The following is a 230,686-nucleotide window of genomic DNA, read 5'->3' as shown; positions in this document are numbered from 1 at the left end:
CAAGCCATTGGAGCACCGGTTATCTTTTATGATTTCTGGAGCGGCTATATCGTGATCAAGGTCATCGACAAAGAGCTGACCCCGGAAGAAGCCAAAGTGGTCAAAGACAAGATCAACAGTCTGGAATGGCTGCACGAGACTTATGGAGTTCCGATGGATCAGGAGATTATCACGGATATCTATTGGTTTGACCGCTGGGCTTGATCGTTTAAAACCTCATCTCACCACATAAACACCCCAAAAGCAGGAGTCTCGGCTACAGCCAACTCTTGCCTTTGGGGTGTTTCGTTCTGTGCAGTCTATCCGCTGCTGCTGTGCGCTATTTGGATGAAGATGAAGCAAAATGCCGGGAATGCTGCAGATCCATAAATCCTGACTGCACTGCATAAGCGATCATTTTCCTGAAATAAGCCATATCCGGTACAGGATAGGCAAATCCGATCGTATTCAACATATCCACTGTATGCTTCACATCAATCCGGATATTCACCGGCTCGGTGGAATCAAACAACGTCGTCACAATCCCGGCCAGCACTTGATCCCTAGAGTGCAGCTCCTGTCGTCTGGTCTCCCACTCTTCACGACTCATCGTCGTAAGCTGGAATCCCTGTTCGATCAATGCTGCGTAGATATCGGCATAACTGGCATAATGCGGATTATGCAGATGGAATACTCTCTCCTGCAGCTCTGGAGTGTGCATCAATCTCACAATCGCGGCTGCGCATATGTCTACTGGTGTAAGATCGACCTTTTCCTGCATGATCGCAGGCTCGGCGCCCTCCATCATCGCCAGTGCTTTCAGTGAGAGATAAAACATATTCTCCTGTATATTCTCCTGGAACTGTCCATCCGTATACCGTCCGGTCAGATTGCCGACCCGGTAAATGGATACATCAAGCCCTTCCCGCAGCGCCTCTACCAGCAGCGCTTCGGCTTCGAACTTGCTGCGCAGATACACATTGGAATAATAATTCTGGCCGATATACAGATCCTTTTCCGTAAACGGCAGATCCATCTGACTCTCCGGCGCATACGAACCGGACACACTGAGCGTGGACACATAATGCAGAGGAAGACTGAACCTTGCGCAGAAATCGGCCGCATGACGCGTTCCCTGCACATTTACCCGCTCAAACTCTTCATAGAATCCGTAATGCTTCACCAGAGCTGCGGTATGAATCACCGCTTCAACAGACTCGCCCAGTGTCTGCATCGCGGTATCACTCCATCCCCATCCTGGCTCGGCGATATCTCCATGCCGTACATCGATCCGGTTCATCCACTCGGCAAGTCTATCTGGACTGTAGAGGCTGGCAAAATAGAACTGCAGCTTCTCTTCAAGCCTCTCATGCGCCTGCTCTGTATTGCGAGCGCGGATCAGACAGGTAATCCGGGCAGTCGTGGAGGTCAACAGCTCATGCAGCACATGAATGCCAAGGAATCCGGTCGCACCCAGCAGCAGAATTGATTGGGGAGAACTGCTTCTGCCCTGAACCGGTACAGATGGAATAGGTACCGGAATACCGGGAGTAAATGCCCTGGGCACCACTACTTCAGCATGCAGATTCCCGGTATCTATTTTCCGGGCAAGCTCTGCAAAGGAACGGTAGATGTAGAAGTCCTTCATCTCCAGCTTCCAACCGATCGTATGGGCTTTGCCGATCATTTTCAGAATACTGAGCGAGTGACCGCCGATATCGAACAGATTGTCGGTTACGCTGATCTGTTCGGGTGCCATTTCGAGTACTTCGGCAGCGATCCGGATCAACCGGGTCTCGGTTTCTGTACGTGGAGCAACTCTGTCATGCTCCTCATCGATATGCGGTACAGGCAGTGCCCGTTTATCCACTTTGCCGTTGGACGTGAGCGGCAGCTGCTCTATAGCCATAAACCGGGAAGGAATCATATAGTCAGGCATCCGCACATTCAGATGAGTTTTCAGTTCACTGTCTGTCCATTCTCCTGTAGTAACGATATAGGCACACAGGCTGGAATAGGAAAGGCCCTTTTTTAGAGCGAGTACAACCGCTTCCTGGACAGCCGGATGTTCCAGCAGTCCGGCTTCAATTTCTCCCAGCTCGATCCGGTTGCCGCGAATCTTCACCTGTTCATCGATCCGTCCCTGGTAATCCACATTGCCGTCGGGTAGCCAGCGGGCCAGATCACCGGATCGGTACATACATGTACCCGGCATCCACGGATTCTCGATAAATCGCTCTGCAGTAAGCTCTGGCCGCCGCAGGTAGCCTGCAGATACGCCTTCGCCACCGATCCAGAGCTCACCGGTCACCCCGATCGGCTGCGGCTGCATGGACGAATTCAGAATATACAGTGTTGTATTGTGTATCGGACGGCCGATCGGCAGCTGACCGTTATCCAATACAGCTTGATTGACCAGCCATGCTGCTGCGCATACGGTCGCTTCGGTAGGTCCATAGACATTGATGAGCGTGCCTTCTCCCAGTGTACGAAGCGCCTTTTCCACATGGGTTCGTGATGCCTGCTCGCCGCCAAACAGCAGCTTGCGCAGTCCTCTTAGTCCGTCCAGATCGACTTCCACCAGTGTGTTGAACAGTGCTACCGTCATCAGGGCCACCGAGATATGCTGCTCACGAATGGAAGTGATAAGCGCTACCGGATTAAGCAGCTGATCACGTGTAACCAGTACGAGAGCAGCACCGTGCAGCAGGGCTCCGTAGATATCGAAGGTCGAACCGTCAAACGCGTAATTGGACAGCTGCAGAATTCGGTCTTCCGGTGTAATCTCCAGAAAACCGTTATTAACGACCGTTTTCACTACATTCCGGTGTGTCACCATTACGCCTTTGGGCTGGCCGGTTGAACCGGAAGTATACATGACATAAGCCAGCTGCTCTGCCGTGACTGCCGTGGATGGAGAATGAACCGGCTGAGATTGTCCGGGCTGATCCGAGAGGTACAGAATATCGCCTTCGTAGCTGTCAACGCCTGTCCATAATTCCCTGTGCTGAACGATAACCAGCGGCGCCTCACTGTCTGTCAGCATATGACGGATGCGCTCTACAGGATGCGCCGGATCTACCGGCAGATAGGCAGCGCCTGCCTTGAGAATCGCCAGTATGGACACAATCATCTCCGGCGAACGTTCGGTAATTAGTCCTACGATCTGATTCTCTCTTACCCCGCATTGGATGAGGGTATGAGCCAGTTGATTCGCCTGTGTATTCAGCTCGGCGTAGGTCAGCTGATGATCCTCCATAATAACGGCCGGACGCTGCGGATTAAGGCGGCACTGCCGCTCGAATAGCTCATGAATGGTCTGTTCTCTCGGGTAAGGAGCGGCCGTTTGATTAAAGGTGACAATCAGCTGTTCACGTTCCTCGGCAGTGATCATCATAAGTTCTGTATGATTGCGTTCCGGCTGATCTACAATCTGTCTCAGCAGTTCCGTATAATGTTCCGTCATCTGCCGGATCGTCGAGGATCGGAACAGACGGGTACTGTACTCCACTGAGACATCCAGCGAATCTCCCTCGACTACGGTCCAGTTCATGGCGAACTTGGAAGGATTCCAGTCCAGATCGATTGGATTCATCTCCAGATCCGGTACATGCACCGCCGACTTTTCAAAATTCTGCACTGTAAACAGCACATCAAACAGCGGATGCCGGCTCACATCCCGCTGCAGCTCCAGCTGTTCCACCAGTTCTTCAAATGGATAATCGGCATGGGTGTACGCCTGCAGCATCGTTTCTTTACATTGAAGCAGGTAATCGGTAAATGATTGGCCGAGCACAGGCTGTGTGCGCAGCGCCAGCAGATTGACGAACATGCCCACAATCGGCTGCACATCGGCATGAGGACGCCCGGCAATCGGAGAACCGGTGATCATATCCTGCTGTCCGGTATATCTGGACAACAGCAGATGGAAAACGGCCAGCATGAGCATATGCAGCGTAACTCCATGCTTCAGGCACAGCTGCTCCATATCCCGGGTCAATCCGGCATCGATGCGGAATCTCCATATATCCCCGCTGTATTCCTGCACGGCAGGGCGCGGGTAATCGGTAGGCAGCTCCAGTACCGGCAGTTCCCCTTCGAGCTGCTGCAGCCAGTGCTGCTGATGTTCACGCCATTGTGGCATATTCATTTGGGACTGCTGCCAGACGGCATAATCCCGATATTGAAGCGACAGTGCAGGCAGTTCCCTGCCCTGATACAGCTGCATCAGATCTTCGAGCAGTATCTTGCTGGATACTCCATCTGCAATAATATGATGCATATCCAGCATCAGCACATGATGATCCTGCCCGATCCGGCACAGATCGGCGCGAAGCAGCGGCGCATGAGCCAGATCGAATGGCCGGACCAGTCCCTGGAATCCTGTCTGCAGCTCATCTGATGTCGTCTCATAAATCTCCATATTCCAGGATATATAGGTATGGATACGCTGCATCAGCTCTCCTTCCACCATATGAAAGGAAGTCCGCAGGCTCTCATGTCGCTGAATAAGCATCTGCAGCGCCGATTGAAGCTGTCCTGCATCGAGCTTGCCTTTCATTTCAAAAACCAGCGGGATATTGTAGCCGGTCGTCGCAGTCTGCTGAATATTCTGTACCATATACATGCGGCGCTGTGCGGATGAGACCGGATAGTAGTCCTGTTCGGGCGCTTTGGAGATACCCTCGAATAGGGTCAATTCGGTCTGATCGATATAAGCAGCCAGCTCCTTGATCGTTGGCCGCAGGAAGACTTCGTTCAGTGGAATATCGATATTCATCTCCCGATAAATTCGAGAGACCATGGTCATCGCTTTCAAAGAATGTCCGCCCATTTCAAAAAAGTGATCGTCCCTGCCAGCCTGCGGCACGCCGAGTACGTCCTTGAAAATAGCAGCAAGCTTGATCTCGGTCGCTGTGTCCGGATCGGCAGATACGGAAGGCGAATAACCTTGGGGTTCCGGCAGTGCGGACTTGTTTACTTTACCATTCGCCGTGACCGGCAGCTGATCCATCGGTACAAAATGTGCCGGAATCATATACTCCGGTAAAGTCTGCAAAATATGTGCGCGCAGCTCCGCCGTCGTCCAAGTTCCGGCAGCGACAATATAGGTACAGAGATACGCATGTCCCTCCTGATCCTGCCTTGCGATAGTCAGGCATTCGCGAATGGCAGAATGCTTCATCAGCTGCACATCGATTTCACCGGGTTCGATCCGATAACCGCGAATCTTCACCTGCTCATCCAGTCGTCCCAGATACTCAATCTGTCCATCCGGCAGCCAGCGGGCCAGGTCTCCGGTGCGGTAGATCCTCCCTCCCGGTATGGCCGGATGCTCTGTAAACCGCTCTGCCGTTAGCTCCGGACGATGGAGATAACCCCGGGCCAGTCCGCTGCCGGATACACATAGTTCTCCGGGCACACCGACCGGCTGCAGCTGGCCTGTACGGTCGAGAATGTGTACCTGATGATTGATGACCGGCTTGCCGATCGTCAGCACCGGTGATTCCGCGTCCAGTACCCCGCTTGTAGTGACCACTGTATTTTCCGTAGGACCATAATTGTTCACGACTGTATAGGATTGCGGCTTGAACTGCTGAATCCTCTCTCCACCGATGAGCAGCAGACGCAGAGACGAATGATCCAGCTCCATAAACTGCACAGCCAGCTGGGTCGGCAGGAAGGCTACCGTAATGCTATGGGCTGTGAAATACCTTTGCAGTGCATAAATATCTCCCCGAATACTTTCATTAATGACATGCAGCGTCATACCGCAGAGCAGCGGCGGAAATGTCTCCCATACCGAAGCATCAAATCCAAAGCCGGCCAGCTTGGTACTGCGATCGGCAGGACCCGTCTGAAAAGCATGATTATGCCAGACACACAGATTGACCAGCGTATGGTGCTCGATCATGACCCCTTTGGGCTGACCGGTGGAACCGGAAGTGTAAATGACATAGGCCAGATGATGCCCCTGATGCAGTGGTTCCACATTATGGTCTTCCTCATCTCTCCAGACGGATTCTTCAAGCGGGATTACAGTACCTTGATAAGCCGGAGGAATATTCACTCCTGGCTGGATCAGCAGATGGGTCGTACGGCTATCTTCCAGCATATAGGCAGTCCGCTGCACCGGATAGGATGAATCGATGGGCAGGTAGGCAGCTCCTGATTTGACAATGCCCAGTACACCAATAATCATCTTCAGAGAATGCGCAGCCATAATCGCGATCACCTGATCCGGACCGGCTCCTCTCCTGCGGAGAACACGCGCCAGCTGATTCGCCCGGCTGTTCAGCTGCCGGTAAGTGAGCGACTGTTCGCCGAAGACAACGGCAATATCATCAGGCTGCCGCTGAACTGTTTTTTCAAAAAGTTCATGTATCGTTTGGCCGACTGGCAGTTCCAGCGTCTGGGCGTTGAATGTGTGAATAAGCTGCTGGCGCTCTGCAGGAGTGAGGATTGAAATGGTAGAGACAGGAAGGTTGGGATGATGCAGCACCGTATCTGCGACCTGCTCGAGATGGCGGCATACCGCCTCCATAGGGTCACGGTGATACACTGCAGGATGATAGGAAAGCGTAATGGTTAGCGACTGTTCCAGCCGAATTCGAATGCTGAAAGGAGAATGGGTATTTGCCACATTTGTCATACTGCTGTTCGGGCCGATCCGCTCAGCATTTACTGATTGTACTGATGATGGCGTAGACAGGAGGTTGGCCGCAGCTGTGTCTGCCTGATCGCCTGCCCATTTACTTGACGTGTTCGCTCCATATTCCAACGTCAGAATATGATCAATGAGCGGATGGGATACACCTGCAATCTCTTGAAGCTCGGATAGACTGTAGACATTATGGACCTGCGCCAATTGCCATGACCGCTGAGCTTCCTGCAGAAGTTCCTGAAAAGTCGTCGCTGCCGAAGTGATCAGACGTACAGGCGTAATGGTCCCGGCAAGAGTGGCTGCAGTGTCGGCAGAGGAAGGTTGTAGGTGGGCATCCGCAATGGATACACCAAAAATCGACTGTTCGCTGTTATTGTATTTTTGCAGCACAATTCCCCAGATCGTCTGCAGCAGGATGGCCGGCTCTACCCCATTCTGGCTGGCTTGCTCCAACAGGAGCGAAGTCGTCTCCGGACGAAACGAAAAAGAAACTTCTTCTCGCAGATCCGGCATGGATTCATATGTATTGTGGGCTGGATTAAGGTTCATCAAGCGCTGCGGCAGTATGGATGCTTCTGCCATATTGTTCAGATACTCCTGCCAGAACAGCCTGGCTGATGTGCCATTCTCCTGTTGGTGCATGTCTGTGTTCATTATTGTATAGCGCTCCCTTCGAACGTACCGATTTGGATGAGGATTGGTGATTTGCCGCCGCTGATTGTCCTGTCATGCTGTTTTTCCAAAGTGATTTCCTTACTTTTCTTAAAATGTACCAGATTACCAGCCAGCATCTCTATCAGTATACAATGGAAAAGAATACCATGTTAAGCATCATTTCAAGTTGGCAGTCGACAAAAAAAGCAGCTGCCATCGCAGCTGCTTTTTCAATCTTCATATCACTCTTCACATCATAAGAAAGCAAATTCTACACCTGGATATTCTCCATCGCCTCGCTGATATCATAGTCCCCCATATTAATATCCGGCTCCATACCGAGAGCCAGTTTGGCCAGCTGGCTGCCCAGATAAGGACCTGCCGTCAGACCGGATGCCCCGAGTCCGTTAGCCGCCAGCAGTCCGCTCCAGCCAGGCACTCTGCCAATGACTGGCAGGAATCCGGGTGTAAATGGGCGGAATCCCACCCGAACTTCCTGCAGCGAACTGTCAGCCAGACCGGGAGCCATTTCCAGTCCTTTGTTCAGTACTTCCTGCATGCCTCCGGCCGTGACTCTTGTGTCATATCCTTCAATATCATTCTCATGGGTAGCCCCAATTACGATTCTCTGGTCCTCAAAAGCGAGCAGATATTGATCGGTAGGCGGAATCACGACTGGCCAGCTGTCGGTATTCGGCTGATCTGCTGTCTGCAGATGCATAATCTGCGCTTTTTGATAGCTTACCCGGAAATGAATTCCGAGCGGCTGCAGCAGTGAAGGTGCCCATGCTCCCGCACAGATAGCCACTTCGTCTGCAGGATAAGTCGCTTCCCCCACCTGCACGCCGGTGACGCTGCCAGCATCAAATTGCAGTACGGCGTCCCCATGAATCATGGTCGCTCCATTTCGCACCGCCGATCGGAGCAGCGCATCCCGCAGGGCGCGTCCATCCACACGTGCTGCCCCGCTGATATACACGGCCTGATAGCCCTCCTGCAGCAGCGGGAAGCGTCGACGGGTCTCTTGCGCATCCAGTACGGTGATCTCGCCGATCTCCGGTGCATCGTCTCTGCGCAGACGCGCCCGCTCTTCCATTTTGGCGATTTTCCCGGCATCGATATGGATACTGAGTGCACCTACCTGTGCATAGCCCGTATCGCTCTCACCCTCCCGTTCCAGTTCGCCGATCAGCTGCGGATAGAACCTTGCTCCACCCTTGGCCAGACGATACCAGGCCTGATTGCGCCGCTGGGATAGCCATGGGCAGATGATGCCGGCGGCCGCATCGGTCGCCTGTCCCTGATCCTGCCGATCTACAATCAGCACGTCCGCTCCGGACCGAGCCAGCTGATAGGCAGTCGATGCACCCAGAATCCCTGCTCCTATTACGATAACTTTCTTCATTACTCCTGTTCCTCTCTCTGTCCAGATCTCTGTGATTATACGCTATACTATCTTAGCATGAGTGGGAATGAAGTTCATGATGAATTGAGGTCCGACATTTACAAAATGGCAGCAAGTTCGATACGATATGGATACAATGTCGTGTCAGGATGGATACATGTATACGGTATACTGTTTATAGTTGATCAGGAGCAACCCTGGCATACCCGCTTAGAAAAGGAGAACTACACATGATGAACCAACAAGCAATGCGAATCGCAGCTCTCAGTGCAATCTGTCTGCTGGCCGGCTGCAGCAGCAATACCATGGCCGCACAGAACTCAGTTGCCTCTGCGCCTGCTCAGGTACATACCCTTTCGGTAAATGATCATAAGACCGTTCCGGGCAATACAGAGGCAGCCGCTTCCCGGTTATCTGCGAGCAAGACCGGTACAACTACAATGAAAACGGTCACTCATCCGGAAGCAATCGATGTACTCGTGAACAAACAGAACAAACTGCCGGAAAATTATACACCCCGTGATCTGGTGTATGCGGATGTACGCTTCACATTCAAGGAAAAGATCGAAAAGCGCAAAATGCGCAAAGAAGCCGCAGCTGCCCTGAAGCAGATGTTCGCCGCAGCCGATCAGGATCGTGTGCCGCTGGCAGGCGTCTCCGCCTATCGCTCCCATGCCCGTCAGAAAGCCATCTTCGAAGGCTATGTACGCCGGGATGGAGAAGCCAAAGCCCGTACGTACAGCGCTTATCCAGGCACGAGTGAACACGAGACCGGACTGGCTATCGATGTGAGCGGCTCCAATGGTCGCTGTGCAGCCACCGGCTGCTTTGCCGGAACCAAGGAAGCCAAATGGCTCGCCAAAAATGCCCCTGCTTACGGATTCATTATCCGCTATCCCAAAGGCAAAGAAAGCATTACCGGCTATACGTATGAACCATGGCATCTGCGCTATGTAGGCAAGAGCATAGCAGGCGAGATCAGTCGCAAGCAGCTGACGCTGGAAGAATATACCGCCCAGCAGTCCACTGCATCATCTCCTTCCTCCTGAATAAGGAGACGGTGGCTGGAATCTTCACAGCATACTGCCGATGTCTTTGTAATAACGGCAAAAAGCTTCTTCCTTTTCGTAGGAAAGAAGCTTTTTGCCGTTATTTGGTTATACCCAAATACAGTATTCTAATTGATTCCCAGCTTGGATGGCCAGTTGCCGTACCAGGCATAACCGGTCCGTCTTTCCTGGTCGATATCCTTGAGCTGGTATTTCACTACACCGTCACGGCCGACGAAGATTGGCTTGTTGGTGTTCAGCTCGTAGAAGCGTGCCCAGATCGGTGTGGTTACACTCGGATCGCTGACGACAGTAACATCAGAGCTTGTCTTCACTACGCGGACACCGGTAATTTACACAGCTTTGAACCAGTCTGCAGCCGCTTTGATGGAGGCTGTAATCTGGGAGGTTGCCGGCCGTGTCTTCAGAAAAGTAACAATACCGGTGCTCTCGCTGGCACTCAGAGAAGGTACTTCATAAATGCGCGCGCCTGCAGGCTTCAGTGTACTCGCATCATGCTGCTGCCCCCAGACGGTCAGTTTGCCGCCGGATACAACCTGCGATTTCAGAATGCAGTCGATGCCTTTGTCGACCGCCTGTTTGCTTTTGCCTGCCAGTGTACTGTCGATGAAAGCAAAGTCGCCCTTTTTCCCGGCAACTTCATCCAGCAGGGTCATGACACTGATCATGGCGTTGTCATTGTAAGTAATATGCTGATGATAACCGCTGCCCTGATAGACCTGCGGCCAACCGCCATTTGCATACTGCATCTTCAGCAGGAAGTTAATGCCTTTGACAGCAGCTGCAGAATACTGGGTATTACCGGTTTTGGTGTACTCGCTTGCCAGTCGGCGGATCTCCGTATAGGTGGCTTTGTTATCAATGGTGGATTTGGCCCAGTCGCCGCTGGTCTCGGAGTAATTTTTTTTCCAGCCACCATCAGCCTGCTGATTTTTCAGAATATCGGCAATGCTGGCAGTTGTTCCGCTTCCGTCTGCGGCCATTACCGGTGCTGAAGTAGGGAATACCATTGCCAGAATTGCTGCAATACTTACCATTTGAAGCATAAGCCATAATCTGTTTTTTCTCATAACAAGTCTCCTTTATCGATTGTATTAGACTGCACGGCTGCTTGATCGCTACCCTTTGTACAGCTATCCTTATATAAGAATATGCTGATGTTGTTATGTAAACGTTATCAAACATGTGGTTATTTTACATATTTTATATTTGGGTGTCAATGAATGGATTTCTGTTTTTAGTGTAAAAAAGATATAACATTCTGGAATCTCCACATAAAAAAACCTCCAGCTGCATACAGATCAGCCAGAGGTTTGCCGAGAATGAACAGGATAAATGAATTATCCAGCCTGATGAATGTTTGTCCTTACTGTGCGTACTTCAGTTTCTGGCTCACCCGTTCCGAGGAGAACAGCATAATTACAATATAGGCGAGTACGACGGCAGGAAACAACCCGATCTGAATATAAGCAGCGACCAATCCGAACAGCGGCGGCAAAATCGTAATGCCTATATAGGCTGCAGCCAGCTGATAGCCCATCAGCCGCGCTGAATTCTTTTCACCAAATCGGGCAGGTGTCTCATGCAGCAGTCCCGGGAAGATCGGAGCAAATCCGAGACCGATTAGGATCAGTCCGCTCATGAGCAGAATAGGCGGCAGCGGCAGAACCAGCAATATGCCCCCCAATACAGCCACAAGTTGGCCAATCAGAATCAATTTTCGGTTGGCTATCTGCAGTGTCAGGAAGCCGGTAATCAGTCTGCCCAGCGTAATCCCTCCAAAGTACAGTGACACCCATCCGGCTGCAGTCTCCGGTGTAATCCCCCGGTCCCCAACGAGGAAGCTCGCTCCCCACAGCCCTACAGTCGCTTCCGCTCCACAGTAAAAAAGAAAGGTCAGCAGCGTAAAGCTCACACCGCGGATACGCAGCGGATGTGTAACCGATTTCGATGATGAGTTGGTGGTATCTTGCGATTCATCTGCCGCTGACGATACTTCATTCGCATGCGGATCAGCAGAAAATTTCTCCCTTGCCCGTGCTTCCTGCTGCAGCCGGGCGACCTTGTTCCAGAGCGGAAGAGTCATCAGCAGAATAATGACCAGCCCGAACTGGATCATCGCCACCGCCTGATATCCGCCTCTCCAGGAACTGTCTGTTCCCATATAGTAGGACATAATGATAGGCCCGGACGTTGCCCCTACGCCCCAGAAGCAGTGCAGCCAGCTCATATGGTGGGCCTGATAATGGGCAGCAACATAATGATTCAGTCCCGAGTCCACTGCTCCCGCTCCAATCCCGAGTGGAATTGCCAGCACCGCCAGCCATGTCAATGACGGGACAAAGGAAAAGCCTAGCAGCGCTCCGGCAGTCAGACAGCAGCTGATTAGTGTGACCAGACCGGTACCCAGCTTCTCCAGCAGCTTGCCGCTCGCCAGGCTGGAAATAATCGTGCCGACTGATGCGATAACCGACAGCGTACCGGCTGCTCCCATCGGAGCATGAATATACTGATGCATAACCGGCCAGGCCGCTCCCAGCATGGAATCCGGAATACCCAGACTGATAAAGGATAAATAGATTACAATCAGAAACAGTGTTGCCATATGTACGATAACCCCCATCTATGGAATATCTGCTGATTCAGCATCTATCATATCACCAGCTCCAGACTTTTTAAAACCTTTATTAAAAGTAATATTTATTTTGAATCCATATACCGACTATTGATGGCCCCTATCAAAAAAATGCAAATTCCCATATAGGCAGACACCGGCACATCTGTGAAGGCTTACAGCGTACCGGTTCACCTGTATAATAATCCGGAATCATCCATACCACTCTGCCTGTAATACCATATGGTAAAAAATTGCCGATTAACGTCGTTCCCGGTTTACCTCTGCTGCCCGATACGCCGGATTACTCCTTCCACAGTCATCTGCTCCCGGATACCTGAGCTCCGCTCTACGTACTCCACTTCTCCTGCAGCTGCTCCTTTGCCTATAACGATGCGCAGGGGAATTCCGATCAGGTCGGAATCCTTGAACTTCACGCCTGTCCGTTCGTCACGATCATCCAGAAGCACCTCACAGCGAGCTTGATACAATCGGTCATAAAGCTCCATGGCTATTCTCATCTGCTGATCATCCCGGACAGAGATCGGGATAAGATGCACCAGATAAGGCGCAATGGATGCAGGCCAGCAGATCCCCTGCTCATCATGATGCTGCTCCACAATCGCAGCCACCAGTCGGGATACCCCGATACCGTAACAGCCCATACGGATCGGCTGCTCTCGTCCGGATGAATCGATATAGTTTGCATTCATCGCTGCGCTGTATTTGTCTCCCAGCTGAAAGACATGCCCGACTTCGATCCCGCGCTGAAAATGAATACTTCCTTCTCGGCAACGAGGACATCGGTCCCCTTCGCGGACATTACGGAAATCTCCGATATGCTGAAGCTGGTGCAGCAGATCGCGCTGTACATCCACATAACGATAATGGTAATCTTCCTGGTTGCCTCCGGAGATCGCGTTCTGCAACGAAAGTATCGAATCGTCTGCCAGCCAGGTCAGACGGGCATGCCGTAGTCCATAAGGACCGACGAATCCGGCAGGAGCCCCGGTTACCTGCTGTACGGTCTCCATATCTGCGATAATCAGCTCGTCAGCCTGCAGATAATTTTTGACCTTGATCTCATTAATCTCCTCATCGCCGCGAATAAGCACCGCAACCGGCTCCTGATCGGCCAGAAAGATCACTGTTTTGATAATTCGGTCCGGTGTGATCGATAGTGACTCGGTCAGCTGGGCAATACTGCGCAGACCTGGCGTATGAAAATGCTCAGGCGACCGACTTGCTATAGAATCGGCATCAAGCGTAGAGGTATCGATATCGGTTGTATGTGGAATCATAATCTCTTCCCCGGTAAAGGCTATGGTGCCATTACTGCCGGATGACTGTACAAAAGCTTCCGATGCGGACTCAGCCTTTTCCAGATTGGCGGCATATTCGCAGTGTGTACAGACGACGATGGTATCCTCTCCCGCCTCCGTAATTGCCGTAAACTCATGGGTGCTGCCCTCTCCTCCAATCGTACCGGCATCCGCTTCTACCGCTCGGAAATCCAGCCCGCAGCGTTCAAAAATATGGTGATAGGCTTCATACATACGCATATACGCCTGCTGCATCGTCTCTTCATCCGCTGCAAAGGAATAGGCATCCTTCATCAGAAATTCCCTTCCACGCAGCAGACCGGATCGTGGACGCCTTTCATCCCGGTACTTGGTCTGAATCTGATACAGAGTAACCGGCAGCTGACGGTAGGAACCCACTTCGCTGCGGATCAGATCCGTGATCACTTCCTCATGGGTTGGTCCGAGTACGAAGTCCCGCTGGTGCCGATCCTGCAAACGGATCAGTTCTTCGCCATACACCTCGTAGCGACCGGATTCCTGCCACAGCTCTGCAGGCTGCATCGCCGGCAGCAGCACTTCCTGTGCACCGGTTCTATCCATCTCTTCACAGATAATCTGTTCTATTCTACGCAGTACGATGCGTCCGAGCGGCAGATACGTATAGATTCCTGCGGCGAGCTGGCGAATATAGCCTGCCCGCAGCAGCAGACGGTGGCTGGCTGCCTCGACATCCCCAGGAGATTCGCGCAGCGTGACGGCTAGCAGTTGACTCTGTTTCATGATAAGTTCCTCCCGTGAAATAAGTGTATAACAACAAAAAGACGCATCCGTCAGGGACGAATGCGTCGTGGTACCACCCTAATTTCGATTATGAATCCGCATGGAATGCAGGATAACATAATCCTTCAGCCGTTAACGGAGGCATCCGGCAATGACAGGCACAGAAGTTCAAGTACATCTTTTGCCTGTATTGCAGCTCACAGGATAGGGCCGGGTTCAGTCGCGGCGGGGAACCTTGCAGCCGGTGGGTTTCCTCTCTGGACAGCGATGGAAGAACCAGGGATCCTGATCATGGCAATTTGGTATCAACACGATGACACATGATCAATTCCATATTTTCTAAAATAAGTTAGTATAGAGATTACTTGATCCGCTGCTAAGCTGTCAAGAGGGATCAGTCCCTTTTGGACCTTTTTGCATAGGATTCCATTAATTCAAGCGTTTGTTCCTGCAAATCGATCTGTTGAGTCATTTCATCCTGATGGTCTGTTGAACTTGCTATGTGATCTTTCATTATGCCCAGCTTGCTTTGCAGCCGCTTCGCTTCCAGCCTTAAAAGCTGAATCTGCTCTTGGTGGTCTATATCCTGATTTATAGGGAGCAATATCAACTCGTACACAGGCATGCCAGCCCGTTCACGAAGCCTTGCATTAATAAGAAATGGGATTTCTGTATCATTTCCCGACTTTATCGCAAGCTGAATGGCTTCAATATGGGCATTCAAACGAATATGTGGAATAAAATACATTTGATAAAAAAGACGGCTTGCACGGGTAAGAATGGATTCAAAGTGACAACCATAGAGGCCATTCTGATTATAACCAAGCAGCAGAAGCAGCTTTTCGTTTGCAGCTGTAATATGATGATCAGAAGATAGTGACATATAGCCGCAAAATATCTGCTCTGGTTGTTCCGCCATCAGCTGGACATCTCCGTTTCCGCGACGAACTGAGCGAGATATTCTTTAATCAAGAAAATAGTCTCGTCGGGATGGCTCATATGAGGACAATGTCCGGTTGCATCCATTAGTTGAAATATACTCTGTGGAATCTGCTGATGCATATAAGCACCCACTTCAAGGGGAGCAATATAATCCTGATCACATTGCAAAATAAGTGCCGGTGTTGTCACATACTGCAGCGAGGAACGATAATCCGACATGAAAGTAATCTCGGCAAACTGCTGTATAATAACCGGATCAGACATGCAAAAGCTCTCATGTAATTCCGCAGTCAACTCCGGTTGATCCGGGTTGCCCATGGCGATTGGTGCCAGAAAGCTGGCCCAGCTTGTATGATTTTGCTTCATTAACGAAAGAAGTTCTTCGATATCCTTTTGTTCAAAACCGCCTATGTAATCGGGTAAATCATTGATGTATCGAGGCGAAGGAGCAATCAGGATCAGATTTTTAAAATAACCGGGTCTGCATAATGAAGCAAGCAAACCAATCATACCACTTACCGAGTGGCCAATAAATATCGGATTTTCCAGCTGGAGAACATCACAAATCTGCAGCATATCTTCTGCATAACCGGTAAGCTGATTATGGCGATCATATTCATAAGCCTGCAGATCGGATTTTCCAGAGCCAATATGATCAAATAAAACCACCTTGTAATTTTCTTCAAAGGCAGGGACGACGAATCGCCACATACTTTGGTCACATCCAAAACCATGAGCAAAAACAATGGGCTGACTTCCCTGCCCTGTCACTCTTACATTATTTCGACTCAGGATATTAGACATAATAGCTCCTTTCTTGAAGAGGACAATGTGTATTCTAAACTTCAGTATATCTTAAACCCGAAAAATATTGCATCAAATTTTAATGAATACATCTAAGTTGACTGTATTTATAAATAATTATTAACATATTTATATCAAGTAAATTCAAATTATGTAAAAAATAGAGACAGCTGCTGAATGGAACAGCTGTCTCTATTGACAGATATTAACGAAGTAAATTCGTTTTCGCCAGATCAATCAGCTCATCACCGCGTCCATTCATAATTGCTTTGGCCATCCAGAGAGAGAATCCTTTGGCCTGCTGCAGTGTAATGGTTGGCGGCATGGACAGCTCCTGACGATTGACCACTGCATCGATCAGGGCTGGACCATCATGTTCCAGTGTACGCTGCACCGCATCTTCCAGCTGTTCCGGATCTTCGACACGGATACCATGGATTCCGAGCGCGTTGGCTACCGCCGCAAAATCGGTCTGATGCAGATCCGTACCGGACTCCAGGTACCCGCCCGCCTTCATCTCCAGCTCCACAAAGCTCAGCGCACTGTTATTGAAGACCACAACCTTAACTGGCAGATTATGCTGCTTGAGCGTAATTAGATCACCCATCAGCATACTGAGACCGCCATCACCGGAAAAGGAAATTACCTGGCGTCCGCGCTCGGCAGCCTGCAGCCCGATCGCCTGAGGCAGTGCATTGGCCATCGTACCGTGGTTAAAGGAACCGATCAGACGGCGTTGCTCGCTAATTTCCAGATAACGAGCTGCCCATACGGTTGGCGTTCCAACGTCGCAAGTGAATATGGCATCCGGTGCAGCCGCATCGCTGACGACCTTGGTCAGGTACTGTGGATGCATTCCCTTGTGTCCGGGACGGCCTTTGACAGCCATCTCGTTAAGCTCTTCACGTACTTTGGTATAACGGTCAGCAGACTTGCGCAGATGACTGGGATCATGCGCTGTAGTCAGTCGCGGCAGGATCTGCTGTACGGTTGCCTTGACATCTCCGCACAGTCCCAGTGTAATATTGGTCCGTCTGCCGAGACGGGACGAGTCGATATCCAGCTGGATAATCGTCGCGTCTTCCGGATAGAACTGGCGATAAGGGAAATCCGTACCCAGCATCAGCAGCAGATCGCAGTCCATCATGGCATGGTACCCCGAGGAATAACCGATCAGACCGGTCAGACCGGCAAAATACGGATTATTGTACTCCAGATGTTCCTTGCCGCGCAGAGCGACGACCATCGGTGACTGCAGCCTGTTGCATAGCTCCATCAGTTCTGCATGAGCGCCTTTGCAGCCTGCACCACATAACAGAGTAATCTTTTTGCCGTCATTCAGATACCGGGCGAGTGTCTGCAATTCCTCTTCAGACGGAAGCACAACCGGCTTGGCCGCATGATAGACCTGGGCAGGCACCGCATGGGTCGATTCGTCGAGACTGGCAATATCTCCCGGCAGCACCACCACAGATACGGTTGAACCGGCGATTGCTGTCTGAATCGCCATCGTCAATGTACGCGGCATCTGTTTCTCTGTCATAATCACTTCACAGAAATCACTGCACTCCTGGAAAATCAGCTCCGGATGCGTCGCCTGGAAGTAGCCGCTCCCAATCTCATCGCTCGGGATATGGGCAGCAATCGCCAGCACCGGCACCCGGTTGCGATAGCAGTCATAGAGTCCGTTGATCAGATGCAGATTCCCCGGTCCGCTGCTGCCTGCACAGACGGCTATCGTTCCATTCAGCTCCGCCTCGGCGCCAGCGGCAAATGCAGCCACTTCCTCATGACGAACATGAATCCATTCGATCTTGCCGGAACGCCGTACCGCATCAATAATCGCATTCAGCGAATCGCCGGTAATGCCAAAAATGCGCTTGACCCCGGCATTTATGAGGGTCTCTACTACCGAATCTGCAATCGTCTTTTTCACTGTTCTCTACCTCCTGTATCCATCTGCTTGTATTTTCAACAATTGTCTACAAATTATGCGTACTTCTCTTTGTCTCTTTACCCGTATGTATCCTACATTTAACAACCAATATAAGAAACCGGAAATAAATATCTATGTAATTATTAATATATTGTTTCCCTGCATAGTAATAGCAAAATAATATGGAAAAATAGCAAAAAGGCGTCCGAAAATAACTCGAACGCCTAAAATAACCTTTTTAGTCTCATGAGAAGGATTAATACCGCATCCACACATCTTCATACTGCGAATTGCGCTTAAACTGGGCCAGTGCATACGAGCAGGTAGGGAGAATTTTTTTGTTCTCCGCCCGAGCCGCCTGTACAACCTGATCCAGCAATCCGCGAGCGATAGCACCGCCGCGGTATTCCGGGTTTACATACGTATGATTCAGCGTCCACGTATCACTTTCCGGTCCGGGAATGTAGGTGATTTCGCCGATAATTTCTTCATCCTTTTTCAGGAAAAAGGCAGTGCCTTCCTTGATCAGCTGTCCGCCCTCGATCAGTTCTGCACCGGGGTTATCGTAGACCGGCGTTATGGCTGTAGCATGCGGCGGCTGCAGCTCGGGCACCTGATTCGTCGGGGAACTGTTCGCGCCGGTGTGTGTTATGGTATTACCGCCCGACTCATTAGACGAATCCTGATCAGATGCGAATCCACCACCGGGAGTGTTGAATTCTTCTTTGACAATAGAGACGCTCTGCTTCACATCCTGAGTAGCGGATGTTAGATTACTGCGGGTATCCTGCACCGCCGTCTTGCTGCTTTGAAGTCCTGCTTTGAGCTGCTCGGTTGAAGTCTTTGCCTCCTGAGAGGTTTCTTTGGCATGTTCCATCGTATGTTGGAGATTCTGTTTGGCCTCATCAACGTCACTCTTTACGTCATTGAGTGTAGCTTTGATACCATCCATCGCCTGCTTTGCCTCATTGATGCTATCTTTAATGCCTTTTAATTCCTTGATTGGATTTTTCATTGGTTACTCCTCCATTCTTCGCTGTCCCCCTGCCATGTTGCAGCAGAGAGCAGTCATCTTAATCACCGGATGAATAGGAATCGTCTGCCTTTCATCCGCTTTGTTATATAGTTATTACCCAATCTGCGGTACTTATCCCTCTCTTGCCGATTTTTACCTGGTCTTTACATTACATGCGCTTTTGATCAGATAGATGTAAATGGTGAGAATATTATTTTTAAGATGTTTTACTGCTTTTATACCGAAAATGTGAAGAAAAAGAAGGAAAAAGCTGGAATTTAGAGCATGCGAGATGTATTTGATCTTCTCGGGATTTTACACTCTCTTAATGCATTTTATAACGTTTTCATTTTCCGGACATCAGGAGTATGATGTAGACATCACCAACAAGCAACGCTTCACCACCAAGCATCATCGGCGTTGTCAGGTGATTCACTCCAATCTTTCTTTACTTGAGAAAGGAGAGATCGTCCAATGGAATAGGTTAGCGAAGCATACTGGTTCAACTGCAGAACAATCTGGCATCCGTGAAAATGCCCATGATCGCAGATTGCAGGTATGCGGGACATCAATCTAGCTCATTAGACGGAAATGGTAAGGTTGTAAGAAGGAAGAAGCTTTTTCAAGCAAGCATGAACTACTTGCGGGAAAGGAGCAGGATTCCGTTGGAAAAAGGTAGCGAAGCATACTAGCACAATTTCACGCAAGAGAAACGTAGTGACAGCGTTTTTCGTGGATATTGGAGTATGCGGGGAACAAATCGGCGGTACAGAGTCAAATTACGACAGAAAGTAGGCTGGGAATGGACTGTTTTCAAGCAAGCATCATTAATACTTGCTAAGAAGGGAGCAGGATTCCAATGCAATAACGTAAGCGAAGCATATTATAATCGACTGCACAACGGAGGATGTCCGTGAAAACATCTTTCGCAGTTCGTGGATATGTGGGGACTCAACTGGATTTATGATTTGTGTACAACCATAAGTGGCAACAAGAAATAAAAGGAATCAAGTACGACATTCTTCAAACAGGTTGTATTGAATTTTTAAGACGTTTTAAGTTTTTAAATGTTCTGGTATGCAGGATTTAAATTTTTAAAATGCTTTAAAGCTTTAATTTTCGAACCGCTTTTGAAATGAATGTTTGTAGAACGAAGATTTGATATTCATTTTGAGTATGATGAAAGGCTGTGAACAGAGGAAAATGCTATTTTCGAACAATGTTGCAATAACTTGTTAGGAAGGGAGCAGGATTCCAATGAAACAGGTTAGCGAGGCATGCTAGATCGGTCTCACGCGAGAAAAGCGTCAGTGAAAACGTTTTTCGTGATATCGTGGTATGCTGGAACTCATCCCATATGCAAGGACATGGATGATTCATTGTAAATGTGCGGACGGAATTTCTTCACCGTAAATCAGGTGAACCCCACGAACCGTTTATTCAGCCCGTCGAAAAGGGGAATAACGGACATGCGAAGCTTTTCGAATAAAGCTTCCCCAAAAATGAAATCGATGAACAATCGCTAAACGGTTGTCTGCGACTGCAGAGCTAAGACAATCGGCAGCATGGAACGGTGCAAGTCTATACCATGTCAAGCATGTGGATTGTTGTATAGGAGGATAGGTTACAATTGAATATTGCTACTAACGATTAAACCCCCACAGCCTTGTTAATTCAAGTATGTGGGGGATTTATATTTTTTATGTCTTATTTTATACTGCTCAACTAGGCTCAAAAGCAAAACTCATCAGGTTTTGATAAATCTGCGGTAAAGGGGCCTGTCGGTCAGACAATCCGGCTTCGTATACAGACCGGGGCATCCCGTACACCACGCATGATTCTTCAGATTCAGTAATCACTTTCCCCTTTCTTTGTTTTACTTCCACGCACCCCTTGGTACCATCTACACCCATTCCGGTAAGAATAGCCGTCAGCAGCCGGCCTGCATACAAGGGCGCTGCCGAATGGAGCGTAATATCGATAGACGGTTTATACAGTGCATCCTTCGCAATATCCGTACGAATACTCAGCTGAACCTTGCCATCTGTCTGACGTTGCAGAAGCGTCTGAAAGCCTGCAGGAGCGATGTAAATGCTGCCAGATCGCAGTATTTCCTCATTTTCAGCTTCTTTTACATGCAGAGCACACAGATTATTGAATCGTTCAGCGAGCGGCCTTGTGAATCCCGGTGGCATATGCTGTACTACCAGTACAGGAATCGGCAGATTTCCCGGAAAGCGCGGAAGAATGGACTGAAGCGCAGACGGCCCTCCGGTAGAACATCCGATAATGATCAGATCTGCTGCCGGTTTTGGAAATGCTGCCTCCTTCTTCTCCGGTTCAACAGGAGGTTTGGCTGTAGCCGACTGGACAATTTTGACACGGGCAGCTGCTTTTACACGTTCCAGAAAATCTTTGACGATTGCTTTATTACTGGCATCATTAATCAGATGGTCTTTAAGGAAAAAGTCCACCGCTCCCAGTTCCAGAGCTTTCAGTGTGGCTTCTGTTCCCTTGTCTGTCTGAACGCTGAGCATGACTACCGGCACTGGATGATCTTTCATGATTTTTTGAAGTGCCGTAATACCGTCCATTTCGGGCATCTCTACATCCATCGTTACAATATCCGGTTTGAAGCGTTCCACTTTCTCGATGGCTTCCTGACCATTCCGTGCAATTCCGACTACAAAAAAGTCGGAGTCTTCTTCAAACAGAAGACCAATCGCCCGCCGCATAAAAGCGGAGTCATCCACAATGAGTACCCCGTACTTGCCCATGATTGCCTACCCCTTTTCTGTAATAAAAAGCCTGATTGGATTTTATCGTCTCGAACCCCTTGCCCATTCCACGAATGGATTCTGCATGTCCTAAAAATAAATACCCTCCTGGCTGCAGCATGTCATAAAAATTCTGAATAATCCGGTCTATCGTCTGATCATCAAAATAAATCAGTACATTGCGGCAGAAAATAATATCTACCGGTCCGATCGGCTCCAGCTGAGAAGGGTCCAGCAGGTTGGCACGGCGAAACTGTGTCATATCACGAACAGCCGGTTTTACGCGGTATCCATTATGTTCTGCATCAAAAAAACGTTCGATCTGCTCGGGTGAAGTGCGACGAAAGCATAAGGAAGACTTGGGATAATACCCTTCTGCAGCGACTTTCAGCACCCGCTGGTTGATGTCTGAACCAATAATGCGGACGGATTGTTTGAGTCTTGGCATAATGCTCTGTGCGGTCATTCCAATGCTGTATGGTTCCTCTCCTGTCGAGCAGGCGGCACTCCAGATTTTGATCTCCCCTTTCACCGGGTAGGTCTCCAGAATGCGAGCCAATTCATCGAACTGTGCTTCTTCCCGAAAGAAATAAGTTTCATTAATGGTGATATGCTGGGTTAGCAGTTCCCATTCACCGGGATTCTTTTTCAGGTAAGGAATATAGTCGGTGCAGGAAAGTTGAAGTTCGGATAGACGGCGCATTACTTTGGGTTCCAGTGTAAACAGGTTATTTGTATAGTTCAATCCGCAATGCTTATAAATAAGTCCTGCGAGCTCAAGCAGCTGCTGCTCGTTAATATTGGGCTTGTTTGTCATGTTCTGCGATTCCTTTCTATCTACGTTTGTTGTGCTTGTACATAGAGGAAGAAGCCTTTGACTTCTAAAGGCTTCTTCCGGTAAATGGATCATTCAAAGAGCTATTCCAATCTGTACAAAGATCAGTTATATCTTACGTTGGTAAGCACCTGGCGGACAGATTGACTGCGATCTGTCGCATCTGCCACTACACTGTTCATCCGACGAAGCTCGTCACTGAAACGGCCTATGAACTGTCCGGATTCGTTCATATCTTTTGCAATCTTTTTACCTTGATCAAAATGTTCTTTCAGTGCTGCAGAAGTCTGTTCAGCGTATTTCACCATGTCGTTCAGCTTCTCATTGAACTGGCGATCCAACTGCACATGTTCAAGAGCTGCTCCGCTCATGCTTTCAATGGATTTTTGCGTCTGCTGTGCTGTTGTATGAGCTGTCTCGGCATGGGTTTTCTGCTCCTGGACAAGTGATTTGAGCTGCTTTGTCTGACGGGATACCTGTTCGCCTACTGTAGACAGCCTGCGCCCCTGACGAACCTGCTCCTCCGTAGCATTCTTGATCTCGGCAAGCTGCTTTTTGGCATGGCCAATCTCTTCTACCACCGAATCGATACCAACCGTCTGATCGGCAACCGCACGGGACACTTGCTCGGATTGGGCAGTGATGTTATTCATTGCGCCGAGAATGGACTGATTACGAGCTGCTTGCTCCGCTACTGCCTGACTAACCTGGCGAACCTGTTCACGAGCATTGATGATTCCCTGCTGGACATCGTCTGCACTGGAAGTTTGCTCCTGCATAGCGACCGCTACCTGCTCGGTCTGTCTGGTTACATTTTCCATAGCTCGTACAATCTCTCTGCTCTGTTTGGCCTGTTCAACAGTAGCTGTAGTGATCTGTGCAACCTGTTCACGGGCATTTCCGATACCTTTGGCAATTTCTTCGGCTCCCAATGCCTGTTCTTTAACTGCATGAGTAACCTGTTTGGCCTGGTTGGTCACGTTCTCGACTGCATTGGCAACATCTTTGCCCTGCTTAGCTTGTTCCACCATAGCGATAGTAATCTGGCGGATTTGCTCACGAGCATTGGCAGTGCCCTGAATAACTTCTTCTACCGAAGATGCCTGCTCTGTTGTAGCTGTAGTGACTTGTTCTGCCTGACTGGTTACATTTTCAACAGCCAACACAATTTCTTTGCTCTGTTTGGCAAGTTCAATTGTTGCATAAGTGATTTGGCTAACCTGTTCGCGTGAATTTACTACGCCTTTAACCACTTCTTCAATCGCAGTAGCCTGTTCACGAACTGCAGTAGTCACCATATTTGCCTGATTGTTTACATTTCCTACAGCTCGTGAAATTTCTCTACCCTGCTTGGCCTGCTCTGTCATGGCGGAAGCTACTTGGCGCACCTGCTCACGCGCATTGGCAATACCGCGGATAATTTCTTCCACGCCTTTTACCTGCTCGCTTGTTGCTGCAGTAACCATCTCGGCCTGCTTGGTTACATTGTCAACCGCTTTGACAATCTCCACGCTTTGCTTGGCCTGTTCTGTGGTAGCTGTGCTGATCTGTGCAACCTGGTCGCGGGCATTGCCTACACCAAGCATAATCTCGCTGACACCAATGGATTGCTCTTTTGTAGACGCGCTGACCATCTCTGCCTGACGCGTTACATCATCTATAGCTTTGGCGATATTTTTACCCTGCTTGGCCTGTTCTACAGTCGCAGAAGTTACCTGGCGCACCTGCTCACGTGCATTGGCGACACCTTTGATAATTTCTTCCACACCCAGCGCCTGCTCACGGACAGCGACAGTGACCATTTCTGTCTGGTCTACCAGTTGAGATATGGCAGCTACCACATTCTCTGCCCCTTTGGCTTGCTCAATTGTAGCTGTAGTAATCTGGCTCACTTCCGTACTGATACGGTCCATACCACCAACGATTTTGTGAATCGCGCTTCCTGCTTCATCAGCCAGCACAGTGCCCTGCTGGACTTTCTCTGTTCCCAGATCAATCGCTTCGATAGCATCGGAAGTTTCGGACTGGATACCTTTGATCAATTGGGCAATTTCCTTGGTTGCTTTGGCACTGCGTTCCGCCAGTTTGCGTACTTCCTCGGCAACAACCGCGAATCCTTTGCCATGCTCACCTGCACGGGCTGCCTCAATCGCTGCATTCAAAGCCAGCAGATTGGTTTGCTCGGCGATATCATCAATAACTTCAATGATGCTGCCAATTTCCTCGGAGCTTTTACCGAGATTGACCATAACCTTGGAAGCCTGCAGAACCACATCGGCAATTTCTTTCATGCCCTGTACCGATTGTACGATGGACATCTGGCCTTCCTGCGCATCTGCCATAACGGTTGTCGTTAGAGTGTTTACCGTCTGGGCATTTTTGGCGACCTGTTCAATGGAAGCGGCCATTTGCTGCGTTGCTGCAGATGTATCACCGGCAAACCGCTGAAGCTGCTCCGCATTGCCTGCCACACCCTTGATTGAACGCCCCATTTGTTCAATGGATGCGGAAATTTGCTCTACCGAGCTTGCCGTACTTTCCGCATTGGCGGCCACCTGTTCAATGGAAACAACCATCTCCTGTACAGCTTCTGTTGTCTCGCGGGCAGAATCGGTCAGGTTCTCGGCATTACCGGCGACACCCTGGATCGAGCTGCTCATCTCTTCAATGGCAGCCGAGATTTGCTCCACGGAGCTTGCTGTACTGATGCTGTTGCCCGCTACCTGCTGAACGGAAGCAGCCATTTCCTGAATGGCAGCAGCCGTCTCCTCGGCAGAAGCGGTCAGGCTCTCCGCATTGCCTGCCACACCCTGGATGGAACTGCCCATTTCTTCAATGGCAGCCGAGATTTCTTCCACTGATTCGGCGGTGCTCTGAGCATTGCCGGCTACCTGCTCAATCGAAACGACTATTTCCTGTACGGATTCAGTCATTTCTCCGGCAGATGCAGACAGGCTCTCCGCATTGTCCGATACTCCTTTGATGGAAGTGCTCATTTCCTCAATGGAAGCCGAAATTTGTTCAACCGAACTTGCGGTGCTCTCGGCATTACCCGATACCTGTTGTACAGCCGCCGCCATCTCCTGAATCGCAGCAGCTGTCTCCTGTGCGGAAGCGGTCAGGCTCTCGGCATTGCCCGCCACCTGGGTAATGGAAGCGCCCATCTGTTCCATGGCAGCCGAGACTTGCTCGACAGATCCTACCGTGCTTTCGGCATTGCCGGCTACCTGGGCGATGGAAGCTGTCATTTCCTGCACGGCCTCGGACGTTTCACGAGCAGAATCGGTCAGGCTCTCGGCATTATCGGATACGCCCTGGATGGAGCGGCTCATTTGTTCGATGGAAGCTGAAATCTGTTCGACAGAACTTGCCGTACTCTCACTATTGCCGGCTACCTGCTGAATGGAAGCAGCCATTTCCTGTACAGCTGCTGTTGTTTCTTCAGCAGAAGCGGTCAGGCTTTGCGTATTGGCGGCTACACCTTCGATCGAAGTGCGCATTTGCCCGATAAGAGTAGAGATCTCCTCTACAGAGCCGGATGCACTTGTAGCATTCCCCTGCAGCTGTGTGACAGACTGATTCATTTCCTGCAGAGCAGCGAACGTTTCCTGCAAGGAATCCGTCAGACTGGTTACATTACTGTTTACACCTTTGATGGAAACTCCCATTTGTTCCATGGAAACCGCGATTTCTTCTACTGATCCGGTAGTCTGTCGTGCATAATCAGCAATATGCTCGATCGATTCAACGACAGATTTGATGCCGAGATCGGTATCTGTAGTGTCTTTTATAATATCTTCAACCGCCAGATCGGCTTTTGCAGCTGTGTCCGTCAATTGGATTGTTGTCTGAAGCAATTGATCTGCCGAACGATTATTATTGTCGGAGATGTGCAGGGAATTGACGAGTCGGTCGGATAATTGGGATGCATCCTGCACCGATTTTCTCATTTGTTCGGCATGCTTCACGGTATCTTCAAGGGAGCCGGCCAGTTCCCGGGCTGCCTGTACGGAAGACTCGGTATCATATACTTTTCTGCGAGTATTCTCGGCAATTTCGGAAGACAACACAGCAAGATCTTTCAGCTTTTGCTCCAGCGTCTGGGTATCCAGTACCGCCTGGTTTACGCTGCGTTCAATGCCCAGCTCATTAATTCTTTTTGCTGCAATTTTGGATGTAAAACTCATGGATAGTTCCTCCTGTAATGTGGCTATAACGATTAGCCTGTATATTATTAATCCGTAGAATAGTTATGCTTCCGGATGAAATTCATATTTTGGTCATTAAGCATCTTATTTACATTCAACAGCATGATAATCCGCTCATCTGTTTTATAGACTTTCTCCAAATACTGATTCTGCTGACTTGATGTGGCGGATGGCACATGATCGAATTTGGCGGGAGCTGTCTGCAGTACCTGTATGACACGATCTACAATAAGTCCTGCAGTGATAAATTCAGACTGTATAATAATGATCCGATGCTGCCTGGCATGCGGGATCGAAGAGAAACCAAAAGCAGCACGTGCATCAAGGACCGGAATAATTTCATTGCGAAGATTGATGACACCTTTGATCATTTCCGGGGAATTCGGCACGGTCATTAACTTGGGGACAAAGATAATCTGGTATACATCTTCAATAGGGATCGCAAATTCCTCATGTTCCACTTCAAAAGTAACAAGTTGTTCTATCGTGCTCACCTTCAGTTTATCTGTAGTCATACGATCATCTCTTCCGTATGGGCAGAGCGTTCTTTGCCTACCAGATTGAATATGCCTGTCACATCGAGGATCAGGGCAACGCCGCCATCTCCAAGGATGGTAGCACCGGATATACCGTCAACTTTGCCTACATAGGAACCCATCGACTTTACGACAATTTCCTGATTGCCTACCAGTTCATCAACGACCAGTGCGAGTCTTTTTTCCGCAACTCCGACAATCACCACAAACACATTATCATCATGCCGTGCTGCCGGACGCGGTACATGAAAGTAATCATGAATCCAGACCAGAGGCAGCACCTGCTCCCTGATTTTGACCGCCATTTGTCCTTTGATCGAGTGAATATCCTGACGCGGCAGACGGATGATCTCGCTTACGCTGCTGATTGGCAGGGCGTAGATCGACTGGTGGATTTTGATCAGCAGCCCTCTCAGGATAGCCAGCGTCAGCGGCAATTTGATCGTAAATGTTGTTCCTTCATTCAATCGTGTATCCACATCGATAATACCGTTCAGTTTCTCAATATGGCTGCGTACAATATCCATACCGACACCGCGGCCGGAAATATCACTGATTTGCTTGGCTGTAGAAAATCCTGGAGCAAAAATCAGATGAATGATCTCCTGTTCGCTCATTTGCTCTGCCTGAGACTCGGTAATGAGTTGTTTGGCGATCGCAGATTGCTTGATACGCTGTGGGTTTATTCCCGCTCCATCATCTTCTATAGTGAGAATGACTTGATTCTCCTGATGGACTGCGTTGATTCGGATGGTTCCGGCCTCGGGTTTGCCATTGGCTTTGCGAATCTCGACATCCTCGATTCCGTGATCGACACTGTTGCGAATCAGGTGAATCAGCGGATCTCCAATTTCTTCAATGACCGTGCGATCCAGCTCTGTTTCTTTGCCTTCAATAACCAGATGAATCTGTTTGCCGATCGATTGGGACAGATCCCGCACCATTCGTGGAAACCGGTTAAACAGCTGTTCAATAGGCAGCATGCGTGTCTTCATTACACTTTCCTGCAATTCGCTGACGACTCTGGAAATATGATTGGTGATGCTGTCGAATTCGTCCATCGTATCGTCAGCATTGATAAGGTCGCGTATTACGGTGCCAACCTGTACAATCCGTGTCTGGTCAATTACCAGTTCCCCTACCAGATTCATCAGATTCTCCAACCGCTCTACATCAACACGTACACTCTGACTTGAAGCCGCTCTGCGGTGATCTTCTTTCTCTGGCTTAACCGGTACTGCTTTGGGGGAGGTTGGATCAGGAGAAGCTGAAAGGGGAGGTTCTATGAACGTATCAGCCGATTCGGCAGGGGAGATAGCAGGAGGAACTGCAGGAGCACCAAACTCATCAAGTACGTTAATCGTATCTATTGATTCACCCTGAGTGATTTCTCTCCAGGTCGCTTCGATTTCTTTTATGGGCTTTTGGCAGGCGATAAGATATTGAATAATGACAGGTCCTTCATACTCATCCTCAATCTCGTGAAAAGCCGGCTTCATCCCTATTACATGAGTACAGCCTTCCAATCTGCTTCGGATAATGAGCGAGCGTGCTGCTTTCATTTCACAAGTGCTGGAGAAGCACAGTTCGAGAATAAATCCTTTGTATCCATTGGATTTGGCTTCTTCCAGTGCTGCATGCTCTTCCGGCAGGAAAGCAAGGTTTGCCGGTTCGGCTGGAGTCTGCTGTGCAGACATTTCTGCTTCTATCAACTGCTGCAATTTGTGCACGATATCGGAGATATCCCCGCTGCAGGTTCCTTCCAATTCGATCTGGGCCTTGAACTGAATTAGACGATCGAGGCATACAAACAATATATTAATAATCGGGTTTGTTACTTGCATCTGTCCGCTGCGAATATGATCAAGCACATTTTCCATCTGATGGGTAAGAGTCTTCATTGGCTCAAAGCCCATAGCTGCGGAGGAACCTTTCAAAGTATGAGCCGCGCGGAAAATTCGCTGGATGACTTCATCGGATTCGCCATGCTGTTCCATCTGGAGAATTTCCTGCTCCAGGGTCTGCAGCTGTTCCTCCGCTTCCTCCAGGAAAAATTTCATCAGGTCATTACGATTCAATCCGGTACCTCCTTAATGTAAAATATTTTCTATATCCAGAATGGTTATAAAGTCGCTGCCAGAGTGTCCCATTCCCGAAAAGTATCGGCTATCTGCTCCCGATACGCTGTCTACGGAATCTTCAATCTCCTCAAAACGGATCACCTGATGCACCCGATCCACAATCATGCCAATAATTTCTTCGCGGCTGTTCACGACAACAATACGGGTGGAACGGTCGTTGACCTTTTCTTCCATATCAAACCGCTTGCGCAGGCTAATGATCGGTACAATTTTGCCGCGCAGGTTCGTAACGCCTTCCATAAAGGAAATGCTGTTGGGTACTTCTGTCGTCCGCTGCATTTTGATAATTTCGTATATTTCAGATACAGCCAATGCGTATCGTTCTTTTCCCAGTTCAATGACTATATATTGCTGTTGGAAGTCATCCATATTCATCCTGCCCTTCATGATGCTTGTGCATAATTTGGAAACTGCTTCTGTTCTTTATATATGTATCATACAACCGCAAAAGGCTTTGGTAACCGTAAAAAACGTTACGTGGGCACGCAATTTTTCTTGCGTGTTCCCACAAATTCGAAATAAAAAAACTGCGGATAGATGGCTCTCCGCAGTTTTGTATATCAATGGGATATCGTTCCCTGTATAGTGGTTGCATTAGATACTAATCGGGTCCAGAACGCCGATGTCCTTGGCTTTGCTTACTGCCTCGATTCGGGACTTTACGCCGAGCTTCTGAAACAGATGGGTGAGATGATATTCAAGAGAACGCTGACTCATACACATTTGTTCGGAAATCTGACGATTTCCTTTCCCCTGGGCGATCTGCTGCAAAATTTCAAGATCCCGCTCCTGCAGAGCTGGCTTGTGTGAGGAATTCGCTTGCTCAACCTGTGCATTGCCCTCACGGCGAAGCGTTCGGAATACATCAAGAGGCAGCACAACCTCCCGCCGAAGGGCGCATCGGATAGCATTGATCAGCTGGTCACGCGTAACGGTTTTTGGCATATACCCGGCTATTCCCATATCAATCAGCCGGTTCAAATGCGGACTGATATCAAATCCGGTATAGATCAGAATACAGGCTTCCGGTTGTACTTTCATCACTTCTACTGCAAGATCAATCCCGTTATATGGCGGCATAAACAGATCAAAAATCATGATATCAAACGCCTGGCTCTTAATCAGATCAAGCACACCGGATACATCACTCTGGATGATCACTTCAAATTCGTCATCTTGCTCCAGGATAAATTTGGTGCCTTCAATAACAGCGGGATGGTCATCCACTAATAATATTTTGGTCATATCCTGTTCCCCCTATCCGTATAAATGCTTGAACGTTCCAGATGCAGTTGACTGTATATACGGCAAGTGTATATGGATGGTCAGTCCCTGTCCGCAGTCTGAAAATACTTCAATATCGCCTTCCAGGCTGCGAACCCGTTCTTTAATTCCGTATAATCCCATGGACTTGTACGAGTGCTGAAGCTCTTCCCATGATAACCCGATGCCATTGTCTTCATAGGTCATCAATATGCCATCATCATGATCAGCTATCGTAATGTGAACTTCGCTGGCCTGTGAATGCTTGCAGGCATTGTTGAGGAGTTCCTGGTTGATGCGGTAAATAGCAATCAGCTGATCATCAACGAGCGGATTTTGAAACCGGCTGTGATCGAATATAATCCGGTAATCCGACCGCAGTTGTACTTGTTCGTACAAGGATTCCAAAGCCTGATTAATTCCCCATTCTTTGAGAAAAGGAGGTCTTAGTTCATTACAGGTCATGCGAATCTGATGAATAACATCCAGCAAACCATCGGAGATTTGCCGCAATCCTTCTTTTATGTTCTCCGGTATCTCCGAAGAGTACTGCAAGTTTTCCAATCGTCGGTACCAGATGATCTGCTCCTGAAGAGCTGCATCATGCAGATCCTGGGCGAGATTTTTGCGTTCGTTTTCGGAGACCGAATACAACAGGCGCAGCAGCCAGGCTGGTGTGTTTTGCTCTTCGGTCAGACGGGCAAGCTCTGAGGTAAGATCTTTGATTTTGAGCAAGCTTTCATAAAAAACACTCATGTATCTTACCATGGTCTTTAGCCAGATACGTACCGGTTCCTGATTCAGACGGTCCGTAACTTCGCCAATCCATACAAGATTGGTCAACCCGCGCCGCTCTCCGATAGAGAAGAAAATACCATCTGCCCTGTAAAAAGGATAGCCTTCCGGCAGGCGGATGCCCTGATATTCCCGTAGTGCCGACAAAATATCGTCTTTGGGACACTGGCCTGATTTGCAGGAGAAGTACATAAAATTTCCTGTCTCAAGCAGAGCAACCTGCTCTACACCGAGAATAAGCCTGATCTCCTGCAGAAGGCAGTGCTCCAGTTCACTCGTCTTCATCAAGCCTGCAGCACGTTCAGAGAAGCGATCCAGACTGGACTGCAGCTGTATATATACTTCCTTGTTTTGCCGGACTGCCTCTTCTGCCTTTTTGCGTGCCGTGATATTGCGCATAACAAAAATGATTTTTTGCACAGTACCATCGTTTTCCAGCACAGGTGTTGCATTGGATTCCAGATATATGGTACTCCCATCGGCATGAGGGAAGGTAAACTGATATCCGGATATGGATTGTCCGCGCTGCAGCTTCTCGAACTCTATATTCATTTTAACTTTTTCTTCTTCAGTAAAATATAGGAAAACGGAGTGATTATAGAGATAGGAACCCATAGGATATCCGAGTATTTTCTCAAAGGAAGGAGATACGTAACTAGGAATTCCCTCCCAATCCACCACAAATACCGTATCGATCACCGTCTTTTCGATCAGGGAAAAGATGGAATCCCGGCTGGTAAGCTCCTGGGTCAGCCGATAATTATCCGTATGGTCTGCAGCCATTAGAAGTGCACCTCTTACTTCCTCATGTTCGTACAGAGGTAAAAAGGTCACTTTCCAATGCAAAAGCTCACCATTGTCCTGTTCGGTAGATAACTGCAAGACTGAGGTCTTACCCTGCAATACCTGATGCAGGGCGTCCCAGGCCTCTTGCTCCCGATTATGAAACATAATATCGGTAAACTTGCACGCAACATAACGAAATCCCGCTGGCAGGCCGAGCCGGTCTGCTGCGGGATTTACATTAACCACATAACCTGACCGATCCAGCTGGATAATGGGATCATCATGATATTGGAAGAGTGATGTATAGTAATTGTCTTGTGAGGATGACAGCGAATTCTGAGGTTGCAGAGACAGGTTTCTGTAGCTTTTATACAACACGATAAAAGCTATCACAAGAATAATAAATCCTGTAATGTTAATAGCTTCTAATAATAAATTTGTATGCAATTTCGGATTCTCCTCGAAGTCGAAGTTGAATTAATGTTCAAATCCGCTTTAGTAAGCATATCCATTTTTGGAACCATTTTTAACAGACAGCATGCGGGTATTCGCGCGGTGAATAAGTTCATGAATATCGGTTGTCCATTCTTCCGACACTGCTATCCCGATACTGGCGGACAGATTGCTTTCTCCAGGCAGTACAACTTTGGAAATGTTCAACTGGAACTCCTGGGTTTTTTTGATGAGCTGGTTTAGTACCGGATGCTGTAAAATGACAACGAAATGGTCTCCCTGCATCCGCACATTTACACTTTCTTCCCCATAGATACGTGTAATCACATTAGCACAATAGATCAGTAGACGATCACCATAACTATCACCATAGTCCCGGTTGATGGATTTGAAATTATCAAGATCCATGTAAATAACACCCAGAGGACTGGTCTTGAAATTATGGGAGCCGTAAAAGGTATCCAGCAGCCCACGGTTAAAGGCGCCTGTTAGTGCATCCTTGTATTTCTCGTATTCCAGCATGACTACATTAGAAAGAAGCCGGGCCATCGATTGTAAAAGTTCAAGATCTTTCTCGGAAAACGTCCCGGGCTTATCGTCAATGGCACAAATGGTACCAAACACAGTGCCGTCTCCCAGAGTGAGCGGAGCTCCCATAAAGGAACCACGTCCCACCCTCTGTGTGAGCTGAAGCGAAGCCGTAAGCGGGTCTCTTTCCGTATCCCTGATTACGGTAGCCATTCGTCCATTCGCACAGACCAGCTGACAATAGCTCTCATCAAAAGGCAGCACAGCAAACTGATCTGCCAGGGAGCTATCTTTGCAAAAAGCTTTGAGGACTACGTTGTTTATACGATCATTAACAGCTACAAACAATGCCAGAGCGTCAATTGACTGGCGCAGAACATCAACAACATACTGTGAAGTTGTCATAAATGGCTGATTTTGTACAATTTCCTGAATGATCATTTTCTTTTCTCCCTACTTACTGAACAGATCGTCAAAATAAAGGATACGCCGATATTTATTTATATCGGCGCATACGTTTTTGATGTTATATTTTTCTATAAATACAATAATTAACTATATTCTTTATTTAAACCTGTAGAGACCATTTCTATCATATAAATTTTAGACGCCCAGTACTTTGTTGATAGCGAGCTCTACCCGATCTTTTTGAAATGGCTTGACGATAAAGTCCTTGGCACCGGCTTGAATCGCATCTACGATCATGGCCTGCTGACCCATTGCGGAACACATGATAATTTTGGCACTCGGGTCTGTACTGCGGATAGAACGTACCGCTTCGATTCCATCCATCTCCGGCATGGTGATATCCATTGTTACCAGATCAGGCTTGTTAGCTTCATAAGCCTTGATCGCTTCCAGTCCATTCCCTGCTTCTGCAACAATATCATGCCCCAGTGTAGCCAGCATATCCTTCAGCATCATTCTCATAAATGCAGCGTCGTCCACTACCATAATTTTAGCCATTCGTTTATTCCTCCAATAGTTATCATTCGTTTAGATATACATGCTTGAGACGCTCGGCGGACAGGGTAATTGCTTCCTGCGCCCGATCGAGCTGACCCATCGTGACAAAGCCATGAATCATACCATCATAACAGATGTATTCGGCTTCTACGCCTTCTTCTGTGAGCCTGCGGGCATATTCGGCACCGCTATCCCGCAGTGGATCATATTCTGCAGTCATAATCAATGCTGGCGGCAGACCGCTGAGATCACCGCTCAACACAGGTGAAGCATAGGGATGATTCTCATCCTCAGGCTGCTTAAAATAACATTTGCGGAACCAGTTCATCATATCAGCCGTCAAAAGATAGCCCTGACTGTTCTCCCGGTAGGAAGGCGTATCTGTCGCATTTCCCATAGAAGGATAAAACAGCAGCTGATAACAGATCTCCGGCCCGCTTTTATCGCGGGCAATGATGCAGGCGACGGCCGCAAGGTTGCCTCCGGCACTGTCACCGGATACGGCAATCCGCTTGGCATCAATACCATATTCTTCGGCATGTTCTGCAATATAGTGTAGGGAATCGTACGCGTCCCACACGGCTGCCGGGAAAGGATGTTCCGGCGCCAGCCGATAATCGACAGAGATAACGACACATTCTGCTGCACGAGCGAGCTTTCTGCATAATTCATCATGGGAATCCAGACTTCCCAGCACCCAGCCTCCCCCATGATAAAAAATAAGTGCAGGATGAACTTCGGCATCTGTCGGTGTATACAGGCGAACCGTAATCTGCCGGTCCGCTAGAGGAATATTCCGATCCTCTACCCGGTATATATCGGTTTGGGGGTTGCTTTGTTGTAGAGCTGAACTGCGTTCCATGCTGCGAATCATTTTAGGGTCAATCGAATCCATAACGGGCATCTGATATTGATTATACATATTCAGGAAATCCTGTACCTGTGGATCAAGTGGCATACGGTTCTCTCCATTCTGTTAGATGATCATTTAGACGGGTTCAGTACCGTCTCTTCCCCATTTTTGCCGGATCGCCTGGGCAATCTCGACAAGGCAGTCTTCCGCCTGCGGGTAGTACCCTATTTTCTCGACAAAGGAGTGATCCACTCCCAGATAGCGAATCGAAGTCGTCTTGACCCCGGCGCGAGCCAATTTGGTCGCCATTGCTTCGGCTTCATGATTCAGATAATCAAATTCAGCCGTAACGACCAGCGTCTCCGGCAGCTGGCTTACATCTTCCAGCAGCAGCGGAGATACCAGCGGATCAGTCTTTTTGGCTCCCTGCTGGAGATAGAGGTCATATATTTTTCCACCCAAAAAGGCATAGCTCTGAATCGTGCCGACGGTCAGCTCCCGATGATCATGCTGCCTCTTATCTTCAGTACCATGATCGTCCAATTTCCACTGGAAATCCTCTGCAGTCACACCTGCCGGATTGAGCGGTGGATAGAGGAGCGCCTGAAATCCGATAAATGCCGTTCCCTGCTGTCGGTCCAGCACCGAGCATCCAATCGCCAGGTTTCCCCCGGCACTGCAGCCGACGATAGCAATCTGATCCGGATCAATGCCGATGATATCAGCCTGGCTGTACGTCCACTGTACCGCGTCCAGACTGTCCATTAGTCCTGCAGGAAAAGGATGTTCGGGTGCCAATCGGTAATCGACTGCAATAACGACTGCTTGCGCCCGCTCTGCCAGGGCTTTGCAGATATGCTGGGATTCATCCAGACTGCCGGCGATAAAGGCACCACTGTGCAGATACAGTACAGCCGGAAGCGACTGCTCCAAACCGGGTCTGTATATTCGCAGCGTAATTGTTCCGTTGCGTCCCTCGATGTTCTCCTCACTGATGCGAATCTCTTCGCGGCTAATGTCCAGACTGGACCGGGCCATGGCCATGCGTACTTCTTCGATAGGAAAAGCAGACATTTCTTCCGGCGACATCTGTGGTTCGCCAAATTCGCCGGATTCTTTGGCTTCTTTGGAAGCTTCGGCAGGCAGCAGTACAGTGAGATCCTGGGCATGACGCTCGACGGTAGACCGCACTCGTGGATCCAATGCTCCGGGGGTATCCGCGTCCGGAACAGATTTGATTATTTTGGTCAGGTTGCCTTCATGCTCTACTTGCTGGCTCATACGTAGTGTTGCTAACAGCTGCTGATAACGCTGGCCAATTTCCATAACACATCTCTCCCTGGAATAAAATGACCTTCTTATAAAAAAAGCAGACATTCTCTACTTTCCATAGAGTTATGCCTGCCTTTTATCCTCCATCGGTACCCACATACGCGATTACTTCATTTTCTCGACGTAATCACTGACACGCTCGACAACCTCATCAATCGACATTCCTTCGATACTGACCACCGGAAAATCATAAAGGTCGTTATCTCCGTCGTTCTGTACACGGATTACACCGAGATCATAGCCTGTCAGCTCCTGATCACTCTCCACCAGATCGACCTGGTGACCTTTCTCTTCCATTGCTTCCTTTACATCATCAAACGGTTTTTCGACTGCAATCTTAGCCATAATGGTAGCCTCCTGACATGCGGTAATGTGAGTTCACTCTTTCTTTGCTTCCCCAACTTTACCGATGGTGAAACGATTATACGCTACTTTGGAGGTCTGAATAGGAACAGGCTAGCCATCCTGCAGCATACGATTGGATGGCTTTAATTGGAAAACCGGCACCAGTCTGCCTGCTTCTTCTTCCCGGTGATTTTTCTGTACCGGCTTGTGAAATTCGTGGAGTACGGCACGGTCTTCTGCTTCCAAAATGCCCAGCTGTTCCAGAATTTCCACTGCGGCGGGATAGGCACCACGGCGGTTACCGTCATCGATTTTAATGGCAATGCCAAGACCTCGCTCGGGTAAAGCCATGCAGAATACGCCTTCTGCCCCTACTTTGCCGATCACCCGTCCTTTCATTTGCTGCATCAGCACCGTATCAAACTCGTCGGTGCCTCCTATCATCTCCGGATGTTCGAACATCGCATGAACGATACGCTTAATCGCTTGGGCGGTATCCGCAGGCATCGAGTCGGGCGCAGCCAGTCTCGCAAAGACCAGTGCCAGATGCTCAAGCGGCAGCAGATGAGTAGGCAATCCACAGCCGTCCAGCCCGGTCGGAATCTCGCTCTCCTGCAGTCCTGACAGCATGGAGAGCTGCTTCATGATGCTCTGTTGTACCTCATGATCCGGGTGGGTATAACTGCTGAGATCTGCGTCGGTATTCCGGGCTGTCAGCAGCATACCGGCATGCTTGCCGGAGCAGTTATTATGCACCGGCTCCGGGGTATGACCGCTGAGCAGCAGCTGCTCATAGGCTTCCACACTATAGGGAGCATGCACGCCGCAGTGCAGCCTATCAAGATCCAGTCCGGCTTTGGTCATCATACCCGTGACTGTCTCGATATGCATCGGTTCTCCATTATGGGAAGCACAGCAGACAGCGATCTCGCGGTCTGTAAGCTCATAACGGTCTGCCGTCCCTGTGAGGATCATCGGGATGGCCTGGACCGGCTTCATGCAGGAGCGGGAGTAGACCGGTTGATGCGGTTCACCAATTTCATACAGCACCCTGCCTCCGGCATCAACGACAACCGCTGAACCGGAATGCGAGGACTCCATGGCATCACCGCGTATGACATGTACCAGTACTTCACCCATGCTTGTGTCCTCTTATCGGTTGGACCGATTGTGTTAATGCCTGCAGGGAAGCTGGTGTCATCTTGATCGTCTCGATTTCCTCCTGCAGTTGGGCAGCGGCTGGAGTGGATTCCGTATTCTCCGCAACAATATTCACGATAGCTGCGGATGAAACGGATGATTCCAGGTTGTTGATCAGCTGCTCCACATTCTCATACTTGTCGTAGAACATCAGAATCAGGTCCCTCGGCTTCGAGATCTCCCATGCTTGGAGATAGGCTGTACGTTCATCTGGAATAATGATCATGCGATCCTGCAGCATTCCCGATAAACGGCAGCCCCTTTCCAGCAAATGCGCTGCTTCCAGAGGGGCGCGCTCACGAAGATCCTGATCTTCCTTCAGAAGGACCAGATCGGAGTGCTGTCCGATGATTTTCCCCATTTCCACGATAGAATGATCGGTTCGATCCCCGGGTGCGGAAACCACAGTAATCAGACGATGCTTGGGCATCGCGGCAATTGCGTCATAGATGGCTGTCATACCGGCCGGATTATGACCGTAATCCGCGATCAGTGTCCGATCCTCTATACGGCTAATATTGAAACGGCCGCGGCTCTGCTCCGGCGAAGGGTAAAAGGTCATAATGCCTTCACGCAACTGATCCAGCGTCAGCCCTGCAGCATGGGCTGCGGCGAGTGCAGCCAGACTGTTCGCAATATTATGCTTGGCCAGTCCACCTACAGTGACGGGTATTTCTCTGGCATCGGCAAAACGTTCCACCTGTCCGTCGACCGCATGCATCATGCTGCCGTCTTCGGCCAGATACCAGACTTCACCGCCTGCATAGATTGTTCCCTGTACGACAGGATTATGTTCATTGAGGGAGAAATAGACGACCCGTCCATCCGTATGATCACCCATGGCGAGACAGCCTTCATCATCCGCATTGAGGATGCAGGCACCGCCCGGCAGTACCACTTCGGGAATGAGCCGCTTGAGCTTGCGCAGGTCCTCAATTGTATCCAGCCCGTCCTGACCGAGATGATCCTCCGATACATTCGTCACAACGCCTATATCGCACCACCGGAACGCCAGCCCTTCACGCATCATGCCGCCGCGGGCGGTCTCCAGTACTGCTGCTTCGATGTCCTTGCGGGTGAGAATTTTGCGGGCGCTTCCCGGACCGCTGCAATCACCCTCATCGATGCATTCGTCTCCGGCCCATACGCCGTCCGAGCAGGTCATGCCTACTTTTTGGCCGGTTGTCTTGAGCAGATGGGCGACCATGCGGACGGTGGTTGTTTTACCATTTGTGCCGGTTACCGCTATTAGAGGAATAGCCGCCTCCTCTCTGGACTGGAACAGATAATCGACGATGGCAGCACCTACATCCCGCGGTGTGCCTTTGGCAGGATAATGATGCATGCGTATGCCGGGAGCTGCATTGACTTCCAGAATACAGGCTTCATTGTTATCCAGAGGCACACTGACATCCGGAGTGATAATATCCACTCCTGCTACATCCAATCCGATCGCGTCGGCAGCTTCTACAGCCAGACGTTCATACGAAGGATGTACCTGATCGGTTATGTCTTCTGCCGAGCCGCCTGTAGACAGATTGGCACTGCTCATCACGCAGAGTGTCTCACCAGCGGGGAGTACATCATCCAGCGAAATGGAAGCCTGGCTCAGGAAGCACTCCGCCTGTTCGATCGGTATCTCGCTCATCGGCTTCTCATGTCCTGAACCGCGCAGCGGATTGGTATTCTCGATCGCAATCAGCTGACGAATAGTGGATACTCCATCACCGGTTACCGCAGGCGGCTGACGCAGACTGGCAGCGACCAGCTTGCCGCCAACTACGGTAAATCGGTAGTCATTGCCGGTAAAATAGCGCTCCACAATATACTCCGTATATTCCGGAAATTCCCGGGACACGAAGTTGTACGCCTGCTCCAGCTGAAGTATGGAGTGCAAATTGGTCATCACGCCTTGTCCCTGACGCCCGTTTGCGGGCTTCAGTACCAGCGGGAATCCCAGATTCATAACAGCTTTGACCAGTTCCGAGCGGGTACTGATCACTGTTCCCTGTGGAACCGGCAGACCGGCAGCTTCCAGCAGATGCTTGGTCATTTCCTTATCACAGCTGTTCTCTACAGCCAGATAGGAGGTCTGGCTGGTTACGGTAGCCTGTACGCTTTTCTGGCGGATTCCTGTCCCGAGACGAAGAGTACTGTCTGTCCCGATCCGTTCAACAGGAATACGGCGCGCTACAGCCGCATTATAGATCGCTTCCGTACTTGGGCCCAGCTTGTTGTTAAAATACAGCTCGGATACCCGGCTGATGTGCGGCTCGGCATGAATGTCTGTCTTCCCTGCCAGAATTGCTTCCACAATCTCAACGGCTGCCTCGAATGCCGTCCGACCCGATTCCTTTTCCCGGTAATCAAAGGTGACATAGTAGATGCCGGGAGTGGAGCCGGTGATGGTCTTGCCACGCCGAACCGGGATTCCGGCCAGATGCTGAATCTCCAAAGTGATATGTTCAATAATATGTCCCATCCAGGTGCCTTCATACAGCCGCTCCACAAAGCCGCCTTCATACCCTCGTGAGCAGGTATGAGTATGCAGGGATGGCAAGACGGAGAGCAACGCTTCATTGAAGCCGGGCAGCTGATGAGATGGCTGATGCTCCAGATCTCCAATATTCAGTTCCACCCACATCGTCGGTTTGAGGTTGTACTGGTTGGGACCCGACCAATAGCGGATTTTGTTAATCTCAATGAAGTTACTCATGATGCTATTCCTCCTCCAGGAAGGTAGTAATCAATTTGCGGTTTTTGAGATCAAAGGTATAGCCGGCTGCCAGCGAGTGCAGACGAACCCCGGAGAGCGTGATATTCTGGTTGTCTCCATGATTCGTCGTATCTACGAAATCCAGCTTTCTGCCGTCGAATACCGTGACGGAGTGCTCTCCGAGTACGGTAAAACATCCACCATCATCTGTAACTTCAATAGCGGTATTCTCATCAATACCAATCCCCATGACCTGCGGGTTATGGGCAATCGCTGTCATCAGGCGTCCAAACCTCGCACGCTGGGAAAAGTGCTGATCGATGATCACATCTTCCACAAAGCAGAAGCCTGCCCCCATCTCCACGATATACTCATCATCCGTCTCGGTAGCCGCCATAATCATATGACAGCTCATGACTGCAGCGCCTGCACTGGTACCTCCAATCGGCATTCCTTCATGACCCCAACGATGACGCAGCTGCTCATAGAAAAGCGTCCCTCCGAGAATACTGGTGAGCCGCACCTGGTCGCCGCCTGTGATGAACAAGCCGGTACACTTCTGGAGCTGCCCGGTCAGACTATCACGCTCCGCACTTTCGCGGCTATTCAGATGAAATACTATCGTTTTATCACAGCCCAGCGACTGGAACAGCTCGCTATATTCCTCGCCAAGCTCTTGGGGATATTGAGTCGCCGTTGTCAGAATACCGATCACTGCCTGCTGACCGCCGGCCATTTCCACAAACCGTTGAAGAATTTCCTTGGCACCTGTCTTATCCTCTTTACCGCCTACAATCAACAAATCACCTTTCACTGGGAACCCTGCCTTTACAAGTTGGTATGTGACATGCTTTGTACGGTTACGCTCCGATTATTACCCATGAAAACGCTCTTATAACCATATAATTACAGTTGTTTTGTGCAAAAGGAGACCAAAGCTATTTAGCAGTACCCAGACAGTCAGGAATGCTTTTCAATCATGCTGTTAAAAGAATTTCCGCCAAATTATACATAAAAAAAGCTTCACACTTTTCGCCAGTTACTGGTGAAATAGTGTAAAGCTTTTTGGTTCTTTTAATTAACCTGCTTTATAAGAATAGCTGGAGAAATGATGCCAATATTTGGAGGCTAGTTGTGAACAATAAATTATATTCTCTTACTTTAGTTTACATAATTAAATATATGTTAACTAATGGACAGAATATATATGATTTCCTTTAATTGCTTTACTCCCTTTTCAAGTTGAAAAGTTCGCTTTGCAACCATCCACAGACATTTATTTGCTGCCGGCTTTGCGGGAAGCGTAGAATTCTGCGGCTTTTTGCAGCATCTGCTGGAGCGAACTGAACTGGGTGTTCTGGCTCAGCTGATTGTCCATTTTATCCTTTGGTACGAGCATCACCTGATTGGCGGAATCGTTATTGGAGCCAAGCCCCATTTTTTGCAGCATTTCGCCCACGGATTTAAACGATGTATATTTTTGCATAAATTCCGGAGTCAGCAGCTTTTCCAGTGGCAGTTTCTGGATGATCTTATCCAGCGGCAACTTGTTCAGCATGTCCATAATTCCATTTCCGCCTGTAGTCATTGTACTTTTACCCTTCGTATCAAACAGACCTTTTAGATTATGCAGATTGAATCCCATTATAATTCCTCCTCTGAATTGGTTTTGTATTTTATAAATAAATAGAATAGGGTAATGAGTAATTCGCATCTGTATACGTAACTAAAATTATGTAAACATGACATAGAGTCATTGAGCAGTATCGTTGGAGTGTCATGTTTACAACCCTTCCAGCCTGCCTTCACTGTTTTTGCCAATTATGGTCATTTTTCCGGAATCATAGCGGCTCCTTTGTATTGAAGCCTTTCAAGCATGTTAATCTTCAGGAAAACGTCGTTTATATGAATTCCAGCATACGCTCCCATGAATTCAGATATTCGAGTTCCTCTTCCACCTGCTGCTGTTCCTCTGCGGATTCGGCAGTGGTAGTGAACGGTTCTATCGGATCTACCCCTGGGTCAATCTCGGTAGCCCATACGAGAGACAATGATTCGATATAAAAGCAGCACTGGGCGGTGGGCCTGAGTTGGTCGTTATCACTTGCGTAATCGGTATCATCCATACATTTCAACCTGATCCTCTCCTCGTGATTCAGGATTGTCTGTCTGCTATCATGTTATTACAATTCCCAGCTCTACAAATCGGCTTGCAGGATGAATTGTTTTCGGCATTTCCTCCGCCTAGAGGTGGACTTTTAGAGCTGAAATGTACAAATTATGCCATATAGCAAAGGGTTAAGATGATACCTGTCATCATTTATGCGTGATATAACGTCATACAGCCGTTTTGGTGGCCATAGAAAAAGCGCACTTCCCGAGGCCTTGGCAAGGTCGGGAGGTGCGCTTTTGGATGAGGTTGGTTTGGTTTGGATGCTGCCTCTACTTGTGCAAAGTCTCGGATCAGACAGGCGGCTGTTACTCTTGCCGACATGTTCTTATCCAGCTTTTCCATAACGATGCGGATAGTTAGATGGCATGTCCGCTTAGGATATTTATGATGATGTGTTGGATCAGTTGGCAGAACCGGTCAACTGATCCAGCAATCGGCTGAGAATGGCTGCACTCTCTGCGCGAGTCAGTTTCTTTTTCGGCTGGAACTGTCCGGCAGCATTGCCGCTAATCAGTCCCGAAGCGCTCAGACGGTCGATCGCCGGTCTTGCCCATTGTGCTGCCTGATTACGGTCGGTTGGACGGTTGTTGATGTTCTCGGCGACTGTCATACCGGAGTAGGATAATGCTCTCTCCAGCAGGACAGCCATCTCTTCACGGGTTATTGTGGCGTTCGGGCGAAATTGTCCCTTGGCATCTCCCTGGATCAGTCCTGCTGCTGCAGCGGTACCTACGCTATCCGCATACCAGGCCGAGCTATTCACATCGTTAAAGGTAGTGCTGCTGTTATCAATAGGCGTTAATCCGAGCGTCCTTACCAGTAGAGCCGACATCTCGGCGCGGGTAATAGAGGCATTCGGACGGAAAGCGCCCTGCGCTGTACCGGTGACTATACGCTGATCGGCCAGCTGCTGAATATCTGTCTGCGCCCAGTGGCCAGCGAGATCTTTCAACTGAATAGCCGAATCAATGACTGCATATGTGCTGTTGCTTCGACTGAATAGCGTTACCGCTCCATTCTGTACGGTGAAAGGAACAGGAATGTACGTCACAGCACCGTCTGATCCCGTTTCGATCCGTACGACTGCGATTCGGTCTGTGGAGACAAGTCCATCCACCTGCATGGAACGCTGAATATAACGGTCCATCTGCTGTACCGGTTGTTTGGCATTATTGCCGTCCAGCGTATACAGGCTGTACTCGACGGCAGCGCGTGCCGAATATCCGTTATTCCGTGCCTGCTGCATGGCTGCACTCGCTGCTGATATTTCCAATACGAGCCGTTCTTGACCGGTACCGGACGATTGCAGCCAGGATACCGGTATTTCATAGGTGCCGACCGGAGTAGCGATGGCAATTTGCTTAATATTATTCTGAGCGGTTAGTGCCTGCCTTGCTTCCGGCTGCCATTCCAGGCGATACCGATCAGCAGTCTGTGCTGGCTGGATACGGATACGAAGCGTACTTGCCTCACCTGCCTGCGCGAGCATCGCTGCTGTTGATGAAGCATTCAGCACTGATCCTGCAACCGTTCCGCTGCCGGTCTCCTGACTCATCGCAGGTGTCATCGACCAGCTGGATACCGTGCCATCAGTGGATGATGCTTCTGCTGTCGGCAGAGTATTCATCGAAACTGGAGCTGGCGAGATCGGAGCAGCTGGTGCGGTACTGCCGCCCCCTGTTCCTGAGCTGCCGTTACTGCCTGAGCCATTACCCGGAATACGGCCCGAATGGTTTTTATCGTCTTTCTTATCGGAGTGGCGGGAGAAATCAATCCGTGTCAGCAGCGGGTCATGGTCGCTGACCCGTCCATCCGCTTCCATAAAGTCGGCATTGAGATGGACAATATCCAGCTGGGCACGAGATGCCAGCCCGGTAGTCATCAGAATATGATCCAGTGTCTGTGAATTGCCTTCATACACATAGGAATAGCGCTCATTCTCAGGCAGGGTATCCACCATATTCGTCAATTCACTGCCTTTGAGAATCTGCAGCGTATTGGAGAATTGATAATCGTTAAAGTCACCGACCAGTACGATATTGGCATTGCTGTTCTGGGCCAGCGTATTTTTGACAAACGAGTTCAGCAAGGTTGCCTGCTTGGCACGCTGCACTTCGCTGATCCGCTGGGGCGGCTGGGCAGCGCCATACAGCGCCTGGTCTCCGCCTTTGGAATTGAAATGATTCGCTACTACAATCACCTGCTGACCGTTGAACACGAACTGGGCAGCCAGCGATTTGCGGGAATGGGCAAATGCTTCATTGCCCGGCTCGATGCGTCCCGGGTTATGAGTCAATCCCTGCGGTCCGTAAGTGACAGCAGTAACCGAGTCTCCCGCTCCGCCCGGAGCATCGGCCAGTGTGACACGCGCAGGATTATACAGGAATCCGACCCGGATATTACCACCCGGAGCTCCGCCGTCTTCATTGTTTTGCGGAGCGATGCTGGTATACCGGTATTCCGGACCACCCGCTTCCTGAATCTCGCGGATCAGCGCGGCAAAGCTTGCGCTGGCATCGGCAGTTCCGTCATCCTTTTCCCCATTGTTATCCTGCACTTCCATCAGTCCGATAATGTCCGGGGTATGCAGGTTCTCGGTGACATTGCGGGCAATCCGCTCCGTCTTCTTCTGGTTGGCAGGATCATCCCAGAAGTTCTCTACATTAAAGGAAGCGATCGTCAGCTGTTCGGTACCGTTGTACAGCGTGGATACTTCCCGCTTCAATCCACCGCTGATAATCGGTGGCAGGCCGTTTTCCGGCAAAACTTTGAAATTGCTGTAGCTGTAGCTCATAATCCCGTAGAGTGGACCATCGAACCGGTCACCTGTTTTTACCGGCTGCTTGGGCTTCTCACCGATCAGCAGACGATTCGGGTTAAACTGATTATTCGCAATCACCAGGCCGCCTGCCGGTGTAACACTGCGGCTCTCTTCCCGATCCACAGTCACCGGAATCTCATACGTATACGGTCCAATAATACTCGCATTATTGAGCTGAACACGCATGCCTTCCAGACTCTCGTACAGATCAATGCTGTAGGATGACGGGTCAAAGGATACCAGCCCCTGAGGAGAAGCAATCTGTCCCGGAATCGTCCGGCCCCCCTTGCCAATAACAACAGGTTGCGGCAGCGACTGATTCTCGGCCAGACGTGTGATCGCAGAGGCGGCAATCTCGGTAGTGGTCAGATCACTAGCGTCGCTGTAGCCTGTCTCCTTGTATTCCTTGACCGTTCCGTCCACACTGACCCGGTCGCCTACTTTCATGCCATGAGCGGATTTGTAGACCATGATCGCTTCCGAGGTACGCTCATCCTGATCGGCCAGTGCATCTTCGGTCTGCATATAGAAGATCGTTTTTCCTTTGACCATGGTGACGATGCCCTCGACTTCGCGCACTTCCTGCCCTTCATAAGGAGAACGCTGGGAGGCGCCCTGAATATCGTGAATCGCCAGCTTCACCGGTGCTTCCACAACCGGAGGCGTACCTTTGGCGATATCTTCTATAGATCGTGGAATCAGCTGAATGCTGTCATTATACTGTGACACGACACCAGTAATGGAGTCATAGGATTGTCCTACGGTCAGCCATGGATTCTTGCTGTAGACGGTGAAGCTTCCGCTGCTGTCCTGAAGGGTATAATTATTGCTGCTTTTCCCGGTTACAGTTACCTGCTGAATCCGGACGAGTTGTCCTTCATAAGGGTTATCTGCCGTCAAATCAGCTGCTGTAATCGGATGTGCGGATACGCTCTGAGGGGCCTGCACCCGAATATATGTATCAGCTGCGGCGGCTTCGATCTGCAGCAGCTTGCGGTATTCACTGAGCTTGCCGGTCGTCTCGATCTCCTGACCCGGTTCACCCGGCAGGTTCTGACCGCGGATAACGATGCCAGCGCTTCCATCCTGGATATACAGATTGCTGTAATTGCTCCCTGTATCTTCCCTGTATGTAATCCATCCCCGTGCCGTTACCCTGCTGCCAGTACTCTGCTGTCTGACCGCGGATAGCGTATAAGTATCGGCGCTAACAGATGCCGAAGGCACTGTCTGTACAGTGGATGTTCGGGTTTCCTCCTGAGCAGCCGACATTTCTGTCTGCAGCTGCTGTGCATAGGCACTCCCGGATAGATCTGCTCCTGTGGGAGCGATTGCCGAGGCAACCATAACTGCTGCTGCACTCAGACTGACTTTCTTTTTCCATTGCTTCATTCGTGTAATCCTCCAGTTTCTGTATCAAAATCCTCATCGTTCCTAACATATCATATGAATGTAAAAATAAAAGCTTTCCTTTGTAAAATAATGAATGGCCTTCTATCCACTCTGCTTTTTAATATGCAGATACAAAAGTTCCTTATTTTGTTAGATCTTCATTTATTGTGTTATGGGTAAATATGTAGTACATTGTTAACGGCAGTCGTCTACCTATATGCATTGGCAATACTTTTGTGAATCGTTAACCATGCTATTCAAAAGTATTGTCCGGCAGGCGGTCTTCCGTATACTAAAATCTGGAGGGATTCTATTGATGAAATGGTCTGCACCCCGCAAATGGAGTATGTTCGGCATGATGGTCACTCTGAGTCTGGTCCTATTCGCACTTCCCGCCTCGGCAGCCTGGAATGATACATACAAGGGCTATGCCACCTATACCGGTTCCGGTTATTCCGGCGGCGCTGTACTGCTCGATCCAATCCCGGCAAATATGGAGATTACCGCGCTCAACCCGACCCAGATGAACTATGGCGGCGTCAAAGCGGCACTGGCAGGCGCCTATCTGGAAGTACAGGGTCCCAAAGGCAAAACGGTCGTCTATGTAACTGATCTGTATCCGGAAGGTGCCAGCGGTGCACTGGATCTCTCACCTAATGCATTTGCCAAGATTGGTGACATGTCCAAAGGCAAAATTGATATCCAGTGGAAAGTGGTCAAAGCGCCGATCAGCGGTAATTTCAGCTACCGGATCAAGGAAGGCAGTTCCCGCTGGTGGGCGGCCATTCAGGTCAGAAACCACAAATATCCGGTCATGAAGCTGGAAGTACAAAAGAACGGCAGCTGGGTAAGCCTGCCGAAGATGGATTATAACCACTTTGTCGGTGAGCAGCTCGGTGCCAATCCTCTGCAGGTTCGGATCACCGATATTCGCGGCAAAGTCGTTACGGATACCATTCCCGCCCTGCCGGAAAGCGGCACATCCAGTGCGTATATTGTACCAGGCCGTGCTCAATTCCCGGATTGATAATGGCAGATAACAAAATGCTGTGTGCAGTATGGTGATTAATGTCTCTGTATTATGCCCTTATATCCATAATGTGCATACAGCAAAGCGGCTGTCCTTTATAAGAGACAGCCGCTTTTTTTGTGATTCGCCCATATTCTTGTTTGCCATCATGCCATTGTCTGCACAGCCAATCTATCTATACGATATGCTGAATAGCAGCAGTCGCCATTTATACAGAGTTACTGTCCGCCTTTGCGTGCAGCATAGAACTCAGCCGCTTTTTGCAGCATCTGCTGCAGGGAACCGAACTGCGTATTCTGGCTGACCTGGTTGTCCATCTGGTCGGTTGGCACCTCTTTGACCTTTTCCGGAGAGTCCGTAGTCGATCCAAGACCTGTTTTCTGGAGCAGCTCGCCGATCGATTGGAATGGAGTATGCTTTTGCATAAATTCCGGGGTTAGCAGTTTGTCGAGCGGCAGCTTTTGGATAATCTGATCGAGCGGCAGTTTGCCCAGCATTCCCATGATTCCGCCGGACGAATTGCCACCTTCACCTTTATTGTTAAGCAGACCTTTGAGATCGTTAAGATTGAAGCCCATCATTAAAACCTCCTTGTGCTATTCTTGTGTTTGCAGTAGTATGATCCTCTTGCGAGGAAGGTAAGGATTAGGAAATGTAAAGCCTCTCTTTATGTTCCTTACCCGCAATGCAGCCACTTGATAGCTTGGAGGCAGATTCGTGGAGGCTAACCGCCTTGTTTTACAGGCAGCGATACATCAGCGATACATCTATTCAAACATAACAAACCCCATCGCTTCCGAAGCTTTGCGCAATGTGTTATTGGCTGCAGCTGCAGCCTTTTCGGCCCCCTGACGCAGAATGATATCCAGTTCGGAACTGCCAACAATCTCGCGGAAGCGCTGCTGCATAGGCTCCAGCTTGGCTATAACCACATCGGCCAGTTCCTGCTTGAACATCCCGTAGCCCTGTCCTGCATATCGCTGTTCAATCACATCTGTAGACTCATCTGTAAATACGGCATAGATTTCGATCAGATTGCTGACAGCCGGTTTGTGCTCCCAGTCATACCGCACCATTCCTTCCGAGTCCGTCACCGCCCGTGACAATTTTTTGCGAATGATTTCCGGTGAATCCTGCAGCAGAATATAACTGTTCAAATTGGGGTTACTTTTACTCATTTTCCGGGAAGGATCGTCCAGGCTCATGATCCGGCTGCCGATCTCCGGAGTAATCGGCTCGGGCAGGGTAAAGGTCTGTCCATACCGGCTGTTAAAACGCTCCGCCAGATCGCGGGTCATCTCCAGATGCTGCTTCTGATCATCGCCGACAGGCACATGGGTCGCCTGATACAGCAGTATATCCGCTGCCATCAATGCCGGATAGGTAAATAGCGCCGAGCTGACACCTTCCTTGCCCTCTGCCTTTTCTTTGAACTGTGTCATTCTATTCAGCTCTCCAAAATGCACCTGAGTCTCCATCAACCATCCCATCTGAGCGTGGGCACTGACCTGGGATTGCAGGAAAATAGCAGATTTCTGCGGATCGATGCCGGCAGCGATGTAATAAGCGGCGATCTCCCGTGAGCGCTGATGCAATTCTGCCGGGTCCTGATAGACCGTTACGGCATGCAGATCCGGAACAAAAAAGAAACTCTCATATTCATGCTGATACTTCACAAACTGGCTCAATGCTCCTCCATAACCGCCAATATTGAGATCCCCGCTTGGTTTGATGCCTGATAAAATACGTTGCATGTGTATTCCTCCCTGGATAGTGTATATCCGTCTCCTCTAACAAGCGCCCGGAACGCAAAAAAGCACTTCATCCCCTATAAAAAGGGACGAAGTGCTTGCTCTCCGCGGTACCACCCGAATACGGCCATAAGGCCGCTCTCTACCCTGTCACAACGACTAACAGGTCTCCCCGAGGTAACGGAGGGATGCCGTCAACGCCTACTAACCATCCATTATGGTGTTCGGATTGAAGCGAATAGACCCATTCACTAAGCTTCCATGTACCGGACCTCTCACCAACCGCCGGCTCGCTTGGACAATTCCGCTCAGCTACTCCTTCTATTCATAGCTTTGATATGGGGTGACGTATAATGGGTCTTATTTTAGCGAATAACGCAGGAATGAGCAAGAATTATTTTACAATAGGATGGGATAAATCAGGAACAGGATGAATCTATTGGCACAAAAAGATTCGTTGGCGGATTTTTAGTTAGATTAATTAGTTCACATAATTAATATTATGTTATCTAATTAAACTTGATTTTATTATATAAGATACTTAATAGTAATTTTCAAAATAACAACCAGTAAATCTACTATCGATTCACTGGCTGGGTGCTATCATGGTTATGGGATATAAAACACTAAGTACTGCGCAAACTGATATATTATCGTTCATTATCCTTTCTACGGGTTTTTCGGCTGGCGCTCTGGTTCTGGTTGCTCTTTCCGCTCCCAATGAAGCGGTATCTTGATCGTAGTGCTTTTCGGCTTGGGATGTGCAAAATTAGAACTTTCTGCAGAAGAAACCTTTGGTGGGTCACTGAAAATTAATTTTATATATTTGGGATGAGGATTATGTTCCGTAAATGGTGCGAACCCTCGAATCACCTCTCCAGGTGTCCCGCCAGCGCCTGCATCAGCAAATAAGTTGCCCTGATCATCCATAACTTTAATCATGGAACCCCAATATGAAGATACTGATTCACCTGTAAATGTAATCTGGTTGGATACAGGACCCAGTATTAACTTTTTCACTTTTATTGTATGTCCATTTACGGTTAGAGAAGCATTGGGATACATCGTATAGGTATACGGCTTGCTTCTTTGCAGCGAAACCGGGATGGTTAAAGCCCACTTCCCCCGTACATTCGTAATTCGTTCACTGAAAAGGGTCACACTCATCTTATCCGGAAGATTGTCGTCGATAAAATGGATAATGGCAACACCTTCAAGATGATTGGGATCGATCAGTGTATTGTTCGGTTCAATCATCGCTCCATTACGGTTGGCTCCGTGAAAGTCGTAGTCCAACCAAGGGCCCGGATTGCTTCCCTGTATCCGATTCTCGCCTGCCGTATCAACAACTTCATAACTGATCAGAATATTAATCCCATCATAAAACACTTCATTGACAGTCAGAGCAATCCCCTGGTCTGTCATCGAATACTGGAGGGACTCAGCGAGTTTTTTCTGTTCAATACGCTGATATTCAGGCTGGATCAGCCCACCCTGATACAGCCGCTGCACAAATGACATGCCGCGCAGCGCCTCACCGATCGATGGAAATAATGCTGCTGTCAGTAGAATCCCTATACTTAGCATAAGTGCCCCCAGGATCGCCAGAGGCCATTTGGAACTGCTCCAACGAAGGGAATGCCGAGCTTTCTTTTCCTTTCTAAATATATGGTATTCAGCCCAGACCTGATCAAACGACTTGGATGATTTCCATTCCCTTTTGAAGCTGGAGAGTTCACTATGGATATGGCCTTCCAATTCATCTAACTCCTGACTGGAAATTTTATTATGTCCTGTAAATTTCATGATCTCCCCTCCTTGATAACACGTTCGATAGAGCCGCTTTGATTCTTGTCGGGTTCCTCTTCATCCATTATGAATTCCCTTAGTTTATGGCACTTTCTTAGTTTACATAGACCTGCATGAAGTCTGGATTTGCAAGTACCAGGAGCGATATGGAGCACCTCGGCAGCTTCGACAAGCGATAATCCCGCATAATAATGAAGCACAATTACCTCGCGCTGCTTGAGAGATAGTTGGGAGACTGCCGTCCATAACATACGGCTGCTTTCTTTTTGCAGCACGGCATGATCCGCTGGGTGTTCTGCGTCCTGTTCAGGCAATCTGCCCAATAATACCTGCCATTTCCTTTTGCGATAATAGCCACGGATCAGATTGACCGCGATCCGGGCAAGCCATGGCCGTATGGGCTTATCGGTCTGGTATAGATGATATTTGCGAAATAGCCGGATAAAAACTTCCTGTGTCATATCGTCAGCCAATACCCGGGAGCGGGTCATGACCAGAGCGATACGAAATATGTAGTCGAAATGCTCTTCGAACAGCTGTTGTGCCTGCTCTCTGGATATAGATTCATTCAATGGACGCTCCTCCTTTTTATATGTATATGCTTTCAGGAGCAAAACGGTTCGGTAGGTATCGTGAATTTGTATATTGGGGATGGGCAGTCATTGTATATGCTAATCTGTTCTCTGGAAATTTTTGTATAACATCAAATGTGAATTATATATTAACTTAACTTCCAAATATTAAATAAACATAATTATTATTATGTAAACTTAAGTGAAGTATGCTCAAGCAACAAAAGTGAAATCCGAATCGTCTATACAGTTATACCCAATTTATCCTTAAGGAGTATTCATATGAACAGAAATTATTCGCCTCTTCGGAAAATATCACTCCCCCTCCTGCTTACGGCTGCACTCGGCGCGGCAACACTCGTCTGGACTCAAGGAACTCCAACATATGCTGCAGAACAAGTCGTTAATCAACCGCAGCAGGCCGCCACTTTCCAAACACTAACTCCCGACTGGGAGAAAACGATTCGCAAGCCCAAGTATGGCGTTGACGAGGAAGTGAGCACCTATGCCAATGGGCGTGTTTATTACAAGCTGAAAGAGAAAATTGTCGCCACTGAAGTGACAAGTGGAAAAACAAAATGGACCGTTCCGGTAACGATGGCCGCTCCTCCAACAGCAGATACCACTGCCCTGTATGTGATTAACAAACAAAATGTACTATACAGACTCGACCAAAAAACCGGAAAAACACTCTGGAAATCCAGCATTCCTCATCCGGGAGTCAAGAAGAAACCTGTCCCTCAAAATATTCGTGTACAGGGCAATCTCGTAATCACCGGAGATTCGGCAGTGTTAACTGCATTTGATCGCACCAGCGGAAAGTTAAAATGGCAAAATCGCACTACCTCCAAAGCGGGTTATTACGTGGAACAGAGCAGCTCATCGATTATCATCGCTACTCCAAGTCGCTCAATTTATGAGCACAGCATCCCTCTATATGCTTTGGACAGCAGAAATGGCCGACTGCTCTGGAAAACAACGGCCAAATACGAAAAAATGCTGACCGTCCAGAATGGTTATATTTACAGCCAAAAGTACACATCCAGTAAAAGCAAGAGCGATACAGTCCATATAGACAAACTCGATCTTCAGACCGGCCAACTCGTCCAGACTTTCGATTATTCAATCAAAAATGACGTAGGGTTTGGATGGAGTCTCAACGTCGATTATTATGATGGAGACTTTTATGTTAGAACGACTATCAATTATGATAATCGACAATGGGGATTATTCCGCATTCCGCTCGATGCACCATCCGGTTCCAAACCGGCAGCGTCGTACAGTTTCTACACACCAATTTACCGGGTCGATTTCAGCAAAGATGTATTGGCAGTTGCTCTGATGGATGAAAATGTATATTTCCTGAATCGGCAAAATGGTCAGCGGCTGGGAGTCTCTCTTTTCGAATCCAATTTCTTCAACACGACTCTGAATGCCGAAACCCATTTCCTGATCCAGACCGCCGGCAAAATCTCCGCAGTCAAAATCCCGAAAACTTCTAAGGTAGAAGCTGCTGTAACCGGGGATAAAGTTGGGGAAATAAACCAATAGATAAATAAAGGTTAATTGGATATTTATGTATAAAAACTGCTAATTACAAGGCGGATAAGTGGTCTAATATCATTATATAAATGCTTTAAAACAAAAACAGCGTATAATTTATATTATACGCTGTTTTTTAATAAGTATTTAATAACTATTCTTCGCAGTCTAACTAAAGACTATAACCTTCTCCCTTTAGTGTTTCTCAGCATAAAAAATGAAAAGACCTCATGTTGAAACGAGGTCTCCACCGGTATGCCGAGCACATACTATTCATTAAGTGCCTTTTTGAGAGCGGTTAGATTCTGTTTCATTACACTGATATAATCCGCACCATTGGCCATCTCATCCTTGGTCAGTCCTTCGATCGGATTGAGCACATCGGATTTGGCACCAATTTCATTGGCGATCGCTTCTGCAACACTCGTAGATGCGAGAGTCTCGAAGAAGATGGTTTTGATGTTATGTTCTTTGGCGAAATTCACAATCTCGGCCATTTGCTCTGCTGATGGTTCCTGATCCGGAGATAATCCTGCGATAGGTACCTGGGTTAACCCGTACTCCTTCGCCAGATATCCGAAAGCGGCATGCTGTGTGATGAAATCTTTTCTTTGGGTATTCTGTAATTCCGTTTTGAATTCCTGATCCAGCGCTTCCAATTTGGCGATATAGGCATCTGCATTTCTTTTAAAATCATCTTTGTGTTCGGGAGCTGCTTGGGAGAGAGCTGCTTCGATATTGCGAACTTCCTGCACAGCCAGAGCTGGCGATAACCATACATGAGGGTCCAGTCCACCGTGATCGTGGTCGTGCTGGTCGGTTTCTTCGTCCGAATGGTGTTCATGATCTGCTGGAGAATGTTCTTCGTGCTCTGCAGAATGGTTATGCTCATGTTCCGCTTCGGTTTCTTCTGAAATATTAATGCCCTGACTTGCTTCAACTGTCATTAAATGACCTCCGGTAGCACTTTCCTTCACCTGATCTATCCAATCTTCCATACCGGCTCCATTGTAGACCAGAACATTTGCATCGGTTATTTCCGCCAGATCTTTTGCTGTTGGCTCCCAGTCATGAGGTTCGACGCCTGTTGGAACTAGGTTCTCGACATCGCCATATTTGCCAACTACATTGCGCGTGAAATCATACATGGGATAAAAGGTAGTTTTGATGTCGAGCTTTGCTGTATTGGCGGGAGTAGAAGTGCTGTTTGCGGGCCGAGCCGCTTCCTTGTTAGCTCCGCAACCGGCTATCACCAAAATGAATGATAGGGAAAGGGTGATGAATAATGCTTTGCTGCTTTTCATGAGTAATCTCCTTTTGATAATGATAATTTGCAATAAATAGTAATTGTTACGATTTGAGTTTATGATGAATAAGCTATTATCTTCCAAGTGTGGATTATTCACCTTTTTTGTGTGAGCAAACCACCCTTTTATTAATCGTAATAATTACTATTAAACTCATGAAAATATATCGCTTTATCCGTCGTTTGTCAAGAACAATCAGAAACTAAAGGTAATAAAGCCGAATAATCACCAATCAATCCTATCTAAAAAAACAAAACCCGTTCTCTCCGAAGAAAGAACAGGTTTTGCTTTGCGGACCTCTTCAATGATGTATATTCAATCGCTGTTATGATGGGCGGATCATACTGAGGATCTCAGATTTTTGCAGCCAGTCTTGCAGAGGCGTCAGTTCAATATCCACAATCGCAGAGCGCTGTTGCTTGCCCAACTCTTCACTATTCGCCTCGATCCAGCGATAGAATCCACTTACGCCTGCTGCCTGCTGCGCTCCCATAGCCGGTGTAAGCCCGGCTTCAAAATCATCATAGCTCAGGGAATGAAAATTAACCCTTTCTCCCAGCACTTCACTGAAGCGTTCAGCTATCTGGTCGCCGGTGAGTGACTCAGCTCCCGCCGCGATCAGTGTCTGGCCCGCCAGCTCCGGATGGGTAAGTGCATGTACATGATACTGCGCCGCATCCTCGGAGCTGACCCAGGCGATTGGCATATCAGCAGGAACCGGATAGGCAAATGTACCATTGGCCACCAGACCCGGAATGAGCAGATTCTCCATATACAGTGTCGGCTTGACGATAATGCAGGAAATCCCGCTCTGCTGGGCATTTTCGATCATTCTCCGCTTGACGTCGAGACTCTCTGCCGCTGTCGGTTCGGTAGGCAGGAATCCATTGGTATTGATAACGATCAGTTTGGCCCCTGCCTGCTGTGCAGCTGCAATCGTATTGGCGAAATAAGCGGTGAGCTTGTCTGTATCGAATTCGATCGGCATGTTCAGGAAGACTTTATCTACGCCTTGATTTACGGTTTTCAGGAAATCGGCGTCACCCAGATCGCCTACCATCGCCTCTATCTTCTGCTCGCGCAGTGCTGCCGCATTTCGTTCCTGTCTTGTAATTGTGCGTACTGCCCATCCTCGACTGACGAGCAGGCGAGCCACCGCTCCGCCCTGCACACCTGAAGCTCCATATACCAAAATGGTTTCCATAAGATTTACTACTCCTTTTGACTCTTTTATTTGACTGCTTGCGAACCAGTCATTGTACTTATCATAAGAAACAAGTAAACTTTATGTAAGTACGCACTTTGTTGATATTACGTATCCTGTAGGATACCAAGGAGTGAATTTATGGAGCTTCGTCCTCTCGATTCTTGCAGCACCTGCCCGGTTGAATTCGCTATGAATATGATTAGCGGCAAATGGAAGCTGCTGATTCTGTATAACCTGATGACCGATGGTACAGTTCGTTTCAATGAATTACAGCGGCGGCTGGATACTGTCACTCATCGCACACTTACCCGCCAGCTGCGCGAACTGGAAAGCGACGAATTGATCAACCGCACAATCTATGCTGAGGTCCCTCCGAGAGTGGAATACTCATTGACAGATAAAGGGAAAAGCCTGACGTCGATTCTGCTTTCTCTGCAGAACTGGGGACTGGAGCATATGGTGGAATAGAATGAACGTAACAACAAGCTGACTATCCACATAAAAAAGAGAACTCTTCATTATACAGAGTTCTCTTTTTTATTTATTCTTATTCATACATTTACTTTGCAAATAGTACCGTATTTACTTTACAGGTGTCGTTACTGGCTTCGCAGAGCTGAATAATCCGTCAAAGCGTCGCATCAGATTTTCCAGTGGTCCAGCAGGCATCCGGGAGAATAACCATCCCAGCAGCAGACCGAGCAGTATAATGACCAGATCATGCAGCGGCAGACCAGGCATACTGTAGTCAATTTTGAACAAGCTTAAGATCCATACGATAACGAACTGCAGTGCATACATCGTCAATGCTACACGGCCGACGGCGGCAAATGGAATCAATACTGCCGCAAATCTCTGTTCCACCAAAATAGCCAGCCCCAACACGATAAATGCCATTCCCAGTCCGATCAGCGTCTGGAAGGTAGTCGCTGTATGCGGAGCAGTCGCAAATAACATATGCCAAAGCGGGATTTCGGTATTAAGCGGCCAGATCGCAGACTGATCGGGCGGAGCAGCGGAAAAATTGATCACACTCATCAGCCACTGCTCCCAGCGCACACTCCAATCCGGCAGCACGAAGGCACCCAGCAGCTTGCCGATTACCAACATTACGATACCGCTGGCAGTCAGCCATGCTCCTGTTTGTATACGAGTCAGATCGATACGTCCAATGGCCATACCTGCTACAAAAGCAGGAGCCAAAGCGAGTGCAGACATTGGACCGCCGGCAATATCGCTTAATAGACAAGCCCCTTTTAACATACTCATTCCAAATAACATCAATGGCGGTGCAAAGAGGAGCAAAACCACGGCCGTAGTTACAACGGTACGTGTAGAACGTCTCACCAATAATAACGCCAGTACAAACAAGGCGGCATATGCAGGTAGTATGATTCCATAAGGGGTGTTGAGCATAATCAGCAGATAGCCAATAATATCCACGAATACCGCGCGGGCGATCATTCGTGCGCGGAATGCTATCGGCTCCGACCCTCTCTCCATCATACGCTGAGCCATAATGGAATAGGATATTCCTCCGCACAACACAAACAGCAATGTCGTGTTACCCGCCACGATCGAGGAAATAGTCATATTTGATCCAAAATGCTGCAAGTACATCCCAAGCACAGCCAGACCACGGGCTGCATCCAGAGCAATCAGGCGTCCATCCCCCTTTCTCTTGGATACTGCTGCTGATTCTGCAACAGATGAGTCAATTTTCTCTTCATATTCTCTGACAGACCTTTCGGTCCGCTGAATACTGCTTAACAATTCTAACTCCTCCTTATTCTATTTCAACTTCATTAATCGCATCCTGATCCTGTATCTATATGTACAGGTGTGATGTGCTTTCTTCATTCAATATACTCTTCAGATGTCGCCAAAGTTTGATCAACTTGTAAACAAGATGTCACAAGTGTCAGATACGGCAGGATGCCGTAAGCAGCAAATTACTGCAACTGTTAATAATGCAGAACCGTGGGTTGTCTACTCCTTCGCGGTTTTTCCTCAGCAAATATTATCAGAAAAACAACCTTACCCTGACCAGATCGCCGGAGTAAGGTTGCTGCTGTTCTATATTTATAAAGCTCTCTTTATTGTGACTTAGCAGGTGCGGCACTCCATACAGAGTTGGCCAGCAAACGAAACTGATGTTGCGAATGTGCATCGCTCGTCAGATCATTGGCGAATACCGTCACATTCCTGCTTTTATCCTTATAGGTAAAGGCGAGAATTTTGCCTTTGGCCTGATCATGTTTGGGCCACCAGCCCCCTTTATAAAAATCAGGTTGTTTGCTGATCACTGCAAGCACTTTGGCTGCTTTAGGAACGTTGGTTACATAGGAGCCGGATAATGTATACAAATATTCCTGGGCATCATAAGGTGCAGTAATCATATGATCCTGCTTGATATCGGTCCGGAACACCCCTTCATATCGCTCCCATGATGGCCCTGCAAAGGAAAACCCGGGAATCCAGTCCTTTACATTCACCATCCCCATATTGCCATAAGCGATATACGGCTTGCCGCCGTCTATCAGCTTATCCGAGTCAAAGGTATTAACCAGTACATCGGCACGCTGCTGATTCTCGGTCACTTTGAACCCGAGGCTTTTGAGTACATAGGCAGCTTCCCCAAGAGCGGCTACAACAGAAGACTTGAGAACCTTGCCGTGCGGCTTGCTCCCCTGAAATGCAGCGGTATCCAAATAATATTGGGAGGCGAGCGGCTTCAGATCATCGGTTGCTGCTACAAAATTACCGGCTTCCACTCCCGATTGGCTGCTGGTTAGCATGGTTACTTTTTTGCCGGAGTCCAGCAGGCGATTCACTGCCTTGATCGCATCATTATTGTTATTGCGGATAACGATATAGCCAGAATGAGCAGGCATCTGTACAGCGGGCACAGATACCGAGGTTACAACAGATGTTTTGCCGGCAAAGGCTCCGGTATTCCGGACAGCGTAGCTGCTGAATCCGCGCAGATCCGGAAAGTCCTGTACCATCTCACCGGCTACAGAAGGATAATCGGATACATCGACTCCATCATATAGAACCATATTCGCGATGCCATGTTCCGCCTGATGCATATTTACGACGAATGATCCTGCCGGATAAGTGTGACCTCCTGTAGTCACCTGCTCGGTGGAACGCTCTACCTTTACCCCGTTACGAAGGAAGAACTTGATCATCCGGTATGTTTCCAGTGGGTTCTTTTGCAATGCTTTATCGATCGGCAGCACATAATATTCCGGGAAAAAGTTATCATTACCATGACGCGGACGACCAATGATCTTGTTTTTGGCATTTACGAGATACGGATCTACCGTGCGACTGTCTATATTGTTGATACCCCGTTCATAGATTTTGAGCTGATTGAGGAAAAGATTCTGTTTGTTTTCCATAACATAATAAGTTGCTGCTGCCGCGCTGTAATAGAGTGCGTTGGTAGAATCTTCATTCGTCTCGGGAATCTCTAGAGTATGTCCCATTGCACCATGATGCATGGCAAATACAGCAGTATAGGCAGCAGAAGCATCATCCCAGCCAGACGATGTTCCTTTGGATACATAACCAGGGTTTTCTACCGTTTTCCGGTGTTCTTCATATGGAATATGGTAATAATCATATTTGGTATTGGCGATACCGGCTTCACCCATGGCTTTGGCCTGCTGCACCATATGGTCGATCAGCAAATCGTATTCGATATTCGGATCATGCGGCGGCGTAGCCGGCTCGATCAGAAAGTTCTTGTCGAATCCATGCATATCCAGAAAGGATATCGGTGACCATTTGGCAATCTGCTCGGTAACGCTTCGTGTCTCGGGCTGGGTCTGATAGGAATTATCCCGATTCAGATCAAAATAGGCAGCATTGCTGCGTTCAACATGTACTCTGCCATCCGGATTATCCGTATAGACAAGAAGGAAAAACACATGATTGAGCGCATCATCCATATTCATATGCACTGTGTTCGGCTGACCATCCGATGTTTTGGTCTTGTAAGTAATCTGTTTTGACAACGCAGCAGTTTTAAAATAATTCATGATCGAATCGACTCCAGGCGCTTCATTGGGATGAATATTATTAAGCCAGACAGGCACCTGATAATCTCCAAACGCTCCGGACTGGATATCTTTTTGCAGCTGCGCCGGATCATTCATCATCGCTGGATGAGTGATCGTTTGATACTTGTCCACTACCGCCTTATCCCTGGCTACGATCGTCATATAAATATCACGACCTTCTACAGATTTGCCGATGGACAAAGTGTGAATATACCTGTTGTTCTGACGTGCAGCCTGTGCAGTGATAGCGTCAATCTCCGGTTTAAGCTCCTCATACGTATGATAACTTTCGTAAGGAGTCAGTTTGACGGGTGTGCGGGCAATAACTTTGCCATTTACTGCGGCAGAGAGGCTGAATGTACCCATAAGTGACTTGTAGAGAGGTCTTTGCAGAAAAGGTTCTGACAGATTCTCTGTACCGTAAGGAAGATCAAAGGTAATCGCAGCTGTTGCTTGTTCATTTACCACTTGAACCGGTGATGCTGTAATAAAAGGGGCTCCTGCATATTTTCCATTTTTGTATTTTTTCCATTCAGACAGCGGTTTGCCGCCATAAGTCCAGGTGATCTTTTTGGGATCAACGCCCCGGGGGAGCTGGAACGCTGCTTTAAAGGTCCGCTTCCGGGTCATGGATGCGGTATGCTTGTCCAGTTTGAGTGTCTGAATATGGCGATCAGCCATAGTATGAGTGCCGGGTGCTAATTGATGCGGCTGCACTGATGTGATTGTCTCTACACTCCGCACAGGCTGAGCCATGGCAGTAAAAGGTACTGTGGTACCGATAAGTACGCTAATGGATAAAGTTAACGCAGAATAAAAAGGGATTATGGATTTTCGAGTCATCGCCTTGTCTCCTTTGGAATTGAAATCGCAATAATGAGATACTGTGGTTTGCGGATCGACAAGATCCATCTTGATGATTGCAGCTGCTGATTAAAGCGGGTTCTCCGATTTTGCTGATGTATTTGTATCTTTGTCAGTATCCGGGTTATCCGATGTGAGGGTATCCTGTACAAATTGCTTGAGTGCCTGGCGATTCGATATGTCGAGTACAGCTGCCCGGCCAACATAAGTTTCTTTTAGCAGCTTCATCGGCGGAATCTGTTCGCTGCCCTTCATGGTGCTCTGATATCCGACAGAAGCCAGATTCCACATATCCGATACGGTTAGGTTGGTATCGATAAAGGGACTTATCTCATCCAGGATCGAAGGCAGCTTCATAATCGAGGTCGTTGTTTTCAATTTGTCTGCCAGCGCCTTGGTGAATTGACGTTGACGCTCTGTCCGGGAATAATCGGATAGTGCATCATGACGGAATCGGACATACTGAAGCGCCGTTTTGCCGTCAAAATGCTGATTGCCTCGCTTGAGATTAATATCAAATTCATGATGATCGGCTGCACTTTCATAGTGCATATCTTTTTCCACATAAAAATCTACTCCGCCTACGGCATCCACCAGCTTGATGAATCCCTGAAAATCCGTATAGACATAAAACTGTACAGGGATGCCGAGCAGTTCACTGGCTGCCTTCATGGCTGTATCAGGACCATGGGTGATTGCGGTATTGATCCGGTTTTTGTCATATCCCGGAATGTCGGTATACGTATCCCGCAGGATAGAGAATACATGAATGTGCTTCCTGACCGGATCCATCGAAATGACCATCATGCTATCGGAACGCGGGACTTCGCCTTTCTGAATTCCTCGTGCATCCACGCCCATCAGCAGTATATTGACCGGTTCGGTGCCGAGCCACTCGGGTGCTTTGACAGGTGTTTCGTGAGCGGTACTGACTGTGGTGAGAGGAGATTGACTCGGACCTTTGTTTAGCCCATCCAGTCCCCTATAAATCGAAAAGAGATAATAAAAGATACTGGCTGCTACGATAATCAGAATCAGAGTGATCCATATTCGTCGTCTACTTTTCTTCTTTGTCTGTTCCATAGGTACTTCCTTTCTTCAGAACAATTGGCGCGGCTATCCGAATTTATTGTTGGAGGGCTTGAACAAGCAGCGAGGTATAATATCTGCTGCCGTCCGGTTTCAGATGTATTCCATCCTTGTAAAAGAATTGATCCTTGCCCTGACTTGCTGCATACCAGTCGACAACACGGACATTTTTGAACTCGCTGGCTGTCTGCTCCATGGTGTCATTTACCGTATCCTGCCATCCTCTGGGAACCCGGGTCGTAACCAGCAGTACCCGCTTGGCATTGGAGAGCGTCTGCAATACGCTGCGCAGCTGGTCTTTACTAAAAGGACCATTGGTTCCCAGCTCAATAATGACCTGATCGCCCAGATTGCCCTGGGCTGCCAGGTCACGAAGCACTTTGCCTGCCTGCGACATTTGTCGTCCCACTTTGCCATCTACAGTAATATCAGGCAGCTGCTCCTTGAGATACGGAGCTACACCTACAGTAACCGAATCGCCGATCATCGTGACTCCTTTACCTGTTAGCTGACTGGAGGTCGATGAAGTTCCTCCATGAGCCTGGCCGCGCTTCTGGGCAATCGGTTGAACCGAATCTACATGGTATACGGATAGGTCCTGCTGAGCTTCTTCATCCTTGGTCGACTGTTTTTGGGCGTACCAGTGCACTCCGAACACTCCTACAGCGACCATAATAATCAGTATTCCCAATAATCGATTTCGTTGCTTTTTATTCATAGCTTTATCATCCTTTTCATTCATGTATTAGTAGGTGTCATTCTGTTGCAGCGTATTAACCAACAGCGAGGCGTAATAGTCTGCGCCCTCCGGTTTGAGATGAACGCCATCCCGGTAAAAAAATTGATCCTGATTCGCACTGGCCGTGTACCAGTCGATTACCTGTACGTTATGAAAATCGTCAGCGACTTTCTGTATACTGGCATTGACGCGATCCTGCCAGTCGCGCGGGACTCTGGTGTTGACCAGATAGATTCGACGGGTATCCTCCAGTGAAGTTAGCAGTGATCTCAGCTGGGCCTCGTTGAAGACTCCATTTGTACCCAGCTCGATAATCAGTGTCTGTCCGAGTTTGCCTTGGGAGCGAAGACTATCGATCACTTCATCCGCCTGTGTCATCTGCCGGCCTACTTTGCCGTCAATAACGATGCCAGGCAGCTTTTTCTCCAGGAAAGGAGCTGCATCGAGAATCACCGAATCTCCGATAGCTGTAACGCTATCGCCGCTGTCAGACGGCTGTCTTACACCCGGGTCCGCAGGAGTTTCCTTGCGAATCTCTTTTGCAGGATCATATTGCAGCGGCTGTGGTTGAACAAGGTCCCCGCTGCTTACTGCTGTATTTGTGGCAGAACTCGCCGAAGGGGCTGAATTCCATCCCTGCCATCCCGTAATCCATGAGGCCAGAATAACAGCGGTGATAGTAATGGCGGCTAACAGACTCCATTGACTCCCCAGGCCCGATCGGCGTATAGCATGCAGATAGCCCCGCAGCGTTTTACGGCGAATCGGTTCTTCAATATATTTATAGGAAATGGCTGCCATCAAGAGACTAACAGCCACCTGGAGAATGATGCGTGTATAGCTGACATCTTCTGTATTGACTTCGGGACTGGATAGGATAATCACCGGATAATGCCAGATGTACAGGCTATACGAACGTTTGCCGATCCAGCTGAGCGGACGGCAGCCCATGATTCTCTCCAGCCTATTGGCCGGATGAACGAGCACGGCGATCACAATGGCAGTCAGGATCGAGAGATAAATGAATCCGGTAGGATACAGTGCATCATCATACTCATTGGTCTGGTGAATTTGTATGAGCAGCAGAACAATCCCCATCACACCAAGGGTGTCCAGAACATTCCTGGCTGGCGAAGAAATATGCGAATTCAGCTTGCTGCTGGGCCATAGTACAGCAAGCGCTGCACCGATCAGAATGGCAAATGCCCGTGTATCGGTCCCGTAGTAGACTCTGCTGGGATCACTGCCGGGTTCATACAGGATAGCCATGGCTGCAGCCGATACAGCGGCACCTATCAGAATGAGCAGTGTCAGCTTGCCGCGTCGTGGTGCCAGAAATATACCGATCAGCAGTAGTAGCGGCCATATGATATAGAATTGCTCTTCAATCGCGAGTGACCAGAGATGACCGATCGGCGATGGAGGTCCAAAACTCTCAAAATATGAAACATCGTGAAAAATCAGATACCAGTTATTGATATAGAAAATAGAAGTAAAAAAATCTCCCTTCAAAGATATCAGCCGGGATGGATCGGTAAGCAGCAACCACGTTGCTACTACCGTCAGCATACCAAGCATGGCTGGAAGCAATCTTCTCATTCGCTTCACCCAGAACTGAAGCAGCGATATTCGGCCAAACGTTTTCCATTCGTACAGAAGCTGGTCTGTAATCAGATACCCGGAGATGACGAAGAAAATCTCTACACCGAGCAATCCGCCCTGTGCCCATTTCAAATGAAGGTGATAAGCGATCACGGCAAGGACAGAAATAGCTCGCAGACCATCCAATCCAGTCATATAACGCTTCATTGCATGATTCGGATAAAGCTTCCCATTCATTGTAGTTCCTTCCTTGTCTGTGTTGGGCTAATGTTCTTACTCCATTCACTATAGGAAATAGATGTCGCAGAAGTTTGACGGACATGTAAACAAGTTGTCACAAGCGCGATATCTCCATGACTGTTAGCAGACCAAGCCATATGGTTACGAAGCCAACAGAACATGAACAAAGCAGCGCAAAGCAAAAAGCCCTATTCCGGCGAAACGCCGATATAGGGCTAATACTTGTTTTATCTTCTAGGAACCTCTACCATCCTGTTCCCTATTTCAGTTCAATTACAAAAGCTTCTTTAGCTACCGATTCTGTCGATGTACCCTGTGAAGGATCAAGCAGCTTTTGTCCCTGAATCAGCAGACTTTGATTATCCGGACTCCAGTACATGTCATTTAACAGAATTCCACGATATACGGCCTCGTTGTACAGTATATTTCTTCCCTGTAGTTTACCTACGTAAGTAATCGTCTGCTCATCATACGTGGTGTAGGCGATATTTTTTCGATCTGGCGAGAATTTGAAGGTGAGTATTTTTTCAAGGAGAACCGAGAGTTCACCATTACGCTGATCATACTCGTACAGGGTGCCATCGACTCCAAGAAATACAAACTGATCATTACTCAGCCAGGTTGTCTGTTCTCCACCACCTACAACGCGTTCGTACTGAATATCTATGCTGCTGCCGGAGACTTTACCCATGATCAAGGAGATGCGCTGGTATTGATTGTCCCGAATCGTCTGCAGCAGGACGCTGCGGCCGTCATCTGAAATCATTACATTTAACAAGGTGTCTCCCTGTCGGAATTTTTGAAGTTCATACTTTTTGGATGTTTGAGTCTTCATATCATAAATATATAGATAATCCGGCTGGAGACCATTCATTCTTTCGACAAGATAGCTGAGATACGTACTATTATTGGACCAGGAAATGTATTGTATATAGCTGCCCGATGAATTAAAGCTGGCAATTTCTTTTTCTGTGCCATCTTGAAGATTAATCAGTTTCAATCTGTTTTTGGTAGTTGTCGAAGAAGTACTGGAAATATATTTCCCATTCGGAGAAAGCGTACTATGGGAATTCACATAAGGCAGCCCTGAGATCGGCTTACTTTGCTCATAGGGACGCACCAGGCGTTTTACATTTCCCTGATCCAGTACACTTATATCCCTGTCAGCCACAACAACTGAATCGGAAGACGACCAACCAAGCAATCGCACTGTATTTGTCAATGCTTCAGGAAGACGATAGATTTTGTGAATCTGAAAAGGTCGGGAACTCTGTTCGACGCTGGTTACCTCGTTACCGCTTGACATGACAAACGTCTCGGTATGAGGTTCCGAACTGCATGCCGATACACACATTATAAGAATAATCAGTCCGGCAAAAGCTCTAATAGAATTGTATTTCATCATTTTTTCTCACTTCCCACTATATTCAGGGCAGCTAATTCCACAGTAACTACCGTATGGTTATGCTCACTGGTAATAAAAATGGAGCCCTGACATTCTTCCACGATTGCTTTGACGATGCTTAGTCCCAGTCCTACACTTCCTTCTTCGGGACTGTTGGGATGTGCCGGATAAAATGGCTGGAACAGCCTCGACAGATGCTCTGTCTCGATTGGATCACTTGGATTGCTGAATACAAAGCGAATATTCTCCTCTTCCCGCTGTGCCTGAACAGATACGGTGGATAATGGAAGGCTATATTTGATCGCATTATCGATCAGATTGATGAACAGCTGCCTGATCCTGTCACTATGAGCCAGACAGATCAGTCCTTCACCAATCTCGTATTGAATGGTCTTCTTGTATCTTCTAGCCCGAATAGTCATGGTTTCACATACATCCTGCAGGATGATCCCTGCATCTACAGGCTCCAATTCGTGCTGCATATTACTATTGCGCGAGACTTCGAGGAGCTTGAGTACCATCGTATGCAGACGTCTGCTTTCCTCTATGATATGATTCATGCCCTTGTCAAAAAAGGCGCGGTCCTTCTCCCCGTTCAGCCGGATCAACTCTGCATAGCCGAGAATGGAAGTTAACGGCGTCTTCAGTTCATGGGTAATATTATCGAAAAATCGCTTTTCCTGCTGATGCAGCTCCTTGAGGTGATCCCGATCCTTTTCGATAATATGGATCTGGTTGCTGATTTGATCGATCATGTCGTTGAAGTTCTCAGCCAAATGACCGATCTCGTCCTTGCGCCGGAAATGAAGACGTATGTCCAGATTGCCGTTTTTGACCTCGGTCGAAGCGCGTGTCAGTTTGGTCAGTGGAATCGTAATATGTCTGGACAGAATATAGGAGAATAGAAAAGCAGCTGCAAAAATCGCCAGCGCAATATAGAGGGTAACTTGTAAAACCTGATTCGTCTGCTCATACAGTGAACTGAAATCCCGGTAAAAACGGAGAATGCCCACCTTGGAGCCGTCGATCACGACCGGGTAGGAGAATAGGACGGTTGTTTTGCCTTGATCGGTTGTAATACTGTAAGCGGTATTGCCACTTACCGCCTGCTGCAGGTCGCTCTGCATCTGCGCAGGAAAACGGGATTTGTCCGACGCGTAGAGCAATTTTCCCTCTACCGTGTATACTCCTACGCTGCTGTCGGTGGTGTGGTTAAGATCGCCCGCAATCTCCTGGGCAATCTCTCCAAAGTATAACTCATTGCTGGTGAAATGGTTGATCAGAAAAGCCTGGCGGATATAGACATTGCTGTTGCTTTTGAGTCCATCCAGTTCGGAGCTGACCAGATTCTGGTTGCTGGTCTGGATAAACTCCTTGACTGTCTGATGAAGTACCACAAACGAAAGCGAGAAAATCAGGAAAAAACCGATCAGAAACTTGTGGCTAATTTTACGTATCATGCTCAGCCACCCAATTTCTCGAATTTGTACCCTATTCCGAAGACCGTTGTGATCAGCGAGTTGGCATCGAGCTTTTTTCGCAGCCGCTGGATATGCGTATCCACCGTACGTGTGTCACCCACAAAATGGTAACCCCATACCAGATCGAGCAGCTCTGCACGTGTAAAGGTTTTGCCCTGGTGCTTGATCAGCATAAGCAGTAGATCATATTCCTTGGGCGTCAGTTCCACCGTCTGGCCTTCTTTTTGAACGAGCCGTTCGGATTCGGTAATCTCGATATGTCTGATCCGGATCACTTCCTGTTCAGGCTCCTTTCTCTCCTGATTGTTCGCCTGTTCCACTCTCCGCAGAATGGTGCGTATACGTGCAATGACTTCCCGCAGATCAAACGGCTTGGTAATGTAGTCATCGGCACCAAATTCCAATCCCAGCACTTTATCCGTAATATCCGATTTGGCAGTAATCATAAAAATTGGGATGTTATAATTGGCAGTTACTTTTTTGCAAATATCCAGTCCGCTCTGATCCGGCAGCATCCAATCCAGCAGCAGCAGATCCGGCTGGAACGACTCCAATTCACGCATTCCTGCTGCTCCATCGCCCGCTATCTGTGTCTGAAATCCCTCCATGGACAGCCCATAGGACAGCAAATCAGCAATAGGAGCGTCGTCTTCAATAATCAGAATTTTAGCTTTGTTCATCATAATCCTCGTCTCTGTTTTTAATACGGCATGCATAAGGCATCGTTCATTATATTAACGACTACGTTCCAAACAATCAATTATAAGTACTTGATCTATGTATTATGAAGTGTACATATTTAAATAAACAAGAAAAAGTTCCAAGCTGTTATTAATCAACTTGGAACTTTGCTTATACTTAACTGTTACATCTCATCTATCCTTTCAGTACCAGCCCTATTATCGCCCAACGTTAACGATCTTCCTGATCCAGGTTGGCTCATTCGTCGCCGCCCTTATGAGGCAGTCGGCGCAGTCAGCAAAGGACAGTGGCCTAAGCGGAGAAATGCGGCTCAAGGGGCCTGCCGTATATTTCAAAGCGGCGGCTGCGTCGTTAAGAGCTGGCGGTCGTACAATGATCCAATCCAATTGGCTCTGTTGTACTGTCCGCTCGGCAATAGCTTTGTCCTCAACAGCCTTTGTGAAAATGCGACCCGAAATGTTTATGGCCAGGCGATTCAGTGTTGAAAGTTCTTTTCCATCGCTCAGACCAATGCCGCTCTGCATAACGAAGCGCTTCACTCCGGCACTCTGACAGGCTGCCAGGATGTTTGTAATGCCCACCGACATGATCGTACCTGGCGAAAAGTTTTTGCGGATGTTCGAGATTACCTCCGATAGGACCGTACTCTGCGAAAAGTTTCCAGAAGGACCTATGCAGCTAATTACCACATCGGTATCGACCAAGGCTCTGGTAATACTCGGCATATCGAGTACATCTCCCTGTCGGATGCTGAGACGCGCTCTGGGGACGATAACTTCCGGCCGACGAGCTACAGCTGTAACCTCGTGCCCCAAATCAAGTGCTCGCTCTATCACTTTCCTGCCCGTCGCACCGGTCGATCCTATTACCGTAATCTTCATGAAGTAGTTCCCCCTTTGAATATGATAATTATGACTTCTATTCATCGCTGATTTACTGGACATCGCAGATGGCTGCCATAGCTTTCACACAGCTTGCCAACCATGAAGAAAATCTGCTTTTACTAGTTCAATTAATAGGTATATACAAATGCACACTGGTGTATTAATTAACAACTGTGTATAATCATAACCAAAAAAATAATACAGCAGCAATTACCAAATAGTCGTAATTCGTGCATTTTTTCACACATCATTTGAAGTTGTGTAATTTATTTTGGAAAGTATGGTGACCCACAGTGTCCAAGATGGATAGAAGAATAATCAAATCTCAAGAAGCGATAAAAAAAGCACTACTTGAACTGATGATCCAAAAAAAAATTGATCAAATTACGATACAAGAAATTTCCGATAGGGCAAATGTTAGCCGAAGAACGGTCTATCTTCACTATATAGATAAATTTGATCTTCTGGATCAGCTGATCGAAGAGCATATTTACGAATTGCGCAAACTCTGTGAATCCGCTGCGGATAATACCGTTTATTCGGATACGGTATTGTTATGGTTCGAGTATTTTGAGAGTCATTATTTATTTTTTTCAACGATGTTGGCGAATCAAGGAGGACCTTTTTTTCGCAGCCGGTTCCTTGAGTTTGTCCTTCAGGAGCTAAAAAAGGTAGAATCCATAACCGAAGGAAGTTCTCAAGTATCAAGTGATGTTAACGATGAAGATGTGACTATTCAATTTTTTGGAGCTGCTATCGTCGGGGTAGTGGAATGGTGGTTCAACAATGAAAACCCTTCTCCCCCTCACGCTATGGCACAACGAGTCGGAGCATTGTTGGAAAGGAATTTATAATGGATATTGAATTACCATCTAAAAGTGATTGTCCTACTGAAAAGTTAGACCTTGTGTCTCAATATGCGGTGAAAATTCAACAAAAAAGAGAGGCGAGTTGCCCCTCTTTATTATTTATGCCGATATATCTCAGCTGTTGGTCTTTCCTGACCAACAGTGAGCAGCACTCCACATAGGTCGACGTCTGCAGCCCAAACACCAATCTACAAATTCAGCATCTTCGCTTCTAATGGCAGCACTACTTTTTGTTTTTCTGGTCCACCCACTGACGGAGCTTTGGAAAAACGGACAGCGCATTGTTGTAAAACACATCTTCCCAGTGCTGCTCGGGAATCAGATTTTTCACAAACATAATATACGCATCCAGCGGTACCAGCGGCCAGTCGGTGCCGAATACGAGCCTGTCGTACTTTTCCGCAAATACGATCGCACGGCGAAAATGATCGACATACGTCTGCTCGCCCATCAGGCGCTGCACTTTGGCCTTGTCACCCACGATCCAGCCGGACAGGTCGGCGTACAGGTTCGGGTTCTTCTCCAGCAGTGCCGCTGTATCCATCACCCATGGATCACCGAGATGACAGAGCATAAAGGTCAGCTCCCGGTGCTTTAAGAACGTCTCTTCCATCGACAGCGGATGCGAATACTTGAGCAATCCTCCATCGGCATAGGTCAGTCCGCCATGAATTACGATCGGCAGTTCATACTGATGAGCCAGACGGTAGACCGGATCATAGATGGCATCGCCGACATTGTAGTGGTAGTACCCGGCATACAGCTTGATGCCTACAGTCTGAGGAGATTGCAGTGACTGCTCGAGTGCCTCCAGCTGCCCTGGCAGATGCAGGGTCTCCGGGTTAATACCAACACATGTGAACAGATTATCCGGCATTCGGTCATTCAGATCGAGCAGCATCGGGTTGGCGGCAGCCGGGTCCGGAAAAGCTCCGGCGATCGTCTCCGTCACGCCCATGCCTACACCGGCAATGACATTGGAACCGGTGAATTCAGCCAGCAGTCCCTCTGTCGTATATTCGATAGACGCCAGATTACGTGCTGTATCATAGAAAGATTCAATTTCGGAAAAATGAACATGTGCATCTATAATCTTCATCGATTGCTCCCTTCTGCAGCTGTACGGCTCTTTGTCTCAGAAGAAGTGGAGCCTGCTGCTTCGCCAAATCGGATATTGTACAGATCATTCCAAGCGTCATCGGGAATCGGTACATCCGTGATGATATGGAACTGCGGTCTGCCGTACGTCTGCTGCTGATCGTACAGGTACATCTGGTCGGTCGTAAAACCAGCTGTAAAGTGAGTATTCAGGAACAAGCCGCAATAATCGGCATCCGGATGCGTCATCCAGTTGAGCTGCTGTGTCCGTTCGGAAGAGCTGTAACGGACGATGCCATGGTCCAGCTGCTCATCGTACTGTACTTTGCCGACTTTGTAGGTGATCTGTTCGCCAGCCTGATTGCGGATATGGGCACGGCCATTGCTCAGCTCCTGACCGGTTTTGTAAAAGTTAAAGCAGTTCATCGACAGCGGGAACAGCGACGTTCCGGTCTGCGGATTGACTTTGACAAAGGTGGCCAGTACGGGGACACCGGGAAGAGTGACGTAGTACTGCTCCACCAACAATCCTTTGAACCGGATATTGTGCTGGATATTGACGGTGATACGGATACCGGACCATAGATTTCCCTGATTATCCCGGATCTCCGCAAAGTCCACCTGCCGCTCCTCTGCCTGCAGGCTCGCATCGGATAATCCTTGGATCTGCATATGAATACCGCCGATCCATGGGTTCAGCCATGAGCGAGGGCCCAGCTGTGGGTAAGAGGAATCCAGCCATTCCACACCGTGATGCTGCAGCGAGAACAGAGTAGGCGCGAAGGAGCCATTGACCTGCAATTGCAGCACACCGTTATGGACCGTATGGACATCGCCATGTTCAGTCGGCACTACCAGTAGATCCATCTCCCGTGGCTGTACCGGGAAGAGCACCCGTGCCGTTTTCATCTCATAAGTGTCCATATCCAGATGGACGTTGATCACGTCTGTTTCCGGCCCGGGCTGCAGGGATAGCTGTGCCTCATACTGCTGCAGTTCCTGTTCTCCTGTTATAGTCAGCTGCTGCTGATCTATACTGTCCAGGTGCGACGAGACCTGAATGATGCCATCCAGTACAGTATTCCGCTGCTCCAGAATCTTCACTTCCAGTGCCTGCGATGCAAATGGGTTCCCATTATTGACGAGTACTTCCAGCGGCTTCTGTACAGATAACTTCTCGGATGAACCCTGCTGCAGAGCGAATGTGCGGAAGTCCTGCCAGTCCTCCCATGTACCGACAGCGAGCTGCAGAGGCGGTGTCTCTATCCTGTCTGCTGCTGACCAATCGCGGAGCGGATGCTCTACCGCATACTGCCAGATATCCAGCATCAGCGTTCGGCTAGCGGGCCACGTAATTCCGCAGGTGGAATGCTTGTCATGCGCGAACATCCAGTTTTCCGTCAATTCGCTGATCTCCCAGTAGTCTACTGCTGCCGCATCCGGCCCATGAGCGGTATGGACATAGCGATTGCGATACGGAAGGATAGTGTTCTCCAGAGAGAAGTTGAATTGTTCTTTCATAAATAAATTTTCTGCTCGCTGTAAAGCTTCTGTTCGCTCTCCGGCACTGCTAAGAGACTGTACGACATGATGACGGCTGAAGAGGCCGTTACGATGTACTTTGACGATAGTTGTCAGCCGCAGTTGATACGATTCCAGCTCGTACTGCGCTTCCATAATCATCTCATCTTCTTTGCGGAAGGTTACGCGGGATGCCGTATCTCTGTGGAATTCATTGCTGTAAGGCAGGCCAAATTTCGGGAAATATAATATCGTTTTCATTTCGCTGCCTTGATAGATTTTCAGCAGATTATTCTGTTTGTTCAGGCGGGCGCTGTATTGTCCGTTGAATACCACCCATTCCTCAGAAGTCTCACTGCCAAAAGCAGCCATCGCTCCAGGGAAAAAGAGGCTTATGTATTGCTCCAACACCAGGGTATCGGTAGTGCGGTTGATATCATTATAGATGTGAATCTTATGATGCCAGACGCCATAGTTCAGCAGTCTGGCTGCAACTCTAATCGAGCGCCGGGAATGGGCAGGAACCGTAATATTGATTTCTTGCTCATGGAAGGCGAGAATATCGCTTGCCGGCCACTGCATGGAGTAGGTATATTCGGTATCATGTTCATTTTCTACAGTTAATTCCAGTTCCAGTTGTTCGCCTCTATACATATTACGGTGAGGAGCATGGAGCTTGAGCCTTACCGGAAAACGCGGCTCGATCCCAATCTTGAATACCGCAGACAGTCCGTTGATGAGCAGCTGGGCTTCCACGACTGGATGAGTCTGGTACGGGTCTTGCTCTTCTTCGATCGGCTGTACATGGAACTTCCCTTCGATGGTCTCATATGACTGGATCTCTCTGGATTCATGCAGCTCAAAGTCAATCGCCGGGTTGCCTTTGCCTGTTACTTCAATCGTTAACGGCTTGCCGCTCTTGTTGGTGACTTCGTAGATGATCGGATAACTGCTGCCAAATGGCAGGCGGTGGGCGACCGGAATACTCGCCTGAATCAGATAATCATCCGTCTCGATCAGACGCAGTCCACGGCCGGTACGCTCATACTCTATACGAAGATGGGTATCATCCTTACTCCACTCATAAGCAAAGTAATCAAAACCGTTCTCCCGCCGTCCATCCGGCGCGGTCACAATCTCGCGAACGCTATCCGCATACCAGTCGAGTTGACCGAAATAATGCTGTACTGCCGGTGTCTGCATAACCGAAGGAATCAGATTGATCAGATGCGTGGTATCATCGCGTTTTTCCCAGAAGAAGCCTGCTTTTTTGTAGGCGGGTACCGCTTTGACATTGCCCGGCCAGGTGTACAGGTCGAGTCTCGGCCAGCCCATCCGGATCGTCTGTTCGACGGCATGCAGCACGAGCCTTTTGCCGACTTTGCGGCCGTGGTAATCCGGACGCACATTCAGCAGTGGAATGTATAACGCACCAGCATCTTCCTTGTAGTGGGAGAAGCTGCAGTAGCCCACTACTTCATTCCCGGCGACCGCCAGAAACACATGCAGATGGGTGCTGTTATGATGTTCATTGAGAATCATCTGCTCGGTCTGAATCGCGCTGTCTCCTCCCCAGCTCTCATGGCTGGCATTCCACATTTCGGCGATGGAAGCGGCATAGCCGGGTTCATACTCTACAATCCGGATATCGTCAGTTCTTGTCATTATGTAATTCCCTCCAATGCTATAAATTACAGTTCTATCGATCTTACAGACTGTCCTGCTGACAGGATAGACTTGTGAAACCGCAACCAAAACGAAGCAGACAAATAATCTCGCAGCTTTGATTTCCTGTATTATATAGAAGAATGGAAATAAATGCACCTTCCACAAAATAAGGTCTGTCTGGAGATGACGCCTGCGGCTTATTTGCCGGAATCATACGTTTTGCATGCCAAAAAGCTGCTGCTGTCGACCGACCGTACGATTTGGGAGATTGCACGGGATTACGGGTTCTCGCAGAGCAGCTGCTTTATTCACTATTTCAAAAAGGTTCTTCAGGTGATGCCAGAGCTGTTCCGGATCAGCTGGGATTCCTGATGCCGGATGATGGCAGCTGCTGCGCATACCTCGTCATGCTCTGTTTTTGCAGCAGGACGAACAGAATCAATACAATTCCCAGTACCGCACATATGCCGTACATCCCAGAGTACGACCAGTAATCTGCGAGGGGTCCCATAATGATACTGCCGAGCGACATGCCGAGATCGGCCATCGCGATGAACAGCCCCATCAGCACATTACGGCTGTGCTCCGGCAGGACAAAGCTCAGATAGGTGGTCAGCGTCGGATAGATCACCGCCTGGGCGATGCCCATCAGTACCGCTCCGGTATATAGGAAAATAAACCCTCCGTTCACGGATATACTGACCAGCTGTGACGCCGCTGTCAGCAGAATCAATGCCCCGATCATAAATGGCGTATGCCAGCGTCCGTCGGAAGGGATTTTTTTGCGAAGCAGGAACCGGGCCAGAACTACACTGGCTGCCTGCAGCATCAGATAGATACCGGCACTACCGCTCGGCAGCTGATCCGCATACAGCGGCAGAAAGGTCGTAATCGCTCCGAATACGACAGAAGCGATCAGCATTACTACACTGCAATTGCGCAGCAGCGGATTTCGTACCAGCTGTCCAAGGGAAGACCATGTTCCCGAACGCTGCAAAGTCGATGCTTTTGGCGGCAGTTCCCGGCTGCTGTCCATCCGGGCAGTATAGCCGAATACACCCGTGAAAATGGCTATCGTCACCATGGTCACTGTAAAGTAACTGCTGCTGCCGCTCTGCCAGATGCCCAGCGCCAGCACCGGGGCAATAATGCCCGGCATGTAGGAGCACAGCGAATAGAGGGATATTCCCTGGGAGCGATCCTTTTCCGGCAGTGCATCGATAATGCCGATCTGCAGCGCCATTGAGAAAAAGGCAGTCGACACCCCCTGCAGCATCCGGGCGACCAGATAACCCGCCGGTCCTGTAAATGTATACAGTACAAGCGCAAAAGCATTAATGACCAGAATTGTACGCAGCACCCGAATCGGGCCATGCTGCTGAATCATCTGCCCGGCCCACGGCCGAAAAAACATCGTTGTAAACAAATAGGCCCCCATAATGAGCCCAATCGTCGTATTGCTCGCTCCCCAGGCATGTCCCTGCAGCGGAATAATGACATTGAGGATCGCGTTGGCACTGAAATAACCCAGCACCAGAATATACAGCCGCAGAAATGGCCAGGATAGTGCTCCGTTCACGGCTTTCCCCTCCTTTATGGTCTTATATGATGATTGTGGCACCCAGCAGCGTACGGGCATAATCCGACTGCACTTCCCTTAGCCGATCCGTATCGATCGTCTCCACAATCTGTCCCTTTCTGAAAATGATCATCCGGTCGCACATATAGGCAGCGGCCTGGATGTCATGTGTGATAAAGATATAGCCCATCCCATAGACGGACTGCAGTTCCTGCAGCAGATGCAGTACCTGCACCTGAACCCGTACATCCAGTGAACTGATCGCCTCATCCAGTACGATATAACGGGGACGGTTCGCCACCGCTCTGGCAATGCATACCCGCTGCGCCTCTCCACCGGACAGTTCATGCGGATACCGGGTCCGGTAAGCCGGACTCAGTCCGACCTGCTCCAGCAGTTCATCCACTCGCCTGCCATGATCCGCCCGCGAACGTCCATCCCCATCCAGCGGTTCCCGGATCGCCTGCTCTACCGTAAAGAAAGGATTGATCGACGACGTATAATCCTGGAATACCGCACTGATCTGCCCGCGGCGTACCTGACGCTGTGCGATCGGCTGTCCATTTAGCAGGATCGCGCCATGATCCGGTTTCTCGATACCGAGAATGAGACGTCCCAGCGTCGACTTGCCGCTGCCGCTTTCGCCGATAATACCGAGACATTCGCCGTCATGGCAGCTGAAGCTGACGCCGTGCAGTACCTTTTCTGATCTTTTCGCGAGCAGTCCGCTTTTTCGGTACGATTTCTCCACATTCTGTATGTGCAGCATATTGCTTGTCTCCTTTGTTCCGTTACTCTTGGATTCACTCCTCATTTATCAGCTGCCTGAAATGATCACTCAGGGTGAGCCGGGCAGAGAGCAGCTGGCGGGTATAATCATGCCGGGGCGCTGTGAACAGCTGCCCAGTCTCTCCGCGCTCAATGATTTGTCCGCTTTTCATAATCAGTACGTCATCCGCAATATGACGGACCGCGCCCAGATCATGAGAAATAAAGATCATCGAACTTCCCAGCGTACGGCGCAGATGGATAAACTGCGCCATTACTTCCTGCTGGGACAGCGTATCGAGTGCTGTCGTCGGCTCATCGGCGATAATGATATCCGGCTTCAATACCAGGGTCAGTGCAATCATCATTCGCTGCAGCATCCCGCCGGACAATTCATGCGGATACCGGTTCATCAGCTGGGCAGGCTGGTTCAGCATGACGCTCTGCATTGCCTCCTGCATCATGGCATCGATAACGCTGCGGCTCCAGCCATAATGCTCCCCCAGTGTCTCCCGGAAATGCACCCCAACGACGCAGGAAGGATCAAAAGCACTCATCCCATTTTGCATAATCATACCAATCGGTCTGCCGCGCATGTTCCGCATCTCGCGGGCGGACAGTGCATTCAGATCGGTTTCCCGGAATAGAATACGGCCCGTTTGGTGCAGAGACGACGGGTTCAGCCGCATGATCGCCCGGCAGGTGAGCGATTTGCCGCTGCCGCTCTCACCTACGATAGCAAGGCACCTCCCCTGCCGCAGTTCAAACGAAACATTGTCGACGATCACCTTGCCGGTATGGGTATCCTTGATATTCAGCTGATCCACTTCCAGTATATTCATAACCGAACCGGCACCTCCTTGTGCTCGGGCTGTCTGTCATGCTGCACTCCGGATTGACGCAGCCGGGGATCGAGAGCCACCTGCAGAGAATCCGCCAGAAAATGAAATGCAGAGACGACGATCACAATCGCCATTCCCGGCGGCAGCATCATCTCCGGCCGGGTGAACATCACTTCCCGCGCTTCATTCAGCATCATGCCCCATTCCGCCTGCGGCGCCTGAATACCGAGTCCGAGAAAGGAAAACCCGGATATTTGCAAAATCATCGCCCCAATAGAGCTGCTCGCCACCACCGCAATATCGGCAAATGTTACCGGAATCACATGACGACGGATAATTTGTCCATGTCTCATACCGGTCGCCCGGGCAAACCGGATATAATCCTGCTCTGTATACTGCAGCACCGATGTCCGGATGACCCTCGCGAACCATGCCCATTTGGTCAATACAAAGGCAATCAGTATATTTTCCAGTCCCACCCCGAGTATGCCGACTATTGCGAGGGTCATGACATAACCGGGGAAAGACAGCACCACATCACATATCCGCATGATCCATGTATCGATCCGACCCCGAAAGTAACCGGCCGCAAATCCGAGCACCGCTCCGATCAGCACAGAGAACAGCAGCACGACCAATACCGCCAGTACGCTCGGACGAATGCCGTAGATCAGCCGGGACAGGATACACCGGCCCAGCTGATCATTGCCAAGCAGATATTCCCACGATGGACCTGCATATCGCAGACTCATCTGTACAGCCAGCGGATCATGCGGCGCTAGTAACGGTGCGAACAATCCAGCCATAATCACGCCGATCACCACGAGGAGGGATAGACTGCCTGTTTTGTCCATGCTCCCCTTTTTCCATATCTTCATTTACAGACCATTCCTTAGCTTGGGATTGATCGCAGCGTTGATCATATCCGAGATGGCATTGAATATTACAAATGAAACAGCCAGGATCAGCACATACGCCTGAATCACCGGAAAGTCACGGCTCAGTATGGCGCGTACGCTGAGGCTACCCAGCCCCGGCCAGGCAAAAACATTCTCGACCACAACCGTGCTGCCCAGTATGATCGGAATCGCCATGCAAAATATCGATACCGCCACCTGCAGGGAATTGCGCAAAATATGCAGCGTGATGGTTCTCTCTGGCAGTCCGGATGCCCGTCCGTACAGCACATAGTCCTTATTCAGATTGCTGAGCATCGAGCTGCGCACATTACGAAAATACAGCCCGGCATAGCTGATGGTAATGATCAGCACCGGCAAAATGTAACTACGGTACGATTCCATCCCACTCGTCGGTAGCCAGTCCAGCCGAACCGAGAAATACCAGATGAGTAGCGCAGCCAATCCGTACGAAGGCACCGCCGTAAGGATAAAAGCGAGCATGCGCATCGAACGATCCAGCAGCCGTCCGGCCTGCAAGGCACAGATCACTCCCAGCACCACCGAGACGATGATAATGCTCACTGCCGACACCAGCGTCAGTCGCAGTGTATTTACCAAAGCCGGACCGAGCAGCAACCAGACCGATTGACCGGTTATATACGAATTGCCAAAATTCAGCTGCAGACAATCCGCCATCCAGTGTATATACCGGACAAGAAACGGCTGATCCAGACCAAGCTGCTGCTGTGTCCGGGCAATCAGCTCGTCGGTAATGACCGGTACACCCTGTGCCTGCAGCACAACAACTGCCGGGTCCATCGGGGACAGATTGATCAACACAAATGTTAGCAGGGAAATCGCCCACAGCAGCGGAATGGCGAATACGATTCGCCTGATCATATACATTCCCACCGGAGAACCTCCTCTTGCTTATTATTCTCTTGCCTATTATTGAAAGCTCATCGACTCAAACGGCAGCTCATACTGAGTCTGCTTGAATGAAATATTCTGCAGATTGCTCGGCGCGACGACCGTAATGTTACCGTTCGTTACCGGGATAAACACCGCTTCATCATGAACGATATTCAGAATATCCGCATAGAGCGATTTGCGCTTCGCTTCATCCAAGGATGTCATCACCTGATCAATTTTGCTGTACAGCTCTTTGGCCTGCGGAATTCCCTGGGTCGTATGCAAATAGGCACTGCCGGAAGTGAAGCCGGCTATGGTGCTCTGCGGGTCATAGGCCAGCCCCCAGGTCTGGTTGAATAATAGATCATATTCGCCGGTCGCTCTGCGGTTCGCGATAGAGGCGGACTCTTCTCCGGTCAGCTTCAGCTGCATCCCTACCGTGGCTGCCGCACTCTGGATCAGCTCGGCCTGAATTTTCTGGGAAGAGGAATTGCTGTCATAATAGAGTGTCATGGTCAGCGGAGTTCCGTTCTTGCTGCGTATACCGCTGGCCGGGTCCATTTTCCAGCCTGCGCTTTCCAGCAGTGTTCCGGCTTTAGTCAGATCATAGCTTCGCTGGGTCAGCGGAATATCGGCATAATTGACATTGCTGGAAAAAAGGGTGTTCGCAGCCGTCTCGGTACCGCCCATAATATCACGGCTGATCGTCTTCCGGTCCACCGCATGCCAGAGCGCTTCACGCACAGCCTTTCCGCTGACCGGACTGCCGGAGCGGCTGCTGTTGACGACGATCATCTTGGTATTCATCGATTCGCTGCGTACGATCCGGTAATCGCCGGAAGCTTCCAGCTGCTTCATCGCTTCGACATCCATGCTGTCGGCTCCCCGGTCATCGGTAAAGGCAAAGTTCACTTCGCCTTTTTGCAGAGCCAGGAATGTCGTCTCACCTGCAGGCAGCACTTTAGCGGTGATTTTACGAATCGCAGGGGTACCGTTCCAGTAGCTGGTATTAGCTTCGAATGTCGCGGATTGCTCCGGTTCATGGGCAGTCAGCACATAGGGACCTGTGCCATGATAGCCGCTCACTCCGTTCATGGTCTCCCCATTTTTGAAATCCTTTGGTGAAAGGAAGACGTACGGACGAGTCATGGACAATTCGGATAGTGTCGGATAATACGGTTCGGATAGTGTCAGCTGAACGGTGTATTCATCGATCACCTTACAGTCCGTGATTTTAGTAGATAATTTGATCCAGGCATGCTTTTCCTTGTTATGCTGGACAGCGTCGATATTTTGCTTGACCGCTTCCGCGTTAAAAGGCTCGCCATCATGGAACTTTACATCCTCACGCAGATGGAAGGTATACACTTTGCCGTCTTTGGAAATATCCCAGGAGGAAGCGAGCAGCGGCTTGATTCCTTCGCTCGTATTTTCCACGAGCGATTCGTATACTATCCCCTGCGCTGGCATCGATCCGGCATACAGATGCGGATTCATATCGTTGATGTCTTTGGCTGTGGCATAGATCAGTTCATTGTTATGTGCAGATGCAGTAGTATTCGCTGCGGATTGTCCTGCCGGGGAGCAGGCAGATAGTACGGTTGCTGCCATCAGCATGAGCAGCAGCAGTAATGGTATTTGTTTTGGCATTTGTATTCTCTCCTTAGTGGACCGGCTGAATAGCGCCGCAGATCCTGGTTAGATCTTCATGAAAATCCTGTACGGTAAATGCTCTCGATAAAGGGCCTCCCGGATGATTGCGTGCATATTCCCGGATAGTGGATTCGTATCGGTGGACAAACTCATCGATCACCGGACAGGGCGTTCCGGTATGATGGGAGATACCCTGAATGATCTTGATACGGTAATAGTCTTCCTGCGGCATGCGCGGAATATCCCGCTGACCCTCCTGATTGGTAAATACTTTGCGAAAAGGCACCGCGGAAAAATCGAAATATCTGCCACTGCTGTCCGACTCGGAAAAAGGATCGATCAGCAGCGAAGCATAGCGGACATACAGCAGGTATTCCTGATGAATGGGAGGGAGATGATTGAAGTTCTCGATATCCTCTCGTCCCAGACTGGCCGGCAATACCGGATAGTTATCATCGGTCATGAATTTCAATAGATTGATGCCTGTAATATTCAGCTGCTTCAGAATCGCCGTAATCTCTTGCCACTGGGCGAGCATACTTCGGATCAGCTGCTGGGTGATTGGGCCTTCGGGATACAGCTTGTAGACATATCTCGGAATGGGGTCTTCACCGAATACCGCTTCCAGAGCCACCTCGTTCATGAACAGCGGTGGATGCACGTACAGAGAGATGTTTCGTGTCTCCGCTTCCAGTGGGGAATCCATCAGCTGCAGCTGTACGCCCAATCGGGTATACATGTCCTGCAGACTGTCGAGACGAGCCGACGGCTTCTGCACCGATCCTGCACAAAGTTTCTTTTTGACTGCAGTAGTTAATACAGTATGGGAAGGTTCCTGATGTGCCCAACGTGTATCCCCGTGATAGGTGGAGAAGCTGATCACCTCGGCCCGGGGGTTGAACTCTTTTATGTAGTGGTGAACCAGATTCCCCGAGCCGAATGTTGGCGAGATGAGCACAATGCACTGGACATTATGCAGCACTTCCTTGGCGATCTGCTTCAGTACAGTTGTATAGGCATCAGTAGTTACCGCGAGTAGGAGTGTATCCCACTGTCCGGTAATGTGTTCATAGCCGCTGAATACCTCATCGACCCGGCACTCGCCTGCCATGCTGTGATGCTGCTCGTTCTGAATTCCAACACGGATCTGTCGGTCGCTCTGCTCCAGGGAAGCAAAGAATTTTTGCGAACGCGATGATCTTCTGCCCGCTATCCCGATCCTGCTGTTCCACTGCTGTTTCAGCATGACAGCCAGCTGAACCGATACCGGACCAGTGCCCAGAATCAGCACATTGCCCCACTCTTTCATCGGATGTTCTCCTTTCGGTACAGTGCAATATCGAATACCTGATCCGGCCGCAGGATCTTGCCCGCCTGCTGCCATTTTCGGGAGTCGGTCTCCTGAGATGGAAAGTTGAACAGTGACTTCAGTCCATCCCCGTACCTCATTGCGACAATGACCTCTTTACCTGTTAAAGGATATAATCGATCCATAATATCGTATTTCTGCTCAACGGTAGAACTGAAAATGATATGAGTCGCCGTCCCTGTAAATTCCAGCTCTTCTACCGGATTAGACAGCAGCCGGATATTCAGTCCCTGACCCAGCTGGTCCACAATCGCTCTACCCAGCTGTACCGATTCTTCATCAATATCGATGCCGACTACTTCGGCTCCGGTTCGTCTGGCAATCAGCAGCGGAGTCATTGGAAATGAACCCGATCCGACCATCAGCACTCTGGATGCGGAAGTGACCTGGAATCCGCTAAACTCCTGCTCGATACAGGACTCGATATTCCGAAAATAATCGGTAATCCCGCTGCTGCCATCCAGCAGCTTCAGCGCACGATACTTTTCCATAATCGCCACACACCGGGCAGATATTTGCCGCAGATCGTCGGCGATCAGAGACAATTCATCACTTCTCTCCTCTTGTAATTGTTCCCATATCACATGGTTAGACGGATTGATAACAAAGCGGGAATACTCATCAATCAACTGCTGCAATTCCAGATGATGTGCCATCGTCTGGTCATACTGCGCGGCCGCTCTGTGAAAATACTCTCGGTAATCATTTAATTCATCCTGAAAAGTTAACAATTTCTCCATTCGGATCACTCCAATCACACTGTTATGTGGTGTTAATCTGTCTAATCATTTATTTTCTGCTTGTCACTTTTCCCTGCGTTAGGCATGGATAAAAGCTCTGCCTTCAGCAACAATGCCAACAGCCCCTTCGATCTCTACTTTACCGAGACCACGCTGTCCATACTCGGCGGCAACATGGATGACCCCACCCGGCTGACGTATATCCGCAGTGATGCTCCTCCGGTTCGTCCACGCCAGATACGCTCCCATCGAAGCCGTTCCCGAGCCGCAGCCTCTCTCCCAGACGAGACTGTCCATCAACGGTACATAAATGAGCGGCGCCATCTCGCCGGATTCCGCATCATAGAGCAGAATGCCGATCATGCTCACCGGTTCGTCGGCACCGATCTTGATGGCGATCCTCTCGGCTTCTTCTCGAATCGTACGGCTGAACTGCTTCACTTCCATCACCAGATGAATAGCATCCTGGTAGCGCAGCTCTATGGCATCCCAGTCCTGCTTATTATCACGCAGCGTACGGCGGCGAATCTGTTCGGGTACGGGCATAGCAATTCTGCAATAATAGCCACCCTCTACCAGCCGTACCTGGCAGTCGATCAGCTCATCCGTCCCGGACGTCTCCAGTCTGATCCTGACCGCATCATCGCCCCGGCTCATCCCACTCTCTGCTGCCAGCAGCGCTGCAAGTGCCATACAGGCATTACCGCAAAATTCACCTCCGGCCATCCGCAGGTGAGCCGCAGCCTCCGGATACATTACCGGTTCACCGACAAAGCCTACCTGCTCGGCATGCACACTGTCATACGACATCAGCCGGGCAGCGATAGGCAGATGCTCTTCCACCGGATGCTTTGTACGCACGAGAACCGTCATATTCTGCGTAGGACTGCATTTCACAAAATCCACTTCCTGCTTCATGTCTCATCTCCTCCGACCCGATGATTGAAGAAACACAATGACCATTACGCTTTAATAATAGTAATGATTACGATTATCATCGATAAGCATATAATACGACTGTAAATACTGTCAACATTTGTTTTTTATCCAAATAAAAAAGACTGCCTCATTCAGCAATCTTTTACATAAACCTATTCGATTAAAAGCCCCTAATTCTTTACCTGTCCCTATAATCAAAGCTTTCCGGAGCGCATGTCCTCAGTAGCACCGTAACTTTGACAGTGACTACCCCAGGTGCAAAAGATACTCATACGCAGTCGTCCCATATACACTCTTGAAATGCTTGTTCAAATGCGTCAAATCCACAAATCCGCACTCTGCGACAGCCGAGTAGATATCACGGTTCTTCTCGATCAGCCGCTTGGCCCGCTCAATTTTGCAGTTCAGAAAATACTGGTACGGCGAGATCCCCGTATGCATTTTGAAAAAACGGATAAACTGGAATTTGGACAATCCCAGCTCTCCGCAGATCTCCTCCAGCCGCAGTACCGTCTCCAGGTTATCGTGGATCATATGCTTGGCTGCCCGAAGCATACCGTTGTCCGCCTTATAGCGGGGAGCAGCAAGATTCGTCTCCGCCAATCCATCTGTCAGCGATACGAGCAGTTCACTGCACAGGGCTTCATCTTTTTCATTTAATATGGCATGCCCGAGCGCCACGATCCGCTGCTTGAGTCGGTGATCGTATACAATCGGTGTGTCGAACTGGAGGATTTCCTTTTTCTCCATTACTTCGAGCAGCAGAGGCGGATCGATATACAGCATCACATAATCCAGTCCGTTCCGATCATGCGCCATGCCATCATGAGCCTGCTCGGGATTGAACAGCATGACCCCGTTTTGGTGAGACAGTTGGAGACTTCCGTCCATCGTAAAATGCTGGATTCCCCGCAGAGTGACACCCATCGCATATTCCTGATGGGAGTGCCTTTTGTAAGTGAAATCGGTAATGCTCGCCGATAACGCCGTGATGCCAGCCGATTGTCTGTAAATAAATTTCTCCACGCTACTCACCTCTCCCGCAGTGAATTATACCCATAACATAATGGCAGCATAGACCAGGAAAAGGGTCATAACCAGATTGGCTGCCCGCTGATACCGCTGCAAAAACTGTTTAAAAATTGTACCAAACATCACCCATGTTGCATAGGCAAGAAAACCGATACAGGTGATGCCCAGTACACCGGCTATTAGTCCTGTAATAGCCGGATGGTAAGGCATAATAAACGTCGGAATGACGGTCATCGTAAACAGGACTACTTTGGGATTGACGAACTGGGTTACAAAACCGGAGCGAAATGTTCCCATACCGCCTGGTGTACCCGGTTCAGATGATTTGGACTTGCGCGAGATCTGGTAAGCCAGATACAGCATATACAGACTGCCGACAATCTGCATCCCGACCAGGATTTTCGGTAAAATGACAGCCAGCGTACTGCTCAGCAGCGCCGATGCGGTCAGCAGCAATCCGAATGCCAGTGTGGCACCGTACGTGTAACGAAGCGCCCGTGCGGTTCCTTCCTTTTGCGCAATGGAGAGAATGATAATGTTGCTCGGTCCGGGCGTGAAAGTGACGATAAAGCAGTAGAATAAAAAGGACAGGATACTGATGGGAAAAACCCCTTTCTTCATGTTAGCGGTGTTTTTACATCAATATACCTGTCCTGGCGGAAAGGCTATAGTATATTATTGCAGATGTGTGGATGGAATTGGGGAGCAAAAGTATGGTGAATGCATTATTTTTGGGCAACCTTCTTGGATAGGGATAATATTGAGGTGATTTATAAAAGTTTCTGTTGTTTATTTGTGGGGGATGGTTTAGTTTTCTTTTTTATTATTGGTGCTGTTCACTTTGGATTTTGCTGGTAGTGACTAGGTACATTTTGTTTTATTATTGTGAATTTTTCATATATTGAAATAATATTATTAGTAAGAAAATAAGCGCTATTTATCATTATCAATTTATTTATTCAAAAATCTTCTCTTCCTTCGTTGCTTTTATTCATAAAATCCACTATTTTATCGGTATTTGACGTAAAAAAGGAGCAAATAGTGTATTTGCTCCCGAAAATGACATTTTATCTTATAAAATCTATCGAATACGCTTATATTTGTTCATTTGTATAATATTTAATCGTGTATTTTGACATTTGCCAGTTTTTTTACCATTTCTGGATCATGGTGCGAAAAGAAGCTGGTCCCCGCATTTTTTATTCGGATTTCTAGTTGGCGCCTACGACTGGATGCGGTACATAAGGCTCCTCAAGGAAAGCCACATCCTCCGTTGTCAGTTTCACATCCAGTGCCCGGACAGCATCTTCCAGATGAGCGTTTTTGGTCGCTCCGATGATCGGTGCGCTTACCGGGCTTTTTTGCAGAATCCATGCCGTGGCAATCTGGGCACGGGAGACGCCGTAACGACTGGCCAGCTGAGCAACACGCTCGATAATTACACGGTCTGTGTCCATGGTGGAATCGTACTTGGATTTCTGAATCTGATCGGTCTCCGAGCGCAGGGTAGACTGATCCAGATCGCATGTCAGTTGGCCGGAAGCCAGCGGGCTGTATGGAATCACACCGATTCCTTCCGCGTGGCACAGCGGCAGCATCTCCCGTTCTTCTACCAGGAAGAAGGCAACGACGCCCAATTGATCAAAACCGGCGATGTGATCAATATCCCACCAAACGTAAAACACTGGCACGGCGCCACCGCTGACAGCTGGTTCGTCCACCTGGCGATTACCCCCGGCCAGACCGAATGGCTCGAACCGGTTAATGATGAATGGTACAACCAATTATCCGTATGATAAAAGGTAGACTTGGCCATATATAGACTGAAAAAGTGCCGCTTGATGCACGTAAAAACAGGCTGATGTGTTTACGCGCATCAGGCTGTTTGTGTTAACGCTAATTTTCGATAGGATCAACACAGTCATTCATCCATTACTTTTTTAATTATTGAATTTTAGTCTGGCAGTGAATGAAGGTGAATGAAGCATGAGCGTTTAGTCCACCTTGGCTCCATATGACCGCATAAACAGTACAGCCTGCTCCCGATCCATCCGCGCCCCCTGTACATTAATCGACTTCAGATCAATGCCTTCCAGAACCGCACCACGCAGATCCGCTCCCTGCAGCTTGGTCCCGGCCAGACTCGCACCGGTCATATCACAATCACGCATATCCGCCTTGGCCAGATCTGTATTGGAAAAGTCGGTCTCATAAAAACGGATACCTCTCAGGTCCTGCCGCCCCAGCTTGATATGACTCAGATTCGTGTATGCCCAGTCTCCGCCGTTCAGGGTAATGCCGTCCATCTGTGCGCCGGCAAAGTCCGAGCCCGTCATTTTGCACATGCTGAATTTGGCAGCGAACAGATTGGCTCCATCGAACCGGCAGTTCTCAAAAGCCGATTCCGTATGTATCGACCCGTTCAACGTCACGCCGCGGAAATCGCATTCGATAAACCGGCAGTGGCTTGTATCAATCTCATCCATTGCCGTGTTCATAAAGGTACAGTTCTGGAACACACAGCGTACAATCTCCCCATACCGCAGATCCTGCCCGTCGAATCGTATTGATTCATATTTCTGGTCACTATATTGATACATATTGCCCCTCCTGTGTCTTCTCCTGCTGCCTATACTGCATGATCATTTCCCGTTCACCGTTCACGGGTGTATTGGATGGTATCCTGAACTCAGTACATTCGCGTTTCTATAATACCATACAGGTGTCAATCCCCTGCATAAGACCTGGGCAAAGTCAATCTTATTTTCCTGCAGTGTCTGCTGTATAACGCCTGTTTGCTGTACACAATTGGACTAAGCAAGAGCAAATACAAAACAGAACATACAAATGACACAAGTAAAACAGAATTGAAGACAAAAAACGAGCCACACAGACTGGGATGCACTGTTTGGCTCATTTACGATTGCAAAATCACTCTAATTCATTTATTTCTTCTTATTTCGTCTCCTCCTGGTAAGCAGAAGCCGTATCCAGGTTGAGCGTACCGCTGGCAGCATTCCAGGTTACGTTGAAATTCATGGCTTTGGCCAGATCACGGACTTTGAAATAGGAATTGCCATTGATACTATATCCGCTGATCGATACCGGCTTGCCATCCAGATACACTTTAGTCGTTACTGGAACTGCAGCAGCCGAACTGGCGAGTGTGGATCTACTGTATCTGCCGGCATACGGCTGATTGGAAGTCAGCTTAATCTCACTGGCATCGGCACTGATTGTTACATTTATTGCTTTGGCAGTGCCGGACAGGATACTTGCCATATTTTCCAGCGAAAAATAGTTGCTGCCCTTGATGTTATAGCCATTGGTAACCGCCTTTTGACCATTAACTGTGACCGAAATATCGGCAGCCCCCGCGGATACAGACGCAGTATCGGCACCTGCTGGAGCTTTGGCATCTGTGTCAGAATAGGTATCCTCACCTGGAGGTGTACCCGGCATACCGGTATTGCCACCGGCTGTGCTGGTGCTTGCATCGGAAGCCGCACCGGAATTCACCGCTGAACCGCCGGTAAGATCGGCCATCCAGGTGAACAGTTCCTGTAGATCGTAGTCACCGCTATGAGGTACGTCCCATGGCAGAGAAAAGTCTACCGTATAACCTTTATTTTGCAGCGCTGTCGCCAGAATCGCCGGGATGGCATTGGCTGTATCGCTATCTTTGGTACCAAAACGGATTCTCCAGTTTTGCGTAGTGTCAGTGCCTTCCGTACCGATATAGTTCATCGGATTCATCATTTTGATGATGCTGGCATCTGCCATCGTGCTGCCTGCTGACGTACTGTGCTGCTGGGCATACTCGGTAAAGTGCTGGGTATCCGTTGTCGCTGTACCGAACAGCTGATTCTCACCGGTACTCAGATCCAACGCATCAAAGGCGCCCGGTGTCTTCATCCGGCCCAGATACTGTACGTACCCGTTATAATTTATATCGGTCACTTTGCCGTCGGCTATTGTAATCCAGTCTTTACCGGACAGATCGGTTCCGCTGTCGAGTGCTTTCTGGGCAGAGGCGATCACCAGCGATTTGAGATAATCGCGGAATGTGCCTTCCCCCTTTTCATCCAGTGTCAGTGCATTGCCATCCTCATCTTTGAGATTCAGGCTGTTCACATAATCCGGGAACATGGCGCTCAGTTCGTCAGAGACCTGTTCCTGATCAGCACTCAGCGTGCCTTTTACCGTTTTGCGCTGGATATGGTAATCCGTATCGGTGGATATTTCCAGCTTGCTGTAGTCATTAATGCCGCTGAATTCCCATTCGTATGCTGCATTGGCATTATCCAGATTGGTGATCGGTGTATAGGCAGATACCGCGAAGATATCATCACGCTCATCCGCTGCACCGATCGCTTCCAGATATGGCTCATAGTCTGCATTATTCCCGGTTGCACCGAGCAGTGCGGACAGGGCACCTCCTGCACTGGTACCATTGGAGATGATTTTCTCGGCATCCCCCGGCATGATCTTGTCATTATGACGCAGATAGCGTACGGCAGCCTTGAGATCGACGATGGCTGCAGGCGCTTTGCCTGTATAGGTGCCATTCTCGTCCTGGGTCGTACGGCCGCGCGCTCCCGGAGACGCAACCACATATCCTTTGGACAGAGCCAGCAGTGCCGCATTATTGCCGCCGCCCATACCCTGTCCCGGGCTGCCCGGTTCTGCTGGCATATAGCCGCCGATCGAGTTCGGGAAGAAGATTGGCGCGGTATCTGTGGAATAGCTGCCGATCTTCTCGTCCTTGTAATACTGTTCAGGAATGTAGATGTTCATCACTTCATATTTGGTATCTATGGGATTGGCGACATAGACCACATTCTCATAGGCACGGAAAGTAATCGATTGTCCGTTGACTGTCATTGTTTTCTCGGTATATTTGGCTGTACTGAAGTCCAGACTGTATTGACCGGTAGTTGTATCCGCTGCTGCAGACACGGAAGTGAAAGGCATAATCAGCATAGAAGACACCAGAAGAGAGGCAAACCATTTTTGAGCTTTCATGTATTATCTCCTTTTTCTGTGAATGTATTGTATGGATTGAATATACCAGAAGATTGTGGCACAAAAATGGCATTATGATACATCGGATTGCATGGATTTGCGGAACTGGCTCTCATACAGATCATGATAGACGCCCTGCAGGGACAACAGCTGTTCATGACTTCCCTGCTCTGCAATCTGTCCCTTCTGAATGACCAAAATACGGTCCGCATCCCGAATCGTACTGAGCCGGTGGGCAATGACAAAGCTGGTCCGCCCCTGCATCAGCCTCTTCATGCCCTGCTGAATATGCATCTCGGTGCGGGTATCCACACTGCTGGTCGCTTCATCCAGAATCAGAATGGCCGGATTGGCGAGAATAGCGCGGGCAATCGTCAGCAGCTGCCGCTGACCATGGCTCAGATTGCTGCCCTCTGCACTCAGCACCGTGTCCAGGCCATGCGGCAGTCTGGCGATAAATCCATCTGCGCTGGCTAGCCGGGCAGCCTCTTCCACTTCCTTATCGGTCGCATCCAGACGTCCAAAGCGGATATTTTCCCGGATCGTGCCCGAGAATACATGAGCATCCTGCAGCACCATACCGATCTGGCTGCGGAGTGCATTTTTGTCGAGTTTACGAATATTGTGATCATCAATGGAAATGGTACCTGACTGAATCTCATAGAACCGGGTCAGCAGATTGATGATCGTCGTCTTGCCTGCGCCGGTGGGACCAACCAGGGCGATCTTCTCTCCCGGCTGCGCTGTAAATGTTACTCCGCTCAGATTGAGCGAGTCCGGTTGATAACCAAAAGAGACATTATCAAAGACTACTTTCCCCTGTACATGATCCAGCCGTTCACCAGTGCTCTCCGGATATTCCGATGCTTCATCCATAATCTCGAATACACGCTCGGCTCCGGCGATGGCAGATTGGATCATATTGTACTGATCCGCGAGTTCGGCAATCGGCCGGCCGAACTGTTTGGAATAATTGAGGAAGCTGACAATGATGCCGACAGTCGCCATACCGTGAAAGGCCATCCAGCCGCCGATACCGGCGATCAGTGCATAATCCAGATTGCTGATCATATTCATCGTCGGTCCCACCAGCCCGGATGTTATTTGTGCCTTGATCCCGACCCGGTTCAGATTGTTACTGATTCCTCGGAAGCGTTCGGTCTCGGTCTTTTCCCTGCCATACTGCTTGATGACCTTCTGACCGCCGATGGATTCCTCGATAAATCCGTTTAATTCACCGAGATGCTGCTGCTGGTTTTTGAAATAAGTGCGGCTGAGTCCGGCGATCCGGCGCGTGGCGAGCAGCACCAGTGGAACGGTCAGCATGGCGACCAGCGTCAGCGGAATATTAAGCATGATCATAATGATCAGTGAACCGCTCAGCGTGATCAAACTGTTGAGCAGCTGGGTAACGCTCTGATTGAGCGTATTGGATACATTATCGATATCATTGGTCGCCCGGCTCATCAGCTCCCCGGTCGCATGGGTATCGAAGAACCCTACGGGCAGCTCCTGATAACGGCTGAACAAATCCCGCCGCAGTTCGGATACAGTCTGCTGCGATACACCTGTCATCACATAGGCCTGTACCCAGGATACGATGCTGCCCAGCAAATACAGACCGAGCAGGAGCAGACTCAGCCGCACCAGCATGTCCCAGTCACCCGGGATGATCGCCATATCAATGACTTTGCCGAGCAAATACGGTCCGATCAGGGAGACGATGGCACTTAGCACGGTGAACAGATAGACCGTAATCAGTCCTTTGCGCTGACGGTTCAGATAGGTCCACAACCGTCTCAGGGTAGCTGTACGATTCTTGGCCCGAATTTTGGGCATCGTCCCCCGTCCTGATCCCGGACCCATACCGGGACCCCGCATTCCTGTGTTCATACTGCCGGGCTGACCGGGCAAGCCTATCGGAGGCCGAGAATTAGGACTGGACATAGGATACCTCCTCTTCGCCCAGCTGGGACTGCCGAATATCCCGGTAAATGCCGCTGCTGTGCATCAGCTCCGCATGGGTACCCTGAGCGGCGATCCGGCCATTATCCAGAATTACAATATGATCCGCATCGATAATCGAAGACACCCGCTGGGCGATTAATATATTCGTACTGCCGCGCAGCTGCTGCTTGAGCAGCTGGCGGATTCGTGATTCGGTCACTGCGTCGAGTGCGCTCGTGCTGTCATCCATGATCAGGATTTTCGGCTGGATTAACAGCGCTCTGGCGATGGACAGCCGCTGCTTCTGGCCGCCGGACAGATTAATCCCGCGCTGTCCGAGCAGCGTATCGTATCCATCAGGCAGACTGGCGATAAAGTCATGCGCTTCCGCCATTCGAGCTGCCCGCTCTACTTCTTCCTCTGTCGCATCCGGCCGGCCATAGCGGATATTATCGCGGATCGTACCGCTGAACAGAATACTCTGCTGCATCACGAGACCGATCCGGCTGCGCAGCTGATCCATCGGAATGCTGCGAATATCCGTACCATCAATCGTAATCCTGCCGGAAGTCACTTCATATAATCTGGGAATCAGATTGACCAGCGTCGACTTGCCGGCACCGGTTGCACCGAGAATGGCTACCGTCTCGCCCGGTCTGGCGGTAAAGTGAATATCCTCCAGCACCGGATTCACCTCTCCCTGATCATAGGCAAAGGAAACATCATGGAATTCGATCTGTCCATTACGAATCGTGCCGCGAGTATCAGCCGCTTCATCTGTAATCTCGCTGCGGGTATCCAGCACTTGATTGATCCGGTCAGCGGACACCTTGGCCCGGGATACCATCGTCAGTCTGCTGCTCAGCATGAGCATCGACATGAGCAGCTGGGTCACATAATTGATAAAGGCGATCAGTTCGCCGACCGGAAGCGCCCCTTTCCAGCTCTGCATGCCGCCAAACCAAAGCACCGCGACAATACTGACGTTGAGGATCAGCATCATCAGCGGCATATTCAGTGCCAGCAGACGTACCGCCCGGATAGCTGTATCCGTATATTCCCGGTTCGCCCGGTCAAAACGCTGCTGTTCATACCCGGCCCGTACAAAGGCTTTGATTACCCGAATACCTGACAGATTCTCCTGCAGCACGGTATTGACGCTATCCAGCCTGTTCTGCATTTTCGTAAATAAAGGAAAAGAAAGTCGAATGAGTACATACAGGATCACGAACAATACAGGTACGGATACCAGCAGGATCAGCGTCAGCGCCGGACTGATCCGGATCGCCATAATGAGACTGCCGATCAGCAGCAGCGGTGAACGAATCGTCCGCAGCACCAGCTGCACGAAGTTCTGCAGCTGCACCACATCATTGGTCAGCCGTGTGATCAGCGAGCCGGTCTGGAGCTGATCCAGATTACGGTTGGAAAAGGTCTGGATATGCTCAAACAGCGTAATCCGCAGATCATTACCAAAATTCTGTGAAGCCATACTCGAAAATATCGTGCATCCCACTCCACCCAGCAGTCCGATGAGAGCCACACCGAGCATCATCAGCCCGGTCGATATAATATGTGTGAGATCGTTCTTCATCAACCCTTCATCCACGATGCTCGCCATCAGGGTCGGCTGGAGCAGATCCATACTCACCTCCAGTACCATGAGCAAGGGAGCAAGAATACACCAGCGCCAATAAGGCTTCAGCAGTCTTCTAAGCTGCCACATAGGCGTTCACCTCCCTTGCCTCCCCTATGATCCATTTCAATTATCCACTTTTGTACTTTGGTCATTAGACGTTGACGTCTTTTTGCCGAATCGGGTCGTTCCATCTTCTGTCTACGCTTCCTTTCCTCCGGGACCTGTCTGTTCGTCTGCTCCCCTGCTGTCTTCCTTATCCGATCTCCTGGTGTTTTCGCCCGGCAGCTGATCACTTTTGGTATGACCGTTCTCTTCCTCGATCTCCTGCAGTTCGAACATATGAATAAATTCCTGGATAATGGTGTCCGTCGCTTTCAGTTCACCGCTGATCACCTGTCGGATCGATTCGTATTCCGGCTGACCCAGCTGGGTGAGCAGCGTAGTACGCCTAATATTCAGTCTTTCCAGAAAAGCGAGTGCCCGGCCGCGCCGAAACGTCTGTGCACTGCGGAAATGTTTTTTGTCTTCAGGCCTGCGTCCTTTGCCTTCCCGGTGTTCATCATGATGATGACCTCTATGTTCACGTCTTCCTTCACGCATCTTTACATTCCTCCTGTTTTTGTATACATTTGTATACGTTAAGATTATGTATACAAATGTATACACTATATAATAGCTTGTCAATATAGACATTTCACTTTTGCACTAAAATATACGAAATAATAAATAGAGATTATTTTATCGGAATTAGGAGGCTGGGCCATGGTACGAACCCACTTGTTGAATATTCTGATCTGTGATGATCATATTGCGGTTCATGAGAGCATATCCGCTTATTTGCAGGCGGAACAGATGGATTTTGCATCTGCCTTTAACGGGAAAGAAGCATTGAAGATGCTGGAGAAGGGCAGCTTTGATCTGGTTATTCTTGATATTATGCTGCCGGGTCTGTTCGGAACAGAAGTATGCCGCCAAATCCGGATGTCCAGCGATATCCCCATTATTATGCTGAGTGCCCGCGGAGAAGAAATGGACCGGATTACCGGACTGGAGCTGGGTGCAGATGATTATATAACCAAGCCGTTCTCACCGAGAGAAGTGGTCACCCGCATCAAAACCATTCTCAAACGTACGCATTATGCACCTGTTCCCCGAGCGGAACTGCTTCGAGCCGGGGAAATGACCATTAACCCGGATACGCTGGAAATTCATATTCAGGGCAAACGGATTGAATTTACAGCCAGAGAAATCGAACTGCTCACCCTGTTCGCAAGCAGCAAAGACACCATTCTGTCGCGGGAGCAAATTCTCAATAAAGTCTGGGGATATGACTATCCCGGCGATACCCGGGCTGTCGATCATCTGATCAAGCGCATGCGCAAAAAGCTGCCCGAAGAGCCAATCGGATTTGAAATCAAATCGATCTATGGCATGGGATACAAAATGGAGACGATACAATGAAACTATGGACCGTCAACCGTAGAAGCATTTATATAGCGATTCTGATCTGTTTTATTGTCGGTCAGCTGGCGGGAACGCTGGTGATCAAGCATCTTTTTATCAATTACAAACTCAAGGACATGTATCCACAGGCGACTATGGCCGCTGCCAATATTGCCGAGGGCAGGACGGACATTATTCATTCCGGACAGTTTATCCTCAAGGCATATACCCTCAGCGGTCAGGAAATCACGCTCGGCAGCGAGACGCCGCAGGATATGTTCCATGTCGCTTCGCAGCAATTCCGGGAGGCGCTGACCGGCTATATCCCGCAGGTCCTCGGTGAAGGACGGCTGGCGACGACCCGTGATATTAGTGGACTGCCCAATCACTCCATTATTGTTGGGGTTCCGATTATGCATCAGGGCCAACCGATCGGTGCCGTTTTCCTGATGGAGCCGTCCAGTGAGTATCAGGCGGTACTGAACGGATTTTATGTTGTATTTACCGTTATGCTCGTTGTATGTACGCTCTGTATTGGTTACTTCCTCTCCTCCTATCTCAAGGAAATGAGACGGCTGGACAAAGCGCGACGGGATTATGTAGCCAATATCAGCCATGAACTCAAATCTCCGATTGCCTCGATCCGGGCGCTGACCGAGACGCTGGCTGACGGTCTGATCCATGAAGAGGAGAAGAAAAATAACTATTACAGCATTATCCTGTCTGAATGTGCCCGGCTGCAGCGGCTGATTCAGGATGTACTGGAGCTGTCCCGCATGCAGAACAAGCAGGATACCTGGGTAAAAGAGCCGCTGGATAGCGGGGAGTGGATGGAGTTTATCGAATCCCGGTACTCCTTTCTCGCAGAGGAGCTGGGAATTGCATTTCGGATCAGCGATCAGGCACGATCCCTCCCTCCGCTGCTCTCCAACCGGGACAAACTCATTCAGCTGGTCAATATTCTGATCGATAATGCGATGAAATTTGTAGGTGAAGACGGATTGATTACGCTCGATGCTGTCGTCCGTTCCAGATCGGTCACCATTCGCATTGCAGATAACGGCCCGGGTATCATCAAAGAAGATCTGCCCTATATATTCGAACGATTCTACAAAAGCGACTATTCTCATCAGGGCAACGGCAGTGGACTCGGGCTGTCCATTGCCCATGAAATTGTACAGGAACTGGGTGAAGATATAACTGTGCAGAGCGAGCCGGGACAGGGAACGATCTTCCAATTTACAATCAAACGAGCACAGCTGCCGTAACAGGCGGCATACCGTGAAAAGCCGATGCAAGGGCAGGATTGCTGCTTGTATCGGCTTTTTGGCATTTCAAAATCGGCCGGATCAGTCAGACGGGTGTATGCGCGAATCGATGAGAGACGCTGCATTCCTGGCGTGCGCTGGCCACTACCGGTACTGCACACCATTTTCTTTTGCAAAAGGACACATAAAGGACAAATCGTCCATTTACAATAAGGTCAATGAATGAATAGCCACGGATCATGGCTTGCAGGAGAGATGATGAATGAAAATGAAATTTATTATGATGCAGACTCGTAAATTACCGGAACTGCTGCAAATTGTACTGAATATCAGCCTGTTCCTGATGGCGATTGTACTGAGTGTGCTGCTGATGAAAGAAACATGGAGTATTTTCTCGTCGGTTGTTCTGTCTTCGGAAGAGATTGACAGTTATTTTGCTTTTACCGATGAGCTGCTTGTTTTCTTTTTATACTTTGAATTTATCGCGTTGATCGTCAAATATTTCAAATCCAACTTCCATTTCCCGCTGCGTTATTTTATCTATATCGGGATTACCGCAATCGTCCGGCTGATCATTATCGATCATGATGAGGCACTAAGCACATTCTGGTGGTCGATGGCTATCCTGGTGCTGATTGCTTCTTTATTCCTGGCCAATACCCGCGTAGTGCGAAAAGATCACTGATTCAGCCGATACAGTGGTATGGTTAGGAGAATATCGCTTTAGGCGGAATACCAATGAAAGCAAGGAGACGTTATGAAAAATCGCAGTATTACCTTTAAGCTGTTTTTGATGACCGTTCTGTTTTTTGTCTGCTTTTACGGGATGGTCATTCTCAGCCAGCTGCTGTTTTTTAACAACTTCTATCAGGAGCATAAAGTGAACAAGGCGGAGCATGATCTTGATCAGCTCGCCGCTGTCTATATCCAATCCGGGGATAATCCGCGCCAGATTGCAAATGAGATGCTGCGGTTCATGAACCGCAACAAAAGCCAGCTGACCATCGTGGATATGGACGGCCAAATGGTGCTGGAAGATCCGTATCATATGGTCATTCGCAAGGATAACGGCCAGCAGGTCTCTGTCTCCCTCTCGCTCTATATGAATTTGTATGAAGATTCATTCCGGGCGCTTAATATCCGGACAGGCGACAAACTGGATTTGTGGGGAAATGCAGATATCCGGAATACCAAACCACACATCGTATTTACACCGGAGCAGATCGAGAAACATAAACCCCTTACCGAATACTATACGCCGGACATTTCAGGCACAGTGACCGAGATTGTACTGCCCACACCCAAGAACTGGAATCAGCGGCAGGGATTGCTCATGGAGGCACTGTATCGTTCCTTTCCATTAACCGACAATCAGCGGGAACAGCTGCTGAATATGAAGCGGCTGCAATATGAATGGACCGAATCCTGGAGCGGGACGCATAATGTCATTATGATCCAGCCAGTGAAACGGCCTAATCAGAATATGGAACTGCTCTTCTCGATGACTTCACTGCAGGAGATTAGCGACACCAATGAAGCGCTGCGCTGGTTTTATATGTATCTCGGTATCGGCGGATTTATATTGATTGTGATTTTATCGCTCTTCTTTTCCAAAATTATTACCCGTCCGCTGATCGCGCTCAATGATATGGCCAAGCGGATGGTCAAGCTGGACTTTACCGCAGATTCTCCTCCTGTCCGGCAAAATGATGAGCTGGGCAGCCTCTCCACCAGCATGTATACGATGTCCATCAGTCTGGACCGGGCGCTGCGCGAGCTGCAGGAGGCCAATAAGCAACTTCAGCAGGATATGGAGCAAAAGCAAAAAATCGAGATGATGCAGCAGAGTTTCTTCACCAATGCATCGCATGAACTCAAAACCCCGCTCAGTATTGTGAAAAGTTTTGCGGAAGGACTGCAGGATGGGGTTAATATCAATAAACAGGATCATTATGTGTCTGTCATTATTGAAGAAGCCGACAAAATGGAAATGCTGATCAAGGATATGCTCGATCTGGCACGGCTGGAATCGGGGACAATCCGACTGCATACCACTTCCTTTATGCTCAGCGAACTCACCGAGAAAGTCGCTGACCGGCTGATCCATCTGCTGCAGGCACGTCAGCTGGAGATTATGATTATCCCGGTCAATGAACTGCCTGTCATCGCTGATCCGGACTGGATCGAGCAGGTGATCCGCAATTTCATCGTCAATGCGATTCGGCATGCCGATGAAGGCAGCATCATTACGATTGAAATACTCAGCGATCCGCAGTCCACCCATTTTTCTGTGGAAAACAAGGGCGATCCGATACCGGAAGACCAGCTTTCCCAGATCTGGGAACGATTCTATCGCGGTGAAGCTTCGCGCAGCCGGCAGACCGGCGGAACCGGTCTTGGATTATCCATTTCCCGGCAGATTCTGGATCTGCACGGGTTCCATTATGAAGTACGTAATCTGGAGGATGGCGTCTGCTTTTCCATTACGTTTGAGCGATAATGCTTATTTTGATTTTGCTGGAGAAAGAGGGATGAACAATGGCAAGGAAAGTGCTTCTGGTCGAAGATGAAGCGCGAATTCGCGAAGTGATTTCGGATTATTTTGAACAGGATGGCTGGGAAGTGCATCAAGCGGATAATGGGCCCGATGCCCTGCAGTGGTTTGATCATCTTCAGCCGGATCTGGTCATTCTCGATATTATGATGCCCCGAATGGATGGATTTGAAGTATGCCGGCAGATGCGTACCCGCTCCGGGGTACCCATTATTCTGCTGACCGCCAAGTCCGCTGATCAGGACAAGGTGCTCGGATTTGAACTCGGCGCCGATGATTACGTAACCAAACCGTTCAGTCCCAAAGTGCTGATCGCCCGTGCCAATTCGCTGATGAAGCGGGCGACCGAGAATTACCAGCCGCAGGGACATATGGTTACATTCGGTTCTGCTGTGCTTAATACACTCGCCCACCGATTGGAAGTGAATGGCATCCACGTGGACCTTACGCCCAAGGAATATGAGCTGCTGCTGCTGCTCATCCAGAATCGAAATATCGTCATTTCCCGTGATGCCATTCTCAACCGGGTCTGGGGACTGGAGTTCGAGGGAGATACCCGGGTGGTCGATTCCCATATCAAAAAACTCCGCGCCAAACTGGGCTATGAATCACGCCATATCCGTACTGTAATCGGTACAGGTTACCAGTTTGAACTACCTTCCTGACCTAATAATAATATGTTAGACGCTGCCATTTTGCAGAAAGAAAGGAACTCTATCCCTATGAATACGACATGGCTACCTACACTATGTACTGTACTGAATCTCGGTGCAGGCACTGCTTCCTTATTACTTACAATAAACGGACATTACAGGCTGGCACTGATCTGGATCGCCATGGCTGCTGTATTCGATGTGCTCGACGGCCTGCTGGCCCGGCTGCTTCGCTGCACCAGCGAGTTTGGCAAGCAGCTCGATTCGCTGGCCGATCTGATTTCTTTTGGCGCGGCGCCGGCTGTGCTCGTTCTCCTCTACCAGCTGGAGGACAACGGCTGGCTGGGCCCGGCTGCAGTTATTCTGTTCGTCATCTGCGGCGCGCTGCGGCTCGCACGCTTTAATATATCCGGTACGATAAATGGATTTACCGGGCTGCCGATCACGGCTGCAGGTTCGCTGCTCGCCCTCTCTTCCCTATCCGGCCCGGATTCGCCTGGTTACTGGACGATTGCACTCATGGCTGTAATGTCTCTACTTATGATCAGTCGTATTCCATTTCCAGCCTTCAAAAATAAAATGGTCAGGAAGTGAGTACACATGGAATTAGCAGCAGATTACATCGCCCAGTATGGATATGTGGCCATCACTGTACTGCTGGCCCTTGGCATTATCGGTCTGCCGATCCCGGATGAGACCCTCATGTTGTTTGTCGGATACCTGGCTTCGACCGGTGTGCTGAACTATCTTCTCTGCATCCTGTTCAGCTTCGTAGGCTCTGTGATCGGGATGATAATCAGCTACGGCATAGGCAACAAGCTGGGCTTTACAGTCGTCGACAAGTATGGCAAATGGATTGGGCTGACGCCCAAACGGTTTGACCGGGTGCAGCAGTGGTTCACCCGTTACGGCATATGGACGGTTCTGTTCTCTTACTTTATTCCGGGCGTTCGGCACGCCGCAGGCTATATCGCCGGGATCAGTGCAATGCCTTTTCGCAAATATATGCTGATTTGTACAATCGGTGCCGTGGTATGGACCGTACTCTTTATTTCAATAGGCTATGTTGTGGGATTGAAAGTCGCTTAAGATCCGACGGTCCCACAGCTGGCAACCCATTCAAAAGGGGAATACGAATGGAAAGAAGGATTAGGTAACATGAGTTTGATGATCAAAGAAGTGACAGGAATGAATTGGCGCGCTGTGGCTGCTCTGCAGGTAACGGAAGCCCAGCAATCCTATATTGAGAGTAACGCCTTTTCGCTCGCGGAGTCCAAGTATGAGTACAATGGATCTTCAGTCTGTCTGTACGACGGTATAATGCTGGTCGGTTATGCGATGTATGGTTGGCACTGTGAAGAAAGCGACAGTATCTGGGTCGAGCGGTTTATGATTGATGCCGGCTTCCAGGGGCGAGGGTATGCCCGCCAGTTTTTCCCGCTACTGCTGGATTATATGCATCAGCGGTTCCATTACGAAAAAGTACTGATCAGCATTCATCCGGATAATATGCAAGGACAGCGGTTAGCACAGTCGCTGGGCTTCCGGGTAACCGGGGAGACGGATGATGTGAGTACATTTACAGGTCAGGTGATGGAGCTGCTGGTGGAGCATCCGGACAGAGAGCCAAACTGGCAGCCGCTGCGGCTGCTGCTCGGCTCCCTGCGCAGTCGGTAAGTCTTCGCAAATTGCTGTCACTCTGTCTCATATATATTCAAATAGCCCGATTATTGATGTTACAAATCATCAGTAATCGGGCTATTATCATGTTGTGCTCCCTATTCCAAGCGCTATTGGGCCTGCAATATGTTCATGTATTCCATTCATTATCGGTAAACCGCTCACTCGATCTGCTGTTCTCCCGTTCGGCTTGTTTGCCCAAACGGTGATGCAGTTCCTGCAGAATCATGCTGGTCACCTCACGACGATCCCCCAGATTGCTGAGTGCCCGGCGTAGACTGTCCTTGACCATGCCGGCTTTTTCTCCCTGCTGGTAATTGGCCAGCGCTGCAGCTCCTTTTTCAATCTCAAATTGCAGGTCACGGATATAACTGGTAACAATATCCAGTGATTCCTGATATACTTCACTGGCATGACCATGAAGCGGCGAACGGATAAAACGATCAATATGGGATTCCTGGATATGAATCAATGTGAATGCAGGATTACCAAGCAGCAGCTCCATACTCTGCATCTGCATTTCAGCCGGTATTCTGTCGATCAGGATCGCTTCGTTATCCTGGACCATCTGCTGCAGATAATTATCCAATTCCCGGCTATCTACAGGAAGCTGATCCACTTTATTTTTTTTGACAAAATAAATCATGTTGTACCCCCACTTCGTTGAGATATCAGCCTGGCTCCAAGTAGATCGCATCAGGAGCTTTTTCTTTTGAACTATTTACCCCATATCCTTTATTTTATATTGTTTATCGGCAATGAATAGAGAAAAAAGCTGTGATTTCTACATAAATTGTCATTATTTTTTCCTGAAAACAGGCTATTCCAGTTCTCTTTTCCGAATTATGGTTTTTTTGGGTGGTTGAACGAGTTATTTATAGCCCAGTGCATGAAATAATAAATCATAATACTCCTGCGTATTGGCGGTAAAGTCGCTCAGGCGAACAACCCGCTGCTGCAGTACAGGCTTCTGCTGTTCATTATAAACCACACCCTGTGCCGATATTGTATTCTGATCTCCACCGATCATGGACTGAAACTCATCCGCTGCAATCCAGAATAGTCCGGTGACCTCGCTGTGCTGGACTTCATATTCCTCCAGCAAACGGTTGCATGGGTACAGATACACGTGTGTGAATTCCCGATCCATATAATGATCCGAGATCCGGTACTCTTCCCGATGCATACCGCAGTAGGTCAATTCCGCAAAGGTCACACTAAGACCAAGTTCCTCCTCCAGTTCTCTTACCCCATCTTCCGGCGATTCACCCGTCATCAGATGCCCGGCGCTCGACGTATCCAGCTTATCGGGAAAGGTCTCCTTGTCCGGATGACGAAGCTGAAACAGCAGCTTCCATCCCTCTGCAGCCGAACCTGTGACGATCCAGCAGTGAAACGTCTGATGCCACAATCCCTGTGTATGTACTTCCTCCCGTGTGGCTGTACCGGTTTTTTCCATTTGCTCATTAAACACATCCAGTATCTCTACAGCTGTCATTGCTGACACCCCTTTCTTGTTTTATTTCTTCCTGATCCAGAGCGCCGACAGATTCGGAAAGCCGAACGACTCGATATGAAGTCCATACAAATTGCGATTAAAATACGCCCGCTGGTTCAGATGATTCCCGTATATAATCCAGTTCTCATCCTGCATCATCTGTTCGACCCGGTCGAGTACGCTTTCACGCTGCTCCTGCTCCAGCTGCATAATCCCTTCCAGCATACCTCTCAGCAGCTTCTGCTGCCCGCTGTTCAGAGCATGGTACAGATAATTGCCCTCATTGGCAAAAAAGTTGATCATATCCCATTCCCAGTCATCCTCCAATATTTCCATACCGAGCATGATTTCTCCTCTATCCTTGCCATACAGCATCGTATTATACGCCTTCGTGCAGGGAAGCAGCCGGAGATGGAGACCGATTCGGGCCGCCTGCTGCTGCAGCCATAGCGCTTCGATCCGTTCTTCTTTTTTGTCCATAAAGGAAAGAGTCAGCTCCCTGCCATCATACCCACTCTCCTGAAGCAGCCGCTCTGCTTCGGTCAGCGAACTCCCCTGTACGGGTTGATAATCGGCGCTTTTCCAGGGCAACAGACTATGGGCGACTGCAATCCGGTCACCTTCCAGTTCACGCATCATCGTCTCTCCATCATACAGATGACGGATACATTCGCGAAACTGTGGATGATGCTGAATACCCGGCGTACGAAAATCAAACCGCAAATACCGGCAGCCGAGCACCGGATGATTGATCTGGCGGCTGGCCATCTGATCGTCACGTTCACTCAGCTGGTACAGCCGGCCCTTATGCCCCTGCTCCGGCATGAACCAGACATCCACCCGGTCAAGCACCGGACGCAGGCCATAATAATCGTCAAAAGCCAGCAGGGACAGCTTACTTGCCGTCAGCTCCGAGATGCGAAAAGGTCCGCTGCCGATCAGCGATTGTTCCTGCTCGATATGCGCAGGCAGAATCGCCATATACACATTGGTCATCAGATGCAGGAAAAACAGATTGCTGCGGTGCAGATGAAAGGTGACGATATGATCTCCATTCTGCTCCACTTCGCGGATATCCCGGTAGAGCCACAGCATGCTGCTCTCCTTCTCGCACATCCGCTGCCAGGTGTACCGGACATCCCGGGCGGTCAGCAGGGCACCATCATGGAACCGGATGCCTTTGCGCAGATAAAAGGTCCAACTTGTATGATCCTCATTATTCTCCCACTGGTAGGCCAGCCTTGGCAAAAAGCTGCGTGAAGCCGCATCATAAGCCAGCAGCGTATCCTGGATCTGACGCAGCACAAAGGTCTCAAAAGCGGTGAACACACTGGCGGTATCCAGCTTTTCCAAAGGACGGTAGCGGATCATACGCAGCACATCCTGGACACTGCTCTCCTCCTGCTCGCTGTGCATACCGAGGTATACATGCAGCACATTCCAGAGCCTTTCCCGGATGGGCTCCTCGGTCTCCAGTGTACCGATCAGCTCCAGCGCTTCCTTGACCCGGTCCTTGTCCAGCAGCTGACGCAGGCGTACTTCTACAATATCGGCAACGGGATACAGAAATTCCAGCTGTGAGATATGACCTCTGCCCCGTCCGGGCTGCCAGACGATCCAGTGCCGGCTCTCCAGCCGCCGCAGCACGAACTTGGCATTACGCGGCGTACAGCAGAGCATCTCTGACAGCATGGCTACCGTAACAGGCAGCGGTATGTGCTGCAGCCGCTGCGGATTGAGCTTATCATACAGCTGTAAGTATTGAATTGCATCATTATCCACTGCATGCTCCCTTCCTGTACCTATTTTTGGCTTTTCCATAGTTTTTTTCGTAAAAGGTGAAATGTAAATATAAAAGCTTACTCTTTTTCTTCGCCTTTTTTCTTTTTACAATGATACCAGTGATATCGGCTCAATAAAAGCTTTGTACAATATGGGAGTGTAGTCTATGATCGCAAAAAATCTCAAATTCATTCATCCTCTGGCCTGGACGATTATCATCGGCACGATGTTCGGACGACTCGTTACGTCGATGAGCATTCCGTTCCTCGCCATCTATCTCACCTCCGCACTCGGCGTATCCGCTACACTGACAGGTATTATCGTCGCTGCCAGTTCGCTGGCCGGGGTATCGATCAGCTTTTACGGCGGGTACATCTCGGACCGGATCGGTCGCAAAAAGGTAATGCTTGTCTCGGTATTTTGCTGGGCAGCCGTATTTTTTGGCTTTGCCGGCTCTCATGTGATCTGGATGTTCTTTGTCATGAATGTATTAAACGGGCTGTGCCGCTCCGTATTCGAGCCGGCTTCCCGCGCACTGCTGTCGGACACGACACCTCCGGAGCACAAGCTGCTTGTCTTCAATCTGCGCTATGCGGCAATCAATATCGGTGTCGTATTCGGTCCGATCCTCGGTCTTCAGCTTGGATCGGCAAAATCTACCTTTCCATTCGTAATTGCAGGGATCGTATATATCGTCTATGGACTGGTGCTGGTAATGCAGTTTGCGATTCATCGCTCTGCCATGCCTGTTATCTCCTCGGCCGAACCGCCCAAGATCGGCGAAGCTTTTCGGATGACCAGCCGTGACCGTGTATTCCTGCCGGTACTGATCGGTACAACATTCTGTGTACTTGGTTATGGTCATTTCAGTTCGACACTGGCACAGTATCTGTCACTGACTCCCGATCTGGAGGATGGCAGCCGGATCTTCTCCTATATGCTGGCGATGAATGCCGCTGTTGTACTGATTGTCCAGTATCCGGTCGTACGCACGGTCAGTCGCTTTCGTCCGGTAGTACCACTCATTCTTGGTAATATTCTCGTCTCGATCTCCTTACTGATGTTCGGCATGGCGCACAGTCTGATCGCCTTTATGGTCGGTGTGTTTATTTTCACGGTAGGCGAAGTGCTGCTGTTCACCATGATGGATATTCTGATCGACCGTATTGCCCGTCCGGAGTGGAAAGGCACTTATTTCGGCACGATTGGCTTCAACAATATTGGAAATGTGGTCGCTCCGGTAATCGGCGGGCTGCTGATTGATCGCTTCGCTCTGCAGAGCGGCATTGCTATCTTTGCCCCACTGGCGCTGCTGACAGCGGTCGGTATTCCGTTCCTGCTCGCAGCACACAAGCGCCTGACCATTCGGGAACAGATGACAACATCCGCTGTGCGGCAGTCCGTGGATTCCGCCTGATCTGTCCCTTATTTACATACAACATGCAGTTCTGTTTATTGATAGGATTGATATGTCGGTTAGCCTCTACGCATGCTCTATTGTTTTCTGATCCGCCTGGCGTTTAAGTGTGCCATTTTGTATTGTGTGCTGATCACAGTCACTTCTGAACACGGTAACTTCCCCTATGGATAGTACAGCAAAGTCGCTTCCCGAATACCATCTATTCTGTCCGGCAGCCCGCTTGCAGTGGTGCCGGGCTTTTTGCACGGTTTGGCTGGAAATAACTGCTGCTTCTGCACGTCTTGTTGCGGTGATATTATTTATAGGAGCTCATTTGCATTCCTGCTGAGAAAAGTTGGAAGAATTGTTGATTTTATAGTATAAATCGGAGACAATTTATCTTGATGTCCGACTAATGTTTGAGCATACTTTTCCTTAAATTCCTATCCTCTTCAGCAAAAATTAATAAATTATTCACAATTTAATGACGTAATTTTAAAAAAAGTCATTTCATTTCCATTCTTCAAAATTAAAATGTTATGATAAAGTCACAACAATCGAAACGGGTGACAAATACAGAGATGAATAATCAAACAAGCCAAGGTGCAAGTGCACAAGTCAATTCCATGCCCGCGATCTTTTTTGCAACGATCAAAACGGGCATTATCAAGTCCAATCTTATCGCGATGTTCGCCGGGTTAAGTATGGCGCTTTACATCTTCGACGTATCCTTTATAGATCATATCTGGGCGATTATACTCGCTTTTGTCGGATCTTCTCTCGTTATCGGTTCCGCCGGAGCCTTTAACAATCTGTACGACCGCGATATCGATGCCATTATGGAACGGACCAAGACGCGTCCGACCGTTACCGGCAAAATGGATACGCGTACCGGTCTCATCATCGGAATTACGATGAGTATCTCCGGTGTGATCCTGCTGTACCTGAGTTCGCCGCTGGCCGCATTTTTCGGATTCCTCGGATTGTTCCTGTATGTGGTTCCCTACACCATGTGGACCAAGCGCAGAACGATCTACAACACCGAAGTCGGCAGTATCTCCGGCGCTGTTCCGCCGCTGATCGGCTGGGCCGCCATTTCCAGTGATCTCGGTCACTTTGAGATCTGGGCACTGGTTGCTACCATGCTCATCTGGCAGATGCCTCACTTCTATGCAATTGCAATTCGCCGGTTCGACGAATACAAGGCTGCCGAAGTACCGATGCTGCCGGTTGTCAAAGGCATCAAACGCACGTATGTACAATCCAACTTTTATCTGGTACTGCTGATCGTATCCAGCGTCATGTTCTGGCCGCTGAGCCCGTACATTGCCGGCGTCGCTTTTCTGCTGAGCCTGACATGGCTGATCTTCAGCGTAACCAGCTACCGCAAGGACGACATCAAGGACTGGGCGAAAAAAATGTTCATCTTCTCGCTCAATCATATTACACTGCTGTTCCTGATCATTATCGCTTTCTCGCTGATCGCACAGCTGCTGAAGTAAGCAATCCAAGACGGTCGACCCTTTATCCGGAGTCAGATCATAAAATAAACAAACCAAAAAAGGAAGTACGGATCTTATCGATCTGTACTTCCTTTTTGTTTACACATGATGAATATATCGGCTTTACTTCTTTTATTGAATATGGCGTTGGTGACAGTCCAGCAGCTGCATGCACTCTCCGATCAGTGCCGGCTCCTGTTCTATAAAATCAAGCCAAGCTCGTACCAGATACAGACGATGCTGCTCTCCAAGAGCTTCCTTTTCCATCTGCCGAAAAGACTGCCAACATTTCCTGCGGAATGAATCCGATACATTCATCTGATGCAGCATCAGCTTGGAGCGGTACAGATTCTCCTGGGATTGGACAGCTTCCAACAGTACATTATGATGGGAGATCCGAATTTTGGTTTGAAGCCTGTCCCAGTTCCACAGCGGTTCACCATAATCATCTTTCATTTCATAAATAATGACGTTCATCATCTCAATCAGCAGCGTGCTGAGCTGGTATTCCAACTCCTGCTGAATCGGCGCATGATCTTCGACCTGTCCGGTCTGCTGCATGAAGCCCTCATTTGCCGTGATATAGCTGTTTCTTCTGGACATGGCGCTGACGTACATTTCGATCAGCCAGGCCAGTTTGAGCCTGGCATCCAGCCTGTGGTCGCTATATAGACGGAATAGACCCTGCTGAATATCTTCGCCAATTTTACGAACCACCGCGCTCCATACCTCCTCCTTGCTGCCAAACAGTGTATACAGACGGGACGGACTCATGCCGCAGCCTCTGGCCAGTTCTTCGATAGATACAGAGTCATAGCTTCGGCCAGCAAATAACTGTTCAGCCGTCTCAATCACGTTTTGCTTATCCATGGTGTTGCTCCTCTCCAACAGATATAGACAGAAACAGACGGGGGGACGTCTGTTTCTGCCACAGCACGACTCCGCACATCTGTATACCAGTCAGCGAAGAAGCGCCTGTATTCAATTCAGGTGTCATTTGCAATTCGTTTCGTGCATACCTGTATTTACAACCGGTTATCCGATGGTAAAGTGGCTTGTTTTTCCATTCTTTTTTGTTTGCGTTCCATTTTGCGTGCCTGGCGTTTGTCCTTGGCATGGGTCACGACCATATAGAGCGATGGCACGACAAACAATGTCAGTATGGTGGAGAAGATCAGTCCGAAAATAATGACTACACCCAGCGGACGGAACAGCAGCTCACCGATTGTTGCAATCGGAATCATACCCACGATTGCGGTTAACGAGGTCAGAATGATCGGACGGAAACGGGCAGATGCGGCCTGAATAACCGCTTCTTTCAGCTCCATGCCTTCATGTCTTGCATCCTCGATAAATTCGATAAAGACAATACCATTCCGGACGACAATCCCGGCCAGTGCGATAATACCCATGATCGCCATAAAGCCGATTGGAGTACGGGTAATAAACAGTCCCAGAACCGCACCTGCTGCGGCAAGATAGACGGTGGTCATGATGATTAACGGAATGGCCAGGGAGTAGAACTGAATCACAATAAGAACAAAGATAATAAAGATCGCCACTACAAACAATTGTCCCATATCTCCGAAAGTCTCTGTCTGATCGGAAGTCTCACCACCGATCTCCAGTGTATATCCTTCTGGAAGCTTAACCTGATCCAGCTTGGGCTTAATCTCTGCCATGACTTCGGTAGCCGTACGCCCATTGACTTCTGCCTCGATTGTGTTCACACGCTGCAGATCATACCGGTCAATCTGCTGAATCGAGAACGAAGGCTTCATGCTGACAATCTGGGACAGTGGAATCTGTTCCTGCGATGAGTTGGTAATATTCGTCTGCTGGATCAGGGATTCCGGACTTGCCTTGTCTGCTCCATCCAGATACATTTTCATATCAATCAGATTCTTGCCATTATCAAAGTCACCCAGACTTACACCACTGCCCATCATCAGGAGCGTCTGTGTCAGCGTGCCATAAGTGACCTTGTAACGGTCCATGGCCTGCTTGTTAACCGAGAAATTCAGCGCATAGTTATCATTGCCCATCGTATCGGTAATACCGTAAGTACCCGGCGTATCCCCGATTACCTGCTTGATCTGGTTGGTCAGCTGCCGGATCTCATCGAGATCGTCTCCAGCGATACGGATCGATACCGGCTTGCCGACAGGAATACCAACCGCGCTGCCCTCAACGGCAGTCTCGATGCCCGGATAACTTTTCTTGAGTGCAGCAGACCATTGACTGGTCACCGCTTCGATGTCCATATTCTCATTGCCGACGACCAGAATCTGGCCGCTGCTGCTTCCGCCGCCTCCGCCTCCGCCGAGCCCGCTGAATAGCAACGGAGCGCTTCCTCCTGCCGCATAAGCAATATTTTCGACACCAGGCTGTTTTTTGACCCAGCTAGCCATGCTCTGTACGACACGGTCCGTCTCTTCCAGCGCGGTACCGGAAGACATGCTGACATTGATAGTGATTTGCTTTTCCTCCGAAGTCGGGAATAGCTCGACAGGTGTAAAGGCAGCGAGTCCATACACTGCTGTACTGATAATTAGTCCTGTAAGAGCGACCAGCAGCGGTTTTTGCAGTACTCTTGGCATCAGGCTGTGCGCGTAACTGTCGGTTACTACCTGAATCTGCTTGCCGAGCAGTCCGGCAGGACGATTCACACGCCGCTTGCCTCTCTCCATCTGTCTCTCTTCATACCACTGACGGAAAATAGGAATAATCGTCAGGGACATAATCATGGAGGCCAGCATACAGAGCGAGATTACAGCCGGAATCGGCAGAATAAATGCACCCATATCGCCCGGCAGGAACATCAGCGGCAGGAATGCCGAGATAGTAGCCAGTGTCGCCGTAATAATGGAAATGGCGACTTCCTTGGTTCCTTTGATGGAAGCGTCTGTCGGATTCTCGCCCAGCCTGGACAGACGACGTTCGATATTATCATTCACCACGACCGCATCATCGACCAGAATTCCCAATACAATGATCAGACCGACAATGGTAATCTGATTGAGCGTAATGTCCAGACCCGGCAGGAAAATGAGTCCGAGCGCAATCGATACCGGAATCGCCAGTGCGACAAATCCGGCTGTCAACAGATTCATGCCGAGCATACAAATGATAATAACGGCAATAATCGCAATGATCATTTCCTTGATCAGGGAATCAAAATTCTTCGTTACCTCATCATTCTGGGCAAACAATGGAGCCAGTTTGACATTGGCAGGAAGTGTTTTTTCCAGGGAATTGATCTTCTGACTCAGACCTGCATCCATATTCGGTACATCCGAGCCGGTCTGGCTGCTGATATCAAGCGAGATGGCCGGAGTGCCGTTGTAATAGCTGAGCTGGGACTCTTTGGCCTGGGTCAGTTCCACTTTGGCAACGTCCTTGAGATAGACCGGAATTCCCGCTTCGGTCTGCTGCACGACGATATCATTCAGCGTGCTGTAATCGACAGACTTATCTACGGTAAGCTGATAATTACGACCTTCATACGTCAAATCACCTGTTGGTACACGGTTATTCTCGGACTGGATCGCCTGCCGTACGGTCTCCCAGGAGATGTTGTACTGCTGTAATTTGGATGGATCAACATTGATGCGAACTTCCTGATCCGGTATTCCTTTGATATTGACTTCGGTAATACCCGGCACCGAGCGAAGCTGATCCTGCCACGTATTCATCAGTTCGCTCAATTGATAGATATCCTGCTTGGTTTTGCCGTAGATAATGTAGGACTTGATAAATGACTGGGTCAGGTTGTCATTCACTACCGGCGTATCTGCATCATCCGGCAGCTGGGACTGTGCATCCTCTACCTTGCGGCGCAGCTCGTTCCATGTATCGGTAGTATCCGCGTCTTCATTCGCCTGTACCGTAATAGTCGAGACACCGTTACTGGAAGTAGAAGTTATTTTCTTGAGATTGGATACTTCCTTGATCTTCTGTTCCAGTACTTCGGTAACCGTCTGCTCCATTAGTTCGGGCGTTGCCCCGGCATAGGTTGTCGTGACCATGGCCGTTTTGACCACTACGTCCGGCTGCAGCTGCCGCGGCAGCTGGGTCAGCTGGGCGATCCCCACAACGATCAGCATCACAAAGAACAATAAGGTGATTTTACGTTTCTTGACAAAATACTTAATCATTGGCGCTTGCCTCACCCTTCGTACCGGATGCTGAAGCAGCGCCGCCCGCTGGCTGGGCAGCTGTGCCCTGTGCCTGGCTGACAGTCAGTTCGTCTCCATTGAACAGACGATCCGCTCCGCGTGTTACCACTTTGTCGCCAACCTTGATGCCGCCGATAATCTGGTAACTGTTGTTGTACATTTTGCCCAGTTCAACCGGTGTTTTGACGGCTTTGCCGTTGACCGCTTTGAATACATAAGGTTCACTGCCGGAGCTGATGACCGCTTCGGTAGGCAGCAGGATGCCGGTCTCGGCAGAGACCTGACGGGAAGCATTGACGACCTGTCCCGGTTTCCAGTCCCGCTGTGGATTGTTAATCACCACTTCCACATTGATGGAACCTGTGCTTTCGTTGGTCTGCGGGTTCAGTTTGGTCACTTTGCCGGTGCGTATTTCGTCATAGAGGCTGATACTGACCTGCTGGCCGACTTTCCATTGACCGATATCGCTGTCGGCAATCGGCAGCTGCACTTTGAGACGATCAATCTCGCCGATGGTGAACAGCGGACTGCTGCCGCCCTGTGCCGATGTTCCTCCACCTGCACTGACCGTCTGTCCTACCGTAATGCTTTTGGTCAAAATAACGCCGGATGCCGGCGCTTTGAGACTGGCGCGGGAGAGATTGAGCTGTGCCGTTTTCTTGGCAACCAGCTTCTGCTCATAACCGGCCTGGGATTGCTGCACACTGGCCTGCGCCTGTTCCACAGCAGCATTAGCCTGAGCAACGCTTGCCTGAGCATTCTCTATGCCAACCTGTGCTTCTTTGACAGCAGCGGCAGCCTGCGCACGTTCCGACTGGCTCGCACCTTCCTGCTGCAGGGACAGCTTGGACTGTGCATCCTTGAGCGCCGTCTCGGCATCTGCCAGGGCGGTCTGTGCCTTTTCATATTCCTGCTGGGTCAGCAGACCGTTATCCAGCAGTGTCTGTGAACGGGTCGCTTCGGTTTTGGCCTGGTTGTAGGCGGTTTGTGCTGTGTTTACCGCATTCTGCGCCTGGGCTTTCTCCTGGGAACGTGCACCTGCCAGTACATCCTGCTCGCTGATCCGCGCGCTTTCCACTTTGGCCTGAGCGGATGACACGCCCGCTGCAGCTGCTTTCTGGCCTGCTCTTGCATCGCTCAGAGAAGCCCTCGAACTCGCCAATGCCGCCTGGGCAGCAGCTACATCTTCACTCGCTGTATCCAGCGTCAGCTGCAGATCTGCCGTATCCAGTCTTGCCATAATGGAGCCTTTGGTTACGGAATCGCCGATATCCCCATTTACGGAGATCACCGTTCCCCCGGTCTGAAATGCTACCGGTGTCTCATCATAAGCGGTGAGTGTACCGGATAGATCGTATACCGCATTCAGCGGCTGCTGCTTGGCGGCTGTGACTTCGACCGAGTTGCTGGCTGATTGGACGGCAGGTTCACCTGCAGAACAGGCAGTCAGACTCACCGCCAATAAAAGCGTTGTAACAGCCATAGGCCAATTTTTCCTCATAATTACAATATCCTCCCCTAAACCTGTGATTATATGTTTTCTCTATGCTTCTGAAGCCAGCATAGCAGAATCGACAAATTCCGGAATCGTCCATAGGTACATTTGCCCTTTTGCCCTTTTGGGCAGAACCGGGCATGTACCTTTTTATCTGTAGGTTAGTAAGCTGCTTTATGAAGTTCGTTTTGAATATGACAAAAAAGCGCCAATCTCCCAAGAGACGAGCGCTTTAGAATAAGCTTGCTTATATTCACCTATAATCTGTTGTTCTCTCCAGTTGAAGTCTCTGTAGATGGCATCTGTGTAGCAAACGTTTACAAGTATCGCTAGATATGCACAAGGCCCTGCTCCATCGCAATCGCCACTGCCTGCGCCCGTGAATCCACACCCAGTTTATTATAAATATTAGTCAAGTGGGCTTTGACCGTACGTTCGGATATTCCCATATCAAAGGCAATATCCTTGCTCCGGTGACCATAGGCAATTGCCTGCAGTACAATCTTCTCCTTGTCGGACAATACAGGAATATAACCGGGCATGGTCGAAGAGGGAGACGGTGCTGCCGGAGCAGCCAATTTTCGTTTGGTCTGGAATACGATCTCCATAATCTCCGGCTGCAGCAGCGTCTCGCCGCGAATGGCCGAGTCCAGGGTGCGGAACAGATTTTCCCGCTTGGCATCCTTGAGCAAATAACCTTTGGCGCCCATCGCCAGCCCTTTGACCATCAGATCATCTTCATTGTACGTAGTCAGAATAACCACCGGAATCGCCAAGTGCCGTGCCTGCAGCTGCTCAATCGCCTCAAGACCGCTCATGACCGGCATGTTCAGATCCATCAGGATCACGTCCGGCTGCAGTTCTTCGGCCAGTTTGACAGCGAGCTGTCCATTCTCCGCTTCACCTGCGACATAATAATGCTCACTCGTCTCCAGGATAAGCTTCAGCCCTTCCCGGACGACGAAGTGATCATCCACAATCAATACTTTATATTTCATTATAGCCTCCTGTATGGAAGGGAATTTCGATTTGAATATGAGTACCCTGCGGTACATGGTTGCTGATCGACAGTCTGCCGCCCATAATGCGTACACGTTCCTGCATACCGAGCAGTCCATAGTGACCGGGCTGTCTGCCGATCTGCTCGGGATCGAATCCTTTGCCATCGTCGGTAATCTCAATGACGAGACTGCCATTTACCACCAGTACATTCACTTCTACATGCTGCGCCTGGGCGTGGCGGGTAATATTCGTCAGACTCTCCCGGATCATATACAGGCTGTGCTCGGTGAGCAGCTGCGGCAGATTGCGAAATTCCTCGATCTGACCGGTAACAGGAATGCCTGTCGCTCCTATGAACCGATCCAGCTCTTCCCGAACCGCGTCGGTAAAGGTGATGTTATCCGCCGACTGCAGCCTCAGATTATCGATAACTTCCCTCGCTTCGGCCAGCGTATGGCGCGCCCCTTCCATGGAAGAGAGCACAATCTGCTGGGCACGTTCGTGATTACGATTGGATAAATGTACATTGATCGCTTCCAGCTGCATGATAATGCCCACCAGTCCCTGGGCCAGCGTATCATGCAGATCACGGGCCATCCGCTGCCGCTCATTGGCAACAGTCAGCTCCTCCACCTGGCGGTGGGCAATCTCCAGCTCATCCAGAAAGTTCTGCGTACGCATACGTGCATAGTATTGCTGCAGCATTAGATTAACGATGCCGATGACGATAATATTCATGAGCGTGAACAGAGCCAGCAAAATAATGACTCCCGGCATAGCGTCTTCAGAGATAGCGAACAGAGTAATAATCGCATACAGAACAGCCATAAACATACCAATCTTGATCTTATCATAATATACATAGACGAACTGCCCAACCAGCAGTGGAAACAGCCCTATCGTAATAAGACCGTATACATAAGCTGCCATAAAGGAAGCCAGGCACAAAATAAACAGCTGGATAGAAAAATAGATCCAGGCCGTATGACGATTCCGGGTCAGTCGTATAAAATACCAATTCAGAACCATAAATGCGAGTAACAGCAAAGCTATTGCCGTTATATGAGTAGCTTTTTCACCAGAAAATGTCTGTATTAATATCATCGCTGCATGCACGATTATGGTCCATAAAATCATCAATTTGCGGGAATGCTGGGCGATGCCAGATCGATGGTGACTGTTTTGCATGGTCTCACCCTTTCCAATAGTCCCTCCATTATATCAAGAATTGCGGCGGACATACTGTACTTTTGGGCATGCCCTTTTTGAAATGGATTCAGACCACCTTATTCATGGTGTGCACAAAAAAGACCCTACCATAATGAGGGTCTTTGCCTGGCTATTGAAGATTACTGCAGTCTGTTCAACGTGCAGGTAAAGCTTGGCACTTAACGTTCATTTTTCACCAGTACAGACAGATCACCCACAAATACTTTTTCTTCCCTATCGTTAAAAGTAGACATCGTAACCGTCACGATCCCTGTCTCGTTGCGCTTCTCCTGTAGATCTATCACTTCCACAACCGTATGCAGCTCATTGCCCGGATAGACGGGTTTGATAAACCGGATATTGTTCATCGCTGTACCGGCAATCACATCCTCGCCATAACTGCCTGTCTCTACCCAGAGCTTGAACGAAATCGCTAGCGTCTGAATGCCGGAAGCGATAATTCCGTCAAATCTCCCTTGCCCTGCTTTTTCCTCGTCGAGATGCATATACTGGGGATCAAATTCCGAAGCGAATTGTTTGATATTGTCCGAGGTCACCTGAAGCGGCTTGGTTGTGAAGGTTTGTCCGATATGAAATTCCTGAAATTGCATTGCTACACCTCTTGATCAACTTAATAATGGATACCGGATAAACCCCGGCAAGCCAAAATTATATTATAACACGTACAGTCTGTTCATGCCGTCGGGCAGCTGTAATCGAGGTAGTAGAATCGTGTATCCACCTTCATTACCGGGAAGCGCTCCGGTAGCAGATCTATCGCAGTCTCCACAAATTTATTTTTCTCATAAAAGCGGTGTGCAGCCTTGAACTGCTCTGTCGTACCGAGATAGATCTGCCGGATCTCATATTCCTGCGCCCACTGCGATGCCTGTTCAAGTAGCAGCTGGGCTGTCCGGTAAGTCCTGCCGCGATAATCCGGAGCGACGAACATTTTGCGTAAAGCAGTCTGTCCATTCCCGATATCCAATAGCGCAATTGTACCGACCACCGTATCGCCGTGCAGCGCTATCCAAAAGTTCCCGTTTCCCTGCTGGTAAAATTCCGCAATATTCGCAAGATCTGGCTGATCGGCCCGGGTGATGGGGATGTGGTACTCATTTCGCTGAATGTCTACGATCAGCTCTACAATCTGTTCCCCGTATGTATCCTGATAAGGTGCAATCACAATGTCTGTATGCATGAACTCTTCCCCTTCACCTGTAATGATGACAGCAAACTGCTAGCCGGCTGGCACATACTATAGCGGTGCGGACCTGCTGATCTTCCCTCTATAGTAAAATAAACCGGCTGCTGCCATCAAATCCAAACCTCAGGTCTGCTGAAAAATGCTGGATGCGAGCTGCCGCAGCCGGGACATGGCTTCCTGATAAGGACGCGGTCCATAACTGATCCGGGATACTCCAAGCGCTGCCAGTTCCTGCACAGAAGATTCATGATCCGTCACCATAATATTAACAGGCAGTTCCGAGCGAGCGCACACCGTCTCGATCAAAGAAAGATCGCTTAGACCGGGAACGAACAGACCGCTCGCACCAGCTTTGGCGTACGCCTCTGCTCTCTGTAACACTTCCTCGATCGCTTCTCTTCTGCTTGATTTCGGCAGGGAAGAATCCATCTGCAGGAAAATATCGGTGCGGGCGTTTATAAATAAGGATACATCGGCTTCATCTGCAGCCTGGCGGGCAGCTGCGATACGTTCGCACTGCTGCTGGATCGAATACAGTCGATTCTCCCCCATCTTCTGATCTTCCATATTGATCCCGACCGCTCCGGCAGCAATCACTCTGCGAATAGTCGCTGCCACTTCCTGAGGACTTGCTCCATAACCGCATTCCACATCGATCGTCAGCGGAAGGTCGGTCTGACGCTTGATTCGCTCGATATTGGCAATGACAAGGTCAAGCGGAAGTTCCTCATTGTCTCCATAACCATGAGCGGCTGCAACCGACCAGCTTCCGGTTGCGATGGCTCTGGCACCTGCGCTCTCTACTATAGCGGTATTCCCTGCATCCCATATATTAACCAGTAACAGCGGTGTCCCTTTGATATGCAATTCATGAAAAAGCCTGGCCTGTCGCTGTTGTGAAGTCTTGGGCTGTTCCTGTTGGGTAGTCAGGAGTTGTTCCTGTTGGGTAGTCATATGATCATCCTCTTTTCTTCGATTGGAATGGTCCGGCAGGCATGTCAGCCTGATTCTCCGGACATTTCCCATTATAGAGAACATTATTTGCAGCCATCGCCGATATTCAGGCATTGATTCCTGTATTCCTATTAAACAATAAAAAAGGTCATCCGCCGTAACCAGGTTATGCAGCGGATGACCTTATCAAATTTTAGTTAAAATTGAGTCTATATTACAAAAGAATAGAAATCAGTATAGGCAGCGAGATCAGCGACAATATTGCACTGATCACAAAGGATGAAGCCGTCTCGACTTCCAGTGTCTCAAACCGCGTTGCGATCATCGCAGCTACAGCCGATCCAGGGAAGGATACGAGCAGTACCGCCATCGTAATATCATTGGACGGCAGACCGAACATCAGCGCAATCAGATAAGTCAGTATTGGCAGACCGATCACTTTCAGCAGTGAAATGCTGATGGCATTGGAGCTGAACTTGATCTGGTTAAGACCGATCGTTACACCAATGGCGAACAGCGCCGCACCGGACGTAATATCACCGATCTGATCGAGTGAATCCTGCAGCAGCTGCGGAGAATGAAAGCCAAACAGCGTCAGCACGACACCGATCAGTGGTACACAGGCCAGCGGTTCACGCAGACCGTGCAGGATGGAATGAATCGTCAATTTGAACAGATTCTCCTGATGTCCGCTGTCATGACCCGCTTGAGTCTTCTTGCCGACCGAGCTGACGATAGTCGCGATCGGATCAAGCAGCGCATTGACGACAATACCGGTAATCGCGATTGGAATAGCCACTTCCGCCGCTCCGAACAGACTTCCCAGTACCGGAATCCCCATAAAGGCAAATGACGGCTGCGTCGAATTAAGCGAGAAGATGGATGAAGTATTCAGATCTTTTTTGAAAAGAAGACGCATAACGAGCAGCAAAATCACATAGAATCCGATAATGCCGAGGAACATGGTCAAAAAGAACGGCCATTTATCGATCAGCGTCTGCTTGCTGGTAGTCGTAATACCGATGAAGAGATGCGCCGGCAGCGCAAACTTGGTCACCAGTGTGTTCAGGCCTTTGGATGAAGCGGGATTGAATACTTTGAAATGCCCACCCAGATAACCCAGTATGATAACAAAAAAAATAGGAATTAATATCACAAAAATATGACCGACTGACATGATACAGGACCTCCATCTTATTGTTAAAGCCTACCCCCATAAGGGCAGACTGCCTATCCACAGCGGATAGGCAACCTGATTTGTACATGGGCTCTGCCGAATCCTGTTCGCATACCCGAAGGTACTGCTGCAAGGCTATTCAGAGAACCCGACCTATTGAGACGATTGGGGATTAGACGGCCTGGGTAATCGCAACAGATTTGAGGGTTCTGTATACAGGGTGCCACATTGCGTCTTTGACAGCTTGTTCCACGTCTTCCGGTGTATTGCGGGCTACGCCATCCTGAATCGCTGCTTTGGCAACAGCCACAGCTACCGCAAAGGATACGTCTTGCAGTTCATTTACGCGAGGCAGCAGCGGTGCACCCGGCTCGGAAGAATCGACAGCGTTGGCTACCGCATCTGCCGCCGCTGTAAACATGCCTTTGGTAAATACGGTTGCTTTGGCAACAATAGCACCAAGTCCCAGTCCAGGGAATACGAATGCGTTGTTGGATTGTCCGATTTCATAAGTTACACCTTTGTAAGCGACCGGTGCAAACGGGCTGCCGGTTGCGATCAGCGCTTTGCCATCGGTCCATTCCAGCAGATCAGACGGAACAGCCTCTGCCAGTGAAGTCGGATTGGACATTGGCATAATGATTGGACGCTCCACATGCTTGGCCATTTCCTTGATAATCTCTTCGCTAAAGGCTCCGGTTACACCGGAAGTACCCAGCAGAATGGTTGGTTTTACCTGCTTTACCACTTCCAGCAGACTGATCTTGCCGTCTGCTTCTACCGCCCATCCTTCGACTTCGGATGTCTGACGCACATAAGGTTTCTGGAATTCCAGTACGCCTTCGGTAGCTTCAGTCAGCAATCCACGGTAGTCATACGCCCAGAAGCGTCCTTCCGCTTCTTCCCGGGACAATCCTTCTTTCATCATCGCATCACGGATCTGATCGGCATTACCGATACCGGCAGCACCCGGACCGAATACGAGTACACGATGTTCGCGCAGCGGCGTGCCGCTCACCTGTACACCGGACATGATTGCAGCCAGTGTTACCGCTCCGGTACCCTGGATATCATCGTTAAAGGTAAGAAGTTGGTCGCCGTATTTGTTAATGATATTGCGTGCATTGACATTGCCGAGGTCTTCCCAGTGCAGCAGTACATCAGGGAACAGCTTCAGTGCAGTTTGTACATAACGATCCACGAATTCATCATAACGGTCACCGCGAACCCGTTCATGGCGGTTACCGATATACAGTGGGTCATTCAGCAGCTTCTCGTTGTTGGTGCCGGCATCCAGTACGACCGGCAGTACGCGGCTCGGATCAATACCTACCGCTGCCGTGTACACAGCCAGCTTACCGATCGCGATATTGATACCACCTACACCCCAGTCACCAATACCGAGGATACTCTCGGAGTCGGTAGCGACGATCAGGTCAATATCGCCCGGCTGTACACCGCTGTTACGGAAAGCTTCTTCAATACCGTCCATATTGTCGATGGACAGGTAGACACCGCCCGGTCTGTGATACTGCTGGCTGTATTCCTGAATGGATTGACCAACTGTTGGCGTATAGACGATCGGCAGCATCTCGCTCAGATGCTCGCTCAGCAGACGGTAGTACAACACCACATTACGGTTGTACAGGTCATTCAGCATAATATTTTTGCGAAGATTGTTGGGCTCGCTGTTCAACTGCTCATATACGCGGCTCACCTGCTCTTCGATGGTCAGAATCATTGGAGGCAGAATTCCATTCAAATCCAGTTCTTTTCTCTCTTCGGCGGTAAACGCGACGCCTTTGTTAAGAATTGGATTAGAGAGGATATCTTTTCCTTTCAAAAGAGTTCGGATCGATCCATCACGGTCAAGGTAAAAAGCGTTCATGGTTAAATGCCTTCTTTCTTACTTTTCTTTTTATTATTACTTTTCGTAAGCTTCGTTGATCACATATTTAATAATAGTATCATTTTGACATATTGTAAAGGTTTTTTGCGAATATTATCTATCATAAATAATATTATCATAGTTAAAGACTATCGATAATATGTATGTACGCAAATTTAACCTTATTTTCTGAAATATAATTATAGTCTTCATAACGCTTACATTAGCTATACAGCAGGCAAAAATGATATATTGGTTGTATTGATGTAATTAATGCTTTATTTTACTATCATAGTCACAGGCAATGATAATTAAATCCGGATGTTTACCATTTATAAATTGTAAGGAGCGTTAGCTATGGAGATTAGACAACTGGAATACTTTGTAGCCGTCTGCGAAGAGCTGCATTTTACCAAGGCTGCCGAGCGACTGGGCATTACCCAGCCTACGCTCAGTATTCAGATTCGTACCATGGAAGAAGAGCTCGGTACACTGCTGTTTGACCGTATCGGCAAAAAAATTACGATTACCGAAGCCGGGTTTATCCTGCTGCGGCAGGCACGCAGCATTCTGCTGAAGCTGCAAGATGCCTATGACGAGATTAATGGGCTGCGCGAGTATAACGGCGGCAATCTGGTTGTCGGCGTCATGGCTGCCGAACTCGATTACCGGATCACCCCGATTCTGATTGATTTCCATCATCAGTTCCCCAATATTCATCTCAAGATCTCTTCGGCGATTGAAGTAGCCGATATGGTTATCAATAATGTGGTAGATATCGGGATTACACTGATTGAATTTACTGATCCCAGACTGATTATTACCCCGCTGTACAAGGAAGAATTTGTACTGGTTGTCTCGGAGGAGCATGAACTGGCCGGTCAGGAGTCCGTGTCATTGGAGACTCTATCCGGACTGCCGCTGGTCGCCTATCCCAAAGGCTTCAAAGCCAGAGAGCTGATCGAGACCCACTGCCGGGAGAAAGGCATGAATCTGAATATTATCGTAGAGACATCCACTGCATCTTCCCTATATGGATTCGTCAAATCGAATGTCGGCGCGTGTCTGCAGCCATATTCATTGTCCAATTCACTCAATGATCCGACGCTGCGGCTGATCAAAATCAGCGATTATCCACCAACCCGGCAGATCGGGATCATTTACCGGACTGATAAGTTTCTCGGGGTAGCAGCCAAGGAATTCATCCGGATGGTGCAGGATAATCTGAAAGTGGATTGAAATTAATGAAAGTGGATTGAAATTAATGAAAGTGGCTCGGGTGTAACATCGTCAGTGCCAAGAGAAATAAGAAACAAATGTTAAAAACCGCCTTGGCATTAAAGGCGGTTTCTTGGCTATTGTAATATTCTGCCTGCAAATACGATATGCGTTGGAAACGCTGTTTGATCCTCTCCTGTTCCATTCGTTTGGTAAGCAGCAAGCTGGATTGTGTTTTAGCATTTGATATTCACCTGAAGCTGCCTATCCTCATCATTATTACTCCTTACCAGCTGAATAGCCAATTCCATTAAATAACAGACGTAAATACACATATCCGCCATATATTCCAAATTACACCTATTTAATTTTTAATAAGTGATTGTAATCACAAGGCAGCCTCCGATGAGCGATTATGCTGGATATATAAGCTTGAATTGCAGCGAGAAAATTCATCTCAGGAGGTAATACCCAATGACAATCAACCCTACAGCTACTATCGAATCCCAGCCATCCATGTTCTGCTTTCAATGTCAGGAAGCTTCCAAAGGTACTGGATGTACCATTAAAGGCGTCTGTGGCAAGCCGCATGATGTGGCGAACTTGCAGGATCTGCTCATTTATACGATCAAAGGCATCTCTTATCTCAGCCGGGACATTCAGCTGACCGATGAACTGAACCGCCGCATTTCCCTGATGATCACAGACGGTCTGTTCACAACCATTACCAACGCCAATTTTGACCGCGACTTTTTTATTGCCAAAATTCATGAAGCACTGGCGCTGCGCAATGAAGTGTATTTATTCTGGCAGACCTGTATTGGTGCATCCATGAGCGAACCTGTTCAGCTGCCGGATGCGGCGGTATGGAGCGGTTACACTGAAGAAGAACTCGATGAGAAAGCCCGCCATATCGGTGTGCTGCGTACAACAGATGAGGATGTACGTTCTCTGCGTGAGCTGCTGACCTACGGACTGAAAGGCATGGCGGCCTATACGTATCACGCGGACCATCTCGGTTATGTCGATAACGGAATCGATCAATTTATGCGTCAGGCGCTGGCCGCCACACTGGACGACAGCCTGGGTATTTCCGAGCTGCTGGCGCTTGCAATGGAAGCCGGCAAATATGGCGTCGACGCGATGGCCCTGCTCGATCAGGCCAATACAAGCACATATGGTCACCCACAGGTCACCAAAGTAAATATCGGTGTCGGCCAGCGTCCGGGCATTCTGATCAGCGGCCATGATCTGCATGATATGGAACAGCTGCTTCAGCAGACAGCCGGAACAGGTATTGACGTGTACACTCACAGTGAGATGCTGCCTGCACATTATTATCCCGCTTTTCAAAAGTATGATCATTTCGTCGGTAACTACGGCAACGCCTGGTGGAAGCAGACGAGCGAATTTGAATCCTTTAACGGACCGATCCTGATGACAACCAACTGCATTGTACCGCCAAAAGCCAGCTATATGGATCGGATCTACACAACAGGCAATACCGGCTATCCGGGTGTGCAGCATATTCCGGATGGTACGGACGGACAACCGAAGGACTTTTCTACATTGATCGAACAGGCACGTTACTGTCAGCCGCCGGTAGAGCTGGAGACCGGTGAGATTGTCGGCGGATTCGCCCATGAAGCGGTCATGAATGTAGCCGATCAGATTGTGGATGCGGTACAGACCGGTGCAATCAAGCGTTTCTTCGTTATGGCAGGCTGTGACGGACGGATGAAGTCCCGCAGCTATTACACCCGGTTCGCTGAGGTGCTGCCACGGGATGCAGTCATTCTGACCGCCGGCTGTGCCAAATACAAATACAACAAGCTCAATCTGGGCGAGATTGGCGGCATCCCGCGTGTACTGGATGCAGGGCAGTGCAACGACTCCTACTCGCTCGTCGTGATCGCGCTCAAGCTCAAGGAAGCATTCGGTCTGGAAGATATCAATGATCTGCCGATCTCCTACAATATCGCCTGGTATGAGCAAAAAGCCGTCATCGTCCTGCTGTCTCTGCTCTATCTCGGTGTCAAAAATATTCATCTCGGCCCTACCCTGCCGGCCTTCCTCTCGCCCAATGTGGTAAACGTGCTGGTCGAGAAGTTCGGTATCGGCGGTATTACGACTGTGGAAGATGACATGCGGATGTTTATGGAGGTTTGATTTTTACTGCAGATCAGCGGGTAATGGTAAATAGACCTGTTTACATTACGGAGGAGGTATACCCATGGCCAATGATCCGGAAAAAGTGGAAGTGACCAGCCGGAAAGAACGTGAAGCGATCGGACGCAATGCCAATGCAGGATTCGCCCGGGTAGAACGTGCAGAGCTTGCCGATGGAGTCACCGAGATCCCCACCCAGCCTGTCGCCAAACAATTGACGGAAGATGAAATCCGCGAGCGTGTAGGTTCCAGCAATTACGAAGCTGCCAAAAACGATGGTCAGATCGGCTCGATCAACAGCTGATCCATTATCAAGAGACCTTTATATTACGAAGGCAGGCAGTCGGGCAGCCAATTAAGCAATGAACCGATGTCTGCCCCATTTGAATGGTTATGAAAAAGCACTCTATCGATGGTACTGCCGGATATCACCGGTGTATCAGCGAATAGAGTGCTTTTTAAATGGGGTTTTACCGCGTTTGTCTAAGGTTGCCATTTGCATGTATAACAAAACAGCAGAATTCCATTTCATTCTTCGTACAGCCAATAATCAGATCTATCCAAAGTTATGTCTTGAAGCTATGGTTGTTCAATAAGCTCACCTTTGCGCATATCCAGTTTGTAGTGTTTCTTTTGGGATTGCTGTTCGGAGGAGCCACCGGATATACCTGGTTGTACTATCAATTGTTCATTTTCGATGACAGGCATCGTTCGGCTGCTGTAAGTCATGACTTCCGGCTCTCCATTTTGATTTATAAACTGCAGTGGAATCGCTTTATTAGACTGTAGATCGATCGCGATTGCATAGCATACAAGCCCATGGTCACCATCATATTGCGGAGTTAGCAAATACATATCCGCATTTGCAAAAGAAACTCTATGAAAAGGTATGATAGCAGCCGATGGCTGGATAAAGGTTAATGACGGCAGTTTTTGGACAGTGTACTCCTCGTTATGTACTTTGTATATGATGGAATAATCGCTGGTAAAAGTAAGATCTCCTGCCTGTCCAAAACTGCTCGGAGCATCGAGATGACCGATTTCTTCCCGTTGACTGGAGCGGACCAGCAGTATGCCGTTGTCAGTTTTGGTTTGAGCACGAACGGTTGCTTGTTCATTGACTTTGTCCACTATTCTGGCTGGCGCCTCTTGCTTAAACTGGCTTTTGATGGCAGGAGTATGATCTGGTGCCGATGACTGTTGAACGGCAGCGGGAACTGAATTGGGCTTGGTATCGTTACAGCCTGTAAGAACAATAAGAGCTGCTGCCGGTATGCCAAAGCAAACCATACCTAGTTTTCTAATGACCATCTTCTCCTTTCTTTCAATTCTATATAGCTTCTTTCTTCTCTCTCTAAATCTATATGTTCAATCTGTATATTTCCGCTTCACCGAGAAGATCTTCCCTTGTCAGACTCTGTTCACCGAAAAAAGCGCGATAGCTCTGGATAGTTCCATCATGTGTAATGATGATAACTCGCTCTGCGGTCTGCCGGGTGATCCAATTTAGCTGTTCCGCAGCTAAGCTGGAAAACGCCTCCTCCGGCATCGTGTTTATTCCTTTATTCCAGAGATGTTCATGATCTGCATGTAAAATATGCCATGCGGGATAGTCGGACTGAATCGCAGCTCTGGTTAATTGACGATCACAGGGCAGCGGAGTCCATTCGGGATTCTGAGGGTACATTCGCGGGCCTACTGCAGGACACACATATGTCTGCCGAACAGTTCCATTTTCCATGATTACCTCTGCCGATTCCATCGTCCGTACCATCGGACTGACCAGAAACAGATCCTCCGGTCCGATCAGCAGCTCCGTCTGTAACTGTCTAATCTGCTGTCTGCCAAGTTCGGTCAAATGCGGGTGGGTGATATTCAACCGGTCAGGTAAGGGTAAATTATGCTCTGCCTGACCGTGACGGATAAAAACAAGTTCCAGATGGCTCACCTCCTTGGCTCGTTATATGTGGATGCTGTCATTAATACATCTCAGTTAGATGGTAAAGCTTTTTATGTATCCGATTGAGGCCATTTGAACTCGGCGAACTGGGCTGTCAGCTTTTCTTTATCATCAGCATAGAATTCCGAACTGATTCTTAACGGAAGCTGCAGTAACTCCTCAAGCTGATCCAGCGCCCCTTCTTGTTCAGACAATTCCGCTATATGCTGCAGACCTGCTCCATATTCATATCCAAAAATTTGTGTGAGTATGCTGATATCAAGATCTTTTTCTTCAATTTCGTATTCATCTTTGCTCTGATTGCACCAGGTATACCCGGTTAGTTCTTCTCCATTGGTAAACAGGCTGATCGCCAGTACCTCATCATTGTAATAGGACAATGTGAAGACAGGATGATTCAGATACGCGGATAGTTCCTCTCCAAACTGCTCTGTCTTTCCCCACTGAAACCAGTCATTCAAAATGCTAAACCAGCCAGGCTTTTTTTCTGCAATATAATAAGTATGTCTGGTATGTTCTGCTTCTTCAATGATTTCTCTATATGGGTTGGACGGAGAAAGAGCAATCGAATGAACAGGTTGATCTGCAATCATGTCCTCCAAAGCGGTAAGCAGCTGCTGCAAATCATGAATCTGGACATGCACATTTCCGAAGTTGTTGCTCATAGGTTCAGTCTCCTCTTTATAGGTATATGAGTTCGAGCATTTTGCTTCATTTCCTTATATCATCTGGTCTTACTATATTATAAACAGATACTATGACCTGCTTCTTCATCATACCAAATGTTATCCCTTATCTACAGTACAACAATAATAAGAGCCGTATCAGTTTCTGTATCCCATTTCACATCCATCCTATACTTGTAACTCACTGATGATACAATCCATAAATCCATACACAAAAAGACCGCAGCTCTGATAAACTGCAGTCCTGTCATATCCATTATCCATATTTTAGCCTTGCCATCCCCGATCAGTTCGCTGCCAATCGGCTAACAATCTGCTCGGCTGCTTCCCGTCCATGCTGTACGCAGTCCGGGATACCGATGCCTCCATAGCCGGCGCCGCATAATAGGACACCCGGCAAATGTGCGGCGAGGGATGCTCTGACTCTGCCCATCAGCTCCCCATGCCCTACCGGATACTGGGGCATCGAGCGGTAGCAGCGGCTGATCTCCACCAGATCCGGCTCGGCATCGAACCCGATCAAGTCGCGCAGATCATGGCGCACTGCCTGCACCAATTGTTCATCGGACATATCGGTCCACTCTTCGGCTCCGGCACGTCCGATATAGGTACGCAGCAGAGTCTGGTCTGACGGTGCGGTATGACTCCATTTGGTAGACGACCATGTGCAGGCGGTGATCATCCGGTTCTCCTTGCGCGGAACGAGAAATCCGGTTCCCTCGAATTCATGCTGCAGCTGATGGTGCTTGTAGCCGAGTGCGATATTCGCTACCGATACATAATGAATCCGGTTCAGTTCGGAGATTCCCGGCACGTCCTGGAACAGCCCGGCTGCTGCATAGGCAGGTATCGTACAGATGATGCTGTCCGCAGACAGCTGTTCGCCATTGCTCAGGATAAGATTATAGCGATGGTTGCCTTCCACCTGATCCCTGGTCGCTTGCGGCTCTGCTGCCCAATGGGCATGCTCATTCGCAGTAATTCGGATCACTTTTTGTTCCATCCGCAGATTCACCTGATCACGAATCAGCTGTTCCTGCAGCCTGTCGATAATAGCGGATAATCCATGACGGTAGGACAGGAACATGCTTTTGGCTTTTGGCTTGGCATGGGGCTGGCCGGATGATGATGTACCTGAAAAGGCTTGACGATGCCTGGAAGCGGAGGCCTTGTTTGGTTTGGCAGATGCATGTCTAGCAGGCCGGCGCAGCATATTTCGCGCCATGCCGATGATCAGGCTGTGGTGCTTCTTTTCCATCTGTCTGAACTGGGGAAACGTGGACAGCAGACTGAGCGACCGTGTATCTCCGGCGTAGATGCCGGCCAGCAGCGGTTCTGTCATCTGTTCGAGTACTTCACGACCCAGTCTGCGTTCGATAAAGTCACCGAGCGCTTCGTCTTCATCCGTCTTCCGTGCGGGCAGCACCATATCGAGCACCGCTCTGGCTTTGCCCAGCGGAGAGATCAGACCGGTGCGGATAAAGGGGCTGATTCGCGTCGGAATGCCCAGGACGAGTCCCATCGGCATCTGGTGCAGCTTTTTCTTGTGCAAAATATAGGCGGAGCCTGCTTTGGGATTGGTCGGTACAAGCTGCTCCTCCATACCCAGCTCGCTCGTCAGATCCAGGATCGGCTGCTTGCGGGCGAGGAAGGAATCCGGTCCTTTTTCGATCAGGAATCCTTCGGACCGCACCGAATGAATCTTGCCACCGAGCCGACCGCTGTTCTCGATCAGAGTAATCTCTACCGGGATATGCTGCTGTAGCGCGGCTTGGTGGGCATAATAGGCAGCGCTCAGGCCCGTGATCCCCCCGCCCAGCACGACAATTTTCTTTGTGGATGACTGCTTCATTGTACTTCTCCTCCTATCCAGGCTGCCGGCTGGTAATTGCAGTATGGGTCGCTTTCCAGATAATCGCCGGTAAGTGCATAGGCTCTTGCCCGCGATCCGCCGCATAATTGTCTGAATTCACAGACGCCGCATTTGCCTTTGAGCAGGGACTTGTCTCTTAGCTGCTGCATCACCGGAGCATAGCGGTAAATATCGGACAGATGCTGCTCCCGCACATTGCCGCAGCTCAGCGGCAGGAATCCGCTCGGATACACTTCTCCCGTATGACTGATAAATACAAACCCGTCTCCATCATTGACTCCCTGCGGCGCTCGGCCAAGCATATCATAGTGCTTGCTGCGGCTGTCGGGCTGTCCGGACCGTTCACTCGGCGATGATAACGGCATGTTCCACTTCGGATTCTGCCGAAAAGCCTCATCTGTTGATGATGACGATAGGCGCTGCTGCTGACTCTGCTGCAGAATCCCATCTGTCGACGACTGTGGTATACCACGCTGCCGATTCTGCTGCTGGAGAACCACACGCCGATAATGCGGCGCTTCCGTCGCTTTCACGCCAAACGGCATCCGCTGCTGCAGCTCATACATCCACTGCATCACTTCTTCATGCTGCTGTGGGGTAATCATATCCTGTTCCATACCACGGCCGGTCGGAATCAGGAAAAAGACACTCCACAGTACGGCTTCCATCTGTTCCACCAGCTCAGCAATCCGCGGCAGATCATCCAGATTATAGTGCGATACCGTCGTATTGATCTGAATCGGAATATGCAGTTCCTGCAAATAGCGGATACCCTGCATCGTACGTTCATAAGAACCGGGCGTACCGCGGAAATGATCGTGAATTTTGGCACATGAACCGTCAAGGCTAAATGCCCAGCGGGACAGTCCTGCCTCACCGGCTTGCTCCACTGCACTGCGTGTCACTCGTGGAGTGGCACTTGGCGTCATCGACAGCGATAGACCCTTTTCCCGAATCGCGTAGCGGGCCAGTTCATACAGGTCCGGACGCATCAGCGGATCTCCGCCGGTAAATACAAACAGCGGCTGATCCAATTCGCTGATCTGATCAATCAGCTGCTTGCCCTCCTCCAGACTGAGCTGGTCGGGATGCGGGTGATACTGGGCTTCGGCACGGCAGTGCAGACATTTCAGCGCACAGGCCCGGGTCACTTCCCAGATAACGATAAATGGATTCTCATGATAATTGCGTGCTTGAACGGGCATCATGCTGTTCCTGTCCTTTCTGTGTATACGTATTAGTTCACATCATTTCACAGACTCTCGTTATCCGGAGGCTCCGGGGGTCGACGATCAGTAATTCCTGTCATGTCTGTAAAGTCGGCAAGCTGCAGTTCATCATTCCTGATTATCCGGTTATCCATATGACCGACAGATAGACCATCACCGCCAGTCCAATCTCGATGATGCCGACCTGCTTGGCGCGCAGCTGCAGCCGCGGCAGATAGCCGGCACGGATGAACAAGACGATAAATGGAATAGAAAGCCACAGATTCCAGTACCCGGCCAGAACGATCGGCAGCAGATGGTACAAGCAGGATGCATAATAATAGCGCGGATTCTTTTTCTCCCGAATCATTGTCTTCACATACAATGCCGTACCTGTAAAATACAGCACCGACAGCAGAAACAGTCTGCCTGCCGCTGCCAGGTCCGGTGTTCCGCCAATATAGACGACCGGGTAGATAAAGGAACTGAACAGCACGATCGCCACAATATCATTGAATAACGCACGTTCATTACGATTCCGCGCATAGTGGACAGGCACGGCAAAGAAAATAAGCAGCAGCGCACCATACATCAGCATCTTTGGATGATGCCATATCACTACCGCTACCAGTGGAATGAGTAATGCTCCATACAGCGCTGCCGGACGAAGATATTTTTCCTTGCGTCCCGTCTTGATCCACTGCAGTACCGGATAGCTGAACAGATACATGACCAGCCAGCAGAGGAACAGCGGCAGATGAATCCAGTGACTGTCGGAGATACTGAGCCCCAGCAGAAAAGGCAGAATGAGCATCGCCCATGCCCCATGCTGATTGGGAATGTACCGGTTCATTGTGGTTACCTCCTGTTGATTCGTTAACCTCCAATATAGGACATGCCGATTCGGCGGCAGGAAGAGGCAGTATGAGCCGTTCGCAGATCGGAATACCGATCGGTCCGGTGTTCCCAGATATCGGCGATGATATCCTGCAGCTCTTCATCATCCGCCCCGCCGCGCAGCAGCTGACGCAGATCATAACCGCTGGTCGCGAACAGACAGGTATACAGTTTGCCGTCAGATGACAGACGCGCCCTCGTACATGAGGAGCAGAACGAGTTGGATACCGAGGTGATAAAGCCGACTTCCGTATCGGTACCATGGTAGCGGTAATAGTTTGCCACTTCACCATAGATAGTATGTTTGGAGGGCACCAGTTCATAACGGCTCTGCAGCTGCTGCAAAATCTCCGCCTGGGTGACCACTTTCTCATAACTCCAGCCATTGCCGCTGCCCGCATCCATAAATTCGATAAACCGCAGGGTAATGCCCCGCGTACGGAAATATTCCGCCATAGGGAGAATCTCGTCCTCATTGACTCCCTTTTGGACAACCATATTGATCTTGATCCGGTAGCCGAGAGAACGAGCATAATCGATCTGATGCAAAATATGGTGCGGCTGTACACCACGTCCATTCAGCTGACCAAATATGGATGGAGTCAGCGCATCCAGACTGATATTCAATCTGCGCAGCCCGGCATGATATAGCGCTTCGGCATGCTGACCGAGCAGCAGTCCATTGGTAGTTAGTCCGATATCCTGCACACCGGGAATGGTATGGATTTCCTTTACCAGCTCATCCAGATTTTTGCGCAGTAACGGCTCGCCGCCGGTCAGACGCACTTTCTGCACACCAAGCCCTGTGAACAGGCTCACCAGTCGGCTCATCTCTTCAAACGTCAGCAGTTCGGCGCGCGGCATAAACGCATAATCGTCTCCGAACAATTCTTTGGGCATGCAATAAGCACACCGGAAATTACAGCGATCGGTAACCGATAGACGCAGATCGCGGATCGGACGACTAAGCGCGTCAGTCAACTGGCGGATACTCACAGGGCTCTCCCTCTTTTCATGGTAAATGATGAATAGTCTGTTAACTCTCTAATGTTGTGGATATTCTGAATGTGAATAATGGAACAAGAATGGGCATGCAGCGAGGCAGAAAACGGACCTTTTTGACAGACAGAGCAGTGATATGCTGATCGGTCTAGATTTTACTCATTTCAACTGCAATGAGCGTACATATCCTGATAGAGAGGTCCATCCTTTGCAATCCGTCATCCCATTATGCCTTGAGTTGCTGCTCGTTCAGTTCGCTGAATGTACCGACATAGCGGACATCTTCGCCCGTTTCATCCTTGACGGCGCTGATATTAAGCCATTGCACATACTCTTCACCATTTTTTCGTTTATTCCAGATAGCGCCCTGCCAGATCCCGTGCTGCTTGATCTCGGACCACATTTTGCTGTAGAAGTCCTGGGATTGACGGCCGGATTTGAGAATGCTTGGTCGCTGTCCGAGCACTTCATCGACTTCATAACCGGTCAGCCGGGTAAATGCTGGATTAACCGTCTTGATACGGCCGTCCGGATCGGTAACCAGAATGCCCTGAGCCGTGGAATCGAATACTTCAGTTACGAGTGTAAGCTTGTCCTGATAATACATCCAGACCACGATAATGAGACTCGCCAGTGCCACCTGGGACAGCAGCATGAATCCGATCGAATACTGCCCGGTAATGCCATGGATAGCCGACAACATCAGCGGCGGGAAGAATCCGCCCAGACCGCCCATCATAGACACGATCCCGTTGGCAATGCCCGCCTGCTTGTTGAAATAGAACGGTACCAGTTTGAAAATAACGCCGTTGCCGATACCGGCACTGACGGCAATCGCCAGACTGCCGATCGTGTACAGACCAATCGATGGCGAGAATGCCAGCAAAATCGCGGCAATCGTATACATCGCAAACGTACCGATCAGCAGGAACAGCGGCTGAAAACGGTCAGCGAGCCATCCACCCACCGGGCGAAGAAATGTCGCCAATGCGATAAAGCCTGCGGTACGTACGCCTGCATCGACTTTGGACAGATCAAAATTGGCAACCAGAAAGTTCGGCAGATAAACCGTAAAGGCTACGAACGAACCGAACGTAATAAAGTAGAACAGCGAGAAAAACCAGAGCTTTTCATTTTTGTATACACCCTTGATCTGCTCGATAATCGGCGTCTTCACCTTAACCTCACGGCGGTCACCGAGGAAGAAGTTTAGCACGATAAAGATAGCCAGCAGAATCATATACAGTTGTACCGTGGATTGCCAGCCAATCTGGGTCGCGACAACCGGCGCGGAAAACGTCGTAATCGCCGTACCCATATTGCCCATTCCGTAGATCCCGTTCACCAGTCCATGCTTTTCTTTTGGATAGTATTTTGGCAGCGAGGTAACCCCTACCGAAAATACCGCCCCGCCGATCCCAAGGAACAATCCACCGATGATCAGATCGGCCATGGAATCTGCCCGACTGATATAAAATACCGGGAACAGCAGCAGGATAAAGCTGACCATAAAGATAATCCGTGCCCCTACGATATTGGCATAGTATCCAAGCGGAATCCGCAAAATCGAACCGAGTACAACCGGTACGGCGGTGACCATCGCGAGACTTCCGGGTGGAATGTTGATATCCTCCCGGATAAAAGGCATCAGTGACGAAATAATCACCCACACCATAAATCCGAGCACCAGATTCATTGTTTGTAAGGATAGCTGTAGTTTTTTGATCATCCAACTCACCTTTCACTTATGTTTCGTTACATTAATAGGAGCTATATTGCTGTCCTGTATGCTTCTTCATTGTATGATCTGCGGTTATCAAGAGGATATAGGGGAGTCCCCTGTACATGATGCGGGAATCCCTGAGTGGGGCATTAGGTGATGAGCATCAAGCGCTCCGAGAATAGATCATTCTTCCGCCCTCTGTTAAGATCGGATATCCTTGAATTTCCGCTTGCAGCGGTGGATATCCGATCTTAAAGGATGGCTTCAGAACGATTCTATTCCCTCCACTCCGTGCTGCTCACCGACTGTTAGAGCAATAGAAACAAGATCCAAACCATTTTGGCTTCTGCTTCTGCTTCTGCTTCTGCTTCTGCTTCTGCTTCTGCTTCTGCTTCTGCTTCTGCTTCTGCTTCTGCTTCTGCTTCTGCTTCTGCTTCTGCTTCTGCTTCTGCTTCTGCTTCTGCTTCTGCTTCTGCTTCTGCTTCTGCTTCTGCTTCTGCTTCTGCTTCTGCTTCTGCTTCTGCTTCTGCTTCTGCTTCTGCTTCTGCTTCTGCTTCTGCTTCTGCTTCTGCTTCTGCTTCTGCTTCTGCTTCTGCTTCTGCTTCTGCTTCTGCTTCTGCTTCTGCTTCTGCTTCTGCTTCTGCTTCTGCTCAAATGGTCTTGTATCTCCTCCAGGCTGTCCAGCACAAAAGTGCCAATTCACCGTTTTTTTCAAGATTTCAAAAACTGTTCCCAGACAGCATTCAAGTCAGCTTCAAGCACGGAGCGAGGGAATTGGAATTATACTTCAGCAGCGAAGCGGCCTCATTTAAGATCGGATATCCTCCGCTGCAAGCGGAAATTCAGGGATATCCGATCTTAACAGAGGGCAGAAGAATAATCCAATTCCCGAGCGCATGAGCTAAACCTATTCTATTCGCTGTACTGCAGGACAGCACAAACAGCACAACGCAAAAAAGCCGCCTCGCAAGGAGGCAGCTTCATGTTCAGCAGCTGTAGTCACTTTTAGAAGTCAAGAATCTTCTTCTTCAATGCATACTCCACCAGCTCCGGGCGGCTCTTGAAGTTGAGCTTCTCCATGATCTTGGCTTTGTGCGCTTCCACCGTTTTGACGGAAATGAATAACTTCTCGGCGATTTCCTTGTTGCCGTAGCCTTTGGCGATCAGTGGCAGAATCTCCAGTTCGCGGCGGGATAGCAGTTCGTAGACGTCTTCGCTGCCCGCACTGGTATCATTTTTGACAAATTCGCGTACGAGTGAGGTGGCGAGTTTGGGATGAATATAGGTGCCTCCCTCGTGGATCGTACGGATCGCGAGCAGCAGTTCTTCATCCGGTGCATTTTTGAGTACATAGCCGGAGGCGCCGTTGCGCAGTACGTGGAACAGGTACTCTTCATCATCATGCATGGTCAGGATCAGAATCCGGGTGTCCGGGTAATCGTCCTTGATCTTGCCAGTGGCGATCAGTCCGCTTTCTCCCGGCGGCATGCTGAGATCCATCAGCAGAAGATCCGGCTGATGCTTGGCGACCATCGTGTAGGCTTCGATCCCGTCTGCCGCCGTGCCGACGACTTCCATATCCGGCTGAAAATTAAGTATCATGGCAAATCCGCTCCGGACAATTGCATGGTCGTCCGCGATTACAATCTTCATCGTATGTTCACCTCACTGCTCCTGCGGCTGGGCGTGTACAGGAATCTCCACGACAATCCGGGTTCCCTTGCCTGCCGCAGAAAATATATTGACATGCCCGCCGACCAGTTCGGCGCGTTCCTGCATTCCATAGAGTCCGAGACCTGTGCCTGTCGGTGCATCCCCGGGGTTGAATCCAGCTCCATCATCCTCCACGATCAGCTGCAGCAGATGGTCCTTGTCCTGCAGCGTGACGCGGATCATATCGACCTGCGCATACTTGAGCGCATTGAGGATCGCTTCCTGACCGATCCGGTAAATGACCGTTTCCAGCTCGTTGCTGTACCGACGCTGCTCCAGATCGGAATCGAACAGAATGGTGAATCCGTAACTCTCATTGACCTTTTTGAAATGGGAACGGAATGCTGCCTCCAGTCCAAAATCATCAAGCGCCGCCGGACGCAGCTCGACCGCCAGATTGCGTATGTCATCCAGTAGACGGGTCATCGATGCTTCAGTCTGCTTCATTTTCTTAAGCAGTTCTTCGTCTGTGGTCATGTACTTCAGCACACGCAGGTCAATCACCGCACTCATCAACTCCTGAGCCACACTGTCATGCAGCTCTCTCGATATGCGCTTGCGTTCATTCTCCTGCGCTTCGATCACATGCTTCATCATTTTGTTCTGGTAGAACTTCTCCTGGGTCTTGAACTGGCGGGTCAGATCGCGCAGCATGAATACGTAGATTCCGCTCTCCCGATCAATCGTATGGTAGGTCGCGGCATACGGAACCATCCCCTTGTCTCGCGTATCCAGATAGACCTGGAACGAAGAGAATTCCTCCGATCCCGGACTTGTAAAATAACACGCCAGACAGGTACGCAGCTCCGTGTCGCTCATATAACCACGGCAGACGCCGCAGATCGCTTGGGCTTTGCCCTGATAGAGCTGCTCCAGCACATCGTCACTCACGATCTGCTCGGCTGCCGGATTCATGGCCAGTACCTTTCCCTGACGATTAAAGAAAAACATCGCTTCCGTACTGTTGGTATACAGCTTTTGCATCAATGTATCCAGCTGCTCTGTATCTCGTGATAGGCTCAATTCAGCAGAAACTCCTTTCCGTTCAGCTCGCCAATACCGCGTGCGGTCAGTTCCAGCAATGTCTGTATGCCCTGACGGGTCACACGCTGCTCATCCCGGAACCCGCCGAGCAGCACACCAGCTACCCGTGCATCATTCCAGACAGGCACTGCACCGATGCTCGTCAGCTGCTCGGTCCGAATAATCGGATAGTTAAACAGCGCATCCTGCGGCACATCTTCATGGACCGACGAGAACATAAACGGCTTGCCTGTCTTGAACACCATCCCGGCAATGCCGCGTCCGCTTTGCAGGACAATTCCCCTGAATCGCTCATTCAGATTGCCGGAGGCATATTTCCACTTGATTACATAGTGGTATTCGGCTGGTTCCACGAGCGCGAGTGCCATCAAATCATACCCACAGATCGTACGGATCTGATCCAGTTCCAGCTGATAATCCACCTCGTTATTCATCGTATGGTCTCCTCATGGAACAGGGAAAGAAGGCAATGCCCTCTCTCCTCAGCTCGATTTATGTCTTCTATAAAGAATATAACTTCTGCCTACATAATTCAATGGAACACTCCATACATGCACCAGCCGGGTGAACGGCCAGAATGCAAAAATCGCAAACCCGGTCAATGCATGGATTTTAAAGGAAAGCGGCACATTTCGCATGAGCGCCGGGTCCGGACTCAGCATGAACAGTCCGCGGAACCAGACCGAGATCGTCTCCCGGTAGTCGAATTCCGGACGGGCAAAGTTCGTGAATAAAGTCGCATACAGCCCCATAAAGACGATAAACAGCAGCAGTACATTGACGATCAGATCGGACAGCGTACTCAGACGGCGTACGCTGCGGATCGTAAACCGGCGTGTCGTCAGCAGGAACATGCCTGCCAGGGTCACCACTCCGAAAAATCCACCGCCATATACCGCCCCCATATGATACAGATGCTCACTCACACCGAGCGAATGCATCCAGGTCTTGGGAATACCGAGACCGGCCACATGACCGAGGATTACCGGGATCACACCGAGATGGAACAGCAGGCTGCCGAGCATGAGCTGCTTTTTCTCAATAAACTCACTCGATTTGGCCGTCCAGCTGAACTGGTCGGTCCGATAGCGGAAAATATGACCGACTATAAAAATCACCATACACATATACGGGAAAATGACCCACAAAAACTGCTCAGTCATGCTCATGGGCTGGCGCCTCCTGTCTCACACAAGCTTTCAGTGTCTCACGCAGCCCTTTGACCAGATGATAATAAGGACTGTTCAGCTTCTCCAGCGCATGGACGAGATGATAGGTACCATCTTCCAGAATCGCCAGCAGCATTTTAAAATTCTCGCCTGCGCGTGGATCATGCTTCCATTCCGCCGCATAGAGGAATTCACACATCAGCGGCAGGAAATCCGGCAGCTCGCCCTCCGGCATTTCCAGACCGAACATCTCGTACAGAATTTTGAGCTTGGCCAGCATCTGTCCGCGTTCCTTGGCTTCTTCGAATTTGAAGTAAGTCATGTAGAGTGCACAGTCTTTTTGAAAATCAAATGTCTCCGTGTACATCTCCTGAATCTGCTCCATGCTCAGATTCAGCATCTGCTCCCAGTACCGGTGCGCATAGTCGTGCCCCGGGTGAGAGGATTCGAACGATTCCTGCAGCAGATCCGGATGAAAGTCCAGCTTCTCCGGATACATCAGCTGACGGGCAAAAAAGTGAAACGACGGCTTATACATATACAGCTGCATCAGATCAATCACGCCAGATCCCCCCGTAGAAATTCTCGTCATGAACCGGACGCCCTTCCTTGTCGACCCGGTTGGAGCTCATCGAATCGATCGCGCTGCAGCCATCACAGCCGCCGCCTCCCATCGCATTGCCCATCATATCGCTATAACCGGCCAGACCCTGTGCACGGTACGGATTCATATGACCTTCCTTGTGCGAAGTTGGAATAACGAATCGATCCTCATATTTGGCAATCGCCAGCAGACGGTACATCTGCTCGGTCTGGCGCATCGTCAGCCCTACACGCTCCAGACGGCTCTCATCAAATTCCTGACCGGTTGACTTGGCACGCATATACGCACGCATCATCGCCATGCGCTGCAGCGATTCCTTGACTGTTACGGTGTCGCCTGCAGTCAGCATATTGGCCAGATACTGAATCGGCGTACGCATCTCTTCGATCGCCGGGAAAATCATATCCGGATTCTCGATCGAATCTTTGCCTTCAAAGTAGTTCATAATCGGGCTCAGCGGCGGTACATACCAGACCATTGGCAGTGTGCGATACTCCGGATGCAGCGGGAAAGCCAGTTTGTATTCGATAGCCAGCTTGTACACCGGCGAATTTTTCGCAGCGTCGATCCAGTCTTCGGTAATGCCGTCTTTTCTCGCCTGGGCGATTATGGCCGGATCATTCGGGTCCAGGAACAGATCACATTGTGCCTTGTACAGATCCTGCTCGTCTTCCATGGATGCCGCTTCGCTGACACGATCCGCATCATACAGCAGCACACCGAGATAGCGAATACGGCCGGTACAGGTCTCCGAGCAGACGGTTGGCAGTCCGGCTTCCACACGCGGGAAGCAGAAGGTGCACTTCTCAGCTTTGTTGGTCTGCCAGTTGAAGTAGACCTTTTTGTAAGGGCAGCCTGTCATGCAGTACCGCCAGCCGCGGCAGGCTTCTTGGTCGACCAGTACGATACCGTCTTCATCCCGCTTGTACATCGCTCCTGATGGGCAGGAAGCGACGCAGCTCGGGTTCAGACAGTGTTCGCACAGACGGGGCAAATAGACCATGAACGACTTTTCAAAGTTAAACTTGATCTCTTCTTCGATTTTCTCGATATTGGGATCGAGCGGGCCGGTAATATGCGCTCCGGCCAGATCATCTTCCCAGTTGGGACCCCAGTTAAGGTCCATCTTCTCACCGGTAACCGCAGAGTGCGGGCGGGCAACCGGGGAATGCTTTTGATCTTTGGCATTGGTCAGATTCTCATAGTTATAGGTCCAAGGCTCGTAATAATCGCGCATCTCCGGCATATCCGGATTATAGAAAATTTTGCCGAGCGCTACCTTGGACAGCTTGCTGCCGGATTTGAGTTCCAGCTTGCCCTTGCGCAGCTGCCATCCGCCGCGGTAGATCTCCTGATCTTCCCAGCGCTTCGGATAGCCGATGCCCGGCTTGGTCTCCACGTTATTGAACCACATGTATTCCGCACCCTTGCGGTTGGTCCATGTTGTCTTGCAGGTTACGCTGCACGTATGACAGCCGATACATTTATCCAGGTTCATCACCATTGCGACTTGCGCTTTAATCTTCAAGCCAGTTAACCTCCTTCATTTTGCGGACAGCCACGTATACGTCCCGCTGATTACCGATCGGCCCATAATAGTTGAATCCGTAGCTGAGCTGCGCATAACCGCCAACCATCTGTGTCGGCTTCATATGAATGCGTGTCGGCGCGTTATGACTGCCGCCCCGTGTATCCGTAATTTCCGATCCTGGTACATTGATATGCTTGTCCTGCGCATGATACATGAACATTGTGCCGCGCGGCATCCGGTGGCTGACGACGGCGCGTGCGGTGACGACACCGTTACGGTTGTAGACTTCCAGCCAGTCGTTATCGTTCAGATCATGTGCGGCTGCATCTTCGTTGTTGATCCATACCGTCGGACCGCCGCGGAACAAGGTCAGCATATGCTGGTTATCCTGGTAGGTGGAGTGAATATTCCATTTGCCATGCGGCGTTAGATAGCGCAGTACAAGTGCATCCTGTCCGCCGCGGATCTCTTTATCCCGCGGACCGAACACCATTGGCGGAAGGGTCGGCTTGTAGACCGGCATCGCTTCGCCAAACTGCTGGAAAATCTCATGATCAATATAGAAATGCTGACGTCCGGTCAGTGTACGGAAAGGCACCAGCCGTTCAATATTGGTCGTAAATGGTGAATATCGGCGTCCCTGCTTGTTCGAACCGCTGAATACCGGTGTCGGAATGACTTCACGCGGCTGGGCGGTAATGCTCTGGAATGTGATCTTCTCGGCTGCCCGGTCGGCGGAGATGTCGCGCAGTTCCACACCGGAATCAAGCTCAGCCTGTGCATAGGCTTTCTGGGAGACACGTCCATTGGTCGCAGAGGACAGATGCAGGATCGTATCGGCGACCTGGCGGGCGGTCTGTAGCTTGGGCAGTCCATCCTTGACCGTCTCGTCGTAATACACGCCATTCAGACGTTTCAGTTCCTCGTACTCTTCGGCTACGGAGAAACTTACTCCGTGTGCGCCGGTCTTGCCAATCGCCAGATTCGGTCCGAGCGATACGTATTTATCATGAATTTTGGTATAGTCACGTTCGACGATGCTGAAGCTTGGCATCGTCTTGCCCGGGATTGCCTCGACTTCGCCTTTGGCCCAGTCTTTGACCATTCCCATTGGCTGTGAAATCTCGCCCATGGAGTCATGACCGAGCGGCGCAGTTACGAGATCCTTGTATACTCCCGGCAGATATGTTTTGGCCATATCCGAGAACGTCTCTGCCAGACCACGGTAGATATCCCAGTCGGACCGGGATTCCCACAGCGGATTGACCGCCGGATTGAACGGATGGACAAATGGATGCATATCGGTAGAAGACAGATCGGTCTTCTCATACCATGTTGCTGCCGGCAGGACGATATCCGCATACAGCGGTGTTGTCGTCATGCGGAAGTCCAGCGCCACCATCAGGTCGAGTTTGCCCTGTGTATCTTCACGCCAGACAATCTCTTCCGGCTTGTCCTCTTCATTTGGAGTCGCCAGCAGATCATCGGAAGCGCCAAGCAGATGCTTCATAAAGTATTCCTGGCCTTTGGCGGAACTGGAGATCAGATTGGAGCGCCAGATGAACAGCGAACGCGGGAAGTTCTCCGGCGCGTCCGGATCTTCCACAGCAAAGCGTGTCTGACGCGATGTAATCTGCTCTACCGAGCGCTTGATAATCTCTTCATTGGTCTTCAGACCTTCCTGCGCCGCTTCTTCTGCGAACAACAGGCTGTTTTTGTTAAACTGCGGATACGATGGCAGCCAGCCCAGACGTGCAGCCAGCACATTGTAATCGGCCGGATGCTGATAGTTCACCTCTCCACCTACCGGCGATTTCAGTGAATCCACACCACTCTCTTCATATTTCCACTGATCGGTCGCAAAGTAGAAAAAGGAAGTCGCATTTTGCAGACGCGCCGGTCCCTGCCAGTCTTTGGCAAAGGCAACAGTAGACCATCCTTCGATCGGACGGCATTTCTCCTGACCGACATAGTGCGCCCAGCCGCCGCCGTTCACCCCCTGTGAAGCGGTCAGTACAACCAGATTCAGAATCGCCCGGTAAATGGTATCACTATTGAACCAGTGATTGATGCCGGCGCCCATGATGATCATTGAACGTCCGCCCGTATCGAGTGAATTCTGGGCGAATTCGCGGGCGATCTGTACGACTACCGAAGCTTTGACGCTGGTAATCTTCTCCTGCCAGGCCGGCGTGTAATACGAATCGGCATCGTCGTACCCGCGTGCGTTATACTCGCTGTCTGTACGTGCGATACCATACTGACTCATCATCAGGTCGTAGACGGTGGCAATGTAGCGCTGTGTTCCATCCGCCAGTGTAATTTTCTGCGCCGGAATGACGCGTTTGAAGATGCCATTCCCACTGTTGTCAAAGTAAGGGAAGACGACTTCCAGCCACTCTGCATCCGGTCCGTCTACACTCAGTGCCGGTTCAATCACAGTCCCATCTTCACGTTCGAGAATCAGGTTCCACTTGGCATCCTTTTCCCAGCGCTGTCCCATCGTTCCGTTTGGTACGATCAGCTCACCTGCTGTCTGGTCATAAATAACCGGCTTCCAGTCGGCATGCTCGGAAGCATTGCCCAAATCACTGGCCCGCAGGAAGCGTCCTCCTTTGAGTGAATCTTCGTGAGGGTCCAGCAGGATCATGAACGGCATATCCGTAAACTGCTTCGCATAGTTCAGGAACATCGGCTCCTGACGCTGCTGGTAAAATTCATCCAGAATGACATGGGTCATCGCCTGTGCGAGTGCAGCATCCGTCCCCGGATGAGGCGCCAGCCAGTTATCTGCGAATTTCACATTTTCTGCCAGATCCGGTGCGACCGAGACGACCTTGGTTCCTTTGTAACGAACTTCGGTCATAAAATGCGCATCCGGTGTACGGGTAAGCGGCACGTTAGAACCCCACATCATCAGATAACCGGCATTGTACCAGTCCGAAGATTCCGGTACATCCGTCTGCTCGCCCCAGATTTGCGGGGAAGCCGGCGGCAAATCCGCGTACCAGTCATAAAAGCTGAGCATCTGTCCGCCCAGCAAAGAGATAAACCGCGCACCCGACGCATAGCTGATTATCGACATTGCCGGAATCGGTGTAAATCCAGCGATCCGGTCCGGCCCGTATTTACGAATCGTGTAAATGAGCTGTGCCGAAATCAGGTACATCGCATCTTCCCAGCTCACCCGTACATGACCGCCTTTGCCGCGGGCTTTTTTGTAAATGTCGGCTTTGGCTGGATCTTCCACAATACTCGCCCAGGCATCGACCGGATTACTGTGCTCTGCCAGTGCTGCCTGCCAGAGACGAACCAATTTGCCGCGCATATAAGGATATTTGATACGCAGCGGGCTGTATTCATACCAGGAGAATGTTGCACCACGCGGACAGCCGCGAGGTTCGAATTCCGGCATATCGGCGCCACAGGATGGATAATCAATCTGTTGATTTTCCCAGGTGATGATGCCGTTTTTGACAAATACTTTCCAGCTGCAGGAGCCGGTACAGTTCACACCGTGTGTTGTGCGTACGACTTTATCATGAGACCAGCGCTGCCGGTACATATTCTCCCACTCGCGGTTCTTCTCTTCCAGAACAGACCAGTTATCCGAGTAGCTCTCAATCGGCTTGAAGAAATTCAGTTTATATTTACGTTTCATGAATGATGAACACTCCTTATTTGTTATACAGAACGGACAGCGGAACCCGGCTGTATAATCATTCGGTAGTTTCATTATGGAATTGATCCTCTGTCATGCCCATTAGGGAATCCCCTTTGCTTGCCCGGGAATGTCCTTATCTGTGGTAAGTCCCTTTCATGCTTGACAGAGGCATATAATAAAGAGGAATTTCATTTGAATGACATCATTTCACTAACTTAAAAAACCTTATTCTTGAATAATCTACCTTTTTAACTTAATTAATGGTAAATTATAAGGGGTCATGAAGGATGGTATGCGAACAATGCTACCAGCTTCAAATGGTGATTCGGAAGGGTGGGATGGTGAACGTTATCTTCTGATTTGGAAAGGTCAACGATCTTGTATTCGTAAGTACCCTAATCCCCAATACAAAGGAGAATCTACTGATGACTATGAAAAAATCACTATCTGCAGTAATCGCATTTGTACTTATGCTGAGCCTTCTGCCTGTTTTCCAGGGAACCGCCAATGCTTCCTCTTCCGATTCCGTCTACCTCAACGGCTCCATCTCTCTGAGCGGACCAACGGACATCGAGTTTATTGAAGGAATCCAAGCCACTTCCGAAACCAAACTGGCTCTGAACCTGCCGCTGAAAAAAGATGAAATGATGATCGTTTCCTACGAGTATTTCAATGAAAGCAAAAACAAGTGGGAACCGCGTGATGTGCGCGTCGTTCATGGCCCTGTCAAAGGATACTATGGCACGCTGCAATCCGGATATGAGTCCGGCAAATTCCGCATTGCCATCAGCACATCCAGCGAAAAACCGGTATCGGGTTACTACCATGCCGAATATCCACAGTTCTAAAACATATTTTTCCATGAATTAAATAAAAAGCCAGTGCAAACCGCGATGAGCGGTTCACACTGGCTTTTTTTCACTTTCATTCGTTGTATCTGTAATCGTATGTTACTGGATGTAGGTATCCTCAATAACAGTAGAATCTCCGGCGATTCCGTATACATCTTCCGTAACTGCAGATGCCGGATCAATGGTATTGTAGAACAGCATGAGTTCATGCAGATGCAATTCGCGGTTTTGGCTTTCCATATAGATCATGATTCCTTCGTATTTGCCTGGCCGCACAGGAATAGGTTTGTTTTTGCCGAATGCTGCTGCCCCCGGTACATATATATTTCCATCCTTTAGTAGAATCCATTTGTCATTTTGCAAGCCGTAAATTTGAATTTTCTGCTTATCGATAAGAGAGCCTTTTACACTGGTTCTAAATTCGCCTGTGCCGGTCACCGGAATATCTGTATATAAATTAGTATGACTGTTCACAAGCTGTACAGCATGAATATCGACCGGCTTTGGAAAAGCAAAATTGATCATTCCACTATTGGAATAAGGAAATGGAATGCGCCAGTACGTCTTGATATCATGATCGGCTGCACTTTTTGCCAGACCATTTGTTCCCCCACTGTTATATTCATTATTAGCCGTTACTTTGGTGCCTTGCGGTACATGTTCACCAACCGGATAAGCTTTAGGAGTTGCCTGTACGCGCTCGGAATAATTCTGCTCTTTTCCATCAATGATCGCCTGGATACTAAAATCTGTCGGCTCTCCTGCATTAATGATATCCTTTATGATATATCCTTGATAGGCTTTCGCAGGTACCCGTACGGTCTGCATCTGGTCATAACCCCAGGTAATATTATAACCTTCTGCGCCATCAACAGGTTCCCAGCCAAGTCTTATATTGTCAGGACTTTCATCGGACGCAGCTCTGATTTGAGAAGTTATTTTTTGATGTTCAGAGCGATACAATACTTCATAAAAAGCAAGATAATCGTCAGTACTCTGGAAAGTAAAATCCATTCTGTCGTACGATCCGTCAGGAATATCTATTGCTTTGAGGGCAGATAAATCTGCACTTTGACGAGTCTGAATCTGTGAATCTTTTATACTGAACTTTTTTTCATTGTTACGATAACCGGTAATCGTATAGCTCACCTTGCCCTGATTCCCGCTCTCTATTACAAATTCCAATGCATTCATATAAATCGGATACTGACTGGATATACTAAACTCGGCTATTTTCTCAGGATTGTCACTTTTCCATCTGTATCCATACCATGGGTATTTAAAATTCCCATCAATCAGATACTTTACTGTATCATTTGTATATAAAGAACTGTTGATCGCTTTTGCACTCGTATATTCGGGATAATAATAACCACCCAGCGGAATCGCCGATATACGGTTAGAGAAATTGCTTTGTATTCCATCGTGAATTGCTGCCACAATAAAATTCTGTACCTGGGTATTTTCAAGTCCAGTCAGGATATACCCACTGTAGGCAGTTGCCGGTACAATAACTTCCCGGTACTCTCCATCGAGAGCGGGACGATAACGAATCACATAGTTATCTGCGTTTTCAACAGGATTCCACTTGAGGTGTACTTGTCCGTTACTGGCTTCGCTCTGCAGAGCTGTAGGTGCCGGCAGTGATGAATCATAATTGATTTCCCGGATATCTATTTTCCAATCTCCCCGAATATCAAACTTTAGACCATCATACCAATCAGGAGAGATAGGAATCGGCTCCTGTATAAAAGAGAATCCTTGTTCAATGTTATAGCTGCGCTCTGCTAGCGGAACCCATTCTCCATTTTTCAGTCCCCAGATTTTATATACATTGTTGCGCTTTACCGTATCCGAGCCGGTCACAAGCTGAATGGCGTTCATCTGGTATGGTTCGGAGAAGTGAATTTCAATGTCTGCTGTCACAGGATCACCTCCTGCCCAAACATTGTATCCAGAGCGCACATCCCCGTCTCTCAATTGTTCGATATTGCTTTGAGGATAAGCTATACTGCTTTTTTCCCAGTCGCCATGCGGGAGAGGCCGCCCAATCAACTGCGGCTGCTCATTCTCCTCCGCGTGGATCAAAGGGAATGGACCCAGACTTGCCAGCAGAGCCAGACAGACCACCATTTTCACTAATTTACCTACCATTTTGTTCATCATCAACCTCCTACAGGTTCAGAGAACCAATGAAGCTGCATGAATAAGCTCGTTCTGGCTGCTCGATGCAGTGACTTATGTATGGCTACCAGGCAGGTCCATCTTATTCTCCGGGATACAGTCATAGACTGTTGAGTACATCTTATTAAATTAATAACTCTTTTACCATATATTATCTGATTTGGATCTATATTTTTATATTTGTGCAAACAATTCCACAAAAAAGTTAATTTTTCTTTATTTTAAATTAAAAGTATATTCTTTGTTTTTTGAACTAGTAGCTCGTTAATGTTATATGCATGTCAGTGAATCATTATTGAAAAACAGAAAATAGAACGATGATAATCAACCCGCTCCCTGTTAAGTTCATGTCATTTCCAGCCTTGTTAAATCCGTTATCAAGAGACGACAAGTAAATACTGTTGAGGGATCATTCTTGCTCGAACGCTTGTATACCGGCTTATAGTGGAAATAAAAAAACGAATCCTGCTGATTCACGATCATGTTAAGCGGCAATTTCCGTTCGTTTTTCCTATCCTTTTAAATCAGTTTCAGATCATTGTACTCATAAGTAATAAAATAATATTGAACGACCTGATTTTATTTTTATTTTAAATCCAATAATCATCCAAATCTTTATATATATTCCTTATTCCATTTCTGTAAGCGTTATCTTATAATGAGTTGCGTAAACGTTTGCACAAACGACTATCAAGGAGGACTGGTTTATTTGTTACCTGGTAAAGTGAAGTTTAAGAAGTGGGCATCCATCCTGTTTGCGATGATGCTGCTGGTGTCGATGCTTTCTGCTGTCGGTGGTTATACTACCCATGCAGCGGATAATTCGGTGACCGTGTACTACAAAAAAGGATTCGCCACTCCGTACATACATTACCGTCAAGCCGATGGTAACTGGACGGCAGCCCCTGGCGTGAAGATCGCAGATGCCGAAGTAAGTGGATATGCCAAAACTACAATCAATATCGGCTCTACCACTCAGCTGGAAGCGGTATTCAACAATGGTACCGGAACATGGGATAACAATGGTTCCAAAAACTATTTCTTCAAAACAGGTACATCCACTTATGTACCGGGCGCCAACAATGCATCAGGTACCATTACTACCGGTGCACCCAGTGAAACGGTAACACCAACCGATCCGACCACTCCGCCACCTGCGGATAACTTTGGGCCGGTAGACTGGAGCAAGCGCAGCATCTACTTTATCATGACAGATCGCTTCGACAATGGCGATACCAGCAATGATAACTACGGCGGCTTCAACTCCAACAAAAGCCAACCGATTCAGTGGCATGGTGGTGACTTCCAAGGCATTATCAACCGCCTCGACTACATCAAAAACATGGGCTTCACCGCTATCTGGATTACGCCTGTAACCATGCAAAAGAGCGTAGCCGCTTATCATGGCTATCATACGTATGACTTCTACTCTGTTGATGGTCACCTTGGTAACATGGCCAAGTTCCAGGAACTGGTCAAAACCGCACACAGCAAAAATATTGCTGTTATGCTGGATGTCGTGGTCAACCATACCGGTGACTTCATGCCGGGTAACGGTACAGCCAAAGCACCATTTGACAAGCCGGACTGGTACCATAATGCCGGTGAGATTACCCAGAACGATTACAACTCCAATAATCAGTCCCGTATCGAAAATGGCGACGTCGCCGGTCTCGACGATCTGAAACAGGAGAACCCGGCAGTTGCGACCGAGCTGAAAAACTGGGGCAAGTGGATTATCCAGCAGTCCAATGTAGACGGCCTGCGCGTGGATACAGCCAAGCATGTACCAAAATGGTTCCTGAAAGATTTTGACACTGCTGTGAATACGTTCACTATTGGTGAAGTATTCCATGGTGATCCGGTCTATGTCGGAGACTACAGCAACTATCTGGATGCTGTACTCGACTTCCCAATGTACTACACTATGCGTGACGTATTTGCCAAAGACGGTTCCATGAACCTGATCAAAGAGCGCTATGCCCAAGATTTCCGTTACAAAAATCCTAACCTGAACGGTACGTTCCTGGATAACCATGATGTGAAGCGCTTCCTGAACGAAGCGACGGGCAAGCCTGGAGCCAACTCCGATAAATGGCCTCAGCTCAAAGCAGCACTCGGCTTCCTGCTGACTTCTCGTGGTATTCCGATTGTGTACCAGGGCACCGAGCAGGGCTTCAGTGGCGGGGACGATCCAGCCAACCGCGAAGATATGAAGTTCGATACAAATAATGAACTGTACAAATATATCGCCAAAGTGAACGCAATCCGCAACAGCCACCCGGCTCTGCAAAACGGTTCGCAAAAAGAAAAATGGGCAGACACTACCGTTTATGCGTATCAACGCTCCAGCGGTACCGATGAAGTTGTTGTCCTGATCAACAACTCCTGGGGTAACGAGACTCGCACCATCCCGAACCTGAGTAACTTCGGCAACGGCACCGTGCTGAAAAACCAGATGGGTACCGATTCCGTAACGGTTAACGGCGGGTCAATCAACGTAACCCTGGGACCAAAAGAAGTAAAAATCCTGACCAAATAAGCGTTTGGCAGTATAAACGCGAGGTACAATGAAAAAATGCTTTTTGCAAAGCAAAATAGCTTACATTCAGCGTTTGGCACTTTAAACGCGAGGTACAATGAAAAAGCAGCAGAACCTTCACTCGACGGTTCTGCTGCTTTTCTTTTTAACTCGATCTGCTTGCTGATGTTTATGAATCCATAACAACTGCTCTACAGTCGTATCCTATGCGAACATTGAGCACGGATGTGAGTCCCTGCACTCGATCTCCGCTTTGACTTTTTCTCTGTATTTGGTATAGCCCATCAGCCTAACTCCCATTTTCAGATCTTTATCCCCTTATTATAACATCGCATGGTATAATGGTGGATCAGTCAGCACTATCGTTAAACTTACAGGAAATGTACAGGAGGCACTATAACATGATTACCCAGCCCTTTACGCCGGAGATTGTCCAGGAGACGGTCCGGTTTACCGAACTTTATACACGAATGGCCCAGCAGTTATGCGAGTCTCTTTTGACCGCAGAATATATTAATATACCTTCCAACGAACGGGAACTCCCTTCTTTTGAGAAAGTAATGGAGCGGATTGTGGAAATGGACAGTCTGAAGCCCATCTGGTACAAAGGTCAGTACTGGAATATCGATCCCCATGGGGATCACTGCCTGTTTATCAGCGACAGCGGCCTGCCGATCGAAGTCAATATGTATGACAGCACCCGGATTGATGCCGCTTTTTTCAGTTCATTTCTGCTTCATCTCCCGGCTGCCCAGGTAGTGGTACGTCTGATCGACACGGTTGATTTTGCGACTATTTTTCATCTTTTTGAATATCTGACGGAACAGAATCTGCTCATACAGATTGACGGGACGAACTTCAAACTTCAACTGATGGAATGAACTGCGGATGCACAGGGATAAGGCTCATACGTGTACAGCAGCCAGATGAATTTTTAATTGCAAAACGCTGAATGTAAGCTATTTTGCTCCGCAAAAAGCATTTTTTATTGTACCCCGCGTTTATATTGCCAAACGCTGAATGTAAGCTATTTTGCTTCGCAAAAAGCATTCCAAACGCTGATTGGGTCTATTTCCTCGCTCTCTAAATTTATTATCGTTAGCCCTGCATGGAAGCAATCAGATGATATGGACGGTACTCCTGAATGGACAATTCGATCAGCAGCCGGGAGAGCGGGATATCATCGATAATGGCTTTGCGCTTGGCTTTGAGCATGATCTGCTCCATATCTGCGTAGCTGCATCCTTCCATCTCTGCACTGGCCCATGTCAGCAGCCCGGACTCACATGGAAATTCTCCACACAATCGTTCCATATATTCCAGCCGCAGTTCTGCTGCTGGATTGCCATATACCATCTTGGTATCGAACCGCCGCCAGATCGCATTATCCAGCTCGGTCTCCAGATTGGTCGCTGCGATGAAAATGCAGTGCTCCGGGAATTCATCCAGACACTGCAGCAGCGTATTGACCACGCGGGCCATTTCCTTGACCTCATCGTTATTATCCCTCGTACGGGCTACCGCATCAAATTCATCCATAAACAGCACACATGGCTCGATTCGTGCATACTCAAAGATTTTGCGTACATTACTGCCGGTCTCGCCCAGGTGTGCATGAATCAATGCATCCAGTCTTACCGTGACCAGCGGCAGCTCCAGCTGATGGGCTAGGTGAAAAGCGGTCAGCGTCTTGCCGGTTCCCGGCGGACCGAACATCATGATTTTGTTGGGCACCGGTACATTATGGACCGCAAATTGTTCTTTCATATCAATAATCTTCAGAAATTCGTTGGTGATCAGCCTGTTCTCGGGAGACAATACAATATGCCGGGCTCGCTGGCCGCATTCCTTGACACTGTACACCAAAGCCATCTCGATGCCTTTGGTAAGCGGCATTTTGCCATAGTTGCGTCTGTTTTTACTCATAGGGATTATGCACTCCTTGTAGGTTATGAAATGGTAACAATCACTATCTTCTACTGTTGTATCTGCACCGGCCATGGCAGCGGATTGGTAAAAGCGCTCCAGTCCTGCTCCAGCTCTTCGTCGCTTAACAGACACTCATCCAGTTCCGCTTCCAGTTCAGCCCGATCCATGCCGATCCCGATCATGACCAGTTCAGTCAGACGGTCACCCCACTGCTCGTCCCAGCGCTCTCGCACATCCGGTTCTTCTTCCAGAACCGTCTGCTGTTCCTCCACTGGCAGCCCAGCCACCCACTGACCTGCAGGTCCAAACTGGATAGACGGACCGGCCTGACTCAGACTTGCCGCCAGATCGCCTTCGGCTGCCAGCCAGACCAGACCTTTGGCACGTACGACCTGCTCGGGCCAGTAACTCATGTAGGCAGCCAGACGCTCCGGATGAAATGGAGCCCGCCGCCGATACACAAAGGAGCTAATCCCATACTCTTCCGTCTCCGGCGTATGTTCATCCATTTCAAGCTCACGTATCCAGCCTGCCGATTGACTCGTCTTCTCAAAATCAAATAATCCCGTATTTAAAATGGCTGCCGGATCGACCTGTCCGTTACTCGTACGGATGATGCGCGCGCTTGGCTGCAGCTGGCGAATAACCTGCTCCAATCGCTCCAGCTCCTGCGGCCCCACCAGATCGCACTTGTTGAGCAGCAGTACATCACAGGTCTCAATCTGGTCGATCAGCAGATCCACCACGTCCCGGGTATCTTCACTATCTGTCACCTGATTGCGATCCAGCAGCGTCTCTCCGGATTCATAATCATGCCAGAACCGGTTGGCATCCACGACCGTTACCATGCAGTCGAGCCGTGCCAATTCTGTCAGGTCGATGCCCAGTTCCTCATTCGCATACGTAAACGTCTGTGCGACCGGTACCGGTTCACTGATGCCCGTCGATTCGATCAGAATGTAATCAAACCGTCCTTCCAGCGCCAGCTTCTGCACTTCCTGCAGCAGATCGTCACGCAGGGTGCAGCAGATGCATCCGTTGGACATCTCCACCAGCTTCTCGTCTGTACGCGACAATGCTCCCTGTTCCCTGACCAGGGCCGCATCGATATTAATCTCGCTCATATCATTGACAATCACCGCCACCTTGAGTCCCTGACGATTGTTCAGTACATGGTTGAGCACCGTCGTCTTGCCTGCTCCGAGGTAGCCGCTTAATACCGTTACCGGCAGTTGTTTTACAGTCATATTCATTCTCCTTAGCGTTTGGATCGACAGGTAATGATCCGACTGAGTACAGTGGATAGAATGGATGTTGGGTTGATGCACTCCACCTTGTAGAAATCATTCATTAGGTATCCGATCGATCATTTTATTTAATAGTAATAATTACGATTAATAGGTAACAATATATGCTTGTTTGCATGGTTTGTCAACTGTGCGATTCTAAAGAACTATAATATCTAATGAGCAAGAACCACATAAAGCTGTATATTATACAAGAGAAAGTTGGAAATCACATAGGAATTTATGAAATGAACAATAGCTATAAATATCAAAATTACAATAACGAAAACTAACCTTACAGCATTTCAAGATATTGTTGAAATGGACGAGACCTACTTTCTTTACTCGGAAAAGGGCAAGCGAAATATTGCCGAACGCAAGCCACGTAAACGTGGCGGCAAATCGAAATATCGTGGTATAAGCCACGATCAAGTGTGCGTGCTGGTTGCCTGTGACCGTCAGAAAATGACTTACTCTGGCGTACTTGGGCGTGGACGTATTCGGGCTACAAAATTAGACGAAGCGATTGGTGCCCATCTATCTGACTCAAACGCATTATGCACTGATTTATGGAGGGCATCTAGTTCCTGTGCGAATTCAAAAGTCATGAATCATTACCGATTCAAGTCCGACGGAAAACAACGCGTGAAAGGCGTGTACCATATCCAAAACGTAAACAGCTACCACAGCCGATTGAAGAGATCGCTTCAATGGTGTTGCAACAAAGTATTTGCAGAATCACTTGGCGTGGTTTCGTTACTTAGACAGCAAGGAATATAAGAATACCGCATCGAATAAGAAAATATGTTGGTCAAATCGTGCCGGTTTACTGTGACCGACACGAACACCAAACTTCGGCTTTCTGCTTATTCTTTTTAAGCTAACAGACAGTTATGTGTAACTTTCAGGAAATGTAAACATCTAAATAAAGTAAGAAACGAGGAGGCAGACATTTCATGGGAGGAACGAATGTGTGGGATGCGGAGTGGGAGATTAACGAAGAGCAGGCCCGAATGCTGATCGGCAGACAATTTCCTCAGCTGTCATCGAAGCAAGTGAAACGATTGGACTGGGGCTGGGACAATACGGTTTTTCTTATCGGTGACGAGTACGTGTTCCGGTTTCCAAGAAGAACGATTGCAGTTGACTTCATTCGTATGGAAGGGAAGCTGCTGCCGAAGCTGGAGGCATATATGACCATCCCCTATCCGAAACCGTTGTTTTATGGCGAAGCAAGTGACGAATACCCGGCACCATTTCTTGGTTATGCTTACGTGCCAGGAGATTTCCCCATCGGTTTGACGGAAGAACGCCGGGCTTTATCGGCAGAGACGCTGGCAAGATTTTTGCGGAGATTGCATGATTTTCCGGTGCAGGCGGCGCTGAAGTGCGGAGTTCAGCAAGATCATCGAAGCTTGACGGACATCGCATCGCGCAAAGTGAAATTGGAGGGCTTTCTATCGAAGGTGATTGAACACTTGTCGCCGGAGGAGTCCGGTGCGATCGAAGCGTATATTAGCAGGCTGCAAAAAGACCGTGTCGAGGCGGTGAATGTACTGCTACATGGCGATCTTCATTTCAAAAATATACTTGTGAATGAGAACGGGATCGTTTCCGGCATCATTGATTGGGGCGATCTGAGCGTAGGCCACCCGGCTTGCGATTTGAGCATTGCTTATAGCTTTTTACCATCTTATGCTCGCGGCGTGTTTTTTGAAATGTACGGAGGAGCGGACGAGGAAACGAAGCTGCTGGCGCGGCTGATCGCGGTATACATCCCCGTACTGATCTTGATGCAAGCGGTCGATGACGGGAATGAAGTGATTGCGGCAGAAGCGAAATCCAACATCATGCGGGCGCTATCGGATTAGGTTCATTATTTCGTTACGGCTATGGCTATCGGCACTATTTTGTCGTTTAAAGTCCGCGATAGGTACGATCCGCCTTCCCTAAAGCCACTTTATGTTGAGGAACACGAAGTTCAACAGAGTAAGTCGTTGCGCTAACGGGACACAATAGCAATAAACCGCCTTTTTAACGAAGGCGGTTTTCTTATGATCAAATATCAACATTAGAATTTAACATGGTCTTTTTTTAAAGTAGAAATCGCGTACAATTCCGTCCGTCTTGCTTAGCTTTATATAAGGCTTCATCTGCTCGATTGAAAATCCCTTCATAGTCTACATCGGTTTCCTTGTATAAAGAAATTCCCAACGAAATCGTAATTGGCTTATTGATTGGCGTTGGAAAAATCTCTATTGTTTGGCGGATCCGCTCAGCAATTTCCATCGCTTCATTTTCATTCGCTTCGTATAACAGAATAGCGAACTCTTCTCCACCATAACGAAATACCAAATCCTCTAAACGTGCTTGACTACGAAGAATACGAGCCATCATTTTTAACACTTCATCCCCCATGGGATGACCGTATTTATCATTGACTGACTTAAAATGATCAATATCTAGCATAACAACGGCATATTCATACTGATTTTTTGACCAGTTACTTGCAATGGATTGAAGCGCACGTCGATTTAATAGACCGGTAAGCGGATCCACATTTGCTTCTATTTTTAATTGTCTTTCTTTCTCTCGGGTCTCTTCTTCCAGTATCATAATAGCCTGATGAAGTTGTTTAGCTTCATAATTCCACTTGCTTACTTTAGGCACGTTACTTTTTTCTTTCCCTATCGCCAGATTCCTAGCATATTCAGCAAGAGAATTCAGCGGTAGAGATAACTGAAGCGAAATCCACAAAATGAAAGCTAGCAGTACAGCAATAATCGGTAGCAGATACAACATTGTAGACCAAATAAGATTAGAAGAGTAGACTTTTATGTTTTGCGAAGGGCTTTGAACTACGATTCGCCAATCTGTGTCAGGGACCACTGCATACCCTGCAAGATAAGAATGTCCTTCTAAATCATTAACTTTAAGGTTCCCGCTTTTAGTATTTTTCAACTCAGAAAAGATTGGCGTTTGCGATATATTCTGATTAATTCTATTGGTATCCGGATGATAGATAATGTTCCCTGCACGATCTATAACATAAAAGAAGGATCCATCTTCACTCATACTTTCAGTTCCGAGTACCTGTTTAAATCGATTATCTTCTTGTAAATAGAGTACCCCACCCAGCATTCCTTTATACTGTCCCTTATCCGTAAACAAAGGGTGACTCACTAAAATGATCAACTTCCCAATTTTACCCATGTATGGACTTGAAATTATAGGTTTTTTAGCAGCCAAGGCTTGTTTACTGGCTGGTGTGGTGAGATAAGTTCCTGCTTGACCTAAACTAGTCGGTGAATTCATTTGAATTAAGCCATTTTCATCAGCAGTGAAAACAGCATTAAAATAACCGGTAGAGTCATGGAAGTAATCCAAGTTATCCTGAAATAGACTTGGACTTAGGTACAAATGTTCCATCATATAGTAAGAACCGGATTTCAATGAGTGCTGCATCGATTGAATTAACGTGTTGGTTACTCGACTTAAATTTTTAGCGTGATTTTCATTTAGTCCCAGAGTTTGTTTTTCAAGGGAATTCTTCTCGTTGGTATAACTTACAAGTAAACAAGAAAGCAAGATTAAGAAAGAAGTTAAAAAAGCCAAGCCGCACATAAAGGTAGACAGCTTAAATCCTCTTTTATACCAACGTGTTATGTGGATCATCCATACTCTCCTTATTTATACAGATCTCTTATTTTTTTAAAATGAAAGAGCTATAGGATAATTCAACCTATTCCAACCCTTGATGATAGTAATATAACTCACTATAACATACAATCATGATCCACATTTAAAGTAAAATATAGATATTATAGTAAATAAGGAGAGTACCATCATGAATATTAATAGGAATATCGAAGTCATAAAAGAGCAGATTTGTATATTATATAAAACTATATACTAACTTATAAAAAGAGAAAGCAATGTATAATCGCTAATCTCTTTCTGTGTAGGCCACTATAATAAATTCAATGTTTTGCTTGATAGATTACTTTTATTACATATCTATACTGTTTAATACATACTACATGTTCAGAAACCTTTTGGACCAGCTGAGCATGCCCAGCTTTATTAAAAGAAGACTCCGCCAATGATAGCGGAGTCTTCTTGTTCCCGCAGCGAAGGGCAAGGAAGCGAAAATTCATTTTCAATTCGTCACCCTGATTTACAACGCCATGCGGCTGGCAAGTGATCGACTGAAAGCCGCCAAACAAGCTATTTTAGTACTAATACCATTCTCACCCATTTTCCTATGTAGCGCTGGAATCCAACAGCCGAACCAGTTCCAATAGCTTCATCCGCATCCGCTCCAGTACCATCATCGTCTTATGCATCTTCGGATACCCCGACAAATCATACCTTTCCAAAAACCGGTACTTCGGATAGCAATCATAAAAAGACTTTTCCAGCCATTGCTTGTATTTATAACGTTCCAGCGCATCTGCCAGCCGCTCCCCGGTCCGGCGGCTCGCCAGCCCTACGATCAATGATTCGTAGGTGTCAAAGTCCGCATTGATAATCTCATCAGCTGCATGCTGCTTGAACTCCTCTGCAAAGTCCTGCTGCAGCCAGCCCCATTCTTCATAAAAAGCCAATGTCTCATATTCCTCTGTGTATAACTGCTGAATCTCCTCCATAACCGTCTGTATACTCATCTGCAATCACCTGGTCATCCATGACCTTATATGAATTTCACTTCTTAATCCTCTTCTGCCAGACATAACTCAATAAAGGCAAACCAGCTCTCCGCCTCTACGCAGCGGTCTTCCCAGTCATGCCAGTAATACAGCACCTGTCCATACGTACCACCCTGATCCGGATCGGTGTCCAGGCAGAGATAGTCGCCTGCTCCATTCGTCGCTACCGGAATCCAGGCCGGGCTCCATACTACAGGTCTGACTCCCGGGCCATTATCTACTTCCATCTCATCCAGCTCGACCTCTTCATTCAGAAACTGCCACTGTTCCAAAATGGCATTTACCGACAGCAGCGTCAGATTGCGTACAAATGGAGTCGCACCCATCTCATCTTGCTGTCCGCCATGTACCTGATAAAATGCCTTGATCTCAGCAGGAATCTCTAATTTCATATTCTCTGCGAGTGGGTCCCATGCCTGCTCATCCACGCCGGGCAGCAGCTGAAGATCTTCTTCTTTGCCGCCTTTCTTCGCTATCGCTGTTATAATCACATTCTGCCAGAGTTCCACCGCTTGTTCTATTCCCACTAATGCACCCCCTCTCATTATTCTATTCTCTGTATCGTAATACGATAGCTGTACAATGAGCAAGCTGTCATGAAAATAATATTGACGTTATGAATGCAGGAATTTATAATTTCTTTTTTTCTGGTTTTAGGTTTATTATCGTGAATTTTTCACCTATTGAAATGTTGTGTTTAGATGAATAGACGATCAATTCCAAGAAGGTTGCAAATGCTTCTTTATCCAGTTATTATTTACCATAAACTTGTCTAACTTACATACATTTCACAGAGAAAAGGTGATCTTATCCAACACACAATCAAAGCTTGGATCGTCCGAATTCTGGTCTTTATGGCACTGCTTCAGATTTTCTATTACATCCTGCGGGATCTGATTTTTGCCCATATCAATCTGTCCGGTGGATTCGAAAATGTCGTTCAGCTGGTAGCCCTGGTATTCATTGTCATCCTCTCTCTCGTACTGACTGTGCTGCTAACCGATAACAGGGATTCCACAATATAACCTCACTATAAAATGCAAAAAGGAGCACAGCACGATGAGGTGTTATACTCCTTTTTTAATTTTTCCGTTCTTTTTAAGAATATTGCTTCTTTTGTCTGCGTACTTTACTTTATGGTCATCTACCCATCTCCATTACTCCCAGGCTGTCACAATCTCCTGTTTGCGCTTCTCGAGCAGCTGCTCCTTGTCATCCCGGTAAAATAGATTGTACGTATCAAATGGAATGATCCGTCCATCCGGATGGACGATATGCACGCAGGATTTTTTTACCGAGCGTACGTCAAAGTTATAGGCATCCAGGAACTGCATGATGATTACGCGGAAGACGTTGTCATAATTAATCTGCTTGGGTACGGCTGCGAGTGGCAGGCAGCAGAGCAGACTTTTCAGAGACAGAGCCGAGGAGATCGGCGAGTGACCGGTTGACAGCAGTTCGAACAGTTTGCCGCGAATAACCGGATCATTTTCGAATACGATCGTATTGCTGTCTCCCTCCAGCAGTACTTCCGGCTCGATCATACGGGTCAGTGGAATGACCTGCTTGCCGACTTTCAGCGCATAGCCCATCGCCAGACAATCGGGGTGGCAGGGAACCGGCAGGATATCATTTTCATTAAACACGCCGGATTGATCGATGATCATCTGACGCACTTCGCTCACAGTCAGGCGATCAGTCGATGGGTCATAGCCTTCCAGCCGTCCTGCGGCCTGGATCGGCTGAATGGTCACGCCGCGTACAGCACGCTGCTTGAGTCCATATTGAATAATTTTGCCGATCTCGTGATCATTCAGGTCTTTCTTAAGTGTCACCACCAGGGTGGTGGACAGGTTGAACTCATTCAGATGACGAATCGCTTCTTCGCGGATACGGCGTACATCCGCTCCGCGCAGCTCTTTGAGTACATGGGCTTCAAAGCTGTCAAACTGCAAATAAATCTCAAAGCCCGGCATATACCCTGCCAGCCGGCGGACAAATTCCCGATCCTGGGCAATTCGCACGCCATTCGTATTGAGCATAATATGCTTGATCGGACGGCTTTTGCACATATCGAGAATCTCAAAAAAGTCCGGATGGGTCGTCGGCTCCCCTCCACTGATCTGCACAATGTCCGGCTCCCCCTCATTCTCGACAATCCGGTCGAGCATAAAGGCGATCTGTTCCAGTGAACGATACGATGTCCGGTGCGGGGACGATTCGGCAAAGCAGATCGGGCACTTCATATTGCAGTGATCCGTAATCTCCAGCAGAGTGAGACAGCTGTGCTGCTCATGATCCGGACAGAGACCACAGTCGTAGGGGCAGCCGTATTTGATCGGGGTATTCCAGATCTGCGGCATCTCGGACGGTTTGACGAACTCGCGGGTACGATGATAGTACTCCACATCCGTCGAGATCAGTACCTTTTCCGGTCCGTGTACGAGGCAGCGCTTGACCATATAGATGCGTCCATTTTCCTCGATAATCTTGGCTTCTGCCTTGCGGTAACAGGTCGAGCAGATACTGTTGGTCAGCTCATGATAGAGATAAGGCCTATTTTTGGGCATGGGTTTGCTCCTTTTGTCTGAATAAAATATGTACAGGTCAGCAGAGTGATCGGTGAATACTGCCTAGTATCAACATTTGTGCTTGAATGTTGCGAGATCCATGTCAACCCGAATAGTCTGCGGTGACAGCTGTGCGCTGCTGCGGGCCTTTGCCAAACAGGAGCCAGCCGTAATAGATCAGTCCGGCCAGGCAGGCGAGCTGGATATTGTTCAGCCCCAGATAGGGATGCAGCGTCGGCTTGATGAATTCAATAGCGAACCGGAACAGCAGATAACCGGCCATGAACCATTGGAACATCCTGCCGGATAGATAGCCTGTACCCGCTGCTGCCAATTGTCCGCGGCTCTGGCGATACAGTGGAATGAGCAGAATCGCCAGTACAACCAGGAAAGCGATCTCGTACAATTGTGTCGGATGGCGCAGAATGCCATCTCCAAAATCGACACCGGTCACCCAGGTGGTCGCGATCCCATACGTATGATCATCGAGTCCGGTCAGGAAGCAGCCGATTCGTCCGATCGCAATCCCGAGGATGAGCGGATATACAAAATCATCTCCAGTCGAGCTTTTCCACCCGACCAGCCGCTTGGTCAGCTCCACGCCGATCAGACCACCCAGCAGGCCGCCGACAATCGTCTTGCCTCCCCAGAGCAAATGTCCCTGACTCAGCTGCTCCCAGGTCGCTGCCGGATCTTCCAGCCAGAACAGCAGCTTCGCTCCCAGCGCAGCACCAAGTATGGTCCCTGCAAGAATCTGCAGGCTCACCAGCTTGCTCATCTGACTTGAACGCCGTGTCCACAGATATACACGGAACCCGATAAAGTAGGACAGCGTCTCGAACAGCACATGCGGATGAATCCGCCATGAGCCAATATGTAGATATACCGGAAATTCCATGATTCCTCTCCTTTCCCCTCGTTACATGCCAAACAGCATGGCTCCGCATATCGCAAACAACAACAGGGTCAATCCGCCTATAGCCGCGAGAATCGGTACAATCACCTGCAGGAACCAGTTGAATTTGCGCGGTTGCGGTTCATCCATGTTCGGGCGCTGAAACCGCGGAGCGATCGGAATATCTGCATCACAGTTGACCCGGCAGGCATCCATCTCCGGACTGTAGCACTCCTCACACAGCGGCTTGCTGCAGCGGGAGCACTGATGCAGTGCTATGCGATCCTTATGATTTTTACAATAAAAGTTTGCCATATCCCCACCTCCATCGGCATTTGTTTCCATTGTATACGCTGACAAATATTCCGACCAGTTTTGATTATGAACAATGCTTTACAGAGATCGGGTAAACATCGCGGACCTCAGACAGTATATAAAAAAAGAGTGCCGAAAAGCCATTACACTTTTCAGCACTCCATATTGTACAATCGGTATAGTTATTCGGCTTATTTTACAATTCAGGTTTCTTATGGTTACTTATCCATTAGAAGCTACATATATCTCATCTTCCCACTCTCGCCATAATTCTCCACATCCAGCGAATTACCGGTAATATAGACAAGATTGTGCACCCTGTAACCACTTATTACTATGCTCATATGTAAATATGTAAAACGATAGTATTTATTATCATTATCGCTTCCATGGAAGTATTTATGAATATACCGAGTAGATTTGGTACGGGACAATTATTGGACGAGCGGCAAAGCCGGGTATACAACAAATTATTCTCGTACCGGATAATAGCCGGGATTCAGATGCCTGGAGATAATCTTCTGTTTGCGGGTGGCAATCATATGCAGTGTACCGAATATCATACAGACCACTACAGTACAGGCGGCGGGTATCCCCCAGAAGAGCAGTTCCGCATCATATGGAATATGCAGTTCATCGATCCTCTCCAGAATATCCAGGGCGTAAATCATCATAATGGTAAAGTTGAGCAGCAGTATTTCAAACGGAATCCAGAACATGAATATTTTATACTTCAGCTTGTGATAGTCCAGCGCAATATTGTATCGGTACAGCTCTTCCTGTGTCATATCCAGACAGGTCTCATCGCTGATTGGATACCTGCTTTCATAGTCTTTATGCATCCTGCCTTGCCTCCTTGCATCGCAAAGTTGGTCTGTGCTGACAAATGATAATTTATTCGCCTCTCTTCCACTATATAATCCGATTGTTAAGGGGGATTAAAAACACCGCAAAAAATACTCCCGTCTACCTGTCAGATACCCTTGTAGGACACTGACAGGCAGATCGGGAGTGCTTTTGATGCTCTTTCAATCGCTTTTTGGATATTTTTTTCTGCCTATTTGTTGGATGTCATATTCTCTCTTATTGTATGGACGTATTTATTGTGATGGTTTGGTCAGATGCCTGTCCATACGTCCTTCACATAATGTCCATTCTGCTGCAGCTCACCGAGCCACTGCTCTGCCTGCTCGGCGCTCACCTGATGCACCTCGCTGTACATTTCCTGCAGGGCCTTTTCCACATCCGGTGCCATCTTGTTGCCGTCACCGCAAATGTACAGCTTGGCTCCCTGACCGATCAGACTGATCAGCTCTTCCGCATGTTCGCGCATCATATCCTGCACGTACTGCTTGTGATCCGGCTCCTGACGGGAAAAGGCAGTGTACAGCTTGACGATTCCTTCGTCCGCATAACGTTCCAGTTCATTCCGGTACAGATAATCCTTGTCCGGTGTGCGGCAGCCAAAGTACAATCTGGCTTCGCCGAGCGCTGTTCCCTGCTGCTTCATATGATGACGCGCCTGCAGGAATCCGCGGAATGGTGCCACCCCGGTACCCGGGCCGACCATGATGATTGGCGTCTGTGGATCTTGCGGCAGATCGAACCCCGAACGTGGTGAACGAATGAACATTAGTACCGTATCACCCTTCTTCACTGCTGACAGATAGCTGGTCGCAATCCCGTAGAATTCCCCTTTACCGCTGCGCGCAGGTCCGGCCACCACGCTGACCGTGATGCTGGCACGACCCGGCTGTACCGCCGGCGAGCTGGAGATGGAATAGTACCTAGGCTTCAGCGCAGGCAGCAGTCCGAGGAACTGCTCGAACGACATTTCACAGGACATATAGTCCTCCATGAGATCCAGCAAGGTCACCCGCTTCTGTAAAATCTCCCGGTGATACGTCTCATTGTCCAGCAGTGCTTCCAGTTCCTTGCGGTGCGGCGGGCACTGGTTGTTGTCGGCCATCGCCCGGATCTGGGCACGGGTCGCCACGTCCTGCAGTTCGACGCTCAGCGTTAGCAGCTCCATGATCGATACCGGTCGATCCAGCGGCAGATAGGCGGCGCTGCTGCCTTTACCCGTAATTCGGATACGCTCGCCGCCATCCATACGGAACCGGCGTAGTACACGCTGTACGAGAGACTGCGGGTTACGCGGGATGATGCCCATATGGTCGCCTTCATGATACGTCTCCCCATGCGGCAGGGCAATATCCAGATGAAGCGTGCTGCGTCCGCTGTCCGGCTGCTGCAGCTCATATGCTTCCAGCACTTCGCATTCCAGTGCGTTATAGCTGCGCACGAGCGGACTGCCCACTGGTGAATTCACGAACTGTACCTGAATGGCATTTTCCTTTTTGAGTTCCTGTTCATTAATATCCACATTGAAAATCTTGAACAGTTCCGGCCATAGTTCACTTCTCCACTCGTCCAGCTGCATCTCAAAGTCACCGCTCGCATCGCCTTCGCCGCGGCGGAAGATACGCTCGGCCCCTTTCTGTTCCAGCAGTTCATCGATCAGCTTGGGAATGCGCTGGTACGTACTCGCCCAGTTATGATCACCACAGCCGAATACGACGTATTTTACACCCTGACAGCTGTGATCGTCGGCATTCTGCAGCCAGCTGACAAATTTCTCCGCATTGCCGGTTGGCTGACCATTGTAGGAGGAAGCCACGATCATCAGCACGCCATCCTGCGGCAGATTGCCTGCATAATCATCGAGCGGTGCAGCTGCGGTCTGGAAGCCGTAGGTTTTCCCGCCTTCCTCCAGTTCCCGGGCGACCGCTTCGGATGTGCCCAGGTTGGAGCCATAGAGAGCGAGCAGCGGAGTGTCATGCTTTTGCACCGCTTTGGATACTTCGGGTTCGACCTGCTGCTCTGTGGCTTCGGTACCCGGTATGGCTACAGCGACACGGGCAGTGCGCGGATGTACCTTCATGCGGAATCCATCCGGCTTCAGTGTCAGCGTCTCACGAATGTGGAGCTGGTAGTTCTCGGCATCCTCGAATTCAAAATGTTTCACCAGCATACCGAGTACGAGTGTCGCTTCATACATGGCAAACTGCTGACCGATGCAGGCCCTCATTCCGTGACCGAATGGCTTGTAGGCATGCTCGGGAATCTGCGACTCATCCTCAAACCGCTCCGGTATAAATGCTTCGGCATTATCGCCCCAGACCTCCCGGTTGCGATGCAGCGACGGACTGATGATATTGACACTCTGTCCTTTTTGCAGCGGATACTTGCCTGCCAGCATCGTATCTTCTCTCGCCATCCGGGAAAAGGCAGGCGCGGTCGGCCACAGTCGCAGCGCTTCTCTCAGAATCATGCGGATATACTTCAGATCACGCACCTGCTTGTAACCCGGCACCGGATCAGCCAGCACCCGATCCACTTCCGCACGTGCCTTTTCCAGCTTGTCCGGATTATTGAGCAGGAAATAGAGGGCAAAGGACAACAGTCCACTGGTCGTCTCATGACCGGCGATCAGGAACGTAATCATCTGATAGCGGATATTCTCATCCGGCAGCTTGTCTCCGGTCTCTGGATCGATGCCGCTCAGCATGCGGCTGAGCAGATCATTTTCCCCATGATCCCCGTTTTCCTTGCGCTGCTGGATCAGTCCGTCTGCCACTTCGAACATATAGTCGATATTTTTCTGAAATTCACGCTTTTTGTGCAGGGCCAGCTTGTTCTGGATTTCCAGTCGGTGTCCCTGGTTCATCGCCTCATCCAGCGCTTCGACCATACTTTCCACAAATGGATGAGCTTCCTTGCTGTAAAAGCTGTTAAACCGGTAATTAAATGCACATAGTCCGATCGTATCCAGGGTGAGGCGGGTCATATCATCTGACACCTCGACGAGTTCGTCACGGTTCAGCCGGGACCATTTCTGGACCAGCTGGACAGCGATATCGACCATTTTGTCATGATAATCCTGCATGGCGCGCTGGCTGAAGCTTGGCATTAGCAGACGATGCGCTTTGCCCCAGTTGGGTTCATCCGTCCAGCTGGTGAACAATCCGTCTCCGGCAAAAGGACGCACCCGCTGCAGCGGACTCCATACATTTTTATCAAACTTGGATTCGTCGGACAGCTCCTTGACCAGGTTGGGATCGGATGTGTAGATCTCCTCGCGGTCCGGGAATCCCAGCCGGATCAGTGGCCCATGTTCATCGAGCAGCTTCATGACGCTTTCCACCGGATGTTCCGCATCGATCAGCGGCAGGTTGCCTAGAGGGCCAAATGTTTTGGGTTGTGGAATTGTTGACATTATGAATCTCCTCCTGTCTGGATATGCAATAATTATGATAACAATTAAGCGGAATGAATATTCATTCCGTTTATGACATGCCATTTGATATGACGAATATGATATATCAAATGCATGGGCTTTTTCAAATATGGACAGCAATCATATCCCAGCAGCATTGATCGGCCTGCTGTAGCAGCGACTGTTCATCAGTGAACGGGATCGAGGTCATCTGCTGCTTGCACATGCCGAGAAAGGCACCGAACACCATCAGAATCAGGGTATCGGAAGGCAGATTCTTGATCATGCCCTGCTGCTGGCCGGTATGGATAAATCCATCCAGAAAAGCCATCAGTTTGTGATACACCGCCAGACTCTGCTCATCCAGCAATCTGAAATAATAATGGGTGTCGATAAATTGCAAAGCATTCAAATCGGTCCCGGCAAACTCGGTCAGTCTGCTAATAATATGCCGGAACTGCTCCCGCGCATCAGCACCCTGCGGAAAATCCTGCTTAAAGCTCTCATGCAAGCGGAACAGATGATCCTGAAACAGCGCATTGACCAGCGCTTCCTTGCTGGCGAAATAGCGATAAATCGTACCTGCCCCTACATTCGCCCGCACGGCGATCTCGGGTACGGTCGTGCCGTCAAAGCCTCGCTCGGCAAACAGCGCCAAAGACGCTTCGACAATCTGTGTTCTTTTATCCAGCGTTTTGTTCATGTATTCACCTCTTGGAATCGATTCTGGTCTTCATAATCTGTCTTTGGTTTCAGAATATGGGGTAAGTACGAATGAAATGCATATGCCGGTGCTCGTATGAACTGCCATGTTAAAAGTCCGGCTTTTTTTCATATAACCTTCTATAGAGGCACCTAAACGTCATATCCCAAATAGAATGGATAAAACAGGAAATGATTTCTGTCACAACAAAAAAGCATCCCTATACGAGTCATTATCGAACCTTGCAGTTCGTAAATACTCGTCATCAGGGATGCCTGGAGTGGGGATGACCATCATCAGTTAGCGGCTGGGCCAGATGAATGGTCATGGTTTAATCGATTTGAAATCCTTTTTCTTTTTCGGCGCGGAGCTTCTCGGGTGTCACGTCATTCCCCATCGCATCCACTACAGTCAGCTGGGAAAAGGTGCTGAGTACCTGGCCGCGAATCTCGCGCAGATATTCCTGACGCAGTACACGCTGCTCTTCTCTCTCCACATCGGTCAGACCGTGTTCACGCTGTTTTTGGGCCAATTCATTAATACGCTGTAAGCTCTGGATCATCATATACCTCCGTCTTCATTGCTGCTTTTTGCAGACAATGGGTGTAGTTGTTCCTGTCCATTTGGTACTGGGAAAAGGAAGTTTTTTATCTTAAATTATATATCTCATATTTAAGATATTTTTAGTATAACACATATTCTTTTAAATGCAACAGTTGGCATTACAGAGTCTATGTACAGTAGTTAACCGATCTATTTAACGCGTCACACTGCTTTTCGTTCTGAGCAAATGCCAGCTCGCTATAAGTGTAAATACTGACTGGATGGTGATAACAACCCAGGGCAGCATCGTTGGCAGCTGATAGTCTTCGCCTATATACACTACACCTACATTAAGCATCATCAGCAGCACTCCGGTTAAAAGCAGCTTCTGATCGGTCTGCAGTTTTCTTTTTACACCGACTGACTGTTCCTGCTCATTGTCATTCTCTTTTCTTTTATAAAAGACCAGGTGAACGGCAAATATGCCAATCGTCAGCCCTATCCACAGGTAGTCCATATTGCCGGTACTGCCGTACAAACGGAAATTAATCACTACAATACAAAAACCAAGCGCATAATCTATCCATTTTCCCATAACGTTTCCTTTCCTGTGACAAAAAATATGGTCCTTTGGCTTCGATCGCTGTTAATCAAGCGAACAATGTATGATGCATTTACGTTTTCTTTGCGCAGTGCCACGCCATGCCTTGCATGGTCTCCTCTTTCTCCTTACATTGTCTTCTCTTTTTATAGAGTATAAAATCCTGCTGGCAAATACCAGAGATTCGAGGGATCTTTTTTAATTTGCATGTAACAGTTGATTATTAAATCGTTATATCTTTATATTACGATATTACGATTTCACAATTGCTATTCAGATTACTATTCAAGTGTAATTCACTAACGATCCAGTAAATATACAAACTCATAATCTGCTCTGAATAAAACCCAGGAGGTATACGTTATGGATTCGGCTTTTAACATACAGGATTGGAAAAAATACGATGAACCCGCTGAAGTGCTCAAAGCACTCTCTCATCCGGTACGTCTCTGCATTGTGCGCGGACTGCTGCGCAAAAAGAAATGTAATGTCTCCTATATGCAGCAATGCCTCGATCTGCCCCAGTCCACGGTATCCCAGCATCTGCAAAAGCTGCGCAGTGCAGGCATCGTCACTACAGAACGCAGCGGACTTGAAGTCAATTATATTATCGCAGATCCACGTATTGAACAGCTGATTACCATCTTTTTCGGAGAGGAAGAATAATATGTCCACAGTAATCAAACCCAGGAAAGTACTTATTGTTGGCGGTGTGGCAGGCGGAGCTTCTGCAGCCGCCCGGCTGCGCCGGCTCGACGAACACGCGGAGATTATTATGCTGGAAAAAGGACCTTATATCTCCTTTGCCAACTGTGGCCTGCCTTATTACATCGGCGGCTCCATTACAGATCGGGAACGGCTGCTGGTGCAGACTCCCCAGGGCATGGCAGACCGGTTTCGAATAGATGTGCGGACAGACAGCGAAGTACTGTCGGTCGATCCCACACAGAAGGTACTCCATATCCGAAGCGTAGAGCGTGGAGACTATTCGGAGAATTATGATGAGCTGATCCTCTCCCCCGGAGCCAAGCCGGTTATCCCTTCCCTGCCTGGCGTCGATCATCCGCTGATCCATACGGTTCGCAACATCCCGGATATCGACCGGATCAAGCAGCTAATTAGTGCTAATAACAACGGTTCAGCAACAGTAATTGGCGGAGGATTCATCGGTGTGGAGATGGCCGAGAATCTAAGAGAAGCCGGGCTGGATGTGACGCTGATCGAGAGCAATGGCCAGCTGCTGACCCCTTATGATCCTGAGATTGCGGCAGCTCTCGCCCAGGAAATGCAGCAGCATGGTGTACAGCTGTTATTTTCCCAGCGGGTCGAAGCGTTCCAAAAAGCCGAATCCGGCATTACCGTACAGCTGAGCAGCGGTCAGGAACTGCATAGCGATCTGGTCATCCTTGCTACAGGTGTTACGCCCGATACCGGCTTTCTCGCCAGCAGCGGCATCCAGCTCGGCAAGCGTGGACATATTATCGTCAACGAGAAGCTGGAGACAAGTGTACCGCATATATATGCCGCAGGTGATGCTGTGGAAGTACAGGATTACATTCACCAGGTGCCTGCCGCCATTCCACTTGCCGGACCGGCGAACAAGCAGGGCCGTATTATCGCCGACCGGATTGGTGGTCTGAACAGCACTTACAAAGGTACCCAGGGTACCTCCATTATCAAAGTATTCGGTCTGACCGGCGCCGCTACAGGCAGCAACGAGAAGACACTGCAGCGCATGGGTATCCCGTACCGGTCGACGATCGTACATCCCAGCTCACACGCCTCCTATTATCCGGGTGCTACCCCGCTGACGATCAAGCTTTTATTTACACCCGAAGGCCGTATTCTCGGCGCTCAGGCCGTCGGCTATGAAGGGGTGGATAAGCGGATCGACGATATTGCGGTAGCGATCCGGCTGAACGGAACCGTCAGTGATCTGACCGAACTGGAACTCAGCTATGCACCACCTTACTCCTCGGCCAAGGACCCGGTTAACATTGTCGGCTATTCCGCCGAGAATATCGTCACCGGCCAGGTACGGACAGTGAACTATACGGATATCGCTTCCCGCGATACGGCACAGACGCTGCTCATCGATGTACGCACAGATATCGAGCATCATAACGGTCATCTGCCGGGTTCTCTCTCTATCCCTGTCGACGAACTGCGTTCGCGCCTGGATGAACTGGATCGGAACAAGGAAATCTGGGTCTACTGTCAGGTCGGACTGCGCGGATATACGGCAGCCCGGATTCTGACGCAGCATGGTTATCAGGTGAGAAATCTCAGCGGGGGCTACAAAACCTACAAGCTAATGAATCCGAGTACACCGACTTCGGGACAGGGACAGGGACAGGGACCGGATAGCGGCCAACCCACATCCATAGCCATTGATCATCATTCGGCAGCAGTTTCTGTCAAAAGCGAAGTCCCTGTCAATAAACTATCCATTCTTCCGTCGGCTGCTGTCTCCCCTGCAATAACGGAATCTCAGGCGGAGGTGCTGCTGAACGTCTGTGGTCTGAGCTGCCCTGGACCGTTAATTCAGGTCAAGCAGAAAATGGACACTCTCCAGCAAGGGCAGACGCTCAAAGTGGTCGCTTCCGATCCCGGATTTTATGAGGATATACAGGCATGGGCTTCCATGTCCCGTCATTCGCTGCTTGGCATTAGCCGTGGCAATAGCGGAACGATCGAAGCACTGCTGCGCAAATACGGACAAAGCGATCAGGCAGTCATCCATCAGGGAGAGCATGACAGTGCATTGACTGCCTCGGCTTCCTCTGCCGCTCCTGTCCCTGCAAGCACCATGGTCGTTTTTAGCGGAGATCTGGACAAGGCGATCGCTTCCTTTATTATCGCTACCGGGGCGGCGGCCAGCGGACGGAAGGTAACCATGTTCTTTACTTTCTGGGGCCTTAGCATACTGCGCAGACAGCAGCCGGTACCTGTACGCAAAAATATGATCAGCCGCATGTTCGGTGCCATGATGCCGGGCAGCAGCCGTCAGCTGGGTCTGTCCAAGATGAATATGCTCGGTATCGGTCCACGGATGATCCGCGGCATTATGCAGCAAAAAGGAGTCGCCTCCCTGGAGGAACTGATCCAGAGTGCTGCGTCACTCGGCGTCGAGATGGTCGCCTGTCAGATGTCTATGGATGTAATGGGCATTCAGCAGGAGGAATTGATTGATAATGTTAAAATTGGCGGTGTCGGTTACTATCTCGGTCAGGCCGATCAGGCTGCTCATAATCTGTTTATCTAATTCTTGTCTCCGCGGTTGAGATGCTGAGAGATCCCTGTATCCTCAACAAAAAACGTGCAGTCCTCCCTTTATGGTAAAAGGTGGAACTGCACGTTTTATTTTAATTACAGATTGGAATGAACAGGTTGTTTGCAAAAATAGCTTGATGAAATACCATCATGCCGTGACTTTATTTCACGACCCGCCTGGCAGTGACATATCGCTTGGCGTAGTAGGATTGCGACAGACTGCTGATCGTTACGCCGGTACTGCTCGCTGCATGGATAATTTTGTTATGACCAATATAAATGGCAACATGGGAGATTCCTCTACCCGTGGTATTGAAGAAGACAAGATCGCCTACAGACAGGTTTCCTTTGGCGACAGGCTTGCCGACCCGGGCCTGCTGTCTGGCTGTACGCGGCAGAGTCTTATTCAATTTCTTATATACATAGCGGGTAAATCCGGAACAATCAAATCCACGTGTACTTGTTCCTCCAAGTACATACGGAGTACCGATTACCTTGCTGGCTTCTGATTTGATTTCATTTTTGAATGATGGCGAACTTGCAGACGCGCCGGCTGGATTTGCTGTGCAAATAATGGAGGCAGCCAGCAGAGACAATATCATTTTCTTCAAACAAATACTTCTCCCTTCGGTGCTTGCGGAGTTGCTTCAACCTCTGTCCAGGGGTAATCTGAGCTCTCTATCTATGTAATACAAATTCCCGTTATTAATAGGACCCGCGGTGCAAAAATAGATTATTTAAACATACAGACGACATTAGAATCAGTTATTAATTTTTTGTAACCTTTAACACCATAAATCATTTACCTCCCCTTTGTCAAATACCGTCGCAATTTGCTCGACCTTCTGAGCGCAAGCATATTTTTGATCCCTATGGCATGGTAAATGTATCTTTCACCCGGGGCCATAGTCACTGCATACTGGCCAGTTATTATGGTATACAGCATCTAACTTCCTCTTGCTGTTACAGATTCTTAGATAACAAAAATAGCCCAGTCCGGGAGACTGGGCTTGCTGTTCATTCTTTTGTCCTACCAATTTTATTTTTTTGCTGCTTATTTGCGCACTCGCACCTGTTCCTGAATCGCGTAGCGGATAATATGATTGCGATGCTGTTCTTTGATATCGCTGTACTGGAGAGCTACCTTATAGCGACCGGCTTCCAGTTCATTCATATATACAAGATCCGCTTTGAAAGGCAGGGAGATCTCATTTTCACCTTTGTACAGATACATGACGCCGGAATACTTTTGATATTCTACAGGCTTGCGGGTATAAAAAGATAATCCGCCGCCGCTGATATCATGTGTGTAAATCTCCAGCCGCTGCTCCGCTTCCTCCTCCACTGCCAGCTCGCAGCGCACCGAGGAACCGATTCGCAAATAGTCACGATTCTGGATTTTGAGAATAGCGGCTGGCTCGGGAGTCTGCAGTCTGACCTTCAGTGGCTCCCCATCCATGCGTTCCATCCGTGTCTGAAACTGGTACTTCAGCTTGTCATGACCGACAAAAAAGACGAATACCTCTTGTCGGAGCATCTCGTTCAATACCAGCTTCTCCTTGCGGGTAATCTCGCCGAGCACGATCGCCTGTTCATCAACAGATTCTACCCGTCCTACCATCATATTTCCTTCATTGTCCTGTACATCCAGGTATTGATTGATAAAAATATAATTTGTAATCTTCATCATCTATATCTCCTTGTGTCCGATTGACCAGCTGCCGGTTCTGTTATGGGAGCAGCTGTGTTATATGGTGAGGCCGATGTCATTATGACTTTATTGAATGTATGATTGGAAATGAACCTCTATGCTCATCTCCCCCAAACTGTCCTTTACATTAAGAACTTCAGGAATTTAGTTATCCTTTTAACAATATAATAACACATTGGACCTATAAATAGAATAAAATTTGTCGAAAAAATGGTTAATATGTACCATTTTATTATTAAAAAAGTAGGCTTTGTTATATACTCACTCTATCACCCACCACATAAGACCTACTCCTGCCAAAAAGTACAAAAAGAAACCGCAGCGCTTGGAGCGCTACGGCTTCTTCTCTTGTTAAATACAGCTTTTATCGATATTGTCCTAAGCCAGTCTACTGCTGACTGCAGGGACATTCTCACCAGACTGCTCGGAGCGCAGTACACGAGTGGCATTCAGTACAGCCAGCAAGGTTACCCCTACATCCGAAAAGACCGCTTCCCACATGGTAGCAATACCGAACGTTCCCAGAATGAGAAACACTACTTTGACGCCAAGCGCAAACATAATGTTCTGCCATACAATACGGCGAGTACGTCTCGCAATCCGAACGGCGGTCGCCAGCTTGGAAGGTTCGTCGGTCATGATGACGATATCAGCGGCTTCAATCGCCGCATCCGAACCGAGTCCACCCATGGCCACTCCGATATCCGCGCGGGCCAGTACCGGTGTATCATTGATTCCATCTCCTACGAAGATCGTCTTCTCGCGCCCGCTCCGCTGCTGCTCCAGCTTCTCGATCTCTTCAACCTTGTGCTGCGGCAGCAGTTCGGCATATACTTCGTCAATTCCGAGCTGTCTGCCGACCGCCTCGCCAACAGCCCGGCTGTCTCCGGTCAGCATCACTATACGGCGAATGCCTTGCTGTCTGAGCTGCTGAATCGCTTCAGCCGCATCCGGTTTAATTTCATCCGAGATCAGGATACAGCCGGCATATTGTCCATTATGGGCGAGGTGGATGACTGTACCCGGCGCATCAGGTTCGCTATAGGCAATCTGCTCCCGCTGCATCAGTCGGACATTACCGGCCAGCACCTGCTGACCATCCAGTTCGGCGGCTATCCCGTGACCGGCAATCTCATCATAGCTGCCCAGACGGCTCTGATCCAGCTCTCCCCGATAAGCGTCACGGATCGATTCGGCAATCGGATGATTGGAATGCATCTCGGCATAGGCAGCCAGCTCAAGCAGCCGGCCTTCGGAATATTCCGCTGCCGGATGAATACCGGTTACGGCAAATGTTCCGCGTGTCAGTGTGCCGGTTTTGTCGAAGACGACATAACGCACATCATTCAGCGCTTCCAGATAGTTGCTGCCCTTAATCAGGATACCGGCTCTCGACGCAGCCCCGATCCCTCCGAAAAATCCGAGCGGAATCGAGACAACCAGTGCGCACGGACAGGAGATAACGAGGAAGATCAGCGCCCGGTATACCCAGTCCGAGAATTCCGCACCATCGATCAGCAGTGGTGGAATCACCGCCAGCAGGGCTGCGATAATAACAACGGCCGGTGTGTAGTAACGGGCGAACCGGGTAATGAATTTCTCGGTAGGCGCCTTTTTGCTGCTGGCATTTTCGACGAGTTCGAGAATCTTGGCTACCGAGGATTCACTGAAGATTCGAGTGACTTCTACGGTCAATACTCCATTTTTGTTAATGCATCCGCCCATGACTTCCTTGCCCGGAACCACTTCACGCGGCAGCGATTCGCCGGTGAGTGCCGAGGTGTCGAGCATGGAAGAACCTTCGATCACGATACCATCCAGCGGTACCTTCTCCCCCGGCTTGATAACGATACGATCACCAATTCGGACCGATTCGGGAGATACCTGTCTGACTCCATCGGCAGTCTGCACATTGGCATAATCCGGACGGATATCCATCAGTGCGGTGATCGATCGGCGTGATCGGTCGACCGCCATACTCTGGAACATCTCTCCCACCTGGTAAAAGAGCATAACCGCTACGCCTTCCGGATACTGCTGTACCGCAAAAGCACCGATCGTCGCTACCGACATAAGGAAATATTCATCAAATACCTGTCCTCGCAGTATATTGCGGATCGCCTGCCAGACGATGTCCGCTCCGGCAATCAGATAGGCGGCGAAGAAGACCGTAAATTCGCCCCAACCAGGCAGCGGCAGGAGCAGACCCGCGGCTGTCAATCCTGCACCAACTACGAGACGGGCAATCAGAATCTGCCGGCGGGACATGCCGCTCCGGGGCTCTGCTTCGTTATGTGCTGCAGCCTGCTGTACGATATCCAGCCCAGATGTGGATGCCGGCTGTTTCAGTCTTACTTTGACCTGGGGCTCGATTCGGTTCACCGTACGGGTCGCTTCATCGACGACCGCCTCTTCCCGCCCATCTGCCGTCTCCAGCATCAGCGTCTTATTGACAAAATTGACGGAACAGGCAGACACGCCCTGAATCTTCTGCACGCTATTCTCGATCTTCATTGCACAGTTCGCACAGTGCAGACCATCGAGGATCAGTTCACGTCTAACGACTCTATCTTGAGTATGCTCCAAGGATATTCTCCCCTTTCACCAAGCAATACATGAATAAATGTTCATATGTTATATCCATTATAATTCCTGCTTGGCGTAAAGTCAAAACCTTGGATTCAACTTTACCACCATAGGAACGGGAACAATAAAAAGCCCAAAAATCCGCTTATCCGATATACCGGACAGGTGGATTTTGGGGCTTGCTGGTTGTGACTTGCTGATTGTGGTTTACTGCCATCGATCAGGATGACGGATCAAACATACACAGATCTTTCCTGCTCAGGTTTTCCCGCCTTTCCACGAGTCCTTCAGGGACACAATCCGGTTGAATACGAGGCGCTTCGCAGTACTGTATTTACTGTCGACAACAAAATAGCCATGCCGGATAAACTGAAAGCGATCACCTATGGCCGCTTCACCGAGTGACGGTTCGGCGATACTGCCGGTCAGTCGAATCAGGGAATCCGGGTTGATACGGTTCTGCCAATCGGCGTTCTCTGCCGGAATTGTATCCGGTTCGCGCAGCAGACGGTCATACAGATGCGTCTCTACCTTTACCCCGTGGGCTGCGGACACCCAGTGCAGTGTTGCTTTGACCTTACGGGCATTGAAGCCGCTGCCGCTTCGTGTAGCCGGATCGTACGTACAGTGCAGCTCCGTAATCTCTCCGGAAGACACGTCCCGTACCACATGCTCGCAGCGGATAAAGTAGGCGCCTTTGAGCCTTACTTCCACACCTGGTGACAGACGGTGAAATCCGCGTACCGGCTCTTCCATGAAATCTTCCCGCTCGATCCACAGCTCTCTCGTAAATGGCAGCTCACGTGTACCCATGTCTTCATTCTCCGCGTTATTCTCCACGGTCAGCCACTCGGTCTTGTCTGCCGGATAGTTGGTAATGATGACCTTGACCGGGTCCAGTATGACCATCGCGCTGCGTGTGTGCGGCTTCAGATCCTGCCGGATACTATGCTCCAGCATGGCAATATCCACCGTACTGCTCGTCCGGATCATCCCAATCTCCCGGAAAAAAGATCGAATGCTCTCCGAGGTAAATCCGCGTCTGCGCAGCCCTTGCAGTGTCGGCAGGCGCGGATCATCCCAGCCATCCACATAACCGCCTTCTACCAGCTCACGCAAATATCGCTTGCTCGTTACGGCTCCCGTAATATTGAGCCGTCCGAATTCCCTTTGCTTGGGCGGTTCATTAATGTCCAGCTCATTCAGTACCCATTCATACAGCGGCCGGTGCTCCTTGAACTCAATGGAGCAGAGCGAATGGGTGATCCCTTCCAGCGCATCTTCGATCGGATGGGCAAAATCATACATCGGGTAGATGCACCATGCCTCGCCTGTCCGGTAATGCGGCGCGTGGATAATCCTGTACAGCACAGGATCACGCAGTGTCATATTTGGAGAAGCCATATCGATCTTCGCCCGCAGCACTCTGCTGCCGGCTGCATCCTTGCCTGCCCGCATACCTGCCAGCAGCGCCAGATTCTCGTCCACCGAGCGGTCCCGATAAGGGCTGTTCATTCCCGGTTCGGTCAGTGTGCCGCGATACCGGGCCATCTCATCCGGCGGCAGATCGCACACATAGGCTTTGCCTTTACGAATGAGCCGGATCGCTGCCTCATAATAATGCTCTCCATAATCAGAACCAAAATGGACTTCCGGATCATAGCCCAGCCACTTGATATCGTCGATAATCGAATGCACGTATTCCATACTTTCCTTGAGCGGATTGGTATCATCCATTCGCAGCTTGAACAGACCTTTATACTGCCGTGCCAGCTCCGCATTGGTAATAATCGCAAATGCGCTGCCGATATGCAGATAGCCGTTCGGCTCTGGCGGGAACCGGGTCGCAATCGGACGATGATAAGCTTGTTCGCGAATATCTTCTTCGATGACTTTATGAATAAAATGGGTATTATTTTCATTTACGGTACTCATGGGGTGGCCTCCCTTGTCATTTGCCGGCGGCATGACTTCTGATCCTGCTTTCATGTTTCCAGGTCATGCCCTTACCGGATGTATAGTCAGTTTTTGGGCAGCCGGTTCCACGGATTAGGTGGCACAGACAGCTGCAGATTCCTTTACAAATACAACAAAAAACACAACAAAAAAATCCCACCTCCAAGACGTATGGTCTTGGGGACGAGATTATGATCGCGGTGCCACCCCAGTTTACGGATATATCGCTATATCCGCCTTATCAGGTACGCCGCTGTCCGGTAATGATAGCTGATGTACGCTCGCGATTTGCTGACGCTGCATACTGCCATTCATCCTCTACTGCCTGAAATGCCTCCGTATCAGCAATGTATACAAACTGATCGGTTACGGCTTTTCAGTTCCACAGACGGTTATACCCTAGCTCTGTAACAGGAGCTCCTGTCGTACCATACCCGGATCGACCGGTCCGATACGCTGCTCGGAGGCTTGTTTCAAATAAGGCTTTTTGGCTCCTTTTCAGCTGCCGGAGCTCTCTGTACAAAAAGTAACTTATCCTACTCTTCTCGTCATCGCATTTGATATTGGAACTATATTATCACTCGGTACTGTGTTTGACAATACCTTCCATCGTGTGAAGGCCTTATAGTTTGTTCTGCGATGCTCGCTTTTTTGCACGGAAGCGTCTTACTTTCATGAGATTCCCGCATAGTTTGTCATCGCAATATTTTTTGGTGCGGCTGCGTGTATCGTCATAGAATATCCAGCGGCAGTCAGGGTTATCACAAATGCGGATCCGGCTGCCTTCGCCTTCCCTCAGTGTATGCACAAAATGGGCTGCCACTTCAGCAGCTACACTCTGCCAGTCATCGCCCAGCTGCCGGTAATGAATAACCGGACGGTCTGCTTCCATGACGAGATGACGCTGCACTGCAGCGGCTTCCAGTATATGGTTCAGCGCCTGTATCTGCTGAGATGTCAGTTGATGGCCTTCTGATTGTTGAACAGCGATTCGCTGCAGATCGGCTCGGAACTCGATTAAATACTGCAGCTGCTCCGCAGAAGCCGGTACAGGCGCCCGGAGATGATGCTTATCCAGGAAAGACTGCTGCCACTCTGCCAGCGGTAGCCGATCCATATCCCGCTTGCCTTCTTTCCAGTCATGCCAGTCACTATTCAGAAAATCACTCCATAATATATTCATCCCATCACCTTTATCTTCATAATCGTCGATCACTATTGTAACTACCAAGAATAAAATTAGATGGTTACAAGCACCGCTTTATGTTTAACTGTAATTGTAACCATTTAACCACCTGGTAGCCAGTTACATTTATTGTTCGGAACGTTAATAACCCATGGACATGTGGATTTCCTAGTATGGACCTGCTATGGGATGGGACAGAGAAAATATTTGTTATCTGATGAAAAACTCTGAGATCACAGCATAGCCAACCCTGTTTATTCGACTAATCCTGTACCGCAATCCATCAACGGTCTGCATGTACCCACAAGGAGGAACAAAAATGACTGTAAGCGCCGCCGAGTTACTGCTGCTTCAAAAAGATCAAAGCTGGAAAGATGAGAGCTGGATCGTACCGTTATCTGTAGCGTTGGAAGGATTAACAGCTGCCCAGGCAGCATGGCGTCCGCAGGGGAATAATCTGACGATCTGGCAGTACGTTAACCATATCGCTTATTATAACCGGTTAGTGCTGAACAAGCTTCAGAATCAGGACCCGGGACCACAAGCTGCTACCAATCTGGAGACTTTTGGTGAACCTGGAGACCCTGAGCAGGAGCAGCAGTGGAATGACCTGGTCGCCGAAGTCACCCGAATCTCCGATGCGTTAAGGGAACAAATCGCCTCCTATACAGATGATGATCTGGCCGCACTCTACTCTTCCGAAGATGTACAGATCGGTGAACAGCTGGCCAGCTGGATGCTTCATGACAGCTATCATGCCGGTCAGATTGTCCTGCTGCGCAAACTGCAGGGCTGCTGGGAAATTAGATTCCAATAGAACAGGATCATTGCAAAGTAAATCCCGGTGCGCCTTTTCATGAGCACACCGGGATTTACTTTGCATAGGTATTCTATTCGAAGATGTAGGGCGGCCAATTACATGCCGGTCAGGGAAAAGCTTTTGATACGGTTACCAATCTCATCACGCACACGCTGGAATACGCCCCATCTCTGCGCATCATTGCCTTCGGCCTTGGCAGGATCATCGAATCCCCAATGCTCGCGGCGTACATGAGAAGGTGTAGCCGGACATTTATCATCCGCATCACTGCACAGGGTAACGACCATATCGGAATGATTGAGCAGTTCCATGTCGATTATATCGGATGTCTGCTGTGAGATGTCGATACCTACCTCATTCATTGCTTTGACCGCATTGGGATTGAGTCCATGGGCTTCGATGCCGGCACTATACACATTCCAGTTCTCTCCAAGATACTTTTTGGCCCAGCCTTCAGCCATCTGACTGCGGCATGAATTGCCTGTACAGAGGAAATAGATCGTTTTCTTTTCCATTACATACCACTCCTTTAAATTCTTTTAATGAAAAACCAGATACAAGCTAAAGAATTAACAACAGCCACAGATAAAGCCCCAGCAGCGTCAGGAACAAGGTAGGAATCGTCAGGATAATCCCGGTTTTGAAATACGATCCCCAGGAGATGCGGATTCCTTTGCCGCTGAGTACGTGCAGCCAGAGCAGCGTCGCCAGTGAACCGATCGGTGTAATTTTGGGGCCCAGATCGGAGCCAATGACGTTGGCATAGATTAATCCTTCCTTGATCGCGCCTGCAGCTGTTGTACTCTGGATCGCCAGTGCATCGATCAATACGGTTGGCAGATTATTCATGACCGAAGACAGCAGAGCAGCCAGGAAGCCCATGCCCATCGTCGCTGCGAACAGACCGTGATCTGCCGCTACCTGAATCACATCTGCAAGCACATCGGTCAGACCGGCGTTGCGCAGTCCATAGACGACTACATACATACCGATAGAGAAAAATACGATGGCCCATGGTGCTCCTTTTACTACTTCACGTGTCGGCACTACATCACTGCGGTTCGCCATAATCAGGAAAAAGATCGCAATCAGACCCGCTACGAGGGAGACCGGAATATTGAAAAATTCACTGACAAAGTAGCCAACCAGCAGCAGCCCGAGCACCCACCAGGACAGCCGAAACATGCGCACATCCCTGATCGCATCTACCGGCGGCTTGAGATTGCGCTCATCAAAGGAACATGGAATACTTTTGCGGAAAAACAGATACAGCACCAGAATGCTCGCTCCAAGCGCAAACAGATTCGGTACAATCATCCGTCCGGCATACTCCATAAAGGTAATATGGAAATAATCCGCCGAGACGATATTGACCAGATTGCTGACGACAAGCGGCAGCGAAGTCGTATCCGCGATAAATCCGCTCGCCATAATAAACGGAAAAATATGCTTCTCGCTCAGCTTCAGCGCTCGTACCATTGCCAGTACAATCGGTGTCAGAATAAGCGCGGCACCATCGTTGGCGAACAATGCGGACACAACCGCACCAAGCAGAGACACATAGATAAACATGCGCAGCCCGTTTCCGTGAGAAATACGTGCCATATGTAGAGCTGCCCATTCGAAAAATCCAATCTTGTCCAGTATGAGGGATATCAGGATAATCGCGACAAAAGCAAGCGTCGCATTCCAGACAATCTGCGTCACATCCCAGACATCCTGCAGAGTGACCACTCCAGCCAGCAGTGCCAGCACCGCTCCCCCGCATGCCGACCAGCCAATTGACAGATTCTTCGGCTGCCAGATGACAAAGGTCAGAGTGACCACAAAAATAACAACAGCAAGTATTACAGTAAGCAAGGTAACTTCCTCCAGATCATCAGCATCACAATATTCGTACTGTTAAACAGACAGTCTGCCTGTTGAATCAGTCATTTCCTAACTTTACCCGTCATTATCCGAAGTGTATCGATAATTCGCATGGCAGAATACCTCAGCAGCAGCGATCTGTATCCGTGCTGCAGCTGCCTGCTTCTGGCTTGTTTAGCATGCGCAGAATCTCTTCAGTGGGAGGAAGATGTTCCAACACCGCCTGAATATGCGGCTTGTCCGCAACATTCAGCGAGTAATAGACCCACTGTCCACGGCGTTCTTCCTTGACGATCTTGTGAGATTTCAGTTTGCGCATATGCTGGCTAATGCCCGGCTGCGAAATGTGAAAAAGGTCTACAAAATCACATACACACCATTCTCGGTCTCGAAGCAAAGCAAGCATGATCAGCCTTGTACGGTCTCCCAGCAGCTTAATCTGTTCTGCCAGCTCTGTCATCTGATCCAGCTTGTTAAAGTGAAGCTCTGTATCCAACCTGATCCCTCCTGTTATGGAATGCCGACAGGCTATCCATCGTTATATAGTCTATAATGCCATAGCGGGAAGCAGCAGCGTTAATTACTATATAATGATATGCTTATATAGTAATGGATAAAAAAACAATCGTCAATCTTCAGCAGTAAGCAAGATTCCTTTTTTATTTCCACTATTCGTAATCGCAACGATTTTTGCTATAATGATAGCATATGATCTACGAGGAAGGTGAAAGAACGTGAAGCAGGAAGCCATTATAGAAGAATGCAGTCATTGCAACGATGCTACGGAAGCTTCACAGCAGGAACTTGCTCGTATGAAGCAGGAACTGATCAGTAATGATACCGCTCTGTCGATGGCCGAGATTTTCAAAGCGCTGGGTGATCCGACACGTGTTCGGTTGATCTATGCCATTCTGGAAAAAGAGCTCTGTGTCCATGATATCTGTGAAGTACTCGATATGACCCAGTCCGCGGTGTCTCACCAATTACGCTATTTGCGCAATATGCGTATCGTCAAACCGCGCAAAGTAGGCAAAACGGTATTTTATTCGCTGGATGACCATCATGTGGAAGAGATTTTCAAGCAGACCCACCAGCATTTGATTCATAAATAATCACGGTATCAATTGGGATATACTTTTGCTCATTTCAGCCATCCATATACCGGCTTAGTCAAACAGCTTATATTCGATAGTCTATACAAAAAGGAAGCCTCCATCTCGGAAGCTTCCTTTTTTCTGCATTAATTTGGTCTATTGGATTCCAGCAAAGGGATGATGGCATAACCCCGGCTAATGTTTGTTACCCTGGCAATCCATATCCGGTGTATCCAGCTGAATGGTAATATGGCCGATACCGTAATGCTTCTGGATCAGTTCACGCGCTAACCTCATAATCTCGCTCCCATTCGCGGCATTATCAATAATCAGATGGCAGCTCAGGAGCGGCAGATCCGATGACAGCGACCATACATGCAGATCATGTACGCCCTGTACATGCGGAATACCGGCTAATTCGCGAGTGATCTCTTCGGTATGAATATTCACCGGTGTGCCTTCCATCAGAATATGTACCGAATCCCGGGTGACCCGGTACGCGCTGATCAGCACGAGTACAGCTACGATAATACTGGCAATCGGATCTGCCAGTGTCCAGCCAAAAAACATAATCAGCAGCGCCGCTGCAATCGCCCCCACCGAGCCGAGCAGATCCCCCATTACATGCAAAAAGGCACTGCGAATATTCAGATTCTCGGAAGTGTCGCCTTTCATCAGGATATAGGCCGCCAGTATATTGACGATCAACCCGATAATGGCAATTGTCAGCATACCTGAACTCATAATGCTCTGTGGTTCGCTGAACCGCTGGAACGCCTCCCAGAAAATATAGAGCGAGATGACGACCAGCGCAATCCCGTTCAGAAATGCTGCCAGCACTTCAAAGCGCTTGTATCCGTAGGTCTTGGTCCCACTCGCCTGACGCTGTCCCCAGACCATCGCGACAAAGCTCAAGCCCAGTGCAGCAGCATCGCTGAACATATGACCCGCATCCGAGAGCAGCGCCAGACTGTTGGTCATCAGTCCGCCGACCACTTCCACGATCATAAAGGCGGCGATCAGGAAGAAAGCCAGGCCAAGCGCCTTTTTGTTCGCATTATGTGCATGGGAATGACCATGACCGTGGCTGTGACCATGTCCATGCTGGTGGGAATGACCTGCGTGCGTCTGGGCAGAATCCTTATGCAGAGCCGAATGACCGGTGTGATCATGCACGGCTACATCATGAGAATGATTGGCATGATCATGCGCAGATTGATTATCGGTATGATTATGATTGGCATGGGTAAGTACTGATTCATGAGCATGATCCGCTGTGACGGAGGATTGATTATGCTCGCTCGTTCTATCTTTGTCAGTTGGAAGATTGTTACGGCTTGTAAAGTTCATCATTATTCGCTCCTTTGCCATATATTAACCTATTTTTAATTCCAAATAACATATGAGCAATTGTTCATGTGTTGATTATAGTACACAAATTACGGTCTGGCAAGCCGCATCAGAAGAACAGGAAAAATCGGCCTTTTTTCTGCTCGCTTTCCTTCTCTGCCAGGCCGTTCATTACCCTTTTCAAATCTGGATAGCAATCTAATGATGTGTATTCTCCGGATTGGGGTAATCAAACATAGCAGCAGCCTATCTACCCTGCTATGACCAATGAGACGAGGAGTGTGACTGTTACATATGATTGATTTCTTTACCGGCCTGACACCAGCAATGCAGGCGCTGGTGGCTACACTCTTCACCTGGGGGATGACCGCCGTTGGAGCGGCCTTGGTCTTTACCTCCAAGAATCTGAATCAGAAAGTATATGACGGGATGCTCGGCTTTGCTGGCGGTGTCATGATTGCTGCCAGCTTCTGGTCCCTGATTGCTCCTGCACTGGAAATGGCGTCGGAAGACAGTTCCCTGCCACCCTGGATTCCGGCGGCCGTTGGTTTTATGCTGGGCGGACTGTTTCTGTGGGGAGCGGACAAAGTCATTCCGCACATTCACCCTTCCTCCAGCAGCAACCAGGCGGAAGGCATGGGTACCAAAAACAAACGCCGCAGTACGCTGCTCGTATTCGCCATTACACTGCATAACATCCCCGAAGGCCTGGCGGTCGGTGTCGCTTTTGGCGCTGTAGCCAATGGCACTTCCACCGAATCACTTGCCGGTGCGGTGGCGCTGGCGATTGGTATCGGTATCCAGAACTTCCCGGAAGGGCTCGCCGTATCCATGCCGCTGCGCGGTGAAGGCATGAGCCGCCGCAAAGCCTTTTTCTATGGACAATTATCCGGGATGGTCGAACCGATTGCCGCTGTACTCGGTGTACTGGCCGTAACGCTGATCGATCCGCTGCTGCCGTATGCACTCTGCTTTGCTGCAGGTGCGATGATCTTTGTAGTTGCGGAAGAAGTCATTCCGGGCTCGCAGGAAAAAGGCAACAAGGACTTTGCCTCGATGTGTCTGATGATCGGATTCACCGTGATGATGATTCTGGATGTGGCGCTGGGCTAAATTTGGCGCTTCGACTCGGCATCCATTACAACCCTAACTCGAAAAAAAGCTATAATTTAATTACTTCGGTGCCATATAAGAATCGCACTGTAAGCTTTATTGACCTTTCATCTTCTACCAGCATAAGCAAAATAAAAGCTAAGCTCTATTATACGTTAGAGCTTAGCTTTTATTTGGATAAAATGTATTCTGCATGTGTTATGTTCCCAATCATAGCAGTACCACAATCAAGAAAGATCTGTTCCTGATTTTACAGCATCATTAATGGAAAACGATCCATACGACCAGCGGAGCGATAAAGGAAGCGACAATCGCGCTGATCGTCATGGCTATCGAACTCATCGAAGATGCCTGCTCTCCGATCTCCATCGCTTTGGCGGTACCGAGTGCATGAGAAGAGCTGCCCAGCGCAATCCCGCTGCCGATCACATGATGGATGCGGAACAGTCGGAGCAGATAGACGCCGCATACCGCTCCGGTGAATCCGGCGATCATGACAAATACTGAAGTCAGCGAAGAATCCGCACCGAGATGATTCACAATCTGGATCGCTACCGGCGTAGTGACCGATTTGGGTACAATCGATAAAATGAACGGCTTGCTAAAACCGAATGCCAGTGCCAGCAGCATACCACTGAGCATGCCTGCAAATACGCCTGCCAGCGATCCACCGACGATGGGAAGCCAGTTCTTCAGCAGCTGATGACGCTGCTTGTACAGTGGGTAGGCGAGTGCGACTACTGCCGGTCCGAGCAGCTTATTGATCCACTGCCCGCCCTCCATATAGGTACTGTACGAAATATTCAGATTTAACAGAATAATGACGATGATCGCTGTCCCCGTCAGGGCAGGCATCAGAATAGGCAGCTTGAATTTCTTGTAGATGATTGCCATCACTGCATAGATCAGTACGGTTAGCAGTACAATGACTGCACTCAGGATTCCACTCATATCCGTGTCTCCTTTTCCCGATATTGAACCGCATTTCTGCTGGCAGCTGTCTGTCTCGGTTCATCCTTGCCTGTTGGCTGCTCGGTTTTCCGCGCTCCAGGCCCGCCTGCCAGCCACTGGCTCACATGACCGGCTACGGCAATCGTGAGTATCGTGCTGACAATGACTACAACGACCAGCAGCAAGCCTTTACCGGCAAACAGATCAAGATGATTCATCACACCTACCGTCGCCGGGATAAAAAACAGCGGGAGATAAAATAATATAATCGTACTGCCGCTCTCGATCCAGGAGACTGGGATCACCCGGCATAACAGCATTATAAACAGCAGCAGCAAGCCGATAATACTACCGGGGATCGGCAGACTCAGCCATTCCTGCAGATAACTGCCAGCCAGATAGATCACATACAGCAGCATGATCTGGACAATAATTTTGACAAATTTCATGACTCATTTCCCTTCACTCTCGTATTCTCTCTATACCAGTATCGTATCTATATACATATAGCTTACCAGAAAACTGCCCATTATCGAACAATAGGTATGTAGATTTTTTCAAAGAAAAGCCATCCCGCTGTGTAGGGGATGGCTCGAATTCAAGAACAGATAAGGGTAATTCGATAATTTCCTCTGTATCTGTATAAACGGTACTCCTATCCAGCAGCTTGTCGCTAACAGGTGAACATTAGCTTATTTCAGACACCGGCAGAGTTCGCATTGGATGACGGTTTTTGTGATTTAGCTTTGTTTTTGGAAGACTTGCCTTTGCCTTTTCGCTGCTTGTTGGCAGCTGGTGCTGTCCGCTGCGCTTCATGATCCAATACAGCAGATGCGGCGTCCAGCGCTGCTGCCGGTACGGCAACATCGGCGACGGCTGCTGCAGGCTGAGCCGGGTACATCCGCTGGAACAGCAGCGTCTGCAGAATCAGGAACGATCCGCTGACCATCCAGTAGAGCGGCATCGCTGCCGGTGCACTGAAGGAGAAGAATGCCATCATCAGTGGTGAAATATAACCCATGACTGCGAACTGCTTGCGCTGCTCAGGGGTCATATTGACCTGTGAAATTTTGGCCTGGATCAGATACAGCACCGCCACGACGATCGCCATGATCCAGTCGGGATGTCCCAGCTTGAACCAGAGAAAGGAATGCGTGGACAGCTCCGGCGTCAGCCGAATGGCTGTGTACATCCCGGACAGAATTGGCAGCTGGATCAAAATCGGCAGACAACCGATATTCAGCGGATTGAAGCTGTGCTTTTTGTAGATCTCCATCATTTCCTGCTGCTGCTTTTGTCTGGAAGCAGCATCGGTTTTGTTCTCGTACTTTTGCTTGAGCTGGTCCAGCTCCGGCTGCATAACACTCATTTTTTGCTTCATAACCTGCTGTAATTTGGCCTGTCTCATCATAAGCGGCATCACAGCAAGCCGTACAATCAGGGTCAAGACGATAATCGCCAGACCGTAGCTGCCGCCAAACCATGACGCGATATGCTGTATGCTATAGGACAGCGGAAATACGACATAATGATTAAAAAATCCCGGTGTATCCGAATGAATCTCCGTAGCGCCGCCCGTGCCGCAGCCGGACAGCAGTACCACCATCATCAATGCAATGATCAGGCCGTATAAGCGGCCTCTTTTCCCCGTAAATGTGAATCCCTTGAACGTTTCCATGTTGTTCCTCCTCGTTGATAATTCCTACCTGGGATCAACGAGGCCATGCAATCGGAACTGTCATCGTCAGGTGCTTCTTTCCTGCGAATCATGCGCGACAGGCGCAGTGGTGCAGGATGGCTGGTGATGGACAGAATCAATGGATAAAAGTAATGCTGGCAGGATCTGTCGCCAAACATCCAAAATTCGGTAATGCCGCAGTACAGATGAGCAATATAGGCATAACTCACCGTCAGAATAAGCCCGATCGATAGCAGATACGGGAGCAAATCATGGAACTCGGCCAAAGTCTTCACCTCCTTATGTCATAATATATCTATTATACGTTACCAAAAGCAATTCCATAAGACAAAAATCGACAATAGGATCGTCAAATTGGTGAACATCCACAAAAACTTGAAAACGTTTTTTCGATGATATACAATGTGGGTGTACAACAAAACACAGGATTGTTACTGGTGAAGCAGGCAAAACCTAAATTGGCAACGAAACCGGCATCGGATGATGCTGCTTTTGTTCCGGTTTAGGTTTTTTTTATTGCCTTCGGCTCGTAATTATGATTTCGAGCATTGTCTGCCTCCCGGTTCCCACTACTTCCCAACAGAAAGAGGTTATATCTATGTCCAGTGTAATCAAAGGTTTCCCGGAGAACTTCCTGTGGGGCGGCGCCACGGCTGCCAACCAGCTGGAAGGTGCTTATAACGAAGGCGGCAAAGGATTGTCCAGCGCGGACATGATCGCCTATATTCCCAAGGACCAGCGCAGCGCCGACATTTCCCATGCGATGGAGATCAGCTCTAAGCGGATCGAGCAGATTCTGAGCGGCGAGTTCGAAGCCCGTTTCCCGAAGCGTGATGGCATTGATTTCTATCACCGCTACAAGGAAGATATCGCTCTCTTCGCGGAGCTTGGCTTCAAGGTATTCCGTATGTCCATCCACTGGTCCCGCATTTTCCCGAATGGTTATGATGAGCAGCCGAACGAGGAAGGGCTGCAATTTTACGATAATGTATTTGATGAGCTGCTCAAGCATGGTATAGAGCCGCTTGTGACCCTTTCCCACTACGAGACTCCGCTCGGTCTGACACAGAAATACAATGGCTGGGTCAGCCGCGAAGTAGTGGATCATTTTACACGCTATGCAGAGACTGTATTTAATCGCTACAAGGACAAAGTCAAATACTGGCTCACCTTTAATGAAATCAATATAATTACGATCAGCGCATTTACCGGAGGCGGCGTAGTCGTGGATCGTCTGGACAACAAGCTGCAGGGCATGTACCAGGCACTGCATCATCAGTTCGTCGCCAGCTCCATCGCCACCAAGCTGTGTCATGAGATCATTCCGGATGCCAAGATCGGCTGTATGCTGGCACGTATGGAGACGTATCCGAACAGCTGCAATCCTGAAGATATTCGCAAAGCACAGCTCGCCAACCAGATGAACCTGTTCTTCACCGATGTACATGCACGTGGTGAATATCCGAAATTCATGGAGCGTTATTTTGCGGAGAATAATATCGTTCTGCACAAAGAAGCTGGCGACGATGAACTGCTCAAACAGTATACCGTTGACTATATCTCCTTTAGCTACTATATGAGCATAACGGTCGCAGCAAGCGATAATGCCGATCAGACCGCAGGCAATCTGATGATGGGTATCAAAAACCCTTATCTGGAAGCATCCGATTGGGGCTGGCAGATTGATCCGGTTGGCCTGCGCGTTACCCTGAACAGCTTTTATGATCGCTACCAGAAGCCTTTGTTTATTGTGGAAAATGGTCTCGGTGCGTATGACAAAGTCGAAGCGGATGGCTCCATTCACGACAGCTATCGTATCGAATACCTGCGCAAGCATATCGAACAGATGAAGGAAGCGGTCAAGGATGGCGTCGATCTGATGGGCTATACCGCCTGGGGACCGATCGACCTGGTGAGCATGTCCACCTCCGAGATGTCCAAGCGCTACGGCTTTATTTATGTCGATCAGGATGACGATGGCAACGGCACACTGGCCCGCTCGAGAAAAGATTCCTTTGCATGGTACAAACAGGTTATTGCCAGCAATGGTGAGCAGCTGTAACGACATGCAGCTGGCGTTGATATTGTGAAATAAAAAAGCAGCTGTCCCGGCTTTACGCGGACAGCTGCTTTTTGGGTTGAAAAAATTCTGTTGTACTGCATTTTGAAGCGAACGATGGGATACATCTGCTTTTATGATGGGAATGTGAACATTTAAATATAAGCGACAGAGCATTTTACCGCTTGCGAGGTGGATCGGGCAGATCGCAGCCTGTATCTTCCAGCTGCGGATTGGCGGACAACTGGTCAAAATAATTGATTTTGTACTCGAGCACGTCCTGTATATCCCGCAGCCGCTGGATTTCGCTGCCGATGCGATCATGCTGCTGCCGCAGGATCGACTTGCGCAGCTCCAGTGTACTGCTGCCCTGCTTGATGAGAGCACGGAACGCTTTCATTTCTTCCAGTGTCATCCCGGTTGATTTGAGCCGGGTCATGAAAATGATGCCCCGTACCTGCTCAGCCGTGTAATATCGATGTCCATTGGCCTTGCGCTGCGCCGGCGGCAGCAGATCGATACGCTCATAATAGCGCAGCGTATCCTCGCTCAGCCCTGTCAGCTCCGAAGCTTCGCGTATCGTCATTGGCATGTCCGGAATCTCAATCATCATGCTGTTCACCCTCTCCTCAGGCAGCCTTTTTATAAAAAAGGAATCTCCACCCTGTATACATATATATTACCAGGGAATGGGTCCGGTTTCATCGAAAAATTGTCCGGAAGGACCGTTCTCGTCAATTACCGCCAAGCCGATCACGGTCCCGGCCGAATGTTCCACGGTACGCGGGCCGCTGTTGCCGTTCAGATCTGTGGCGGTATAGCCTGGATCGACCGAGTTGATCTTGAGCGGGGTATCGGTGAATTCTTTGGCAAACAGGACGGTGACTGCATTCATCGCTGTTTTGGAACTGTTGTAGCCCAGCGGGTTGGCGCCATAATGTTCATGCGCCGGATCGCTGTTGAAGGCGAGTGATCCGAGTCCGCTGGATACGTTGACGATGCGTCCTTGTGGTGCTTCTTTGAGCAGAGGCAGCATCGCCTGAATAACCTGAATCGTACCAAACACATTCACTTCGTACACACTGCGGATCTCTTCAATTGACTGTTCGCTCGGTACATTGCCGCCCATGGCTATACCTGCATTGTTGATCAGCACATCCAGTGATCCGGACTGCTGGCGAATCTGCTCGGCCGCACTCTGAATCGTAGCCGGGTCAGTCACATCGATATGTACGTACTCGGCCCGGATGCCTTCGCTCTGCAGCTGCTCTACCGCCTGTTGCCCATTGGTCTGCTGACGTGCTCCCAGGAAAATGTAATATCCCTGCTGACCCAGCTGACGTGCTGCTTCATAACCGATACCTTTATTCGCGCCTGTAATCAAAACCGTCTGTTCCTGAATCATCTATACCGTCTCCTTTGGAATGCTGTAGTGTAGCGGCCGCCTACAGCAAGACTACAACTTGGAGTACACTCCAAGTCAAGCTTATTTCTGCGGAAATATAAAAAAGATCGTACACTGCTCTTTTCCGGTGCGGCTGGCAGGACTTGTTGCATACAACTGCAGCAGCTAACCCTCCGGTTCAAAAAGCAGGTACGATCTTTTATTATTCTTTGTGCATCATCCAACTATTGTACTATCGATTTTGCTCAAATGCCTGTCTGTGCGCTGCTGCCCGGGTATGCAGCCGAGTACTTCTATTCTGTCCATTCCTTACCGCATCGAGTACTAATTCCTTATCATTCTCAAGGATGGCTGCTGTCCGCCTCCATGCGGGAAAAGCGACGGATAGACAAAGCCTGAATCCATAGCACCAATTCCACAATCAGTAGAATGCTGATTACCCATGCACCACCGCTTAGAACCCAGCGGTGTATGCCCAGCGCCAGCGCCGACCCGGTATGCTCCGTAAAAAGCTGCTCAATCCGCATTGTGAAGAAATAGAACATTCCGAGTGTAAATAGTCGTGTCCACTGCGCCGTATTATAAACGCCGATACCATGACGCCAGCCTTTTTGGCGAATTCGCCGGATGGCACGCAGTGCTTCGGTACATTCCACTGCAATCAGAATCAGCAGTGTAATCCACCATAGCGCAATAATGGTAGTATCACTCCAGGCATGAGTCGCCTGTACCGCAGCTCCGGTAATTGCCAGTGCTCCATACAGCGTACAATTCGTATCCGTCCAATCCGGCACCAGACGCTCCGGCTTGCGGCTATAACGGTACAGAATCAGCGAAGCACTCATCAAGTAAAATACGAACCCAAGTATAATCATCGCCTGATTAAGCCAGAATGCCACATAACCATTATTGAACACCTGATGGAACAGCAGCACAATCGACTGGGTGGAGACGGCAGACAGCATAAGAATGCCATGCACCCGTTCGTACTGCTTTTGCAATACTATCTGATACCAGCCGAGACATATAAAATACAGTAAAAACAACCACAGGCCCACATTGAGTACCGCCAGGATATGAATGGTCTCCTGCGCCCAGCCCCATGTAAATGAAGCAAACAAATTATTCAGCAGCGTCGAGGTTCCCGCTACCCAGGTTCCCACTCCAAACCGCTGTACCGGATCACCCAGATGATCCCGGTAAAAACTGGACCGGCGGATGGAGGCAATATAACTAACGAGCAGATACAGCCAGATGATTGCCGTTCCGATAACCAGCAGTCTCGTAATGAGACTGGTCGGCCCCAGACCCGACATATGCTGCCATACTCCCTGAATGAAAATACCGAGCGCCATAACGATGCTGCCGGCTGCAGTTGGTGCGACATACAAATGTTTGTTGCCACTAAATGCAATCAGTCCCACGATCATGCAGCACAGCAGCAAAATAATCAGCATATTGAGTCTCCTTTATAACGGATATAAGCTCTAGTATACCATATCACCGGAGTAGTGTACGCCCGTATTGCTGTATTGCATATCCATTTATCCACGCTGCGGAATATAGGGCGGCATTGGCGTGTTAATGACCGAGATCGGAACTTCAAGGGTCTGACCGGACTGAATATCATACGGCGTGACGAGCCGGTTGGCCTGCAGCAGATGCTCGACCGTCAGCTGATACTGTTCGGCGATATAATCAGCCGATTCTTCGCCTGCCACAATATGCTGCTTACGCAGCTTGTCGATTCGGCAGGCAGCCTGTTTGAACGTGGGCTGCTTGGACAGCGGATCGGTAAAATCGGCTGTCAGGTCATTGGCCGACTCATGCCCTTCCCAGCTGCCATAATGGAACGGCACAAATACAAGTCCTTTTTGTACCGCCGTACCGATCCGGGCGGGCACTTCTATCCAGCCGCGCGGTGAGCTAATGCGCACGACTTCTCCCTGTATGATCGATAATGCGGCGGCATCGTCCTCATGGATCTCCACATAGGCATTGGGCGCAGCCATTTGCAAATACGGCGAACGGGCCGTCTTGGTCCGGGTATGCCAGTGCCAGACCAGTCTGCCGGTCGTGAGCCAGATCGGATATTCTTCATTCGGCTGTTCGGTCGGCGGCAGATAACGGGTCGCATGCAGAATCGCTCTGCCATTGGCCTGCTTGCGTACAAACTCGTCACGGCTCAGGGCGCGGCCGCTGAACTGATCCTTGGTATAGCTCTGGGAATAATCCACATCTGTCGGGAAATGATAGTCGCTGTATAAGCGCGGCGTTCCTTCGGGGTGCTGCTCGTTGGCTGGCCAGCGCATGCCGTTATGCTGCTCCAGCTTGTTGTAGGTCATGCCGGTCATATCACATGGACGACCGCGCGAGACAATTTTCCATTCTTCAAAGCATTCCTCCGGCGTGGAGTAACCGATCAGCGGCTGACCGTCCTTGTCCTTGAGTTCCATCCGGCGGGCAAAGTCGATCAGAATCTGCAGATCGCTTTTCACTCCCTGCGGCGGCTCTATCGCTTTGCGCAGCACATTGATCGTACGGTCGGCATTTTCCATTGTGCCTTCCTTTTCTCCCCAGAGTGCGACAGGCAGTATGACATCCGCGACCTTGGCCGTTTCGGTCAGGAATGGGTCCTGCACGACGACGAATATTTTCTCCAGCGCTTTGCGTGCCCGCCTGCGGTTGGGCAGGGAGACCATCGGATTGGTGCCAATGTTCCAGAAGAAGGTCACTTTCCCCTGCTCGATCATGTCCAGCTGCTCTTCAATCCCTTTTTCCGGACCGGCAGGCAGCGTTTCTTCCTCCACGTTCCACAGGTCGGCCATCTCCTGCAGATGCTGTGGATTCATCGGATTGCGCTGCGCCGGGTACGTGCCTACACCTCCTGCGGTGCGATTGGCCGAGGAGCTTGGCTGACCGGCCATATGCAGCGGGCCGCAGCCCGGCTTGCCGATCTGTCCGCGAATCAGATGCATATTATTGATCGCCACACAGGCTGTTGTCGCATCCGCACTCTGGAATGTTCCTTGCAGCGTCGTAGTCACCATAGATGGCGTCTGTCCCAGTACAGAGGCTGCTTCATGCAGCTGCTCCACCGGAATGCCGGTAATCTTCGACGTCTTCTCCGGTGTCCAGTCCGCTACCGACTGCTGCATTTCTTCGTAACCGATCGTATATTGATCGACAAAATCGCGATCTATATCCCCATTCTTGATCATCAGATGAACCAGTCCATTGAGCAGCGCAACATTGGTTCCCGGAATCAACTGCAAATGCAGATCCGCATGCCGGGCAGTGAGCGTATGACGCGGGTCCACCGCTATGATGTAGGGCTTGCCTTCCCGCTGCTTGCGCTGCATAATCCGCTCATGCAGCACCGTACCTGTCTCGGCTACATTATGTCCGAACAGCATCAGCGTATTGGTCACATCCACATCGTCAAAGGAAGCCGGCGTACCGTCTGCTCCAAACGACTGCAGCAGGCAGAACTCTGTCGTCGCTGTGCAGAGCCGGGTATTGGCATCCAGCAGGTGGGTATGCAGACCGGCACGGCCGATTTTGGCAATCGTATAATAGTCTTCCAGATAGCCCTGACCGGTCGAATAAATGGCAATGCTGTTGCTGCCCTGACGCTCCAGCGATTCTCTCGCTTTGGAAACGATCAGTTCCATCGCTTCTTCCCAGCTCGCCGGCTCCAGCTGACCATTTTCCCGGCGGATCAGCGGGGTTAGCAGTCGATCCGGGCTATTGTTGGCATACCACTGATTTTCCCCTTTGGGACCAAGACGGCCGCGGTTGATCGGATGCTGACCATTGCCTTTGATGCCGACGATCCGGTCATCCTTGACGGCAATATGGCAGCCGCAGCCGATTGAGCAAATATTGCAGGTGCTGTACACCCATTTGTCCACTTCACCCTGACTGTATATATTCATATCAATCCGTTCTTTTTGCCAGCTCACAGGCTCACCTCCAGATAAAAGGTCGGTACAACGTATTTGATCGCTGCCTGACCATAATTTTGCTTCAATGCTGCAGCCATATCATCCAGCTGCTCACGCATATGTTCATACCGGCTGCGGACCTGCTCCGTATGTTCAGTCTCAAATGAAGGCATCCAGTGCACCGCTCGAATCCATGCGCGCATCGTCGGCTCCGACACTTCATTATTCTGATACAGCATCGACAGGTACGGGCGAATCTCATCCAGTGCCAGCTTGGATAAGTCGGAGTCTGCTTCCAGCAGTGGAATGAGCTTATCCAGCGCTTCCTCCTGTTCCTTGAGCGAGTAACGGATCAGTTCGATCAGCGGATGCTGCATCGGGGCGGTCTGTTCCAGCACCTGCTGCACATCCTCTGCCATTGCCTGGCAGTAAGGCAGTAATAAATTCATGCTGTACCTCCTTGGGTATAGGAATCTGTTATTAGATCAGTACGCTGCATACTTCTTTTACATAAGCTAAATGAATAAACATCGATTAATGTACATAAAGTTCAAGTTTGGCGGATCGCTATAGTTATATAAGGTCCATAAGCCATTACCCGAATTTGAAATATGCATACCCCTACATATGAAATCATGAAAAATAGCCTATAATCCTGCCGTCATATCAGCAGAACTATAGGCTATTCGGAATTTATGGATGAGACTATTGATGGAGATCATCATTTCATCAGGAAAAGGGAATTGATCAGATCTGTCCTACCCACTCGGATTCCGCAATGGCGAACCAGCGCTGACGGATACGGTCGAACTCTTCCTGGGAGAGCACACCATCGGCGATCAGAGCAGCATTTTCAGACCAGCGGTTTGGCTTGGTAGTGCCGACAATCATCGTATCCACACCGGGAATGCTCAATGTGAAGCGTAGTGCCTGTTTGATACTATTCTGCACATCGTCATCCTGCAGGAAGGTATAATTCAGATCGCGCAGACGGTTCCAGTAGACAAAGGCATAATCCTGCGGCTCTACCTGTTCGCGTGTCCAGGCTGCATTGGCAATCGGGCGCTTGGCTACAATGCCCATCCCGCGCTCACGTGCAGCCGGAATCGTCAGGGAAATGGCTTCCTGATCGGCAATATTGACCGAAGTCTCCAGACTGTCGAATACACCTGTCTCAATCGCATACAGTGCGTCACTGCTGTCTCCGCTGTATCCAATATAGCGTGTCTTGCCCTGCTGCTTGGCACGCTGGAGTACGTCAATCACTTCACCCCGGCGCAAAATCTCTTCCGAACAGCTGTGCAGGTGAATCATATCCAGGTGATCGGTCTGCAGGCGGCGTAGACTGCGGTCGATACTCTGCTCCAGCATATTGCGATCCCAATCCGGCGCTTCGAAGCCTGCGGCATGACCGCATTTACTGAACAGATAATAGTCATCACGCCGGTCTGCCAGTGCGTTGCCGATCAGTTCCTCACTGTCTCCGTAACATTCTGCCGTATCAATAATATTCAGTCCGGCATCCAGTGCACTGTGCAGCAGCTGATCCACTTCGCTCTGTGAGACACCGCTTCCAATTTCCGAACCGCCAAAACCAAGCACACTCACATGCATATCCGTATTTCCATATTTACGCTTTTCCATACGATACAGCCTCCTTCAGTTATGTGGGTTGGAGCTTTTGCAGCAGCCTGCAAGATAGCGCTGCACTGCCTGTTCTATGTTGCCGTACGTTATGTATTACCCTATTTATGGAAAAGTAGCAGATTTCTGCTGAATTTATATCGTAGTGATAAAAAAGCCCGGACAGCTGCTGCACTGTCCGGGCTTCGGGAACTTTCATTATAATAGGTGAATTTCGTCTGTACAGCCAATCATCAGGAGTTGACCAGTTCGGAATCCTTGCGAATCATACTGATTATATAACCTCCGACTGCTCCGATGATCGCAGGCAGTATCCAGCCCAGACCAATCGTATACATCGGAAGATAGCTGGCCAGGAACTGATCGATCGCAGCCAAATGGAACGGCGTTGCTTTTAGTCCATCGGCAAGACTGATAATGAATACGAGCAGCATGCTGCCCTGATAGACAAGGCGCTCTCCTTTGAACAGCGAGTGACAGAAGGTGAGGAACATGAGCACAATCGCCAGCGGATAAATGATTGTGAGCACCGGTACAGAGATGGTGATCAGCTCATTCAGTCCGATATTGGCAATAATTGCACTGAAGATACACAGACCAACGACCAGCTTTTTATAGGTAAAACGCGGCATCAGTTTGCTGAAGTAGGATGCACAGGATGTGATCAGACCGATACTGGTCGTCAGACAGGCAATCGTAATCATCAGTCCTAGGAATATACCGCCGGATGTGCCAAAGTAATAACTGGACATCCGTGCCAGAATCTGTCCGCCATTCTCCAGGTATCCAAATGCATTTACTGTGGATGCACTAATATAGGACAGGGATACATAGAGAACCGATAAAATCACGGCTGCAATGCAGGCTGCCTTGATACAGACCGTAACGATCTGTCTGCGGCTGGTCGCTCCGCGGCTGCGAATGGCATTGATGACAATAATGCCGAATACAAATGCTGCCAGCGCATCCATGGTCAGATAGCCTTCCTGGAAACCGTTAAAAAAGGCATGGGTCGTATACTTCTCGGTTGGTTCCCGGAATACACCGATCGGATACAGCAGCCCCACGATAACAAGTACGCTGATAAATGTCAGCTTGATTGGAGTGAGTACTTTGCCGACAATATCGACAATCCGTGCCGGGTTGAGCGAGAAGAAACAGGTAATGCCAAAGAAAATAATCGAAAAGACAGCTGCCGCAATTGTGTACTGGTTGGCAGCCAGAAAAGGCTTGACGCCGATCTCAAACGAAACATTACCGGTCCGCGGAATCGCGAACAGCGGTCCGATCGCCAGATACAGCACGGTTGTAAATACAATACCGAATACCGGATGTACCCGGCTGGCGAGTGATTGCAGATCATCCTTGCCGGAGAATCCGAGCGCAATCACGCCCAGTGTAGGCAGACCTACTCCTGTAATCAAAAAGCCAATATTGGCCGGCCAGAAGTTCGTTCCGGCAGATTGGCCCAGCATGGTAGGGAAGATAAGATTCCCTGCACCGAAAAAGAGCGCAAACAGCATTAATCCAATAACAACGATGAATGAAAATGGTATTTTTTTCTCCAAAGAACGAACCTCCGATGAATCGCTATTCAATTCTGTTTGTCATCCGGTCCAGGTAATTCTCTCCACTCCTACAGTGCCCGGATTACGGATGCCATGCGTTCGAAATTCTTTTCATTTACGGACCATGCTGCCAATCAGACTGTCCTGCTTCAACGCGCCGATGTATAAAGGTGCGAAGAAACGTGAATGGCCGCTGTTCCGCTGCTTTTGCCGCCCCCAGCTCAATGTGATTAAAGCATATCTCACGCACAAGGTTATATTTTAACCCACTATTGCAAATGGCTCAATGATAATTATCCAAAAAGGCGCCGGAGCCTACATAAATGTACGCCGGCGCCTTATAGAGTTGCAATTATAATAGTTGTTTGGCCAGCGCGAGCGCACCGCTCAGGCCGGCATCATCACCGAGATTCGGAGCAACAATATACTTGTCCATATGATCCAGCAGTGACGGATGCTGTACATATCCGTTCAGCAGCTGTTTTACATGTTTACGGATCTCTGGCATCAGATGACTTTGCTTCATTACACCGCCGCCCATAATAATTTTCTGCGGCGACAGAATCAGTATGTAACTCATCAGCGCCTGTGCCAGGTAAAAGGCTTCCATCGACCATGCAGGATGGTCTTCCGGCAGATCAGAACCACTTTGCTCCCAGCGTGCCTCAATCGCCGGTCCAGCAGCCAGTCCTTCCAGACAGTCATTGTGATAGGGGCAGTGGCCCTGGTAAGCGTCTTCCGGATGACGGCGTACGAGAATATGACCCATTTCCGGATGGGACAGTCCCTGCAGCAGAGAACCGCCAACCACCGCTCCGGCGCCGATTCCGGTACCGACGGTAATGTACAGACAGCTGCCCAGTCCTCTCGCGGCTCCCCATGTATATTCACCGAGAGCAGCGCCGTTCACATCCGTATCAAACTTCATCGGAACATCGAAATGTTCTTGCAGCTTCCCGATCAGATTGTACCGGGCCCAGTGCGGCTTGGGCGTGGATGTAATATGACCATACGTTGGACTGCCCACTATCGGATCAATCGGTCCAAAGGAACCTAACCCGATCGCCTGCACATCTTTCCTTTCAAAATACTGAATAACCTGTCGCATCGTCTCTTCCGGTGTCGTGGTTGCAAAGCTGACCCGGTCATGAATATGTCCCTGCTCGTCTCCGATCCCGCATACAAACTTGGTACCTCCTGCTTCAATCGCGCCCAGTATCGTCATCTCTCCACTGCCTCTCTTGTTTATTTGAATTGGAAAAAGGCATCCTTTACAGGATACCCTCTCCGGTTCACTTGCCGACTTGTTCTGCGTCTGTTAAGCGTTGGGGTATACGACGACTTTGAGACATTCGCTCTTGTGATTCAGCGCCCGCTCCATCGCTTCATAGGTCTGTTCCAGTGGATATTTGTCCGTGATCAGCACGGTTGCATCAATATCGCTGGAGGAGAGGAATTCGATGCCTTTTGGATACGTATTGGCATAACGGAAAATGCCGTAAATATCCACTTCATTATCGGCGATAAACGGTACATTGAACGGAATATCCGTCTGTGCAGGCAGACCAACAATCGCCATCTTGCCGCCGCGTGCCAGACTGCCAAGTGCCGACTGGAGCGCTTTGGGATTGCCGGCGGTCTCCCAGGCCGTCTCCACGCCGCGTCCTCCGGTAATGTTCCTGATCTCTTCCACAGCATCCTGTTCCAGCACATTGATGACATGCGTTGCCCCCATTTTCCTTGCTGCTTCCAGGCGGAGCGGCTCCAGATCGGTCACGATAATGGTCGATGCCCCATAAGCTTTGGCTGCCGCTACAGCCATCAATCCAACAGGTCCCATACCCATAATGGCAATTGACGTACCCGGCTGCAGCTTTGTACGGGCTGCTGCATGAATACCTACAGAGAACGGCTCCACGAGGGCTGCTTCTTCATAAGACAGTTCATCGGGAATTGGAAATACAAAGTCTTCACGCATTTTCAGATACTGTACAAAGGCTCCATCATACGGAGGAGTCGCCAGAAATTCCACATGCGGACACAGATTGTATCTGCCTGACTTGCAGGCTTCACATTTGCCGCAGGTAACGCCGGGTTCAATCGCTACGCGGTCGCCTACCCGGAAGCGACTAACATTGGAACCGACTGCCGCGATATCGCCGGCGCATTCATGACCGAGTATAAACGGCTTGTCTACAACATAGGTGCCGATTTTGCCATGGGTATAATAATGAAGATCCGAGCCGCAGATGCCGACGGCGATTACCTTGATCAATACTTCATCCGGTCCGATCTCCGGTACAGGCACTTCTTCGATTCGAATTTCTCGTGTGCTGTGCATAACGGCAGCTTTCATCGTTGCTGGTACTTGTGATTGGGTCATTAGGATATCCCTTCCTTTTTCGTAATGTAATCAGGCTTTTTGGTGATACATATCGTTCAAAATACGGTTGAACAACCTGGAATCAAGTTTGTAGAACAGAGCGGCAATAATACCGAGCGCACTGAGAATAGCCGGCAGCAGACAGAGCAGGAAAGCGATTCCCGTCAATGCAGTGGATGTCTGTACCGCTTCTGGCACATAACCGGTAACCTGCAGAATATACCCGGACAATGCACCGGAAATGGCGATAGAGAGCTTTTGCCCAAAGCTGAATATGCCGTAGATCAGCCCTTCGGTGCGATGGCCTGTTTTCCATTCGGAGTATTCCACCGTATCCGGCAGCGCTCCCCATATGACAGCAGCCGGCATTCCGCCGATCAGACTGCTCAGCAATGTCCAGAAAATAACCATCGGCAGATTGCTGTAATCTGTCAGGAAGAGCGCCACTCCGCTGATGATCGTACCGGACAGACCGAGGATAATCGCGTTTTTCTTTTCCAGCCATTTGGTCAGCAGCGGAGCCGCCAGTGTACCAATCAGATTGCCGCCGAACGTAATCAGCATGAACAGGGACAGCAGATCTGTACGGTCCAGGTTATAATTGACATAATAAATAGAGATCGAAGAGCGAATTCCTGCTGCCGCCTGGAATACCAGATAGATGAAGGTAATGAGCAGCAGCGGCTTGTTCAGCAGCAGTACTCTGGCGGATTTCCGGAACGGCAGAGGCACTGCCTTTTTCGCGGCAACCCGCTCCCGGGTGCCTGCAAAACAGATCATGTAGAATACAAGTGCAAATACCGAGTAAATCATCAGTGTGTTCCGGTAGCCTACCTGGTTGTTGCCCGGCCAGAAATGACCGATAATGATCGGCGTCATGACAGACACGATGATACTGCCGATCATGGAACCGACAATCCGGTAAGAGGAAAGGCTGACACGTTCCAGCGGATTCTGCGTCATCGCGGAGGTCAGTGCTCCATAAGGCGTGCCGATAAAGGACATCATCGCCATAATGGCGATGTAAGTGATGTATGCGTATACAATTTTACCGGTCATGCCAAAGTCGGGTGCCGAGAAACAGAGTATGCCCACTATCGCCATTGGAACAGCGCCAAATAAAATAAATGGTCTCAGCTTGCCCCAGCGGGTCTGTGTACGGTCAATGATCGCGCCCATGCCCAGATCGATAAATCCGTCCAGAATCCGCACGAGCAGGAACATCGTACCGACTACGGCTGCCGGAAGCTTGACCACATCCGTATAAAAGAACAGCATGTAGGTCAACACCATGGACCAGTAAAAATTAATCGCCAGGTCCCCGCTGCCATAGGAGAGCTTCTCCAGCACACTGAGCTTGTGGGATGGTTCGGGTTGTGCATCGTTATGAGGCAGCTCGACCCCTTTTGCCAAAGTGTTATCCATTAAACGATCCTTCCTTTCCAAATCACAGGCATTTCAGTCATGCCTTGATTGTTTTCATCCAAATTGTATATATTTATGGAATCGCTATCTATCATTTTGGACTGTCCATTTTGTACAGTGCGGCTGTACATTTTTGAAATTATACCAAGGAGCGTGAAGCATATGGCAGAATTGGAAGATCAGGAAGGCTTTGCGGCACTGCTTTCCGATGGCATCACCGCGCTCAGGGAACATCCCGATTACCGGACAAGGCGCAAGAAACGGGAGGCGGTCCCTTCGGGCCGTTCGTTCTCCGAATCGTATATGGATCGTATCTCTTCCCGGATCGGTGTATCCGCCAATACGGTCAAAAGCTGGACCGGGCAAATGGGCGCAAAGTATATTCCGAGCCGGATTGAGGACAGCAAGCTGTTCACCCTGCTGTGGATGATTATGGAACAGGAAGTGATGACGCCGCGGTGGTTTAACGATCTGCTGTTATGTACTTCGATTCCGGTCATTGATCCGCCCACTCCCGAATGGCTGATGTCCTGTTTTCGCAAAGCAAAAGTTCTGCTGGAGGATGAAACTTACGGCGCTCCTGACGAACAGCAGATAATCGGACTCGTAAACCGGCTGTTCCCTCAAGGCCAGCTGTCGGCTCTGACTTCGACTTCGGATCAAGCAAATCAGACTGCTCATAATCTGCCCAGCCGGCGAACAGAAGTATTCATCGGACGGATGGAAGATCTGTCCCATCTGCTTCACTGGCTGCACTCTCCCTCGTCCGTCTGTCTGCTAACCGGCTGGGGCGGCATGGGCAAGACGACGATTGCGCTGGAGACCGCTTATGCCTGTCTTGGTTATGCACAGGGAGATACTCATTCTTCGGAGCTGATCTGGCCGGATATGGCTCATGTCATCTGGGTGAGTGCCGAATCCGGCAGTCTGTCGCTCAGCGATTTTCTCGATACGATCGCTTATCAGCTGGGCCGCAGGGAACTGCTGGAGAAGCTGCTGGCCGAGAAAAAGTTGGTCGTCCGCAATGCACTCGCCGCCGCAGCTGTACAGCAGCCTGTGCTGCTAATCGTTGACAGCATGGATACCGCACACCCGGATATTCATGAATTTGTCGTATCTGCTCCGCAAGGTGTAAAAATACTGCTGACCGCCCGGGCAAATCATGGCCAGCTGCACAATCTTTCTCCCCGGGAAATGTATACGATTACGCTAAATGGCCTGCAGGGTGACGAAGCGCTGCAGTATCTGCAGGAGGAGACTGCCTATCATCTGAGCATGAGCATTCTGCCTGCCCGGCGTCAGCGGCTGGAGCAGCTGCTGTCTGCCAGCCCGGATATGATCGAGCGGCTGATTGCCGCAACTGCAGGCAATCCCAAAGCGATCTCGCTCAGCATCGCCTATCTGGCCGATGACGAACTGGAGATCAGTCAGCTGATTCAGGAGATTGAGCGTGCCGGTTACAACCTTTCCACCCTGTTCGATTATCTGTTTGGACGCAGCTGGGAACGCTGTACGGAAGAAGCGCGCCAGCTTTGGCAGACGCTTGGCTTTTTCGGTGAATCGGCAGATGAGCACAGCTGGGCAGCTGCTGCCCAGCTCAGTGAACACCATTTTCATGAAGCGCTTCGCCAGCTGCGCAGCTTTGCACTGATTGAGTCCGAGCGAATCCATGGTCAGGTCCGTTACCGGGCACATCAGACCGTGCTGGCTTATGGTGAACAGCACCTGCTGCGTCATTCGGAGCGGGAACAGCAGATGCGCAGGCAGTGGGCAGAGTATTATATCGGCTATCTGGATCAGCATCTCCGGCGCCAGCAGCCGGATCAGGAATACTGGAGCTTTCTGCTGGGACGGGATCTCCAGCCGGTCAAACAGGAATGGCCCAATATAATGAAGCTGCTTCACTGGGCAGATGTCCATAACCCGGAGACACTGATTCAGCTGATGCTGCGGATCACTCATCTGCTGAGCCGCATCAATCTGGAGACCCGGGTCGAATACTGCCTCAAAGCTGCCCGCTATGCCAGTGCTGCCGGCCGTATACAGCAGGCTGCCCTCTTTTATATCGATGGTGCAGGCTGGGCACTGATCGAGACCGGCGAGACGCAGCAGGCTCTGCACTATATTGCCCAAGGAATTCATGAACTGCAGTCATCCGGCCTACCCGATTACGAAGCCGCCGATCTGCTTATTCTCGGCAAGGCCCTGCAGGCAAGATGTTACCTGCAAACCGGACAGCTCACTCAAGCCCATACCCTCCTGGAAAATATATCGATTGAACCCCACTCACCGCTGATTCTCCATCGATTACTGTTGATCCGTGGAGAGCTGCTGTCCATGGAAGGCAGGCACAGCGAAGCTATTATTCTGTACGAACAGGCCAATCAGACCAGTCAGAGTTACGGCGGTGAGAAGACAATTGAAGCCTATTACCATCTGGGAATGGCTTACATGAAGCAGAACGATTATGAACAGGCACGACTGGCTTTTGATAGGCTGCTGTACGATGAAGAGCAGCCGAATCAGATCGAACTGATCTTTTACCGGTATGGAACAGCCCGGCTGCTGGCAGAAACAGGTCGTTATCAGGAAGCGATACAGCTGACCCTGAGCGTGCTGACCAGTATTGAATCCTGGGGACGACTGGCGGGACTCAAGCGGGAAGTGAAAGCTTTTTACGATTCACTTCGGCGCTTGCCGCGAGAATAACAAAAAACCCATAACAGCAACGTAAACACGATTGCTGCTATGGGTTTTTGACATGGATCATTTTCGAGTATGAATCATTGATAGTAGGCTTGATCTCAGGCTCTGCATGCACCTACTTCTGTATACGACTGTCAGCTATTACTGCACCGACCGCTTTTGCCGATTCATCACTCGGTACTGGCTCGGCGTATGTCCTGTCAGCTTCTTGAAAGTCATGCTAAAGTTGGCGGTATGCGCGTATCCGATTCGTTCCGCAATCAGCGCTACGCTGAGCGTACTGTCACGCAGCAGCTGCCGGGCAGCGCGCAGACGGATAGTCTGCAGATATTCCCGGAAATGAAAGCCGGTAATCCGCGGGAAGATCCGGCACAGATAGGATGGACTGATATAGAACAGCTCGGCCATGTCCTGCAGCGTCAATGGCTCTGCATAATGCTCATTGATATACCGCGCAATCTCGGTAATTTTGTATTCCATTGGATGCATAGTTGTAGTGGGAACAGCAGGCTGCCCCTGCTCTCTGCGTCTCAACCGGTACAAGCGGATTAGCAGTCCGGTGAGCAGGCAGCGGCTGTATTCGATATACCCTGCTTCCTGATGCTGCAGTTCCGTCAGCAGATTTTGCAGACATTCCTCCACGGCTGTCTGATCTTCGGGCGGCAGACGATAGAGAGGATCACGTCCCAGTTCCTGAAGCGGGAACATCAGACCTCCACCCTGGCGAATAAATTCCTCGGTAAAATTAATCAAAATCCGTTCACACCGTAGTTCATCCGTACTGACGGTCCGGTGCAGATCCGTTGGACAAATAAAGACCAGATCCCCTTTGCCTGCATGAACCGCTGTCCCATTGATAAAGTACGTACGGCCTCCATCCTGTACATAAAAGATCTCGTAACTGACATGGGAATGATAGCGCGGCATCGCACTGTAGCCGACCTGCCGCAAATAATGAATACGTACACTCTCCTGCGGGTCCAGACTGTAACCGACTGCAGCCAGATTGTGCATCTGCTCTCCTCCTTCTGAATATCCAGTCCTTATCCCCTTGATTCCCATACGGACAAAAAGACAATAAAAGCAAAATGTAAGCGTATTCCAGACAAGTAATGCAAAATTTGTTTGTTTTACTTGTACTATAATGGCTCTGTGATCACTTGTAAATTAATGGTTATCTTGATTCTTCTTCGCCTGCAGGCACTCCGGAACCCGGCAGGCTCCATTCTGTTCCTCCATCCTCATAACAAGGGAGTTGTATAACGTATGCATTTAAAATTATGGCAATCGCATATTCAATCTACTGGACTGAGGTCCACTGTCCATACATCGCTTATTCTGGTATGCACATGCGCAGTCGGACTGTCTCTGCTGCCTGTCCAGCCTGCTCATGCCCAGGAATCATCCGTTTCTTCATCCAGTCTGCTCGCCGAGACCGGACAGACAAGAACGATTACAGTCGCCAAGGATGGCTCGGGACAATACAGCAGCGTACAATCCGCTGTCGACTCTATTGAGAGCGGTAACAAAACGCCGGTGACCATTTATGTAAAAAACGGCACCTACCGGGAAAAGATTACTTTTCCCAAGGATAAACCCTATATCACCGTGATCGGCGAGAATGCTGCACAGACCATTCTTACTTATGATGACACAGCCGCTTCTGCCGGTGGGACGACCAACAGCTCCAGTACCTTTGTGATGTCCGATCATTTTACAGCGCGGAATATTACTTTTGCCAATACGGCTGGTAAGAATGCCGGACAGGCTGTCGCTCTGTATGTACGTGGCGACCGTGCAGTATTCCAGAATGTACGGATACTCGGTCATCAGGATACCCTGTATACTCCCGGCAGTGGACGACAGTACTACGAGAACTGTTATATCGAAGGCACGGTCGACTTTGTTTTTGGCAGTGCGACAGCGGTGTTCAGGAACTGTGAACTGCAAAGTCTGGGCAATGGCTACATAACGGCCGCTTCCACACCTGCCGAGCAGCCATATGGCTATGTATTCCTGGACTGCAATCTGACCAGACGCGGCGATGTCGGAGAGAATTCGGTTCATCTCGGACGTCCATGGCGTCCATACAGCTCGGTCACCTACATCAATACCATGATGGACAGTCATATCCGGCCGGAAGGCTGGAACAATTGGGGCAATGCTGCCAATGAACAGACCGCAAGGTATTCGGAATATAACAGCGGCGGACCGGGCGCAGCCGGACCAAGAGTCGGCTGGTCCCATACCCTTTCTTCCGATGAAGCCGCTGCTATTACTATTTCGAAAGTGTTATCCGGCAGTGACGGCTGGAATCCAGCCAACTGATTGGGGTTAAACTGCTCTATACCATAATCGTCAAGCGAGAGGAGAATCCCATGAACCGAACGATTCAATTATGGACACGTTCACTGCTGGCAGCGGCAATCGCGGTCCCCATCCTCATCCCCATCACGGCACAGGCTGCCGAGACGAATCCGGCGGCTGATCCTACAGCCGTAACGACAGCCCGCATTCCCGCCTTTCCCGGTGCTGAAGGTGGCGGTATGTACACGACAGGTGGACGCGGGGGCAGCATTTACGAAGTGACCAATCTCAACGATTCCGGTCCAGGCTCCCTGCGTGATGCCGTATCGGCAGGCAACCGTACAATTGTCTTCCGTATCTCCGGCAATATCCACCTCAAATCCCCGCTCAAAATCAAAGCCTCCAATCTGACCATCGCCGGACAGACCGCTCCGGGCGACGGGATTGCCGTGCTTGATTATGATACAACGATCGACAGTGATAATATCATTATCCGCTATATGCGCTTCCGCCTGGGCGATGCCCATCCGACCGAGAGCGATGCCTTTGGTCTGCGCAAGCACAAGGACATCATGATCGATCACTGTTCCTTCAGCAATTCGGTGGATGAAGTGCTGTCGCCTTATCAGAATGAGAATCTGACCGTGCAGTGGTCGATCGCTTCCGAGAGCATGCTGATGTCCCATCACTCCAAGGGCCGGCACGGATATGGCGGCATCTGGGGCGGGCGCAATGTGACATTTCATCATAATTTGATCGCCCATAATGCCAGCCGGAATCCGCGCTTTGCCAGCGATGCCGGGGATACAGTCGATTTTCGCAATAATATTATCTACAACTGGCAATTCATGGCTACGTATGGCGGCGAGAATATCGCAGCCAATATGGTCGGCAATTATTACAAATACGGGCCTGATACCGCACGCAGCGTACGCGGGATGATCCGGGATACCCCCTCCGCCACCAGCCAGTGGTATATCGAGGGTAATCATGTGGACGGCTATCCGGATCTGACAGCAGACAACTGGCTCAGTATGCCGGATGCCCCGGCTGCTTCGCGGCTGAGCGAACCGGTGGATATGCCTTATCCGATTCAAGCGGAGAGTGCTGAGCAGGCCTATGAATCCATACTGGCTGAAGCCGGCGCCATCCTGCCCAAGCGTGACTCTATCGACGCCCGTATTATGCATGAAGTCGCGCAGCGCAGCGGCAGAATGCTGAACTCCCCTGCCGAAGCAGGAGGATATCCCGAGCTGCAGTCCGCCGAAGCTCCTGCAGATCAGGATCATGACGGGATGCCGGATGCCTGGGAGATTCAGCAGGGACTCCAGCCGGACGATCCTTCCGACAGCTCAGCCATCAGTCCGAGTGGATATACACAGCTGGAAGTCTATCTAAATCAGCTGGCAGGCAGCGGCTCGCTGAACCCGATCGTCAGCCTGTCCACTCCGAAGAAAAATCAATTGATTCAGGCCGACCAGTCTCTAAGCGTCACCGCCGATGCGTATGATGAGGATGGCCGTATTGCCATGGTCGAATTCTATTCCGGCAGTGAACGGCTCGGCCAGGATACGACGGCACCGTACGAATACCGCTGGAATGCCGTACCGGAAGGTACCCATTATATTACTGCCCGTGCTATTGACGATACCGGCACAGCGGCGAGCAGTTCCACAGTCGTACTGCATGCTGTCGGACCGGATGCTGTTGATCCGTGGACAACGGTGGATATTGGCAAAGTAGGCGTACCGGGAACAGCTACCTCTTCCGGCGATGCCATGACTGTACGCGGCAGCGGCCGCTATGGCGAAGGCGATTCGCTGAGTACCAGCCAGCGGCGGGATGACTTTTCACTCACCTATCAGAAATTAACCGGTGACTTTGAAATGATCTCCCGGATCGACAGCCAGTCTCGCTTCGATAACAATGCCCAGGCAGGAATGATGATCCGCAGTACGCTCGATGCCAATGCCCAGATGGCTGCCCTGACCCAATCGACTGTTAAATACGGTCAAGCCGGACGATTCATTCACCGGCTGCAGCCGGGTGACCGTGCTGTGGAGGTGCAGACCGAGGACTTCCTCGCACCCGGTTACATGAAGCTGGTGCGTACCGGCGATACGGTATATGCGTTCCTTTCCCAGTATGGACAGGAATGGGTACAGGCCGGATCGGTTCAGCTGGATGGACTGCCGGATACTGTCTATGCGGGATTCGCAGCCGATGCAGCATCAATCGACAACGAGATTCACAATTACAACACCGCTCATTTCTCCGACATCTCGATTCGTGAGCTGGCGCATATGCCATCCGTACCATCCAATGTGTACGGAGAAGCCATCAATGACGGTATCCAGATCCGCTGGACACGGGCGGCAGAAGCCGATACGTACAATGTGGAACGGTCACTTGTCGAGAACGGACGTTATACTACAGTCGCTGATACTATTCGGCAAAATGAATGGACCGACCGTACCGCCGAACAGGGCCGGCTGTATTATTACCGGGTGACTGCCATCCATGAAGAAAACGCCAGCCTGCCGTCAGCGCCTGTCTCTGCGGGACTGACTTCCCAGCAGCCGGTAACTGCCTACTGGGCATTGGATGATTTTGAACAGGATCAGATCGGAAAACCGCCAATCGGCTATACATTGGAACCGGCACATCCCGGCACAGCGACCAATCATGTACTGGTCGGCAATCTTGCCGCTTCCGCAGGTATAACGGTCGGTAATGCAGTCGTTCCGGGAAGCAAGGGACTGATCCTGTCGGATACCGGCAAAGTAACGACCCGGATCACCAAACGATTCAAGGAACAGACCGGTCAAGTCGTGCTGGACACCACTATACAGCTGAGCGCAAATAGCGATTATGACCGGATGCTGCAGCTGCTTAATACGCCAGGCGGCTATGCGGCTGTCGCGATCAATGCCGATGCGGACGGCTTCTCCTACTACGCTTCCTCCAAGGAAGTTCGTCCGCTCAGCCAGCAAAGTCCGCAGCCGGGACAGTGGTACCATATCCGCGTCATTGCCGATATCGCCAGTCAGACCGCAGACATTTACATCGATAACCAGCTGGCTGCCGAAGATGTTCCATTTATGAACAAAGTCTCTACCATTGCTACATTTACCGCCCAGACACCGGAGTCGGGCAGTGGCAATCTGAGCATCGACAATATCTCCATTCATTCCTTTGCTGTCAAATAAGGATCATTATCCGCAGGTACACACTATAGCACATGGCTGTCACTGGAGAAGATCCAACTGGCAGCCATGCTCTTTGTGTTTTTTATGTTTTTTGTGTTTCTTTGTGCCTTTTGCCAAATGATCAGAGCTATTCCACCATAGTCATGCCCAGCTGCCAACAGCCTCTAAGATGCAGTACAAAAAAAGGAAATCCCAGATCGGACTTCCTTTTACTTGTATATATTCATTTGGTTATCCTAACTTCAATCGCTCATGCCAAAATGCAGCAAATACAGCTTGCCGTTAGTGAAGAACAGATAATCATCCCATTCCAGTTCATAAAAGGAATCCGGTGTACTGGTTACTCGGAACACCGTCACCACATTGCCCTGCTGAGCCATACCTTCCTTGAGAATATGTATAAAATGCCGGCTCCCATGCTCCTGATCAAAAGGGACCGCACCCTGTTGTCCTACATCCGCACTGCGCCAGCGGTAATAAAGCCAGCCAGGCAGCACTTGCAGCAGATGTTCCTGCCAATCCTGCAGCCGGTCCAGACTCACCCGGTCTGGTGTTAGCTGCATATAGCCGCAGACACTCTCAACCAGCGTTCCAATAGCCGGGATCTCATCCAGATCGTAATCCAGCGCGCAATTATCCATCATATTCAGTTGGGCTACCCCCTGCAGATAGCCCCGTATGTAATCCATTGTCAGTCTCATAGGCAACATCCTCTCCCGTCCGTTCCATCCTCGCATGATCTGATGCCTGTATATCCTGGCTATGTCATCCTGATAGTATTAATACCCCGATTTTTTTCGCCAGAAGCGTCAGCTGCTCTATTATACTGCAAAACAGCCCGAACCGGGTATGCCTTCCTGCTGTGTGACCGTCTGCCGCTGCGGGTATATACATTACAGAAAAGCTTTTGCTGATAAAATAGATATACTATCTTGTACACATACTATTTTCGTGTTATAATTATATTGTAAACAATTTAATTTATAAAAATTAAATATAATAAGGAACGGTGATCTTCATGAAAATTCAACTGACCGAACTCGCAGACCAGAAATTAAAAGCAGCTCTTGGCGAACAGCCAGGCATGTACAAATTGCTGTATGATACCGGTGAAGGCTGTGGTTGTGACGGCATTCCTGTGCTGCTGATCGTGGACCAGCAGGATGCCCATGATGTAGTGATCGAGACCAATTCACTGCCGATTCTGATTGACCAGCAGCATGAGATTTACTTTGAAGCATCCATGTATCTGGATGCTGAGCCTAACTTCACTTCCTTCAAATTACGCAGTGATTCCATGCTGTACAGCAACAATGTGAAAATCAGAGATCTTCGTGGCATGGAAGTACCAGCCGGCACAGCATCCAATTCCTGCGCACTGCGTTGATGTGAAGTTAATCTGTATAGGTATGAAATAAGGCGTCAGCATAATTGGGCTAATCCCCATTATGCTGACGCCTTTTTGATTGAAAATTATTCATAAAGCGTATCGATAATTGGATTCCGCTTGATCATATCCAGCGGATAAACGGCTTGTTCATTACCCGGATGCCATGCTGATTGGCCCACCGGCTCAATTGTTCCAGCCCCTGCTCCGTATCATCGGTCAGGACAAAACAGCGACCAGTTGGCAAAATGACATTGCGGCTGGACTGAATACCGATTACAGGACGTTCATAGCCTTTGAGCAAAATCTGCCGGATGGCTGTACTCTCGATCTGCTGATCGCCAATGACCATAGCATCATCCTTTAAAAGGATCTCAAACGGTCTGCGGATACGACGACAGATAATGATGAACAGATAGGCTATAGAGACAATGAGCAGTACCAGCAGAGCTGCATACCAGTAGCGCCGATGGGTGGTAAAAGCAAGATTGCCCAGCAGGCATGTCAGTACGACCAGGCTAAGGATGATGCCGATAAAATCCCGCGTACCTGCCGGACGTCTCGCTGTCAGTATATTCATGATCGTGCACCTCCTTTCATAGTGGACAGTGACAAAAAAGCAGCTTCATTCCGCTGGCTCTCTGTCAGAGCCTGGTCGGAGCTCTCAACCATTCGCTGTCAGGTAGTCACTATTGTCTTGATCAGCGCCAGATATTCGCGAAGCATACTGATCGGCAGCTTGCTCAGGGGTGAAGGGCTGGATATGCCGCCATATACGGTATATCCGAGTTGCCCGGCAATATAACGAGCCCGATACATATGATAATTGCTGGTCACAATAATCGCTTTATACATGCCTGAATCGTAATAACCGTCTGTCTCCATCGCCTGCCGGCTGAACAGCAGATTCTCGTAAGTGCTTGTCGAGCGGCTCTCCAGCAGAATTGCCGAAGCAGGCACACCCTGAAGCAGCAAATAATTACGCATAGCCACCGCTTCGGGTACGGTCTCATCCACTCCCTGACCGCCGGAGACAATAATTTTGCAATCCCGGTGCTTTTGCCAGTACGTCAGTCCGGTATCTACCCGCTGGCGCAGCGTCACCGGCAGCTGGTCGCCCTGCTTGAGACCAGAACCCAAAATGATGATGTAATGCGCACGCTCCGCCCCGCTGTCATCCCTGTCAAACTGAGACAAGACCAGCATCTCACCAATCATAAACGACAGGATCAGCAGACTGCATAGAATAGCCAGCAGCCAGCCGATCCGCGGGTGCCTGTTCCATAATTTCTTCAGTTGATCTCGCTTGTTTGGCTTATTTGCCTTGCCTGGTTTGTTCAATGGATTGGGCTTTCTTTGTTGACGCATATGATTATGTACTCCACCTTAAGAATACCGATCCAGTTACCCTGCCTGCTGTATGGATCAGGGAATGACGGTATTGAGATTGATTGTAAACGATATAATTATCTATATTGTAGCATCCTGTGGAGGTCATACCCAAATTCCACCTTTTCCAGACTGCTGTGGAATCTATTCGCTAATTACTTTTACTCCCACTTGCTGGCTAACCCTTACAAACTTTTGTCTAAGCAAACAGGCTCCTGTCCGTTTGTACGGGCAAGAGCTTGTTCTGCTGCAGCATCGTGACTTAACCGGTCTTGGAATGAAACGTTGCCGCTGCATTATACCTGATTCATGTTATTCTGTCTCTGCATGCAGCTGACCCAGTACCTGCAGCAGTTCATTGCCAGTACCAAGCTTATATCCCTGCTGGCAGTAGCGTATCTGTCCGTGTGAATCAATGACCAGTACAATCGGACGCTGTTCACCGCGTACCTGTTCCAGCACTTCTTTTAACCCGGTCAGTGCATGCAGACGATCATCGACCAGCATATGCATCCGTTCCGGTAATCTATCTGTCGGTATACGCTCCTGATCCTGCGCATTCGCTGTGAACACATACAGCGGACCACCCCAACCAGCCCATTCCTCGCTCTGTTCGGACCATTCCCGCAGCAGATGCTTGGTCGGTTCGCGTTCCGGCTCCAGCCAGGCAATGATACTGCCTGCGGGATGAGCAGCATATGGCTCTGTACCCGGCAGCCGATCAATTACCGAATCCGGCAAAGGGCAGGATATCAACGGCATCATCATCTGCTGCCGGCGGAAGACCAGTTCGACCTCTGTCGTCTGCTCCGAATATACATGGAAAAAGGTAAACCGGCCTGCTACACTGCCATCACTGAGCCGTGTGCCTGTTGTTAATCGATAATCACCGGGTACCACCTCATGCGGTTTGCTGCAGATCTCCTTTTCCCCATATGGAAAATGCAGTGTGCGGTACACTCCATCCTCCAGCCGTGCCAGTGTAAAGTTGCGGTAATAACCCGCTTCTTCCTCTGCATCATCTGCTGACAGCCGCAGGATAACCTGCCCTTTGCCGGAAGACCGGGACGATTGTTCTCGGGCAGCTGCCGGATGGGAGATCTGAATATCGTTAGCCGCATCCTCGGCAATTCCGGGACTGCGGTAACCTGACACCTCTTCCGCTTCGCTGTGAGGTGCAAACCCCGCTTCCTGCCAACTGCCATCCTGCCAGTACTGCGGATACAGCTGCAGCGGTTCCAGCCGCGCCGGAATACCGAGACTGCGGGCAGCGGCGACATACATCATATCCCGGCTCAGCGCATCCATCACGCCCAGCCGATGGGCTCCTGCAGGCGTCGCCATCCCGGCGTACCGATCCACATCATTGTACAGACGTATCCCGGCCTGCAGATCTGCAGCCAGCTGCTGTGGATTCCGCCGATAATCCGCCTGCTCCTCCGAAGACCATAACGACTGGAAGTACTCCCGGTAAGCAGCCAGCATCTCAAAATGCACCCTTGGACACAGCACATACCGGTCAAATAGATCCTGCTGTTCGGTATACACCATATACGATCTGCTGCCTGTCAGATGATCATGCAGTACCGGACGAAAAGTATCCTGCCAATCCTTGGGGCGCATTGATTCCAGCATCCGCAGCGCCAGCTGACGATCCTCCGGGGCTGTCTCTTCCAGAAAAGCAGTCAGTTCCCTGCCATTGCCCCTGGCCGTCTGCAGTATGGTCCACAGACGATCTGCCGGGAGATTCCAGCCAGCTGCCAGCGTCCCGGTCTCTTCCTCTGTCAGAAATGCTGTCTCATAGGCTGTACGTATAGCGATGCCTTCTTCGATGCGCTGCTCATGCTTTTGCTTATCCGCTGTTGAGACCACAGGCCCCTCATCGACCGGCGGCGCCGGAGGAGGTACCATTTCCCAGTGTATACTTCCTTCAGCAAAGGAAGCCATGCCCAGCGTAACCGTAATCTCCGACTCTACCGCTGCATGGCAAAATGCCTCTCCCCAGCGCTGCCCGGCCCGTGCATGAATGAGCAGATCGCCGTACCCTGTCGTCAGCTGCGCCCGGCCTCTGCTATCCGTCTGCGTCGCCGCCAGCGGATAGAATTCTGCCGCATTATACAGTTGAAACTGCACCTCGGCCGGGATACGCTCTCCCTGCTCATCCACCGTATACACCGTCACTGAATGAACCGGTGCATAACGGTCCAGCATATTGATCTCCGTATACCATGGATGCCCGGAACAGACCTCTTCCGGTCCGTTATAATCTGCCGGTACACGTGTATTGACAAGCATTGCCCGGCGCGCAGGCAGCCGGAACCATCCTTCATCCAGTACAGGCTCCGGTTCACAGGCGCCGAGATAATGCCATTGTCCATCTGCCCACGCTTCGACCCAGGCATGGTTGGAATCACAGTGAGCCCAGCGCGGCGTATAACATTGACGTGCCGGAATGCCGATACTTCGCAGTGCCGTCACTGCCAGCGTAGACTGTTCCCCGCAGCGTCCCAGCGCTGTACGCATAATCGTCAGCGGCGAGACTGTCCGGATATCGGTACCTGTATAAGTGGCCCGCTCATGACACCAGTAGTTGGTCTCCAGGATGGCCTGCACCATCGGCAGAGGTCTCACCCGGTCTGCCAGCTCGGTATAAATGACCTGACGGCTATCATCCATATTCTCATTATTCACCCGGTACGGCAGGACAAAATTCACAAAAATCTCATCCGGGATAGATGCTCCCCACGGCATTTCACGGCGTACATGCAGTGCCTGCCGCACATGCCTCAGGAAAAAGGCACCGTCATAATCCGCCAGGTCATGCAGCGGCATATACGCGTATATAAATTTAAGCAGCAGTTGCTCCTCATCGGTCAGCGGCTCGTCAAATACCGAGAACAGCGATTGCTCCCTTTTGACAGCCTGCTGTCGTTTCCATTCGAACTTGCGATTTATCGTCTCCCGATCCAGTCCATATAATGCGGTTACAGTCATGCAGCCCATCCTCCTCTATAAAGGTCCATCTCCATCACAGCGCTGTATTCAAATGATTTCTTCCTGCCATGTCCACCCGTCTTCACGAATACATAGCCGGGTCCGTCCATCGGACAGCGCCGCCGATATCTGGAACATGCTGCTTGTGACTTCCATCTGCAGCTGCTCCGCATGGTCAAGGTGCAGCTCCAGCTCACCGACCTCCAGCAGTTCCTTCATATCACGGCAGTAACTGCCGTGGGTATAGGCATAGGCACGCTGCTTGTAGTAGAGCTGGCGCAGCTTCCATTTGGTTTGTTCGGCTTCCAGCTGGGCGGGAGTCAGAGACAGCATATCCAGCCCAGCAGAAGAAGTACCGCTTTCCGCATATTTTGTATATTTATTGCGTTCATTATATTCAATATGTTCGGTGTATTGCGCAGCCTGTACGTGTGATACGGATGTTCCTTTTTCTTCGTACTGTTCATTCATGCCATGGTCGTCTTCATTCCCGGCAAAGATCACATATCCCCACAGTTCGGGATAATGCATATTCACGATTCCCTGCGGACTCCATACCCAGTTATCTTCCGGCAGAGGCTTGCCAGTGGCAGGATCGGAGCGCTTCACATAGCGTTCATCCACCACGTCCACCTGCCATTCGACCCGCGAAAAGTTCACCCGCCAGTACTCACCATGCTGCGGTGGGCGCTGCTCTGCGGAGCACTCCTGCAGGATGCGCCACGGCAGGGCAATCTCTACCGACCACATCACATTCTCTGCCAGAGGATTGTTCAATTCCCCTTTGATGTACACGGCAGTACGCAGGCCGCTAATATCCCAGCCGTTGACCGCAGGTCCCTCATCACGATAAGGCTTGACCAGCAGCAGATCCCATACCGTATTCAGCGCATTGATCTCAAATTCGTAATACCGATGCGTATCCCCATCCGGATCGATAAATATCTCAAAGTCATTATCCTGAAAAATAACCGAATCCCGCTCGCGCTGATTTGCCCAGATCTCATTGTCTTCCAGCTCGGCACCTATGTAGAAATAATCGTCGTCCCAGAGCATTTTTACACGGGTTCTTTTGGCAGGTATCGGTCTGCGGTCGCCCTCAATATCCACAAAGTCTTCCGTCCATTCCGCCTGCTGCCAGAAATGCTGATCCAGACGACCTGTCCATTCGCTGACTCCTGAAGCACGTCTGCATGTGTATGATTTCGGATTGAATACAATCTGTGGTTCAGGAACGGCAGATAACTTGCGCATTCAGTCAGCCTCCTCGGGGTTCATCTTGTGCTTTGGCTATCTTGTACTTTTGCTTCAGATGAACAGTATTGGAATACTGCTCATTGTAGGCAAGGATAGTGAGCAGGTAAATATGGCAATTATATGATGGGCGATATGTAGGTTATGCTTACAGTTGATAAATCGTTGTTATTAGCATTTTATAAGCAGCAAAATATACAAAAACCGCTCTTTATAATAAAAGAGCGGGTCTGCATCTTGACCTGTTCATAAACGGATGATCACGCAGTTGGTTCCAGACCAGTACCTTGTCGCAAAGTACGATAGTTTGCTTTGATCATCACTTTGGATCGTCACTTTGAATCATCATTATTGTATGCTGATCAGCGATTCTTTTTCTGTTCGTGCCACTGACGGAATTCGTGCGCCAGGATGCTCATGCTAATTGCATCATGATACTGATAATCATAATACAGCACTTCCCGCTGAACACCTTCACGGCGGAATCCCAGCTTTTCATACGAACGAATCGCCCGCTCGTTAAAGGAAAAGACCGACAGTTCCACCCGGTGCAGATTGATATTGCCAAAAGCATAATCCAGCAGCATCTCCATCGCTTCGGTACCATATCCCTGACCGCAATTGGACGATTCAAATATTGCCACCCGTACATGCGCATTGCGGTTGGTCCGGTCGATATCCATTAGTGAGATTTCACCAATGACCTGTCCTGCCGGCTTGAGCATAATGAGCAGATCGATCCGGCTGGAATCGCTGGTGCTTTCTTCGATGAACCGGGCCACTCCTTCACGGGTAAACAGCACATGGGTCCCAGTCAGGCGGCGCATCTCCTCATTCATCAATGTCGGATAGTACAGGTCCAGATCGTCTGTTGTAAATGTGCGCAAATACAGTCGTTCGCTTTCCAGCACACGTGCATCGTTATGATTCATTGTGATCATTCCTTATCTTCTTATGTATTCGGTATGCTTCGGCTTTTGCATAAATAAAGGAAAAGTTATCTCCCGGAAGTAGTGTATCATATGAATCGGCAGCAGCTCCAGCAAGAGCAAAACAGTCTCCGTATTCTCATCCATGTTTAACACAAATAACTCTATGCTGTATAAGCCAGAGAGTTATTTCATTGCTATTATTAATAAAGGACCGTCCTGGAGTCATTATCCCTGCAGCTTGCGAATCAGCTGACGCAGCTGCTGATTCAGACTCTGCAGCTCTTCGCTGGACAGACCGGTCGCACTTAGCAGCGATTCCGGCAGACAGCTGGATTGCTCCTGCAGTGCCATTCCTTTTTCCGTAATTTTAATATTTACGACCCGCTCGTCTTCCGTAGAGCGCTGCCGGGTTATCAGTCCGTTTTCTTCCATTCGTTTGAGCATGGAGGTCATCGTGCCGGAATCCAGATAGATTTCCTTGCCGAGTTCCTTGATCGTGCACTCCTGCTTTTCCCATAAGACAACTAGCGTAATATATTGCGGATAGGTAATCCCCATCTCTTCGAGCATCGGCCAGTACATTCTGGTAATAGCTCTTGAGCCTGCGTAGAGCGAGAAGCAGATATGCTGTTCCAGAGCTGTTACACTTGTCGATTCCATTCTTCTCACCTAATTTCTTTGTGTTTAGTTCATCATAAGCAGCATAGTGATTTAGTATTATCGTATCGTTACTGTTATATATTGTCAACAATTAATTTGCTTAAAACTTAAATTTTAGCAAACAAATTATTTTATCGGCTGCAATTGCCTTTTTTATGGCCTCTCTGCTATGTACCTATCGGACTGTTATATACGAAAAAGCCCTTCCATACCAGTTACCGCTCACCGGATCGGTGAACAGGCTGCCTGCTAGGAAGAGCTTATGTCGTTAATCTATACATTCATAATCTATACAGCATCTTTGCAATAGAAAAAATACAATCCAGCATCTGTCCGCTCGGTCTAGAAACCAAACACGGACATGCCGCCATCGACCATCAGCGTCTGACCGGTAATGTAGCCGGCAGCATCGGAGGACAAAAAGACGACCGGGCCGACCAGTTCTTCCAGATTGCCGACCCGCTTCATTGGGGTGCGGTCCAAAATCTCCTGCATGTACTGCTCATTCGCCAGCACCTGCTCGGTCAGCGGAGTACGGAAATACCATGGACCCACCGCATTGACCTGAATGCCGTACTGTGCCCACTCCATCGACAGAATCTTTGTCATCTGGATCAATCCTGCCTTGGTGGCACCGTACGCTACGCCGGTACGTAGAGCAACCTGACCGGCAACAGAGGCAATATTGATAATCCGCCCGCCGCCATGCTCCTTCATCTGTTCCGCTGCAAGCTGGGACGCGATCAAAGCCGAATGCAGATTCGTCTGCACAATCATATTCCACTCGGCATCCGTCACATCGAGCGCCTTGCTGCGGATGTTCATACCTGCATTGTTAACCAGAATATCCGGCGCACCAAAAGCCAGTTCAAAGCGCTCGAACGCTTCCTTCATCTGCTGACGATCCGTCACATCCGCGACCATGCAGATCGCCTGGCGGCTGCTGTGCTTCTCGATCAGCTGGCGGGTGACATCAAGGTCAGAACCGGTGCGCGAGATCAGTCCCACATCGGCGCCTGCCTGTGCCAATCCGATTGCCAGCGCCTGGCCGATTCCTTTGCCTGCACCGGTAACGATTGCTTTTTTATTGGATAATGAAAATGATGGTAAATACATCGGTAGCAACTCCCTTTCCATCCCGCGATCCGGTCAGACCGGCTGGCGGAAGCTCGTAAAGTATTGGCTTGGCCCCCCATGCTCCGGATGAGTGACCTCCTCATATTTCTCGGAGGTGTATTCCCCGATCACCCGTCTCCAGAATGCCTGAGCGGCTGTATTGTTATGCACCTGAGTGACTTTCCAGCGGCCCGGATAGCGGCTGAACAATTCCTGCGCTGCCCAGCGGCCTACACCTGCACGCCTGTATTTGTGCAGAATAAAAAATTCGGTCATATAATAGTCACTCTCACTGCTGTCCACATACCGGTCCACCAGGGCAAAGCCGGCAATATAGGAGCCCGAATAGATCAGAAATGGAAATTTGCGTCCCGGACGTCCCCAGAACTCATCCAGTCCCGGATACTCGGGGAAACGTCCCTTGTCGTTCAGCTCGATATTCAGATAATATGTAAAATCATAAAGATACAATTGCATCATTTCCCGGATAACCCGCTTTTTACTTCTCGGTACCAACTCCAGCGCCAGCGCCATCATGTTCCCTCCGTTGTCTCATCTGTTGGTTGCACTTCATCTACATAGGTTCAAGATAGGTTCAGGAAAAATATGTATTTCATCCTAACGCCTTCTTACCACTATATAACGTTCCTGCATGGTGACGCAAATCATATTCCCATTATTTTATGGTACAATCGGGACATGAGGTGAGTTAACGACATGACCATTCAGAAGATACACGATCGCCGCAAGCTGGACGAGAAACTTCCGTCCATGCCATGGTATATTGAACAATTTATCAACTACAAATTACCGGATCTGTCCCCTTCCACCCTGCTGGAATACATACGGGATTATGAATCATTTCTGGGCTGGATGATGGCAGAGGGATTATCTGCAGCCAGCGCCTATACGGAAGTTCAGCTGATCGAACTGGAGACGCTCCGAATGGAGGATGTAACCAGCTACCGGCTGTATCTGACGACACGCGCCGAGAGTACCAATACACGAGTAACCGTATCGCGCAAGCTGTCCTCGCTGCGTTCGCTCTTTCATTACCTGAGCCAGATCGCCGAGGATGAGGATTTTTACCCGCTGCTCAAGCGCAACATTATGGCCAAAATTGAAGTCAAACGGCTGCACAAGCCCAAGGACACCGCCGCCAAGCTCAAAGGCAAAATTCTGGAAGAAGAAGAACTGGAAGAATTCGTCGGTTATATCCTGGAAGGTCACCGTGAGACGATCGCAGGCAATAAGCAGGCGCTCTATTCGTATGAACTGAATCGCGAGCGGGATGCCTGCATTGCCAGCCTGATCCTCAATTCCGGACTGCGCGTATCCGAAGTGGTCAATCTGAACCTAAACGATCTCGACTTGAACCAGAAAATGCTGTATGTCTCCCGCAAAGGCAACAACGACGAGACGTTCAAAACACCGGTCTACTTCCGCGAGCAGGCACGGGACGAACTGCAGACGTATTTGCAGCTGCGGGAATCCCGCTATCGTACGCCGCGTGGTGAACAGGCGCTGTTCGTCGCCAAGCCCAACGGTCACGCATCCGGCAACCGCATGACCAAGCGCGCCATTCAGGCGATGATTATTAAATACGCCAAATACTTTGGCAAACCGTATCTGACCGTACACAAGCTGCGGCACTCTTTTGCGACCGATTATTATTTGCAAAATGATATTTACAAAACCAAGGAACAGCTGGGTCACGCTTCTACCGAGACGACGGAGATCTACGCGCATCTGACCGACAAGACGATGTCCGAAGCGATCGAGAAGCGCAAGGATCTGGATTAGAACAAATTATTGTATATTGTACATTCCCCGGTATATGTTTACAGCAAAAAGCTGCCTTTCAAAAAAGGCAGCTTTTTATTTAAACAATCCTACTATACGTTTACATGTCAGACATTCACTTTGTAATCCAATTGCAATTCGTCTGCAGGCACACCTCTGATCCCCCAATTATTTTTTGGAGTTTCAAATATCGTAATTTCAAGATCATTCGGTAGAATGCCTGTTGTTTCGCTTATACGCTGAAACAACAGGCTAATCAGCTGTTTTTTGGCTGCTGCCGATCTTCCTTCGAAAATACTGATTTCAATAATGGTATAAGCATCTGAACGACCATTTGCAAAAATGAAGTCTTCTTTGGGCATAGGAAAAAAGCGATGGAATTTTTTATCCGGTGGAAGTTGAAAAGCATCAACTATACACGAATGGATAACTTCTGAAAGATTTTTCTTGATCGGGTTCAACCTTTCATCCAGTCCATAAATTTTGATCTGTGCCATCTTCTCAGCTCACCTTTCTCTTCTCAACTGTTCTTACTCATCTATCGTAATCTTTATCAATTAAGCATTTTTCAGCTTTTCACCGAGATCGACAAAAGCAGCGACTGCGGTACGGATACGCAGCTCTGCGCCTTCGTCCACTGGTTCACCATTTTCATTGAACTCACGCTGTGTACCGCCGATCGAGATCCATTCTGGGCAGTTGATGCCGTGCAGGTTGCGCACGATATTTTGCAGATGCAGCAGGGAAGCTGTACCGATCAGACCGCCGGCCGAGTTGGCGGACAGGACCACCTTGTTGGTAAAATGCTCGCTGCTCAGGAAATCGAGTGCATTTTTGAGTACTCCCGACAGTGAACCGTGATATTCCGGTGTAGCCAGCACAAGCGCATCGGCGCTTTTTGCGGCAGCGGACAGTTTCAGTACTTCTTCATGGCCGTAGGCCTCTCCCGGGCCGTACAGCGGCAGCACATGCTCCTGCAGATTGAACACTTCCGCTTCATGTCCCTGCTCGGTCAGCAGGCGGGCCATGTAGTGGCACAGCTTGGTAGTGGATGCGTCCGGACGTGTGCTTCCGGCGATAAGGGTAACTTTCATTGTATAGGGTCCTCCTGTGTAGTAGATTGGCAGCTGCCGTATTTTATTCACATTGCTTTGTCAGTTGGATGGGTATGACATTATGTAAGCATTCAGTGCAGTGAACAATTCCATAATACCATCTTTTCCGGCTGGAATAACAGGTATTCCTTTAAAATTTGAAATTCCAGCGAGCTGCTCTGGCTCTATGCGGGTATAGATCCACTGCAATCCACTCAGCTGATCCAGCAGTTCGACGTCCAATTCTCTGGCAATCAGCACTGCTTTGGGATAGTGCTCCTGCTTGAATCCTTCGACCAGGATCAGATCATATGGCTTTGCAGCATGGGCAGCCAGCTCCATCACCAGCTGCTGCAGTGTGGATGGCTGTTCCCGGATGATCGCTGTACGTGCAGGAGACGTAATCACGACTGCAGCTGCACCGGCCTCAGTATGGGCAAAAGTATCCGTACCCGCATGATCCATCTGAAACTCATGGGCATCATGCTTGATCACGGCAATCCGCATTCCGCGGGCGACTCCGAGCCGAAGCAGCTCGGTAACAAGGGTTGTTTTGCCGGAATTTTTGTAGCCGACGATCTGGATGACCGGCGGCAGCGAGGTATGCACGTGTGTTCCGCTGGTGTTCATCATTTCACTGCCAGCTTCAGGACGGATACCGGTGTACCGGCCGGCAGCGGTTCGGTCGTCGGCGGAATGACGATCAGGCAGTCGCTGTCCTTGATCGTCACCATTACATTGGATTCGTCCAGCAGCGCCGGATAAGCGATGACGTGACCATTCTCCACATTCACATGTCCGCGCACATAGCGGGTGAAGCTGTTAATTTTGCTGTAATCCCGTCCAAGCCGGGCTGTCCATTCCGGCAGATAGTCTTCTGTACTGTTCATCATCTGACGGATCGTCGGACGAACGAGTAGTTCACAGCCGACAAAGCAGGCTCCCGGATTGCCGGAAAGGGCAAACAGCAAAGTCCCTTCCTTGACCGCTCCGGTCGTCACGCTTCCCGGACGCATGGAGATTTTGTTGAACAGCATCTCCACTTCGCCGCTGCGTACCAGATCGCCCATAATATCATAGTCACCGACCGATACGCCGCCGCTGGATACGACCAGATCATACTGCGCCAGCGCATCCATCATTATCGTGCGTGCCAGTTCCAGATCATCTTCTACCGCTCCCAGCAGATGAGGCTCGCCGCCAGCTGCCCGGATCTGCTCGGCCAGCATCAGGGAGTTGCTGTTGCGGATTTTGCCCGGCTCGATCGGCTCCTCCACACCAAGCAGTTCGGTTCCCGTCGAAAATATCGCCACCTGCGGACGGCGATATACGGTTACCGTATGTACGCCAAACGTAGCCAGCACCGATATCTCACCGGCTCCGATATAAGCCCCCTGTTCCAATAGCTGCTCACCTTCTCCAATTTCCAGACCGATTGGAGTAATATTGCGGCCTGCTTCTACCTGCCGCTTGAGACCGACCCATGTGCGCTCATCTTCTGTACGCGTCTCTGTCATTTCCAGCATTACGACCACATCGGCACCTTCCGGTACCATCGCGCCGGTCATGATGCGCGCTGCCTGACCGGACCGAATGGAGACCGAAGGCGTGTAGCCGCATGGGATATTATCCACGACTTCCAGCCAAACTACCTTTTCACTGGAAGCACCCTCCAGATCGGCTGCGATCATGGCATATCCGTCCATGCCCGAGCGCCGGAAATGCGGATAGGGATGCGGCGCTGTCACCGTCTGCGCGAGAAATCGGCCGCCTGCCTCCTCCAGCTTGACCTGCTCCGTCTCTGCCTGCCGGACATGAACGGCAATCCGCCGCTGCGCTTCTGCCGGGGTAATCGGCTTTCGGTGAAATTTGCCCCGATCCTGCTGTGCTGCGGATGGTGCAGCCTGTTGTTCCGGTTGGTTCTGTGCTGTCATGATCTGATTCCTCCCTTGATTTCTGCAGCTGTCTGCCGGACAGCCGGGTCCGTTACTTTCCTTACAGTTATAGCTCAAGCGTACATTTCATGCAAGTGTCAGGCTGTTCATAAGAATATTATGATACGGTGCGGGTTGAATCGGAATCTCGTACTCGTTGTATTTGTGACATTGACCATAGAAAGTGATGAGTTAAAGGTTAGTAATTTACATAAATCAGGATATGTTCATATAAATAAGGGTTGGCTCCATGGTTGTTGTGACGCTGAGTTCGGATGATGGAATGGTAATTAGGATGGAGAGATTGCGGATGGGATATACGGGCGAATATTCTTTTATTATTATGAATTTTTCATATAGTGAAATTATTTAATTAGTAGTTAGGACTTCATAAATTAAATTACTTCTCCTTGGTTGATGCCTTTTGTCGTTTGTCGTTTGTCGTTTGTCGTTTGTCGTTTGTCGTTTGTCGTTTGTCGTTTGTCGTTTGTCGTTTGTCGTTTGTCGTTTGTCGTTTGTCGTTTGTCGTTTGTCGTTTGTCGTTTGTCCAAAATGATACCAATTTTAAACTTTAACACAAATAAAAGAGCCGTCTGCACGGCTCCTTTACGGGTTACTTTGTATTATATGGATCTACACGTTCTCTTTCTGGAGAAGTATTTACACATCTTTTGTATTTCAGCCTTTTCATCATTCTCTTGTATTCACTCTATATCTATACAGTTTCCTTGTCTTGAATCTATGCTACAAACCCGCTGCTTAATGATTCAGCGCGCTGATCTGTAAGGTCTCCCAGCGTATGGCTTCTCCGCCTGCATGGCGAATATGGATGACTTTCTTCTCTCCAGGCAGTAGGTCAAAGTAATTATCGCTGAATCGCAATCTGCCCTGCGATATCTCCAGCTTCACCATCCGGGCCAGTACGCTGCCGCCGGTCAGGGTAACCGTCTGCTGCTGCTCGTCCACCTGCAGGCTCCAATCTGCAGCAGGCAGATTCAGCTGCTGCGGGGAACGCAGATAATAACGGTTATCCGGAATATCCGGATGATCCGCACTCAGCACCACGAACACTTCATGTGCTTCCAGACCATCCTTTCCTCCAGCAAAGGATTCACCTGCTGATAAAGTGGTTTCTTGTTCTGGGGACACTGATTGCTGCCCGGCAGCTGCCAGAATCTCTGCTTCACTAATACGTTGCACATCTACTGCCCCATTGGCCGGCACATCGACTGTAAAAGTACGACTGTAGACCGGTTCACCGGTCCAGGTCATCACCTTCATCTCCATCTGAGTCGTAAATGACTGCAGCGTATCGTTAACGATCCATAGCTTCAGATCCTGCCCCGGCTCATGATCCAGTGACAGCAGCAGCGGATGGTAAAAGGAACGGGCGTAGAAATACGCAGCCTTGGGCAGCAGTTCATAATCGATAATCGCCCAGCTCGTCCCCGGCCAGCTGTCATTGAGCTGCCAGATCAGACTTCCGCTGTTGCGGTGCTTGAGACGACGGTAATGTTCGATGCCATATTTCAGCCCTTCCGCCTGAGTCAGCATGGAATAGTCCAGATACTGATCGATATTTTGCGGAATGCCGGTATAGCCTTCCATTAGCAGAATGCCTTTACGATGGTTGGTGTCCTTGTTCCGGTAATCCATCTCCTCACTGCCCCAGTAAAAGGATTCTTCCGGGATATAGCGGGAGAGTGTATACCGGTTCGCCGCCGCATGCATACCGAATTCGCTGCTGAACAGCGCCAGATCCTGCTTGTAATGATGGAAACTGACGCCTTCGATACTGTAATCCAGCAGCGGCTTGTCTCCATACTGCCGCGGATATACCGAACCATGCCAGACCTGCCAGTTATGACGGTCTCCGGCGTCCGGATCATTGACGTCGCTGCCGCCATACGGCGAGGATGGCCAGTAGGGACGATACGGGTCCTGCTCGGCCAGCACATCCGGGATTAGCTCATGATAGATCGCTTCTCCGTAAAAAGGACTTCGAATATCACCAGCGGCTGTTTTCATATCATACAGCCAGTCGATCTCGTTATTGCCGCACCAGAGGGCAAGTGACGCATGATTGCGCAGCCGCTGCACATTGTCTCTTACCTCTGCCCTTATATTTTCCATAAAGTCCCGGTTAAAGTCAGGGAACAGCGCATTTGCAAACGCAAAATCCTGCCAGACCAGAATGCCCTGTCGGTCGCACTGTTCATAAAATATATCCTTCTCATAAATGCCGCCTGCCCATACGCGCAGCATATTCATATGCGCCTCGGCTGCCAGCTCGATCAGCTCCACATAACGGGAATCCTCCGCCGAACCGATCAGATTGTCCACCGGTATCCAGTTGGCTCCCTTGGCATAGATGCGTACTCCATTAAGGACAAAGGCAAATAAAGGTTCTCCTTGCTCTCCCTCCAGCTGCAGCTCAATCGTCCGCAGACCGATCTCATGCTCGTAGCGGTCGACCAGTTCGTCTCCGGCATACAACAGTACGCGCAGGTTATATAAATATGGTTCGCCCAGATCATGGGTCCACCATAGCCGGGGCTGCGGAATATGTAATTGCACCGTCCATGTATCCGGCCGACCGTGAACTGCTTGTATCCCGGTCTGCTCACGAACAATCTCGGTACCTTCACGATCCAGCAGCATCACTTCCGCCCGTAATGGGGATGCTGTCTGAGGACCGGACAGACCATGGCGGTGTTCATTATAGCTCGTATAACGCAGCGGCGAGACGATGCTGACAGCAGCCTGCACATCCAGAACCGCCTCATGTGGATCCGCACTGCAGGTGTATGCATATACCTGATCCAGCCGGGCAATCCGGTGACGCTGTATATTTACACTGCCCCAGATGCCTGTCGTTACGATACGTGGACCCCAATCCCAGCCAAAATTCATCGCAGCCTTGCGCAGCCACGGCCGCTCTTTCGTATACGAGGACCAGTCGAACAATTCTTTCTCCTGATGGTGCGGATGCAGCGGATCAAAGTGGACAGCCACGCTATTCCAGCCGCTGCGAACGACACGGCTGATATCAAACGTATACCTGCGATGCATATTGGCGGCTTGCCCCACCTCATGTCCATTCACATAGACCGTCGCAAACGTATCCAGTCCTTCAAAAGTCAGTTCATGCCGCTCGGTAATATCATCCGACAGTTCATAATCAAATGTCGTACGGTACCACCATTCCTCCTGTTCGATCCAACGGCTCAGCTGATCCTGATGTCCATAATACGGATGAGGAATCAATCGACGCTGAATCAGAGCGGTGTGCACATCCCCGGGTACAGAGGCCGTGATCCAGTAGCGGTCATCCAGTCCCGGTGCAGATACGTCCACCGCTCTCATTTCTCCCGGCCGATAATGCTGAATTCTCCATGTTCCATCCAGGCTGAGGCAGGATGAATCCGGATAGGTTGATGCATTGATGCTGTCCATGATGATTTACTCCCTCCTGTACTTTCAGGCATTTAGTAATGTTCACCGATATATATTACGCGTATTCCTATTGCAGGGTAATTGTATAAATTAACGAAAAAGCTGCATTATTTTACATATTTATTGTACAGATTGGTGGATTACATAGACAGGGTGAATCGGCAATCTCTATAACAGCGGATAACAGGAATCGGACGGCGGATGGCTCACCTGCACCAAGCAGCGTTCCCGGTATTCGGTTGGTGTACAGCCGCTGTACTTTTTGAACAGTCTGCTAAAGTACTTTACATCTTCATAGCCGATCTGTCCGGCGATTTCAGCTACTTTGGCCGAGGAGATGGTGAGCAGTTCAGCCGCATATTCCATTCTCCGTTTCCCTACCCAGTCACTGTAGGTGAGACCGGTCTCTTTTTTGAAAATTTCACTCAGATGGCTGGCATGCAGATGCACATGCCGGGCAGCGGCGGCGAGGCTGATATCTCCGCCGAGATTTTCTTCGATGTACAGCAGCGCTTTTTGCACATGCATGCGCGGCCCTTCACCGCAGCGGGTATGATAAAACCGCGAGATCCGGTGCAGCTGCTGGAACAGTTCTTCCTTCATGTATTCACCCGACTGCCAGACGATACTGCCAGCAGGTTCGACAGGTGAGGTGGCAGCTGCGGCGGTATACATGCTGCTCATCGCACGTTCCAGCCAGCGATTCGCACTGAGCAGCACGGACTGCAGCGCACTTTGAACCGACTGCGGAGTAGCTTCTTCTTGATAGATCAAGTGATCCATCCAGCGGTCTACCCAGCCTCTCAGCGCAATCGTATCTTCTCTCAGCAGAATCGAAGCCAGCAGTCGCTCTTCCTCATGGCTGCAGACCGTCTGACCACCCTGGCGACCGGCAATCTGTTCATAACTCCATACGGTAGAACCCGGCAGCAGCGGATAATAATTGCAGGCTTCCAGCGCTTCCCGATAGGATGCATGCAGCTGCGTGGTTAACTGTACCGACCGACTCAGCGCAGCGGTAACCCTGCATTTGAGCAGATGCTCCATACGCCGGGTCATACTTTGCCAGTCATGCAAATGATCCGTTCCGGCTGCCGGCATACAGGTGAGTACAACGATGCGCTGCTGATGTATACAAGCCGGGAGTCCCAGCATATCCTGCAGCATATTGTGGATGGCGAACAGCAGCAGTGCATGATGGGCTGTATCCTGCCCCCATCCTTCGGCCTGCAGAATAACGATCTGCCAGCGTTCCGTCTCGGCCGAACTCCAGCTATACGGAATATGAAGCGTATGGGCATGGTGGGAAGTATCGGGAATCCTCTGGACTGTACCCTGATGCAGCTGCAGCAGCTGCCCGAACCAGTCTTCATCCATATCCGCATTTTGCTTATCCGTTCCTTCAATAATCCAGCGGCGGAACAGCTGCTCGGCAGTCTGCTGATGAATCTCCCGTTCGTGATGGCGGGTCGACAGCCGCTGCTCGATACTGCGCTTGACCCCAAGGACCGTTTTGATAATTTCTTCCGGTGGGCTTGTTTTGAGCAGGTAATCCGCCACATGCTGACGGATCGCCTGCTGGGCATAGCTAAAGTCATCATAGCCGGATAAAATAATGATCTCCAGCTCCGGTAAAAGTATCCGCGCTTCCTCTGCCAGTTCCAGTCCGGTCTTGCCGGTCATGCGAATATCCGTCAGCAGAATATGAGGCTGTTCCCGTACCATACGCTCCAATGCTTCTTCTGCCGATCCGGCGGGCTCCAGCAGTTCAAGCCCCAGTTCATGCCAGGGAATTACCGAAGCCAGCCCTGTACGAATAATCACTTCATCATCCACAATCAAGATTCTCACGGTATCCCTCCTTCAGTGGAATCGCAAATGATACTTTGGTTCCAGCCTGCGGACGACTCTCGATATGCAGACAGGCTTCCTTGCCATAATGCAGCAGCAGCCGTTCATTGACATTGCGCAATCCATATCCGCCATCCGATTCGGTGCGCTGGGGTCCTTCTGCAGAATGTATCGTCCGGCTCAGCATGTCACGCAGCTGATACAGCAGGTCCGGTTCTATACCTGTGCCATCGTCCAGCACCATGAACCGGATCCAGCCGCCTTCCTGCTCCAGATGAATGGTGATTGTACCCGGTCCTTCCTTTTTCTGAATGCCATGGATAAGCGCATTTTCCACCAAGGGCTGCAGCAGCAGCTTGAGCATCGTATGACTGTAAAGACGCTGGTCCACCGCCCAGCTCATCCGTACTTTATCCGGAAAGCGGATTTCCTGTACCTGCATATAGTTGCGAATATGGTTCAGCTCCTGCTCGACCGAGCAGTAATCTTTGCCCTGATTCAGACTCAGCCTAAGAAAATCACTAAGTCCCTGCACCATCGCTCCAATTTTCTTTTCCCCTGACATCAGGGCAATCCAGTGAATGGAAGAGAGCGTATTATACATGAAATGAGGATGTATCTGCGCCTCCAGCGCCCGCAGATCGGCTTCTTTCTTGCGGGCTTCATTGCGGATCAGCTGCTGTTTGAGCTGCGCAATATGAGCGCCGAACCGGTGATAGCTTCGGCTGAGCCTGCCAATCTCATCATGTGATTCAATCGGAAAAGCCGGCAGCGGGTAGGCCGGATCACTGTGATAGAGCAGCCGGGTCAGATGACGCAGAGGCTGAACGACGCGGCTGACAACGAGCCAAATCAGTACTGCACTGACCAGCACTGATACGAGCACGACGATAAGCGTCAACTGCAGAATGAAGCGGTTCTGCGCCGTATACTGATCCGAAGGAATCATCATGACCAGCGTCCAGCCGCTCTCGCGATTATGCTGGTACATCACGGTCTGCTCCGCTTCTCCCTCCCCGTAGGATAGCGAACCGTCCGCTCGATGTCCGGACCGAACTATCTGCCGCATTAACCCGGAATAATCGTTATCCAGCGGCATCGACAGCTTTGACTTGTCGTTGGTGGATAGAATATGTCCCTGATCATTAACCAGCCATACCTGTCCCTGCCCGTCTCCGATTCTCGGCAGCACCGACCAGTACTGGGCCAGTACCTTTTCATTGAGACTGATGGAGAGCCAGCCGAGCGGCCGATAATCATGCGTGCTGCGCAGCGGGCGGATAAACGTAATGACCGGCTGCCGACCGGAAGCGTTCTCCACCTCGTAGACACCTGTCCACTGCTTATGCTTCACTTCATTGATATTCACCTGGGTAGACAGCTCCGAATGGTACAGGGAAGATGTCGATAAGGTGCTGTTCAGCCGCGGCGCATAGATCGTAATATCGGCAATGTATTTTTTGGAGGCGGCCAGATTGGTAAGTAGTCCGATAATTTCACTACGGATCAAGCTGTCTTCCTGTGGACTGCTCATGTAACGCTGAATTTCCCGCTGGCTGATCATGAACAGCGATACATTTTCCACATCCTGAATCATAAATGCCAGATTATTATTCATCTGTGTCAGCGTGTCCATGCCTGACAGCCGGGCTTTGTCTTCTGTAATATGTGTAGAAATCGCAAAAGCAAAAACGCCGAGCAGCAGCAGCGGCACAAT

At 49.5% G+C, this 230,686-nt stretch carries 177 protein-coding genes, 6 pseudogenes and 2 other annotated features (2 of these 185 cut by a window edge); of the genes and pseudogenes, 39 read left to right on the top strand and 144 right to left on the bottom strand.

All coding sequences use genetic code 11. The annotated features are described in order from the left end of the window. Positions 1-204, top strand: partial view of a hypothetical protein gene (locus WH45_RS09660; protein ID WP_046214157.1) — the 3' portion only. The gene continues 261 nt to the left of window position 1, outside the view; the window shows 204 of its 465 coding nt (coding positions 262-465); its start codon lies off the left edge, out of view; it ends in the stop codon at positions 202-204. A gap of 115 nt (positions 205-319) precedes the next feature. On the opposite strand, the gene WH45_RS09655 is transcribed toward WH45_RS09660, so the two are convergent. Further along, positions 320-7,297, bottom strand: a complete 6,978-nt coding sequence (locus WH45_RS09655; protein ID WP_046214156.1) for a non-ribosomal peptide synthetase — start codon at positions 7,295-7,297, stop codon at positions 320-322. A gap of 271 nt (positions 7,298-7,568) precedes the next feature. Beyond that, positions 7,569-8,702: an NAD(P)/FAD-dependent oxidoreductase gene (locus WH45_RS09650; RefSeq protein WP_046214155.1), complete on the bottom strand. Its 1,134-nt coding sequence runs from the start codon at positions 8,700-8,702 to the stop codon at positions 7,569-7,571. 230 nt (positions 8,703-8,932) lie between these two features. Between WH45_RS09650 and WH45_RS09645 the strand changes: the two genes are divergently transcribed. Next, positions 8,933-9,751, top strand: a complete 819-nt coding sequence (locus tag WH45_RS09645) for a M15 family metallopeptidase (protein WP_046214154.1) — start codon at positions 8,933-8,935, stop codon at positions 9,749-9,751. A 128-nt stretch (positions 9,752-9,879) separates the two neighbouring features. Here WH45_RS09645 and pelA read toward each other — a convergent pair. From pelA to WH45_RS22795, 26 genes and pseudogenes are all read right to left on the bottom strand, one after another. Next, positions 9,880-10,755 (bottom strand): annotated as a pseudogene (gene pelA, locus WH45_RS09640) (pectate lyase). 383 nt (positions 10,756-11,138) lie between these two features. Next, the gene (locus WH45_RS09635) at positions 11,139-12,377 is read right to left on the bottom strand and encodes an MFS transporter (RefSeq protein ID WP_046214601.1); all 1,239 of its coding nucleotides are present in this window, start codon (positions 12,375-12,377) and stop codon (positions 11,139-11,141) included. Between the two features lie 287 nt (positions 12,378-12,664). Then, positions 12,665-14,470 (bottom strand): proline--tRNA ligase, encoded by a 1,806-nt coding sequence (locus tag WH45_RS09630; protein WP_046214153.1) that lies wholly within the window; start codon positions 14,468-14,470, stop codon positions 12,665-12,667. Between the two features lie 394 nt (positions 14,471-14,864). Next, the gene (locus WH45_RS09625; protein ID WP_046214152.1) at positions 14,865-15,389 is read right to left on the bottom strand and encodes a nitrogen regulation protein NR(II); all 525 of its coding nucleotides are present in this window, start codon (positions 15,387-15,389) and stop codon (positions 14,865-14,867) included. Next, complete coding sequence (locus WH45_RS09620) at positions 15,389-16,216, bottom strand: alpha/beta fold hydrolase (RefSeq protein ID WP_046214151.1); 828 nt, start codon at positions 16,214-16,216, stop codon at positions 15,389-15,391. Before WH45_RS09620 ends, WH45_RS09625 begins: the two co-directional genes overlap by 1 nt. A gap of 205 nt (positions 16,217-16,421) precedes the next feature. Next, positions 16,422-18,152, bottom strand: coding sequence for a ubiquinone-dependent pyruvate dehydrogenase (poxB, locus tag WH45_RS09615; RefSeq protein WP_046214150.1), 1,731 nt, complete (start codon positions 18,150-18,152; stop codon positions 16,422-16,424). A 256-nt stretch (positions 18,153-18,408) separates the two neighbouring features. Continuing rightward, positions 18,409-19,167: a GNAT family N-acetyltransferase gene (locus WH45_RS22805; RefSeq protein ID WP_052723702.1), complete on the bottom strand. Its 759-nt coding sequence runs from the start codon at positions 19,165-19,167 to the stop codon at positions 18,409-18,411. A 1,721-nt stretch (positions 19,168-20,888) separates the two neighbouring features. Then, positions 20,889-21,944 carry a protein-glutamate methylesterase/protein-glutamine glutaminase gene (locus tag WH45_RS09605; protein WP_046214149.1) on the bottom strand — a complete coding sequence of 352 codons (1,056 nt, stop codon included), beginning with the start codon at positions 21,942-21,944 and terminating at the stop codon, positions 20,889-20,891. Continuing rightward, positions 21,913-22,761 (bottom strand): CheR family methyltransferase, encoded by an 849-nt coding sequence (locus tag WH45_RS09600; RefSeq protein WP_052723701.1) that lies wholly within the window; start codon positions 22,759-22,761, stop codon positions 21,913-21,915. Before WH45_RS09600 ends, WH45_RS09605 begins: the two co-directional genes overlap by 32 nt. A gap of 122 nt (positions 22,762-22,883) precedes the next feature. Next, positions 22,884-26,966: a methyl-accepting chemotaxis protein gene (locus WH45_RS09595; protein ID WP_046214148.1), complete on the bottom strand. Its 4,083-nt coding sequence runs from the start codon at positions 26,964-26,966 to the stop codon at positions 22,884-22,886. Between the two features lie 47 nt (positions 26,967-27,013). Beyond that, positions 27,014-27,502 (bottom strand): chemotaxis protein CheW, encoded by a 489-nt coding sequence (locus WH45_RS09590; protein WP_046214147.1) that lies wholly within the window; start codon positions 27,500-27,502, stop codon positions 27,014-27,016. Continuing rightward, entirely contained in the window at positions 27,499-29,601 is a 2,103-nt protein-coding gene (locus WH45_RS09585; protein ID WP_200897673.1) for a chemotaxis protein CheA, read from the bottom strand. The genes WH45_RS09590 and WH45_RS09585 overlap by 4 nt, the downstream gene beginning before the upstream one ends. 12 nt (positions 29,602-29,613) lie before the next feature. Next, entirely contained in the window at positions 29,614-30,033 is a 420-nt protein-coding gene (locus tag WH45_RS09580) for a chemotaxis protein CheW (protein ID WP_052723751.1), read from the bottom strand. Between the two features lie 225 nt (positions 30,034-30,258). Next, on the bottom strand, positions 30,259-30,909 hold the full coding sequence (locus WH45_RS09575; protein ID WP_046214145.1) for a response regulator transcription factor: 651 nt from the start codon (positions 30,907-30,909) through the stop codon (positions 30,259-30,261). 12 nt (positions 30,910-30,921) lie between these two features. Then, positions 30,922-32,886: a sensor histidine kinase gene (locus tag WH45_RS22800; protein ID WP_268748569.1), complete on the bottom strand. Its 1,965-nt coding sequence runs from the start codon at positions 32,884-32,886 to the stop codon at positions 30,922-30,924. A gap of 117 nt (positions 32,887-33,003) precedes the next feature. Next, the gene (locus WH45_RS09565; RefSeq protein ID WP_046214144.1) at positions 33,004-33,930 is read right to left on the bottom strand and encodes a sensor domain-containing diguanylate cyclase; all 927 of its coding nucleotides are present in this window, start codon (positions 33,928-33,930) and stop codon (positions 33,004-33,006) included. Positions 33,931-34,092: 162 nt separating this feature from the next. Further along, positions 34,093-34,455 carry a response regulator gene (locus WH45_RS09560; RefSeq protein WP_046214143.1) on the bottom strand — a complete coding sequence of 121 codons (363 nt, stop codon included), beginning with the start codon at positions 34,453-34,455 and terminating at the stop codon, positions 34,093-34,095. Between the two features lie 22 nt (positions 34,456-34,477). Then, entirely contained in the window at positions 34,478-35,413 is a 936-nt protein-coding gene (locus WH45_RS09555; protein WP_046214142.1) for an alpha/beta hydrolase, read from the bottom strand. 30 nt (positions 35,414-35,443) lie between these two features. Next, positions 35,444-36,634 carry an alpha/beta hydrolase gene (locus tag WH45_RS09550; protein WP_052723699.1) on the bottom strand — a complete coding sequence of 397 codons (1,191 nt, stop codon included), beginning with the start codon at positions 36,632-36,634 and terminating at the stop codon, positions 35,444-35,446. A gap of 111 nt (positions 36,635-36,745) precedes the next feature. Next, complete coding sequence (locus WH45_RS09545; protein WP_046214141.1) at positions 36,746-36,985, bottom strand: YkuS family protein; 240 nt, start codon at positions 36,983-36,985, stop codon at positions 36,746-36,748. Positions 36,986-37,096: 111 nt separating this feature from the next. After that, complete coding sequence (locus WH45_RS09540; RefSeq protein ID WP_046214140.1) at positions 37,097-38,125, bottom strand: asparaginase; 1,029 nt, start codon at positions 38,123-38,125, stop codon at positions 37,097-37,099. Next, positions 38,118-40,901 (bottom strand): cyanophycin synthetase, encoded by a 2,784-nt coding sequence (gene cphA / locus WH45_RS09535; RefSeq protein WP_152663528.1) that lies wholly within the window; start codon positions 40,899-40,901, stop codon positions 38,118-38,120. The genes WH45_RS09540 and cphA overlap by 8 nt, the downstream gene beginning before the upstream one ends. Positions 40,902-40,905: 4 nt before the next feature. Next, entirely contained in the window at positions 40,906-41,715 is an 810-nt protein-coding gene (locus WH45_RS09530; protein ID WP_046214139.1) for a cyanophycinase, read from the bottom strand. 462 nt (positions 41,716-42,177) lie between these two features. Next, positions 42,178-42,546, bottom strand: a complete 369-nt coding sequence (locus WH45_RS09525) for a hypothetical protein (RefSeq protein WP_046214138.1) — start codon at positions 42,544-42,546, stop codon at positions 42,178-42,180. Positions 42,547-42,802: 256 nt separating this feature from the next. Beyond that, a complete protein-coding gene (locus WH45_RS09520) occupies positions 42,803-43,036 on the bottom strand; it encodes a hypothetical protein (RefSeq protein WP_046214137.1) in 234 nt (77 codons plus the stop codon). A gap of 438 nt (positions 43,037-43,474) precedes the next feature. Beyond that, positions 43,475-47,287 carry an S-layer homology domain-containing protein gene (locus tag WH45_RS22795; protein ID WP_052723698.1) on the bottom strand — a complete coding sequence of 1,271 codons (3,813 nt, stop codon included), beginning with the start codon at positions 47,285-47,287 and terminating at the stop codon, positions 43,475-43,477. A 346-nt stretch (positions 47,288-47,633) separates the two neighbouring features. On the opposite strand from WH45_RS22795, the gene WH45_RS09510 reads away from it, so the two are divergent. After that, positions 47,634-48,314, top strand: coding sequence for an expansin ExlX (locus tag WH45_RS09510; RefSeq protein WP_152663547.1), 681 nt, complete (start codon positions 47,634-47,636; stop codon positions 48,312-48,314). Positions 48,315-48,535: 221 nt separating this feature from the next. Here the strand turns inward: WH45_RS09510 and WH45_RS09505 are convergent, their stop codons facing one another. The 4 genes from WH45_RS09505 to WH45_RS09490 form a co-directional block, all read right to left on the bottom strand. Then, the gene (locus WH45_RS09505; protein WP_235338328.1) at positions 48,536-48,898 is read right to left on the bottom strand and encodes a hypothetical protein; all 363 of its coding nucleotides are present in this window, start codon (positions 48,896-48,898) and stop codon (positions 48,536-48,538) included. A gap of 186 nt (positions 48,899-49,084) precedes the next feature. Then, positions 49,085-50,071, bottom strand: coding sequence for a tryptophan--tRNA ligase (gene trpS, locus WH45_RS09500; RefSeq protein WP_046214134.1), 987 nt, complete (start codon positions 50,069-50,071; stop codon positions 49,085-49,087). A gap of 79 nt (positions 50,072-50,150) precedes the next feature. Then, positions 50,151-50,406, bottom strand: a binding site (T-box leader). Between the two features lie 331 nt (positions 50,407-50,737). After that, the gene (locus WH45_RS09495; RefSeq protein ID WP_046214133.1) at positions 50,738-51,874 is read right to left on the bottom strand and encodes a DUF4179 domain-containing protein; all 1,137 of its coding nucleotides are present in this window, start codon (positions 51,872-51,874) and stop codon (positions 50,738-50,740) included. Further along, a complete protein-coding gene (locus WH45_RS09490) occupies positions 51,871-52,449 on the bottom strand; it encodes an RNA polymerase sigma factor (RefSeq protein ID WP_046214132.1) in 579 nt (192 codons plus the stop codon). The genes WH45_RS09495 and WH45_RS09490 overlap by 4 nt, the downstream gene beginning before the upstream one ends. 282 nt (positions 52,450-52,731) lie before the next feature. On the opposite strand from WH45_RS09490, the gene WH45_RS09485 reads away from it, so the two are divergent. Then, the gene (locus tag WH45_RS09485) at positions 52,732-54,000 is read left to right on the top strand and encodes an outer membrane protein assembly factor BamB family protein (RefSeq protein ID WP_046214131.1); all 1,269 of its coding nucleotides are present in this window, start codon (positions 52,732-52,734) and stop codon (positions 53,998-54,000) included. Positions 54,001-54,260: 260 nt separating this feature from the next. Here the strand turns inward: WH45_RS09485 and WH45_RS09480 are convergent, their stop codons facing one another. Further along, positions 54,261-55,295 (bottom strand): metal ABC transporter substrate-binding protein, encoded by a 1,035-nt coding sequence (locus WH45_RS09480; protein ID WP_046214130.1) that lies wholly within the window; start codon positions 55,293-55,295, stop codon positions 54,261-54,263. A 328-nt stretch (positions 55,296-55,623) separates the two neighbouring features. Beyond that, positions 55,624-56,502, bottom strand: a complete 879-nt coding sequence (locus WH45_RS09475; RefSeq protein ID WP_046214129.1) for an SDR family oxidoreductase — start codon at positions 56,500-56,502, stop codon at positions 55,624-55,626. 141 nt (positions 56,503-56,643) lie between these two features. On the opposite strand from WH45_RS09475, the gene WH45_RS09470 reads away from it, so the two are divergent. Further along, a complete protein-coding gene (locus WH45_RS09470) occupies positions 56,644-56,973 on the top strand; it encodes a winged helix-turn-helix transcriptional regulator (RefSeq protein ID WP_046214128.1) in 330 nt (109 codons plus the stop codon). 114 nt (positions 56,974-57,087) lie between these two features. On the opposite strand, the gene WH45_RS09465 is transcribed toward WH45_RS09470, so the two are convergent. From WH45_RS09465 to WH45_RS09420, 9 genes are all read right to left on the bottom strand, one after another. Beyond that, positions 57,088-58,224, bottom strand: coding sequence for a DUF418 domain-containing protein (locus WH45_RS09465; RefSeq protein ID WP_235338356.1), 1,137 nt, complete (start codon positions 58,222-58,224; stop codon positions 57,088-57,090). Between the two features lie 377 nt (positions 58,225-58,601). Continuing rightward, positions 58,602-61,418, bottom strand: a complete 2,817-nt coding sequence (locus tag WH45_RS09455) for a M14 family metallopeptidase (protein ID WP_046214125.1) — start codon at positions 61,416-61,418, stop codon at positions 58,602-58,604. 90 nt (positions 61,419-61,508) lie between these two features. Continuing rightward, on the bottom strand, positions 61,509-62,522 hold the full coding sequence (locus WH45_RS09450) for an LCP family protein (RefSeq protein ID WP_046214124.1): 1,014 nt from the start codon (positions 62,520-62,522) through the stop codon (positions 61,509-61,511). Positions 62,523-62,565: 43 nt separating this feature from the next. After that, positions 62,566-63,246, bottom strand: a complete 681-nt coding sequence (locus WH45_RS09445) for an SGNH/GDSL hydrolase family protein (RefSeq protein WP_046214123.1) — start codon at positions 63,244-63,246, stop codon at positions 62,566-62,568. 27 nt (positions 63,247-63,273) lie between these two features. After that, entirely contained in the window at positions 63,274-65,106 is a 1,833-nt protein-coding gene (locus WH45_RS09440) for an acyltransferase family protein (protein WP_046214122.1), read from the bottom strand. A gap of 262 nt (positions 65,107-65,368) precedes the next feature. After that, positions 65,369-66,514, bottom strand: a complete 1,146-nt coding sequence (locus WH45_RS09435; protein WP_046214121.1) for a WD40 repeat domain-containing protein — start codon at positions 66,512-66,514, stop codon at positions 65,369-65,371. Then, positions 66,511-67,974 (bottom strand): HAMP domain-containing sensor histidine kinase, encoded by a 1,464-nt coding sequence (locus WH45_RS09430; RefSeq protein ID WP_046214120.1) that lies wholly within the window; start codon positions 67,972-67,974, stop codon positions 66,511-66,513. Before WH45_RS09430 ends, WH45_RS09435 begins: the two co-directional genes overlap by 4 nt. Positions 67,975-67,976: 2 nt before the next feature. After that, positions 67,977-68,675 carry a response regulator transcription factor gene (locus WH45_RS09425; RefSeq protein WP_046214119.1) on the bottom strand — a complete coding sequence of 233 codons (699 nt, stop codon included), beginning with the start codon at positions 68,673-68,675 and terminating at the stop codon, positions 67,977-67,979. A gap of 219 nt (positions 68,676-68,894) precedes the next feature. Then, positions 68,895-69,578, bottom strand: coding sequence for an NAD(P)-dependent oxidoreductase (locus WH45_RS09420; protein ID WP_046214118.1), 684 nt, complete (start codon positions 69,576-69,578; stop codon positions 68,895-68,897). Between the two features lie 296 nt (positions 69,579-69,874). On the opposite strand from WH45_RS09420, the gene WH45_RS09415 reads away from it, so the two are divergent. Next, entirely contained in the window at positions 69,875-70,435 is a 561-nt protein-coding gene (locus WH45_RS09415; RefSeq protein ID WP_046214117.1) for a TetR/AcrR family transcriptional regulator, read from the top strand. 238 nt (positions 70,436-70,673) lie between these two features. Here the strand turns inward: WH45_RS09415 and WH45_RS09410 are convergent, their stop codons facing one another. Both WH45_RS09410 and WH45_RS09405 read right to left on the bottom strand, forming a co-directional pair. Continuing rightward, positions 70,674-71,549, bottom strand: coding sequence for an amidohydrolase family protein (locus tag WH45_RS09410; RefSeq protein WP_046214116.1), 876 nt, complete (start codon positions 71,547-71,549; stop codon positions 70,674-70,676). Next, positions 71,546-74,734 carry a GNAT family N-acetyltransferase gene (locus WH45_RS09405; RefSeq protein ID WP_046214115.1) on the bottom strand — a complete coding sequence of 1,063 codons (3,189 nt, stop codon included), beginning with the start codon at positions 74,732-74,734 and terminating at the stop codon, positions 71,546-71,548. Before WH45_RS09405 ends, WH45_RS09410 begins: the two co-directional genes overlap by 4 nt. Before the next feature lie 153 nt (positions 74,735-74,887). On the opposite strand from WH45_RS09405, the gene WH45_RS09400 reads away from it, so the two are divergent. Continuing rightward, entirely contained in the window at positions 74,888-75,109 is a 222-nt protein-coding gene (locus WH45_RS09400; RefSeq protein ID WP_046214114.1) for a helix-turn-helix domain-containing protein, read from the top strand. Here WH45_RS09400 and cntE read toward each other — a convergent pair. The 12 genes and pseudogenes from cntE to WH45_RS09340 form a co-directional block, all read right to left on the bottom strand. Further along, positions 75,093-76,316 (bottom strand): staphylopine family metallophore export MFS transporter CntE, encoded by a 1,224-nt coding sequence (gene cntE / locus WH45_RS09395; protein WP_046214113.1) that lies wholly within the window; start codon positions 76,314-76,316, stop codon positions 75,093-75,095. The genes WH45_RS09400 and cntE overlap by 17 nt on opposite strands. A gap of 22 nt (positions 76,317-76,338) precedes the next feature. Next, entirely contained in the window at positions 76,339-77,085 is a 747-nt protein-coding gene (locus WH45_RS09390) for an ABC transporter ATP-binding protein (protein WP_046214112.1), read from the bottom strand. Positions 77,086-77,119: 34 nt separating this feature from the next. Then, positions 77,120-77,926: a staphylopine uptake ABC transporter ATP-binding protein CntD gene (gene cntD, locus WH45_RS09385; protein WP_046214111.1), complete on the bottom strand. Its 807-nt coding sequence runs from the start codon at positions 77,924-77,926 to the stop codon at positions 77,120-77,122. Continuing rightward, the gene (gene cntC / locus WH45_RS09380) at positions 77,923-78,804 is read right to left on the bottom strand and encodes a staphylopine uptake ABC transporter permease subunit CntC (RefSeq protein ID WP_046214110.1); all 882 of its coding nucleotides are present in this window, start codon (positions 78,802-78,804) and stop codon (positions 77,923-77,925) included. Before cntC ends, cntD begins: the two co-directional genes overlap by 4 nt. Next, complete coding sequence (opp1B, locus tag WH45_RS09375) at positions 78,805-79,731, bottom strand: nickel/cobalt ABC transporter permease (protein WP_407668025.1); 927 nt, start codon at positions 79,729-79,731, stop codon at positions 78,805-78,807. Positions 79,732-79,773: 42 nt separating this feature from the next. Further along, positions 79,774-81,387, bottom strand: a complete 1,614-nt coding sequence (gene cntA / locus WH45_RS09370; protein WP_046214108.1) for a staphylopine-dependent metal ABC transporter substrate-binding lipoprotein — start codon at positions 81,385-81,387, stop codon at positions 79,774-79,776. A gap of 13 nt (positions 81,388-81,400) precedes the next feature. Next, on the bottom strand, positions 81,401-82,699 hold the full coding sequence (locus tag WH45_RS09365; RefSeq protein ID WP_046214107.1) for an opine metallophore biosynthesis dehydrogenase: 1,299 nt from the start codon (positions 82,697-82,699) through the stop codon (positions 81,401-81,403). After that, positions 82,696-83,499 carry a methyltransferase domain-containing protein gene (locus tag WH45_RS09360; protein ID WP_046214106.1) on the bottom strand — a complete coding sequence of 268 codons (804 nt, stop codon included), beginning with the start codon at positions 83,497-83,499 and terminating at the stop codon, positions 82,696-82,698. The genes WH45_RS09365 and WH45_RS09360 overlap by 4 nt, the downstream gene beginning before the upstream one ends. 78 nt (positions 83,500-83,577) lie before the next feature. Next, positions 83,578-84,417: a histidine racemase CntK family protein gene (locus tag WH45_RS09355; RefSeq protein ID WP_046214105.1), complete on the bottom strand. Its 840-nt coding sequence runs from the start codon at positions 84,415-84,417 to the stop codon at positions 83,578-83,580. Positions 84,418-84,684: 267 nt separating this feature from the next. Further along, complete coding sequence (locus tag WH45_RS09350) at positions 84,685-85,464, bottom strand: AraC family transcriptional regulator (RefSeq protein WP_046214104.1); 780 nt, start codon at positions 85,462-85,464, stop codon at positions 84,685-84,687. A 24-nt stretch (positions 85,465-85,488) separates the two neighbouring features. Then, complete coding sequence (locus tag WH45_RS09345; RefSeq protein ID WP_235338327.1) at positions 85,489-86,091, bottom strand: LysE family translocator; 603 nt, start codon at positions 86,089-86,091, stop codon at positions 85,489-85,491. 590 nt (positions 86,092-86,681) lie between these two features. Then, a pseudogene (locus WH45_RS09340) lies at positions 86,682-87,080 on the bottom strand (aldo/keto reductase); the annotation flags it as partial. Here WH45_RS09340 and WH45_RS23890 point away from each other — a divergent pair. Further along, a pseudogene (locus tag WH45_RS23890) lies at positions 87,078-87,266 on the top strand (cupin domain-containing protein); the annotation flags it as partial. The pseudogenes WH45_RS09340 and WH45_RS23890 sit on opposite strands and share 3 nt — an antisense overlap. Positions 87,267-87,464: 198 nt before the next feature. Here the strand turns inward: WH45_RS23890 and WH45_RS09330 are convergent. The 5 genes from WH45_RS09330 to WH45_RS09310 all read right to left on the bottom strand — a co-directional run bounded on the left by WH45_RS09330 (position 87,465) and on the right by WH45_RS09310 (position 94,681). Then, positions 87,465-88,070 (bottom strand): pentapeptide repeat-containing protein, encoded by a 606-nt coding sequence (locus WH45_RS09330; protein WP_046214103.1) that lies wholly within the window; start codon positions 88,068-88,070, stop codon positions 87,465-87,467. A gap of 355 nt (positions 88,071-88,425) precedes the next feature. Next, complete coding sequence (locus WH45_RS09325; RefSeq protein WP_200897672.1) at positions 88,426-90,495, bottom strand: subtype B tannase; 2,070 nt, start codon at positions 90,493-90,495, stop codon at positions 88,426-88,428. A 72-nt stretch (positions 90,496-90,567) separates the two neighbouring features. After that, positions 90,568-92,442 (bottom strand): ABC transporter ATP-binding protein, encoded by a 1,875-nt coding sequence (locus WH45_RS09320; protein WP_324292928.1) that lies wholly within the window; start codon positions 92,440-92,442, stop codon positions 90,568-90,570. Next, the gene (locus WH45_RS09315; protein WP_046214102.1) at positions 92,429-94,168 is read right to left on the bottom strand and encodes an ABC transporter ATP-binding protein; all 1,740 of its coding nucleotides are present in this window, start codon (positions 94,166-94,168) and stop codon (positions 92,429-92,431) included. Before WH45_RS09315 ends, WH45_RS09320 begins: the two co-directional genes overlap by 14 nt. A 111-nt stretch (positions 94,169-94,279) precedes the next feature. After that, a complete protein-coding gene (locus WH45_RS09310) occupies positions 94,280-94,681 on the bottom strand; it encodes a hypothetical protein (protein ID WP_046214101.1) in 402 nt (133 codons plus the stop codon). Between the two features lie 162 nt (positions 94,682-94,843). Here WH45_RS09310 and WH45_RS09305 point away from each other — a divergent pair, with 162 nt between their 5' ends. From WH45_RS09305 to WH45_RS09270, 8 genes are all read left to right on the top strand, one after another. Next, positions 94,844-95,542: a response regulator transcription factor gene (locus WH45_RS09305; RefSeq protein WP_046214100.1), complete on the top strand. Its 699-nt coding sequence runs from the start codon at positions 94,844-94,846 to the stop codon at positions 95,540-95,542. Next, positions 95,539-96,792: a sensor histidine kinase gene (locus WH45_RS09300; RefSeq protein WP_052723697.1), complete on the top strand. Its 1,254-nt coding sequence runs from the start codon at positions 95,539-95,541 to the stop codon at positions 96,790-96,792. The genes WH45_RS09305 and WH45_RS09300 overlap by 4 nt, the downstream gene beginning before the upstream one ends. A gap of 268 nt (positions 96,793-97,060) precedes the next feature. Next, positions 97,061-97,477, top strand: coding sequence for a phosphate-starvation-inducible protein PsiE (gene psiE / locus WH45_RS09295; protein ID WP_046214588.1), 417 nt, complete (start codon positions 97,061-97,063; stop codon positions 97,475-97,477). A 72-nt stretch (positions 97,478-97,549) separates the two neighbouring features. Beyond that, positions 97,550-99,292, top strand: coding sequence for a sensor histidine kinase (locus WH45_RS09290; protein WP_046214099.1), 1,743 nt, complete (start codon positions 97,550-97,552; stop codon positions 99,290-99,292). Positions 99,293-99,330: 38 nt separating this feature from the next. After that, positions 99,331-100,011: a response regulator transcription factor gene (locus WH45_RS09285; RefSeq protein ID WP_046214098.1), complete on the top strand. Its 681-nt coding sequence runs from the start codon at positions 99,331-99,333 to the stop codon at positions 100,009-100,011. 57 nt (positions 100,012-100,068) lie between these two features. Next, positions 100,069-100,593, top strand: coding sequence for a CDP-diacylglycerol--serine O-phosphatidyltransferase (pssA, locus tag WH45_RS09280; RefSeq protein ID WP_046214097.1), 525 nt, complete (start codon positions 100,069-100,071; stop codon positions 100,591-100,593). Between the two features lie 6 nt (positions 100,594-100,599). Then, positions 100,600-101,088, top strand: coding sequence for a DedA family protein (locus tag WH45_RS09275; RefSeq protein ID WP_046214096.1), 489 nt, complete (start codon positions 100,600-100,602; stop codon positions 101,086-101,088). A 69-nt stretch (positions 101,089-101,157) separates the two neighbouring features. Continuing rightward, positions 101,158-101,676, top strand: a complete 519-nt coding sequence (locus WH45_RS09270) for a GNAT family N-acetyltransferase (RefSeq protein ID WP_046214095.1) — start codon at positions 101,158-101,160, stop codon at positions 101,674-101,676. A 133-nt stretch (positions 101,677-101,809) separates the two neighbouring features. On the opposite strand, the gene WH45_RS09265 is transcribed toward WH45_RS09270, so the two are convergent. The 3 genes from WH45_RS09265 to WH45_RS09255 form a co-directional block, all read right to left on the bottom strand. Next, a complete protein-coding gene (locus WH45_RS09265) occupies positions 101,810-102,325 on the bottom strand; it encodes a hypothetical protein (RefSeq protein WP_046214094.1) in 516 nt (171 codons plus the stop codon). A 225-nt stretch (positions 102,326-102,550) separates the two neighbouring features. Then, the gene (locus WH45_RS09260; RefSeq protein WP_046214093.1) at positions 102,551-103,177 is read right to left on the bottom strand and encodes an NUDIX hydrolase; all 627 of its coding nucleotides are present in this window, start codon (positions 103,175-103,177) and stop codon (positions 102,551-102,553) included. Between the two features lie 21 nt (positions 103,178-103,198). Beyond that, entirely contained in the window at positions 103,199-104,959 is a 1,761-nt protein-coding gene (locus WH45_RS09255; RefSeq protein WP_046214092.1) for an ABC transporter substrate-binding protein, read from the bottom strand. A gap of 166 nt (positions 104,960-105,125) precedes the next feature. On the opposite strand from WH45_RS09255, the gene WH45_RS09250 reads away from it, so the two are divergent. Both WH45_RS09250 and cyoE read left to right on the top strand, forming a co-directional pair. Then, on the top strand, positions 105,126-106,376 hold the full coding sequence (locus WH45_RS09250) for an MDR family MFS transporter (RefSeq protein WP_082096654.1): 1,251 nt from the start codon (positions 105,126-105,128) through the stop codon (positions 106,374-106,376). Between the two features lie 563 nt (positions 106,377-106,939). Further along, positions 106,940-107,860, top strand: a complete 921-nt coding sequence (gene cyoE, locus WH45_RS09245) for a heme o synthase (protein ID WP_082096652.1) — start codon at positions 106,940-106,942, stop codon at positions 107,858-107,860. Positions 107,861-107,992: 132 nt separating this feature from the next. Here the strand turns inward: cyoE and WH45_RS09240 are convergent, their stop codons facing one another. The 10 genes from WH45_RS09240 to WH45_RS09195 form a co-directional block, all read right to left on the bottom strand. Then, positions 107,993-108,730 (bottom strand): TetR/AcrR family transcriptional regulator, encoded by a 738-nt coding sequence (locus WH45_RS09240; RefSeq protein WP_046214091.1) that lies wholly within the window; start codon positions 108,728-108,730, stop codon positions 107,993-107,995. Between the two features lie 155 nt (positions 108,731-108,885). Next, a complete protein-coding gene (locus tag WH45_RS09235) occupies positions 108,886-112,017 on the bottom strand; it encodes an efflux RND transporter permease subunit (RefSeq protein WP_046214090.1) in 3,132 nt (1,043 codons plus the stop codon). Continuing rightward, positions 112,010-113,521: an efflux RND transporter periplasmic adaptor subunit gene (locus tag WH45_RS09230; protein WP_082096650.1), complete on the bottom strand. Its 1,512-nt coding sequence runs from the start codon at positions 113,519-113,521 to the stop codon at positions 112,010-112,012. Before WH45_RS09230 ends, WH45_RS09235 begins: the two co-directional genes overlap by 8 nt. A 341-nt stretch (positions 113,522-113,862) precedes the next feature. Further along, a complete protein-coding gene (locus WH45_RS09225) occupies positions 113,863-114,531 on the bottom strand; it encodes a response regulator (RefSeq protein ID WP_046214088.1) in 669 nt (222 codons plus the stop codon). Then, entirely contained in the window at positions 114,521-115,564 is a 1,044-nt protein-coding gene (locus tag WH45_RS09220; RefSeq protein ID WP_162198444.1) for a sensor histidine kinase, read from the bottom strand. The genes WH45_RS09225 and WH45_RS09220 overlap by 11 nt, the downstream gene beginning before the upstream one ends. A gap of 359 nt (positions 115,565-115,923) precedes the next feature. Next, complete coding sequence (locus WH45_RS09215; protein WP_046214086.1) at positions 115,924-116,355, bottom strand: MaoC family dehydratase; 432 nt, start codon at positions 116,353-116,355, stop codon at positions 115,924-115,926. A gap of 83 nt (positions 116,356-116,438) precedes the next feature. Then, on the bottom strand, positions 116,439-116,945 hold the full coding sequence (locus tag WH45_RS09210; protein WP_046214085.1) for a GNAT family N-acetyltransferase: 507 nt from the start codon (positions 116,943-116,945) through the stop codon (positions 116,439-116,441). 129 nt (positions 116,946-117,074) lie between these two features. Then, positions 117,075-117,905, bottom strand: a complete 831-nt coding sequence (locus WH45_RS09205; RefSeq protein WP_046214084.1) for an isocitrate lyase/PEP mutase family protein — start codon at positions 117,903-117,905, stop codon at positions 117,075-117,077. A gap of 214 nt (positions 117,906-118,119) precedes the next feature. Next, on the bottom strand, positions 118,120-119,082 hold the full coding sequence (locus tag WH45_RS09200) for an AEC family transporter (RefSeq protein ID WP_046214083.1): 963 nt from the start codon (positions 119,080-119,082) through the stop codon (positions 118,120-118,122). Positions 119,083-119,254: 172 nt separating this feature from the next. Further along, the gene (locus WH45_RS09195; protein WP_046214082.1) at positions 119,255-120,970 is read right to left on the bottom strand and encodes an NAD-dependent malic enzyme; all 1,716 of its coding nucleotides are present in this window, start codon (positions 120,968-120,970) and stop codon (positions 119,255-119,257) included. A gap of 357 nt (positions 120,971-121,327) precedes the next feature. Here WH45_RS09195 and WH45_RS09190 point away from each other — a divergent pair, with 357 nt between their 5' ends. The 3 genes from WH45_RS09190 (at position 121,328) to WH45_RS09180 (ending at position 124,661) form a co-directional block, all read left to right on the top strand. Continuing rightward, the gene (locus tag WH45_RS09190) at positions 121,328-122,209 is read left to right on the top strand and encodes a LysR family transcriptional regulator (RefSeq protein ID WP_046214081.1); all 882 of its coding nucleotides are present in this window, start codon (positions 121,328-121,330) and stop codon (positions 122,207-122,209) included. 453 nt (positions 122,210-122,662) lie between these two features. Beyond that, the gene (gene hcp, locus WH45_RS09185; RefSeq protein ID WP_046214080.1) at positions 122,663-124,357 is read left to right on the top strand and encodes a hydroxylamine reductase; all 1,695 of its coding nucleotides are present in this window, start codon (positions 122,663-122,665) and stop codon (positions 124,355-124,357) included. A 64-nt stretch (positions 124,358-124,421) separates the two neighbouring features. Next, a complete protein-coding gene (locus WH45_RS09180; protein WP_046214079.1) occupies positions 124,422-124,661 on the top strand; it encodes a hypothetical protein in 240 nt (79 codons plus the stop codon). Positions 124,662-124,936: 275 nt separating this feature from the next. On the opposite strand, the gene WH45_RS09175 is transcribed toward WH45_RS09180, so the two are convergent. The 8 genes from WH45_RS09175 to WH45_RS09140 form a co-directional block, all read right to left on the bottom strand. Then, positions 124,937-125,668: a hypothetical protein gene (locus WH45_RS09175; protein ID WP_046214078.1), complete on the bottom strand. Its 732-nt coding sequence runs from the start codon at positions 125,666-125,668 to the stop codon at positions 124,937-124,939. Between the two features lie 49 nt (positions 125,669-125,717). Next, positions 125,718-126,305, bottom strand: coding sequence for a histidine phosphatase family protein (locus tag WH45_RS09170; protein ID WP_052723696.1), 588 nt, complete (start codon positions 126,303-126,305; stop codon positions 125,718-125,720). A 62-nt stretch (positions 126,306-126,367) separates the two neighbouring features. Further along, positions 126,368-126,982, bottom strand: a complete 615-nt coding sequence (locus tag WH45_RS09165) for a hypothetical protein (protein ID WP_046214077.1) — start codon at positions 126,980-126,982, stop codon at positions 126,368-126,370. A gap of 307 nt (positions 126,983-127,289) precedes the next feature. After that, positions 127,290-128,855: a protoporphyrinogen oxidase gene (hemG, locus tag WH45_RS09160; RefSeq protein ID WP_046214076.1), complete on the bottom strand. Its 1,566-nt coding sequence runs from the start codon at positions 128,853-128,855 to the stop codon at positions 127,290-127,292. Continuing rightward, positions 128,852-130,084, bottom strand: a complete 1,233-nt coding sequence (locus WH45_RS09155) for a TIGR04053 family radical SAM/SPASM domain-containing protein (protein WP_046214075.1) — start codon at positions 130,082-130,084, stop codon at positions 128,852-128,854. Before WH45_RS09155 ends, hemG begins: the two co-directional genes overlap by 4 nt. A gap of 139 nt (positions 130,085-130,223) precedes the next feature. Then, the gene (locus tag WH45_RS09150; protein ID WP_082096648.1) at positions 130,224-130,937 is read right to left on the bottom strand and encodes a YwiC-like family protein; all 714 of its coding nucleotides are present in this window, start codon (positions 130,935-130,937) and stop codon (positions 130,224-130,226) included. Between the two features lie 23 nt (positions 130,938-130,960). Then, positions 130,961-131,977, bottom strand: coding sequence for a GTP 3',8-cyclase MoaA (gene moaA / locus WH45_RS09145; RefSeq protein ID WP_046214073.1), 1,017 nt, complete (start codon positions 131,975-131,977; stop codon positions 130,961-130,963). A gap of 232 nt (positions 131,978-132,209) precedes the next feature. Continuing rightward, positions 132,210-133,712 carry a nitrate/nitrite transporter gene (locus WH45_RS09140; RefSeq protein WP_046214072.1) on the bottom strand — a complete coding sequence of 501 codons (1,503 nt, stop codon included), beginning with the start codon at positions 133,710-133,712 and terminating at the stop codon, positions 132,210-132,212. A gap of 333 nt (positions 133,713-134,045) precedes the next feature. On the opposite strand from WH45_RS09140, the gene WH45_RS23745 reads away from it, so the two are divergent. Further along, positions 134,046-134,606, top strand: a complete 561-nt coding sequence (locus tag WH45_RS23745) for a hypothetical protein (protein WP_200897671.1) — start codon at positions 134,046-134,048, stop codon at positions 134,604-134,606. Positions 134,607-134,711: 105 nt separating this feature from the next. Here the strand turns inward: WH45_RS23745 and WH45_RS09130 are convergent, their stop codons facing one another. Genes WH45_RS09130 through WH45_RS09100 form a run of 7 tightly spaced genes read right to left on the bottom strand, consistent with a single transcriptional unit; the run spans position 134,712 to position 143,428 of the window. Further along, positions 134,712-135,359: a response regulator gene (locus WH45_RS09130; RefSeq protein ID WP_046214070.1), complete on the bottom strand. Its 648-nt coding sequence runs from the start codon at positions 135,357-135,359 to the stop codon at positions 134,712-134,714. Between the two features lie 12 nt (positions 135,360-135,371). Beyond that, entirely contained in the window at positions 135,372-136,442 is a 1,071-nt protein-coding gene (locus WH45_RS09125; protein WP_046214069.1) for a sensor histidine kinase, read from the bottom strand. Continuing rightward, entirely contained in the window at positions 136,439-136,897 is a 459-nt protein-coding gene (locus WH45_RS09120; protein ID WP_046214068.1) for a GAF domain-containing protein, read from the bottom strand. The genes WH45_RS09125 and WH45_RS09120 overlap by 4 nt, the downstream gene beginning before the upstream one ends. 48 nt (positions 136,898-136,945) lie before the next feature. After that, entirely contained in the window at positions 136,946-137,632 is a 687-nt protein-coding gene (gene narI, locus WH45_RS09115; protein WP_046214067.1) for a respiratory nitrate reductase subunit gamma, read from the bottom strand. Next, positions 137,619-138,194: a nitrate reductase molybdenum cofactor assembly chaperone gene (narJ, locus tag WH45_RS09110; RefSeq protein WP_046214066.1), complete on the bottom strand. Its 576-nt coding sequence runs from the start codon at positions 138,192-138,194 to the stop codon at positions 137,619-137,621. Before narJ ends, narI begins: the two co-directional genes overlap by 14 nt. Beyond that, the gene (gene narH, locus WH45_RS09105) at positions 138,187-139,764 is read right to left on the bottom strand and encodes a nitrate reductase subunit beta (protein WP_046214065.1); all 1,578 of its coding nucleotides are present in this window, start codon (positions 139,762-139,764) and stop codon (positions 138,187-138,189) included. Before narH ends, narJ begins: the two co-directional genes overlap by 8 nt. After that, positions 139,754-143,428, bottom strand: coding sequence for a nitrate reductase subunit alpha (locus tag WH45_RS09100; RefSeq protein ID WP_046214064.1), 3,675 nt, complete (start codon positions 143,426-143,428; stop codon positions 139,754-139,756). The genes narH and WH45_RS09100 overlap by 11 nt, the downstream gene beginning before the upstream one ends. Positions 143,429-143,856: 428 nt before the next feature. Here WH45_RS09100 and WH45_RS09095 point away from each other — a divergent pair, with 428 nt between their 5' ends. Then, entirely contained in the window at positions 143,857-144,279 is a 423-nt protein-coding gene (locus WH45_RS09095; protein WP_046214063.1) for a hypothetical protein, read from the top strand. Positions 144,280-144,381: 102 nt separating this feature from the next. Here WH45_RS09095 and WH45_RS09090 read toward each other — a convergent pair whose 3' ends face one another. After that, a complete protein-coding gene (locus WH45_RS09090) occupies positions 144,382-146,451 on the bottom strand; it encodes a fibronectin type III domain-containing protein (protein ID WP_152663526.1) in 2,070 nt (689 codons plus the stop codon). A gap of 835 nt (positions 146,452-147,286) precedes the next feature. On the opposite strand from WH45_RS09090, the pseudogene WH45_RS09085 reads away from it, so the two are divergent. Both WH45_RS09085 and WH45_RS09080 read left to right on the top strand, forming a co-directional pair. Further along, positions 147,287-149,008, top strand: a pseudogene (locus tag WH45_RS09085) (alpha-amylase family glycosyl hydrolase); the annotation flags it as partial. A 401-nt stretch (positions 149,009-149,409) separates the two neighbouring features. Beyond that, positions 149,410-149,889 carry a hypothetical protein gene (locus WH45_RS09080; RefSeq protein WP_046214061.1) on the top strand — a complete coding sequence of 160 codons (480 nt, stop codon included), beginning with the start codon at positions 149,410-149,412 and terminating at the stop codon, positions 149,887-149,889. 217 nt (positions 149,890-150,106) lie between these two features. Here WH45_RS09080 and WH45_RS09075 read toward each other — a convergent pair whose 3' ends face one another. Further along, positions 150,107-150,934, bottom strand: coding sequence for an AAA family ATPase (locus WH45_RS09075; protein ID WP_046214060.1), 828 nt, complete (start codon positions 150,932-150,934; stop codon positions 150,107-150,109). Positions 150,935-150,984: 50 nt separating this feature from the next. Continuing rightward, positions 150,985-152,184, bottom strand: a complete 1,200-nt coding sequence (locus tag WH45_RS09070) for a GTP-binding protein (RefSeq protein ID WP_152663525.1) — start codon at positions 152,182-152,184, stop codon at positions 150,985-150,987. Between the two features lie 342 nt (positions 152,185-152,526). Between WH45_RS09070 and WH45_RS23125 the strand changes: the two are divergent. Together WH45_RS23125 and WH45_RS09065 are read left to right on the top strand one after the other, a co-directional pair. After that, positions 152,527-153,102, top strand: a pseudogene (locus tag WH45_RS23125) (IS1595 family transposase); the annotation flags it as partial. Positions 153,103-153,179: 77 nt separating this feature from the next. Further along, entirely contained in the window at positions 153,180-154,094 is a 915-nt protein-coding gene (locus tag WH45_RS09065) for a phosphotransferase (protein ID WP_046214058.1), read from the top strand. A gap of 223 nt (positions 154,095-154,317) precedes the next feature. Here WH45_RS09065 and WH45_RS09060 read toward each other — a convergent pair whose 3' ends face one another. The 3 genes from WH45_RS09060 to WH45_RS09050 all read right to left on the bottom strand — a co-directional run bounded on the left by WH45_RS09060 (position 154,318) and on the right by WH45_RS09050 (position 157,459). Next, complete coding sequence (locus WH45_RS09060; protein WP_046214057.1) at positions 154,318-155,898, bottom strand: sensor domain-containing diguanylate cyclase; 1,581 nt, start codon at positions 155,896-155,898, stop codon at positions 154,318-154,320. A gap of 587 nt (positions 155,899-156,485) precedes the next feature. Next, positions 156,486-156,890 (bottom strand): YxiJ family protein, encoded by a 405-nt coding sequence (locus WH45_RS09055; protein WP_046214056.1) that lies wholly within the window; start codon positions 156,888-156,890, stop codon positions 156,486-156,488. A 44-nt stretch (positions 156,891-156,934) separates the two neighbouring features. Continuing rightward, on the bottom strand, positions 156,935-157,459 hold the full coding sequence (locus WH45_RS09050) for an SMI1/KNR4 family protein (protein ID WP_162198443.1): 525 nt from the start codon (positions 157,457-157,459) through the stop codon (positions 156,935-156,937). 327 nt (positions 157,460-157,786) lie between these two features. Here WH45_RS09050 and WH45_RS23580 point away from each other — a divergent pair, with 327 nt between their 5' ends. Continuing rightward, positions 157,787-157,957, top strand: coding sequence for a hypothetical protein (locus WH45_RS23580; protein WP_156075155.1), 171 nt, complete (start codon positions 157,787-157,789; stop codon positions 157,955-157,957). A gap of 132 nt (positions 157,958-158,089) precedes the next feature. Here WH45_RS23580 and WH45_RS09045 read toward each other — a convergent pair whose 3' ends face one another. The 8 genes from WH45_RS09045 to WH45_RS09010 form a co-directional block, all read right to left on the bottom strand. Further along, positions 158,090-159,502, bottom strand: a complete 1,413-nt coding sequence (locus tag WH45_RS09045; RefSeq protein ID WP_046214054.1) for a radical SAM protein — start codon at positions 159,500-159,502, stop codon at positions 158,090-158,092. 103 nt (positions 159,503-159,605) lie between these two features. Beyond that, entirely contained in the window at positions 159,606-160,400 is a 795-nt protein-coding gene (locus tag WH45_RS09040) for a prolipoprotein diacylglyceryl transferase (RefSeq protein ID WP_046214053.1), read from the bottom strand. A 21-nt stretch (positions 160,401-160,421) separates the two neighbouring features. Continuing rightward, a complete protein-coding gene (locus tag WH45_RS09035; RefSeq protein ID WP_046214052.1) occupies positions 160,422-160,712 on the bottom strand; it encodes a hypothetical protein in 291 nt (96 codons plus the stop codon). Positions 160,713-161,182: 470 nt separating this feature from the next. Then, positions 161,183-161,554 (bottom strand): hypothetical protein, encoded by a 372-nt coding sequence (locus tag WH45_RS09030; protein ID WP_046214051.1) that lies wholly within the window; start codon positions 161,552-161,554, stop codon positions 161,183-161,185. 275 nt (positions 161,555-161,829) lie between these two features. Then, entirely contained in the window at positions 161,830-164,991 is a 3,162-nt protein-coding gene (locus WH45_RS09025) for a bifunctional cytochrome P450/NADPH--P450 reductase (protein WP_082096646.1), read from the bottom strand. A 124-nt stretch (positions 164,992-165,115) separates the two neighbouring features. Further along, on the bottom strand, positions 165,116-165,694 hold the full coding sequence (locus WH45_RS09020) for a TetR/AcrR family transcriptional regulator (protein ID WP_046214050.1): 579 nt from the start codon (positions 165,692-165,694) through the stop codon (positions 165,116-165,118). Positions 165,695-166,025: 331 nt separating this feature from the next. Beyond that, positions 166,026-166,256, bottom strand: a complete 231-nt coding sequence (locus tag WH45_RS09015; protein ID WP_046214049.1) for a DUF896 domain-containing protein — start codon at positions 166,254-166,256, stop codon at positions 166,026-166,028. A gap of 195 nt (positions 166,257-166,451) precedes the next feature. Then, positions 166,452-166,832: a hypothetical protein gene (locus WH45_RS09010; protein ID WP_046214048.1), complete on the bottom strand. Its 381-nt coding sequence runs from the start codon at positions 166,830-166,832 to the stop codon at positions 166,452-166,454. A 369-nt stretch (positions 166,833-167,201) separates the two neighbouring features. Here WH45_RS09010 and WH45_RS09005 point away from each other — a divergent pair, with 369 nt between their 5' ends. Further along, positions 167,202-167,504 (top strand): ArsR/SmtB family transcription factor, encoded by a 303-nt coding sequence (locus WH45_RS09005; protein ID WP_046214047.1) that lies wholly within the window; start codon positions 167,202-167,204, stop codon positions 167,502-167,504. Between the two features lies 1 nt (position 167,505). Then, positions 167,506-170,103: an FAD-dependent oxidoreductase gene (locus WH45_RS09000; RefSeq protein WP_046214046.1), complete on the top strand. Its 2,598-nt coding sequence runs from the start codon at positions 167,506-167,508 to the stop codon at positions 170,101-170,103. 169 nt (positions 170,104-170,272) lie between these two features. Here the strand turns inward: WH45_RS09000 and WH45_RS08995 are convergent, their stop codons facing one another. From WH45_RS08995 to WH45_RS08975, 5 genes are all read right to left on the bottom strand, one after another. Then, positions 170,273-170,722 carry a C40 family peptidase gene (locus tag WH45_RS08995; RefSeq protein ID WP_046214045.1) on the bottom strand — a complete coding sequence of 150 codons (450 nt, stop codon included), beginning with the start codon at positions 170,720-170,722 and terminating at the stop codon, positions 170,273-170,275. 443 nt (positions 170,723-171,165) lie between these two features. Beyond that, on the bottom strand, positions 171,166-171,801 hold the full coding sequence (locus WH45_RS08990) for a flagellar brake protein (RefSeq protein ID WP_082096644.1): 636 nt from the start codon (positions 171,799-171,801) through the stop codon (positions 171,166-171,168). A gap of 399 nt (positions 171,802-172,200) precedes the next feature. After that, a complete protein-coding gene (locus WH45_RS08985) occupies positions 172,201-174,408 on the bottom strand; it encodes a heavy metal translocating P-type ATPase (RefSeq protein WP_046214043.1) in 2,208 nt (735 codons plus the stop codon). 258 nt (positions 174,409-174,666) lie between these two features. Beyond that, the gene (locus WH45_RS08980) at positions 174,667-176,343 is read right to left on the bottom strand and encodes a glutamine--tRNA ligase/YqeY domain fusion protein (RefSeq protein ID WP_046214042.1); all 1,677 of its coding nucleotides are present in this window, start codon (positions 176,341-176,343) and stop codon (positions 174,667-174,669) included. Positions 176,344-176,540: 197 nt separating this feature from the next. Beyond that, positions 176,541-176,925, bottom strand: a binding site (T-box leader). A gap of 61 nt (positions 176,926-176,986) precedes the next feature. Next, positions 176,987-177,547: a CGNR zinc finger domain-containing protein gene (locus tag WH45_RS08975; protein WP_052723750.1), complete on the bottom strand. Its 561-nt coding sequence runs from the start codon at positions 177,545-177,547 to the stop codon at positions 176,987-176,989. 322 nt (positions 177,548-177,869) lie between these two features. Here WH45_RS08975 and WH45_RS08970 point away from each other — a divergent pair, with 322 nt between their 5' ends. Then, on the top strand, positions 177,870-178,367 hold the full coding sequence (locus WH45_RS08970; protein ID WP_046214041.1) for a DinB family protein: 498 nt from the start codon (positions 177,870-177,872) through the stop codon (positions 178,365-178,367). 98 nt (positions 178,368-178,465) lie between these two features. On the opposite strand, the gene arsC is transcribed toward WH45_RS08970, so the two are convergent. From arsC to WH45_RS08955, 3 genes are all read right to left on the bottom strand, one after another. Then, the gene (gene arsC, locus WH45_RS08965) at positions 178,466-178,885 is read right to left on the bottom strand and encodes an arsenate reductase (thioredoxin) (RefSeq protein ID WP_046214040.1); all 420 of its coding nucleotides are present in this window, start codon (positions 178,883-178,885) and stop codon (positions 178,466-178,468) included. A 46-nt stretch (positions 178,886-178,931) separates the two neighbouring features. Further along, positions 178,932-180,230: an arsenical efflux pump membrane protein ArsB gene (locus WH45_RS08960; protein WP_046214039.1), complete on the bottom strand. Its 1,299-nt coding sequence runs from the start codon at positions 180,228-180,230 to the stop codon at positions 178,932-178,934. A 133-nt stretch (positions 180,231-180,363) separates the two neighbouring features. Then, positions 180,364-180,708: an ArsR/SmtB family transcription factor gene (locus WH45_RS08955; RefSeq protein ID WP_046214581.1), complete on the bottom strand. Its 345-nt coding sequence runs from the start codon at positions 180,706-180,708 to the stop codon at positions 180,364-180,366. 265 nt (positions 180,709-180,973) lie between these two features. Between WH45_RS08955 and WH45_RS08950 the strand changes: the two genes are divergently transcribed. Then, positions 180,974-181,351, top strand: a complete 378-nt coding sequence (locus tag WH45_RS08950) for an ArsR/SmtB family transcription factor (RefSeq protein ID WP_082096642.1) — start codon at positions 180,974-180,976, stop codon at positions 181,349-181,351. 177 nt (positions 181,352-181,528) lie between these two features. On the opposite strand, the gene WH45_RS08945 is transcribed toward WH45_RS08950, so the two are convergent. Continuing rightward, a complete protein-coding gene (locus WH45_RS08945; protein WP_046214579.1) occupies positions 181,529-182,482 on the bottom strand; it encodes a cation diffusion facilitator family transporter in 954 nt (317 codons plus the stop codon). Positions 182,483-182,977: 495 nt separating this feature from the next. Between WH45_RS08945 and WH45_RS08940 the strand changes: the two genes are divergently transcribed. Continuing rightward, positions 182,978-183,796, top strand: a complete 819-nt coding sequence (locus WH45_RS08940; protein WP_046214038.1) for a ZIP family metal transporter — start codon at positions 182,978-182,980, stop codon at positions 183,794-183,796. A gap of 261 nt (positions 183,797-184,057) precedes the next feature. Here WH45_RS08940 and WH45_RS08935 read toward each other — a convergent pair whose 3' ends face one another. From WH45_RS08935 to WH45_RS23410, 4 genes and pseudogenes are all read right to left on the bottom strand, one after another. Continuing rightward, the gene (locus WH45_RS08935; RefSeq protein WP_046214037.1) at positions 184,058-184,747 is read right to left on the bottom strand and encodes an LrgB family protein; all 690 of its coding nucleotides are present in this window, start codon (positions 184,745-184,747) and stop codon (positions 184,058-184,060) included. Continuing rightward, on the bottom strand, positions 184,744-185,196 hold the full coding sequence (locus tag WH45_RS08930) for a CidA/LrgA family holin-like protein (protein ID WP_046214036.1): 453 nt from the start codon (positions 185,194-185,196) through the stop codon (positions 184,744-184,746). The genes WH45_RS08935 and WH45_RS08930 overlap by 4 nt, the downstream gene beginning before the upstream one ends. 419 nt (positions 185,197-185,615) lie before the next feature. Further along, positions 185,616-186,425 (bottom strand): annotated as a pseudogene (gene yidC / locus WH45_RS08925) (membrane protein insertase YidC); the annotation flags it as partial. Then, positions 186,368-186,712 carry a hypothetical protein gene (locus tag WH45_RS23410; RefSeq protein WP_152663524.1) on the bottom strand — a complete coding sequence of 115 codons (345 nt, stop codon included), beginning with the start codon at positions 186,710-186,712 and terminating at the stop codon, positions 186,368-186,370. The pseudogene yidC and the gene WH45_RS23410, both read right to left, overlap by 58 nt. Before the next feature lie 332 nt (positions 186,713-187,044). On the opposite strand from WH45_RS23410, the gene WH45_RS08920 reads away from it, so the two are divergent. Continuing rightward, entirely contained in the window at positions 187,045-188,508 is a 1,464-nt protein-coding gene (locus tag WH45_RS08920; RefSeq protein ID WP_046214034.1) for a glycoside hydrolase family 1 protein, read from the top strand. A 175-nt stretch (positions 188,509-188,683) separates the two neighbouring features. Here the strand turns inward: WH45_RS08920 and WH45_RS08915 are convergent, their stop codons facing one another. The 10 genes from WH45_RS08915 to WH45_RS08870 form a co-directional block, all read right to left on the bottom strand. Continuing rightward, entirely contained in the window at positions 188,684-189,118 is a 435-nt protein-coding gene (locus WH45_RS08915) for a MerR family transcriptional regulator (protein WP_235338326.1), read from the bottom strand. A 66-nt stretch (positions 189,119-189,184) separates the two neighbouring features. Next, positions 189,185-189,910, bottom strand: a complete 726-nt coding sequence (locus tag WH45_RS08910) for an SDR family oxidoreductase (protein WP_046214033.1) — start codon at positions 189,908-189,910, stop codon at positions 189,185-189,187. A gap of 341 nt (positions 189,911-190,251) precedes the next feature. Further along, complete coding sequence (locus WH45_RS08905) at positions 190,252-191,367, bottom strand: TDT family transporter (protein ID WP_046214032.1); 1,116 nt, start codon at positions 191,365-191,367, stop codon at positions 190,252-190,254. A gap of 87 nt (positions 191,368-191,454) precedes the next feature. Then, positions 191,455-193,875, bottom strand: a complete 2,421-nt coding sequence (locus tag WH45_RS08900; protein WP_046214031.1) for a molybdopterin-dependent oxidoreductase — start codon at positions 193,873-193,875, stop codon at positions 191,455-191,457. After that, positions 193,872-194,306 (bottom strand): hypothetical protein, encoded by a 435-nt coding sequence (locus WH45_RS08895; protein ID WP_046214030.1) that lies wholly within the window; start codon positions 194,304-194,306, stop codon positions 193,872-193,874. The genes WH45_RS08900 and WH45_RS08895 overlap by 4 nt, the downstream gene beginning before the upstream one ends. A 298-nt stretch (positions 194,307-194,604) precedes the next feature. Next, positions 194,605-195,501: an aldo/keto reductase gene (locus WH45_RS08890; protein ID WP_046214029.1), complete on the bottom strand. Its 897-nt coding sequence runs from the start codon at positions 195,499-195,501 to the stop codon at positions 194,605-194,607. 233 nt (positions 195,502-195,734) lie between these two features. Further along, positions 195,735-197,069, bottom strand: coding sequence for a branched-chain amino acid transport system II carrier protein (gene brnQ / locus WH45_RS08885; protein WP_082096640.1), 1,335 nt, complete (start codon positions 197,067-197,069; stop codon positions 195,735-195,737). A 352-nt stretch (positions 197,070-197,421) separates the two neighbouring features. After that, a complete protein-coding gene (locus WH45_RS08880) occupies positions 197,422-198,294 on the bottom strand; it encodes an ROK family protein (RefSeq protein ID WP_046214028.1) in 873 nt (290 codons plus the stop codon). Between the two features lie 93 nt (positions 198,295-198,387). Beyond that, the gene (locus WH45_RS08875) at positions 198,388-199,452 is read right to left on the bottom strand and encodes an NAD(P)-dependent alcohol dehydrogenase (RefSeq protein WP_046214027.1); all 1,065 of its coding nucleotides are present in this window, start codon (positions 199,450-199,452) and stop codon (positions 198,388-198,390) included. Positions 199,453-199,482: 30 nt separating this feature from the next. After that, positions 199,483-200,877 carry an MFS transporter gene (locus WH45_RS08870; protein WP_082096638.1) on the bottom strand — a complete coding sequence of 465 codons (1,395 nt, stop codon included), beginning with the start codon at positions 200,875-200,877 and terminating at the stop codon, positions 199,483-199,485. Positions 200,878-201,039: 162 nt separating this feature from the next. Here WH45_RS08870 and WH45_RS08865 point away from each other — a divergent pair, with 162 nt between their 5' ends. Then, complete coding sequence (locus WH45_RS08865; protein WP_046214026.1) at positions 201,040-203,586, top strand: tetratricopeptide repeat protein; 2,547 nt, start codon at positions 201,040-201,042, stop codon at positions 203,584-203,586. Between the two features lie 138 nt (positions 203,587-203,724). Here WH45_RS08865 and WH45_RS08860 read toward each other — a convergent pair whose 3' ends face one another. Continuing rightward, a complete protein-coding gene (locus tag WH45_RS08860) occupies positions 203,725-204,597 on the bottom strand; it encodes a helix-turn-helix transcriptional regulator (protein ID WP_046214025.1) in 873 nt (290 codons plus the stop codon). A 252-nt stretch (positions 204,598-204,849) separates the two neighbouring features. Here WH45_RS08860 and WH45_RS08855 point away from each other — a divergent pair, with 252 nt between their 5' ends. Together WH45_RS08855 and WH45_RS08850 are read left to right on the top strand one after the other, a co-directional pair. After that, a complete protein-coding gene (locus WH45_RS08855; RefSeq protein WP_052723695.1) occupies positions 204,850-205,911 on the top strand; it encodes a pectinesterase family protein in 1,062 nt (353 codons plus the stop codon). Positions 205,912-205,961: 50 nt separating this feature from the next. Continuing rightward, positions 205,962-209,099: an Ig-like domain-containing protein gene (locus tag WH45_RS08850; RefSeq protein WP_052723694.1), complete on the top strand. Its 3,138-nt coding sequence runs from the start codon at positions 205,962-205,964 to the stop codon at positions 209,097-209,099. Positions 209,100-209,341: 242 nt separating this feature from the next. On the opposite strand, the gene WH45_RS08845 is transcribed toward WH45_RS08850, so the two are convergent. Next, entirely contained in the window at positions 209,342-209,800 is a 459-nt protein-coding gene (locus tag WH45_RS08845; protein WP_046214024.1) for a hypothetical protein, read from the bottom strand. A 317-nt stretch (positions 209,801-210,117) separates the two neighbouring features. On the opposite strand from WH45_RS08845, the gene WH45_RS08840 reads away from it, so the two are divergent. Beyond that, positions 210,118-210,486, top strand: coding sequence for an iron-sulfur cluster biosynthesis family protein (locus WH45_RS08840; RefSeq protein ID WP_046214023.1), 369 nt, complete (start codon positions 210,118-210,120; stop codon positions 210,484-210,486). Between the two features lie 124 nt (positions 210,487-210,610). Here WH45_RS08840 and WH45_RS08835 read toward each other — a convergent pair whose 3' ends face one another. The 8 genes from WH45_RS08835 to WH45_RS08800 form a co-directional block, all read right to left on the bottom strand. Beyond that, entirely contained in the window at positions 210,611-211,066 is a 456-nt protein-coding gene (locus WH45_RS08835; RefSeq protein WP_046214022.1) for a hypothetical protein, read from the bottom strand. A gap of 98 nt (positions 211,067-211,164) precedes the next feature. Next, positions 211,165-211,854 (bottom strand): YdcF family protein, encoded by a 690-nt coding sequence (locus WH45_RS08830; protein ID WP_052723693.1) that lies wholly within the window; start codon positions 211,852-211,854, stop codon positions 211,165-211,167. Between the two features lie 333 nt (positions 211,855-212,187). Next, positions 212,188-214,869, bottom strand: a complete 2,682-nt coding sequence (locus tag WH45_RS08825) for a transglutaminase-like domain-containing protein (protein WP_046214021.1) — start codon at positions 214,867-214,869, stop codon at positions 212,188-212,190. 48 nt (positions 214,870-214,917) lie between these two features. Further along, complete coding sequence (locus WH45_RS08820; protein WP_046214020.1) at positions 214,918-216,123, bottom strand: carbohydrate-binding family 9-like protein; 1,206 nt, start codon at positions 216,121-216,123, stop codon at positions 214,918-214,920. 362 nt (positions 216,124-216,485) lie between these two features. After that, positions 216,486-217,055 carry a GNAT family N-acetyltransferase gene (locus WH45_RS08815; RefSeq protein WP_082096634.1) on the bottom strand — a complete coding sequence of 190 codons (570 nt, stop codon included), beginning with the start codon at positions 217,053-217,055 and terminating at the stop codon, positions 216,486-216,488. Positions 217,056-217,280: 225 nt separating this feature from the next. After that, on the bottom strand, positions 217,281-217,715 hold the full coding sequence (locus WH45_RS08810) for a MarR family winged helix-turn-helix transcriptional regulator (protein ID WP_046214018.1): 435 nt from the start codon (positions 217,713-217,715) through the stop codon (positions 217,281-217,283). A gap of 342 nt (positions 217,716-218,057) precedes the next feature. Next, complete coding sequence (locus WH45_RS08805) at positions 218,058-218,831, bottom strand: SDR family NAD(P)-dependent oxidoreductase (protein WP_046214017.1); 774 nt, start codon at positions 218,829-218,831, stop codon at positions 218,058-218,060. A 33-nt stretch (positions 218,832-218,864) separates the two neighbouring features. Continuing rightward, a complete protein-coding gene (locus WH45_RS08800; protein WP_200897682.1) occupies positions 218,865-219,365 on the bottom strand; it encodes a GNAT family N-acetyltransferase in 501 nt (166 codons plus the stop codon). 183 nt (positions 219,366-219,548) lie between these two features. Between WH45_RS08800 and xerS the strand changes: the two genes are divergently transcribed. Next, positions 219,549-220,634: a tyrosine recombinase XerS gene (gene xerS / locus WH45_RS08795; protein WP_046214015.1), complete on the top strand. Its 1,086-nt coding sequence runs from the start codon at positions 219,549-219,551 to the stop codon at positions 220,632-220,634. A 107-nt stretch (positions 220,635-220,741) separates the two neighbouring features. Here the strand turns inward: xerS and WH45_RS08790 are convergent, their stop codons facing one another. From WH45_RS08790 to WH45_RS08755, 7 genes are all read right to left on the bottom strand, one after another. Beyond that, positions 220,742-221,131: a tautomerase family protein gene (locus WH45_RS08790; RefSeq protein ID WP_046214014.1), complete on the bottom strand. Its 390-nt coding sequence runs from the start codon at positions 221,129-221,131 to the stop codon at positions 220,742-220,744. Positions 221,132-221,191: 60 nt separating this feature from the next. Then, positions 221,192-221,728, bottom strand: coding sequence for an NADPH-dependent FMN reductase (locus WH45_RS08785; protein ID WP_046214013.1), 537 nt, complete (start codon positions 221,726-221,728; stop codon positions 221,192-221,194). A 60-nt stretch (positions 221,729-221,788) separates the two neighbouring features. Beyond that, positions 221,789-222,361, bottom strand: coding sequence for a molybdopterin-guanine dinucleotide biosynthesis protein B (gene mobB, locus WH45_RS08780; protein ID WP_052723691.1), 573 nt, complete (start codon positions 222,359-222,361; stop codon positions 221,789-221,791). Further along, entirely contained in the window at positions 222,358-223,662 is a 1,305-nt protein-coding gene (locus WH45_RS08775; protein ID WP_046214012.1) for a molybdopterin molybdotransferase MoeA, read from the bottom strand. The genes mobB and WH45_RS08775 overlap by 4 nt, the downstream gene beginning before the upstream one ends. 759 nt (positions 223,663-224,421) lie before the next feature. After that, a complete protein-coding gene (locus WH45_RS08765) occupies positions 224,422-227,118 on the bottom strand; it encodes a beta-mannosidase (protein WP_046214010.1) in 2,697 nt (898 codons plus the stop codon). Between the two features lie 168 nt (positions 227,119-227,286). After that, positions 227,287-228,969, bottom strand: a complete 1,683-nt coding sequence (locus tag WH45_RS08760; RefSeq protein WP_046214009.1) for a helix-turn-helix domain-containing protein — start codon at positions 228,967-228,969, stop codon at positions 227,287-227,289. Beyond that, a protein-coding gene (locus tag WH45_RS08755) for a cache domain-containing sensor histidine kinase (protein WP_046214008.1) crosses the window boundary here: on the bottom strand, positions 228,947-230,686 show its 3' portion. 63 nt of this gene lie beyond the right edge of the window; the window shows 1,740 of its 1,803 coding nt (coding positions 64-1,803); its start codon lies beyond the right edge, outside the window; its stop codon occupies positions 228,947-228,949. The genes WH45_RS08760 and WH45_RS08755 overlap by 23 nt, the downstream gene beginning before the upstream one ends.

The sequence above is a fragment of the Paenibacillus wulumuqiensis genome, from assembly GCF_000971965.1.
In the GTDB taxonomy this organism is placed as follows: domain Bacteria; phylum Bacillota; class Bacilli; order Paenibacillales; family Paenibacillaceae; genus Saccharibacillus; species Saccharibacillus wulumuqiensis.
This window is presented reverse-complemented; position numbering and strand designations above follow the sequence as displayed.

What these genes read in the sequence shown, in the direction of transcription:
- WH45_RS09655 (WP_046214156.1), bottom strand. Translation starts at nt 7,297, where the DNA reads ATGAACACAGACATGCACCAACAGGAGAATGGCACATCAGCCAGGCTG.
- WH45_RS09650 (WP_046214155.1), bottom strand. Translation starts at nt 8,702, where the DNA reads ATGAAGAAAGTTATCGTAATAGGAGCAGGGATTCTGGGTGCATCGACT.
- WH45_RS09645 (WP_046214154.1), top strand. Translation starts at nt 8,933, where the DNA reads ATGATGAACCAACAAGCAATGCGAATCGCAGCTCTCAGTGCAATCTGT.
- WH45_RS09635 (WP_046214601.1), bottom strand. Translation starts at nt 12,377, where the DNA reads ATGGCAACACTGTTTCTGATTGTAATCTATTTATCCTTTATCAGTCTG.
- WH45_RS09630 (WP_046214153.1), bottom strand. Translation starts at nt 14,470, where the DNA reads ATGAAACAGAGTCAACTGCTAGCCGTCACGCTGCGCGAATCTCCTGGG.
- WH45_RS09625 (WP_046214152.1), bottom strand. Translation starts at nt 15,389, where the DNA reads ATGGCGGAACAACCAGAGCAGATATTTTGCGGCTATATGTCACTATCT.
- WH45_RS09620 (WP_046214151.1), bottom strand. Translation starts at nt 16,216, where the DNA reads ATGTCTAATATCCTGAGTCGAAATAATGTAAGAGTGACAGGGCAGGGA.
- WH45_RS22805 (WP_052723702.1), bottom strand. Translation starts at nt 19,167, where the DNA reads ATGAAAAATCCAATCAAGGAATTAAAAGGCATTAAAGATAGCATCAAT.
- WH45_RS09605 (WP_046214149.1), bottom strand. Translation starts at nt 21,944, where the DNA reads ATGGGCAAGTACGGGGTACTCATTGTGGATGACTCCGCTTTTATGCGG.
- WH45_RS09600 (WP_052723701.1), bottom strand. Translation starts at nt 22,761, where the DNA reads ATGACAAACAAGCCCAATATTAACGAGCAGCAGCTGCTTGAGCTCGCA.
- WH45_RS09595 (WP_046214148.1), bottom strand. Translation starts at nt 26,966, where the DNA reads ATGAGTTTTACATCCAAAATTGCAGCAAAAAGAATTAATGAGCTGGGC.
- WH45_RS09590 (WP_046214147.1), bottom strand. Translation starts at nt 27,502, where the DNA reads ATGACTACAGATAAACTGAAGGTGAGCACGATAGAACAACTTGTTACT.
- WH45_RS09580 (WP_052723751.1), bottom strand. Translation starts at nt 30,033, where the DNA reads ATGGATGACTTCCAACAGCAATATATAGTCATTGAACTGGGAAAAGAA.
- WH45_RS09575 (WP_046214145.1), bottom strand. Translation starts at nt 30,909, where the DNA reads ATGACCAAAATATTATTAGTGGATGACCATCCCGCTGTTATTGAAGGC.
- WH45_RS09565 (WP_046214144.1), bottom strand. Translation starts at nt 33,930, where the DNA reads ATGATCATTCAGGAAATTGTACAAAATCAGCCATTTATGACAACTTCA.
- WH45_RS09560 (WP_046214143.1), bottom strand. Translation starts at nt 34,455, where the DNA reads ATGGCTAAAATTATGGTAGTGGACGACGCTGCATTTATGAGAATGATG.
- WH45_RS09555 (WP_046214142.1), bottom strand. Translation starts at nt 35,413, where the DNA reads ATGCCACTTGATCCACAGGTACAGGATTTCCTGAATATGTATAATCAA.
- WH45_RS09550 (WP_052723699.1), bottom strand. Translation starts at nt 36,634, where the DNA reads ATGGAAATTGGCCAGCGTTATCAGCAGCTGTTAGCAACACTACGTATG.
- WH45_RS09545 (WP_046214141.1), bottom strand. Translation starts at nt 36,985, where the DNA reads ATGGCTAAGATTGCAGTCGAAAAACCGTTTGATGATGTAAAGGAAGCA.
- WH45_RS09540 (WP_046214140.1), bottom strand. Translation starts at nt 38,125, where the DNA reads ATGGGTGAAGTACTGGTACATGTCATACGCGGTGATGCCATGGAGTCC.
- cphA (WP_152663528.1), bottom strand. Translation starts at nt 40,901, where the DNA reads ATGAGTAACTTCATTGAGATTAACAAAATCCGCTATTGGTCGGGTCCC.
- WH45_RS09525 (WP_046214138.1), bottom strand. Translation starts at nt 42,546, where the DNA reads ATGGGATTCAATCTGCATAATCTAAAAGGTCTGTTTGATACGAAGGGT.
- WH45_RS22795 (WP_052723698.1), bottom strand. Translation starts at nt 47,287, where the DNA reads ATGAAGCAATGGAAAAAGAAAGTCAGTCTGAGTGCAGCAGCAGTTATG.
- WH45_RS09510 (WP_152663547.1), top strand. Translation starts at nt 47,634, where the DNA reads ATGTTCGGCATGATGGTCACTCTGAGTCTGGTCCTATTCGCACTTCCC.
- WH45_RS09505 (WP_235338328.1), bottom strand. Translation starts at nt 48,898, where the DNA reads ATGATGGGCTTCAATCTTAACGATCTCAAAGGTCTGCTTAACAATAAA.
- trpS (WP_046214134.1), bottom strand. Translation starts at nt 50,071, where the DNA reads ATGCAACGTATTTTATCAGGCATCAAACCAAGCGGGGATCTCAATATT.
- WH45_RS09495 (WP_046214133.1), bottom strand. Translation starts at nt 51,874, where the DNA reads ATGAAATTTACAGGACATAATAAAATTTCCAGTCAGGAGTTAGATGAA.
- WH45_RS09485 (WP_046214131.1), top strand. Translation starts at nt 52,732, where the DNA reads ATGAACAGAAATTATTCGCCTCTTCGGAAAATATCACTCCCCCTCCTG.
- WH45_RS09480 (WP_046214130.1), bottom strand. Translation starts at nt 55,295, where the DNA reads ATGAAAAGCAGCAAAGCATTATTCATCACCCTTTCCCTATCATTCATT.
- WH45_RS09475 (WP_046214129.1), bottom strand. Translation starts at nt 56,502, where the DNA reads ATGGAAACCATTTTGGTATATGGAGCTTCAGGTGTGCAGGGCGGAGCG.
- WH45_RS09470 (WP_046214128.1), top strand. Translation starts at nt 56,644, where the DNA reads ATGGAGCTTCGTCCTCTCGATTCTTGCAGCACCTGCCCGGTTGAATTC.
- WH45_RS09455 (WP_046214125.1), bottom strand. Translation starts at nt 61,418, where the DNA reads ATGACTCGAAAATCCATAATCCCTTTTTATTCTGCGTTAACTTTATCC.
- WH45_RS09450 (WP_046214124.1), bottom strand. Translation starts at nt 62,522, where the DNA reads ATGGAACAGACAAAGAAGAAAAGTAGACGACGAATATGGATCACTCTG.
- WH45_RS09445 (WP_046214123.1), bottom strand. Translation starts at nt 63,246, where the DNA reads ATGAATAAAAAGCAACGAAATCGATTATTGGGAATACTGATTATTATG.
- WH45_RS09440 (WP_046214122.1), bottom strand. Translation starts at nt 65,106, where the DNA reads ATGAATGGGAAGCTTTATCCGAATCATGCAATGAAGCGTTATATGACT.
- WH45_RS09435 (WP_046214121.1), bottom strand. Translation starts at nt 66,514, where the DNA reads ATGATGAAATACAATTCTATTAGAGCTTTTGCCGGACTGATTATTCTT.
- WH45_RS09430 (WP_046214120.1), bottom strand. Translation starts at nt 67,974, where the DNA reads ATGATACGTAAAATTAGCCACAAGTTTCTGATCGGTTTTTTCCTGATT.
- WH45_RS09425 (WP_046214119.1), bottom strand. Translation starts at nt 68,675, where the DNA reads ATGAACAAAGCTAAAATTCTGATTATTGAAGACGACGCTCCTATTGCT.
- WH45_RS09420 (WP_046214118.1), bottom strand. Translation starts at nt 69,578, where the DNA reads ATGAAGATTACGGTAATAGGATCGACCGGTGCGACGGGCAGGAAAGTG.
- WH45_RS09410 (WP_046214116.1), bottom strand. Translation starts at nt 71,549, where the DNA reads ATGAAGATTATAGATGCACATGTTCATTTTTCCGAAATTGAATCTTTC.
- WH45_RS09405 (WP_046214115.1), bottom strand. Translation starts at nt 74,734, where the DNA reads ATGACAAGAACTGACGATATCCGGATTGTAGAGTATGAACCCGGCTAT.
- WH45_RS09400 (WP_046214114.1), top strand. Translation starts at nt 74,888, where the DNA reads ATGCACCTTCCACAAAATAAGGTCTGTCTGGAGATGACGCCTGCGGCT.
- WH45_RS09390 (WP_046214112.1), bottom strand. Translation starts at nt 77,085, where the DNA reads ATGCTGCACATACAGAATGTGGAGAAATCGTACCGAAAAAGCGGACTG.
- cntD (WP_046214111.1), bottom strand. Translation starts at nt 77,926, where the DNA reads ATGAATATACTGGAAGTGGATCAGCTGAATATCAAGGATACCCATACC.
- cntC (WP_046214110.1), bottom strand. Translation starts at nt 78,804, where the DNA reads ATGAAGATATGGAAAAAGGGGAGCATGGACAAAACAGGCAGTCTATCC.
- opp1B (WP_407668025.1), bottom strand. Translation starts at nt 79,731, where the DNA reads ATGTATATGATCAGGCGAATCGTATTCGCCATTCCGCTGCTGTGGGCG.
- cntA (WP_046214108.1), bottom strand. Translation starts at nt 81,387, where the DNA reads ATGCCAAAACAAATACCATTACTGCTGCTGCTCATGCTGATGGCAGCA.
- WH45_RS09365 (WP_046214107.1), bottom strand. Translation starts at nt 82,699, where the DNA reads ATGAAAGAGTGGGGCAATGTGCTGATTCTGGGCACTGGTCCGGTATCG.
- WH45_RS09360 (WP_046214106.1), bottom strand. Translation starts at nt 83,499, where the DNA reads ATGGAGAAATTGTTAACTTTTCAGGATGAATTAAATGATTACCGAGAG.
- WH45_RS09355 (WP_046214105.1), bottom strand. Translation starts at nt 84,417, where the DNA reads ATGAAGCAGGAAGTGGATTTTGTGAAATGCAGTCCTACGCAGAATATG.
- WH45_RS09345 (WP_235338327.1), bottom strand. Translation starts at nt 86,091, where the DNA reads ATGAAGAAAGGGGTTTTTCCCATCAGTATCCTGTCCTTTTTATTCTAC.
- WH45_RS09330 (WP_046214103.1), bottom strand. Translation starts at nt 88,070, where the DNA reads ATGTATCAATATAGTGACCAGAAATATGAATCAATACGATTCGACGGG.
- WH45_RS09325 (WP_200897672.1), bottom strand. Translation starts at nt 90,495, where the DNA reads ATGAAAGCTCAAAAATGGTTTGCCTCTCTTCTGGTGTCTTCTATGCTG.
- WH45_RS09320 (WP_324292928.1), bottom strand. Translation starts at nt 92,442, where the DNA reads ATGTCCAGTCCTAATTCTCGGCCTCCGATAGGCTTGCCCGGTCAGCCC.
- WH45_RS09315 (WP_046214102.1), bottom strand. Translation starts at nt 94,168, where the DNA reads ATGTGGCAGCTTAGAAGACTGCTGAAGCCTTATTGGCGCTGGTGTATT.
- WH45_RS09310 (WP_046214101.1), bottom strand. Translation starts at nt 94,681, where the DNA reads ATGCGTGAAGGAAGACGTGAACATAGAGGTCATCATCATGATGAACAC.
- WH45_RS09305 (WP_046214100.1), top strand. Translation starts at nt 94,844, where the DNA reads ATGGTACGAACCCACTTGTTGAATATTCTGATCTGTGATGATCATATT.
- WH45_RS09300 (WP_052723697.1), top strand. Translation starts at nt 95,539, where the DNA reads ATGAAACTATGGACCGTCAACCGTAGAAGCATTTATATAGCGATTCTG.
- psiE (WP_046214588.1), top strand. Translation starts at nt 97,061, where the DNA reads ATGAAATTTATTATGATGCAGACTCGTAAATTACCGGAACTGCTGCAA.
- WH45_RS09290 (WP_046214099.1), top strand. Translation starts at nt 97,550, where the DNA reads ATGAAAAATCGCAGTATTACCTTTAAGCTGTTTTTGATGACCGTTCTG.
- WH45_RS09285 (WP_046214098.1), top strand. Translation starts at nt 99,331, where the DNA reads ATGGCAAGGAAAGTGCTTCTGGTCGAAGATGAAGCGCGAATTCGCGAA.
- pssA (WP_046214097.1), top strand. Translation starts at nt 100,069, where the DNA reads ATGAATACGACATGGCTACCTACACTATGTACTGTACTGAATCTCGGT.
- WH45_RS09275 (WP_046214096.1), top strand. Translation starts at nt 100,600, where the DNA reads ATGGAATTAGCAGCAGATTACATCGCCCAGTATGGATATGTGGCCATC.
- WH45_RS09270 (WP_046214095.1), top strand. Translation starts at nt 101,158, where the DNA reads ATGAGTTTGATGATCAAAGAAGTGACAGGAATGAATTGGCGCGCTGTG.
- WH45_RS09265 (WP_046214094.1), bottom strand. Translation starts at nt 102,325, where the DNA reads ATGATTTATTTTGTCAAAAAAAATAAAGTGGATCAGCTTCCTGTAGAT.
- WH45_RS09260 (WP_046214093.1), bottom strand. Translation starts at nt 103,177, where the DNA reads ATGACAGCTGTAGAGATACTGGATGTGTTTAATGAGCAAATGGAAAAA.
- WH45_RS09250 (WP_082096654.1), top strand. Translation starts at nt 105,126, where the DNA reads ATGATCGCAAAAAATCTCAAATTCATTCATCCTCTGGCCTGGACGATT.
- cyoE (WP_082096652.1), top strand. Translation starts at nt 106,940, where the DNA reads ATGAATAATCAAACAAGCCAAGGTGCAAGTGCACAAGTCAATTCCATG.
- WH45_RS09240 (WP_046214091.1), bottom strand. Translation starts at nt 108,730, where the DNA reads ATGGATAAGCAAAACGTGATTGAGACGGCTGAACAGTTATTTGCTGGC.
- WH45_RS09235 (WP_046214090.1), bottom strand. Translation starts at nt 112,017, where the DNA reads ATGATTAAGTATTTTGTCAAGAAACGTAAAATCACCTTATTGTTCTTT.
- WH45_RS09230 (WP_082096650.1), bottom strand. Translation starts at nt 113,521, where the DNA reads ATGGCTGTTACAACGCTTTTATTGGCGGTGAGTCTGACTGCCTGTTCT.
- WH45_RS09225 (WP_046214088.1), bottom strand. Translation starts at nt 114,531, where the DNA reads ATGAAATATAAAGTATTGATTGTGGATGATCACTTCGTCGTCCGGGAA.
- WH45_RS09220 (WP_162198444.1), bottom strand. Translation starts at nt 115,564, where the DNA reads ATGGTTCTGAATTGGTATTTTATACGACTGACCCGGAATCGTCATACG.
- WH45_RS09215 (WP_046214086.1), bottom strand. Translation starts at nt 116,355, where the DNA reads ATGCAATTTCAGGAATTTCATATCGGACAAACCTTCACAACCAAGCCG.
- WH45_RS09210 (WP_046214085.1), bottom strand. Translation starts at nt 116,945, where the DNA reads ATGCATACAGACATTGTGATTGCACCTTATCAGGATACATACGGGGAA.
- WH45_RS09205 (WP_046214084.1), bottom strand. Translation starts at nt 117,905, where the DNA reads ATGACTACCCAACAGGAACAACTCCTGACTACCCAACAGGAACAGCCC.
- WH45_RS09200 (WP_046214083.1), bottom strand. Translation starts at nt 119,082, where the DNA reads ATGTCAGTCGGTCATATTTTTGTGATATTAATTCCTATTTTTTTTGTT.
- WH45_RS09195 (WP_046214082.1), bottom strand. Translation starts at nt 120,970, where the DNA reads ATGAACGCTTTTTACCTTGACCGTGATGGATCGATCCGAACTCTTTTG.
- WH45_RS09190 (WP_046214081.1), top strand. Translation starts at nt 121,328, where the DNA reads ATGGAGATTAGACAACTGGAATACTTTGTAGCCGTCTGCGAAGAGCTG.
- hcp (WP_046214080.1), top strand. Translation starts at nt 122,663, where the DNA reads ATGACAATCAACCCTACAGCTACTATCGAATCCCAGCCATCCATGTTC.
- WH45_RS09180 (WP_046214079.1), top strand. Translation starts at nt 124,422, where the DNA reads ATGGCCAATGATCCGGAAAAAGTGGAAGTGACCAGCCGGAAAGAACGT.
- WH45_RS09175 (WP_046214078.1), bottom strand. Translation starts at nt 125,668, where the DNA reads ATGGTCATTAGAAAACTAGGTATGGTTTGCTTTGGCATACCGGCAGCA.
- WH45_RS09165 (WP_046214077.1), bottom strand. Translation starts at nt 126,982, where the DNA reads ATGAGCAACAACTTCGGAAATGTGCATGTCCAGATTCATGATTTGCAG.
- hemG (WP_046214076.1), bottom strand. Translation starts at nt 128,855, where the DNA reads ATGAAGCAGTCATCCACAAAGAAAATTGTCGTGCTGGGCGGGGGGATC.
- WH45_RS09155 (WP_046214075.1), bottom strand. Translation starts at nt 130,084, where the DNA reads ATGATGCCCGTTCAAGCACGCAATTATCATGAGAATCCATTTATCGTT.
- WH45_RS09150 (WP_082096648.1), bottom strand. Translation starts at nt 130,937, where the DNA reads ATGAACCGGTACATTCCCAATCAGCATGGGGCATGGGCGATGCTCATT.
- WH45_RS09140 (WP_046214072.1), bottom strand. Translation starts at nt 133,712, where the DNA reads ATGATCAAAAAACTACAGCTATCCTTACAAACAATGAATCTGGTGCTC.
- WH45_RS09130 (WP_046214070.1), bottom strand. Translation starts at nt 135,359, where the DNA reads ATGAAGATTGTAATCGCGGACGACCATGCAATTGTCCGGAGCGGATTT.
- WH45_RS09120 (WP_046214068.1), bottom strand. Translation starts at nt 136,897, where the DNA reads ATGAATAACGAGGTGGATTATCAGCTGGAACTGGATCAGATCCGTACG.
- narI (WP_046214067.1), bottom strand. Translation starts at nt 137,632, where the DNA reads ATGAGCATGACTGAGCAGTTTTTGTGGGTCATTTTCCCGTATATGTGT.
- WH45_RS09100 (WP_046214064.1), bottom strand. Translation starts at nt 143,428, where the DNA reads ATGAAACGTAAATATAAACTGAATTTCTTCAAGCCGATTGAGAGCTAC.
- WH45_RS09095 (WP_046214063.1), top strand. Translation starts at nt 143,857, where the DNA reads ATGACTATGAAAAAATCACTATCTGCAGTAATCGCATTTGTACTTATG.
- WH45_RS09080 (WP_046214061.1), top strand. Translation starts at nt 149,410, where the DNA reads ATGATTACCCAGCCCTTTACGCCGGAGATTGTCCAGGAGACGGTCCGG.
- WH45_RS09075 (WP_046214060.1), bottom strand. Translation starts at nt 150,934, where the DNA reads ATGAGTAAAAACAGACGCAACTATGGCAAAATGCCGCTTACCAAAGGC.
- WH45_RS09070 (WP_152663525.1), bottom strand. Translation starts at nt 152,184, where the DNA reads ATGACTGTAAAACAACTGCCGGTAACGGTATTAAGCGGCTACCTCGGA.
- WH45_RS09065 (WP_046214058.1), top strand. Translation starts at nt 153,180, where the DNA reads ATGGGAGGAACGAATGTGTGGGATGCGGAGTGGGAGATTAACGAAGAG.
- WH45_RS09060 (WP_046214057.1), bottom strand. Translation starts at nt 155,898, where the DNA reads ATGATCCACATAACACGTTGGTATAAAAGAGGATTTAAGCTGTCTACC.
- WH45_RS09055 (WP_046214056.1), bottom strand. Translation starts at nt 156,890, where the DNA reads ATGAGTATACAGACGGTTATGGAGGAGATTCAGCAGTTATACACAGAG.
- WH45_RS23580 (WP_156075155.1), top strand. Translation starts at nt 157,787, where the DNA reads ATGGCACTGCTTCAGATTTTCTATTACATCCTGCGGGATCTGATTTTT.
- WH45_RS09045 (WP_046214054.1), bottom strand. Translation starts at nt 159,502, where the DNA reads ATGCCCAAAAATAGGCCTTATCTCTATCATGAGCTGACCAACAGTATC.
- WH45_RS09040 (WP_046214053.1), bottom strand. Translation starts at nt 160,400, where the DNA reads ATGGAATTTCCGGTATATCTACATATTGGCTCATGGCGGATTCATCCG.
- WH45_RS09035 (WP_046214052.1), bottom strand. Translation starts at nt 160,712, where the DNA reads ATGGCAAACTTTTATTGTAAAAATCATAAGGATCGCATAGCACTGCAT.
- WH45_RS09030 (WP_046214051.1), bottom strand. Translation starts at nt 161,554, where the DNA reads ATGCATAAAGACTATGAAAGCAGGTATCCAATCAGCGATGAGACCTGT.
- WH45_RS09025 (WP_082096646.1), bottom strand. Translation starts at nt 164,991, where the DNA reads ATGTCAACAATTCCACAACCCAAAACATTTGGCCCTCTAGGCAACCTG.
- WH45_RS09020 (WP_046214050.1), bottom strand. Translation starts at nt 165,694, where the DNA reads ATGAACAAAACGCTGGATAAAAGAACACAGATTGTCGAAGCGTCTTTG.
- WH45_RS09015 (WP_046214049.1), bottom strand. Translation starts at nt 166,256, where the DNA reads ATGATCCAGAGCTTACAGCGTATTAATGAATTGGCCCAAAAACAGCGT.
- WH45_RS09010 (WP_046214048.1), bottom strand. Translation starts at nt 166,832, where the DNA reads ATGGGAAAATGGATAGATTATGCGCTTGGTTTTTGTATTGTAGTGATT.
- WH45_RS09005 (WP_046214047.1), top strand. Translation starts at nt 167,202, where the DNA reads ATGGATTCGGCTTTTAACATACAGGATTGGAAAAAATACGATGAACCC.
- WH45_RS09000 (WP_046214046.1), top strand. Translation starts at nt 167,506, where the DNA reads ATGTCCACAGTAATCAAACCCAGGAAAGTACTTATTGTTGGCGGTGTG.
- WH45_RS08990 (WP_082096644.1), bottom strand. Translation starts at nt 171,801, where the DNA reads ATGATGAAGATTACAAATTATATTTTTATCAATCAATACCTGGATGTA.
- WH45_RS08980 (WP_046214042.1), bottom strand. Translation starts at nt 176,343, where the DNA reads ATGAGTACCGTAAATGAAAATAATACCCATTTTATTCATAAAGTCATC.
- WH45_RS08975 (WP_052723750.1), bottom strand. Translation starts at nt 177,547, where the DNA reads ATGAATATATTATGGAGTGATTTTCTGAATAGTGACTGGCATGACTGG.
- WH45_RS08970 (WP_046214041.1), top strand. Translation starts at nt 177,870, where the DNA reads ATGACTGTAAGCGCCGCCGAGTTACTGCTGCTTCAAAAAGATCAAAGC.
- arsC (WP_046214040.1), bottom strand. Translation starts at nt 178,885, where the DNA reads ATGGAAAAGAAAACGATCTATTTCCTCTGTACAGGCAATTCATGCCGC.
- WH45_RS08940 (WP_046214038.1), top strand. Translation starts at nt 182,978, where the DNA reads ATGATTGATTTCTTTACCGGCCTGACACCAGCAATGCAGGCGCTGGTG.
- WH45_RS08935 (WP_046214037.1), bottom strand. Translation starts at nt 184,747, where the DNA reads ATGAGTGGAATCCTGAGTGCAGTCATTGTACTGCTAACCGTACTGATC.
- WH45_RS08930 (WP_046214036.1), bottom strand. Translation starts at nt 185,196, where the DNA reads ATGAAATTTGTCAAAATTATTGTCCAGATCATGCTGCTGTATGTGATC.
- WH45_RS08920 (WP_046214034.1), top strand. Translation starts at nt 187,045, where the DNA reads ATGTCCAGTGTAATCAAAGGTTTCCCGGAGAACTTCCTGTGGGGCGGC.
- WH45_RS08915 (WP_235338326.1), bottom strand. Translation starts at nt 189,118, where the DNA reads ATGATGATTGAGATTCCGGACATGCCAATGACGATACGCGAAGCTTCG.
- WH45_RS08910 (WP_046214033.1), bottom strand. Translation starts at nt 189,910, where the DNA reads ATGATTCAGGAACAGACGGTTTTGATTACAGGCGCGAATAAAGGTATC.
- WH45_RS08905 (WP_046214032.1), bottom strand. Translation starts at nt 191,367, where the DNA reads ATGCTGATTATTTTGCTGCTGTGCTGCATGATCGTGGGACTGATTGCA.
- WH45_RS08895 (WP_046214030.1), bottom strand. Translation starts at nt 194,306, where the DNA reads ATGAATTTATTACTGCCTTACTGCCAGGCAATGGCAGAGGATGTGCAG.
- WH45_RS08890 (WP_046214029.1), bottom strand. Translation starts at nt 195,501, where the DNA reads ATGGAAAAGCGTAAATATGGAAATACGGATATGCATGTGAGTGTGCTT.
- WH45_RS08880 (WP_046214028.1), bottom strand. Translation starts at nt 198,294, where the DNA reads ATGACGATACTGGGCGCGATTGAAGCAGGAGGTACCAAGTTTGTATGC.
- WH45_RS08875 (WP_046214027.1), bottom strand. Translation starts at nt 199,452, where the DNA reads ATGACCCAATCACAAGTACCAGCAACGATGAAAGCTGCCGTTATGCAC.
- WH45_RS08870 (WP_082096638.1), bottom strand. Translation starts at nt 200,877, where the DNA reads ATGGATAACACTTTGGCAAAAGGGGTCGAGCTGCCTCATAACGATGCA.
- WH45_RS08865 (WP_046214026.1), top strand. Translation starts at nt 201,040, where the DNA reads ATGGCAGAATTGGAAGATCAGGAAGGCTTTGCGGCACTGCTTTCCGAT.
- WH45_RS08860 (WP_046214025.1), bottom strand. Translation starts at nt 204,597, where the DNA reads ATGCACAATCTGGCTGCAGTCGGTTACAGTCTGGACCCGCAGGAGAGT.
- WH45_RS08855 (WP_052723695.1), top strand. Translation starts at nt 204,850, where the DNA reads ATGCATTTAAAATTATGGCAATCGCATATTCAATCTACTGGACTGAGG.
- WH45_RS08850 (WP_052723694.1), top strand. Translation starts at nt 205,962, where the DNA reads ATGAACCGAACGATTCAATTATGGACACGTTCACTGCTGGCAGCGGCA.
- WH45_RS08845 (WP_046214024.1), bottom strand. Translation starts at nt 209,800, where the DNA reads ATGAGACTGACAATGGATTACATACGGGGCTATCTGCAGGGGGTAGCC.
- WH45_RS08840 (WP_046214023.1), top strand. Translation starts at nt 210,118, where the DNA reads ATGAAAATTCAACTGACCGAACTCGCAGACCAGAAATTAAAAGCAGCT.
- WH45_RS08835 (WP_046214022.1), bottom strand. Translation starts at nt 211,066, where the DNA reads ATGAATATACTGACAGCGAGACGTCCGGCAGGTACGCGGGATTTTATC.
- WH45_RS08830 (WP_052723693.1), bottom strand. Translation starts at nt 211,854, where the DNA reads ATGCGTCAACAAAGAAAGCCCAATCCATTGAACAAACCAGGCAAGGCA.
- WH45_RS08825 (WP_046214021.1), bottom strand. Translation starts at nt 214,869, where the DNA reads ATGACTGTAACCGCATTATATGGACTGGATCGGGAGACGATAAATCGC.
- WH45_RS08820 (WP_046214020.1), bottom strand. Translation starts at nt 216,123, where the DNA reads ATGCGCAAGTTATCTGCCGTTCCTGAACCACAGATTGTATTCAATCCG.
- WH45_RS08815 (WP_082096634.1), bottom strand. Translation starts at nt 217,055, where the DNA reads ATGAATCATAACGATGCACGTGTGCTGGAAAGCGAACGACTGTATTTG.
- WH45_RS08810 (WP_046214018.1), bottom strand. Translation starts at nt 217,715, where the DNA reads ATGGAATCGACAAGTGTAACAGCTCTGGAACAGCATATCTGCTTCTCG.
- WH45_RS08805 (WP_046214017.1), bottom strand. Translation starts at nt 218,831, where the DNA reads ATGTATTTACCATCATTTTCATTATCCAATAAAAAAGCAATCGTTACC.
- WH45_RS08800 (WP_200897682.1), bottom strand. Translation starts at nt 219,365, where the DNA reads ATGGCGCTGGCGCTGGAGTTGGTACCGAGAAGTAAAAAGCGGGTTATC.
- xerS (WP_046214015.1), top strand. Translation starts at nt 219,549, where the DNA reads ATGACCATTCAGAAGATACACGATCGCCGCAAGCTGGACGAGAAACTT.
- WH45_RS08790 (WP_046214014.1), bottom strand. Translation starts at nt 221,131, where the DNA reads ATGGCACAGATCAAAATTTATGGACTGGATGAAAGGTTGAACCCGATC.
- WH45_RS08785 (WP_046214013.1), bottom strand. Translation starts at nt 221,728, where the DNA reads ATGAAAGTTACCCTTATCGCCGGAAGCACACGTCCGGACGCATCCACT.
- mobB (WP_052723691.1), bottom strand. Translation starts at nt 222,361, where the DNA reads ATGATGAACACCAGCGGAACACACGTGCATACCTCGCTGCCGCCGGTC.
- WH45_RS08775 (WP_046214012.1), bottom strand. Translation starts at nt 223,662, where the DNA reads ATGACAGCACAGAACCAACCGGAACAACAGGCTGCACCATCCGCAGCA.
- WH45_RS08765 (WP_046214010.1), bottom strand. Translation starts at nt 227,118, where the DNA reads ATGGACAGCATCAATGCATCAACCTATCCGGATTCATCCTGCCTCAGC.